Below are 176,199 nucleotides of genomic sequence, written 5' to 3'. Positions count from 1 at the left end.
TTGCAGGGAAACAAAGCATGATCGGCAGAGAAGTAGAGTCGGCTGGAACGGCAACCGAAGAGACCATCAGAGTCATTTGGCAGGAAATCTTGGGAAGCTCCCCAATGTATCTGGATGATAATTTTTTTGAACAAGGCGGGAACTCCTTACAAGCAACTGTCATGCTCAGCAGAATCTACAAGGAATGCCACGTGCAAATTCCTTTGCATCAAATTTTTCAATCGCAGACGATACGTGAATTAGCCAAATATGTAGACTCTTCCAAGCATCAAGCTTTTACACCCATTCGCTCATGCGAATTGCAGCCATACTATAAATCTTCTTCGGCGCAGAAAAGAATGTACATCCTCCAAGGTCTGGATGGAGGAACCGCCTATAACCTGTCCGGCTACTTACAATTGAATGGGGAACTGGAACTTGATCGTCTGATTCACTCTTTGCAACAGGTTGTACAAAGGCACGAGTCTTTCCGAACCAACTTTGTGATCAGAGATAATGAAGTCGTGCAAGTTTTACATGACGATCTGCCATTGGATATAGAGGTCGAACAATTGGCTGAAGAGGATGTAAATGAGGCGATTCGCACGTTTATCCAGCCATTTGATCTCAGCAAAGCACCGCTTATTCGGGCGAAAATCTTCCAAGTGTCAGCCAAACGCTTCATTGTAGCTGTGGACATGCATCACATTATTTCGGACGGCTATTCGGTATCCCTGTTTATCCGTGAGCTGCTCCATACGTATAGAGGAGAATCACTGCCTGAGCTTGGCGTGACGTATAAAGATTTCGTGGCATGGGAGCAAGAGAGGGAGCAGTCAGAACAGCTCTTGGCTCAAAAGGAGTACTGGCTTGAGCAATTTAGCCAAGGAGAACTTCCGGTATTGAAGCTTCCCGTCGATTACCAAAGACCGCCGGTTCAATCCTTTGAAGGTGACCGCTTGACGATGGGGATCGGTGAGGAAGTCAGGAAGCGGTTGCTCCAATTGGCTAGGGAAACTGACACGACCTTGTATATGGTATTGCTTGCTGCTTACAATGTCATGCTTTACCGATACACCGGACAGGAGGAGCTGATTGTCGGTTCTGCTGTGGCGGGAAGACAACATCCTGATTTAGAACGAATGATGGGCATGTTTGTAAATACATTGGCCATCCGAAACTATCCGACTGGAAGCAAGACCTTTACGGATTTCCTGAAAGAAGTGAAATATCAAGCATTACGTGCCTTTGAAAACCAGGAGTATCCGTTTGAAAAACTGGTTGATGCTCTGCAACTAAACAAAGATTTGAGCCGCAATCCTCTCTTTGATACCATGTTTGATTACCATTATGAATCCTTTGACGACGTGACCTCAGATGATTTCAAAGTCACGATGTATGAATATCCAAAAGGCGTGTCCCTCTTTGATCTCAGTCTTGATGTCCATGACGATGGAACAACGCTCACTTGCCAATTTGATTACAGCACTCATCTGTTTAAACGCGATACAGTTGAGCGAATGGCCAATCATTTTGCCAAGATCCTTCACTCCATTGTGCAGTCTAATGAGAGTTGCCTAGCTGATTTGGAGTACTTGTCCAGCGAGGAAGTCAAGCAGGTTGTTTCCGACTTTAATCAAGCGAGAAAGCAAATACCCGCTCCTCTCTATCCGACGTTCTATGAATGGTTTGAGGCAGAAGCAATACGCCATGAAGAGCAAGTCGCTGTTTCTTACGGGGAAGAGCAGATCAGCTATCAGGAACTGAATGCGAAAGCAAACCGCTTGGCCCGAACGCTGCGTGATCAGGGTGTAAAACCAAACAGCTCCGTTGCGATTTTGGCAGAACGCTCGATTAACATGGTCATCGCTGTTCTGGCTGTCATGAAGGCGGGTGGAGCCTATGTTCCGATTGATCCTCAGTATCCAAAGGACCGCATTTCGTTCATGCTGGAAGACAGTCAGGCAAAGGTCATGCTGGTCAATCAAAATGGACAGAGCGGAATAGACTTCAGCGGCGCCATCATCGATCTGGACGCAGAGGCCAGTTACAGGGAGGATTCGTCCAATCTCGAAGGCATCTCCGGACCGAGCGATCTCGCTTATATCATCTATACATCCGGCACGACAGGCAAACCCAAAGGGGTCATGATCGAGCATCGCAATCTGGTGAGCGTAGCCAATACATGGCGCTATGAGTACGAACTTGAACAGATGAATGTGAATCTTTTGCAGATGGCGAGTTTCTCTTTTGACGTGTTTGCAGGGGATTTATGCAGGGCCTTGCTGCATGGTGGACATTTGGTGATTTGTCCTAGTGATGTAAGGATTGATCTTCCAGCTCTTTACCAGTGGTTGACCCGGTATGAAATTTCCTTGTTTGAATCGACACCTGCCCTTGTTCTTCCTTTTATGGAGTACATTTATCAAAATGGATTGCCGCTCACTCATCTGAAACTGCTGATTCTTGGTTCGGATACATGCCAAAGTGAAGCGTTTGTCCGGTTGGTCGAGCGTTTCGGGCAGATCAAAATCATCAATAGCTATGGAGTCACGGAAGCGGCTATTGATTCCAGCTACTTCGAAATGGCTGGCGATACCGAAATGACAACCGGAAACGTTCCGATCGGAAAACCGCTGCAAAACACAGAATTTTATGTGTTGGATTCTCAATTGAGGCCACAGCCGGTGGGAGTGTACGGAGAACTATATATCGGGGGAGCGGGTGTTGCACGGGGTTATCTGAACCGTGAGGAATTAACCCGTGAGCGCTTCATTCAAAATCCTTTCCGTCCTGGTGAGACCATGTATAAGACCGGCGATATTGTGCGCTGGATGGCAGATGGAAATATGGAGTTTGTTGGTCGCTCGGACTATCAATTGAAGATTCGTGGATACCGTGTGGAGCTGGGCGAAGTCGAAAATCAGCTGTTACGGCATGAAAAAGTACGCAATGCCATTGTGCTTCCGAAGACAAAGGGAGATGAATCTGTTGTATTGTGCGCGTATTACACGACGGATGAGGGAGTAAGTACGTCTGAAATCAAAGCATTTTTAGCCGATTCCCTGCCTGAATTTATGGTGCCAACCTTTATCATCCAATTGGCAGAGTTGCCTGTGACACCAAACGGCAAAATCGATCGTAATGCTTTGCCAACCCCCGACCTTTCTAAGCTGATATCTGAGGAATACGTAGAGCCTGCGACTGAAAATGAAAGAAAACTTGCAGGAATATGGCAAGAGGTCTTGGGTATCGAGCGAGTCGGCGCTCTGGATCGGTTCTTTGAAATCGGTGGGCATTCGCTGCATGCCGCCATTCTGCTTGCCAAAGTGAATAAGGAGTGGCAGGTAGAAATTCCGCTGCGAGCCGTTTTCCAAAATCCTACCGTCAGAAGTTTTGCCCACGTCATTTCTGAATCGACACAGGCCGAAAAGCCTTTGATTCAGGTGGTTGGAAAACAAGAGCATTATGAGCTCTCTCCTTCGCAAAAAAGGATTTTTACCGTTCAATCACTCGATGAAACAAGTGTGGCCTATAACATGGCAGGCGCTCTGATTCTTTCCGGGAAGCTGGATGTTGCGGCATTGGAAAACGCATTCCAGTCTCTCATCCAAAGGCATGAGGCGTTCCGTACGTCCTTCGACTACGTAAATGGTGAGCCGAAACAATTTGTCCATGACTCTGTCCGCTTTGCCATCGATCAGGCTCACACAGAGGACAGCGCTGAGAGTATAGAAAATCTCATACGGGCGTTCATTCAACCATTCGAACTGAGTCTGGCTCCATTATTGCGCGTCAAGCTGGTCAAACTGGTAGAGGACAAGCATTTGCTCCTGATTGACATGCATCACATCATAGCAGATGGAACATCGGTGAGCATTGTGATTGATGAGTTGAATCATCTGTATAACGGGCGGAATCCAGAACCACTCACTGTACAGTACAAGGATTATTCCGCTTGGTTGAAACAGATCAAGACGACGGGTCAGTCGCATAGGCAGGAGAAGTTCTGGATAGATGAATTCAGCGGGGAACTACCTGTTATGAATCTGCCTACGGACTATCAGCGTCCGCAGTTTCAAAGTTTTGAAGGGGGTAAGGTCGAAAGAAAGATTGAGGCGGATGTTTCCCGCAGATTGCACGACTTGGCGAAGGAAGCAAACGTAACGGTCTTTTCCATTCTCTTGGCGGCGTACAACGTGTTACTGTCCAAATATACAGGGCAAGAGGACATTGTCGTAGGGACTCCAGTGGCAGGACGTAACCACACCGATGTTCAAAATGTAGTGGGGATGTTCGTAAATACGCTTGCCCTGCGAAATTATCCAGCAGGCACCAAAACGTTCCGCGAGTTTGTCCAAGAGCTAAGTGAGAAGTCACTACTGGCGTTTGAACATCAGGATTACCCATTGGAAGACTTGGTAGAAAAGCTTCAGGTTCGACGCGACCCAAGCAGGAATCCGTTGTTTGACACCATGTTCTCCTATGACAATGTGGAAGATACGGCATTTGACTGGAACAAGGTAGAGGTCAGGCTTTATCCATTCCAAACGAAAATATCCAAGTTAGACATCGTCATGAATGTCGAGACGAGAAATGACAGCTTTTTTGTGGAGTGCGAATATAGCACCAGTCTATTTAAGCCTGAAACGATGGAGCGTTTTATCAACCATTTTACCAATGTACTGCGGCAGGTAGCGGCGAACATGGATATTCTTGTGGGTGAAATTGACCTCATGTCTCCAGAAGAAGTGCAGTTTTTGGAGAAGCTCAGTAATGATACCAAGCGAGAGTATTCTGTGGTACAACCGATCCATGTTGCCATCGAGGAATCAGCCAGACTTTATCCAAATCGAATTGCCGTTTCCTATCAAGGCTCGACAATCACGTACCAACAATTAAACGAGAAAGCCAATGCAGTTGCTTCTGATCTGCTGAAACGCGGTATAGGAAAAGGCAAGTATGTACCTGTACTTATGGAAAGAAGTCTGGAATTGGTCATATCGTTATTGGGTGTAATGAAGACAGGAGCTGCGTTCTCACCACTGGACATTCAGTGGCCTGTCGATCGACTCCAGTCTGTTATTGCCGAGCTGGGTAGCGGGTTCGTATTCGTAGAATCTGACCATTCCTTCTCGGAAACGGATTTGGGAGCGAAATTGGTTGCGATTGATCTGGGGCACCTGACAAGGGAAGCGGAAAATCCTAATTTGGCCGTATCGCCGGAAGACCCCATCTACGTCATTTTTACTTCTGGCTCAACAGGCAAACCAAAAGGAGTCGTTGTACCGCATAGAGGGATCGTCAACCGCTTTAACTGGATGGATGATTATTTTGGCCAAGATGCAGCCCAATCTGTCCTTCAAACCACCAACCACGTCTATGACAGTGCCATTTGGCAATTCTTCTGGCCACTGACCAATGGCGGAAAAACGGTCTTGCCTACTACGGGGATGACTGTCTCGGCTGATTACATGGCTGGAATCATAGAAGACGAACAAATTACCTTAACGGATTTCGTCCCATCCGTCTTTAATGTGATCGTAAATCAGTTAGCAGAAAATCTCGAACTACAGGGCAAATTACAATCGCTCAAGAAGATCATTATCGGCGGCGAGGAAATCGTTCCGTCTGCGGTTTCCAAATTCCTGAAAATATTCCAGTATGTATCACCAACGAATTTGTATGGCCCGACAGAAGCAAGTATCGGATGCATTGCCTATCAAATTACGGGAGAAGAAGATCGCATCCCGATTGGAAAACCGATATTCAACACGAAAATCCTTCTGCTCGATGCGTATGGAAAGCGCGTGCCGATAGGTGTCCCTGGAGAAATCTACATCTCAGGCATGCCGCTTGGACTAGGTTACTTGCATAACGAGGAGCTAACGAGACAGAGCTTTGTTGATAATCCATACGCGGAACCGGGCTATGAAAAAATGTATAAGACAGGGGATTTGGCTGTCTATTTACCTGATGGAAACATCCATTTTCTGGGCAGAAGGGATTTCCAGATCAAAATCAGGGGATATCGAATCGAGCCAGGGGAAATCGAAAGCAAGCTGCTTTCGCTGGAACAGGTAAAAGAAGCAATCGTTATCGCCAGAGAAGAAGAAAATGGAAGCAAGTACTTATGCGCGTATATTGTGACAGAGCATGAGCTTGCCGCTGACGATTGGAGAGACTTGCTCGCTAAAGATTTGCCCGATTACATGATCCCGTCTTTCTTCGTTCGACTAGACGCTATGCCGATTACTGCTGTTGGAAAAGTGGATCGGAAAAAACTCCCCCTTCCTGATCGCTCTCTCTTGGTGGAGGAACACGTCGTCGAGCCGTCCGATGAACAGGAACAAATCATGGTCACCATCTGGAAGGATGTACTGGGGCTTGCGCAAGTAAGTGTGACCCACAACTTCTTTGAGCTTGGGGGAGACTCCATTAAAGCTCTTCAGATGATAGCGAGATTGAGGAGTCATGGGTATGAGCTCCGATTGAAAGACTTGTTCCAAAACCCGCGTATTCGCAGTGCAGCAAAATATCTCCAGACGCTGACCAGACAGATTGAGCAAGGACCTGTAATAGGGGCAGTAGCGTTGACACCGATCCAGATGAACTTCTTTGAACAAAACCATCAGAACCCGCATCATTACAATCAATCTGTCATGTTATTCAGCGAAGCTGGCTTTGATCCAGAGCTGGTTCAACAAGCATTTATGAAGCTGATTGAGCATCATGATGCTTTGCGAATGAAATTCCAAATGAATGAGTCAGGCATTGTTCAGGAACATCGGGAACTGGACGAGTGCATGGTTCCCATTACGATCAGGGAGTTCCCGGCTCAAAGCGTAGCGGAGATGGAGCAAGCGGCGCAGCTCATACACGAAGGGATCGATTTGACGGATACTGCGTTGGTAAATCTCGGCCTTTTCCGAACAGATGCAGGAGATCACTTGTTAATCGTGATTCATCATCTCGTTGTCGATGGTGTCTCATGGCGGATTCTTCTGGAAGATTTCCATACGCTGTATGACTCCTTACTGAAGAAAGAAGAGCCTGCTTTGCCTATGAAAACCGATTCCTATCAAACTTGGTCAGAAGAATTGCAAAAATATGCGCAGGGAAGCGAGATTCAGCAGGAAATCGGATATTGGAAACAGGTCGAGGAAATGCCATTCTCTCCTCTGGCAAAGGCAGAAACGATTGGGGCACCGCTTATGCAAGATACAACAGATGTCACCCTCGAGCTTGATGAAGCCTACACAGAAAAGCTGCTGAAGCAGAGCCATCAGGCGTATAACACGGAAGTGAATGATTTGTTGCTTACGGCGTTGGGCTTGACGGTAAAAGAGTGGGCGGGGATAGATCATGTGCTCGTGAATCTGGAGGGACATGGCAGAGAAGAGATCGTGAAGGGCATCGATATTTCACGCACTGTCGGATGGTTTACAGCCCAGTATCCATTCGTACTGGATATGAGCCGATCGGAATCCCTAGGCTACCAAATCAAAATGGTGAAAGACAGCCTGCGACGTGTGCCGAACAAAGGCATTGGGTACAGCATTTTACAGTACCTGTCTGCGAAACAAACCGATGTTCCGTTAACATTCCAGGTAAAGCCCGAGATCAGTTTTAACTACTTGGGCCAGTTCGATACAGACTTGGAGTCAGGAAGCATGACGACTTCCTCCCTTTCTCCGGGCCGAGAAATCAGTCCGACCGCCATTCGATCCTTTGCGCTTGATGTGAATGGAATGGTCGTGAATCGCAAGCTGACACTTACTTTTACGTATCATCGTGAAGAGTTTGAAGAAGGAACCATTCAGCGCCTCGTGGATGCCTACCGAGATAAGATCGTAGAAATCATTACGCACTGCTTATCGAAAGAGTCAGTCGAGCAAAGCCCAACAGATTTCACATACGATGAGCTGTCCATTGAGGAATTAGATCATCTTTCCCAACTGCTGGGTGAAAAAATTCAATGATAGATGGTGATGAGGTTTGAATGGTGTTCAGATTAAAAATATATACCGCTTGACACCTATGCAAGAAGGCATGCTGTATCACTTTATCCTTCATCCTGAATCAGAGGTTCACTTCGAACAAACGGTGATTACGATGGAGGAGTCGTTGCGGCTTGATCTCCTTGATCAGAGCTTTCGCGACCTCGTCGAAAGATTCGATATCCTGCGAACAGTCTTTCACTATAAAGAAAGTAAAAAGCCTCTGCAAATCGTGTTGAAGCAAAGAGAGGCAGCTATTCAGATTGAGGACATCTCTGACCTGACTCAGGATGAACAAGAAGCATTTGTAGAGCAATTTCTTGTAAGGGATCGGAGCAATAGATTTGATCTGGAAAAAGATCTGTTGTTTCGGATTACCGTTATGAAATTGAATGAATCAAAATTCAAGATGGTGTGGAGCTTCCACCATATTATTATGGATGGCTGGTGCTTGGGGATTGTCGCAAAAGACTTTTTCCATATCTATCGCTCTTATCTTCAAAATAAGAAGGCCGAGCTTGCTCCACCGTATTCGTTCAGTAGCTATGTCACCTGGCTTGGCAAGCAAAACAAACAAGAGGGACTCTCGTTTTGGCGAGATAGCTTGGATGGATTTGATCAGCAATCTCCTTTACCGGTTGAATATCTTTCAACCGGTAAGGGGTACCAACGAAAATCGATCGTGTTTCGCATTGATCGGGAAACGACTGCCCGTCTGGAGCAGATAGCGAGATCAAATGATGTGACACTGAGCATCGTCTTTCATTCCCTCTGGGGATTGTTGCTGCAACGATACAATTATGCCAAAGACGTTGTCTTCGGCTCCGTCGTTTCGGGACGTCCCTCCGAGCTCATTGGCGTAGAAGAAATGGTTGGATTATTTGTCAATACGATCCCAATGCGAATTCGCACTGAAGGCAAACAGACGTTTTCGGAGTTGCTCGGGCAGGTGCAACAATTCTTCACAGCCACAAGCAGCCACCAATACTTGTCTCTGGCGGATATTCAGTCCGAAACCGCATTAAAACAAAACCTGATTCAGCATCTCATGGTCTTTGAAAACTATCCATTGACGGAGGAGGCATTCGACGAAGATGGAAAAGGCGGTTTATTCGGAATTACGGATGTCCAAGGATATGAGCAAACCAGCTACGACTTCAACTTGTGCATTATTCCCGGAAAGGAATTGGAAATTCACTTCATCTATAATGGGCTTGCCTACAGCGATGCTTATCTGCAAAAAGTCCGAGCGCATTTGAATCAGTTGATTCAAAGTGTCGTCCGCAATCCCGACCAGCCGCTTGCAAACATGCAAATGGTCACGGACGAGGAGCAGGCCCTCATTCTGCAACAATGGAATGACACGGAGATGCTGGTTGATCAAAGGCAAACCATTGACCAGCTATTTAAGGAACAGGTCAAAAAGGCACCGCATCACATTGCCGTGGTCGATCAGGAAGGCACCTACACCTATCAGGAATTAGATGACAAATCCGATGCGCTGGCCCATGTGCTGCGTGAGAAAGGGGTAAAACCAGGCAGCATTGTTGGTGTGATGGTGGAGCGCTCTACCGCTTACAGCCTCGCCATCTTGGCGGTTTTGAAAGCGGGCGGTGCCTTTCTCCCAATTAGCACCGACCATCCGAGCGAACGGATCAGCTATATGATCGAAGATAGCGGGGCCAGCATTGTTTTGATCCATGATCCGACTGTAGCGTATGCAGAGCGTATTCTCCCAGCAGCAATGTTGATCAATCTTGATGATAGGAGCGTATACAACGGCGTTACATCTGATGTACAGACCCTTCATCGTTCCAGTGATCTGGCCTACGTCATTTATACATCCGGATCAACGGGGAAGCCAAAGGGGGTAAGACTGCACCACGTCGGAATCGCCAATCTCCAGCAGTTTTTCATCAACGATCTCGGTATCACCAAAAATGACAAGGTGTTGCAGTTTGCCAGTATCTCCTTTGATGCCTCTGTCTGGGAGTTTACGATGGGGGTATTGACGGGGGCGAGACTGGTCGTAGTTTCAAAGGATGTCGTACTCGATTCGCAGGCTTTCAGTGACTATCTGCTGCGGCATGAAGTAACAGTCGCGACGCTCCCGCCTACTTTTGTGACGTATTTGGAGCCGGAAAATTTCCCGAAACTGCAAACATTAATCACCGCAGGTTCCGCAACAAACTGGGAGCTCGTCCATAAATGGAGCGCGCATTGCCGATACATCAACGCATACGGTCCAACCGAAACAACCATTTGTGCGACGACTTGGACGTATGAAGGGCAAGAGGAGCTGCCGCAGCAAGTGCCGATCGGAAAGCCCATTGCCAACACAAAAGTATACGTGCTCGATCCGCATGGTCATTTGCAGCCCCAGGGAATTCCTGGTGAGCTAGCTATCGCGGGCATTAGCGTCGCTGATGGCTACATCAACCGTGAGGAATTGACGAACGAGAAATTTGTGGCAGATCCGTTTCATTCTGGTTCCAGGCTCTACAAGACGGGAGATATGGTGAAATGGCTTGCGGATGGAAGTCTGGAATATTTGGGGCGAATGGACAATCAGGTCAAGATACGCGGTTTCCGTATCGAGCTTGATGAGGTTGAAAACGTGATCCAATCCCAGGCAGGAGTGAAGGAAGCGGTCGTGCTGGCCAAAAAAGAGCAGGGAGGAGATGCCTGCCTGATCGCTTACCTGGTCTGGGAGCAGCCTGAGTGGAACAGAGATTTGCGTCAGGAGCTTTTGGCTACCCTTCCAGCCTATATGGTACCAACGTATATCCACGTCCTTGAGAGAATGCCTGTAACACCGAATGGAAAAATAGATCGGAGGGCATTACCTGAGCCTGTCATGATCCGGGAGGCGAGTAAGCAACTGAATCCCCCTGTTACAGAGCAGGAGATGAAGCTGGCAGAAATCTGGAAAGAAGTGCTCGACCTACAGGAAATCAGTGTGGATGACCATTTTTATGATCTGGGCGGGCATTCTCTCAAAGCGATCCAACTGGTAGCGCGACTGCATAAGGAAGGCATTGAAGTGAAGATTCAAACGATCTTCCAATACGATACAGTCAGAGCGCTAGCAGGATATGTAGATACAGTAAACCGGATTCGCACCACAAAAGCGCAAGATAAAAAAGAGCTGGAAGCCTTGATCTACGCCCATTTTCAAGTACGAAGCAACTATGTAGAGGTACCGTTCGGCAGCAAGCACCGAGCTGTTCTGTACGTGGAGGAAAATGCGCAGGGCAAACACCAAGAAATCCTGTCCTTATTGCGTAGGTCTTGTGATCCTGCGATTCAGCCCCACGCTATTCAATATCTGGATCTCTCCCAAAAAGTATGGGAAAAAGAGAAGAATCATTTCCAAAAGGCTACGCTTGATGAGAAAGAAACCCTGTCATGGCAGGAGTGCCTCGTCAACGACCTCGATCAGAAGCTCCTTCGTTATTCGGAGGCAATCGTCAATCAGCAGACCTTTATCAGACGGCCGCTGTCACCTTCACAGCGCTATCATGTACAGGAAAAGGACATTTCTGGAACGGTGATTCACTTTGAGCGGATGATCGATCCTAAGACGCTGGAAAAAGCCTTTCTTACCATCTTAGAGCGGCATCATTTACTGCGTTGCACGTTGGCTTTTGAGGAAGAAGAGCCATATTGGAAAGAATATCCTTGCCCTAGTGAAATTCAGCTCCCTGTTGTTGATGTATCGGGCGATTCGGAAGAAAGAAAAGAAGCGGTGCGCCATCTTTTACAGAGCGAATATTTTTACAAGCAGCATGATTCGACCAGCTCTTTGTCATACAAAGTGATCTTGCTGAAAGAGAGCGAGAAAGAGTATTCGTTCATATTCCCGGCGTCGCATCTCATTTTTGATTTAATTAGCAGCGAGGTCCTGCAAAACGACATGAACCTGTATTACGAAGCTTTGGAGAATGACTCAGACCTCTCGGAAAATGATCGGAATACGTATTGGGACTTTGTCCGGCAAATTACGAAGGGTCCAGTCGGAATCGAAGATCAGCAGATTACGGAGGAATTTGACCTTCACGCATTTGAGAATAGTCTTTTGTCCATCGAAAGACAGCTCGCATCTTCATCCACTTTGGACGGCTACACGATTGTTACCTGCGAACTAGATATGGACAACCCGCAGGAGACAGAAAATGCGCGGATTCCGATTGCTCTTTTAGCCAGATTTTGTGAAAGAAGTTATGGAGTCCACAAGGCACCCGTCTTCCTCATGAACTTTGGCAGATCCTTTATGGGGAACCATTTCTTCGATGTGCTTGGCGAGTGTATCGATCATATTCCGCTTCATATTGATCCGGCATGGAGTCTGAATGAGTTGGAAGCGTATGTGAAGGTTCGGTTGGATCTCGCAAAGGATAGGAACATCCATTTCGCCAATCTCGTACAAAATCCTGACGTAACACAAAACTATCCTCTTTCCCATCACTCACTCATCCGATCCATACAGATGACACCTATTATTTGCAACTTTCTGGGTGAGCAGAACAAGAGTCATCAACCAAGTGAGTACGATTACCTGTTTATAAAAGGAAAGAAACGTATTCTCTTTGAGGCTTCCTATACATCCATGGGCAAAATGACTATTTTTATGGCGCTGCCATATCGCGAGGATGAAAGGAAGCTACGAGTGATCTTGGAAGAGGAAGCGAAAAAATTGATAGGAATGCCTCTAGTCATACGCTAAGAGAGGCCTAGGCATCGTATTGGAAATCGGCAGATGGATTCCGCTCTATTCCGGGTTTATTGTCCGTGGGGTGTAGCGGGATCATCTTGCCGAAATAGTGCGTCAGCTAGAGGGATTACTATTCAAGGAGGTTAAGATGGGCAAACAATCATATGGATTAAATATTTTTCTCTTTACTTTTACTCGTTTCATTACGGAATTAGGTAGTGGTGTCTACAAATTTGCTCTTGCCCTGTACATTGCGGATGTGACGGGTTCTTCCGCTGCATTTGCAACTGTTTTGGGCTTTTCGTACTTGCCAGGGGTGCTGATTAATATTTTTGCAGGCGCCTATATTGATAGACACAACAAGAAAACAATCATGGTTGTCACCGAGCTGCTAAGCGGTGCGCTAGTTCTCCTGTTTTTACTGTTTTTCCTTCAGTTTCCTACGAATCTATGGCTGTTTGTCGGATACGCCTTCGTGATCAGTACCATTCAGGCTTTTACGTATCTCGCTTTACAAGCATCGATTCCTGAGCTGGTAAACGAGGAAAGAGTAGGTAGTATGAACTCAATTTACCAAGCGATCAGCGCCATTCTCAATGTAGCGGGTCCTTTGGTAGGGGCGGTGGCCTACGGCTTGCTGGGGATGAAAATGATTTTGCTGATCGATGGTCTTTCTTTTATCGGAGCAGGGATCTTGCAGATGTTCCTCCGTTTCCGCAAGACCGAGGCAGTACAGGAGACAACGCAAAGCTATACAGACACAATCAAGGAAGTTTTCCAATATATCCGAGAACAGGTTGTCATCAAGTACTTGTTCCTGATTTTCCTTGTGCTCAACTTTATTTTCCCTCCGCTCATGTATGTGGGGCTGCTGCATATTGCCTACCGAGTTGAAAAAGTATCGATGGAGCAATTCTCCTTTATTCAGTCCTCCTGGTTTATCGGGATCATTATCGGAGCGGCTGTTGTCTCTATGAAAAAGGTGAGCAAATACGTTGAGAATAAAATCTTCCTTTTGATTCAACTGCAAGGGCTTCTCTTGCTGACGTGGGTATTCCCGATTTTTGTTCCGGAAACGAGTAATGCCTCTTGGATCATTACGGGCGTGTTTGTCGGGATTTTATTGGTCTCCGCGATCTTCAACTCCATGGGGAACATTCCGATCTTTACCTTTGTTCAATTGAACACGCCTGAGCATTTGCGTGCCAGCATGTTTGGAGTGGTCGGCACTTTTACCGGTGTGGCCGTACCGTTTGGGATCTGGTTGTACGGTATTTTACTGGAGGCCGTGCATTGGACGTATCTTGTGTTGGCGTCGGGTGCCATCATTTTTGTGATCGCCTTGATCGCTCATCTGAACAAGCAAGTGAGTCAATACTTTAAGAAAAAAGAAGAGCAGGTGGTAGCAACAGACAAGTCTGCTTGAGCAAGGTCAAGATAGAGAGAGAATATGATGTCAGCTTCATTCAAAAAGACAATGACAAAACTACTGGAGGACTCTACGTGAAGAGTATGCGCTATGTCGTTTTGACCGTTGTACTGATGTTCATCACGGGATGTGGAGTGGAAACGAAACAGGAAACGGAGCAAACCAAACAAAAGATCGTGCAGGTGCACACCGTAAAACAGACGGATTCCTTGCCGATACCACTTACTGCTTTCGTTGAATACAAACAGGAGAGCCATCTAGCCTTTGGAGCTTCTGGTACGATTGAACGAATGAACGTAACAAAAGGGGCAAAGGTGACACAGGGCCAGGTATTAAGTTCATTAAATACGAACTATTATCAAAAAGGGCTGGAAGCGGCACAAAGCCAGGTTCAAAGTGCATCTGCGTTGCGTTCAAAAACGTTGCAAGGAGCAAGCGCCGATCTCATCAGCAAGCAGCGCTTGGCAGTGGATAGCCAGGAAAAGCGCATGAAGGATGCGCAACGGAAATGGGAGACTGCCCAGGAGCTGTTTAAGGGCGGCGCTATTTCGCAGAGTGAGCTGGATAGTGCGCAGTCGGAAAAAGAGCAAATCGAGATTTCGCTACAAGAGGCGCGAATTACGTTGGATAAGCTGCTAAAGGGTGCGGAAGTCAACGAGATTGCCAGTGCCGATGCCGATTTGAAACAAGCGGCCAGTGAAGTAGAGCTCGCAAAGAAAACCCTTCAAGAAACGCAACTCGTCGCGCCATTTAGCGGTACGGTCATCGATGTTACCCAAAAGGCAGGCAGTCTTGCCCAACCAGGTGAAAGTATCATTCACCTGGTTGATAGCTCGGAAGTGAAGCTGAAGGTCGATGTCCCATTGGATGTGATGGAAAACTACAAACAAGGGGACACGGTGCCTGTGGCAGTGGAGGGAAAGGGCAAAAGTACAGGGACCATTACATTTATCTCGCCTGTACTTAACCAGGAAACGGGAAAGTATCTTGTAGAGTTAGCTGTTTCCAATAAAGACAACAAGTTGATTGAGGGCATGGTCGCGACTGTAGAGATGTCACGCAAAGTGAACGGAATGCTCGTACCCGTCCAAAGCGTGGGCATTAAAGAAACAAAGCGCTTCGTCATGGTTGTCGAGAATGGTGTGATCAAGAGACGCGACGTGGAAGTGGGACAAATTTTTGGAAATAACGTCGAGATTTTATCGGGCCTACAGTCAGGCAATCAAATTCTGATCTCCGGCATAACGTACTACGCCGAAGGTGAAGTCGTTACGGTGAAAGGGGAGTAACCGATGGACAAAGTCATTCTCTTTTTGCTGAAACGAAAAGTGATCCTCTATTTGTGCACATTCCTCATCGTGCTTACCGGAATCGGTGCTCTCTTTTCTTTCCACGTGGAGCTTGTACCGAAAACGAATTTGCCTTGGATTGAAGTGAATATTTCAGGAGGAGCACTGCCGCCTGAAGAGATGGTGGAAAAGGTCACGAAAAAAATAGAGCAGGAATTGAAATCTTTGGCTGGGATTAAAAACTTCTCATCGAAAACAGGGACGGGGTTTTCTGGCATCTCGATCCTTGCAGAGGATGGAGAAGGTGAAAAGGTCAAGCAAGAGACACAAAATATTGTGAATCGGCTGCGCAACGAGTTTCCCAAAGTAGTAGATACCGTAACCGTCACTCAAACGAATTTAGGTGATGAGGACTTAATCGACTACGCAATGGTGGGTGCCGATACACAGACCATGCTCACCTTGCTGAAGACGACCATTAAGGATCGAATAGAATCCGTCCCGGGTGTGAAGGAAGTGGTCGTATCCGAGGACGGTTTTGAAAATAAGGTTGCGATAACATTTCGTCCTGAACGGCTTACTGCCTATCGAACGACAGCGGCGGATGTTGTTGGTCAGCTACAGGGTGCCAATTGGAAAAAAGCCGTGGGGATATTGGAGAATCCCGGTTTCGACACCGTTGTGATGATTGACAACAGCTTAAAAAATATAGAAGAATTCAAAGCTATTTTGATCAAGACACCCAAGGGCAAGGTTGCACTTGAACAATTGGCAACGGTGAGTGACTTGCGCGGAAGCGTGAAGGACGCTATTTCCATGACTGAAGGAAACCTCTTTGTGCAAATCAGTGTCAAGCGCGCTGCGGGGAGTGACCTGATCACTACACAGAAAAAAGTCGAGGAAGTTGTGAGGCAGATTAATGATGAGGCGGGCGGAAACTATGAGCTGAGAGTCATGTTTGAATCCGTCTCCTTTATTAAAAAAGCGATTACCAATTTGAGTCGAGATGTTGTCATCGGGGGAATATTGGCAATCCTCGTACTCTGGGTATTCCTGCGAAATTGGCGTGTGACGATGGTCATTGCAACGACGCTGCCACTCTCCATTCTGATGACTTTCATCGCTTTAAAAGCTGCCGGATACAACATTGACATGGTGGTATTGATATCACTGAGCTTGTCAATCGGATTGATTGTTGACGCCGCGATCGTTGTTCTGGAGAGTATTTATCATTTGAGAGAAAAGGGAATGCAGTTGAAACAGGCCATCGTTCAGGGCTCAAAAGAAGTCATTGCACCTGTTTTTGCATCCCAATTAACTTTGATTATCGTGTTTTTACCGCTTGTGGTCGCGGATTTTGAACAGTGGCTGAAGCCTATTCTCCATACCATTGCGTTTACCGTTACCTCTACGATTCTTGCGTCAACGATTGCAGCTTTTCTGTTTGTTCCGATTTTTTCCGAGCGTTTTCTTCAACATGATAAACAATTGCAGTCCTCTAGCGAAAAAGGCAAAAATGGGGCTGTTTCTCTCTTTCAGCGCTTACTGCTGTTAACCCTTCGTCATCGCGTTCTCACATTGCTGGTGGCTTTTGCGGTGTTTGTAGGGGCCTTGAGTCTCTTTCCATTGATTAAGATAGGAAATGGCTTGAATGCCAATGAGAATCAAATTTTTGCCACACTAACGATGCCCGATGGCACTAGTTTGGAACAGGCGCGAACAGCAGCAGTTGAAGCGGAAAAAGCGTTGAGAGAGTTGTCCGACGTGAATCAAGTCTTTTTTACGGCAAAGAAAGAGACAGTCGAGCTAAATATTACATTAGTGACCAAATCGCAACGAACGCAAGAAAAAGAAGAGTTTATGCAAGAAGTAAACGGGCGCTTGAATGCGATTGACGGTGTGGAACAAACGAGTATGACATTTGGATTCTCAGGTAAATCGGCACCTATTGAGTTGCAGGTCGCGGGCGAGGATTTGGAGGTTTCCCGGACGATTTCCACAAAGGTAGAAGAAATGCTGGCGAGCATCCCTGGTGTAGTCAATATTCGGAATGACTTTGAAAGAGGGAAGGAAAAAGTAACGCTGACACCGAATCAGGAGGCAATGTCTCAATTACAGGTTGACTCAGATTCATTGGACAGCCAAATCAGCATGTTGCTGGGGGAGCAGCCCCTATCCACACTCAGTCAAAATGGAATCGAAACCTCGATTGTTGCCAGATTTCCAGAGACTTGGGTGACACATCCTGACCAACTCCAGCAGATTATGATCCGAACCGGAACAGGCTCACAGGTGCCGTTACACGAACTGGTTGATTTCCATTTCAGCAAATCTCCGATTACGATCAAACATGAAAAAGGAGAACAAATCATTACGGTATCAGCAGAACTGTTGGGTACGGATATTGGTACGGCGGGCAGACAAATCAATGACAAGCTGGGGACAGTGGAATTGCCTGCTGGTTACAAGATCGAGATCGCTGGCGATTTGAAGGAACAGAATAACACTCTTACGCAGGGAATCATCGTCCTGGTAGCGGTAATCTCCCTTATCTATGTGATTATGGTGGCGCAGTTTGGGAGGTTATCTCAGCCGTTTATTATCATGCTGTCATTGCCAATGGCCTTGGTGGGAGTCATTCTCGGATTCGTGGTCACGCAGAGAACCTTTGGTGAGATGGCGATGATTGGGCTCATCATGCTGGTAGGAATTGTTGTTTCCAATGCGATTCTGTTAATTGACAGAATCAATCTGCTCCGTTCACGGGGGATGGAATTGGAAGAAGCGATTGTACAGGGCACGAGAGATCGTGTTCGTCCGGTGATTATGACCAAGCTGACAGCGATACTCGGTATGCTGCCGATGGGACTCGCTGTTGCGGAAGGAGCGGAACTAGAGGCGCCGCTTGCTACCGGGGTAATTGCGGGGTTGATTTTTCACACGCTCGTAACGCTTGTATTGGTTCCCGTTCTTTATTCGATCTTTGAGGGGATTCGTGAAAAGCGATTAGCACGAAAAAAAGCGCATCACATTGCGGATTTGTAAAAAGGGAAACAGGGCACAGCGCTTCAACCAGCGTTGTGCCCTCTAACAACTTCATAGAGTGAATGACATTACGACAGGTGAGTCTGTAGAGTGTTCAACACAAAGGAGGAGCAATCATGAGCATAAAAGTAGGCATTATTGGCTGCGGGTCCATTGCAAACGAACGGCATGCGCCAGAGTATCACCATCATCCAAATGTCGAGCTTTTCCTTGTGTTTGACCCGAATCCAGATCGTGCGCAGAAGCTGGTTGCAAAGTATGGGGGCACGGTAGCGGCTAGCTGGCGAGAGGTTGTTCATCATCCTGAGATTCAAGCAATCAGCGACTGCTCGACGAACGAAATGCACCATATCATCACGACTGAGGCACTATTGGCTGGCAAACATGTCTTGTGTGAAAAGCCAATCGCGACGACGAGCGAAGGTGCAGAGGTTATGCTTGCGGCTGCCGAGGCTACGGGTGCGATTCTTATGATCGATCACAATCAGCGGCTGGTTATCGCCCATCAAAAAGCGCGTCAGATCATTGATTCAGGTGAGCTAGGGCGCATCTTATCCTTTAAAACAAGCTTCGGACATAAAGGGCCTGAGCATTGGAGTATCAACAAAACAAACGCCACATGGTTTTTTAAAAAGAATCGTTCTGCACTCGGTGTTGCCGGAGACTTGGGCATCCATAAAGTAGATCTGCTACGTTATTTGCTTCAGGATGAAATCGTGCAGGTCAGTGCCTTAACAGCTATTTTGGACAAAAAAGACGAGGAAGGCCTACCAATCGAGGTATGCGATCATATGGTTTGCCTTTTACGAACAAAATCGGGTGCGGTGGGGACGGCTTCCTTTAGCTGGAGCTACTACGGTGAGGAGGACAACAGTACGATTCTGTACGGCGAGCGTGGAGTCATGAAGATTTTTGCTGATCCAGAAAAGGATATTGAGGTTATAACAGCTACGGGGGAAAGAAGAGTAGAGCGAACAGGAGCGATACAGACAAACGATCATCAGACAAATAGTGGGGTAATCGATGCCTTTGTAGACGCGATCCAAAATCAAACAACGCCAATCGTCACAGGAAAAGATGGGCTTATCGCTCTTTTGATTATCGAAGCTGCCATGGAGTCAGCTGCAACGGGAAAAACGATTTCTTTGCAACAAAATATTGGATGATTGCCATGTTGCTTGGTCACACTAAGGTAGGAGGTGTAACCATGGAACGAACCATTCAGGTCAATGGTGAGGATTATCATTTCGAGTCAACGTATGATGGGGATTCACAGTATAACGTACAAGTACGATGCGGCAAGAAAGTGGTATCGAGTTTCAAAATCTCGGCTGGATCGGAAAGTGAAGTGTTTGAGGCTGCTCGTGCTCATTTCAGTGCGGACAAGGAATTGGGCAATCTAAATGGATAGAGACTGGGCTCGGAACGCAGCTTGCGAATGCAGGGCTGCGGTTTTTTCTTGTGCAAAAGGAAATCTCATGGTAAGGTTATTTTGTTTCCGTGGAAACAAATATCGAAATAGATGAGGAGCTGATGCTGCATTGGACGCTAAGAAGAAGCTTTGGAATCGATGGATCACCTTTCTACATAAACAGGAGGAGCGCAGCAAACTACGTGAAGAAATGCTATTGCGCCAGATCAGAATCAGCGTACCTGATTACGATAAAGTTGGAAGGTTATCCGTAACAGAGCTCCACGTCCTTCAAGAGGTAGGGAGGAAGGATCGAGTCAATGTTACGACAATTGCTCAGCATATTGGGGTAACAAAGAGTGCGATATCCAAAATAACAGTCAAACTTTTGAAGAAAGGATTACTCGAGCGCTATCAGCTCGAAGACAATCAGAAGGAAGTTTTTTTCAGGCTGACATCAGTAGGAGAAATGGTAAACGAGATTCACGAACACTACCATCAACGCCTGGAGAATGACGTATACCGATTCTTGGATAGATATACCCCCGCTGAATTGGCATTTTTGGATGAGGTCATAAGAGAAGCAACAGAAGATTAGGGGAAACATACAATTGGTGTTCATTATTTTTTTGTGAAAATTGTTTCCAAGGACACAATATTAACGAGATAAGAGGAGAGCAACCATGAATCCAAGAAAAGTACTGTACCTACTTGGGATAACGCTTATGCTGGGTATGTTCGCGCAAAATTTGTTCATGCCTATTTTACCAGCCATGCAAAAAGAGTTTCAGACGAGTGTAACCATGATCAACTGGACCGTTTCAATCTTTACCGTCATGCTGGCGATTATGCAAATCATCTACGGACCATTTATCGATCGGTTCGGCCGAAAGCGTGTCATGGTACCTGCCCTGATTCTATATACGATCGCGTCAATTGGATGTTATCTGGTCGATTCTATTTATGGGCTATTATTTTTCCGGGCTTTACAAGGGGCAGGGTTTGCTGCCATTCCGATCGTAGCCGCAACGATCATTGGAGACCTATTTACAGGAATCCAACGTGCATCTGCGATGGGGACTTATCAGATGCTGCTTGCGCTCAGTCCTGCACTTGGTCCACTGTTAGGTGGCTGGATTGGCGGCATCGGCGGACATTCTGCGGTCTTTTTGTTTTTGGCGATCTGCGCAGTCTTTCTCGTCGGCATCAATGCTGCACTGTTACCCGAAACGAAAAAGAATCAAGCTACATCATCAGGCGGTTTTACACTAGGGTCTTTCCGTTATATTTTGCTCCACCCAGTCGGTGCGTCTGTCATTTTAATCGGTTTTAGTCAAATGTACGCCTATTATTGCTTCCTGCTGTTTCTTCCTGTCCAATTGACGAACCAATACGCAGTCTCCGTTGAAATAATCGGATTGGTTTTCTTGCTCGTGTCAGTCGTCTTTATTATCAGTAGCAAGCTGTCTGCTGTATTGCAGAATCGATGGGGAGCACGTAAAACATTACTGGTGACGACCGGTTCAAATGCTTTGGCGATGCTTCTTTTTATGACTGCGGCTGATGTTTCTTTTCTCCTGCTTGTGGTAACAAGTACGCTGTTTGCCTTAACCTTGGGTGTAGGTATGCCTGCACATACGATTTTGCTATCCGAAGTATTTGAAGCGGAGCGTGCAACGTCCATTGGTGTGTACAATTTCATCCGCTATACGGGGATGGCTGCAGGTCCGGTTGTAGGCGCGATGCTGTTAGAATGGGGAGGGGTCTGGCTTGAATTTGGTATGGCTGGTATCCTCATTGCTTTGGCGACCTTGTTCACACGTCAAATGGTGAAAAGAACCGCAGCGAACATCCAAGGGGAGTTCTAATCTTCGGACAGACTTTTCATGTTCGGCTAAATATGCTACAACAGGGATGAAACAATGGAGCGGGAGGAGCAATCAAAAGATGCAGCATCAAGAAGAACGGGACCCGAGGGTACTGATTGCAGGTTTTAGTGAAAATCCGTCCAGTATCCAGTCACTATCCGAAGGCGAATGCCTGACATTCCTGCAAATGCTCGAACAGCATCGTCAAGAACATCCAGGCGAAGAGCTTGATTTGATGGAAGCGATGGTGTTGACGCGGATGTCTGCTTTGCGGATGCACAAAACAGGAGGCCATACACTTGCAACTGAATGGGTAGATCGTGCGCTTCAACTAGCCCCTGATTATCGCTATGCTGGAGAGATTAAGCTCGAGCTGTACTTTTCACAGTTGCGATCCCATGCCTTTCTCACTGAATTCAAGTCCGTGCGTGAAACGGATAACGTCGTCATGCGCAGGAGAACAGTTGAAGTGCTGGAAGAGCAGGCAACCAATGAGTTGGCTGAAATCACGAAGTGGAGCTCTCTCGCTGAAGAGACACTACAGGCAGCGCAAAAGTGGAACGATTCGGAGGCGGAAGCTACGGCTGCTGCCCTCGTGCTGTTATACACGGAACGACAAAATTTATTAGTACAATTGCAAGAACGTGTTCAAGCATATGGAGCGTCTTTATCCGGGGTCTTTTACTCCAGTGAAATGCTCGTCCAATTGCAAGAGACGATTCGCGCTTTAATGAACCAGCAAGAACAGAAGGAAAAGCTCCTGCCGCAAAGGAACGAAAGGGTAGAAGATCGCGAAAAAGCGCCTCAACAAGATTTGAGTGCTTTAGAGCAATTGGAGCGGTTGATCGGCCTGGACGAGATCAAACATCGGGTTCGGCAGTTGGCCCAATTTCTGAAGTATCGCCAGCTTCGCGAAGAAAAGGGCTGGCATATGAAAGACCAGCTCCCCCTTCATCTCGTGCTGATGGGGAACCCAGGCACAGGGAAGACGACTTTGGCTCGCTTAATCGCCAAGCTGTATCAGGAGCTCGGGTTGTTGGCAAAAGGACAGCTCATCGAGGTGGATCGTTCGCAATTGGTCGGCGCTTACGTGGGACAGACAGAGCAGCGCGTCATGGAAGCGATCAAGCAGGCAGACGGTGGAGTTCTGTTTATCGATGAAGCATACAGCTTGAAGCGCCCAGATAGCTCCGGTAGTGATTACGGACAAGTGGCGATTGACACGCTTGTATCCGCTATGACGAGTGGCGAGCTTGCAGGACGCTTTGTTGTGATGCTTGCGGGCTATCCGGAAGAAATGCGTCATTTTTTGTACGCCAACCCTGGGCTGAATAGCCGTTTTCCAGAGACGGGCCACTTTTTACTGCCGGACTATCAAGCGGACGAACTGGTGCATATCGCAGAAGAAGTAGCCGTACGGAACGATTTTACGCTGACAGAGGCGGCAAAAGTTACGCTGCGTCAGCGCATTGAAAAAGCGCAAGTAGACGAGACGTTTGGTAATGCACGGGCAGTTACAAATATCGTGCTCGATGCGATCTTTGCCAAAGGACGCCAGACAGACGGTAAGGAACTGAAATGGGATGACTTTACGATACTGAAACCAGAGGATGTCCGTGTCTTTGATCCGCCGCAAAAAGAAAGCAATGCAGAAGCTCGACTGCAAGCCTTGATTGGTCTTGCTCAAGTGAAAACAGAGCTGAAAAAAATCGCGGCGTATGTGTCCGTCCAGCAAGAACGCGCAGCAAGAGGTCTGCCGAAAAGTCCGATTGAGCTGCATGCCGTCTTTACTGGAAATCCAGGCACAGGGAAGACGACGGTTGCGCAGTTGTATGCACAGATTTTGCAAGAAATCGGCTATTTGAAACGCGGTCATCTTGTTACGGCGAGTAGAGCCGATTTGGTAGCGGGGTATGTCGGTCAGACCGCAGCGCTTACACGCAGAAAAGTTCGAGAAGCATTGGGCGGCGTCTTGTTTATCGATGAGGCGTATTCGCTGCTCGGCGGGGGAGAACGGGATTTTGGGCAGGAAGCCGTTGACACACTCGTAGAAGAGATGACCAAACACGAAGAAAATCTGGTCGTGGTCCTCGCAGGCTACCCACTCGAAATGAATTCTTTATTGATGAGCAACCCCGGACTCTTGTCACGGTTTAAAAAATATATTGCGTTCGCCGACTATACCGTGAAGGAACTCGTGCACATACTTGAACAGGCTGCATGTGACGTAGGGTATGCCATTGAGAAGAATGTGCTGGAAATGATCTCACAGTCTTTGGATAAAGCAGTCAGTGATCATCGATTGAATGGCAATGGCCGTTTTAGCCATAACCTATTGCAAGAGGCGATCCAAAACCAGGCCGTGCGACTGATGGATATTCCGAAGCAGGAATGGAATCAGGAAATGCTGATGCAGTTGGCATGGGCCGATTTTCAACCCCTATTACAGTGGACGGTAGAAGAGGATGGGACAAAAAATTAGTTTTTGTCCCGTGTCTATGCCTTCTTACTCTTTTGAGAATTCACCCTTTCTCTTATAATGGATAGAAATGGATTCATAATGCCATGGGGGAAGGGTGTTTGCTTTGCGAAAAAAATGGCAGGCAGCTTTATGCACGACACTTGTTCTGACGCTTTCACTGGAGGGCATTCCGGCGGATGCCAAGCAAGAGGGAGAGCGTCGGGGCAATATCCAGATCGAAGCGGATAAAGGTCTTGCACTGGACAAGCTTACGTCTAAAAAGAGAGAGTCTGAGCTCGTCGTTATTCAGTTAACCGGTCCTGTTCGTGAGGAGTGGAAAGAAGAACTGGAAGATATCGGCGTCACGCTTGGTGATTACATACCAGATTATGCATTCATCGCGAAAGTCGAAGATGAACAGGTAAGAAGGGGAGTCGAGGAGCTTTCCTTTGTCGAAGATGTTATGGCCTTTACTCCGAAGTCCAAGGTATCGTCCGAGCTTCGCTTTGAAGGAGGAAACAGAGAGCGGGTCGAGGTTGCCGTCATCGGTTTCAACCAACGGGTGGATATGTATCGAGCGATGACGGAAATGACGGAGGATCAAGATATACGAGACATTCAATCGCCAGAGGATGCTCCGCATATATCAATCGCGAAGATGGATCAGGAAACGATTGAACAAGTGATCGAATCAGATGATGTCATTGCAGTTGTCCCCGTGCCAGAAAACAAGCTGCGCAATGATGTGGCAGCTACCATCATTCATGCGGACAAGCTGGCCTCGACAGGGTACACAGGCAAGGGACAAATTGTTGGCGTAGCCGATACCGGACTTGATACAGGGAAGCTTCAAGCGATGCATCCAGATTTTAAAGGCCAGATTGAGAAGCTCATTTCTCTTGGGCGACCGAATGATGCAAGTGATGTTCACGGTCATGGTACACATGTAGCCGGTTCCATTGTGGGCACAGGAGAAGCATCAGATGGACAGTATAAAGGAACAGCACCGGGAGCGAAGCTCGTTTTTCATTCCATCGAGACCGCAAAAGGGAAGCTCAACACGGATGTCGAGACCATTTTGCAGGAAGCATACGAAGAGGGAGCCCGCATTCACTCCAATTCATGGGGGACGAATGATAAGGGAGCGTACAGCCTATCATCGCTTCTGTTTGATCGCTTTTTATGGGAGCATCCAGATATGACGGTGCTTATTGCGGCTGGAAATGATGGCGAGAAAGGCTATAAAACGGTTGGGAGCCCAGCCACTGCTAAAAACGTTATCGCCGTTGGCGCTACGGAAAATGTTCGACCCAACTTGGGGAAGAGCTCTGATAAAGCGGACGACGTGTGGGTATCGAGCAGTCGCGGCTTAACGGACGAGGGACGTTTGAAGCCTGATATTGTCGCGCCTGGTACAGCGATCTTGTCTACGCGCTCTTCACTGGCACCGAGCAAAAATTTCTATAAGCGTTTCAATGAGCATTACGCATATATGAACGGGACGAGCATGGCTACGCCGATTTTAGCGGGCGGTGTGGCACAAATCCGGGAATTTTTGCAGGAAGAAGGGGAAAAAAATCCGAGTGGTGCATTAGTAAAAGCCATGCTGTTGACGAGTGCAGACAACTTGGATGAAGACATGCGAGAGCAAGGCTTCGGACGAGCCAATCTGGAGCATGCGATTGAAACGGACTACAAGGACGAGAAGGATGGCATTCGCACGCGTGAAAAAGTCACGTATAAGGTCAAGGTCTCGGATGATTCCAAGCCTTTGGCAATTACGCTTGCGTGGACAGATTATCCCGCTGCCATTGTCGCAAAGCGTGCGCTCGTCAACGACTTGAATCTGAAGGTGACGACACCAAGTGGAGAAAAGCTGAACGGCAACGACTTTTTTGAGGCCCCGTACAACGACGAAGTGGACAACCTCAACAACGTCGAGCAGGTATGGATTACCGAGCCGGAAGAGGGAACCTATACCGTGACGGTCGAAGGCTATAACATCCCGAAAGGACCTCAGCCGTATGCGCTAGCGACAACGGGAAAATGGCAAAAGGCCGATGACGAGGAAGAGGAAAAGCCGCCAGTTGTAGACAAAGAACCTGCGCGAACAGGGAAACTGACGAAGAAGCAGAAAAGCATGGAGTATTTGATCCGTGTTAATGAACCTGGTGATTTGGAATTGTCCGTAGAGTGGGAAGAGGATGCCAATATTGATTTGTACGTGTATAACAGTCGTTCACAAGAGCTTGCTGCTGCAACAAGCACCGACAATCCGGAACAACTAACGGTGAATCTTGAAAAATCCGGTCTGTACAATATTCGCGTTGTGTTGACGGATGGAAAAGAAGCGAAGTATCGCCTATATATGAAAAAGCCAGGAAAATAAATAACAGACACAACCTTCATCTTTTGATCGGATGAAAGGTTGTGTCTTTTTTACTGATGCTGCTCTTCTTTGCTTAACCAGTCCCGCGCTCGCAGGGCGATTTCCAGACAAATCCTGTTTTGCGTTGCCGTGTAATCCTCACCGAGAATTTCTTCGATTTTTTCCAAGCGATGATAGAGCGTTTGACGATGAATGAACAGTTTTTCCGCTGCCTCCTGCTTAGACAGGCTAACATCAAAATAGACACGCAGCGTGTGTACGAGCGAGGAGCCGTGTGCTTGGTCATGGGCTAACAGTGGGCCGAGGTAATCGCTTATAAAGGTCTTTAGCACTGGCTCACTAGGTACGTGGAACAGGAGTCGGAACAATCCGAGATCAGCGAAAAACGGACTGGATGATTCCTGATAAAAAGCCAGGGCCTGTTCCGCCTCTGCGAGGTGTCGTCCAGCGTCAGACAACCGTTTCCCGGCTCGACTGATGCCCATCCAGAGTTGAACATCCGCCCCTAGCATTTGTGTCATGATTCTTTTGACATCACGAAAGGCTTTTTCCAGGGTACGACGGGAATCTGCAAGCGGACGCTGCTCGATCAGTAAAAAGTAAAAGCGATGGCCCTTGCAACGTATGAAAGGACGAAAGTGATGACGAGTCAATAGGGAACGGAAGATAGCCGTCAGATCGTGCGGCGGAAGGGAATCCTCGGCCAAGTTCTTCGGCTTCTCAAACGATAAAATAATCATGTGATAGGCCGAGGCTTTACCGCTGCCCGTGATACCGAGCAAGGAACGCATTTGTTCCTCCGGTATGGTGCGGTTGGCAATCAAATCATCAAACAGCCGGTTTTCGGTAGCAAGTGCCTGTTCCTCCACAAACATTTTTCGCATTAAAATTTGAGCCATCGCGCTGACTGTATTGTCTAAGGTTAGGAGCAAATACTCATCCGGACTTCGTTCATACAAGACAATACCGACATAAGCGAGCACGTGACCCATCGCCATCACTGGTTGATAAGCAAGCTGCCTGGTCGCAGAGAGAGAAAGGAAGCGGACGCCAGCTTCACTACTATCCAATTCGGAAAAATGAGACCGCATCAAATCGCTCATCTCCACTGCAACATCATGCGGTACCACCGGGGCAAATTGTGTGGAGCCATCTGGTGCGTAATAGAAGACCTGCATCTGAACCGCCACCTGAAAATGCTGTAATAGCTTGGGGACGCCAGCTGCCTGCAGGCTGAGCTGTTGCAAACTGCGAGAGTATGCTTCGAGATTGCGAAGCGCTTGCATCTGCGCATGGATCAAATGCTCGTGCAAATCTTGCGTGATGTCCACAAAGCGCACAGGCTGATGAAAGACGAGCAACGGAAACTGGTGGTGGTTCGCCAACTCAAGCATATCCTCAGGGATGGAGGGGATGTAACGTCCCAGCTCTATGCACAGTCCAACTGCTTTTCGCCGAATGAGCTCTGATAAATATGCAAGTCGCTTTTCCTTTTCTTCTCCAAATCCTAGCCCGGTTGATAGGATCAGCTCGCCGCCATTTAAAAACTGTCCCGTATCGGCAGTCTCCAAGACGTGAACCCAGCGAACAGGAAGGGACAGCCCGCGATGACCCGCCACCACTTGGGCATGTTGAAACAATGGTCGCTTGATGATTTCTGTAAGGGTCAGACGCAAATCGTTACTCATTAGGTTCACCTCTTCCGTTTACACTCTGTATGATTAACCCTACGTAATGCGTTACGCTTTGTCTAGTGCTGACAGGTATTATTTTTGGATAAAATGGAATTGTCAATCAATTGAACGTGAGGAGTTGAAGGGATGAACACAGCTATCGTTGGAAATCCGTTGAAAAACTACATCGGGGGGCAGTGGGTAGATTCACTGACAACACGTTTTGAGGATGTACCCAATCCGGCAACAGGAGAATTGTTATCGCGTGTGCCACTGTCAACGAAAGAAGATGTGGACAAGGCTGTTGCTGCCGCGAAGGAAGCGTATGTGAGCTGGAGTGCTACCCCTGTCGTGGATCGTGCGCGCATTATGTTTCGTTTTCATAGTCTTCTCCTCAAGCACGAGGACGAACTTGCCCGGATGATCACCATGGAGAACGGCAAAAATCTGCCTGAGGCACAGGCTGAGTTATTGCGTGGGCTGGAAATGGTAGAGTTCGCTTGTGGGATGCCAACACTAATGATGGGAGAAACATTGCCCAATATCGCAAACAGCATCGACAGTCAGGTGATCCGTTTTCCGCTGGGGGTAGTGGGCGGGATTACTCCCTTTAACTTCCCGGTGATGGTTCCGATGTGGATGTACCCGATTGCAATTACCGCAGGAAATACGTTTGTCCTGAAGCCCTCGGAGCGTACGCCGCTGTCTTCAATTCGGATTGCTGAACTACTCAAGGAAGCAGGGCTGCCAGACGGTGTATTTAACGTCGTAAACGGAGCGCATGATGTCGTCAATGGTCTGTTGGAGCATCCGGATGTAAAAGCGATATCATTCGTCGGCTCGCAGCCAGTTGCGGAATATGTGTACAAGACAGCGGCGGCGAACGGAAAGCGTGTGCAAGCACTGGCTGGCGCGAAAAATCACCATTTGGTCATGCCTGATACGGATTTGAAGCGCGCGGCAAAAACAATCACGAGCTCAGCATTCGGCTGTGCAGGAGAGCGGTGTATGGCAGCCAGCGCTGTCGTAGCTGTTGAAGAGATTGCCGATGAGCTGATCGGGCATCTGATCGAGGAAGCCAGTGCTCTTGCGATGGGGAATGGTTTGGAGGAGGGCATCGATCTCGGGCCAGTCATCCGTGATTCTCACTTGTCCAAAGTCCATGACTATATCGAAAAAGGTGTCGCGTCTGGTGCCGCGTTGGTTCGCGATGGTCGCGAGGACGCGAAAAAGCTGCCGGATGGATACTTCCTCGGGCCTACGATTTTTGACAAGGCAGATGCCGAGATGGTCATTGTTCGCGACGAGATTTTTGCGCCTGTTCTGAGTGTCATGCGTGTAAAAGACTTTGAAGAGGGCTTGGAGACGATCAGCCGCTCGCGTTTTGGCAATGGGGCGACCATCTATACGAACAACGGAAAATGGGGAAGAGAATTCGTTCAGCAGGTGGAAGCGGGAATGGTCGGTGTCAATGTAGGGGTGCCTGCTCCGATGGGCTTCTTTGCATTCTCAGGCTGGAAGCAGTCCTTTTACGGTGATTTGCATGCAAATGGAAAAGATGGCGTTCTCTTTTTCACGAAGAAAAAAACGGTCACATCCAGATGGTTCGAAGATGGCGATACCAGCATTGGCTCGCAAAAAGTTTTTGTTAAGTAACCTCTAACGAAAAAATAAGGAGGATTGCGCGATGGAGCAAGGACAAGTAACGAAAGATTTTGATAAAGAGCGCTTGCTGGATGCCGACCGTTCGCATATGTGGCACCATATGTCCCCCTACAACCCCAATCCGATGATCGTAACGGAAGCGAGCGGATCGTGGATCACCGATATCGACGGGAACCGATATCTGGATGGGATGTCTGGCTTGTGGTGCGTCAACGTTGGCTATGGTCGACAGGAGCTAGCAGACGCCGCTTATGAGCAGTTGAAGCAATTGGCTTATTTTCCACTCACACAAAGCCATGTACCCGCTATTCGTCTATCCGAGAAGATTAGCGAATGGCTTGGGGAGGAGTATCGCGTTTTCTTTTCTAACAGTGGCTCGGAAGCGAACGAGGTCGCATTCAAGATTGCCCGTCAATATCATCACCAGAACGGGGAGTCGGGCCGTTACAAATTCATTTCGCGACATCGGGCTTACCACGGAAATACGATGGGGGCTCTCGCTGCAACTGGTCAATCTATACGCAAGGAAAAATACGAGCCATTAGCGCCTGGCTTCCTTCATGTACCGCCGCCTTACTGTTATCGCTGTCCGGCTGGAAAAACATACGGCAAATGTAATCTGGAGTGCGCCCAATATTACGATCAAGTGATCAATTGGGAAGGTGAAAAGACAGTAGCAGCGGTCATCATGGAGCCGACCATTACAGGGGGAGGCGTTCTTGTTCCTTCGCCGGAATACATGCCAAAAGTGCGGGAAATCTGCGATAAGTACGGTGTGTTGATGATCGTAGACGAGGTCATCTGCGGATTCGGTCGCTCCGGTCAAAAGTTCGGCCACCAAAACTTCGGAATCAAGCCAGACATCGTGACTATGGCCAAAGGGATTACAAGCGCCTACCTGCCACTTTCTGCAACGGCTGTGCGGGCAGAAATTGCAGACAAATTTAATGAGCAGGGGAATAATCTGCATTTTCGTCATGTCAATACGTTCGGCGGCAATCCGGCGGCATGCGCGCTTGCCCTGAAAAATCTCGAAATTTTAGAAGAGGAAAAACTGGTGGAGAGAGCGGAGGAACTCGGTGCAGAATTGCGTGCCAAGCTGGCGTTTCTCGCAGATCATCCTTACGTTGGAGACATTCGCAGCTTCGGCTTCCTGATGGGGATCGAGATGGTTGAGGATCGCAAAACAAAGGAACCAGCGGCGCCAGCGAAATTAACACAGGTGATTGCTGAGTGCAAGAAGCGTGGGCTAATCATCGGACGCAATGGCGACACCATTCCAAGCTTCAACAATGTACTGACACTGTCGCCACCGTTTACCACGACGAGCGATGATATCGATTTTATTGCGCAGGTAATGAGGGAAGCCTTTGATACGTTGGAGTAGGGGTAGCTTGGACGAAAAGACGAATAGATGAAAGCAGCGGCAGACTAGGAGATGCGAAAAACCTAGAATGCCGCTGTATGTATTCAACGATGGAGCTGATAGCGCTTTTGCAGCTTTGCTCGATGTGCTTCCAATATCTCCTCAAAAGGAACCTCGTATTGGTTTGCCAGTAAGATTAAATTCCCGAGTACATCGCCCAGCTCTTCCACCAGCTCCTGCCGAGCTTCCTCTGCAGGCTTTTCCCCTTCATCAGGACGATCTCGACCAATTTCAATGGCGCGTACAGCTCTTGCCAGTTCGCCAGCTTCTTCCATCAGAAATCCTACACGAATAAACGGACCATACCCAGTCCATCCACGCTCTTGATAAAAATCTCCAACCCATTTTTGAAACTCAGTTATATTCACATATATCTGTCCCTTCCTGATTTTAGTATAATTATATTACACGCAAAGAAATTCAGGGAAACATTCTACTTCAACAAGTTTTGGGAGGATGACATGAAACGTATTTGTGTTTATGCAGGTTCCAATCCGGGTGTCAATCCACTTTTTGAGCGGTACGCACAGGAGTTGGGAAAAGAATTGGTCGCTCGTGGTCTTGAATTAGTCTATGGTGGTTCTAGCATGGGACTGATGGGACGTGTTGCAAATGCAGTACTGGAAGGCGATGGCAAAGCGATCGGCGTCATGCCTACGGGACTGTTCCGCGGAGAAATCGTACATAAAGGGCTGACAGAATTGCATGAGGTCCTGACGATGCACGAGCGCAAAGCGAAAATGATCGATCTGTCTGATGGCTTCATTGCTTTGCCAGGAGGATTGGGTACCTTTGAAGAAATTTTTGAAGTGGTGAGCTGGGGTCAAATTGGCATTCACCAAAAGCCAATCGGACTGTTGAACGTGGACGGCTACTATACTCCGTTGATGCAAATGGTGGCGCATGCGACTGAAGCTGGATTTATTCCCGCTATGCAGGGCGAATTGATTCTGTGCGAGAGTGATCCCGCTATTTTGCTAGATCGGATGCGCGATTACACACCACCGGTGAAAGTAAACAAATGGTCAGAGCTGGATAAATAAGAACGAGTGAAAAAATAACCCGAAGCCTCCATTTGTGCGAGGAATTTGGGTTATTCTAGTTATTGACAGGATGAGTGCAGGAGTGCTAATGTAGTTGATTATATACCTAGTAAACATATAGGAATAATGTTAATATGATTCGTCTTCATACGTCAGGAGGATTCTTCATGAACAGATCAGCGAAATGGCTACAACTCTCCGCTTCGGCTGCCGTACTCTCAGCGGCACTCGTTTTTCCAACTGCTGTAGGTGCAACAACGAAAACCACGGTAGAAGCACACACAGAGTGGAGCAGCTTTTTGCAGCAGCAATACGGTGTGAAATTTGACAAGAAGGTAACTCGAGAGCAATTTGAGAAAGCATTGCTCAAGATTGTATCTACTACCACAAGTATATCGGAAAAAGACTTGTCAGCCAAAACATTCTTGCCTGCATCCAAAGATGCCTCCAAGCTGGTTGTATGGGAAGCGGTTAGCGCTGCCGCAAAAGCTGCTGAGTTAAAAGAGCTCGGGTATACATATAGCGAGGAAAAAGTAGCGGCTGCCTTGAAAAAAGCAGGGATTTCGTACAAAAAAGGCGGGGCGCTTACCTTGCAGGCTGCACAAGAGCTGGCTGTGGCTATTGACACGGGGCTTGTGTCCGCCAACGCCTTGAAGTCAGCTTCTGTAGAAGGAGCAGTATCCGCAGAGCTTGCGAGTCAATTGCTAGCCAAAGTAGCAGAGTTCCATGGCTCTGCCAAAAACTATCTGGGCACAATCGCCGATGAAGAGATTTTTGGCAAGCTTGCACAGGCGTGGAACGAATCGCAAATCATTAAAGCCGGTGAATTGCAAGAGCTCGTAGACAAAGGCTTGAAGCAAAACCTGATTACTGGCTACAATCTGAAGGATGCCGCATTCGATCCTCATTTTGATCCACAGCGCACGATTACGTATGGGCATAGTGATATCGCCCACGCCATTCAATTAATCGGCCTGTTAAAAAGTGAAGGCGTCCATGCCAAGGTTCAATTTGAACCGAAAACATCTGCCTTCATTTACTTGAAGGAATGGGGAGAGCCTGTTCAAACAGCCGATTATCAGGTGGTTCAGATTGAAAACGGCAACTACATTGCGTATGCCAAGGAGTACGATCTCAGCCTGGAATTCGACAGTGTGGAAGAGAAAGAGAAGTTCCAGCCGATCGTTTTGAAATATGCCAAACGGGATCAAGAGGACATGACCGGATTGCTCAAGGCTTCTTGGTGGCAGCCGCTGTATCATTCCCGCACGGAGCTGGCAGATTATGCTGTCATTACGAACAACGTGCTAAAAGATGGCCGTTATGTCGTGCAGTCTTTCTCTCTGAATGGAGAATCACCAAAAGTCGTGGAAGGCTTCCAAAAGCTGAATGACAAAGTAAAGGTAGAGACGTACAAATTTTGGGTGGATCAGCCGTTCTTCAATTATCTCAACGGCGAATCGAAGTAAATAGCGTGCATCGAAAAGCGTCCTTCCCTTCACAACATTGGGGAAAGGACGCTTTATTCTGTTACATGGATTATGGATGAAAAAATCCGTTTAGCGGATTTTGTCTATTTCTGGTATAATTTAGGGATAACCGTTGTTTTATGGCGATGGTTGTATAGTCAGGCTGATAGTTTGGGAGGGAATGAAGTGGAAAAGAAAGCGATAATGCTACTGTTGTCCTGCTGTTTGTTCGCTTCGACAGCATTCGGAGCAAGCGCATCAACGACAATGCCAATCACACCGCAAAGCGGTACTGGAACATCCGTACAGGCACCAGCAGATTTGTCAAAAGGGCTGCTCGTGAATACCTTCACTTCCCATCAGTGGAAACAAGATTCGCTTACGAAGCTACTGGGGAAATCCGTGAAAGAATTTGATGATTATGTGTATTACCCACAAGGAATCAGCATAAAGTGGGACGAAAACAAGCAAGCGTTTGCCGTTCTCGTTGAACCTTCCTATAAAGGTGAAGTGGTAAAGGGTATTACGACCTCCCAAAGAAAAGACGAGATCGTGCGAGTCTTGGGTAAACCACATTTTACGGATGAAAAGCTTGAGTTGATTGGCTATGCGGAACAGGGCTACCACTTGTTTTTCACGTTTGCTCAGGATAAAGTAAAAGCCATTTCTATCTATCGTCGTGATCAAATCGCCGATACAAAAGCACTTGTTGATATGGCTAAAAATTTGCAAGAGTACGGTGAAAAATTAGGGGCACCCGCTGAATATGCTGATTTTTCTATCTTTGGTGCATGGGGTAAGCCGGATTTTTCGTACCACCTTAGAGGAATCGGAACATATGCGTGGGAATATCCATCCAGAGGCATCGCCTACGATGGTATGCCAGATGATGCAACGCTAACCATCTACAGTAATTTTGCAAGCAAAGACAAGCTCGCTGATTTGAAAAACGTAAAAAACATTGTCTTTTCCAAAGAAGATGCGCTGTTCCTGATCGAGAAAATGAGGATCGAAACCGAAAAAGAAAAAATCGAATTGGCGAAAAAAGCTGGAATCCTATCACCAGACAAGAAAAAAATCGCGGTGATTGATTCAGACAATTTGTACAATACCGCGAATATTCGCTTCTATCAGCCAGACTACACACCACAAGCTCAACTGTTTCCAGGTTATTTTATTGATGAAGTAACGTGGCTGGACAACAACTGGATCTTGTATCAGACAATGATGGGTGTAGGAGTTTATCATGTTACTACCCATGAAAAGATAGAAATTGTTGGGACGGAGAAAAAGGAAAACGAGCCGTTTGATATGCTGGATGTCGATACAGTCAAGCTAGATCTGACAAAAAAAGCCATTGTATTTGAAGTCGGCATGAAAGAGAAGAATCAGACTTACACGGTTCGTTATCAAATCACGGGCGACAAAATTACGTTTACCTGGTAGAGAGCAGGGATCATCGTTCTTTTTTGGCGCTGATGGGCGAGTTGGCTGCTTCTTTCTCAGCCAAGTACGAGCGCATGCCTCGAATGAACAACTCACGAAGGACTTCCTGCTGCGTTTTGCTGCTGACGAGAGAGCGAATGAGCTCCAGCTCAGCTACCAATTCTGAATCAAGGTGAAGGTTGACAGTCTTCCCTTTGCTTCGGGGGTGTAGCTCGTAGTACTCCGCTGATTTTTTTACGATTCCTTCGATGACTACAGCTTTGTCCAACCATTCCTGGTCGGGGATATACAAGCATGGTGCTTCTAAAATAATATGGGTCAGTTCTTCGCTAAATCGAATAGCGAGGGGCTGGCCCTTTTTTTTATGCAAATCGCGAATTTGTCGTGATCGCTCTTGATTGGCAGCTGTATTTTCCAGCGTGATTATGGCCAGTTCCATAGTGCCTCCTTACGGGATGAGCAGTTCTTCTTCTGGTACAGCCAACAATACTTCTCCCGTTTTTTCCAATTGTACTTGGTAGGTGAAGTGCTGATCGCTTCGCTCGACGGAGGTGATGATTCCCCAGCAGCAGGTACTATCCCTTGTGAGCTGGACACGATCCAAAACCTCGTAGCTCGGGCGAAGATACCCTTTTTTATATAGATAAGTGAGCACGGATTCTCGAGGAAAAAGAAATCGTTTGTTTCCTTGTTTACTGGCTAAAAGGGGGAAGGTCTCCCGTTCGTCTATACACTCCCCTAAGTAGCCTTGATCTGCCCAGCGTTTGACGGTAGCCATACTGCCGACACGGCCAGCTTTTGTCTCCAGGATGTCTAGAATTTCGCGCGAAGAGAGAAACGCTTTGCGTCTTTCGAGTTGCGCCAGGTAGTTTTTGCGCTCGGTTTCCAACTGGCCAAGAAGCGCGTGTGCATCTGCGATTTTTTGTTTCACTACCTTGATTTCCAGGTCGTAATCCTTCATACGGGACGGCCCTTTCTTCCTTGTTTGTTTTTATCGTATTCGAATATGAAATCATTCATGTCAATCCAAGCAGATTGATTTCGTGACCTCACTAGCCAAATAGGAAATGTAACAATCATAAAAAAGCGATTTCGCACATTGATTAATAGCAAGCATGTTTAGATCTGGTGAGGAGGTTGTGGACAGATGAGCATTCCCAATGAGATCGCGAAAAATTTCGTGGAAGTCGTGCCTGCCCTAAAACCGATGGAAGCCATCGATGAGGCGAATCGCTGCTTGTATTGCTACGACGCACCCTGTATTAAGGCTTGTCCCACGTCGATTGATATCCCTTCCTTCATCAAAAAAATTGCAACCGGGAATTTGTCCGGATCAGCCCGGACGATCATGGAGTCGAATCCCGTCGGGGCGAGCTGTGCGCGCGTATGTCCAACCGAAGAGCTGTGTGAGGGTGCCTGTGTACTAAATTCAGCCTCCAAGCCCATCATGATCGGCCTTCTCCAGCGTCACGCGACAGACTGGGCAATCCAAAATAAAGCTACGCTTTTTACAAAAGGCGAAGCAAATGGAAAACGGGTAGCGATCGTCGGAGCAGGCCCGGCGGGGTTATCAGCAGCGCGTGAGCTTGCTCGTCTCGGCTACGCAGTTACGGTTTTTGAAGCCAAAGAAAAGGCAGGAGGATTGAACACGTACGGCATCGTGTCGTTCCGTCTGCCGCAGGAAATTTCGCTATGGGAAGTCGAGCAAGTAGAGGCATTAGGGGTAGAGATACGTACCAATACGCGAATCGGCGTGGATGTAGCGCCAGAAGAGTTATTGGACCAGTATGATTCTATCCTGTTGGCAGCGGGTATGGGTAATGTCCCTCAGCTGCATATCCCGGGAGAAGAACTGGAAGGTGTCCTCGATGCCATTGCACTCGTGGAGGAGACCAAGACCAAGCCACTATCCAACGAGATGTTCGGCAAAAAAGTCGTGATCATCGGTGCGGGGAATACGGCGATTGACGCTGCCACCTGTTCGAAACGGCTAGGTGCAGACAATGTTCAGATTCTATACAGGCGGACAGTTCAAGAGATGTCCTGTTATCAGTTTGAGTACGAATTCGCCAAACAGGATGGCGTAGAATTCCGCTGGCTCGTTGCCCCAACGCGTGTACTCGAGGAAAACGGCCGAGTGAAGGGATTGGAACTGGTGCGAATGGAGCTAGGTGAGCCGGATGAGAAAGGAAGAAAGAGGCCAGTAGAGATTCCCGGCAGTCATTTTGTCATCGAAGTAGATTATGTTGTCAAAGCGATCGGACAAAACAGACATCTGTCTTTGATTGAATCATTTGGACTTCATCATCGCAATGGGATTGTTGAGGTCGAGGAAGGCACCTATCGAACCTCCCATGGCAAAGTTTATGCGGCGGGCGATGTCATTTTTGGTGGGGGCAAGACAGATGCGATGGTAGTCGATGCAGCCAATCATGGGAAACGAGCGGCTCATGCTATCCACCAATCGCTCCGTGATCAAAAACAACCAGTATAAAGGAGGAGACCTATCATGGCGGATCTCAGCATTAATCTGGCGGGAATCCAATCCCCGAATCCATTCTGGTTGGCCTCTGCGCCGCCGACCAATTCAGGCTACCAAGTACAGCGTGCCTTTGAAGCAGGCTGGGGTGGAGCGGTCTGGAAGACACTCGGAGAGCCAATCATCAACGTCACCTCCCGTTTTGCAGGACTGAACTTCGGGGGACAGCGAGTTTTCGGTTTCAACAACATTGAACTGATTACGGACAAACCACTTGAGGTCAATTTGAAGGAAATGGATGAAACGAAGCGCCGTTTTCCGAAGCACACGTTGATTGCGTCGCTTATGGTTGAACATAAACAGGAAGCATGGCACGAGATTGTCAAAAAGGTAGAGGCAATCGGTGTTGACGGACTGGAACTGAATTTTGGCTGTCCGCACGGCATGGCAGAACGCGGGATGGGCTCTGCGGTCGGTCAGCATCCAGATTTAATCCGGCAACAGGTCGAATGGGTAAAAGAAGTCGCCCAAACCCCTGTCATCGTCAAGCTCACTCCAAACATTACGGACATTCGCTTTACAGCACGGGCTGCGAGCCAGGGGGGAGCCGATGCCATCAGCATGATCAACACGATTAACAGCTTGATGGGGGTTGATCTCGACAAATGGCTGCCGATCCCACATGTAGATGGAAAAGGGGCGCACGGCGGCTATTGTGGACCAGCAGTCAAACCAATCGCCCTGAATATGGTCGCAGAATGTGCACGTGATCCCAAGGTTGGTATCCCGATCTCTGGTATTGGAGGAATCTCTGATTGGCGTGACACTGTTGAATTTTTGCTGATGGGAGCAACGGGTGTTCAAGTATGTACAGCCGCTATGCATCATGGCTTCCGGATCGTGGAAGACATGATTGATGGGCTAAACAATTACCTGGATCAGCGTGGAATTGCGTCCGTAATGGATATTGTCGGAAAAGCCGTGCATACGTACTCGGATTGGGGCCACTTGAATCTGAATTACAAGGTCGTGGCGCGCATCCATGAAGAGACCTGTATCAATTGCAACAAGTGTCATATCGCTTGTGAGGACACCTCGCATCAATGCATTGACATTGTTCCTGACGCAGCTACGGGCAAAGAGCGCTTAGTCGTACGAGAAGAAGATTGTGTAGGGTGTAATTTGTGCTCCATCGTTTGTCCAGTGGAAGGAACGATCGAAATGGTCGAGATCCCGAGCGACAAAGCCCCTCTCAGTTGGAATCAGCGGCAGGCTGCTTTGGCTACGGGTGGCAACTGCGAGCTGTAAAGCGTCATGTTTTCGTCGTGTGGTGCATAGCGTGTACAAGGGAAGGCATGTCTACTCAGTGACGGGTTGAAGGGGAGATGATCATCGAATGAAAAAGTGCATTCGAAATGGCACAGTCGTGACAGCGTCAGACACGTATCAGGCGGACATCCTGATCGAAGGGGAAAAGGTAGTCGCAATCGGCTCCAATCTGGATGGGAAAGATGCCGAAGACATCGATGCTACCGGATACTATGTTTTTCCAGGAGGAATCGATCCACATACCCATCTCGATATGCCTTTTGGCGGAACGGTTACTTCCGATAACTTTTATACAGGCACGAAGGCAGCAGCATTTGGCGGGACGACGAGCATCATCGATTTTTGCCTGACGAATAAAGGGGAGCCATTGCATTCATCCATTTCGACCTGGCACGAAAAAGCAAGGGGCAAAGCAGTCATCGACTACGGCTTCCACCTGATGGTTTCAGATGCAAATGATCAAGTTCTCGAGGAATTAGGAGCAGTCGTGCGAAATGAAGGAATTACTTCGCTCAAAGTATTTATGGCCTACAAAAATGTGCTGATGGCCGATGATGAGACACTATTTAAAACGTTGGTTCGGGCTAAAGAACTAGGTGCCCTTGTACAGGTCCATGCAGAGAATGGAGACGTTCTGGATTATTTGATCAAGCAGGCGATTGCAAACGGGCAGACAGACCCCGTGTACCACGCTTACACCCGCCCACCTGAAGCAGAAGGAGAAGCGACGGGACGTGCGATTGCACTGACTGCACTGGCAGATGCCCAACTGTATGTCGTGCATGTATCGTGTGCTGAGGCAGTGCGTCGGATCGCAGAGGCTCGCGAAAAAGGATGGAATGTGTACGGGGAGACATGCCCGCAATATTTGGTACTCGATATTACGGATCTACAGAAGCCGGGCTTTGAAGGAGCGAAGTACGTCTGGTCGCCGCCGCTCCGGGAAAAATGGAATCAGGACGTCTTGTGGAGCGCGTTGAAAAATGGCATTTTGCAAACGGTTGGCTCTGATCATTGTTCTTTTAATTTCTCCGGTCAAAAAGAGCTGGGGCTAGGGGATTTCACGAAAATCCCGAATGGTGGACCAATCATTGAGGACCGGATGCGTCTCCTCTTCTCGGAAGGGGTAGCAAAGGACAAGATTAGCCTCAATCAGTTCGTCGATATGACCTCTACAAAAGTAGCCAAATTGTTCGGGATGTTCCCGCAAAAAGGAACGATCGCGGTAGGCTCGGACGCGGATATCGTGTTGTTTGATCCAAAGGTGAAGCGCACGATCTCCGTTGAAACTCACCATATGAATGTAGACTACAATCCATTTGAAGGAATGGAGGTGACCGGCGATATCATCTCGGTGCTGTCGCGCGGCTCATTTGTCATTCGCGATCAGCAATTCGTCGGTCAAGCCGGGGCTGGACGCTTTGTAAAACGATCGACCTTTGCAAGACCGTAATAAATGACAGCGTAAAAAGGTGAGGAGGGCGATTATGGCAGATATCATTCGCGTCGGCTTGATTCAGGCGAAAAACGATGTCCACGGAGACGAACCGGTCCATTTGCACAAAGAAAAAGCCATTGAGAAGCATGAGAGGATGGTGCGGGAGGCGGCAGCCAAAGGGGCACAAATCATCTGTCTGCAAGAAATCTTCTATGGCCCGTATTTTTGTGCCGAACAGCAAACGAAATGGTATGAATCAGCGGAAGAAGTTCCAAATGGACCAAGCGTGCAGCTTTTCTCTTCCCTTGCCCGCGAGTTAGGAACCGTACTCATTTTACCTGTGTACGAGCGCGTGGGGATCGGTACGTACTACAACACTGCCGCTGTGATTGATGCGGATGGCACGTATTTGGGCAAATATCGCAAGCAGCATATTCCGCATGTTGGAGTGGGCAGGAGCGGGTGCGGATTCTGGGAGAAATATTACTTTAAGCCTGGCAATCTCGGGTATCCCGTTTTTGAAACCGCTTTTGCCAAGGTCGGGGTCTATATATGCTATGACCGCCATTTTCCGGAAGGCGCACGACTGCTGGGCTTGAATGGGGCGGAGATCGTATTCAATCCGTCTGCGACTGTCGCTGGCTTATCTGAATACTTGTGGAAGCTCGAGCAGCCAGCTCATGCCGTAGCCAACGGTTATTATGTGGCAGCGATTAATCGGGTAGGGACAGAAGCACCGTGGAACATGGGGGAGTTTTACGGACAATCGTACTTGGTCGATCCACGGGGGCAGTTTGTTGCCATCGGGAGTCGTGATCAAGACGAGGTTATTCTCGCTGAAATGGACCGTAACAAAATTCATGAGGTGCGGGATACGTGGCAATTTTACCGGGATCGCCGACCGGAAACCTACGAAGATATGGTAAAGCTATTGCCTTAATATAAGAGTGAGGGAGGTGCCGGATACGCGCCTTCCTCCTTTTCACATCATTGGAAGGATTCCATCAGAGTCAAAAGGGGCGTTCAGGGATGAGGCAGATTGTATATCGAGGGGTCGAATACGGCGAGGGTCTTCGCGTCGTGAAAGCGCAAAAGTATGAGAGAGCAGAACGGCGTCATTTTACAAACGGTGCTAGTGCAAAGGCAGTGTTTGGCGCTGGTGTTTACTTAGTGAGCAATCCGGAAATTGCCGCACAGTATGCGATTTGTCATGCAGAGACCAATGGGGAGAAGGCAGTTGTGTTGAGTCAGCAGCTTCATTTGCAGGGTCTCGTTTGTTTGGACGAGCGCTATGGGGAAAATGAACTGCGCATGGATGCATTGCGCACTGCTTATTCAGAAGAGGAACTCGAACAGAGACAGAACAAAATGGGCTATGAAGAGTGGCTGGAATGGACAGGCGATAAGGTGCGTGCGTATTTGATTGCCTGTGGATACCGGGGGATTCGGTATCGGATCAGCCCGGAACTAACGTATTATATTTGCTATGAGCCTGACGTTCAAATTGAAGAGATTACGATTCTATCTGTGCTCGATGTGTGAGAAAGTGACTACGACTATCGACTTATTCGACAAACTTTGGTAAGATTAGACAATATTCGCGCTTTTTCTAGCTTACCTATTTGACACAGGAAGGATTGCCGCAACGATGAGTCTATTACGTAACCTCAGCACCCGAGCCAAACTGTTTAGCTTGATTGTGATGATGGCCGTCTTTTTGTGTGCTGTCGGATTCACCGGATATTATCATGTGCAAGTCCAAGGTGAACGCATTCAGGCCATGTACGAAGAGCAGCTTCTTCCCGTTAAGTGGATTAACGACTGGAGACAAGAAATCCGCGCGATTGATGGATTAGTCTATAAAATGATTCTCGATCCATCTCCTGCGGTCTTTGCCGAATATAAAACGGAGCTTGACTTGCGAATGGAAACAGCAAATCAAACGTTCCAATATCTCCAGAACGCTAAGTTGGATGCACAAGAACAAGAAAGAGTGACGATGCTAAAGGAGCTTATCGAGCAGTATCGCAAAGACCAGGGCGAGGTCATTAAAATGATCCACGAAGGGAAAGCGGATCAAGCCTATTCGTTTTATCGTGCCACGGATAAGACGCTGAATTGGATTAATCAGGAACAGCTCGAATGGGCGAATTACAAATCAGAGCAGGCAGTCGCCATGCAGAAGGAAAACCAAGCCGAAACACAGGAAGCAATTACATTCCTGATTGTGGTTGGCATACTGTCGATTGTATTAGGTAGTGTACTGGGGTTCATTATCTCCCGGATGATCGCGGACCCACTGCGCATCGTTTCGAGCCGTATGCAGCAATTAGCGAACGGAAACATGGCAGTTGCCCCTGTTACCTACGTGACTCGTGATGAGGTAGGTACACTTGGTACTGCTTTCAATGAATTGGTAACGAATTTTCGTTCATTGATTGAACAAGTAAAAGTAGCGGGTGAGCAAGTCGCTGCTTCCTCAGAGGAATTGTCGGCGAGCGCGGAGCAGTCCGCCTATGCAACAGAACAATCGATCAGTAGTGTGCAGCAAATCGCCTCTGCCTCCGAAGTACAAACGCACCGTACGCAAGACAGTGTTCGTGTCATGGAAGAAATGTCGATTGCCATTCAGCGGATTGCCGATACATCTGGTTCCGTTTCTGAATCATCGGCACAGGCAGCAGAGGATGCGGAGCAAGGAAATATTCATATTCAGCAAGCCGTTGATCAGATGAATACGATCTCCAACTCGGTGAATCACGCAGCGGATCTCGTGCAACTGCTCGGCGTACGGTCAGAAGCCATCGGGCAAATTGTTGACGTGATTACTGGGATTGCTTCCCAAACGAATCTACTGGCGCTCAACGCGGCAATTGAAGCGGCGCGTGCAGGAGAACACGGCAGGGGATTTGCTGTCGTAGCCGATGAGGTTCGTAAACTCGCAGAACAGTCAGAGGAATCTGCGCGCGAGATTGCGAGACTGATTGGGGAAATCCAGCAAGAAACCACGCAGGTCGTGCATGTCATGATGGATGGAACCCAAGAGGCTAAAAAAGGTGCAAAAGTCGTTCAAGAAGCAGGTGTCACCTTCCAACGTATCGTAGCGTCTTCTCAGGAGGTAGCGGGTCAAATTCAGGACGTATCCGCAGCTACCGAGCAAATGTCGGCAAGCATACAGCAAGTCGTATCTGCTATGGATGAAATGAATCGCCTTGCACAGGAAGCAGCCGTACATACCCAAGGCGTATCGGCAGGGGCAGGAGAACAGCTTGCCAGCATGCAAGAAATCGCCCGTTCCAGCGCGAATCTGAATGAGCTTTCGCAAGAGTTGCAGAAGTCCATCAGTCAATTCAAATGGTAGCGTAAGTGAGGAAATGAAAGACTGGCAAACCCAATCGGGCAGCCAGTCTTTTTTGGTAGCTTGCTATCAGGAAGCAATCGTTTGTTTGTTGTTTGCTGTGATCTTTTCGTAATCGTTGGCACTCAAGATCGAAGCATCGCTTTTCATCATCCACGTGTAAAGCACGAGTGAAATTAGTAGTCCGACAGTCCAAGCATTGTCCCAAATAATGGTTAAGCCCGGAATGTATTTACTTATAAAAGGAATCGCAATCCCGATTAGCATCGCCCAAATGGCTCTGCCATTAAAGCCCGTTTTGTAGTTGTAGATCCCGTTTGTTTTGTACAACTCGGTTAAATGGATGCGCCGTTTGCGCACGAGCCAATAGTCGGCAATGGCTATTCCGTCGATCGGGCCTAATAAGGCTCCGTACGTTCCGAGCCATAAAAAGATGTAGTTGCCGAAGTTCTCCAAAATGTACCAAGGCTGCATCAAGAGCGACACGACTCCGGCGATGATGGCGCCTGTTTCATACGAGAGACGGCGAGGGGCCAGATTCTCCACTGCCCGGGCTGGGGCAACGATATTGGCCGCTACGTTGGTTGTCAATGTGGCAAGAATAATTCCAATTGTTCCGAGGAAAATGGCGAAAGGCGAAAATTTAGCCAACACGGCAGCAGGGTCCCACAACGCTTCTCCGTAAATGACGACGGTAGCAGAAGCGACAGCTACCCCGATGAACGAGAAGAAACCCATCGTGGTCGGTAGCGAAGAGGATTGTCCAATGACTTGGGCTTTTTGACTTTTGGCATACCGACAGAAATCCGGAATGTTGAGAGCCATTGTGGCCCAAAAAGCAATGGCTCCCGTCAATGCGGGGAAGAAAACCTTCAGGAAGTCGGCAGTGGACGTGAATTTCGAAGGTGCCGAGAGCATCGGTCCCCATCCGCCTGCTTTGGTAAGCGCCCAGACGAGGAGCGCCAAACTCATGATGATCAGGACGGGAGCAGCCCAAGCCTCCATTTTTTTGATGGCTTCGGGACCGCGATAAGCGACCCATACGTTTAACAGCCAAAAGCCAAAGAAGGATATCCAGAGATGTCCAGGAACATTCGCCCAGCCTGTCATCGACATGAGGAGTGTATCGATGGCAGCACCTCCGAACCAACAGTTGATGCCAAACCAGCCCGCACCAATCAAACCGCGTGCGACAGCGGGGATGTGCGCTCCTTTGGAGCCGAACCAGAGGCGCGCAAAAACTGGATACGGAATGCCAAATTTCGTCCCGGCATGAGAGTTGAGAAGAATGGGAATAAGGACAATACAATTACCGAGAATGATCGTCAAAATGGCCTGCCACCAGTTCATACCCAAGGAAATTAACCCTGCCGCCATAGCATACGTCGGCAAACAGATCGACATACCGATCCACAAGCTGGCGAAGTTGTAGGAAGTCCAGGTGTGTTCTGCTGTTCGCGTCGGCCGAAGACCTTCGTTATAAAGCGGACTGTTCTTGATTGCCTCTTCGCCTTCCTTCGTCAGGGTAACAATTCCATTTGATACCGTTTGTGTCTTCACTTCTTTCCCTCCTTTGCTTTTCAAGATGTCTCGTATTCGGACAAGCGCCCCAGTTTGTCTTGAATACAAGTTGTAACATTATATTGGGGGAAAGAAGGCCTAATACCTGATTTTTCGTCGCAAAAAGACAACCTGAAACGACAAGCTTCGCCATTGACAATGGGAATGATTCTACCTTTTTACCTAATTGGGATGGTAAGATGAAGCAAGGGGTGAGCGAGCTGTGACGACAAGAAAAATCCGATTATCTTTGCAAACCAGAATGATCTTATTGATTACTATTATCATTATTCTGATTGTTTCGTCAGTTGGAGCCGTGTTTTCTTCCATTGTTGCGTCTTCGATCGAAGAGCAAGTGGGCAAAAAAGCATTGAGTGTGGCGAAGATTGTTGCCAGCGATCCTGAGCTGCGTAGCGCTTTTTCAAGCGATTACCCTCCTGCGCTCATTCAACCCATCGCCGAAAACGTCCGTGTTCAAACCGGAGCAGAGTTTGTGGTTGTGGGAAACCATGAGGGAATTCGGTATGCGCATCCGATTCCGGATCGGATTGGAAAGGAAATGGTGGGAGGAGATAACGAGCCAGGACTCGCGCATGGTCAATCTTACATATCGAAGGCGGTCGGCAGTATGGGACCATCCTTGCGTGGAAAGGTGCCGATCAAAAATGAAAAAGGGGACATCATGGGAATCGTATCCGTTGGATTCCTGGTGGAAGATATCGAGGAGGCCATTGACCTCTATCAAGACCGCATACTGATCCTGACTCTTCTCGCCTTGTTGTGTGGTGTTGCTGGTGCCATTGCACTCAGTCGCTATTTAAAGCGCTTAATTTTGGGATTGGAGCCGGAGGAGATCGCATCCTTATACGTAGAAAGAAATGCTGTACTGGAGTCAGTCCGTGAGGGAATCGTGGCGATTGACCGCAATAATCGTATCACGATGATGAACAAGGCAGCCATTCGTATTCTGAACTTACCAGAAGAAGAGTTTCATCGCAAAGAAATAGTGGAAGTGCTACCAGACAGTCGTATGCCAGAAGTTCTGGAATCAGGCGAGCATCAATTAGATCGCGAGTCCATCATGAGCGGAAAAGAAATTATTGTGAACCGACTTCCGATCAAGTTCGGAGGGAAGGTCGTAGGCGTAGTCAGCAGCTTTCGTCCCAAATCGGAAATTGACCAGCTCGCTTCGGAATTGTCCCAAGCGAGGCGTTATGCGGATGTACTACGCGCCCAAACACATGAATTTCACAATTTGTTGTATACCATTTCTGGTTTGTTACAGCTTGGCTCGATTCAGGAAGCGGTTGAGCTGATTACGAGTGAAACGTCCGCACAGCAAGAGATGATTTTGTTTTTGGCGAAGCAAATTCCCGATCCGTTAATAGGGGCTTTGCTGTTAGGCATGCACAATCGAGCCAAGGAGCTGAAAATTCAGTTCGTCATCCATCACGACAGTCACTTGAAAGAGCTCCCACCAACGATCAACCGACAGCAGATCGTGGTTTTATTAGGGACATTGATCCAAAATGCGTTCGAAGCTGTCAATGAACCAAGCGTCGAGCACAAGCGAGTGGAGTGTTATTTGTCTGACACAGGCGATGAGATTATGTTCGAAATCGAGGACTCGGGACCGGGAGTTGTGGAAGAGCTGCGAGAAAAAATATTCGAGCACGGCTTTTCAACGAAAAAAGGTGAAGATCGTGGAATTGGTCTGGCTAAGGCTCATGGAATTATTAACGAATTGGACGGCTATATTCTCGTTGGGAAAAGCGAGCTAGGAGGTGCGCTTTTCACAGTATCCCTACGCAAAAGAATGGAGGTGGCGCCTTGAGAAAGCTGGAGGTTCTCATCGTAGAGGACGATATGCGGATCATCGATATTAACAAGCGATTTGTCAGCAAGATTGAAGGCTTTGAAGTAATTGCTACAGCAACGAATGGTACGGATGCCAAAGAATTGCTGTCTTATACGCGCCCTCAGCTCGTTTTGTTGGACGTGTACTTGCCAGACATGCTGGGAACAGAGCTGGTCTGGTTTATTCGGCAACATTACCGCGAAGTAGACGTGATCATGATCACCGCAGCCAAGGAAATGGAAATGGTACAGGAAGCGCTACGCGGCGGGGTATTTGATTACATCGTCAAGCCGCTGGTTTTCGAGCGTTTTCGTGAACGGTTGGAAAGCTATCGCAAGCATGTCATTCGAACGAGGGAAGCCGTTGAGGTGGACCAGGAAGTGATTGACCAAATGCTGACCAGAAGGCTGGTCGCCCCCAAAAATCGAGATGTACTTGCACCAAAAGGAATTGATCTTTTAACTTTGGAAAAAGTGATCGAGGCGATCAGACAGACGGGAGACAAGGGGGTCTCGGCAGAGGAAATTGGCCGCGAGATTGGAACTAGTCGAACAACGGCGCGACGCTATTTAGAATACTTGGTCCTGGAAAAAAAGGCGCGTGCTGACTTGATTTATGGAACAGTGGGCAGACCGGAAAGAAAATACCGCTATCTCCCATAATGTTCCATGAACAATATGAACAAAAAGTGATTAATTTTCAAAATAGACCTTATGCACGAAAACTATTCCCCCAGCTTCTGCGGTGGTACATTATGTTCAAGCGTGATAGCGCTTACAAAAAAGCGGGTTAAGGGGGTTATTTGTTTGATGAAAAGAAAAAAAGTGCTAATCACAGTGTCCACTTTTCTTACACTAGCATTGGCTGCTTGTGGTGGAGGTACTGGAAATACAGGAACAGCAAGTCCAGGAACGCAACCAGCGCAAGCGCCACAGCCTGCAGCAGAGGCATCCAAATACCCAGAAAAGCCGATCGTGTATGTAGCTCCATCCGGTGCAGGTGGAGGCTGGGATAAGACAGCCCGCTCGGTAGCAAAGGTGCTGGCGGAAAGCAAGCTGGTGACAGAAACCATCACGGTCGAAAACAAGCCGGGTGGTGGGGGAACCGTGTTCTTGGCAGAGTATGTAAGCAAAGACAAAGGCAATCCTTATAAATTATTCGTGAGCTCTCCTCCTATCTTGATTAACAATAACAAAAAAGAGGGGAACAGCCCATTTGGCTACAAAGATGTCACACCATTGGCGCAGATGACGAAAGATTTCGGCACCCTCGTTGTGAAAGCGGATTCACCTCACAAGGACATCAAGAGCGTGCTGGACGCAATCAAGGCTGATCCAAGCAAAATTACACTGGCAGGAGGTTCTGCTCCCGGATCAATGGACCATCTGATCGGCGTAATGCCAGCAGCTAAATACGGAATTGATCCGAAAAACGTAAAATACGTTTCTTATGATGGTGGCGGAGAAGCAATGGCAGCGTTGTTGGGTGGTAATGCAGATATCATCGCAACGGATGCTTCCAGCGTAGGTGAATATCTGAAAGCAGGTAAAATTCGCGTACTGGGCGTAACCTCTGATGAACGTCTCGGCGGCGATTTGAAAGATATTCCGACGTTAAAAGAACAAGGCGTTGACGCGACGTTCACCATTTGGCGCGGTGTCTTCGGTCCAGCTGATATGCCAGCAGACGCAAAAGCTTACTGGGATGCAAAGCTGAAAGAACTTTCTACGCATGAGACATGGACAAAAGAATTGGCAGCAAACGGTTGGGAAAGCGAGTACAAGGACGCTGCTGCTTTCTCCGCATTCCTGGAAGAACAAGATAAGCAGGTCAAAGAACTGTTGACATCACTTGGTATGTCGAAGTAGGGAGAGGAGGGGCATCCCCTCCTTTTTCCACACCTTAGGAGGTATACATGAACCTGATGTTTGATCGTATCGGCAGCCTGTTTTTTGCGCTAGTAGGTGCACTCTTTATCGCTGAAAGTCAAAATATTTCGTCTAGTGCATATGGAAGTCAGGTCGGACCGAATATGTTTCCATTTGGACTTGGCGTCATCCTGATCTTGTTGAGCTTGCGACTGTTGTGGGAGACCTACAAGAAAGGCGTGGCTACGTCCTCATCCGAGTCACAGACTCCATTGCGATACAAGCGATTTTTATTCATTTTGGCAGCGACAGTCTTGTATGTATTGTTACTGGAGAAACTCGGTTATGTCATCGCGAGCTTCGCTTTCCTTTTGTACGCCTTCACCATGATGGGAAGTAAAAGCGTTCTTAAATCGGGAATCGTTTCCTTACTGTTTTCAGTAGGCGTGTATGTCATCTATGTGCATTTGCTAAAAGGTACGCTTCCAGGACTACCTGCCTGGCTAGGCGTCTAGGGAGGGGATAGGTTAGCATGAGTGCATTGCAATTTTTGGCGGATGGTTTTCTCGTTGCCTTACAGTGGCATAATCTTGTCTTTGCCTTTATTGGCGTTCTGATCGGTACTGCGGTAGGGGTCCTTCCCGGCATCGGTCCAATGAGCGGAGTCGCTTTATTGATGCCCGTTACGGCTTCCTTGACTTCTGGCTTACCTCCTGAAAGTGCGGCCGCTAGCGCACTGATTTTGCTGGCTGGCGTTTACTATGGCGCAATGTACGGTGGTTCCACAACATCCATTTTGTTAAATACGCCGGGTGAATCCTCTTCTGTCGTTACCACATTGGACGGCTATCAGATGGCCAAACAGGGACGTGCTGGCGCAGCGTTGTCGATTGCAGCGATAGGTTCTTTTGTCGCGGGGCTCGTGGCGTTGATTGCTCTTGTGTTTTTGGCTGATCCATTATCCGATCTCGCTTTGAAATTCGGCCCTGCTGAATATTTCTCCCTCATGCTTCTCGGTTTGTGTGCGGTCAGTGGACTGGGGGGGAAGTCGATGACCAAAGCCCTCATTATGACAGTCATGGGACTCTTGCTTGCGACAATTGGGATGGATACCGTTTCGGGTGTGGCGCGGTTTACCTACGATATTCCCGATTTGTATCAAGGCTTGGAGTTCCTCACGATAGCAGTTGGTTTGTTTGCCCTTGGAGAAGTATTCAAGACAATCCTGGAAGACGACCAATCGACCAAAGAAATTATTAAAGTGGGGCGAGTACTCCCTACCAAGCAAGACTTGAAAGAAAGTGCCGGACCGATTACACGCGGTTCGTTGCTCGGGTTTTTCATTGGTGTTTTGCCTGGTGCTGGCGCTACTCTCGCATCCTTCTTCTCGTATATTTTTGAGAAAAAGCTGAGCAAAGATCCTAGTTGCTTTGGAAAAGGAGCGATCGCAGGTGTAGCAGCGCCGGAGTCTGCAAACAATGCTGCTTCTGGCGGTGCGATGATTCCACTGTTGACGTTGGGGATTCCGGGGTCTGGTACGACTGCGATTTTAATGGGTGCATTGTTGATGTATAACGTACAACCGGGACCACTCTTATTCGCTGATCATCCGCAAATTGCTTGGGGTTTAATTGCGAGTATGTTTATCGGGAATGTGATGCTGCTGGTTTTGAATATGCCCTTAGTGAAAGTGTTTGCAAAAATAATTGAAACACCGTCCCATTTCCTGATTCCCCTCATTATCGCGATTTCCGTTTTCGGTGTGTACGCTGTGCAAATCAGTACGTTTGACTTGCTTTTGCTCGTGATTTGTGGAGTAGCTGGCTATTACCTGACGAAAAACGATTTTCCGCTGGCACCGCTCGTCCTCGGCCTTGTGTTGGGACCAATGATTGAAAATAACATGAGAAGGGCGTTGACGACCTCGAATGGCGACTTCTCGATTTTCTTTACAAAGCCTCTTTCCGCTGCTTTTCTGGTTTGTGCGCTTCTCTGGTTGCTAATCCCTATCTTCTTAAAGCGCAGAGGGAAGCAAGTCATAATCAGTGAAGAAGCGTAACACCCGATGATTTGTCTTGACAGTGTCCTCGCGAGCCCGTATCATTGGAAAAATTTCGGGGAGCTGTTCTGCCTGATAGATAAGGCAGAACAGTAGAGGAGAGACAGACATGTTAAACATTCAACCTGTTATCTTGGAAGGCAAGCTGGTCCGGTTGGAGCCGCTCACAATGACCCATGTGGATGGAATCTGGGAAGCAGGCGCATACGAAGAGATTTGGCCGCATATGTCCGTTACCATTCGAACAAGAGAAGATGCTCAGGCTTTTATCTTGCAGGCTTTGAAAAATGAACAAGCCCAAACAGAATTGCCATTCGTCATCATTCGCCGAGCAGATGAGCAGATTATCGGGAGCACGAGATTTTTAGGGATCGCGAAAAAGGATCGCGGATTGGAAATCGGGTTTACATGGCTGACACCATCCGTCTGGAAAACGGGCGTCAATACAGAGTGTAAATGGCTTCTCTTGCGCCACTGCTTCGAACAATTAGGTTGTATTCGCGTACAGCTCAAGACAGATTCGCGCAATGTGAATTCGCAACGTGCCATTGCCCGAATCGGCGGCATCCGAGAAGGTGTCCTGCGCAATCACATGGTGATGCCAGATGGATACATTCGCGACTCGGTATACTTCAGCATACTCGACCGTGAATGGCCAGAAGCCAAGCAAAAGCTGCAATTGTTGCTGTTTGGTGAATAAAGGCCTGGATTGATTGAAGGGCGTTCAGAGCATGTGTACAATAGGGGTGAACCAAGAGGGTTTACTCTGACAAGACCCGGAAAAGAGGGTATACATGAGACTGCGTTTGTCGACACCGGGCTATCTATTGCTGCTCGGGGATCTGATCGCCTTTGTGCTTTTTGTTTATTACGGAAAAATCATTCATAACTACCCTGTCACGGTCATGGGAATGATCGAAACATTAGCCCCATTCCTGGTAGGATGGATCATCGCGATTCTGCTATTCAAGAGCTATGGACAGCGAACGTATGAATCTGCGGGCCGACAATTATTATCGGCACTGATTACTTGGACAGTAGCCGCACCCATTGGCTTACTGATCCGCTCCTGGTGGACAGGTGTACCGATTACGCTTATTTTTGCAGGTGTGACTTACTTCATTACGTTGGCGTTTTTGCTCGGGTGGCGTGTACCGTTCGCCATCGGTTATGCGATCTACAAACGCAATAGACTACTTGCAACCAGCTAATAAAGTGTCCCGAATTGGTTACGCTATCCTATGAACGACGTAGGAGGTGAAGCAATTGGGAAAGAACAACAACAGCAAAGACCTCGGAAAAAACCGTGGCAAAACGCTGGATGAAAATGATCGCAACACAAATTTGCGACAATCGAACCATAATGATCGAAATGAAGGAACTGCAAAAGACCGCTGAGCAATCAGCGGTTTTCTACATGGATACAGGTTATTATGTGATATAATAGATTTTGTTTTTTTCTAGTGAGTGGAGGGAAACGTATGACGGAACCGTTGCAGAATGTACAGCCGGTGACCTTGTCGTCACAGGCGTTTTTACTTTTGTGCAGACTATATGATGGCTGCTATGACGAATTGAAGCAAAATGAACAGGTTCACGAACTTGTGGAGTCCATCGGTGATATTTTGTTGGCGGGTGTGGAAACGTTGGAGAAACAGGAAACGAAGCCGAAAAATATTACCTTTCCACTTACCGTGCAACAAGCATTTTTCTTGCGTCGGCTCGTGATTGAGCTGTTGGCTCAGTCGCCGACTGACAAAGAAGACCGAACGACCCAATGGCTGCAGGAATGTGTGACAGCACTCGCTGGAGGCGGTGTCCAACCTGATGTCAAGCATTCGTGAGCTGCATGTGATTACGAGCGGTCGGCATTCGCTTAATGAGGTATTGCGAATGGCAGAAGCTGCTTATGCAGGTGGTATGAACTTTTTACATATTCGGGAAAAACAGCGTACTGCAAAGGAATGCATGGATTGGGTAAAGGCATTGGCGAATGTCATCCCCCTTTCGTCCTTGATCGTGAATGATCGGGTGGACGTGGCTGCTGCGTCGGGGTGTGCCGGTGCTCATCTGGCATACCATAGTCTGTCTCCTTCAGAAGCGAGAATGGTGCTGAAGACTGGTCAAAAAATAGGGCGTTCCGTCCATTCCGTGGTTGAAGCACAGCAAGCCATTGCGGCAAAAGTCGATTATTTGCTCTACGGGCATATTTTTGCGAGTGGTTCGAAGCCAGGTCTTGCGCCAAGAGGAACAGTCGAACTCGCGCAAATGACGGCAAAATGGCATGTGCCGATCATCGGACTCGGCGGAGTCACACCGGATCGGACAGCGCAAGTTTTGGAAGCAGGGTGTGCGGGCATCGCTGTCTTATCGGGGATCACCGATGCAATTGATGCCAAGTCAGCAGCCAGCGCTTATCGAGAGGCATTGGATCGTTGGGAGGGGAAATAAAGCATGCGAGATATACAAAGACTTCGGGAAAAGATGAGTGTATACTTTGTCATTGGTACGCAGGATTGCGGCTATTCCAGTGAAAAGACCGTGCAAATCGTGGAAGCAGCATTGCGCGGAGGAGTGGGCACGCTTCAGCTACGTGATAAAGGAAGCAAGCTGACTGCTCGGGAACAATATGAGTTGGGCAGACAGCTGCAACAGCTATGTCGTGAACATGATACATTATTTTTTGTGAATGATGATGTGGATCTGGCGATTCGCTTGCAGGCAGACGGCGTCCATGTCGGGCAAGATGACATGGCGTTGTCGGAAGTACGAACAAAAGTTGGCTCCGAGATGTACATCGGTGTTTCGGCTGGTACGGTCGAAGAGGCACTCGCTGCCCAAAGCGGCGGCGTTGATTGTATTGGCGTAGGAGCGATGTTCGCTACCCGTTCTAAGGCAGATGCTGGCGAGCCTATCGGACCAGTGGGGCTAGAGGAGATCCGTCAGGCAGTCGGAAATGACTTGCCTATCGTCGGAATTGGTGGCATTACACTGGAAAATGCTTCTGAAGTGCTTGCTGCCGGGGCCGATGGAGTTGCGATTATCAGTGCGATCAGCCGTGCCGAATCACCAGAAGAAGCAGCCCAAGCGCTACAGCGGATTGTACGATCTCGTTAGCACGGACAAAGCGGCGATTACATATGGTAGGGTAATAGAAACAAACCAGGATGATGCAATTTTGGCGATCAAAAGGAGGTGAAGCCGATGAAAAATCGGATTTACCGTATCGGATATGAATGGGTGAGCAAACGGGAATTACTCGAGAGATTGTTCATGACCGACTGCATTCTTATCGAACACAAGCGAATGCATCCCACACCGGTGGATCAAGATACGGAATTGCCACCAGAAAAGGAAGTTCATGCTGTTTTGGTTCGCAGCCAGCGCCGCCCGGGCGAATGGGTGACGTTTAACGGGCTATACGAAATACAGTCGAGAGAGCCCATCCCTTGGATAGATTCACCACTGGAGTACCATCAATTCGGAGTAGAATTGATTCCTGGGAATATTCGCAGGGAAAAGGCACCTCAAGGCAGGATACCCGCACGAACCAAGCTGCAAATTGCAGCTGTTCGACAAGATACAGTATTTGTCACAGTTCCTGGGCATCCGTCCAGGCGTTACGAAATGTCGTTGGCTCACGCGCGTTTTGCCAAGGATCACCCGACAGAATTGGAAATGAGGCTGCAAGTATACGCTTTTCCGCCACGCAATGATATTTTTGTGGATTGGTTATTGAAAGAAGGACGTAAAACAGGAATTATTACGCGCCCCAATCAGGAAAGGGTAGAAAAATCAGCTTTTCAGGTATGGGAGGATTTACGCCAAGAATACGGCATTAGTGTCAGCGCCGCATTGATTGCGATTAAACAGGCACTCATTGTACTGGATCGTGCTGGTGTCGAGACTGATTTCCCATACCCGACCCAAGAGCGATCGGATATATCTTTGTTCAGCGAATCGGAGCGGGATGCCTTTTATTCCTACCAATCCGTTCGATGTGCGATGGCCGCTGTTGCTGCCCTGTTGACGGTAGACCCGAAAGATCCGTTGCAGGATACACTCTTGATGGATATCATGCTCGAGCAACAAATTAACCGCAGGCGCGAATAGCGTTTGCGGTTTTTAGGTTTTTCACCAAAGTAGTAGTATAATGGGAGTTGGTAGATGAACCCAATGAAAAGGATGTGTGACCATCATGTATGTTTCCATGAACAGACTGACTGTACCAGCAGACTACCAATCCCATTTGGAACGCGCATTTGGTAGTGGGGGAGAACGGATGAAGGAGGTTCCGGGTTTTTTGGAGTTCCTTTTCCTGGCACCAACGGAAGGTGACGAATACATCGTTTTTACGAAATGGACAGATGAGGAATCATTTAAAAATTGGACTGAAAGCGAAGCATTCAAGCGCGCGCATACAGGAACCAACCCAAATAGCCCGGTAAAATCGGATTTGCGCAATTACGCTGTCAAATCCCATTCATAAAGCGAAAGCATTTGTCTCTAGGGGGGCAAATGCTTTTTGGATGATTGAATAATAAACATACTTTTCCTTTTTATGCTCGATCGTGATATGATAGAAAATGTTGGGTAAGCGTTTTCAGTCAAACATGATCGAGGGGGTGAAGATGTCCGAAAAAGTCAATAGATAACGCGCGATAATAGGATGCTAGCCGAGATTGTTTGTCTGTAAGGATAAGTAGAGAACCTGATTGGATGGTGTCATTCTCTGCACCAGGATATCATCATGCCGCTTTACATCTTGTCTCATTTACGTCCATAATAGAGCCTATACATACTTGGAAAAATAGCCTCAATGAAGCACGGAGAAAAGGAGCCAGAGTGTTTTGAAAAATCGAATAAGTAAGTATCTTACTCATTTGGTCCCTGCGGCGGTGGCCAAGACGTTTTCCTTTCTTTCAGATCATCATTACTCTGCTTTGCTTCTAGAAGACCGCGAAAATACAGAGGCTTTGTTTGTTCAGCAAATCACGAAATGGATTGAAGTAGTAAAAGTAATCGACACGTATACATTCGAGCGAGAATTGAGCGAAATTGCGTATAGATTTTCGTTAGTCGGAATGAATCTGACGTTTTTACAGCAATTTTTGCGTAAGTGTCGAGACGTTATTATTGAAGAAATGAATAACAATGCAAATTCTCTTGCCACGACGGAAATAGACCGAGTAGAGCTTTTGCAAGGACAGATTCGTCTCTATCAATCGATGGACTATATTTTGCATCAAATGGACGATGTCTTCAACAAAAATTCGCATCAATTTCCGGTTGAGAAAACTCCAACTTCTCCTACAAGTTCGGCCAAGGGAGAAGATGTTTCAATGCTCGCTGAACAGGAGCTTGTTCAATTGGTCTTGCAATCCAGTGATATTGCCGTCTTGATGATCGACCGCCAGTTAAGAGTCATTGAAGCGAATTACGCTGTCTGTCACTTATATGGCGTAGATCGGAATCAACTCATTGGTCAAAACATTGATCATGCGCTTCGTCCGCATATAAGCGAGCGTTTTGTCCAGTGGGTAATTGAACGCGGGCAGTCCGGCCATTATGTTGCGGAATACAGAGGCAAATGGACGACAGTGAGTACGAGTCCCATTTATTACGGTGGAGAGATGTGGGGAGCGATCGCCGTTCTTCGGAATGTTACGGAAAGCAAAAAGTACGAAGAAGAATTAAACAAGCGTGAAGCGCTGGCAGCAGTTGGGCAACTGGCTGCTGGGATGGCGCATGAGATTCGGAATCCACTAACAGCCATCAAGGGCTTCATTCAGTTGTTGCGAGAGCAAGGGGAAGCAAATCGTAGTGAATCTTATTTTTCTGTCATCTTAACGGAAATTGAACGCATTGATGGGCTATTGAACGATGTCCTTGTTTTGGCCCGGTACAGGGATGATAAAATCGTATCGGAACGTTTCTTAGTGATGGACGAGTTACATGGAGTCATTCGTTTACTGGAGCCAGAAGCGAATCGAAGAGGAATCAAGCTAGAGCTGGACATTGCACAAGGCGAGTGGCATGTGTTTGGTCATCGTTCACGAATCAAGCAAGCCATTTTGAACATCTTGAAAAATGCGCTTGAAGCATTGTTGACCCAAGGCAACCTCGTTCAAGTGAAAGTATATTCATCTCTCAATCAAGTAATCATTGTTGTGGAAGACAACGGACCTGGTCTATCAGATTCTTGCCTGCAAAATTTATTCGTTCCTTTTTATACGACCAAACAAGAGGGAACGGGATTAGGTTTGTCTACGACACAACGCATCATCGCGGACCACGGCGGCGAACTCTATGCGGAAAACTCTCCGAAATTGAAAGGAGCCCGTTTTGAGATTCGTTTACCTCTTTCCATTTCCTAAAAAACAAAAAACGATTGTGACTGTAGGCGGATCAATATCCGTCTTTTTTTACGTTTGAATAAGCGAATAGTCCTATTTGCGAAAAAGTTGCAAGTCTTTCGAATCAATCTTTTTGCAAGTTGTTGTCAAGACCTGTCGATCAGTGGAATAATTTACAAAACGGTTACAATTTGAACGGAGTTGAACAACGGTGATTCGGATGCTGAAAAAAAACGAAACGAGGTGGAGTTACTGGGAGGTTTGGTATGAGGAAACGGAGCACCTTTATACTATTCATTACGGAAATGTAGGGGAAGTTGGCGAGCATTTTGCTGTTGTAGCGGAGCAGATCGAGGGAAGGCCAGACGAAGTTTTACAGAGCTGGACAGAAGAGATGAAAGAACAAGGATACCAGGTCATGAAAACGAACGATTTCCATCCGATGATCGTTCACTTTCCTCAATTGTGTGAGTCAGAGATTGAGATGCGCTATTTGATCGAACAACTGTTGGACGAATGCTTGGGAAAGACAGGGAATGGCCATAGCGACGGCGGGGAAGACAGCGAGAGGACGTTAGCGGTGATTTGCCGCGTAATCGATACGAAGAAGGCTGCTGCTGCTGTATTTGAAGCGATGTCCAGCGCACAGCTGGTACAAGGGTTTTCCATCAGCATAAAGCAGGAGGACGGAAACTTGATTCCGCTTAATCCTCCTGCCTAAAACAGTCTGATTTATTTCACGATTTTGTGTCGTAGAGCTTTTGCCACTGCCTGGGTACGATCCTCGACACCCATTTTTTGCAGAATCCGATGCACATGTGTTTTTACAGTGCCTTCTGATATAAATAAGTTTTGCGCAATCTGATCATTTCGATAGCCATCTGCGATCTGTTGAAGCACATCCAATTCTCGATCCGTCAGTTCATCTAGCAAGACTGATTGAGCGAAGGTAGTCGAATCAGGTGTCTCACTTTGACCTTGCAGTGCTTCGGCAAGCGCTTTTGCAGCTGTCACGGTGTGGAAGAGGGCTTCACCCTGGTGGGCTCTGCGAATTAGATCAAGCATTTCCTGAGAGTCGGCATCCTTTAGCATATAGCCGACGGCTCCAGCACGAATCCCGTCCACCACATAATTGTGATTGTCAAAGGTTGTAAGAATCAAGACCTTCGTACGGGGGTGCTGTTGCATAATTTCTCTCGTGGCCTCAATGCCAGACTTGTTGGGCATCTGAACATCCATCAAAACGACATCAGGTGCGAGGGTGCCAATCAGTTCAACAGCTTCGACACCATCGGAGGCTTCCCCGATAACTTCCATATCAGCTTGCATTTGAATGACATAACCCAAACCTTGGCGAATCATCGTTTGGTCATCTACTAGGACCACGCGAATGGCTCCTTCTTTTTGTTTACCGGTCATGTTCGCATGCTCCTTTCTGGTTCAGACTGGCGAATCGGAAAGCTGAAATCGAGTTGGAATCCGTGAGGCTCTCGAATGCGATAGGCGAGAGTTCCGTTCAATAATTGAATTCGTTCAGATATGCCAGTTAGGCCAAAGCCAGGTTTGATTTTTTGGTCGCTCGTGATGCTTCCATCGTCTCGAATGGACAACAACAGGATGTCCTTCTTTTGTTCAATGATGACGAGGATTTCTTTCGCGTCAGAATGACGTAGGGAATTGGTAATCGCTTCTTGCAAAATTCGATAAAACGTTATCGTCATTTCTTGAGAGAGCGGAATGTCCAGATCGGAGCATATGAGCTCCATTTTAATTCCCGTATGCTTTTGAGCCTGCGACAAGAGAGCCCGCAGAGGCGTAAGTCCCAAGGAGGTTTTATCCAGGGCCAATGTATGGACAGACGTGCGAATATCCTCCAGACTTTGCTTGGCAACTCCGAGCATGTTGCGGACGGCTTCTTGTGCGTTGTCAGGTCCATCCTGCAACATATATTTCAAGGCATGTAGCTGGACAATGAGTGAAGTCAAACTATGGCCCAATGCATCGTGAATATCACGGGCAATTCTCGTTCGTTCCTCCAGAACGGCTACTTGAAGGGAATGAAGTGCTGCTTCTTGAAGTTGTAAGTGCGCCTCTTGTAACTCTGAATGTGCTTTTTGTAGCTGCTCTAGGTGCTGTTGGTTGGTTTCGTATGCTTCTGTCTGAATCCGATAGCCACGTGCGCCGATATAGCAACCCACATACGTAAGGATATAAGAGATGATGTGCGTGAATTTCAGGTTTTCTTCAAAATATAAAAAAAGCGTACTGCACGTACCAAAAAAAGTAGCATAAGCCAACGCACGGCGACCATGAATGTGAAAACCGATAAAAACAGCGAGTGGGAGCATCAAGCCGAAGCCCTCTCCACCCAAGATGAGGGACTTTAGTAACGAGACAATTCCAAGCACGACTGTCACGAATTCGAATTGGAAAGGCTTCCATTTTTTCTTGGAAGTCCAAAATACCACAAGGTAACAAATAAATAGTACAATGGTAAGGGAAAATTGCAACGGAGTTTCCCTTTTAAAGGAATCAGGAAGCAAAGCTAATACAATTAAGATGGAAAACCACATGATTAATAATCGTTTTTGTATGGCTTTCATCATTATCTTCAACAATGAGAAGTCCTTCTTTCTCTGCCGGATAATCACTTAACTTCATTCTAGCATGCGTTGTCGTCTATCTCCAGATAGATAAATCCCTGTCAGAAATCTACCCCTGGGTAGACTTCACTACATATACATTTCAGTAGAATTATTTTTGGGAAATAAACGTTTAGTTATGGGTTGAAGTGGTTAAGTAAGGATGGCAAGGGAGGTTCTCATGAAAGAACTGATTCAGTTGGCAAAACTCCTGCAAGAAGCCAGTGTTTTGTTTACCACGATTTCTGAGCAAGAGCTGGATACAAGCGATGTAACTTGGCAACAGGTCTTGATTCTGGAGCAGCTTGGAAACGGGCCAAAAACAATGGGGGACATAAGTAAGACTGTCGGTCTTTCATACAGCACAACTTCCGGTCTCATTAACCGGTTGGAGCAGGAAAACCTGGTACGCAGGTTCCGAGACCAATCAGATCGACGAGTTGTGTGGGTGTCACTGACAGAGCGTGTATACCAACAGCGAGATGTGAAATGGGGAAATTCACAAACCGTCTAAAAATGGTTTCATCCCTTGATATTTCGTTGAACGAAATGTTGACTCGAGGTTCACCTTATTCATTTCGTTATACGAACTATTACTCACAAAAAATTAGCAGATATATAAAGAAGAGGTGAGTGGATTGAATCTTTCTGAACTATCGATTAAACGCCCGGTCACCATGATTATGTTGACTCTGGCCATGATGATTTTTGGTTTCGTTTCACTGCCTCGCTTGTCGATTGATCTCATGCCGGATCTTAACTTCCCGGTTGCTGTCGTGGTTACATCCGTTGACGGCGGATCTCCGAGTGAGGTAGAAAAACTAGTAACGAAACCGATTGAGGACGCACTTGCAACGGTATCCGATTTAGATAGTATACAATCGGTATCGATGGAAGGAGCTTCACAGGTTATCCTCATGTTTAACTGGGGGACAGACCTTGATCAGGCGACTCTCGACATGCGGGAGAAGGTAGATCAGGTTCGTGGCTCTTTGCCTGACTCAGCCAGAGCGCCCCGTGTACTGCGCATTGACCCGAACAGTACACCGATCATTGAATTTGCGGTGACGGGTGAGCAAGATATCAACAAATTGAAAAAGATGGCAGAGAATATGATCCAGTCACGCCTGGAGCGTATTGATGGGGTCGCATCTGCTTCCATCAGCGGCGGACAAAGCCGTATCATCGATGTAACAGTTGACCCAGCCAAACTAGCGGCGTATGGACTGTCACTTGATCAAGTTCAGCAAGCTCTACAGAGCAGCAACTTGTCAGGTTCCGGTGGAGCGGTACGCGAGGGTGACGCCAAGCTCAACATCCGTGTACAAGGTGAGTTTGCCGATATCGAACAAATCGCGCTGACACCAATCTCTGTCGGAGGAAACTCCATCAGGCTCAGTGATATTGCCGAAGTAAAAGACACGCATCAAGATATAACGCAAATGAGTTACGTAAATGGAACACCTAGCTTGGGTATTAAAGTGACAAAAGCTTCTGGCGGAAACACCATTGAGGTAGCAGATGATGTAAAAGCTGAGCTGGAGAAAATCAAAAGCGAGCTGCCAGAAGGCGTAGAAATCATTACGACTCTGGATACATCCGTCTACATTAAGGATTCCGTTTACACCACCGCTGAACATGCCCTGTTGGGTGGCGGTATCGGTATGATCTTGCTGTTCTTCTTCCTGGGCAGCTTGCGATCCATGGTAATTGCGGTCATCGTTCTTCCCGTATCGATCGTTGCTACGTTCTTGCTGATGTACATGACTGGACAGACGATCAACCTGATTTCCCTCTCCGGTTTGACACTGGGATTGGGATCGTTGATTGACTTTGCGGTTGTTATGCTCGAGAATGTTTTCCGTCATCGAGAACAGGGAAAAGGCATGATGGAAGCAGCCTTGGATGGTTCCAAGGAAGTAGGTACGGCAGTTATGGCTTCGGCTTTGGCGCAAATTTGCGTATTCTTGCCGATTGCCCTCACAGAAGGTATTGCTTCTGAGTTGTTTGGACCTCTTGCATTGACGGTTGTTTACTCACATATTGCGGCGCTTGTATTCTCGATTTTGCTCGTGCCGATGCTGAGTTCGAGAATTTTGAACAAAATTCCGTCGCATACGCATCATGAGAACTATCGTGGAATCAATCCGGTTACTTGGTTCAACATTGGATTTAGCAAAGTAGAAAAAGGCTACCAAAGATTGTTAAAATGGTCATTGGGCCATCGTAAAACAGTCATGATATCTTCGGTTGTCATGATGGTAGGCTCTCTTGCATTGACTCCATTGATCGGGGCAGAGTTTATCCCGGCCATGGACCAAGGTCAAGTAAACATCTCCATCAAAATGCCAAATGGTACCGTTCTGGCTGAAACAGAAAAAGTAACCAGACAAGTTGAAGAAATTGTCAACACGGTTCCAGAGAAGAAAATTGTAGCGACTTCGGTTGGTAGCAATGCATCACCGATAGCGAGCACATTGTCATCCAATCAGGGAACGATCAGCCTGATGCTGGTAGATCTCGATCAGCGCACACGTTCCTCCAATGAAGTTGTGATGGATCTCCAGGAAAAGCTGAAGCATATTGCTGGACCTGAAATTAAGGTAAGCGCACCATCCGGTATGTCTACAGGTTCCCCAATTCAACTGAAAGTTAGCGGGGATGATCTGGACGTATTGAAAGACATTAGTGGTATTATTAAAGGTGAAATTGAGAAGGTACCTGGTACGAGTAACGTAACAACCAGCTTGGAAGAATCAAGACAAGAGCTGGAAGTGAAGATCGATGCGGAGAAAGCGAGCTTGTACGGATTGACGACTGGACAAATTCTCTCCAGTGTTCGCACCTCCTTCCAAGGTCAAACGGTAACGTACTATCGCACGGGTGATGATGAGATTGACGTTAACCTCAAGCTGCCGAAAGAGTTTCAGGAAGATATCAACTTCTTGAACAATATGCGAATTTCCGCTCCAGGTGGGGCACAGATCGCATTGACCTCGGTTGCGACTATCAATAAGGTAGATGTGCCTGTATCGATTAACCGTGCCAACTCAAGCCGTGAAGTTCAAGTAACGAGTGATTTGGCAGGGCGTGACCTGAGCTCTGTAACAAGGGAAGTGCAAGAGAAAATCTCGAAGCTGAATCTCCCGGATGGCTACAAAGTAGATTTTGGCGGGCAAAGTGAAGAAATGATGGAATCATTCAGTAGCCTTGCTCTAGCGATTGTTCTATCAGTCGTGTTGCTTTATATGGTAATGGCAGCGCAGTTTGAATCGTTATACACTCCATTTATCATCATGTTCTCCGTGCCACCGACCGTTACAGGCGTTCTGCTTGGACTATTGGCGACAGGTACAACAATCAGCGTTGGGGTTTTGATCGGGTACATTTTGTTGATCGGTCTGGTCGTGAACAACGCGATTGTATTGATCGACTATGTGAACCAATTGCGTGCAAAAGGTATGGAGCTGTATGATGCGATCCTGCATGCTGGCCCGATTCGTCTTCGTCCGATTTTGATGACGACACTTACCACCATTCTGGCGATTGGACCGCTCGCATTCTCTGGCGGCGCCGGCTCTGAGACGAATGCACCAATGGCCGTAACGGTTATTTTCGGTCTCGGTTTCTCTACACTGATTACCCTGGTTCTGGTTCCTGTCGTTGCTTCCTGGTTTGATGATCTAGGGAAAAAGAGACGCTTGAAGCGCCAGTTGAAACTCGAAAAGAAATTAGCAAAGAAACAAAAGAAAATTAATCCCGCTTTGGAATCGTAAGACGTTTGTGGGAAGAGGAGGGACATACATGAAACTAAGTAAAAAACCCGTCATTTTGGCATTGCTAGCCATCTCGCTAGTGGCAGGGTGCTCCAGCCCGCAAGCGGAAACACCGCCTACGGAAACGGTGGAAGCGGCAACCCCTGTACAGGTGGAAACTGTTGCAACGGGCACAGTGGTATCAGATTCTGGTCTCACGGCAAAGCTGGCGCCGAGTGAGGAAGTGCAAGTCTCCCCGAAAGTGGGTGGGAAAATTTCTTCCCTGCCAGTGAAACTGGGCCAATACGTAACAAAAGGTCAAGTCTTGTTCAAGCTCGATGAAAAAGATCTGGTGAACGGTGTTAAACAAGCAGAAGCAGCCTACAACGTATCAAAAGCGAGCTTAAACCAAGCGGGCAGCAGCTCTGATCAAGGCTTGGTTCAAGCGAAAAATAGCCTGAAGCAGGCAGAAACCGCGCTCCAGGATGCAAAAGTAAACCAGCAGCGGATGCAACAGCTCTTTTCACAAGGAGCAATTTCCGCTCAGCAGATGGAACAGGCAAACTCCCAACTGACAACGGCACAGACCTCTTACGATAACGCGCAGCAGGCATTGCAATCTGCTGGGCAAAAAACGAGTGTGCAAGTTTCCGAAGCTTCTGTACAGCAAGCGCAAGTAAGCTTGCAGAACGCTCGTGAGCAATTAGCGAATGCGACTGTGACGTCTCCGATCAACGGATATATTTCCAGCGTAAACGGCGCAGTTGGTCAAATGGCAGGTCAGCAGCCGGTTGTGGTTGTTGTGAACACGAACCCACTTCTGGTAAAAGCGAATCTGTCAGAAGCAGATATCACAAAAATAAAAGTAGGAACAACCGTAAAAGTAAACGTACAATCGACAGGAAAAACGATTGATGCCAAAGTAACGGCAATGAGTCCAGTAATGGATACCCAACTCAAGGCATATCCAGTAGAGATTACGATTCCAAACCCATCCAATGAGCTGAAGTCCGATATGGTTGTAAATGTAACCTTCCCATCGGTTGGGGAAAGTGGAGCAAAATCGATCGTTGTAACGCGCGGTGCGGTCTTTGATCGCGACGGTAAGCAGTATGTATTCAAGCTGGAAGGTGACATTGCAAAACAAGTCGAGGTCACTACAGGCAAATCCTCCAGTGATCAGATCGAAATTTTGACAGGCTTGTCTGCCGGCGATAAGATCGTGGTAAAAGGGCAAACACTGCTTCAAGATGGCGGTAAAGTCACGATTCAGTAAAAAAGAGTATCGAAGAAGGGGCGGAGTGCATCCGCCTCTTTTTTGTGTACAATGGAAGTATTCGTTATCCTGTGCAGTTTGAAACCTATAGCAAAATCACACCTGAAGGTAATCACATTTGTCACAAATCTGATTTATTTTCTAACGTGGATCAGATTTATTCATCCAATTGTAATATTTTAGGGCGAGTTTTAAGACATAATAAATATTATGTAAAGTAAATTGTCACGGATTTAAGACAAAGTGTCATTGCTACTTTTGAAGGGGGAAAAGATTCGATACAATGAGAAGATAGTGGATAAAATACCCACCGGAGGTACATATGACTGGCGATATTACTGTGTTTTTGGCTTTTGCAGCAGGTTTTCTCTCGTTTATTTCCCCTTGCTGCCTGCCGCTTTACCCGTCCTTTTTGTCTTACATAACTGGGGTTACGGTAGATGAAGTGAAGAAAGGGAGAGCAGTTTTTCGCAAGCAAGCGTTCTTGCATACCTTTTTCTTCATTGTCGGGTTTTCGATCATTTTCATTGCGCTCGGGCTGTCTACATCTTGGATCGGAAGCTTGTTCACCGACCAACAGGACTTAATTCGTCAACTGGGCGGTATTTTGCTTGCTGTTATTGGTTTGGTTATGCTTGGTGTGTTTAAAATGGATTGGATGATGCGCTCTTTTAAAATCGATTTAAAATCGAGACCATTGGGGTATACTGGGTCCATACTGGTGGGAATGACGTATGCAGCTGGATGGACACCTTGTGTGGGACCGATTCTTTCTGGCATTATCGTCATGGGCGTTTCCAATCCATCAAGCGCCTTGGCTTACACATTGGCGTATACACTCGGTTTCGCCATTCCATTTTTTGTCATGACGTTCTTCATCAGTAAAGTGAACGCGATTGTGAAGTATTCCGACCTGTTTATGAAAATCGGAGGAGCCATTATGATCTTGTTCGGTATCCTTCTGTATACAGATAAACTGACGGATATTACACGTGTTCTCATTCAAATGTACGGAGGCTTTACGGGATTCTAACTCAGTAGGGCAGAGGTGACAAAATGAAAAAGCTGTTGCTCGCGGTACTCGTATTAGTGGGGGTCGGACTTGCTGTTTGGGAAAAGCCTCAAGAAACGGCCGCAATCGTAGCAGAGGTTCAAAAACCGGAAGTTGGCTTTGCAGCTCCTCATTTTACACTAACAGGATTGGACCAGCAGACGTACAAGGTAGAAGGAAAAAGGACGAAACCATTGGTCTTGAACTTTTGGGCTTCCTGGTGTGGACCATGCAAGCTGGAGGCGCCTGATTTACAGAAAGTCTACGAAAAATACGGCGGACAGGTTGATTTGTATGGCGTGAACGTCACGAGCAATGATAGCCCGGAAGCAGCTATGGCCTTCGTCACCAACTACAAGCTGACATTTCCAATACCGATGGACGTAGCTGGAACCGTGTCAAACCGTTACAAGGTGATGGCATTCCCAACTACTTACTTGATTGACGCAAATGGGATCGTACGAAAGAAGATAATCGGCATGGTGGATGCCCCTACACTGGAGCTGGAACTGCGCCAGTTGTTAAGTCCAAATCCATAGGGAAGGCTTATCGTCGCTTGGAGAGAAATCTCCGGCGGCTTTTTCTATTTGTTGACACGTTTGACAAGGCCCATTTTACAGGTGGATATCTTGATTTTGTATGCTTGCCTAAAGAGCGGGGGTGTTCTTCTTCATAGACTGGAGTGATCCAGGGCAAAGGGAGGAGAACGGATGGCCAAAGGCAAAAAGATTAAGAAAAAGAACACGCGACAGCACCCCAATCAAGTACAGCTGAAAATCGTAACGTCTCATACATGTCACGTATGCAAGCAGCAATGTGCACGAGGGTTGGCATATCTAGAACAGATGTCCCAGCCCGGCGCGATCGGCTTTGGTGTACCATGCATCCTCACAAAGCAAAAGCCATAGTTTCTCCTTTTCCAGTGCAAGTGTCCCGTTCACAGGAGATAGTCCCTTTACTTTCATTCAAGAGGGACTATCTTTTTTGGCGTGAAAAGCGAGGAAAAGCGGAGTTACATGTAGAAGTGAGACCTGTACAGAAGAAAGCGGAGGGGGAATCGTCTACGGATCAGGTGAGAGTAGCTTTAAAAAAACATTATCAATTAGATGTTAAGCGTATCGAGCGCATTGCATATGGCTTGTGGGAAGAAAGCTTTTCCGTTTGGACAAGCAGTCAACGATATTATGTAAAACGGTTTTATGCCAAATGGCGCTTGCAAACTCGTTATGAGGAGATGCTTATTGGTCTAGCACTCAGCCAAGAACTACGAGAGAAAGGTTTTCCTGCACCGCGTTTGCTTCTCCCTCATCATCAGGAATGGCTTGCCCACGATCAGGGAGAGACGTACCAAGTAAATGAATGGATCGACGGGCGTAGCTATCATCCAGGAGAATTGCCACTTCGTGAAGCAAAGGCAATGGGGGAGCTGTTAGCCCATTTTCATCGCCAATTTGATCCTCTTCCCCCCTTTGAGGACGTTCCCATGCTTTCGCCTTCCAAAGCGATTGCAGATTGCCGAGAGTTATGGAGTCAGTATCAGAAAGAGCAGGGAGCATTTCCGGGATACGTACGTGAAATACTTGAGCAGCAAATTTCCTTGTTGGAGACAGTGAGCCATGAATACGTTTCCCGTTTGCCAGTACCCTCGCTCCGAGGTAGATGCTTTCATTCGTATTGGGTCGAACAGCTCATTTTTCATCCAAATGGCGAGGTGGCTGCACTCGTAGACTGGACAGATGGTGCCGGAAGGGAAGGGTATTGGGCAAAAGATCTGGTTTCAGGGCTTCACTTGTCAGCACTTCAGTACGAAGGGATTCTTGCGTTCTGTGAAGGGTATCAGGCTCATCATCCACTACCAAAATCAGAATGGCAAGCGGTGCTGGCGAAGCTCTGCTACGGACATTTGGCGTCAACGAATTTTTTAGATAGTTGGCTCGTCAAGCACAACCGTCGTATGGACCATTGGGAACAGATTGCGATGACTTGGACCAGGCTCGTTCCAGAGCGATTCCGCCTTTGGCACAAGCTAGAACAAGGTCTATTGGATATGCTTTTCCCGGATTATCAGCAGGCCACCGTTGTGGTTGGCAGGGATAACGAATGAGCCTCGAGATACCAAGCTGGCAGGTTTAAGAGTCGTGTATTATACTGGAGGGACTGATGAAAGCAAACGGAAGGAGTGGAAATACATGCGTCCGTTACAGATATCACCTGATACGGCTGTCAAGCTGGCCGAAGCTCTTCAAGTACCTTTAGAGCGCCTCATGCACATGCCGCAGCATATTTTGTTACAAAAAATGATGGAGTTGGCAAAGCAAGAGAAAGAAGAAAGTGAGCGAGAGTCTGAAAAGCAAGACTAGATACATTACACACGAGGAGGAGAAAAAGATGGGGGCAAACGTAGCACATAAATTCCGTACGGGGCTCAAGCCACAAGCGTTCGTGGAAAGCATGACAAAAAATCAGGATACATACCAAAACTGGTCGGATGCATTTTCATGGGAGGATGAACAAGACCGTGCGTTTTTTGCCTCTCTCCAGCATCGTGATGACCTCAGATGCTTGATTTTGGCTGCGGAATGGTGTGGCGATGTCGTTCGCAACTTGCCAGTCATCTTGCATGCCTTGAAAGAAACAGACATGCCAGTGGAAATTATGGTAATGGAAGAACACCTCGATCTCATGGGTGAGTTTCTCACAATGGGCGGTCGGGCGATCCCAATTGTTATTTTCGCGGACACGGGTGGACATGTTCTGGCAAAATGGGGACCACGACCGAAGCATGTCCAAGCTGTTATGACGGCGTTTAAACAGCAAAACCTGGACCGAAACGCACCAGATTATGAAGAAAAGATCAAAGTGGTACGTGCCGAAATGCTCGAACAGTATGGAGAAGGTACTGGCTACCAGCAAGTGATTGTCAAAGAACTGAGAGAGATGCTTTCCTCGATCTAATCTATCCATCAATTACAGGGCGGAGTCACGGCTCCGTCCATTTTCATGCAGAAGGGCTGAATAACATGTATTACTACGGGAATGAAACCATTATGTCCTTGGAGCAGGTGCTTCGCTTAAAAGCATCGGAAGTTCGAATTCTGGAGTGGGTACGTACCTACGAGTTTTTAGAAAATAGTTATGGGATCGATGAAGCCGTTCCCTACTTCTTGGAGATAAAATGCGAAGAAGACCAAGTGAAGATTCGCAAAAACCGCATACTAGACTTCCCGGAGTACTCCTGTGAGGGAGAAGAAACATTTCAAGAAGTGGACGAAGCACTACGCGTCTTTCACGAGTGGGCACAGGAGATCTTGGAGAAAAAAGAGAGTCAATCTAAATAAATATATTGACGTCAAACAAAGTTCATGGTAGATTAATAAATGTCGCTTCTGGTTGAAGAGAGTAGACGCAGAAGATAGACAGCACATATTGTGGGGAGATAGTGAAGTGGCTAAACACGGCAGACTGTAAATCTGCTCCCTCCGGGTTCGGCGGTTCGAATCCGTCTCTCCCCACCATTGATTTTCTATCGATGATGTGCTATTTTATTCATAGTTTCACATGCCGGTGTGGCGGAATGGCAGACGCGCGCGACTCAAAATCGTGAGGGAAACCGTGGGGGTTCAAGTCCCTTCACCGGCACCATATCAAAAAACGAATGCACACTAACCATGATGTTTACAGACGCATGGAAGGTGTGCTTTTTCATTTACGGAAAAACAAAAAACAATTCAAATAGCGGCGATTCTAAGACTTGATTTTCAGGTCTTAGGTCGCCGCTGTTTCATTTTTGGGGAAAGAACTAGCTAGCTTAAAAGTTCAATTCAGCAATCGTCTCGCCAAACAGGACCATGCCATTTTTTTGAAATCCGAGTGAAGCGTAAAGGTTCTCGGCTGCGACATTGGCGGGGGCATAACCAATGACAATTTTTTGACAATCTTCTTTTGCTTTCAGGATATCAATGACTTGCGAAATCGCAGCACGTCCGTAGCCTTGCCGTTGATACTTTGCATCAATTAAGAGTCTGTAAATCCAGTAGTTTCCATCGTCGGGGTCTAGCCCGTACATGACAAAGCCAACCATCGTGTCATCGTGGTAGATGGCCAAAGGGACAAATGTAGTTTGAAACTTTGCTTCGGCGATGGAGTAGAGGTTCGGGGCAACAAATTCACTCTGTTCAGGCGTAGGTTCCAGTTCAATACACTCTTCCCAGTTTTCCAGAGTTACTTCACGAAGTGTCACAGACATCTAATCACATTCATCCTTCCAGGGGATTTTTGCCAATATATTACATTTTATCCTACGTGAAAAGACAGCCAAAATCAATAGTGTGTACAAACTTTTTTCCATTCTATGCAGCGCTAAAAAGGGAAGGAAGAGATGGAATTCATCCAATTTTCAGAAATTACATTTTATGGAAAATTTATTTGACACTACAGAAGATTCATCTATATAGTTGGAACTGGAAGTATTTGTAATCAAATAGACTTTTTACCATTTATGAATTGTGATGACATCTTCGCAATTCCGAAAGGGGGGATATGCATTGCGCCATGATAAGAAGCAATTGAAGGTGGGATATCCTTTAAGTCATCCACAAAAGCGTATCTGGTATACGGAAAAATTACATCCACAGCTTCCTATCCATACGTTAGGGGGGATGGTTCGGGTTCAAGGTAAGGTCAAATTGGATGTACTGGAAGCGGCCATTCACCTGTTCATTCAAAAGAACGATGCTTTGCGACTCAACTATCAGGAGAAAGAAACAGTCCTTCAGTTTGTTGGAGAGTACGAACCGGAGCCCTTGCAGGTGTTTGATTTCAGACAGGAACCGAACGCCCCTGATCGGTGCAGACAATTCCTGCAAGCTTTGTTTGCAAAGCCGTTTTCGATCGGACAAGAGCCTCTGTTCTACTTTTGTCTGATTCAACTGAGTGACGAAGAAGCGGGATATTTTGTAAAGTTTCACCATTTGATTGCTGATGGTTGGTCTATCTCCATTATGACAGAACAAATTGCTCACTATTATGACACGTTGTTGGCAGGCGGTACCGTTCATCTAGGAGATGAACACGCTTATCAAGCTTTTGTCGACAGGGAGCATACCTATTCTCAGTCTGAGAGATTTGAAAAGGACAAGCGATACTGGCGGGACAAGTTTCAGAGCTTGCCTGTGATCACGACATTACAAAAGGCAACAGATACGACCGAAGGCAAGCGCAAAGTCTATGCATTCAACCGAGAAGATTCGACAAGAATACGCCAGTTTGCAGACCAGATGAAATGCTCGCTAAATTCCTTGTTTGTAGCTCTCGTCAGTCTGTACCTTCAGCGCTGCACAAGGCAAGAAGAAATCGTGATCGGTACGCCGCTGTTAAATCGTTCAGGCAAAGTGGAGCGCAAAATTTTCGGGATGTTCACAAGCACCATGCCATTTCGTCTGGCAGTTCCGATGGAAATGGATGGTATCGATTATGTCAAATATGTCAACAGGGAACTCACTTCCTGTTTTTTTCATCAGAAATATCCGTACGATTTGCTGGCTCAAGAGTTGGAATTGAAGAAACATGGCTATGACAGCTTGTTTCAGATTTGTGTCAATTATTACAGCACGCAGTTGCCCTTCACCCTTGGCGGGCACCCCGTGACGAATGAGGAGTTTTACAACGGTCACCAGTTGTATTCGCTCCAAGTGATTATTAGGGAATGGGCTACAGATGAACGATTGACGCTGGAATTGGATTACAAGATCGCCGAGTACACGGAAAATGATGTTGATCGAATTGTGGATCATCTCATAAGGCTGCTCAATCAGATGATCTCGAATCCAGAAGTCCCGCTGTCCAATCTGAACTTCCTTGCTGACGAAGAGCTGGCACTACAACTCAAAACGTGGAACGATACATTGGCTTCCTATCCCAGCGAGAAGACGGTTGTCCAATTGTTTGAAGAGCAAGTAATGCGCTCGCCAGAGGGGGTTGCGTTGGAGTCAGAGGGGCGCATACTGACATTCCAGGAACTGCATGATCAAGTGAATCGACTCGCTCAGTCGTTGCGAAACCGTGGAGTTGGCCCTGGCGTAATTGTTGCGCTGCTGGCAGATCATTCGCCAGAGATGATCATCGGGCTGTTGGCCGTGCTAAAAGCAGGCGGGGCTTACCTTCCGATTGACCCTCAACTCCCATCTCAGCGCATCGAATACCTGCTGTCTGATTCTGGAGCGGACCTGTTGCTTCGTCACACCTCCCGACTAGAGGTTATTTCGTGGTCCAAGGAAATCCTGGAGCTTGGCGATTCGTCCCTGTATCTAAATGATGGGGCAAGCCTGGAAACGGTTAATCAGCCAGAGGATTTGGCCTATGTCATTTATACATCAGGCTCTACCGGAAATCCGAAGGGGGTCATGGTTACTCATCAAGGGTTAGTCAACTATATTTGGTGGGCGAAAGACCGCTATCTCTCCTGTCCTGAAGAAGCGTTTGCTTTTTATTCCTCACTGGCATTTGATTTGACGGTTACATCCATTTTTTGCCCGTTGGTAAAGGGAAATCGGATGGTTATCTATCCACACTCCGATTCAGAGTTTGTGTTATCTCGCATCTTTAGTGACGGACGCTCCCATGTTGTAAAGCTGACACCTGCCCATCTGTTTTTGCTGCAAGAAATCGCTTTGCCTTCTACTACAGTAAAGCGAGTGATTGTGGGCGGCGAGGACTTGAAGGTGAGTCTGGCTGAGGCGATTCATGCGAAATGGAACGGACAAGTCGAAATTCTCAATGAGTATGGTCCTACCGAGACAGTAGTCGGTTGCATGATCTATCAATTCGATCCGAAGACCGATGTCGAGGGTTCTGTGCCGATAGGACATCCGATCAGTAACGTGCAGCTCTACATTTTGGATTCATATGGGAAACCAATCCCGATCGGATCGACAGGAGAGCTATTCATCTCGGGAGATAGTGTGGCACGGGGGTATCTTAACCGCGAGGAATTGACGCAAGAGCGTTTCCTACCCGATCCGTTTCAGCCAGGTAAAGTGATGTACAAGACGGGCGATCTGGTTCGGTATCGGCCAAATGGAGTCATGGAGTATCTGGGACGGGCTGACTATCAGGTGAAGATTCATGGTTACCGCATTGAATTGGGGGAAATTGAACAGCAGCTACTTGGTCATTCTTCTGTGCGTGAGGCAGTGGTGATTGATCGCATGGATACGTGGGGGCGAAAGTATCTTTGTGCTTACTTGATCACGGAAACATTTTTCCGGGAAAAAGAGCTCCGCGAAGAACTGGCAAGTCGATTGCCCGCATACATGATCCCTTCGCAAATCGTGCAGCTTGAGCAGTTTCCGTTGACCTCAAATGGCAAGGTAGATCGAAAACAGCTTCCCGAACCTGTCATGGAGCGAAAAGGTGCGGAGGATGAAACCGGTCCTCGTGACGAGTTTGACAAGCTATTGGTTGAAGTGTATGAGGACGTGCTTGGTCGTTCACCATTTGGTCTACATGACCCGTTTTCCCAACTAGGGGGGGATTCGATCAAGGCGATTCAGGTTTCCTATCGATTGCATCAGCGGGGAATCAAGATTCCGGTAAGAGACATCTTGATTTATGACACGATTGCCGAACTAAAAGCGGGCAGTGACTGGAGCTGGGGAGCGGAACAGATCTCACAAGAGCCATGTACTGGCGAGTTGCCGTCATCTCCCATCGTTTCTTGGTTTCTGTCACAACAGTTCCGCAATGCTGATCATTGGAACCAGTCCTTGCTCCTGGAAAGCAGGGAAAAAGTAACGCTGGAGGAGTTTGAAGCAAGTCTGTCTGCACTGGTTAACCATCACGATTGTCTGCGACTCAATTACTCTGCAAAAGACGGGAAGCTCTTTTACAATGAGCGTCACCTTGCCAACCGAGTGTCCGTGTCTTGCATCGACCTTTCTTCCTTACCGCAAGAAGAACAGGGGAGTAGAATGCTTGAGGCGATGAGAGCTTGCGCTGTTAGCTTCAAGCTGGAAGAATCATTGCTGTTTACCGGTTGTCTCTTTGAATTAGGTCCCGATCGACCTCAGCGATTGTTTCTGACTGCCCATCATCTTGTTGTGGACGGTGTTTCCTGGAGGATTCTCCTGGAAGATTTGATGAGCGCCTTGGCCAGTCTGAAACGTAATGAGCCAATTATCTTGCCGGATAAAACACATTCGATGCAAGCGTGGGTCAAGGAAGTCTCCGCTTTTTACCAGTCGGATCAGGCGATCAAAGAAAGAGCCTATTGGGACACGTTTTCTATCCCGGAAGACAAACTTCCCACGGATTACGATTTTGGCGAAGACTTGGTAGAATACAGCGCTACATCTACACGCACGCTTCCAGCCGAGATAACGTTGCGACTGTTGACAACGGCCAACCGAATGTTCAACACGGGTCCACAAGACCTATTGGTTGCAGCACTTACACGGACATTGTGTGATGTGTTTGAAAGGGAGCGCCTCTTGCTGGTAATGGAGTCGCACGGGCGTGAGTCTTCCATTCATGCGATGAACGTAACCAGAACAGTAGGATGGTTTACCAGCATGTATCCTGTTCTGTTCGAAACGAATCCATCCAATCGGACTGATCACCTAAAAGCAGTAAAGGAGAAGTTACGTCAGATTCCGATGGGCGGCCTTGGATTTGGCTGGTTTAAGCCTCATCTGCTCGCGGCAGAGGAAAAGTCTCACGTTCGTTTCAATTATCTGGGAACCGTTGATCATCAACTGAGTGATGATCTGGTACTCATGGGAGGAAACTTGGCGGTTGATGCCGGAGTGGGTAATCATTTGACAGCACTGCTTGACGTGGCTGCTCTCGTTCGTCAAGGAGAACTTCAGGTTTCTGTTACGTACAGCTTACGAAAGTATCGTGAGGAGACCGTGGAGAAAATCCTTACGTTGTTTTTCCATGAATTGGAGCAGCTCATTGATCATTGCTGCCGCCAGGAGGTCCCTGAATTTACTCCATCGGATTTTGAAGATGTGGAGTTGACACAAAAAGAATTGGACTTGCTGTTTGGTTAACAAACGAATCATGTGTTTGACCGAGTGTGCCAAGAAAGCAAAGATGACGAGTGTTTATGAATGACGGGAGGGATTACATTGAGTGTTAAGGTGTTAATGGGGAAAAAAGGATTTGAGGAGTTCGCAACAATTGTCGGCTTTACAGAAGCAGAGAAGGAAGAACGCAGTGCATTACTGGAGCAGTCTTATATGCCATTTAAGGTGACTCGTTATTATGCCGAGTTGATTGCGAGTCAATCAGAGCCTTATCGTACTCAGATGATCAATATCGTGCTTCCGCCACCGGGAGAGAAACCTTATAAAGGCCGCTTTGATCCGTATGGTAACAAGTCGTACCGTCAGGATGAAACAGCTTTCCTGCAACACAAGTACAAGAAGACATTGTTGCTTCACATCGACGACTTTTGTATTGCCAACTGCCAGTTCTGCTATAAAGTGAACGAAATCCGCCACGAGGATATTGGGTACACCAATATTATGGAAAAAGCAGAAAGGGCCGTGCAGTATTTGGAAGCTCATCCGTACATCGATAATGTCCTCTTTACCGGTGGAGATCCTGCTTCCTTCCGTAAAAGCTCTGATCTAATCAAGCTGATTAGCTCTCTATTGAGTGTGAAGAGTATTCGACTCGTTCGCTTTGCCACCAAGGCTCTGGCCTATGATCCCGCTCGTTTTCTCGACGGAGAGCTGCTAGCGTTCTTTGACCAAGTAAGACAGACGCCAGGCAAGCAGGTAAGTGTGATTTCCCAGTTCAACCATCCTGGGGAAATTAGCGACGTTTCGATCCAAGCAACGCAAGCGCTGCTGTCCGTCGGTGTACAGATTCGCGGTCAGCCTGCCATCATTCGTGGAGTGAACGATTCTGTCGAGACCTTGATCGACTTGCAACGCAAGTTTCTCGATAATCGAATCATTTCGTATTATTTGACAGTGTTTATGCCAGTTAGAGGAGTCGAGCAGTATGCCATTCCACTTGACGAGGCGTTCCGGAATGTGGCCGAGTCCAAACGTAATCTGGGTGGCTTGGAGAAAAAAGGGGTACTTCTTACCTCACACGACTTTGGAAAATTAGAGATTTGTGGTTTTTATCCGACAGCTGAGCGCCCTGAAAAAATTGTTTTGAAATGGCATCAAGCGGTTGGACCAGACTATCTTCCAGAGCGGTTGAAGGAATTAATCCCGACCCGTTCAGAGGACCTGATGATTTTGGACTACAAGCAGGGAGAGATGTATTGTCTCGACCATGTGTTCAAACACAATGGATTGCCGTATGTGGATGCAGATGGGGAGATCGTGGAGAACCTGCCGAGTGAAGCTGTTCGGTAAGGGAGTCAGGAGAGAAAATTGTGATGAACAAGATCGACAAAAACAATATAGCTGACATTTTGCCGTTAAGTCCAACGCAGGAGGGCATGCTGTTTTACTACCGACTCCAAAAGGATTCCAATTTGTATTTCGAACAGCATCGGCTAACCCTTCGTGGCAAGTTTCAGCTGGAGTTGTTTACACAGGCTGTTACGATGGCGTTTGAGGCCAATGAAATGCTTCGTACGGTTTTTCGCTGGGAGGGGCTTCAAGCTCCTGTCCAGCTCATTCTTAAGCAAAAGACATTGGAGATTCCTTATTTCGATTGGACCGAGTTACCATCTGCAGCGCGGGAAAGAAAGCTGTCTGTCTTGTTGGCACAGGACAAACAAACACCCTTCACGCTTGAGTTGGGCAATACCATTCGCATTCAAGTAGTGCGGATGGAGTTGTATCGTTATGAAATCATATGGTCATTTCATCACATTCTCATGGACGGATGGAGTTCCGGCATTCTCCTAAGAGAGATATTTACAGCGTATGGACAATTATGCTCGGGGCTGTCTCCTACGATCAAACAGAAGGCGAAGTACAAGGAGTATCTGCGTTTTCTCAAAGAAGCATCGAAAGAAGAATCGCTATCGTATTGGAAAGATTCCTTACAAGGAATTAGCTCGCCTACACCGCTTCCCTATATGCGGGATCGTAACGAAGAGCGGCAGTATTCTTCTTATCATCTTCGGCTCAGTCGAACGCTGACGGAGACATTGGAGGAAGCATCCAAGCGATACCGCGTGACAATCAGCACAGTGCTGCAAGCCGCATGGGGTATTTTGCTGCAAAAATACAGCGATACGCGTGATGCTCTTTTTGAAGTGGCGTACGCTGGTCGTCCTGCCCATCTCACTGGAGTAGAGGTAATCGTCGGCCTCTTCATCAAGACGTATCCGCTCCGGGTCAAACGGACAGAAACGACAACAGTCAAAGAGCTGCTGGGTGTCATGATGGAAGAACAGCACCAGATGGCCCCTCATTTATACGTGCCATCGGTTGAGTTGAAAAACTGCTCGGAGATGGACGCACAAACCCCTTTGGCGCACAGTCTGTTCGTTTTCCAAAACTATCCCATCGACAAGACGCTGGCCGGATTGGAACTTGACTTCGAGTTGGAGAATATCACTTCACATGAAACAACCGATTATCCATTGGTGCTGGAAGTAACACCAGGTGATGAATGGACAGTCCACGTCAACTACCAGGCATGGAAGTTTCAAGCGAAGGAAATGGAACGCCTGGCGCTGCACTATCTGAGCCTTCTCGAGCAGATTGCGGCTGATCCGGAGCAAGAGATTCGTGACCTTACCCTGCTCAGTGATCATGAGCGGCACGAGATGATCGAGGAACAGATGAAAGTCGTGCCAGTTCCGAGTAACTACTGCGTGCACGAGTTGATTGATCAAGCGGCAGAAAAAACACCGGATGCAGTTGCGCTTGTACAAGGAAAGCAGACTGTGACCTACAAGGAGTTACAAGAGCAAGCGAATCGCTTGTCTTGGGCTCTGCAAAAGGAGGTGACAGATGCAGGCCGACCGATAGTTATCATGTGTGATCGTTCCCCTGAGATGATTACTGCACTGCTAGCTATCCTCAAAGCTGGGTGTTACTATGTCCCACTCGATCCAGACTTGCCGAAAGCGCGAATTGAACAGATCGTAAGCCAGATTCAGCCTATTCTGATTGTGACAGAGGGCAGTTATCTGGAACTCGTCGCTGATTTGCAAACAAAGGTGTTTCGTCTGGATGAACCAGCATGCTGGGCACAGGAGTTAACCCAAACACCACAGCGATTAGCGACACCTTCGAGTACGGCGTATGCCATCTTTACTTCTGGTTCGACAGGTACGCCAAAAGGTGTGCGTGTAAAGCATGATCAATTAATCAACGCTCTTTGGTGGCACATTGAATTTGTCGGGTTCGGTGAGCGGACGAGAACGTTGCAGATCGCTACACTAACTTTTGACGCATCGGTTGTCGAGATTTTCTGCACACTGATCAGCGGCGGTACCCTTTGCTTGTTGCAGCGACATGAAAACAAGTCCCCGCAAAAGCTCGCAGCTGCCATCGAGAGCCAGCAAGCAAACGTGATACTCGTCGTCCCTACGATGTATCACGCTTTGCTTGACCACGTGGCTGATGGCTCGATGGATTCGATACAAAAAGTGTTATGTACAGGGGAGATGCTGTCTTCTTCGTTAGTGGAACGACATGCAGCCCTGCTGCCTCAAGCACAGATGTACAACTTGTATGGCCCAACGGAAAATAGTATCTCGGCATCTGGGTATTGTGTACCGCGACAAGGGCCTTTTGAAACCCCGCTTCCCATTGGACATCCGAGTTACAACGTTCGTATCTTTCTTCTGGACCAAGATTTTCATCTATTGCCCAAAGGAGTAATAGGGGAAATGTACGTAGGCGGGATGGGGGTAACGGAAGGATACATTGCCGACGAGGAAAAAACCAGAGCGTCCTATATACTGACCCCGTATGGAAGGCTTTATCGTACAGGCGATTTGGCTTGCTGGACAGATGAAGGACATCTGCAATATTTTGGTCGCAAGGATTTTCAGATCAAGATTCGCGGCAACCGCGTTGAATTGGAGGAAATTGAAGCTGTCCTGCGTCGTCAGCCTGGTGTTCGGGAAGCAGCGGTTGTGGCCATTCAGGAGTCAAAGCGCGACCCTTATCTGGTGGCATGTTTGGTATCGATGCATCCGATTGAGGAACACGTTTTGCGAAAAGCAGTGCTGACTTATTTGCCTGACTATATGCTACCTGCCTTTTTTGTCCAGCTTGATGCCTTGCCTCGGACGCAGAGTGGAAAAGTAGACAAGACTGCCTTGCAACGTCTGGATTACACGCAGTATCGCACGGGAAAGGAAGAGGCCCCGGCAGATGAACTTGAGCAGCAATTGGCCCAAATATGGCAAGAGCTTTTGGCAGTCGAAAAAATAAGCGTGCACGATCATTTTTTCTCGCTAGGAGGCCACTCGCTAAAGGCCGCTCAACTCGTGACCAGATTGCAAAAAGAGAGAAAAACAGACATCTCGATCAAGGATGTATTCCAGAACCCCACCATTCGACAATTGGCAGATCGCATCAGGGATAGACAGCCGATATCTTATGCGCCAATTGATCGGGTCAGTCATGCCGAGAAATACAGAGCTTCGTCTTCACAGAAACGAATTTTCGTCATGCATGGAATAGAAGGAGAAAGCACCAGCTACAACATGTCGGGTGTAATTGCGGTGAGCGGTCATCTGGATGTAAGTCGAGTGAGCAGTGTGTTTAAGGAAATCATCCAAAGGCATGAAGCTTTCCGTACTTCGTTTGCGGTACAAGATGGAGAAGTATATCAATACATCAGCGACCATGTGCCATTTGAGATCAAAAACATGCATAGCGACGGCAGGACATTGGACGAACTGATGGAAGACTTCCGGCAATCTTTTGATTTGACGAAAGCACCTCTCCTTCAGGTATGCCTAGTCGAGGTCACAGCCGCTCAGCATTATCTGCTGTTCAATTCTCATCATATTATTTTGGATGGCATTTCACTGAATGTGTTAATGGAAGACTTTGCTAGATTGTATGTGGGTGAAGAGCTGCCAGCACTCCCTATTCAATACAAGGACTACGCGGACTGGCAGTGGCAGAAGCGAGGGAGCGAGCAGTGGAATCAGCAGGAAAAATACTGGGTGGATACCTTCAGCGACCGAGTCCCGCTCATGTCTTTTCCGCTGGATTATCCACGTCCTTCTGTTAAGACATTCCAGGGGGACCACCATACGTTTTTCCTTACTGATTCTACGTACGGTGATTTGCATACATTTGCCAAGCAGAACGAAGTGACTGTCCATGCTGTTTTGATGTCGGCTTATTACGTGTTGTTGATGAAATACACGTCTCAGGAAGATTTCGTTGTCGGTTCACTGGTAGCTGGACGAAATCATCCCGATTTGGAGCGAATTGTCGGCGTCTTTATCAACTTCCTTCCGATTCGCAATCGTCCTCGTGCCGATCTTGCGTTTACCGATTTTGTACAAGAGGTTCAGCGCAGTCTGTTACTGGCCTACGAACATCAGGAGTATCCGTTTGAAGAAATCGTTGCTCGTAGCGCCGCAGGCATCCAGCAAATGCAAAATCCATTGTTTGATACGATGCTGATCTTCCATAACCAGCGGGAGCAAGAAGTCAGGTTTACAGTGGGCGACGTGCAATTTGAAGAGGTTCCGCATGAATCGAAGACGTCGAAGCTTGACTTTAAGCTGGATATTACACCACTCGCTGATCAATACAGGTGCGTGCTTGAATACGATACCCAGTTGTTTAAAGCGGAGACAATGGAAGGCTTTGCTGACAACTATTTGCGTGTACTCGCAGCGCTTCTGAAGCATCCGAAACAGCGATTGGATGATGTCGACATCGTACATCACCAAACAGAAAAAGAGGGCGTGATGAACCGCCTTCATCATGTCGGAGTTGCCGTTCCTGAACTGGGTCCGGCTCAAATCATGTATGGCACTCTCGGATTTGATGCGAGCGATTCTTTGCATGATCCAGAACAAAACGTGTACCTCTCCATGTGCATGAAACCGGGATGTGTACCAATCGAGCTAATCGCGCCTGTCGATGAAACGTCACCTTGCGTTCGTTTGTTGGAAGAGAAGGGGACGGGTCCGTACCATCTATGTTATTCCATTTCCAATATTACTCATTTTTTGAAAATGTTAGTTTATTCAGGCTTCCAATACGATTTGGTCAGCGCTCCTAAGCCAGCGGTACTTTTCAATCATAGACTCGTTGCCTTTCTCTTTCTGGAATCGGTAGGCTTGATTGAACTTGTAGAGAGCGAGGATATGAAGCAAGACGAATGGCAAAGCACCGATCAGCAGTCTGCTGTCCGTTTGCTTACACCAGATGCTGATAAGGCATTGGCGTTCTTTACGTTCCTGGGCTACCGTGTTCACGAGAAATATCTGGATCGACAATCGCAAGCCAGTATCATCACACTAGGTAAAGCGGAAGAGAGCAGCATCCAGTTAGTCGAGCCTCGAAAGGAGCATTCGCAAGAACACCGCGAGCTCATGAAAAGTGGTTGTGGTGTTTACCAAATCGAGGATCGGGTAACGAACTTGACCGAACGGATCGACACCTTGTTAGCGTGCGGCATACCCGTTTCTTTTGCAGACCAGGCAGGACGCAATCTGCAACTGACAGATGCCCCCTACCTACTTTTGACTGACGGAAAATCAGCCGCCGAAAGACCTAAGCCGATTCTAGGCGAGTTTCATTCGGAAACAACGCCCATCTATTCCTTCGTTCAGGAACGCTTGCTGAAGCAGGAACAAGAAGATGGCATTGTGGCTGTCAGATGTTTTGACATCGAGCTTCGGAGCAGGATCGAACTGTCGTATATGCAGCAAGCATGGCAAGCTCTCGTGCGACGTTTTCCTCCGCTGTCGCCCCAAGGCTTATCCGAACCGATTCCGATTGCGCTCTGTGATTTACAAGAGAAAAGTGAGGCAGAGGCAACGGTATGGTTACGAGAACGATTGACTGCCGTACAGAAGAGGCCGTTTGAGGTCAAATCAGGATGTTTGGTTCATTTTGAACTGATAAAGATGGCTGCTGACCGCTATCGGCTGATTGGAAGTCTACATAGCTCCTTAAGTGATTGGCGAGGTCTCGGACTTCTCCTGGAGGAATGGGAGGCTCTGTATCAGGCGATTGCAGAAGGGCATGAACCAGCGACGGAAGAACAGCCTCGCTACGAAGCATTCGCTGTTTGGCAGAAAAAAATGCTTGATTACGGACATCTCGAGTCCCAGCGTCACGAGTGGTTGACAACAGCTAATCCACATTCTGCTCAACCATTTGGTACGGGAGGGGTAGCGAAGCAACAAGTCGAGCAGTATATCGACCCTTCAGGTCACGCCGACTTGCTACATGTAGCTGCTCATTCCAATCAGGAGCTGGGAGACATCTTGCTTGCCTCTTACCTGCTGTTGCTTCGACAGGTCACCCAATTGCCTAGTTTGATGCTTGGAGTAGTGACGACGAATCGGACGCAAGGTGTGCTGGAACAAACGCTAGGCAACTTTGACAACATCGTACCGCTCACCATCGATATGCAGACGATCAGTTCGTTTTCACAATTATTGGATCAAACAAAGCAAGTACGTGCCCGTATGCAAGCACTCGCGTTGTATCCGTCAGAGCACTGGCAGGCGACGACGAATATGGAATGGCCGACACTTTTTGTCAACCAGACGATACCATTCAAAGCTCAGTCAGCTGTTTGGAAACGTGGAGTCAAACGGTCGGTTGAGCCAGAAATGGCAGGAAGTCCGCTAGTTCTTCAGGTAGCAGAAACTTCGGAAGGTATTCATGTCGTTTTTACCTATGATCCAGCTATGCTTCAGACGGCGTATGTTGAATCGCTTTCGGATCGCTATGTGAAAATCCTAAAAATGTTAGCAGAAAAATCGAAAATAAAGGGGTAGGAGAATATGGAAATCAGATCCTCAATTAATTTTCACGACGAGCGCTTTTTGATGTTTGTACTGGACCAGATGGCGAATGAGCTTGAGAGAAACGGTGGAGAAGCGATCCGCATGACTCTTGGGAAGTCAGAAATGCCGCTGCATCCCGAAATTATCAATTCCATGCAACAGGCATTGAACAGCTTTGAAAAATATTCGCTCGTATATCCAGGTGGTCTGCCAGAGCTGAAAGATAAGCTCGCGACCCACTATAAAACAAAATACGATGTGTCAATCAAACCTGAGAATTTCGTGATCAGCGTCGGTACCAGCACACTCTTCCGTAACCTGTTCTACCTCCTGCTTAAAGAGGGCGATGAAGTGTTGCTGCCACTTCCGTACTACTCGCTCTACCATTTCTGCGCGCTGCTAGTCGGTGCGAAAGTTCGTTACTACAAAATTGATCTGGATACGTTGAGACTTGATGTGGATTCGTTTAAAGAGAACTTTACAGACAAGACGAAAGTGGTCGTGATCAACACGCCAGGCAACCCGTTGGGAAATATTCTTACAAAAGAGGAATTGTATACGATCGACAGCATTGTAGACGGCCGTGCGGCTATTATCAATGACGAGATTTATGCGAATACCTACTTCGATGACGAGTGCGAATCTGTGATGCAACTGCAAAATACCAAGTCTACTTTCATCACAACGGATGCGTTTTCCAAAGCGTATCGGATGTATAGCAGACGTGTCGGATATGCGATCGTACCGGATGAGCTGGTACAGCCACTGACGGTCATTCAGCACCACACACTGCTCACTGCTGACCCAGTCGTACAGTTCGGAGCAATGGCTGCGCTTGATTACCAGCATGAGGTTGATCATTTGGTCCAACTGTACAAAGGTCGTCGGGACTACACGATTGACGCTTTCCAAAATGTACCGGATGTTCGTGCTCTGCCAGCGAGAGGCAGCTTCTACTTTACGATTGACTGCGAAGCATTTATGAAGAGAAAAGGCATCAGCACCTCGCTTGAGTTGGCTACGCATATTTTCGAGGCTACACATGTGGCGACGGTACCGGGTTCAGACTTTGGCATTCCGAACACACTGCGCCTCTCATACTCTGCCGCCAAGTATAACGAGGGAATTAACCGTTTACGGGAATTTTTCACCACCTAAAAAGGGGAAGAGTCGCAATGAATGGACGTATGCAGCTCGATCTGGATCTGAACGAGTTTAACCTGCTCTCTGATAATGAAGCGAACTTGTTAACCCGAGTCAATCAGACAGACAAACCGTATCGCAGCAATGTAACAATCGCTGAACTGTTCGTAGAGCAAGCGGAAAAAACGCCTGATAGAGTCGCAGTGGTAGAGGTGGATCGAGAAAGAACATACGCAGAACTACACGCGGAAGCAAACCAGCTCGCCCGTATCTTAAAAGATGCGGGTGTAGTTCCTTCGCAACTCGTAGGAATTCTCGCAGACAGGAGCTCCCGTATGGTGTCGGCAGTTCTTGCAATCCTCCAAGCTGGTGGGGGATACGTCCCGGTTGATCCGCATTATCCTCGAGCTAGAATACGCTATCTTTTGCAGGACAGTCGCTGCAAGGTGCTTGTAACAGAATCCATGTATCTGGACGAGATCATACCGGATCTACCTGACAGCATCGAGACGATCATTTGTTTGGACGAGACTTCCTTCCATTACGAAGGATACAAAGTCTATACAGCGTCAGACATTCGCGGTCAAAAGGATGAGGCGATAGCTCCGGCGGGTTCAGAGGATGATGTAGCGTATGTCATCTACACATCTGGTTCGACTGGTGCACCAAAAGGCGTCATGATTTCGCACAAACAGGTATTGAATACGTTGTTTTGGCTGGAGGAGACTTTTCCGCTAAGCGAGACAGACGTGGTTGCCCAAAAAACCTCGATTTCTTTTACGGACTCGGTGTGGGAATTGTTTTGGCCCCTGATGGTTGGATCAAAGCTGTCTATTTTGAAAGAGGAAGACGGGAAAGATCCGGGAGCATTGTATGACTGGCTGCGAGAGCAACGTATTACCGTCACCCAATTCGTTCCAGCGATGATGAATGTGTTTCTGGCTCATGTGCATTCACGTAATGAACCAGACCCGTTACCCAATTTGAAGTGGGTATTTAATGGAGGAGAAGCGCTGACTGCTAATCTGGTTCGCGAATGGAATCGATTGTTCCGTATTGCGCGAATCGCCAATATTTACGGGATGACAGAATCAGCGATTTACGCTTCCGTCTATCTTTGCACAGAACAGCCAGCTGAAGAATCACTCAGAATCCCTGTTGGTGTTCCCATTGCCAATACGCATATGTTCATCCTTGGACAGACGGGGGAAATTTGTCCTCCAGAAGTCAAGGGGGAGATTTGCATCGGAGGAATTGGTATCACCGACGGATATTTGGGCAAGCCTGAGTTGACCGAAAAAGCTTTTACGTATCATCCCAATACCGGCGAGCGCCTTTACCGTACGGGAGATGTAGGATTGCTCAGCGAAACAGGAGTATTTGAATATCTAGGGCGGATGGACGACCAGGTTCAAGTGCGCGGCTATCGTGTGGAACTGAAAGAAGTGGAACGCGCCGTGCTTCAGCATTCTGCTGTGAATCAGGTAGCTGTTTTGGCTATAACTGATCAAATGGGTTTGACCGAACTGGCTTGCTACTATGTCGTGCAAAAGGACGGCATTCAGCCAGATGGGCTTCGTGCGCACCTGCTGGAGTGGCTCCCCGGATATATGATCCCGAGTTACTTTATGGAGCTGTCCGAGATGCCGCTTACCCCGCATGGAAAGATCGATCGCAAAGCTTTGCCTGCTGTAAAGCCCGGCGTCAGTAGTGATTACGTGGCCCCGGCAAATCCGATCGAACAAAAGCTGGCTGAGTTGTGGGCGGATGTCTTACAGATTTCATCCCCTGGTGTACTTGATCATTTTGTCGGACAGGGAGGGCATTCGCTGAAGGCCATTCAGCTTTTATCCAGGATTGAAAGTGACTTTCAAGTGAAGCTTTCTATGCGTGACCTGTTTGATGCCCCGACGATTCGTGGTTTGGCGACAAGGCTTACAGGCCATCTCAAGGAGACGGAGCAAAAACCGATCGCCTTGCTCTCTGATCAGGAATATTACCCTGTCACAGGTGCACAAGAGCGACTTTACCTGTTGTGGCAGTTAGAAGAAGATGCTACCAGCTATCATACACCGGGAGTGATGCGGATCATCGGTTCCCTTGATTCAGGGCGTCTTCAAGACATTGCAGATCAACTCGTCGCACGACATGAGGCGCTACGCACCTCGTTTCATTTGATGGAAGGTCAGGTGAAGCAAAAAGTACACGGTGACCTGTCTGTACAGATCGAGACATGGAAAGCAGACGAGGAAACGGTAGAAAAGGAAATCGAACGCTTTTTCCGGCCATTCGATTTAAAGCAAGCTCCTTTGCTTCGCATAGGCCTAATTGCGCTCTCATCAGAGGAGCATCTGCTGATTTTTGATATGCACCATATCATTTCAGATGGCATATCCAAGTCCATCTTGCTTGAGGAGTTTTGTAACCTTTACCAAGGACAGGTATTGCCGGAATTGTCGGTACAGGCCAAGGAATTCGCTTGGTGGCAAAGAGAACAAGCTGCCGAGATCGGCTGGGCCGAGCATGAAGCCTACTGGTTGGATGCATTTTCTCAGCAGCCGCAGCCGTTGGCAATCCCGACCGATTATCCTCGCCCACAAACCATGACATTTGATGGAGATGAATTGCTGACTGAGCTGTCTGGAGAATGGCTAGAAAAACTCGACTCATTTACCCGTCAGAGTTCTTCGACGCTGTACATGCTTCTGTTGGCTGTCTATTCTGTTTTGTTATCCAAATACAGCAATCAGGAAGACATCGTCATCGGTTGCGACATGGATGGTAGACAACGTGCGGAGTTTGCTCCTGTTGTGGGAATGTTTGTTAACACCTTGGCCCTGCGAAACTGGCCGAAGAAGGAATTGACTGTCCGAGAGTATATCGGGCAGGTACGCCAAAACGTGCTAAGCGGTTTTGAGCATGGAGACTATCCATTCGATCAACTGGTAAGCCAGATTCAATTCCCCCGTGATCCAGCAAGGAACCCGTTGTTTGACGCCATGCTGACCCTGCACCATGCAGCGGAGCAGCAAAAGGTCCGTCTCGATCAAATCGAGTTTGCTCCGTACGAGTTCAGACGCAAAGCTGCCATGCTCGATCTGGCTTTGGAAGTGGTGAAGGCTGAGGATCACATATGCATGCACTGGCAATATAACACGAACTTGTATCACAGAAGAACAATCGAGAAGATGGCTCAAGATTTTGTCAATCTTCTGGAGCAAATGGTAGCCCACCCGAACCGAACCATCGGACAACTTCAGATCGGTCATGGAGTAGTACAGGTAGCACAGGGACAAGTGGATGACGATGACTTTGCTTTTTAAGAAATACATGACGGACAGAAAAGAGGGATTGGCTTGACAACGATAACGGCACAAAACATCTTGCTGGCCAGTGGGCAGTTTGATCGAGAAAAAGACTATTGGATGGAGAACCTCTCTCAAGAGTTTCATTCACTTGACCTTCCAACAGACTCTCGGGCCTCGTTTCAGCGTCAGTCTGAGCTTCGTGAGCTGACCATCGTGTTTCCGGACGAACTGAGCAGGGCGTTGATTCATTTAAGCAATGGCTCGGATCAACGTTTGTTCATGGCTTTGCTGAGTGGATTTGGCATCTTGTTGTCCAAATACACGGGACATCAGGACATATGCGTTGGAACGGCTATCTTTCGTCAAACTGAGCCGGGTGAGTTTTTGAACAAGGTACTGCCCTTGCGTCATCAGGTACTCCCGGAATGGAGTATCAAGGAGCTGCTGCAAGAAATTCGGCAGACCTTAAAGGCCGCTGTGGAACATCAGAACTACCCAATCTTGCGGTTGATCGAGGAACTGCAAGTACCACAGCAGGGGAACAGCACACCGTTCTTTGAGGCGACTTGCTTGTTGGACGTTCTTCATGATCAGGACAGTCTGGAACAGGTATCGAGCGAGTTGCAGCTCCTCTTTTCTAAAAAGGGGAACTCGCTCGAATTACTTGTGCGTTACGTGGGGCAAAGATACCAACTCCCCATGATGGAACGGATGATGGAGCACTTGGTCCGTATTTATCAGGTTATCGTAACCCACCCGGATCAAAAAATCGCCGAGATAGCGTGCTTATCTGAGGCAGAGGTACGGGAGTTAGTTCTTTCATTCAACGACAATCGGATTGATTTTCCGCGCGATCAGAGCTTTGATCACCTCTTTGAGGAGCAGGTAAAAAAGACGCCTCATCGCAAAGCGGTGACAGACGGAAAAACAACTTTCACCTATCAGGAATTAAACGAGCGATCTAATCGACTCGCGCGCCATTTTATCCAGCAAGGAATACGACCTGGCACAAAAATCGGTATCTATATGAAGCGTAACGTGGATACGCTAGTTGCGATTCTTGCAGTGTTCAAAGCGGGAGGAGCCTACGTACCGATTGATCCAGACTATCCGCAGCATCGGATCTTGTACATCGTACAAAAGAGCGAGATTACAGGGTTGATCACTCAGCCTGACTTGCTAGATGGATTGGAGTCGATTCAAGCATCCTCGCCTGAGCTGAAGTATCTCTATGTCTTTGGTCCATCCGATCAATCCGTAGAGTCACTTTCGGGAGAGGACATCGGTCGGGAGAGTGCGGGAACAGACTTGGCATATATCATCTTCACATCGGGCACGACTGGACAACCAAAAGGCGTAATGGTGCACCATCGTGGAATGATTAACCACATTTTTGCTAAAATCAACGACCTATCCCTCTGCGAGGATGATCTTGTCGCACAAACGGCTTCTCTTTGCTTCGACATTTCTGTATGGCAATATCTGGCTGTTTTGTTGGTGGGTGGCTCTGTGCAAGTGGTCGATACAGAGACGGTTATGGATACGCAGGCCCTTCATGACGTACTGCGTTCCAACCGCGTCACCGTAGCAGAAGTGGTACCATCTCTGCTCTCCGTGCTACTTGATCTCGTTCAAGAATGGCCAGACTCTGAACGCAGCTTTCCTGATCTGCGGTGGATGGCAGTGACAGGAGAGGAGTTGCCTGCCCCTCTGGTACGGCGCTGGTTTGCCTGCTATACGGACATTCCATTGGTGAATATGTACGGGCCAACGGAAGCATCCGATGATATTACCCACCACATTATCCGGGAAATGCCCAGCGATCAGCAGATTGTGGTTCCCATCGGCATACCGATCCAGAACACTCATATTTACATACTCGATCAAAATCAGTGTATCTGCCCGCGAGGCGTAAAAGGAGAAATAGGTGTGGCCGGGCCGGGGGTTGGATACGGCTACTACAAAGATGAGGAACGGACGCAAAAAGTTTTCGTAGCAAATCCGTATGCTAGCTGGGTAGAAGACCCTGACTACCAAGTCCTCTACCGAACGGGTGATGTAGGCCGGATCACGGAGGACGGCTATATTGAGTACTTCGGGAGAATGGACAATCAAGTCAAGATTCGGGGTTACCGAATCGAATTGAGTGAGATTGAACAGGTTATGCGCAGACATCCTGCGGTCAAGGATGCAGTGGTCTTGGCGCTTTCAGAGGAAACGGGTGCAAAGTACTTATGTGCCTATGTCGTTCCCCAGGAGGAATTTTCCGCCCGAGGTGTGCGTGATTATCTGTTTACTGTGCTTCCGGAATACATGGTGCCGATGCACTATGTAAAGCAAAACGTATTGCCACTTACCCCTAACGGAAAAGTGGATAGAGGGGCTTTACCGAAGCCTGGCATACAGGATCGGGTCGACACATCTATTTTTGTGTCAGCGACAACCGAGACGGAAAAAACTCTTACCCACATTTGGGCGTATGTGTTACAGCTTGATCCAAACACAATCAGCGCTCGGGACAATTTCTTCGCTCTAGGGGGGCACTCGTTAAAAATCAACGCGGTAGCTGCGCAGGTTGTACAGCAGTTTGGCGTACAGCTTCCACTGCGAACTATGTTTAATCACCCAACGATTCAGGAACTTGGCAAAGTGATTGATGGCGCAGACAAGACGATTTTGAAAAGACGATTCCCAGTCGAAGCCAGATCGTACTATCCTGTTACGGCTGCTCAGCGCAAATTCTTTATTCTTCAGCAGTTGAATCCGGCTGACACAAGTCTTCACATTACGGCTGCTCGTTTCATCGAAGGAGCTTTGAACCGTGAGAAGGTAGAACATGCTTTTCAAGGACTGGTTGACCGCCATGAATCTCTTCGTACCTCGTTTGATTATCTAGATGGGCAAGTGGTTCAAATTGTACATGATTCGCTAGTCTTCCGTTTGGAAGTGAGCGAAGCAAGTGCAGAGCAGTTGGAGGCCAGCCTGGCAACGTTTGTACGGCCATTCGACTTGCGTCAAGCGCCATTGCTGCGTGCAGGGCTAATCAGGGTTGCACCGGAAAAGCATCTCTTGTTGTTCGACATGCACCATATCGTTTCAGACGGTGTATCCATGGATATTCTCGTAGAGGACTTTGTTCGTCTCTATGCAGGTGTGCCACTTCCTGCATTGGAAGTTCAGCAAAAAGAGTTTGCTGTTTGGCAGGAATCTGCACTTGAGTCAGGGGAGCTTCAAGCTGACTATTGGACAGACATGTTTACAAGCCCGGCTCCACTTCTATCGATTCCGACTGATTACGAAAGGCCAGAATCTCTTACGTTTCCTGGTGCAACGATTGAGTTCGAGATATCGGCAGAGGAGAGGCAGCGGTTGCAGGATCTGGCAGCGGAAGAACATGCGACACTTTACATGGTGCTGTTATCGGTTTACAACATGCTGCTTGCAAAGTACAGCGGCCAAGAGGATGTCGTTGTCGGAACTCCAGTAGCTGGGCGTAAATTTGCAGAGTTTGATGACGTAATTGGGATGTTTATCAACACCATTCCTTTGCGCAATTATCCAAAAGGCGAGAAAACCTATCGCGAGTTTCTTGCGGAGGTCCGCGAGCATACGCTAGCCTCTTTTGAACAAGCGGATTACCCGATTGATCTGTTTGTCCAGACTCTTGGTCTTGAGCCAAATACAGGTCGTCAGCCCCTTTTTGATACGATTTTCGTCCTGCAAAACATGGACAATCCGGAAGGGGAACTGGAGCTTGAGGACATGATCGTCAAAAACTATCCCCTGCAAAACAACACGGCTAAACTTGACCTTCATCTGGCGGCTTATCCTGTTTTCGACAGACTGACATGTAAGCTGGATTACCGCAGTGACCTGTTCCGGAGAGAGACGATGGAGCAGTTTGTGAGTGACTTCAAAAGCTTGTTGCAGCAGGTGATGGAAGATCCCGAGCGCCTCCTGCAAGACTTTGAATTGACCCGTGAGGTAGCCCTTATTCAAGCACAGGGCGTCGATTGGGATTTTGAATTTTAGAGCAAGCGGTGAGTAAGAGGGGGAGGGCATATGGAGACTACTATTTCGCAAAACATTCTGCTAACCAGTCGGAAATTTAGCCGGGAGGAGCAGTACTGGCATGAGAAATTACAGGGGGAGTGGACGCTCTCCCTCCTTCCAACCGAAGGGACGGAAAAGGAAGGCGATGGGGAGGAGGAGACTAACGAAATATCTTTTGTCTTTCCAGATGATTTGAATGCTGCCGTTGCGGCCCATTGTGATCATCATCCGATGAAGCTCTACCTGTTCCTTCTGTCGACGTTTCAAATCATGCTGAATCGGTATAAGCAGACAGACGACATGATCATTCTCACGCCCGTCTTTCAGAATCCGCTTCCCCCTAATGCTTGGAATCGGGTGCTGCCGCTGCGTGTACGGATGCATCCAGAAGCTACTTTTGCAGAAGTGGCGAAAGAGGGTAAGCAGCTGGTCAAAGAGGCAATGGAGCATCAGAACTATCCGTTTTCGCAAATGATGCAATGGCTTGATCTATCCGACACGGATCTGAAGACACTGCTGGATACAGCCTTCGTACTAGAAAACATGCAAGATATTGCTGCTTTAGAAGGCTTGTCCCTGCAAGTGGTATTTGCATGCAAGCAAACAGAGGATGGAATTACAGGCCGTGTACGGTATGCGGGCGAGCAGTTCCAAGAGGCTGTCATCGAACGGATGATCAGCCATTATCTGCAAATTCTTCGTGAAGTCGTCGTCGATCCTAAACGGTTGGTTCACACAATCGATATGTTGACCGAGGCGGAGCGGACAGATCTGTTGTATACCCGAAATCAAACAGATGTCCCTCATTCTGCTCCCAAGCCGATCCATCAACTGATCGAGGAACAGGCAGCGCGTACTCCTCATCTAACAGCAGCTGTGTTTGGCCACAAAACCCTTACTTACGCTCAATTGAATGGCAAAGCCAATTTCCTTGCGCGTATGTTGAAAGACCGCGGCATTGGAAGAGGAAGCTATGTTCCTGTCTTGATGAATCGTAGCTTGAATTTGGTCATTTCTCTGCTAGCTGTGATGAAAACTGGTGCGGCCTTTGTGCCATTAGACGTGCAAAGTCCGAACGAACGGAAAAAGCAGCTACTGGATGAATTGGATTGTCCGGTGACCCTGATCGGGCCAGAAATACATCAGGAACCGTCATTTGTGCAAATGACACGTGCTGTAATCGTCGATGCGGATGATATCCAGGAAGAAGAGGACTTGACGGTTCAGGTAGATGTGAACGATCCGATCTATGTGATCTATACATCTGGTTCCACTGGCAAACCAAAAGGAGCTGTCGTCCCTCATATCGGTATTTTCAACCGGTTTCGCTGGATGGATGAACATTATGGTTGTACGGAACAGGATGCCATTTTCCAGACGACTCCCCATCACTACGACAGCTCGGTCTGGCAACTTTTCTGGCCGCTCTTCCATGGTGGCCGTACCGTCTTGCCGATTCCTGAATTCGAGATGACGCTCGATCAAGTATTGCACGCCATTTCAACCTATCAGATTACGATTACGGACTTTGTGCCGTCGGTCTTCAACCTGTTGGTGGATCAAATGGAAACACGGATGGACATACACGATTCACTTTCTTCGATTCGCCACCTGATCTTGGGGGGAGAGGAAATTACGGCTCACACCGTGCAACTGTTTCTTCAGAGGTTTCCCCACGTTCGTATCACGAATCTGTATGGTCCGACGGAGACGTCTATTGGTGTTATCTACTTTGAGATCGACCATACCCATCAGGGACCGATACCGATCGGAAAGCCGATAGCCAATACGAAAATTTTGCTGCTGGATTCAAATCGCAAACTTGTTCCGGCTGGACATCAAGGAGAGATCTATATCACAGGCTTGTGCTTGGGGCATGGTTACTTGCACGATCCTGAGAAAACAGCAGCCAGCTTTGTTGACAACCCATATCCGGAAATTGGTTATCAAAAGCTTTACAAGACAGGCGACCTTGGACGTTATCTGCCGAATGGCAATATCAAGTTCTGCGGTCGCATCGACCATCAAGTAAAAGTACGTGGGCACCGAATTGAGCTGGGGGAGATTGATGAGGTGCTCTTGTCCCACCCGCTAGTAAAAGAGTGTGCAGTTGTATTTCAAGAAGAGAAGGCTCGATTGTGCGCTTACTACGTATCGAATGCTCAGGAATTGACCGCAAGTGACTTGCGTGGTTATCTCAGCGAACGGCTTCCCGATCACATGATCCCTTCCTTTTTTGTCAGCATTGAAAAAATGCCGTTGACAGCAGGGGGCAAGATCAATCGCAAGCTACTGCCTGAAGTGGATGAGCAACAGGCGTCCGACGCAGAATATATAGCCCCACGAAACGAGAAGGAAGAACAGCTCGTTACCATCTGGAAAGAAATCTTGGGGATCGAAAAAGTGGGGGTACACGACAGCTTTTTCCAGCTGGGAGGGAATTCCCTGCTGTTGCTTAAAATGCATGCGCAAATCGTAAAACAAGTGGATAGCGAGATTAGCGTCGCGCATTTGTTTTCCTACTATACGATTGCCATGTTTGTGGATTTTCTCGAACAAAGAAAACAGGATCAGTTTGCATCTTTGGAAGATCAAAGCGATGATGATGAATCCCTTCTGGAATTGCTGAGGGAGGTCAAGGAGGGAGTTCTCTCCGTAGACAAGGGTGCCGAGCTGATCGACAAAAGGAAGGGGAATTAGGATGAGTTTGCTAAAAAAATACATCTTGGAGCAAGTGGCTGCTCATCGTCTGCAAGAGAAGGAAGCACTCCCTTTGCTGAAGGAACTGTCCTCGGCCAACGTAAATACACGCCAAGATTTCGCGATCATCGGTATGGCTTGTCGTTTTCCCGGAGCCAGCAGCCTCGAAGAATACTGGAAAAATTTGAAACAGGGGCACGATTCAATCAGTGATATCCCTGCTACAAGGCGTCCAGATGTCGAGAGGGTAGCGAGAGAATTTTTTAACGACACAGATTTCAAGTATGAGCGGATGGGGTATCTCGATCACGTGGATTTATTTGATCATGCGTTTTTCGAGATATCACCTGCAGAGGCTCGAACCATGGACCCTTATCAGCGGATGTTTCTCGAGTTGGCATGGGAAACATTTGAACATGCCGGGTATAGCGAGAAGATGATCAGCGGTTCTCCTACAGGCGTATTTCTGGGGTATTGTGACAATGAATCACAGTACCAGCGTGTGTTGAAAAACGTTGATTCGTCTTCGCTGGCTGGCAACGTTGCAGCAATTATCGCTTCACGAATTTCTTATTTGCTGAATCTGTCAGGTCCGAGCCAACTGATTAATACATCTTGCTCTTCCTCCTTGGTCGCTCTGCACCAAGCATGTCAGGCCATTGGAAACAACGATTGTCGAATGGCTCTCGTAGGTGGAGTTAATCTTTCCCTGTTTCCGATTCAACAAGATACGGACTTTGGCATCGTTTCTGTCGATCGCAAAACCAAAGCTTTTGATGACTTTGCGGATGGAACAGCATGGGGAGAAGGTCTTGGCGCTGTTCTTTTGAAGTCATACGATCAAGCAGTCAAGGACAACGACTATATCCATGCCGTGATCAAAAGCACTGCGGTCAATTGTGATGGCCGTTCAACCAGTATTACAGCGCCCAATGCGATTTCCCAGTCTGCTTTGCTGCGAACAACATGGGAGCGGGCGCGTATCAATCCAGAGAGCATCTCCTATATCGAGGCACATGGAACAGGGACAAGACTGGGCGATCCTGTTGAGATTGAGGGGATCATGCATGCCTTTCAGAAAGTTTCAAAACGTAAGCAGTTTTGCGCAATAGGCTCGGTCAAAAGTAACATTGGGCACACGATAGCAGCATCAGGTGTGGCTGGAATCATCAAGACGGCTCTGATGATGAAGCATCGCCAGATTCCGCCGACGCTGCATGTGAAGCGGCCGAATACCTTAATTCCTTTTATCGATTCACCTGTTTATATAAATGATGTACTAAAGGCTTGGGATGTAGAGGCGGACCAACCTGTGAGGAGAGCCGGGGTAAGTGCATTTGGCCTGAGCGGGACAAACGCCCACGTCATATTGGAAGAGCCTCCTGGGCGCGAGGCAACAGCCGTTTCAGAATCCGGCGATTACCTCATTACGTTATCTGCCAAAACAAATGAGTCACTATGGGATTTACTCGAGAAATACCATGCATTTTTATCAGGGCCTTCGGAGCATTCCCTTTTGGATATGTGCGCTACTGCCAATATGGGGCGCGGACACTATCGGTATCGCCTTGCCTTCATTATCAATAGCAAAGAGGACTTTTTTCAGAAGATCCATCGCCTGTGCACGGGAGAACGGATGGAGGACGGTGCTCCGCTTGTTGATGGAAACCAGGTATTCTACGGGGTACTGAATTCCCGTGGGGAAAGTGCATTGCCGATCAGTATGCAAATAGACAGCTCTGACCCTGTAGAAATGGCAAAACAGTACGTGCGAGGGGTACCTATCAATTGGCTAGAATACTACCGTCCAGTCAAATGGAAAAAGGTACCCTTGCCAACCTATTCCTTTGCCAAAAACCGTCACTGGGTGCAATCGGATCAACCCGTACAGGACATGGTTGAGCGGTCCGCTACTGTAGCATCTGAGGCGGCTCATGAGGACGAAACAGTTGATGTTCATAAAATTGCTTCCACCTTCTTTACCTTTGGGGAAATGTTACTGAATCAGGTGAATGTCCAAAAGCAAGCTGGTTTGGAAGAGGATGAGACTTTTTATTCCGGCCTGTCATTGCTTGAATGCTACAAGCAACTAGGTGTGTTACACAAGCAGGAACAACTGTATACGCTGGAAGAATTGCGTGAAGCTGTAAGGGTCGATGGAAAAAATGAACATATATTCCAATTGATTCTTGAGCTTGTCGTTAAGGCCTCTTTGGTTGAACACGTTGAAGGAACATACCGTCTATCTGCACATGCAGAGGGTCTTGAAGCGGAAGCGTTTTATCAGGATTGTCTGGATCGCTATCCGAATGAGCATGATACGTTCTCTCAATTGAAAGAGTGTTTTGCCCACTACTCAACGAGCATGACGGGGCAGGACGTACTCGTGACGAACGAGGGTACTTCCGACCTGTATAAGTCGTATGCGGATCGCATTACTCTAAGAAACCCTGCTGGACTTATGGCAGTGGAAACAATTGCCCAATATATCCATTCGTTTAGACGTCCCGTTCGCATTTTGGAGCTCGGAGGCGGTTCCAGCAAACTTACTCGCTTATTGCTGCCGAAGATTGAGAAACAGGATGTCACCTATCTGTTTACGGATGGTGCGCAATCGTCTCTGGCAGAGGCAGAAAAAGAGTTCCAAGAAGTGTACCCGTTTGTGCAGTTCCGTCCGTTCAACATGGAGCTGGCACCAGGCGAACAAGGCTTCGATCTACACGCATACGATGTGATCATTGCTAATAACGCTATACACAGGACGAAGGATGTTCGGGCATCCTTATCGATTTTACATCAGTTGCTTGCAGAGCAAGGCGTGCTGTTTGCGATCGAGCTCGTGAAAAATCGTTCAACGGCAAATGTGATCGGGGGGCTTGCCGCAGACTGGTGGCAGCACGAAGACACCGATCTGCGACCGCAAAATAGGCTGATGGATGCTTTACGTTGGGAAAAGGCGCTTCGAGATACGAACTATCAATCGGTTGCCATTTATCCGTCGCCAACAGCGCTGGGTGATCTGTCTGATTCAGCGTTATTGATCGGACATTCAGCGTATACGCCACAAGAGTATCGGGAGTGGACCTACCAGATCCATTGGCAAACAAAAGAGCTGACAACGAATCATCCGACCCAGCGTCCAGGAATCTGGCTGGTGTTTCAAGATGAAGGTGGTGTAGGAGAAGCACTGGCTGACGCGATGTCATCGGACGGACATGAAGTGATCAGACTTCGCAGCGGTGAGGCTTTTGCCACCGTCTCTTCCCACGAGTTCATCCTAGATCCCAGCCAGCCGGCAGATCTGCGGCGTGTGTTCGAGAGACTCGGGGACAAAAAGGAAAAGCTGACTGGGATTATTCACTTATGGAGCTTGACCTCGGGCTCCCAAAAGCGGAGTGATCTCGGACAGCTAGAAGCCCTTGAATCAGCGCAACATCTGGGAGTTTATAGCCTGTTTCATTTGACACAAACGTTGCTTGAGCTGGATCTGAAGCAGGTGCTTGATTTACGAATCGTTTCGAACTACGCACAAGCAGTAGATGAGAACGGACCTGTATTTCCAGAAAAAGCTCCCTTATTCGGTCTTGCTAAGGTTATTCCGCAGGAAAATCCAAAAATGCAGTGCTTTAGCCTGGATCTCGCAACAGAGGGGCTTTCAACATCGCAGTTGGCTGGTCAGCTTCTAGCGGAAATTCGCTGCAATCGGGATGACACATTGGTTGCCTATAGAGGAAATCGCTTCGTACCAGAAATGAATCGCTGCGATATCGATAAAATTCCGAAACGGCCTGTAGAGATACGCGAAAATGGCGTTTACTTGATCGCCGGAGGGACAGGCAAACTGGGACTGGCATTTAGTAAGCATCTGGCCGCTCAAAAAAATGTGACGCTCGTGCTGATTAATCGTTCTCCACTTCCACCAAACCACGAGTGGCAAGAGCGTTTACAGCATCCAGACTGCAGTGCTACTGAGGCACGAAAGCTGAGAAATCTGCTTGAGCTAGAGGAAATGGGAGCGCAGGTAGTCTGCTACGCAGCTGACGTGTCCAACCGTCAGCAGATGGAGGATATTTCCGCGCAAGTCCGTGCCCGTTACGGACCGATCAACGGCATTATCCAATCCGCGGCGCATATCACCTTCGAGACGATTCAGACGAAGAAGTTTTCCGATTTTCAAAATGGCTTGAAAGCGAAAATGGCTGGCACAGTCATACTCGATCAGATAGCTGAACCGGAGCATTTGGATTTCTTTGTGATCTTTTCATCACTTGCTTCGATTTGGGGTGGAGCGACTGGAAGTGACTATGTCTCCTCCAACTGCTTCCTGGATGCCTATAGTGCAGCCCGCAGTCGATCGGGAAAACCAACGATAGCGTTGAACTGGTATGCGTTTGAAGGCATAACAGGTCCTGGTTTTATCGGTTACATGCCGATGGATGGAGCAATACAAGCTTTTGATGCATCGCTGTCTTGCCAAACTGAACACCTGATCATTGGACAATTTGATTTGCAAGTACTGAAGGAATGGGCACCGTCTCTGAAAGTAAAGCTCGGAGATACGATCTTTGCAAGCGGAAAGTCTCATAAAGAACGCGAAACACCATCCTCAGTGACCATGCAAAACCGAGTTGTTTTGTCTGGCAGGGAGGAAGGCGATCGCTACACTTTGTTGGAGCAAGCTTTAGGCCAGATTTGGTCCGATGTGTTGGGCTACACCGAATTAAGCATCGACGACGACTTTTTCAGGCTGGGTGGCGATTCTCTTTTGGCAATTGGTATCGTTTCCCGTGTCTCCAAGCAAATGCAAAAAGAGATGACGATCACCGACCTATTTCAAACACCGACGATCCGTCAATTGGCTATATTGATGGCTCCGAATGAAGAAACAGCTGTGTCAGCGATCCCTGTAGCAGAGCATCGGGAAGCTTACCCCGCCACCTCATCTCAGCAAAGAATTTATGTGCTGGAACAAATGCAGGAGGGGGCAGTTGCCTACAACATCCCTACAATCATGATGCTTGAAGGAGAGTTGGACAGAGAGGCTTTCGAACGTGCATTTGTCTCGCTGGTGCAGCGTCATGAGTCGTTGCGTACCTCATTTTCCATCGTGGATGGAGTTTTGATGCAAACCGTTCACCCGAGCGTAGATTTTACGTTGGCGTATAGTGAAGTCGACGAGAACGAGGCCAAAAGAACGGTCGAACAATTTATTCAACCATTCGACTTGTCAAAAGCGCCGCTTGTTCGCGGTATGCTCATTCGCATCGATGTTACCAAACATTTGTTGCTGTTCGACATGCATCACATTGTTTCCGATGGTGTGTCCATCAATATTTTGATCCGTGAGTTCTTCCAATTGTATCAGGGACTCGAGTTACCCAAGCTGCGGATTCAATATAAAGACTACAGCGTGTGGCAAACAGAGCAGCTAGGCAATGGGGTATTGGCCGCTCAGGAGAAATTCTGGCTAAAAGAGCTGGATGGAGAACTTCCTGTGCTTAATCTGCCTACGGATCATCCTCGACCGTCCGTTCAGAGCTTCGAGGGAGAAGTCCTGACCTTTGAGATTCCTCAAGAGATGACAGAGAAGATACTGGCACTGGCAAAAAACAATGGTTCAACCTTGTACATGACGCTACTGGGAGCGCTCACCATTCTGCTGTCGAAATACGCTGGCGAAGAAGACATTATCATTGGATCGCCAGTGGCTGGCCGTCATCATGCAGACCTGGAAAACATTGTGGGTGTCTTTCTGAACACATTGGCGATGAGAAACTTCCCGCGAAGCGATCGAACCGTGGCCGATTTCCTTCAGGAAGTAAAGGAACGGGCACTGGCGGCGCTCTCTCATGCCGATTATCCATTCGAAACGCTGGTGGATCGCCTGACGCTGCCAAAAGATACGGCGCGTAACCCACTGTTTGATGTGATGTTCATTTTGCAAAATACCGGTGACGCGAAGGGAAGCATGAGTGCGAATGGGCTAACGCTCTCTCCATATCCATTTGAACAGCGCTCTGCCCAGTTTGATCTGACCTTTGACATCATTGAGCGAGAACAGCGCCTGATTGTCGATATCGAATACAGCAACAAGCTGTTCAGCAAAGAAACGATCGCGTCGATGTCCACACACTTCCAGAAGATTCTGGAGGAGATGGTGGAAGATCCGCAACAGTTAATCGGCAAAATGTCCATGCTGGCAGCACAAGAACGCTTGCTGCTGATGGAGCAATGGAATGACACGAGTTTGGAATACTCTCGTGAAAAAACAGTCGTCCAGCTCTTTGAAGAAGTAGCGGAAACTCAACCGAACGCGTTAGCTGTATCATGCGGAGATGAGAAAGTTACTTATGCGGAATTAAATCAGCGAGCAAACCAAGTAGCCCGTTTGATCAAGCAACACGGCGTCACTGCGGATACATGCGTTGGCCTTTTGACGAATCGCTCTGTGGAAATGATGGTTGGACTCTTGGCGATCTTGAAAGCTGGAGCTGCGTTTGTCCCGATTGATCCGCACTATCCAGAAGAACGTACCTCTTACGTTTTGGAAAACAGCATGACTCGCCTCGTCTTAACCCACGATTCTCTGGCAGAAAAGCAGTGGGGAAGTGTTGTCCGAGTAGACGTAAACGATCCCCGGATGGAGATGGAAGACGACTCCAATCTTCCGTCACAGGCTGCACCTGGCGATCTCGCCTATGTTATTTACACATCGGGTTCTACAGGCAAGCCTAAAGGCGTTATGGTTGAGCACGGCAATTTGATTAGCTTCTGCTCAGGGATCGGGGAACACATCGATTTTGCCAGCGCAGATAAAATGCTGGCTGTGACGACGATTTCGTTTGATATTTTTCTGCTTGAAACGATTGTACCGCTGACGAAAGGGATGACCGTGGTCATTGCAACCGAACAGCAGCAAGCAGACCCGCAGGTGCTCAAGGAGTTGATTTTGCAGGAAGAAATCACGTTCCTTCAACTGACTCCATCCCGTCTACAGCTCATGCTGGAAGAGAAGAGCAACTTGCACGCCCTTGACTGCCTGAAAGCGATCCTGCTTGGAGGAGAAGCCCTTTCATCTTCTTTGTTCCAACGGATTCGCACCCAGACCAAGGCGAGACTTTACAATCTGTACGGACCGACTGAAACAACGATCTGGTCTACGGTGCAGGACTTGACCGACGCGGAGGAAGTAACGATTGGCGCGCCGTTGCCCAACACACAAGTCTATATCCTCGATGAGCATCTGCAAGTGCAGCCGATGAAGATCACTGGCGATCTTTACATTGCAGGGGATGCGGTAACGAGAGGCTACTTCGGTCAGCCAACACTGACGGCTGAGCGCTATATCCCTAATCCGTTTAAACCTGGTCAACGTATGTACAAAACAGGTGATCTCGCGAGATGGCTGCCGGATGGGCGGATTGAATATGTGGGACGATCCGATTTTCAGTGCAAAGTACGCGGTTATCGAATCGAATTGGGTGAGATTGAAAGTGCCCTTTCTCAGCATCCGGATATTACGGAAGCGGTGGTCAGTGTGCGAGATACCGCCAGTAATCCTTACCTGTCTGCGTATTATATGGCAAAGCAAGCGTTGGACAGTGATGAATTACGAGCCATGCTGAGCAAAAGTTTACCTGATTACATGATTCCGAATTTTTATACGCATATGAGTATGTGGCCCCTGACACCAAATGGAAAACTGGATCGCAAATCATTGCCAGAGCCTGATGCTCTCCAAGACAAGCACACTGAATATCAAGCCCCGGCTACCAGACTGGAAGAACAGGTGGCGGGCATTTGGCGGGAAATGCTTAAACGTGAAACGGTCGGTATGCAGGATAACTTCTTCCACATAGGCGGTAATTCGCTTTTACTGGTGCAAGTTCATGCCAAGCTTGAACAGCTTTACCCTGGACGGGTTCGTATTGCCGATTTGTTCGCCCATCCTACGCTGTCTGGTCTAACCAACTTTTTGAAGAACACCGCTTTAGATGTAACAGATGAACAAGAGGAAATCGATACGACCGCTTATTGGTTGAAGGAGCTGGATCGTGTCTCGCTGATCGAGTTGCCGCCTCAGTATGGGGCTAGTGGAGAAGGGAATGCGGACGCAAACTGGGTCCAATTCTCACTTACTGATGATCTGTTTGAAAATGTGCAGCAGGTCAGTCAAATGGAGGCTGTGGCGGTTAGAGACGTTCTGCTTTCGATGTACCTGTACCTCATGTCGGAATTGACAGGACAGCAGGATCTTTATATGGAAGTGGCTGTCGACAAGGAGCTGCAGACGAAGGCCTATCCATTCCGGGTGAACATGTCAGAGGTCAACACCTTCTTCGACCTATTCAAGCAGGTGCAGCAGAAACGACAGTTCATCGAAAACATGACGGGAGAGGCCACATTGTGGCTAAAAAAATTACGGACGGATCGCAACGGCGGAACGATTATTCCATTCTTCGGCAGTGTCAATGAGTTTACAGATGTATCGTTCATATACCATGAACATGAGCTTACCTTCTGGATCAAGGAAGGAAAAGACGTGATTGATATCGTGTGTGCATTTGACCCTGATTGCCTCCGGGCAGAAAAAGTCACGGAGATGACGCTGGATTACCAGCAATTGCTCAGGATGCTAGTGAATGAATACATGACGTAGAGAAGGGTGATCAAAAATGGACAAAATCGCACTCTTATTCCCGGGACAAGGTTCGCAATATGTTGGAATGGGCCAAGCATTATGTGAGGCCCATCCCATTGCCGCTCGCACCTTTGAAGAAGCAAGTGATGCGCTTGGATTTAACCTGCAAACACTTTGTTTTGCAGGGGATGTACAAGAATTGACCAAAACAGAGCACGCACAGCCTGCAATCCTGACGGCAAGTGTCGCAGCCTTCCGCGTTTATTCACAGGAAATGAACATCGAACCGAAGTGGGTGGCGGGTCACAGTCTGGGTGAGTTTACGGCCCTGACTTGCGCCGGTGCTATCCAGTTTGCAGATGCTGTCCGCCTTGTCTATCGGCGAGGTCAGTTCATGCAGGCGGCCACGCCGCAGGGTGTCGGTGCCATGTCAGCAATCTTCGGGTTGAATGCTCAACTTGTCGAGGAGATTTGTCGGGAACATTCTCGTGACGATGCGATCGTCGTGGTCGCCAACCATAATTCCGCTGATCAGATTGTCATTTCCGGACATGCACATGCGGTGAGGCTAGCAGAAGAAGCGTGCAAGCAGCATGGCTCGACTTCCGTTGTCAGCCTCAAGGTGAGTGCGCCTTTCCATTCGCCTCTCATGGTGCAAGCCGCGGAACAATTAAATGAGGAATTGAAGCGATACACGTATTGCGATCCCAAATGGCCTGTGATTTCCAATGTGACAGCACAACCATATGTCCATGCTGATCAACTTGTCGATTTGCTCACAGCCCAGACAACAAGCCCTGTTCGCTGGCAATCCACGATGGATTACTTGGTAAAACAGGGAGCGAATACCGTAATTGAGGTTGGTCCCAAAAATGTGCTGACAAATTTGGCCAAAAGATATCCCCTTCGCGCCTATGCCTTTGACAAGCAGGGGGAGATCAATCGTTATCAGCAAGAGCTTCAGGATGCCAAAGCGCGTAATCAAGCAACAATTGCCCAATTCGTCGATTCTTGCATGACGATTGCTGTTTGCACGAAAAACCGCGGTCTCGATGAAGAGGCGTACCAGCAAGGGGTGATCGCTCCTTATCAAGCTCTTCAACAACTAAGGCAACAGCTGGAACAAGGAGAAAAAGAGGGGGGCTATGGGGATATACGCGAAGCTGTTTCTCTGCTTCGTTTGATCTTGCAAACAAAAAAAGCTCCTGACACGGAACAAGTCATGCGCTTTGAACAGCTGACTAGCAAACCAGACTTGCAACAGCGATTCCCTGAGATCGGCAAGGAATGGCAAGCAAGTTAAGCCGAACCAGGTGAGCAGAGGACTCAAGGAGGAAGAATGCAGTGAGCAAGCCATTAGGACTGAACCGAGTCAAACTGAATAAACAGCAGACGGATGCTCATTCAACAGGCAGCAAACCCAATCACCACGATATTGCAGTGATTGGTGCTGCTTGCCGATTCGGAAGCGCAGAAAACCCGGCAGACTTTTGGCGTCTGTTGCAAGCTGGTCAAGATTGTGTGAGAGAGCTACCTAAAGAGCGCCAGAACGATTTGATTCCATTGTTACTCGCCAAAGGGTTGACGATGGAGCAAATTCAATTTCGAGAAGCTGCCTACCTGAATGAAATTGATAAATTCGATCCGCAGCTCTTCGGTCTTTCTCCTAAGGAAGCCAGCCAAATGGACCCAAACCAGCGCTTATTTTTGCTGACATGCTGGGAGGCGATTGAGGACGCCGGATATGGTGGAACAATGCTCGTGGGCAGCCGTACAGGTGTATATCTGGGGTTTAGCAGTGATTTTGGTGAAGAGTATAGACGAATGATTCGAGAGCTGGAACCAGAGGCAATGTCAACCTCGATCATTGGCAATATGAAATCGGTGATCGCTTCTCGTGTCTCCTACCTGTTGGATCTCAAAGGTCCGAGCATGCTTGTGGATACTTCCTGCTCCTCGTCGCTGATGGCTGTTCATCTGGCATGCCAAGCGATTCGTCGAGGAGAATGTGAGATGGCGCTGGCCGGGGGTGTCAAGCTCATCTTGCTGTCTTTACAAGATGGGAGCAATGATTTGGGAATTTTATCGCAATCTGGTCGTACCAGACCTTTTGACAATGATTCAGACGGTACGGGTGTTGGTGAAGGCGTTGGCGCCGTTTTCCTGAAGCCGTTGACAAAGGCACTGGCGGATGGGGATTCGATTTATGCCGTGATCAAGGGAAGTGCCGCCAATCAAGACGGACATTCTTTCGGGCTTACCGCACCTAATTCATTGGCACAAGCCGAGGTGATTCAGCAGGCATGGAAAGACGCGCAAATTGACCCCGAGACCCTTTCCTATATCGAGGTGCACAGCATAGGCACCAAGCTGGGCGATCCGATGGAGATGGACGGACTGGAGAGAGCGTTTCGCCGATACACAAACCGCCGCCAATTTTGCGGGATCGGCTCCGTAAAAACGAACATCGGTCACACCGACCACGTAGCGGGGATGGCTGGTCTTTTCAAGGTGATTCTGTCTCTGAAACAAAAGCAGATCCCTCCGCATTTACACTTTCAGCGGGCGAATCGGATGATTCCTTTTGAACAATCTCCCATTTACATCCACGACACATTGACCGAGTGGGAACCAGAGCAAAGCGTGCGACGGGCTGGTGTCAGTTCGTTTGGGATGAGTGGAACCAATGTGCACCTCGTAGTAGAGGAAGCGCCATTCATACAGTCTCCCAAGCAAGACGAAGGTGTTCAGGCTATCGCTTTATCCGCTAAAAGCGAGGCGAGCTTGCTCAACCTGTTGCTCCGTTTTCAGAAGTGGACCAGCAAGCCTGTGGAGGAACTGCCGACATTGGAAAGTCTCAGTTTTACGGCAAATACGGGTCGTAGTCACTATGGCTACCGCTTGCTGCTTATTTGCAGGGACATGGACGATTTTGCCGCAAAAATCTCCAGGTTGTGCGTGAGCGACTGGACAACACTTTCTGAACCAGATATTTTCTTTGGCTGGCACAAGGTTATCTCGCAGGAAAAAGCAGACAGAGAGCCTGGGATCGTGACTGAGGCAGAACAACAAGCATTGAATAAGGCGGCCAATGAACTTTTGCAAAAGCTTTTATTGGCTCAAAGCAACGAGTTATCTGATCTAAAAGAGCTCGGCGAATTGTATGTGAGTGGAGCAGATGTACGCTGGAGTGTCATGTACACGTTCAAAAAGCCGCGCCGCGTGCACCTTCCTGTCTATCCGTTTGAGCGGAAGCGTTGTTGGCTGGACATCTCTTCTCTTCATTCTCTTGACAAGGATGCCGGGAGAGAAAAAGACCATGTTGCACCGCAAAAATCTGGAGAAGCGAAGCTGCCAAACGTGGTGGTACGTGGGAGAAAACATGATACGTACACCGTTTTGGAGCAAGAGCTGGCTCACATTTGGGGATATGTTCTGGGGCTTGAAGAAGTAGGTGTCCATGACAATTTTTACGAGCTGGGTGGGGACTCAATCATCGCGATTCGCATGATCAGCGAAATCTCCAAGCGGATGAACCGAGAAGTAGAGGTAGAAGACCTGCTTACCTATTTGACGATTTCCGATTTTGCTGCCTATCTTGATACGGCTGGGTATGAAGTAGAGCAGGTTGCGAAAGCAGAGGCAGCTGCTACTACAGTCCAAACGGTTCAACAACGAAACGCAAAATCATGGCATGGCGGCGCGCAAATCAAACGCAGCTCGTATGCCGATGTCAGTCATTTATCCTGGCGTCAATGGAATTGTTATGATCGCGGCCTCGCTTTATTAATGGAGGAGCAGGATGCCCATCTGATTCCGTATTTTAAGCTTTTTCTCGGGTTGAAACGCAGCTATCAGCTTGATGCTGAGGGGTACCCCTATTCGTATCGGGAACATGCTGAGGTTATGGGTTATTTATCGGATGAGGAGATGCTATACAAATTTGGCTATCGGGTCAAACTTGTGCCTGTCGCTCGTCTGGATGAATTGCATGAGTCGATCATTCTCCAATTGGATCAAGGCAAGCCCGTAATGGTTGCGTTTGACGAGTACTACACCTTTTATACGCCGCAATACCAGAAGGAACATACCGATCATCTCACCGTCATCACTGGTTATGACCATGACAAGCAGGTTTATACGATCATCAATCACAATCATTTGACTCGCGGGCAAGCGCAGCGAATCCAGTACGATAAATTTTCCACAACGTACCAAACGCTTGAGGAGATTTATGCAAATCTAGAGCCGCATTCCCGGCTGATCATGGTGCTCGATCGCGTTACAGATGACGAAGCAAGTTTGCGTGAGAGCGCGGAGCAGGAGTTGATGCGATTACTAAAAGCGGTCGAGAGTAAACAGCAAGTTGGCCGTGAGCTTACACTGTTGCTGTCACTTACGGAGCAGCCAGACATCTATTTTCAAGAAGCCAATTTAAATGAGCTTTACGTTCAATTAGGCGGGAAAGAACTGTGGGTGGAAACATTATTGGACTGGTATATTCCACAGGGGGATCAGTCTGTACGCGAACTGGCGGAGGAGATTTTGCAGATATCCAATCACGTGGTGAATCGCTATGCCCTTAGCTTATATAAAGAAAAAATGTTGAAGCGATCTGACATGGAAGCTGCTGTCGACAAGTTGAGGTTTCTCACTCGTCAATTTCTGCAACAAGTATTTACCTTGCGAAAATGTGACTCGGATATCCGATAGTCGCATGTGATTACCATTACGATAGACAGGAAGGAGAGTGCTCATGTCACTCACCGAGATTCAACCGAGCAAGCATCCGAACCTGGATTGCATCGGCGCTTCTATCTACACGGTTCTGAAATACCGGAACTTTTCCGCCTTAGAAACAGCTTGGAAGCAGTGCGGTGCCATCTATCTGAAAACGCAAGATTCTCCTTATGGAGATATAAACGGTCAATACATGAGAACAGTCGCTGAGCTCAGGTGGATTCACAATATCCGCGTAGAAGGAGGGGCTGAACCGCAAGATGACCTGTTTTTGGCAAATATACAAGAACGTTTGGAACGGGAGATACCAATAATCGTCCTCTGCAATATGGCAGAACTCCCGTACAACCCTTATTATCAGGACCTGCCTGAAATGCATAGCATCATTGTCACAGGTAGAGAAGATAACCAGCTTCTGATCGTCGATGATTACTACCGGTACAAAGGTCTGTTGCCCATCGAGCAATTTTTACAGGCTAGCAACTCTTCCTATCGGGATGCGGGCACAGGCGAATGGTATCCACTCCACAATCGATCATTTGAATTGGTACTCTCGGATTCCCTGTATCCGACGCCAGATCAGTTGCTTGAAGCCGTCACGAGCAATCTCAGCGTACTAGAGGGGCGTTGCGACACAAGTCAAATCAAGCGGGAGTTGGATCTACCCGACGATGTCAACGTCGAGGTTGGGCTAAAATCCCTTGATCCTTTTCTCAAAGACGTAGAGGCTTTTCTCGCTAGCAGAGTAGAGATCACAGATGATCATCTCGATATCCTTAACCACAGCTTGATCAGCATGGCACAAACAAGAGCGATGTATGCCAATGTCTTGCAGGCGATCAGTGAAAAGTATGAAAACTTTGGTGAACTTGCCGAGCAGTATCGCAGTATCGGACATCAATGGAAAATTACGACCAATATGATTTTGAAGGCTTTTGACAGTAATCGCAGTGACATGGTTCATCGCGTTCTGCAAAAAATCAGCATCATAAAAACGCAGGAATTTGAGGCAGTCACAAAAACAAGAGAATTACTGGAACGGGTTGGCGTTGTTGTGTAAGCATCTACTACTTGGAGGGACTCCTATGGAAAGGGAAAACGAAGTATACGAGACACTCCTCCGGTTGTTTTCTGAATATGTGAACGAAAGCGGAGAACTTACGGAGTACATTGATTCATTGACCTTTATCAAGTCGGTCGTAAAGGTGGAAAAAGAGTTTGGCATTGAATTCGATGATGACATGCTCCATTTGGAAAACTTTCAAGATATGAAAACGTTGGCAGGTTACATCCAGCAAAAAATGGATACAAAATCTGCCTGATCGAAGGGGCAAGATGTATACGGTCGATCGAATGAAGACCGGAAAAATCGGGAGTGAGGGCTCAACATGCTAACAAAAATGATGGCCATAAGTCACATGATTGGCAATACGCCTTTAAACAAACTTGAGCATGAGCACATCAATCTGTTTTGCAAACTGGAATACAACAACCTCATGGGGAGTGTAAAAGTGAGGCCGGCCTTTTACATATTACAGGAGGCGATCAAAAGAGGAGAGATCACGCAGGAAACGACCGTAATCGAGTCTTCTTCGGGAAATTTTGCTATCGCTTTGGCGACATTGTGCAAGCGACTGGGAATTAAATTTATTCCCGTCATTGATCCAAATATCAATCCCGTCTATGAGAACTTGCTCAGGGTAATTTCCCATGAGGTCGTAAAAGTAACGGATCGTGACGAGACAGGAGGATTTCTCCTAACGCGCATCCAAACGGTCAATCGCCTGCTGAATGAGACGAATAACTCGTTTTGGACCAATCAGTACGGAAATCCGGATAGCGCTCGAGCCCATTACTTCGGACTGGGAGCCGAGATTGCAGACAGCTTTGAGACATTGGACTACGCTTTTATCGGCGTTAGCTCTGGCGGCACGATTACTGGAATCTCACAGCGATTGAAGGAACGTTTTCCGGACATAAAAATCATTGCTGTCGATACGGTAGGATCGGTAATTTTCGGACAAGAACCACAAAAACGTTACATCCCGGGAATTGGATCGAGCATGCGGCCTGACATACTCAAGGGCGCGATTATTGATGAGGTCGTTCATGTTTCGGAGGAGGACACAGTCAAGGCTTGCTATCAGCTATACGCTGAGCATGGCATTTTTGCTGGAGGATCTTCTGGAACTTCCTATTGGGCAATTGAAAACTACTTCAAAGATCAACAGCACGTCGTTAAGCCAAATGTCGTCTTTTTATGCCCAGACGGTGGTATGCCCTATGTCAATACTGTATACAACCAGGAATGGGTACAGTGGTTGCATCAGCAAAAGCATTCTTTCGTTGGCAATTAAGCAGTGTCCAATAAATCTACTACGATAAGCAGGGTGGGATGTACGATGTTATATCTAAACACGAGTGATATTGAAAAGGTCGGCAAGAATTGGAAGGAAACCATTGATGTCATTGAACATGCTGTACATTCCTTACAAAAGGAAGATTATGCACAGCCAATTAAACCATATTTGCGATACCATGACATGTCAAATCGCATTATTGCCATGCCAGCATTTGTAGGCGGAGATACCTACATGGCGGGAATCAAGTGGATTGCCAGTTTCCCGAAAAACCTTCAAGAGGGTATCCAACGCGCGCATTCGATTACCATCCTGAACGAAGCTAGAACGGGTAAGCCTGTGGCAACAATTAATACGGCCCTGGTCAGCGGCATCCGAACTGCTTCCGTTTCCGGTCTTCTCCTCAAGCATTACGAACAAGTACGTCCCCTGCAAAATGTAACGGTCGGAATTATCGGATTTGGCCCGATTGGCAGACTTCATCTGCAAATGGTAACAGCCATGTTAGGAGAGAAGATCACCAAGGTGGTTCTCTTTGACATTGCGGGTATCCAGCAGGAGCATATTCCGGCCGAGATAAAAGAGAAAACGGTTATCGCGCAAACGTGGGAAGAAGCATACTGCGAGGCAGATGTGTTCATTACGTGCACGGTGTCACCGCATGGTTTTATTGACAAGCAACCAAAAAGACAGTCCTTGTTGTTAAATGTATCGTTACGCGATTTCACACCAAAAATTCTCGACTATACCCGCTCCATTATCGTAGACGACTGGACTGAAGTTTGCCGGGAGAATACGGACATCGAGATCATGCATCTGGAGAGAGGCTTGCAAAAAGAAGATACCAAATCCATCACAGATATCGTCTGCCTTGACCAGATGAAAGAGTTTCCACATGATGAGCCCATCATGTTTAATCCGATGGGGATGGCGATTTTTGATATCGCCATTGCTGCCTACTATTATAAACAAGCACTCTCGCAGGGGATCGGAACTCACTTGCAAGACTAACTGGAGGTTACCATTTTGTACGATGTGCTGGCAAATCTAAAACTGGTAGAGTCATCTCGTATTTGTTTGCACGAGTCACATGAAAACAAGCGACTACACAAGACCAGACAGATCATTGAGGAGGAAGGGATTTTGCGCCATCCTCCGCTGGCGATTCTCATGCAAAACGGTCAGTATTTGATCATTGATGGTGCACATCGGACCTTTGCTCTTCAAGCGCTTGGGTGCAAACATATCCCCGTACAGGTAGTGGAGCATGAGGATTTTCACTTGGATATGTGGGATCATATTGTGCCAGTTGCTGCATGGTTGCAATCAGTGGAGCAGGATTCTGTGTTTCGGTGGGAAACCGAGCGTTTAGGTGAAACGCCTGTGGCAGAAATGAAGATAGGGAACAAAGAACGCTTCTACCTGTATCCAAAGGAGAATCGGCAGGATGATGAGTGGCGAATGACGCTATGGCGTCAATTAGTGGACAGTTACAACTATAGCCACCCGGTGCATCGTCTGCCCACAGGGATGCTCGAATGGCCAGAAACAGGAGCCGCCTTGATACGGTTCCCGCCAATCAGTCTAGCGGAATTGGAGCGTATCGTATCGAAAGGGCATGTTTTGCCTGCGGGTGTTACTCGTTTTGAAATAGACGGGCGTCTATTAAACTTGTGTATTCCGATTAGCCTATTAAAACAGGAACAAATCGAGCGAGAACAGTGGGAGCGATTGGTTAAAAAATGGAGAGAAACCTTGCGCCTCTACTCGAAACCCGTGTATATGTGCGATGCGTAATAAGAAACCGTGGCGAGTGTGATTCGCCACGGTTTCTATCCAATCCCAATTACACACGTACTCGTTTACTTGCGGGTGCGGTCTTTCCCACAGACGCAGTGCCTAAAAAGGAGTGGATCATTCTGCAAAAGATCAAAGATGGGTCGAGAAGGAAACTAGCATTCTTGCTGATGTGTCTGGTTCTCGTATTTTCCGGCAGTATGCCTGTGTACGCCGAAACGAACGTTCGACAGGATGCGGAAATCGCAACAGCAATCGAACAGCTAGTCAATAAAACCATGGAGTCGGAAAAAATCCCGGGTGCTGCCGTTGTGGTCATCAAAGAGGGGAAAACGATTTACAAGCAATCGTTTGGATTTTCCGATGTCCAAAAGCAGGAACGGATAACTGCTGACACATTGTTTGAAATCGGATCGAACTCCAAAGCCTTTACAGCGCTAGCCATGCACCAGCTGGTCGAGCAAAAACGTCTTTCTCTGGATGATCCTGTTCAGAGCTTTATACCGTGGTTTACCGTTACATATAAAGGACAACCGGAAACGATCCTGATCAAGGATTTGCTGTACCATACCAGTGGGATTCCGTTTGAAAGCATTGGCTCCATACCTGTCTCATCTAGCGAGAATGCAATTGAAGAAACAATTCGAGCGCTCAATCATACAGAGCTGGCACGTAAGCCAGGGACAGCGTATGAATACGCTACATTTAACTATGATGTCCTTGGCTATATTGTTGAAAAAGTGACCGGAGTATCATTTGAGCAGTATGTGCAGCAACAAGTCATTGCCAAATTGGGACTAACCCATACCTATATGAAGGCACAGGCACCCGAGTGGGATATGGCAAAAGGGCACAAAATCAGCTTCTTTTCTCCAAAAGTGAATAATGCGCCTGATTATCGTGGAAACACGCCAGCTGGTTATGTCGTATCCAACCTGAACGACATGGAACGATGGCTGAAGATTCAGCTAGGGGTGGAGTCCTCTGCGTTTCGTACGGAGTTGGTGCGTGCCTCACATCTTCCTGACCGATCTGTACCTCCAGCGGCGGACGGTTCCTCGTATGCGTCAGGCTGGATGATTTATCAGGATGGTGGGGGGCAAATTTCGCACGGCGGCAACAACCCTGGATTCTCGTCGTACATGGTGTTTCGCCCAGAGGAAAAGCTGGGAGCAGTGGTTTTGACCAATACAAACACCTTGAACGCATTTGTTATCGCGGAAGGGGCCGTCAATCTCGTACTAGGCAAAGAAGTGCCAGTAGTCGTGTCTGACACCAATCTTCAAGCGGATCGTATGGCAAGTATTTCTCTCGTGATCCTTGGTATCCTTTTGTTGGTACTTAGTGGGGGGATCGTGCAGATTTTCGTGCAAGTCTATCGAGGCGAACGAAAACTCGTCGCGAATGCGGGGCGAATTTGTTTTGCATCCTTCGTTGCATTCGTTGTCATGGGCAGTGTTTTAACCGCCGCCTTATACTATTTGCCAGATGTTTTTTTTATGGGCTTACCATGGCCGTTTATCGAGGTCTGGCTTCCAATCACCATTTTTTACGCCATGTACGCATTAGTAGCTGGACTTGCTTTATTTAATGTGTACATCACACTCATCCGTTTGTTCCCGAAATCGCAAGAAACATCCATGACGTCTATTGTCATACAGGGGCTTATCAGCGGATTTGGGAATGCGTTGATTATTTTTATGATCAATCTGGCGCTCACTTCTACGAACAAATTTCATGCATCCATTTTCCTGTATTTTCTCCTGGGTATCTTGTTGTATATCGTCGGGGAGAAAATGATGCGTAGCCGACTGATTGTGATCACAAATGAAATCGTCTACGAAAAAAGAATGGAACTGATCCGCAAAATCTTTCGGACCCCTTATCAAAAGTACGAGACACTTGATAACGGTGAAATATATGCGGGGTTAAATAACGATACGGAAACGATTAGTACGTTTGCCAATAGTGTCGTTGTGGCACTGACGAGTGCGGTTACACTCGTATTTTGCTTCATTTATCTGGGCTCGCTGGATCTATACGGATTTTTGTTTTGTCTGGCTATCATTTTTGTGGCTGTAGGCTTGTATACGCTGGCAGGTCGCTTTGCAAACAAAGTATGGGAGGAAACCAGAGACATCCAAAATGTGTTTTTCTCCTATATTACCGATATGATCGGAGGCTTCAAGGAGCTGTATCTGACGCAGGCACAACGAAAAGAATTTGAAGAAGACATGGAAAGAAGCTGCTCTGACTATCGACATAAAAAATCAGCGGGCCAATTTAAATTTGTGAACGTGTATTTGATTGGGGAATTGCTATTCGTAGTGGTAATCGGCACGGTTGCCTTTTTATTCCCGGTTCTTTTCCCTTCGCTTCAAAAAGAGATGCTGATTAGTTATGTGTTTGTCTTTCTGTATATGACAGGACCCGTTCACGGTATTTTGAATGCAGTACCGGAGCTGATTCGGATCAAGATCAGCTGGCAGCGACTGAATGCGTTGCTTGATTCGTTATCAGTGGAAACGAGAAGAGAAGAAGAGAGCTTGGCTGTGCAGAACGCGCAAGACTTTGAGTCGTTTTCATCGGAACAGGTACGTTTTCGATACAAAAACAAGGAGGGCGAAGAGTTTTCCGTAGGGCCGCTGGACTTCTCCTGCCAAAAAGGGGAGATCGTCTTCATTGTTGGTGGCAACGGTAGCGGGAAGTCAACGTTTGCCAAGCTGATTACCGGATTGTACGAGCAGGATGAAGGCGAGTTTTTCATGAACGGCCAAACAGTGAGTGCGGATCAACGCTGCGAATTCTTTTCTGCGATCTTCAGTGATTTTTATCTGTTTGAGAAGATGTACGGAATCGATTACCAAGCGAAGCAAGAGGAAGTGAGCAAATATTTAGAGGTGCTTCGCATCGCAGACAAAGTAGAAGTGGATGAAACGGGAATGTTTAGCACGACGAAGCTGTCTACGGGTCAGCGTAAGCGTCTTGCCTTAATGCTCAGTCTGGTAAGAAACCGGCCCATTTTCCTCTTTGACGAGTGGGCAGCGGACCAAGATCCAGAGTATCGTCAATTCTTTTACGAATCCCTGCTGCCAGAAATGAAAAGACAGGGCAAATGTGTCATCGCGATTACACACGACGATCGCTACTTCCATCTTGCTGATCAGGTAGTGAAAATGGAGAGTGGGCGAATTATTTCGCAGCAAACACTTGCGCATGCCTGATGGAAAAGCAAGCAGAGAAGACCGAATGGGGATGGTGCCCGGCGGTCTTTTTTGGTATGAGTGGCACAGCTCCCTTCGACCGGAGATCTAGACAAATAATTCAGACAGCTATATAATTGGAAGCAGTAGGAATGGAATGTAGTAAAATCGTGCGGGTGTAGTTCAATGGTAGAACTCCGGCTTCCCAAGCCTGCGGCGTGGGTTCGATTCCCATCACCCGCTCCATACGAAATGGTCGAAAAGCCTTTGAATACAAAGGCTTTTCTTGTTTGTTCAGCCATGGTTGCAGAAAAACACGATTGAAGCGAAACTTTTAAGTGGTTCGTAAATAAACCAGAAGGGGCTCGACCAGTAAGTTCTGGTGAACTCATAGTAAGATCAGGCTGGATAGTTCATTCAAGAGACAAATGTTCCCACTTATCTTCTGCCGAGCAGAAGAGATCCGTGCTACCTGGCTGCACGATCCATTTTCATAAAGACCAGCCTACTCCGAGAGCGATCTTTTGGATGTCGAATTTTTCGGTCACCAGCCGATGCTGTAGTTTAACGTTGTCATAGAGGGTTACCTGCGGAAAATTAGCCCGGTCGAAAGGGGGAGGCGTGTTACTGGCAGACGAAGATAATCCGTTGCCCAGCAGATTTGGAACGATAATGAAATATTTCTGAGGATCGAGTGCCGTACCGTTTCCAATCAACCATTCATTCTGAACATGCTGGTCGCCAAAAACAGTTGGATAGTTGATAAGACGATGACATTATCTTTCATAGAAGCAGTAAGGGAGGTTATCTCTATAGAGGAGGAGAATAAAACCGTTTAGCATATTCGCAATATGCAGGATTTTAATTTGAATCCTAAACTTCCATCTGGCTTTACAAAACCGGCTGTTTTTGCTTTCTGAAATCTTAACGTCGTTAAATCCGCGTTTGCTGGTGGTACTCGATGCCTACAGAACAGGTAGCCCCAAAAATGAAAATATTATCTCTTGACAGTTATTTATGTAAGTTCAGCTCGTCTTTATCGTTTTTGGGAACAACCGATATCTTAACGTGATGGCGATACCCCGTCAAAGGAATCCCTTCTTTAATGTCGAAATATTTGGTGAAAATAGGGAATCGAGGAGAGAGGAAAATGGATAAGGAATTTTTCAGCAAACATTTTTGTCTTGAAAAAGTTAGTGAAGGGATATACGTTGCAATTGCAAGAGAAGGCGGTGGTGCCGTAGCAAATGCAGGCTTTATTGATTTAGGAGATAAAACAATAGTTTTTGATACATTTAACACACAACAGGCTGCTGAAGATTTAAGATATATTGCAGAAAAAATAACAAATCGACCCGTGACCTGGGTTGTAAATAGTCATTGGCATGGAGATCATATTCGAGGTAACCAAGCATTTAAACAAAGTAATATTATTTCAAGTGAAATTACATATGAAAAAATGAAGGATATTCATCCAGCGAGAATCGATAAGCAGAAAAATGATATACAAGGTCTAAGAAATTATATTCATTCTTTAAAAGGTCAAATAAATCAATCCAATGATCCTAAGTTAAAACATCAAATAAACTTTCTAAGCGAATTAGAAGTTTCATTACCAACTTTGAAATTAGTTTTACCTCAAAAAACATTTTTTGATGCCATAACGTTTCATGGAATTAACCGTAGTGCACAGCTTTTCACATTAGGTGGTGGACATTCATTTTGTGATGCAGTTCTCTATATTCCAGAAGAGAAAGTAATATTCATGGGTGATTTATTATTTGTTGATTGCCATCCAACATTTTTTGAAGAATCGAATCCTGAGAATTGGATTCACATTTTGGAAAAGGTTAGAGCTATGGATGTTAAGATAGCGATTCCAGGACATGGTCCAATTGGAACAAAATTTCACATTTTAGAATTAATAGACTATATAACGGATTTAACTTTAGTTGCACGAGAAAAAGACCAAATCGAAGATATCAAAGTACCAAACAACTACAAAAATTGGGGTTCCCCAAAGGTTTATCAACAGAATATTAAAATGCTAAAGGGAATAATGAAATGTTAAATCATAATAGAAATCCGTTTACATTCCACAATATGAGGTCCGGGCCCGTGTCCATCGAGCCAGAAAAACGCTAATCTCAAGAATTACAACAACATATGTCACCATTTGGTATGCAAATCTTTAAAGAATTTACAGTTTATTTTTAGAAAAAAAGAAAAAATAGCAATAAAATGGTTATTCATGCGGAATTTTTGGAAATGGTTTTTTGCAGATGGTAGCAGCTAAACCGGCATATTGATTATTCTTGCCGCCAGATAAAGACAAAGCATGCAATTCTTTAGGGATTTACGTAATGAGTGTTGATCAGGTATTTGCGGTATCAAGAGGAGCGAAAGTAAGGGAGCCGGTTATAAACTGTGTTTCAGGTGATCGATTCGGAAGTATATTGGAACCTTTTGGAGTAAGATGGTCTATTATGACTCGGATTGAGGATTTGTCAGAAGAAGAAAGTAGCCGGAGGGTCACTGAATGGGCCAATAGCTTTAGCGGAGAATAAATACAATAATCATTTTACATAGAAAGTGTTAATAGTGATCAGTTGCTGAAATGGTGTACAAAGTCTAATAAATCAACTGAATAGTGGAAGATACATCAAACTATGAGTCCTTTCCGCGTTAACAAGCCCGGCTTTCTTTGCCTGTATCTCCATTTAAGCATGGATCGCCGTCCTTTTTTTATGGTATCAGTAGTGGGGTGTGTTGATAAAATAGAATCGGAGGATTGACATGAGAACCATACCACTCGGCACGAGCAAGTTAGAAGTACCAGTCATCGCAATTGGATGCATGAGGATTGGGTCATTAGACAAGCTGCAAGCGGAGCGCTTTGTACAAACAGCACTTGAAGAAGGGGCGAACTTCTTCGACCATGCAGATATTTATGGAAAAGGCAGATGTGAGGAAGTATTTGCGGAAGCGATTCAGATGAGCCCTAGCGTTCGCGAGCGTATCCTTTTGCAATCGAAATGTGGCATCCGCCCCGGCATGTTCGACTTTTCCAAGGAGCATATTTTGAACGCAGTGGATGGCATTCTAAAACGCCTAAAAACGGAATATTTGGATGTATTGCTACTGCATCGCCCAGACACGCTTGTCGAGCCAGAAGAAGTAGCGGAAGCGTTCGATCTTCTGGAAAGCACGGGTAAAGTGCGCCACTTTGGCGTCTCCAATCAAAATCCGATGCAGATCCGGCTGTTAGACAAATATGTGAAGCAACCAATCGTCGCCAACCAGTTGCAGCTCAGCATTATGAACGCGACGTTGATTTCCCAAGGCTTCAACGTCAATATGGCGAACAATTCGGCTGTGAACCGCGATGGCAGTGTACTCGACTTCTGTAGGCTGCATGATATTACGATTCAGCCCTGGTCGCCGTTCCAGTATGGATTTTTCGAAGGATCTTTCCTTGGGAACGAGAAATTTCCTGAGTTGAACAAAAAAATCGATGAAATGGCAGCTAAATATGAAGTATCCAACACGACAATCGCCATCGCTTGGCTACTACGGCACCCGGCGAACATGCAACCTGTCATTGGCACGACGAATATCGACCGAATGAAAGATTGCGTGAAAGCAGCACATATTCGTTTGACGCGAGAAGAGTGGTATGACATCTATCGATCTGCCGGAAATGTGTTGCCATAGCTCCAACGCGAATAGCTTTCATAAATCCCTCTGATTGTGTCAGGAGAAGTGGCTAGTAAAATCACAGCCTCGATCGTCATAGATGGGAAAGATGGTTTGTTTGCTCGTATTGATAAAGTAGACCCGATGAAAAATACGTGGCTGTAATCCCATATCCTGACGGCAGATTGCTTTTACCATTGGAACATAGGCAAAGTCCGATGTCTTACACTTCAAGGCGAATCGATGCGTTCGATAGGCTTCATTCTCATCGTCTTCTGAAAAAACGCAAGGAATAGTGTGTTGTTACAGCTTATACAAAAGGGATTTGACAAAACGGATTCCAATATCCCAGCTATAAAACAAAGGTGGTCTAAGCATTAATGCTGGAAATGTATGGTGTAAATACTCGTGTAACGTCACCAAAGCACCTCGCTCTACTCGAATAGATTTTACCTATTCTTGTAAAAATTCTTTTTGTTTCCACTCTTTGTATTGAGTAAGGTCGCTGCTTACTTGTCGAAACACCAATCCAATGATTGTCGCATCATCTAGTAAACCAGCAACAGGAATAAAATCTGTGATGGCATCTATGGGTGAAACAAAGTACAAAATCCCGGCAATAATCATCAAGATGGATTTAACAGGGATTGTTCGATATTTACCACTCGTCCAATCACCGAAAATTTGAAAGAGTAGCTGTAAATTCTCCCACACATCTCCGATTGCTTTTTTATCTGCTTTTTTCATTGCTTTTTTTAGGAGATTAGATGCTTTTTCTTTATCGTTCAGATATTCAGAGGCTTTTGATTCATAATTTTTAAGAAACCTCTTTTCATGTTTAGCCATAGGACCTCCTATGTTTCGTCGAAGCCAAAAAGGGTGAGGAAACGCTCATTATTGGCTTCGTTGTTATTGAAACCCACTTGTACATCCCCAAAGAACGAGGTAGCGTATAGGCAATTTACATCTACATTTTCACTACAGCGAGAGCTTATCATTTATTTTGCCCGTAGAAAAGTAGCGCTTCGGATGTACGATTGCTTCCAAGCGATTACACCAAGATGATTTTCCCCTTACGATGAGGGCTCTCCGCAAATTGCACCGCCTCTCTTACATCATGCAAGGCAAATTTCGCTCCTGGCTCTGCTAAAAAGAGCTTCCCATTCTGAACGAGCTCGATGACTTTCTCAAACGTTTCGTGCCAGGTAGACACGGAAACTCGTTGATTCCAGTGGCGCAATAAAAACAGTTGAGGGAGAACGCCAAGCTCTTTCGAGATCATGGACCAATCCACTTGAACTCCCGATAATAGGCCTAACGACAAGAAAATTCCACCGGCACGTGTAGACTTCGCCAGCTCTAAACCATCTGGGCCGCCAATGGAATCAATAGATGCATGAGCACCTTGTCCGTTCGTTACACTCTTGATGGCATCATAGATAGACACACATGAACTGTCGATGACATGCCACGCCCCGAGTTGCATCAACTCCTCGGTATATCTTGCGTTTCGGACGATGGCGATCACCCGAAAACCGAGAAGAGCGGATAGCTGAATAAACAAGCGGCCAATGGCTGAGTTGGCTGCATTGACTAGCAAAACCTGTTGAGATAGTTGAAGGGTCTCATTGCAGATGACCCATGCAGTGATAGGGTTGATGTACAACTGACATGCCATATCATCCTGGATCGAATCGGGAACCGCAATGGCTAACTCAGCTGTCGTTTTTACGTATTCTTGCCACGTACCCTCACCGCGCAAAGGCAGAACACGTTTCCCGATAAGAGAGCGGGGAGCAAAAGGACCCGTATCAATAACGGTACCAACCCCCTCATACCCAGGTATGGCGGGAAGGTTGATACGATGCTTGTAGGCACCTCGAATCGGGATGACGTCAGAAGGATTTATAGGACGTGCGCTCATTTTCACCAAAATTTCATCTTGCTTCAGCGGTTCAATCAGCCGCTGTTCAATATTCAATACTTCATGAGGTTCACCAAATTGATTGTAACGTACTGTTTGTGCATACATGGTTGTGTACTCCTAACGTTGTCTTGCGTACGGGATCGGAATGTCATTATTTTAGGTATAAAAAATAAACGCCGTCAATCAACTTTCGCTTTAAAGAGGAAATAATTTGACATAAAAAGCGGTTGAAAGTGAAAAAAGAGCGCATCTGCGCTCTTTCGAATCATGCTTTTGCCCGTGGTGCACTTTCAAAGCCGATCTTTTTATGCGTGCCATCACAGAACGGTTTCTTCTCGGATTGACCGCATCGACAGAGTGAAAAAGATGAACCGACTTCATACTTGTCACCTGCTCCATCCAGCAATTCAACTTCACCCGTAACACGAATGGAGCCATTGTCGTTAATCTTGATGGTTACTTTTTCTTGATCCACATGTCATCCCTCCTTTTTTACTATCTTTACCTACTATGCTTTCAATCAGAAGGGTATGTAGTAAATAATTGCTGCTCTACATGGGAAGAGCCTGCCGCAGCGATCGTGAACTTGCTGGCAGCCCATGACGAATTCGTGTTAAAATCAGGACAAGGTACGGTTATTTTTAGCGGGGAGAGGGTTTTGTCTCATGACGATTTCGATGGATGACTTAGAGCAATCCTGCTGGGAATGCGAAGGCAAGGGGATTCTTTTGAATGAAAACAAGCAAGAGGAATCATGCCCCAAATGCCAGGGTAAGGGAGCCATTCTTACCGCACAAGGTCAGACCCTCCTACACTTTATAAAAAAGCACTTGTAAACGCACGAGCTTGATAAAAAGCGGGAGGCCGTCAAATCCTCACCTGGTTACGGGTGGGAACTGGCGGCCTTTTTAGCGAGCCATAAGACTCTAAACCGACGTAGCATGATTCGGCTGTTTTTTGCTACCACTCTGGCGACCGATCAGCAAGAAAACGAGGAGCAAGACAAACGGAATCGCTACAGTAGTCGTGTCACCGTGTAAAAGAAGAGTGATTGTAGCACCAAGCATAATCACAGCGAGCGCATAGGCGGCGTAACGTGTATACTTTTTCATCAGTAGGCCCAGTCCGCCAAGCACCTCGCCTAAACCGATTACAACTTGGAACCAATGGGGAAACCCGAATGCTTGGAAAGCGAGTGTTGACTCTGGATGTCCAATCAGCTTATAAATACCAGATGAAAGAAACATCAAGCACAACCCTACGATCAATACCCATTTTGCGAAAATACGCAGACCTATCATACTTAAATCCTCCAATCGTTTCGTTGATGGATTCAGTATAAATCGCCCATTATGACATCTTTTGTCATATAACAATGACTGAACGATATACGATACATATATTTACAATCGGATATGCTTATCGTTTGTGTTTCGTAGATCAATCGTATATAGATGGAGAAAACAATGAATGACAGTGGGGAGGATGAACATTGAAGGTTTTAGTAGTAGAAGATGACAAGACCATTGCAGATGGTTTGCACTATTCGCTATCCAGTGAGGGTTATGAAGTAGTTCTTTGTGAAGGGAAGCAAACTGCCATTGAAACAATCAAGCAACAACGTTTTGATATTTATTTACTGGATCTAACTTTGCCAGATGGTAATGGCTATGAAATTTGCGAATATGTAAAAGAAAATCAGGATGCACCTGTCATCTTCTTGACGGCGTGTGATGATGAAATCAATGTGGTTCGAGGGTTAGATATGGGAGCAGACGACTATATCACAAAGCCGTTTCGTATCCGGGAGCTGATTAGCCGAATGAAGTCATCCCTTAGGCACTACCAAAAAGAACCCACCCCGACTGACAAAGTGAAGATTGGACATGTTGTCGTGAATACAAAACTGGCTAAAGTGTACAAAGGAACCGAGGAAGTGATGCTGACTGCTTTAGAATACCGGTTGCTGTTGGCATTCATAAATAGTAGGGGGCAAGTTCTGTCCAGAAATCAGTTGTTAGAGGGCATTTGGGATCTAGATGGAAACTTTATCAATGACAATACTCTTTCGGTCTACATTAAGCGGCTACGAGAAAAGTTGGAGGATGATAGCCAGAATCCCAAAGTGATAGAAACCGTACGCGGACTTGGCTATCGAATGAGTGGAAGTCATGCTTAAAAACAAGGAAATCCGCAAGTTATGTATGTATAGCGTAGTGATTTCCATCATTGGGATCACGATTCTTTGGATAATCGATTGGAAAGCGGGGATTGTGGCGATTGCCATGGTATTTCTGCTCCTTTCATGTTTTTTCTTGTTTACCCGCAAACGTTATCAGGACATCAGTAAGCTGGCTTATTATTTGGCTTCTGTATATTCAGGTCAACCCACGATGGATATTAGGGATAACGTTGAGGGTGAATTGAGTATTCTGAAAAATGATATTTATAAAGTGACATTAACGTTGTCCGAGCAGTCTACTCTTCTGAAAAAGGACAAACAATACTTGGCAGATACTCTTTCGAACATCTCCCATCAACTAAAAACGCCACTTGCCTCTATGTTTGTCATGGCTGATTTGTTAAACAACCCTAGTCTGCCAAAAGAAAAGAGGGAGGAGTTCTTGGGCAAGATTATCAATCAGTTGAAGCGTATTGAATGGCTCGTGACTTCATTGCTTAAGCTGTCCAAAATCGATGTGCAGAGCGTTATTTTCAAGAAGGAACTCGTATCTGTCAAAAAAATGATAAACAAGGCATTAGAACCGCTCCTCATCCCCATGGAATTAAAAAATCAGGAGCTTTCTTTTTCCTGTAAAGAAGACCTTTTCGTGTATGGAGATGAAAACTGGACGGTAGAAGCCATTTTGAACATAATGAAAAACGGGATTGAGCATACGCCCGTTGGGGGACGTATTGCCATTTCGTGTGAGGAAACACCTTTGTATACACAAATTGTTATTACCGACAGTGGCGAGGGGATTAGCCCGGAAGATGCTCCACACATTTTTGAACGATTTTATAAAGGGAAGAATGCAGGAGTGGATAGTATTGGAATAGGGCTAGCCATGTCTAAAACAATCTTGCAAAGTCAAAACGCCGATGTATTTATGGAAAGCCAGACTGGTGTAGGCACAACATTCAAAATCAAATTTTACAAGCAAATGATGTAGATGACAAAATTGTAAGAATGAATGTCACCGACGAGACATGTTTGGCAGCTATTCTAGACGTAATCACTTATCTGGGAGGATCATGATGGAGATTTTGCGAGTAGAGAACCTGTCAAAGACGTACGGTGATGGCGAAACAGCTGTTACTGCATTGAACGATATCTCATTTTCCGTACAAAAAGGGGAGTTTGTGGCGATCATTGGACCATCTGGTTCAGGTAAGTCTACGCTTTTGCATATTCTAGGGGGTGTTGATACGCCCACATCCGGTAAGGTGATTGTTGACCAGACGGATATGTACGCGATGGATGAAACGGCACTGGCCATCTTCAGACGTAGACAGATTGGACTTATCTATCAATTCTACAATCTGATCCCTGTCCTTACTGTAGAGGAAAATATTACCTTGCCGTTGTTATTGGACGGTAGAGAAGTAAATCAAGATATCTTTTCCGGTATCGTAGAGACTCTAGGTCTTCAACAACGATTAAAGCATCTGCCAAACCAGCTTTCTGGAGGACAGCAGCAACGTGCGTCCATTGGCCGTGCCTTGATTAGCAGTCCCGCCATTGTATTGGCTGACGAGCCTACGGGGAATCTGGACAGTAAAAACAGTGCTGAGATTGTGAAGCTCTTGAAAAAATTACACAAAGAACGGCATCAAACCCTGATTGTTATTACACATGATGAAAATATTGCCTTGCAAGCGGACCGTATTATTGGCATTTCGGATGGCAGGATTTCTAGAGATGAGGTGATCCGGCGATGAATATCGTAAATCAGCTCACCTTACGTTATATGAAGCAGAATAAGAGCCGTACCCTTGTTACAATCATTGGGGTTGTCATTTCTGTCGCAATGCTTACAGCAGTATTTTCGATAAGTAGTTCTTTCATGGATATGATGCAGCGAAACGCGATTGCCTACTCTGGCAAATGGCAGGCAGCTTTTCTCAATGTTGCAGGAGAAGATGTTGCGGTTATTACAAATGCAGATGCAGTAGAGAGATACGACATTGACCAGAAACTTGGATTTGCACGACTTTCCAACTCTGCAAACCGCGTGAAGCCTTATTTGTATATTACTGGGCACAATAATCATGATGTAATAGGGGTGAGCCTAATTGATGGGCGATTGCCTCGGAATGAAAATGAACTGGCACTTTCATCGCAGTATCTTCGAACCGTCGGGGTAAGCTTGAAGGTTGGAGATGTAGTCTCATTAGATTTTGGCAACCGTAGCTTGAATATAGATGGGCAGAGCGAGGCGTTGGGCAACAATGATGCCTATCAATCAAAGGAAGTCTTTACTCCTACAATAACGAAAACATACACCATTACAGGGATTGTTGAAGCACCAGATAAAGAGCACGAAGCAATGGCTGCATACCGTGCATTTAGTGGTCTTTCCGAGAATGATTTAGAGGCGGGTTCTCCCTACACGGTAAGTGTTGAATATAAGGATTTTAAAGGTTTAGGGAATGATATTTATGAAACGAGTAACATGATTGCAAGTAAGGTGAACGGAGTAAAGGATCAAGTTAAATCGAATGGAGTAAAAGTCAAGTACAACCGGGATCTTTTGCTTTATTCCGGGATTTCGAATGATTCCCACTTTCTTACCACCATGTATCTGGCAGTCTTAACCGTTGGAAGTATCATTCTGATTGGATCTGTCTCACTAATCTACAACGCGTTTGCGATCTCGCTTTCAGAGCGTAGCCGCACATTAGGGATGTTATCTAGCATAGGGGCAACCAAACAACAAAAAAGGGCTTCTGTATTTTTTGAAGCTGCTGTGATCGGGGTCATAGCTATTCCGGCCGGGTTGTTTTTTGGGTCCATTGGCATTGGGGTTACTCTACATTTGCTCAGCCCATTCATTCAAAAAATATTTGTCGTTAGCGAACCGATGCGATTGGTGATAGAGCCGTTTAGTATGGTTGCTGTCATTTTGTTTTCCATTTTGACACTGTTCATTTCTGCATGGTTTCCAGCAGTGAGGGCATCGGGAATTACACCGATAACTGCGATCCGCCAGACAAAGGATATCGAAATAAAAGGAAAAGATGTTCGAACATCCAAAATGACTCGTAAGTTGTTTGGATTTGAAGCGGAACTAGGATTAAAAAATCTGAAAAGGAATAAACACCACTATCGCTCAACTGTCTTTTCTCTTGCGATCAGCGTAATCTTGTACCTAGCAGCTTCTTCCTTTTCGTTGTATATGGATAAGTCCTATAATATGGCGCAAGCACCGCTACCCTATGATCTGTCAGTATACGCAAGAGGAGCCGATCTGGAAAGGGTAAGGTCATTAACAAATGAATTGATGTCTGTCCAAAACGCAACAACGAAAGTGAAGACCCAACTTCTTTTTGATGATCTAATCCTCAACGAAAACGAGGTTACCACAGACATATCCAGTCGCCTTACTTTTAATCCAGATGGGAAATACTACATGTCTTCAAACATTGTTTCTCTTGATGAGGCCTCTTTTGCAGCGTATCTGCAAACCGCAGGGATTGATGCGAAGAAATTGGAAGGAGACGAGATTTCTGCAATACTTGTCAACCGGTTCACCTTGAAAGAACAACATAATTTTACAGATATCTCTCAACTAGCAGTCCAAGAGGGATCAGAAATACCATTCACGAAGGTTGAAGGAGCTAAAATCCGAATTGCTTCTATCACGGATAAACGTCCACCTTTTATGCTACACTACCAGGAAGATGCTTTTACGGTGACATTTGTTGTTTCTGAACGAAGTTTTGACAAGCTACGAGAATTAGGTAACGATATGCTGTCTCAACAAGTTACCAGCGAGATTCAATTTACAACAGAGCAGTCTGTGGCATTGGAAAATGAATTGAACCCGATTATTGACGAATATCCAGATGTACATGTCTATACGACTAATCTGATTGAGGAGCGTCAGGATGCAATGAATCGCGCCACAGTCACATCCGTATTCCTTTATGGGTTTGTGGTTCTCATCGGACTCATTTGTATGGCAAATATTATCAACACGATTTCGACAGGGATGGCCTTGAGAAAACGTGAGTTTGCGATGTTGGCCTCCATTGGCATGACGCCAAAGGGTATGAAGAAAATGCTACGTTTCGAAGGATTCTTTTATGGAATGAAGTCGCTTATTTACGGTTTACCGATTAGTTTATGCGTGATGTTTTTCATCTACATGAGCCTTAGCCGGAATTTTGAATTTGCTTTTACGTTGCCTTGGGCGAATCTTTTCATTGCAGGGATAGGTGTGTTTTTTATTGTGGGTACATCAATCCTCTATGCGACTAGAAAACATAAAGAACAGAATATCGTTGAATCGCTGAAGAACGAAAATATCTAATGTAGAGGGTAATTTTTTGGAACGGTCTAGATAAACAAAGGTATTGAAATACTCGCCATCCAATCCACAATGGGAAATCGATGGCGAGTCCTTGGATAACAGGTACGACATATTCACATCATTTGTATTTTTCAGCGTACTCGGCGTAGTTTACTACTTCAATGACACTCGACCAACGGAGAACGGTTCCTACAAACTGATGAATGTCTAATCCTTGCATGCCGTATGATTCAGCGGTATTGGTTGTACCAGTCGCGTCCTTAATGAAAGTCACTTTATATCCACGATCATAGGCAGCGATCGCTGTAAACATACAACAAAATTCCGTCTCAAAACCAATGATAAAAAGATGATCGACCCCTAACTTTTCTAAAGTTTGTGTGAGCTCCGTTTGGAAGAAGGAACTAGGGGTTTGCTTCTCAATCAAGTAGTCGGAATAGTCTTTTAATGGAGGGTGTATTTCAGAACCGATAGAGCTTCTATTCAGTGGACTTTCTTCTGCAGCATCGATATGTCTGATAAAAATGACAGGACGTTTGCTCTCTTTAAAATCCTTGATTACCTGTTCCATCAAAATAAGTTCCTCTTTGTAATCCCCACAGCTCACAATTCCGCTTTGCACATCAATGACTAAGAGTGCGTTCATTGCCTCACCTTCCTTTTATCATGTGGATAGATCATTCGGTAGGTAAGCGTGTACTTCCTGCCAAGTAAATAATGTCGCTACATATCTTTCGATGGCTGTACTCGCCTTACATAAAGTGAATGGCTTTAAAGCGGGAGCAGAATTTCCGCCGGAATCCAAAGCGTTTTTGGCAAAGCATGCCCATCTGTTCCCGGCAACTGGAGAGAAAGTGAAGGAAGCCCAGCAATTTGTCGATCAAAATGTGCAACCGAAACATATGAATAAAAATATTTCCAAGTATCATGCTTCGATGATTCAAGATAAAGGAACGGTGATGAGCATCGAAGAGGAAGAAATACCGGAAATGGGAACAGTTTCCGTCTTGCATGTCGTCAATGACGAGGAGGATAGCTACCAAATTGTTTACCTAGGTGCTTTAGATATCTATGGAGATGATACGGTTGAATTTGTGGGGGTTCCAACCTTACTTTCAGGTTTCGATAATGTAAGTGGCGGATATACGAATTCGATCATCATTGCAGGGAGCTATGTAGGAAAAAAGCGAGCATTAAGCTAGGGTAGTATGGATTTTCGTAGAAAAAAAGCTGTTGACCAGTCCGCATCCTTGTCACACTGAATACAGTGATAGCAAGCCAGGGATGGAAGGGTGATTACAATGGCTAAGAAAAAAAGATTAAAATGGAAGTTAAAAAGTAAAAGTACAGCACGAATTCAGAGACATGTTCATGAATTTTTAGGTAGCACGCAGCTTGCAGAAGAAGGAGCAGATCGACACAATCACCGTTTTGCTGGCGTCACTGGTCAAGCAATCCCAAGAGGAAAAAGCCACGTTCATGTCATTCGGTCAAATACAGACTTCTTCAATCATCTCCATCGCGTGCGAATTGTAACTGGACCCGCAATTCCGGTTGGAAATGGAAAGCATGTTCATTTTGTGAGAGGAACTACCACGTTTAACGATGGTCACGTCCACCGGTTCAAATTCGCGACGTTGATCCAGAAGCCACTCCTCTAAAAAATCTTTCACGGCCTCGAATGATACAGTTCGAGGCTTTTTGTATGCAGGTTGGTCTTCTGTTTTTGATATGATAGAAAGGTGTTAGTTTGTACGAATACTTGATCAGTAAAGATTTCTGGAGGTTGCCATGCGCTATCAAGTCATATTATTCGATGTAGATGATACACTTCTCGACTTCAAAAAGACAGAAGAAAATGCACTGCAAAAGACGTTTTCCCAATTTGGACTCGCTACGGGATCGTCTGATTATGGAGGGGTTTACAAAGAGATCAGTAAAGGATTGTGGGAGGATTTAGAAAAGGGGCGAATCACTCTAGCAGAGCTGGGCGTAGAGAGATTTCGAAGACTTTTCAAAGCTGTTCAGCTAGACATCGATGCAGAGGTGTTCGGCAGCGCCTATCTCGAATCCTTGGGCAAAGAAGTGCATTTGGTACCGGGAGCGGTTGAATTGTGCAACAGTTTGGAGGATTGCCGCTTGGTGATCATTACGAATGGGTTCGCCTCTGTTCAAACGGCAAGAATTGCCGCTTCACCGCTTTGTAACACGTTTGAACACCTGATTATTTCCGAAGAGGTCGGCTATAAGAAGCCGGATCGGGAAATTTTTGAATACGCGTTTTCCAAACTGCAATGGACGGAGAAGGCGAACGTACTGATGGTGGGAGATTCGTTGACTTCTGATATACAAGGGGGAGTCCAATACGGGATCGATACGTGCTGGTTCAATCCTTTGGGCAAGGAAAATCAGACGAGCATTCAGCCAACATACGAAATCAGAGAACTGAGCGAGCTTCAAGAAATTGTGCGGAAGGGCAACGTGAATTTGTAGGATCTTTCCTGTATGATTAGAGGGTATTGATCTACAGATAAATCTAGAATCTAGTGATTGGAGCCCTATAAATATGTATCAGAATTTAGAAGAGTGCATCCTTGACTTGGAAAGGCACGGACATTTGGTCCGTATTCGCGAAGAAGTAGATCCCTATCTGGAAATGGCCGCGATTCATTTGAAGGTGTACGAAGCTGGGGGACCAGCCTTGCTGTTTGAAAATGTAAAAGGCTCAAAATTTCGTGCGGTATCCAATCTTTTTGGCACAATCGAGCGCAGCAAATTTATTTTTAGAAGCACCTGGCAAGCCGCTGAAAATATCATCGCCATGCGTAATGATCCGATGAAAGCGCTAAAGCAGCCATTTAAAAATATCGGGAACGGCTTTGCTGCACTGAAGGCTTTGCCTGCAAAAAAATCGACTAGCATGCCCGTAACTGCACAGGAAATTAGCATAACTGACTTACCACTTATCCAAAGCTGGCCAATGGATGGCGGAGCTTTTGTTACGCTGCCCCAAATCTATTCAGAAGATCCGGACAAGCCTGGAATCATGAATTCCAATTTGGGTATGTACCGAGTGCAGTTGACTGGTAATGAGTATGAAGTAAACAAAGAAATTGGCTTGCACTATCAAATCCATCGCGGAATCGGTGTCCACCAAGCCAAAGCGACGAAAATGGGGATGCCGCTAAAAGTAAGCTGTTTCGTTGGCGGGCCACCAGCACATACCTTATCGGCGGTAATGCCATTGCCAGAAGGTTTGAGCGAAATTACTTTTGCTGGCTTGCTATCTGGGCGTCGTTTTCACTACAGCTATATCGATGGCTACTGCGTAAGCAATGATGCGGATTTTGTGATCACAGGAGATATTTATCCTGAAGATACGAAGCCAGAAGGACCATTCGGCGACCATCTGGGCTATTACAGTCTGATTCATCCATTCCCTGTGATGAAGGTAAAGAAAGTGTATGCCAAGCCGAATGCCATCTGGCCATTCACGGTTGTGGGCCGTCCGCCACAAGAAGATACGTCGTTCGGTCAACTGATTCACGAGTTAACGGGCGATGCGATCAAGCAAGAAATCCCGGGTGTAAAAGAAGTCCACGCAGTAGATGCTGCTGGCGTACATCCGTTGCTGTTTGCCATCGGAAGCGAGCGATATACGCCTTATCAGCAAGTTAAACAGCCGACGGAGATGCTCACCATTGCCAACCGCATTTTAGGGACGGGCCAATTGAGCTTGGCCAAGTATTTATTCATTACCGCTGAAGAAAATCGACCATTGACGACGCATGATGAAGTTGATTTTTTGACCTATATTTTGGAGAGAATCGATTTGCATCGCGATGTTCATTTTTATACGAACACGACTATTGATACGCTGGATTATTCGGGAACGGGCTTAAACAGCGGCAGTAAGGTTGTCCTCGCTGCTTACGGCGATCAGAAACGCGAGCTGTGCAAAGAGGTGCCGGATGAGCTGAAGGATTTGCGAGAGTTTGAGAACGCCCGCTTGATTATGCCAGGTGTGGTGTCGATCCAAGGTCCTGCTTTTATCGATTACGCGAGCGCCCAGCAGCAATTACAGAATCTGTGTGACGCGATTCAAGCGAGAGGGCCGCTCCCGTCTTGCCCGATGATCATCCTTTGCGATGATAGTACCTTTATGAGCGCGTCGCTACAAAACTTCCTGTGGGCAACCTTCACCCGAAGCAATCCATCCCACGACATTTACGGTGTGAACAGCTACTATGAGAACAAGCATTGGGGTTGCGATAATTTGATCATTGATGCGCGTACCAAGCCCCATCAAGCACCACCATTGGTACCAGACCCAACTGTTGAGAAAAATATCGAGCGACTATTTGTCAAAGGGGCGAGCCTGGGAGGAATCCTGTAAGCACCTCCTACTAGAAGAGGTCCGTAACCTTTCGTTGCGGACCTTTTTTTGTAATGATGTCAAGTAAGTGATGAAAAAGAGATGGCTCCTTGTTTTAATCCGGGGTCATCTTTTTCATTGCTGTCGAATTGAACTGATAATTGCAAAAATTGCACGATTGATGGGGAAAGGAATCGTTCTTTACCACCGAGAAAGCGTTTTCTATAATGAATCTCAAGCAAGGACACAGCTTTTTATGGAAAGGAGAAAGGAATGGTCTTTTTAACCACACGTTCCCATGCATTACTGAAGGTGATACTCGACAGCTACTATCCGCTGAAAATCAAGGATGTCGCGCGCGATTTTCAGGTAAGCGAACGTACCGTGAAGTACGATCTGGATAACGTCAGGCAATGGCTAAAGGAACGAAATGTCATCCTCCATTCTCAACCGAATAAAGGGCTGTGGATCACGGAAGAGCAAGAGCATCGAAATGCTTTGAAGGAAAATTTGCAAAGTAATGACAGCAAGACACTCATTCTGCCGCAAAAGGATCGGGTCAAGCATTTTTTGTTCATTCTTCTGCTGTCAGAAGGGTATCAGCGGATGAACGATTTGGCCGACCACATGGGAGTCAGTCGCAATACCGTCGTGGCAGATGTTAAGGACGCGGAAAAGCTGCTCGACGGCTGGCGTCTCGAGCTCGTCACGAAGCAAAGGTACGGTGTACGCGTGGACGGGAGTGAGCGGCACAAGCGTTATGCTCTCGAAAACTTGATTCACGATCTGTTGGATGGAATCGACATGTATCGGATGGTACAAGGGATGTTTTTAGAAAATGGACAAGAAGCGAGAACAGGTCCGTTATTGGAGAAATGGCTGATCAGCCGGACAGAGTTAGGAGAGATCATTTACAGCATCAAAGCATGGATGAATGCTGCTGCCGAGACGCTGGCAGACCGAACCCTGATTAGTTTATTGATTCGCCTTTGCATTGTCGTCCATCGTGTACAACGGGGCCAATTGGTCACTGCGGATGATGCTGAGATGGGAGAAGCGAGGCATTGGAGTGGATACGAGCTGTTTTCACACGAGGTTCGAGCATTATGTCAGCGATTGAACGTCGATATTCCCGAACACGAGATTGCGTATGCGTGCCTTCCGCTGCTAGGGACTGAACAGGTGCCAAGAGAGGCGCGTGCAGGGAGGATTGTCTTGGATGTTTTCCAGGCAACCAAGGAGCTGACGGAAGCGGTTAGCAGCCGCATGCTGGCGCCTTTGTACGAGGATCAGGAGCTGGTCAGACTGCTATTTGCTCATCTGGATGACAGTTTGAACCGTTATCGTCAGGGCGTTCTTTTTGCGAATCCACTGACGGAGGAGATTCGCCGTTCATACGCACGCATGTTTGATGCTGTTAAACGCTCTTGCGAAGAAGTGTTTTGGCATCGCGGGGTCTACTGGCTTGATGCAGACATTGCTTACTTTGTCCTGCATTTTCAAGCAGGTTATGATCGATGGCTGGAGCAGAAAAAGGCAGATGCGCTCGTCGTTTGCGGAACAGGCAGAGGGACTTCACGGTTTTTGAAAACGTACCTGGAAAGCGAATTGCGTTCACTTCGGGTCGTAGGTCTGTGTTCCAGCACAGAGGTAGAGAAGTATTTGGCGAGTCGTCGCGTAGATGTCATCATCAGTGTCCTGCCGATCAAAGCCGAGGTGCCAGTTGTGATTGTCAGTCCTCTTCCAACACGCCAAGATATCAACCAGATTCAGAACTGTCTGGAAGCGTTGCAAGTGGAGGATGGAAATCGACAGCAGGCTGTGAATTCTCGCAAGGAAGCTTGGTTTCCCACGCTGACTGCTGATCTCAATCCATCAGATTTACCCGTGGTGGAGAGGCTGTCCCAGGATGTTATCTGCAAAGGGTATGAGATCAGTCAAAAAATCGTGACTGCCTTTCGGGAGTACGTAACGGAACAAACGGCGAGCGGACTTACGCTGCACCTGCTGCTGATGGTGAATCGACTGGCTTTTGGATCACCCTATCAGGAGGAGTGGGAATCGTCGGCTGAGGCAGAATCGAAAGAATGGAAGGCATGGCGTGAAAAGCTGAATCAATTGATGGCTGAGGCCAACCTCCAGGTTCCGCCTAGTGAAGTGACGGCTATTATGCGCTATTTTTCAGGAAAGGGGACGGTAGAGAGTGAAAGTGGATCTACTCATACGCAACGGACGGGTCATTGATCCTTCCCAGAACCTGAACGGGCACTATGATCTTGCCATTCGGGAAGGGCGGATTGTTGGGTTGTATGAGAAAGGGAAGACAACCGATGATCAAGGGATGAATCTGGAGGGCAAGGAGACGATCGATGCAGAAGGATATGTGGTGACACCTGGTCTGATCGATCTGCACGCTCACGTTTTTCCGACAAAGACGAGCTTGGGCATAGCTGCGGATCGGGTCGGGGTCGAGCAAGGAGTGACAACCGTAGTAGATGCTGGCAGTGTCGGACTATGGTCGTTTGATGCTTTTCTTGAAGAAGCCGTGCATCCTTCTGTTACTCGTGTTCTGGCATTTCTGAACATTTCAGGGGATGGCTTGTGCACAGGCGGCGGGGAGCTCGCAGACATGTCGCGGTTAACCCCGAGAGAAGCCGCAGCCCTCATAAGAAAACAACCGCTATTACGAGGGATAAAAGCCCGCATGAGCGGTTCTGTCGTCAAGCAAAACGGGATACAACCTTTACTCATAGCCAAGGAAGCGGCGAGAGAAGCGGGTGTACCGATGATGGTGCACATTGGAAACGCTCCGCCAAAACTCACGGAAATATTGCCTCTACTAGACCGAGGAGACGTGGTGACACATGCGTTTCACGGGAAAAAAGGAGGAATGTTCGACGAACGAGGCGAGTTGATTCCAGAGGCGCAAGACGCATTGGAGAGGGGAGTTTTACTCGATATCGGGCACGGCGAAGCGAGCTTTAGTTTTCAAACACTGCGTCATGCGCAGGCCCAAGGTATTATGCCACATGTCATTAGCACAGATGTTCACCAGCGCAACGTTGATGGTCCAGTGCACAGCTTGACGCACACACTTACGAAGTTTCTCGCCATGGGCTACTCGCTCGACGATGTGATTGCGGCGAGTACGCTTGCGCCCGCACGAATTCTTGGGCTAGAAAACGAGATCGGGACGTTGAAAGTAGGAGCATGTGCGGACGTATCCATATTGCAGATAAAAAAAGAGCCGACAATTTTGACCGACAGTGAACAAGAAACGGTGGAGACAAAGGAAAGAGTAGTGGCTTATCAAGCGATTACTTCGGGAAAGGTACTGACATGCAAATGATTGATGACATCCTCAAGGAACTGACTGAGACAAAATCAGATTATTTATCTGAAACTTCTGAAACAAAGCAAATTCTCCAAAAAATTGAGGAGGAGTTCCGCCTCATGGAGATTTATATACCGCGAGATCGCTGGCTAGCCATCGGAGCTCATGTACTGGCATTTGTACGACGGATGACAAACGGTGAAAGGCTGCCCGTGATTGAAGCGGAGTTATTCGCCGAAATTCATCCCGATATGGTTACGCTCTCGCACAAAGTTCTTTCGGAAGAGAAGAGTGCGTGGCAGGCAGATGATACAGAAGCGTTTCTGTTAGCGGTTCATTTTGAAGCCATCCGTGCCATGCAGATGGGGCCATTGTAAAACATTGCTATGAAAAAAAGGAGGGCATGTCTATGTCTAAGGTAAAAATCGTGATTGGTGATCGTCTTGGAAAAGGACAGAACATCGCAAAAGGAATCGAAGCTGCTGGCGGGACCGCGATCGTCATTCCAGGTGTTGGCGCTGATATGAAGGTAGGAGATGTCATGGTCAGTGAAAGTGCAGACCTTGGGCTGTCCTTTTGCGGAAGTGGTGGGGCTGGGGCACTGACTGCCAAGACCAAGTATGGTTTTCCGGTCGAGTACGGCTTGCGCTCCGTAGATGCTGGTATTACTGCCTTGCGTAGCGGCAAAAAAGTGATCGGCTTTGGCTTCATGGATACAGAAGAGCTGGGCAGACGCATGGTGGAAGAATACATTAAGCTGGGAGGGAAGTAATCCATGTACACGGAGACGACGCAAACCTTGCGATTATCCGGCAGTGGCGATACGAAGGAGGGAGCCTTCAACAAGATTTTCTCCCAAATCAAGCATGTAGTGGCGAGACAGACGAGTGATTTGGTCGTGCGAATCGAACCTGTAGCCGTTTCCATTGTATCTGCGACAGTGACAGTGAAGCATGAGCGATTTTTTGGATTGTTCTTCCCACGCAAACGGACGCGGTATGACATTACCGTAGATATTCAAGTGAGGTTGGGGCTGGTCCAGGTAGAAAACATAACATTTCAGCAGCAGACCGAGCAGACTGCGGGTATAGGGCAGTTGGCTCGTCAGCGATAGAAGCAGACAGGGGGTAGGTTCATGGTTACGTTGATGATTGTATTGAAGTCGATCGTCATCGGGGCATTGGTCGGCTTCGGTGTTGGTGCAGGGGCGGCGAGGATGTTTCATGCACCCAATGTCCAAGGGATGGGAGCATTCCGGACTTTTGGAGAGCTGAACGCATGTGCGGGCGATCCCATTTCCCACTTTTCATTTGGGCTTGGCTTTTTGTTTAACTCATGGGCGTCTGTTGTCGGTGCCGGTGCGTTGACGCAAGATGTGGATCATCGCGTCATTCCGAACTGGGCAGCGGCCGTGTTGCTCTGGCGCAACAAGAATGTCGCAGAGACGTTGCACAATCCGAAGCAAATGGCGATTGCCGGAGCAGCAGTCGGTGTCGTTGTGGTTACCTTGTTGAATTCCACAGCAACGGCGATTCCCGAATCGATGCAGCTCGTCGCAACGAAGGTACTGGTCCCGGCTGCGAACTGGTTGATCAACCCGATCATGCCGATTGTGTTCTGGATGGCGGCGATGGATGCAGGCAAACGGACAGGGATTTGGGGAACGGTTTTGGGCGGTTTGTCGCACTTGGTCATGGGGAATGCGGTACCTGGAATCGTCTTGGGTATTTTGATCGGTAAAGGCTTAGATGACAGTGGTTGGAACAAAATTACGAAATCCATGTTTATTGCAGTCATTCTCTTGTTTGTATTCAGCGGCTTCTTCCGTGGTTTTGATGTCGCGCTCTTGAAAAGTATGTATGTGGAAATTCCACAGTGGCTGATTGAGCTTCACGAAACATTCGGATCGGTGGTGAAAAAGTAATGGGTGAATTGCAGGCAAAAGGATTTTGGTATTCAGAATGGGCATTTCCCCTCTTTGTGGCGTGTTTGTCTTCAGGAATCTTTGCGGGTACTCATCTTTACTATGTGTATCATGTCGGTGCTTTTAACGATATTGCCATCGTTGCGATGCTGGAGGCTGGGATCAAAGGGGGTGGATACGGTGCGGCTGCCGCGTTTGGTGCGAGCTTTTTGTTCGCCCGCATTCTGGAGGGACCGCTTGTTGGGATTCTCGATATTGGCGGCTCGTTGCAAACGGGTATCGGGATTGGCGTTCCAGCGTTGATGTTGGGAGCAGGCTTTACAGCTCCGTTGACTTCCTTCCCTTTGGCGCTGGCGACAGGTGCACTCTTGGGTTTGATCATTGGTACCGTGATTATTATGATTCGGAAGTACACGATCAACGCATCGAACTCCACCTTTGGAGCGGATGTCATGATGGGGGCTGGAAACGCAGCAGGTCGTTACTTAGGTCCATTGATTGTTATTTCTGCGATTATGGCTTCAATTCCAGTCGGACTCGGCGCAACAGCAGGAGCAGCGATTTTCTACTATTACAACAAACCGATTGCGGGTGGTGCGATTATCGGAGCCATGATCCTCGGCGCCATTTTCCCGATCCCGACACAATGAGGATAGAGAGAAAAGTTTTCACAGGAAGGGCGGGTAAACCATGGGAATCTATCAGCAGCTAGGGTTGAAGCAAATCATTAATGCAAGCGGTAAGATGACGGCACTGGGTGCAAGTGCCGTCCATCCTTCTATTGCACAGGCCATGGGAGAAGCCGCCATGGATTATGTAGAAATCAGCGAGCTGATGATTGTGGCAGGTCGTCATATCGCAGAGGCGACCGGAGCAGAAGACGGTTGTCCTACCTCGGGAGCAGCTGCAGGCATTGCCATTAGTGTAGCGGCAGTCATAGCTGGTTGCCAGTTGGGTTTGATCGAGCGGCTTCCTTTTTCCGAAGGGTTGAATAACAAGATCATCATCCAAAAAGGACACGCGGTTCACTTCGGCGCTTCCGTACAACAGATGATTGCACTGGGCGGTGGGAAAGTCGTAGAGGTCGGGCATGCCAATCACGTAGAAGCAGACCATTTGCGAGAAGCCATTGATGATCAGACCGCAGCACTGCTTTATGTCAAATCTCACCACGCGATTCAAAAAGGGATGCAGTCGTTAGACGCGATGCTTCAACTTGGTAGGGAGTTTGGAATTCCGGTAATAGTCGATGCAGCGGCGGAAGAAGATCTTCGGCGCTATATAGCGATGGGTGCCGATCTGGTCATCTACAGTGGCGGAAAAGCAATCGGTGGACCAACGTCTGGGTTTATCACAGGTCGTGCCGATCTGGTTGCCGCATGTCGCGCGCAATATAAAGGTGTCGGTCGTGCCATGAAGGTAGGAAAGGAAGCGATTGCGGGTTTGCTTGCAGCGCTTGGACAGTACGACCCTGAAAAACAAAATGTTCTCGAGCAGCGCAGACGAGTGGAGTGGCTGGCAGGGGAACTGAACTGCTTGTCCGGTGTGAAAGCAGTGATCGTACAGGATGAGGCAGGCCGGGCGATTTATCGTGTGCAAATTCAGCTTGACGAACGAGTGACGGGAATGACGGCTCGGGAGCTTACACGCCAACTGGAGCAAGGAAATCCAGCTATTTTTACCCGCAACCATTATGTGAATACGGGAGTGATTGCCTTTGATCCACGGCCGTTTCACGAGGGACAAGAGCACATCATCGCAGCGCGAATGAAGGAACTGCTGCAAAAACAGGGTGAAGGAGAATAACAAACGTGGGCACACCAAAAATTCGTTTAAACGTTTTGGCAAGGGATGTAGAAAACGCAAAACAAATATGTTCCGTGGCTGATGGCCGCGCTCTGATCGGGATCTTGGTCAAAGGATTTGCGTCCGTAGAAGCAGCAATAAGCGCTGTTGAACAATATCAGCAAGCAGGTGTTCCAGTGTCCGTAGGGCTGGGCGCAGGTGATCCTACTCAATGGAAAAAGGTCGCAGAAGTCGCGGTGCAGACCCAACCGGATCACGTCAATCAGGTATTTCCGGCAGCAGGTTATACGCTCGGGGGGCTACAGGCAGTCGGCAACACACATACCATCGTGAATGCATTGATTGCCCCCGGTGGACAATCAGGAAAGGTTCAAATCACTACGGGACCAATGAGCAACAAAGTGTCTGAATGGCTCTCTTGCGATGCAGCCGCTGCGATGCTGGCGGAGATTGGCGTACACTCCGTCAAATTTTATCCGGTAGATGGGCTGGAAAGGCTGAATGAAATCAAGGCGATGGCAGAAGCAGCTGTACGTTACAGAATTCCTGTTTTTGAGCCGACTGGCGGGATCGATGCAGCTTCGATTCGCCCGATTGTGGAGGTATGCCTCGCCGCAGGTGCAAAGCAGGTCATTCCGCACATTTATACATCGATCGTCGACAAGGAAACGGGATTGACTCGTTTGGATCAAGTAGAGGAACTGCTGACTGCTATAGAAGGCCTGTAGTTATTTTACGTGAAAGGGACAGGGGTGAATCAAATGAGAGAGAGACAGGTCATCGTCCAGTTGACACAGGGATTACATGCGCGTCCGGCTACTTTGTTTGTGAAAGTGGCAGCTTCCTTTTCCAGTGAAATCGGATTGAACAAGGATGAGAAGAAGGTAAATGCCAAGAGTATTATCGGCGTCATGTCCCTCGCTGTTTCAAAAGGACAATCGGTCGTCTTGACTGCGGATGGTGCGGACGCGGAACAGGCGTTGGATGCGTTGGAGCGCGTTTTGGTAAGTGTGGAGTAAAGGGATGCGTGAATGCGTGTAAAAAAAGGGATGTCTCCAGTGAAAAGTCAGGAGACATCCCTTTCTCAATCCTGTTTCGTTGGGTTGAATCCTTTCATGATTAGCCATATAGCCAAAACCAATTGTTGAAAGGCTATTGGAATGTTCAACATCATGTAGACTGTATCCAGACCGATGAAGCGAATCATAAATAACAAGCTCGCCAATATAGACAATGTAGACCCAATAAGACCCCAGACTGACAACCATCGTGGAACTAGCTTTGTTTGGTAAAATAGGTAGGTAAACAAGAACAGAGCCAAAACAAATGCCAGAGTCGTTGCCACATGGTTGACCAAATCACGTCCTTCTCGTAACAATCCACCCAGGGTCTGAAAATACGATACATGCAAATCTCCAACTTTTGCAAATTCATGACTTACTGTTAATAGCAAGAGAAGAGTGATGACACCAAGAATAATGAACACACCGGCAATGATGCCAAAAGCAACAGATCCAAGGGCTAAACCTTTGTTATGCTTACTTAGAATGGGATACAACAAAATAGGAATACCTACATAGGAAACAATCATGAACAACTGGAAAAATGCTCCTCGTAGTACCTGGTTTTCATTTATAGAAGCCTTGACAAGGTATTCGGCTCCATCTATAACAGGAACAACACTTAATATACCTGAAACCAAACCGGCTATTAGCAACACCCCAGTTATTACAGCTGACCTTCTCCCTGCATTTGTACTCTTCCTCAGCATAAAATAGCCTCCTTATAATACCATCCCTTTGCGGATGTATGTGGGACGTGCAAATGAAGAGGTCAAAGAAGGAGCGATGATGACCTTTCCTCTTTAAGGACCAATCCGGCCGTGGAAAATTTCACCCCCCAGTTTTATTTTATTGCTTATCATCATATTGTAAGACTTCTTCGATGGACTTTTCGGAAAATACGCACGAAGCATAAAGCGAACTCCAACCATACCCCAAATTAAAGTCAGGCAAACTGATCATGAGGTACGTGGAGCGTAAAAAGAAAACAAAACCGCATATCCTTCAGCTCCTTTTTTTAAAAATGCTTCCAAGTAAAATCAATACTCAAATACCCAATATGCGTCTCCTTGAAGGTCAGCGTTTCCTTCGTCGCCAATTCCGGTTTGCGAAAACAGACAAGGTCTTTGTGATACCCAAAAGCGCGACACACTTCCGGTCGAACGCTATGAATACCACACTGATCTTTTTGCATGTCGTAGAAGATACAAGTCCCAAACAATCTCGGTTGATTTTTCAGATCGTCACGGAGCTTATTTGGAAGCGCTTTCAATTTCTTGTATATCATTTTATATTCCTTCTCTGTTATAGGTACAGGACCACAGCACAATCCTTTACAGCCTTGGCAAGGCAATGTATTCATATCATCTACAACCTTTCGTCATGTAATCTTTGCTGGAAAGAACAAAAAAGATGATCCTCGTTGATAAAGGAGATCATCTTAAGAGCTACCGCGTTTAATTGTACTGCACTTTTATTATAGCACATGTAGGAAGATTTTGACGAATGCTTTTGAAAAGAATGGCTTGTTTATTTCTTCAAAACATACAACCACTCGCCGTTGCAGTCCTCGTCGTCCCCAGTCAGGCCGTCTAAGACACGTTCAAACGAGAAGCCGAGCTTCTCAATGATGCGCAGCGATGCTTTATTGTCCGGGTGTGCTTTTGCGTACAAGCGATCCAATCCGATTACATCAAATGCGTACGCAGTAAGAGCGAAGGCAGCTTCAAAAGCGTAGCCGTTCCCCCAATAATCCCGTCCGATTAAATAATAGAGCTCTTTTTCCGGAGCCAGAAAATCGAGAACACCCACACCACACCAGCCAATGAACCTGCCAGTAGCCTTTTCGCGTATGGCCACTGAATATTTAAAAGGCTGGTCAAAAGGGGTGTCATAACTGCTTCGTAGCCAGTGAAATAAGCGTTTGTAGTTTTCCAGAGGCATAACGTCCATAGGCAGGTAGGTAAATAACTCTGGGTTTTGCATGAGTTCAAAAGATTCCATTAAATCATCCTCTGAGTAGGGACGAATGATAAGGCGTTCGGTTTCTAAGTGCAAGGTAGATATCGTTGTTTGCATGCAGGTTGTCCTTTCCATTTAAAAAATGATTTCTTCTGCATAAGAAAGAAGAGAAGCGCTCACGGTAAGCGCTTCTGACCTCATGTGTGTTTGATCAGAATGAGTTCTTCCACTTCTTCGCCTCGTGCTTCCGAAAATGCTCGATCGACACCGAAAGGCTGAAAACCGTTTTTTTCTAGCACACGAATGGATGCGAGATTGTCATGGGCGACACGCGCATATACAGGACGTGTTCGGAGTTCCTCTAAAAAGAGAGTAAGTGCATTTGTCGCGATTCCTTTACCCCAAAAGTTTTTGTCAATCCAGTATCCAATCGTAGGCAAGCCTAACAGCTCAAAGCACGAAACATTACCGACAACCTGCCCATTCATGACAATGGCTCTTTTCACAATCGATTCATTGTTCAAAATTCTTGTCCAATGAGCGGTGAATCCGTCTCTATCTTCAGGGTCCTTGACAGTAAAGGCTGCCATCTTATGAGCAGATTTGTCCAATTGCTGGTTGAAAAATATAGGGAGATCTGCCTCAGTTACTTCTCGTAAATCGAGGGTCCGATAACGCAATGGCTCCACGGAAAAGCACCTCCAAAAAATACAGGCTATTCTCTCTTCACCAACACTTTGATAATCAGCGATAGTACCGCGAGAACCAAAATGACATTAGCGATGAGCATAAAGCTAGGTAAACCGAGCCTAAACAAGATGTACACACTCCTACTCGTTACAACCTTTGAAAGTGAAAAAGACTAGTTCTCCCCGGTGACTAGCATGATCGCAAAGCCATCATAGCCCTTGCTGCCAACTGTCTGTACAACGGTTCCACTGACACGTTGCTCTTCAGCTACTAAATCGGTGAATTGACGTACACCGACAATATTGGGATCCGTGCTTGTTTCGTCCACGACTTGACCACTTCGTACAACATTATCCGTGATAATCACAGTACCTTTGCGAGAGAGCTTCAATGCCCATTGGAAATAGTCGGGGTTTCCTTTTTTATCTGCATCGATAAAAATAAAATCAAAAGGACCCTGATTTTCTTTGTGAAGTTGGATGAGAGAATCAAGGGCAAGTCCAACCTTCACTTCCACGATCTGATCCAGTCCTGCGCGGGCAATGTTCGATTGTGCAACTTCCGCATGCTTTGGATCATATTCGAGAGTAATGAGACGACCGTCAGCAGGGAGTGCGCGGGCTAGCCAGATGGTACTGTATCCACCCAGAGTGCCAATTTCCAAAATCGAACGAGCGCCTTGGATCCGTGCTAACAGATGAAGAAATTTACCTTGATTGGGTGCTACATCAATAGCTGGAAGACCTGCAGCTGCGTTCTCTTGAAGAACTGTGTCTAAAACGGAATCGGCTTCCAGTAATTTATCCGTAAAATAGTGATCGACCGCTGTCCATTGCTCTCTATTCATGTACTCAACTCCTCAAGATTTTACAGGGATATCATAACACGATTAGAAACTTCTGGCTGGCTTTTTTGTAGCATGTAACACATTTCAACAGAAGATTTCAATGGTCGATCAAGCTTTATAGGTAATATTTTCACCTGTTACCATTATTTTCGCATAGCGTAAACGATGAGTTTTCATGATAATAGAAAAGTAATCCAAGCTAGCTAGTATAATCCAATCTTGGGGATTCTATTCCACGCGTTCGACTAAATGATGCAGTCAAAGTCGGCGCCATTTTTTTATTCCATCTATAGGTAAATGTACCTATTATTGATCGTTGTCAACAGAAAACAAGTCCTATATGATTGTATCATTCACGTATGACATATGCGTACTACCCCGTACGCCCCAACCACTTTTTGCTGGTTGGGATTTTTTTGTTCCATTTTATATCCAGTCATCTCCTATCGCGTTTCGATGCGATTTTTTATATCCTTGTACTTAGGACTCGAAACGTTCTTGGGGTCCGCGGTGACTCAAATTATGCAGAGGAGTCACCGCTTTTTTTTTTACATACTTCCTCCGTTCAAGGTCAAGCTAGTAACAGGTGATTTTGGTCAGGAGGTGTTTTGTGTGCGCGCAACTTTCGTGGTGCTGACACTAGCTTTTGCTTTGACCGTAACAGGGTGTTCGAAGCAATCTGGTACAGAAACTAAGCAAAAAGCGGAACCGGAACCGTTATGCATGCCTGTTCCCGTCAGACATTATCAGTGGGAAGAGCGAGCGAGATCGATTACAGCGAACGTGAAGGGCATAGACAAAATAGTGGTTATGCAAATCGATAAAGAGCTTGATGTGGCTATTCAAGTGACGAATTTTAATCGGTTCAAGCTGGAATCGATTCAAAAAGAAGTCGGAAAGAAATTAAAAGAGGCCTTCCCAGATGCCAATATTCATGTGACAGCTGACAAGCGATTGATAAAAGATTTGCAAAAGCTGAGTGAAGAACGGTGGCCAACCGATGTAAAAGAGGCATGCCAGAAGAAGAAATCTCTAAAGGCAATTGAAAAGAAAATGAAGGGCTAGCCGATTTTCCAAACCTCACACACTACATGGGTAGGGTGAGGTTTTTGCTGTCTATTTTGACAGAATGATCAAGGTGGAATGAATATTCTGTGATTTCCTGATGAAGAAGAACTCCCTAACCGGGAGTCTATATAGGCTAGTGAAGATCATGATCGTAATGATGCGCGCGCTCTCGATCTCGATGAAGGTCGATGCCGCGTAATTCACCCTTGGCTTTTTCCACAAGGACTTGATAATCTCTTACCACTTCCGTCAAGGTCGTAACCGATTCCTTATAGTCGGGATCATTACAGATTCCATCTATCGCTCGATGGAGGTGATACATCTTATCTTCGGTTTTTCGGATAAATTCTACCCAATCCATTCCGTTCATAAAATACCTCCTTTCCGTCATAGGCTTTACTCCCATACGCGAAAGTATGCAAAGTGAAATTGCAAATAAATGACGTGTATGCAATCTAATAATGAACTTTGGTCTTGTAACAATAATCTGTTCATGATAACATACCTCACATCAATAGCATCAAAGGACGAGACTTGAGGTGTATCAAATGAACGGGTTAGCCAAACTGAATCGATCGCTTGAGAAAATCATGCCCATACTAACGCCGAGTAGTGTTGCCATTGGCGTAATAGCGGGGACACATTTGCAACCGTTTGCTTTTTTGTCTCCTTGGGTGTTTGCTTTCATGACATTTACCGGAAGTCTGGGTTCGGGATTTAAAGAATTTGCAAAGGTACTGACCAGGCCGCTCCCTTTAATCGTCAACTTGTTGATTCTTCATGCACTTATGCCGCTTGTTGCTTGGTCAATGGCACGGTTGTTTTATCCAGACGATATTCACGTCATTACGGGCTTTTTGTTGGCGGCCTTAATTCCCACAGGGATCACGAGCTTCTTATGGTCGTCGATTTATTTCGGAAACATCGCACTCACGCTATCCATTATTTTGTTGGATACGATGCTCTCCCCATTGATAGTTCCGTTGGGGATGTCCTTATTTTTAGGGGCAACAGTCGAGATGGATTTGGCTGAACTGATGAAGGGTTTGTTTTATATGATTGTGTTGCCATCTCTTGTCGGTATGCTGCTCAATCATTTATCAAAAGGGAACGTCAAAAAAACGCTGGCCCCAAAATTAGCGCCATTTTCTAAGATGGGAATGGGTGTTGTCGTAGCAATCAACAGCTCGATGGTCTCGTCTTACTTTCATATGATAGACGCTAAATTGGTGGGAATGGCGGTGCTCGTACTGGTAGTAGCCATTTTGGGTTATTTGATGGGGTGGGGGATCGCAAGGTTGTTCGGATGGGAGCGTGATGTAATCGTCACGTTAACCTTCAACAGTGGGATGCGAAACATTAGTGCAGGGGCAGTTATGGCGATCACGTACTTTCCTGCGCCTGTTGCACTTCCTGTTGTTCTCGGTATGCTTTTTCAACAAATACTCGCTTCTACCTTCGGGAAGTTTTTGGAGCTGGTCGAGAAAAGACCGCAGCATCAACCACAGGAATTATCAAGCTAAAAGCAAGAGCCGTTTTCCAAAACTAATGGGAAAACGGCTTTTTTCTTGCAAATTATTTCCTAAGAAAGCAATTAGCGCGACTTGGCAGAACAAATGGGGAGACTTTTATAGGTTCAAATGAAAAAATTGAAAAAAGAGTTGCGAACTTATGTTCGTAATTACTATAATGTAAGTACGAATTCCTGCACAGGATGAGGATATGGCTATCAAATGTTCGTAAGTAGGCGGGTGAAAAGCGTGGCGAACAGCAGTCTTGAAGTAACGAGCGAAGAAAGAGAGGCATTTATGTACATGCTGCGAGATTCGGCAAGAGAGAATTATCCCTTGAATGTGAGCTGGTGTGTGTCCTTTGAGGGGGAGCGGGGGAATACGAGTAGCATGTGGGGAGTCGTCAAATGGGTTGACCCGAAGGCGAGACGTGTTCAATTAGCAAACCAAACGGGTAGTCAATGGATCGAGATGGAGAAAATTATCAATGTACATGCATAGGTGTGTATAGAAACCTTACGTGAAAGTCGACCGTCGTAAGGCTTCTTTCTTCTTTGCACAAAGAAGGAAGTGTGCATGTCATAAAACCTAACACAAAAACACAGAAAATTCGAAAGTTTGATTGACGTTTGAATTTATTGTGTTAGAATATATTACATAGCATGCATTCTCTCCACTTCCTATTTTGACCCAATCATTGGGTCCTTTTTTTTTGCCTACGTTCTATTGTTCGGATATGGCTTCCCATCCGCTTGAAATAACTTGCTCACCATTCCATAAAGACGACCTGACATGTTAGGAAAAATGAAGGAGTATTCATTCGCTCCTTGATTCAACAAGACGATCGGTGCTTCCACGATGTAGGGGATTTTCATTAGATCGAGCATCTTCTTATATTCCTCTACCTTGGAATGGTCGACCGTATAATAAAATGATTTGGAAAAATTCATGCGAGCACGCTCCTTTCCCATATTGTAGCATATCCATAGTTTGTCGTATAAATGAACATAATAAATGTTATGTAAACACTGTTATTCTCTCTCTCCTTATGAAGAGGGAAGATTCACAAAAACTTCTACCTATGATAGAATAAAAGATCAAAATTTTACCAATAGGAGAAAAAGGATGGTAATCAGCCAACGACTACTTTCTGTGAACGGGTTATCTTACGCGATTCGCTCTGCAATGGAAACAGATGCACAACAATTGTCGGAACTGCGCCTGCAAATCGATGGGGAGACTGAAAATTTGGACAGAGAAAGAGGAGAGGCTTTCATCGATGGGCAAGGATTCGAACACATCATCAAAACGGATGCGGAAAGTGCTAGAAATTTGTTTTTAGTGGCGGTTGTACAGGATCGGATTGTCGGGTTCTCCAGATGTGCAGGTGTTTACTTAAACAGATTTGCGCACAAAGTAGAGTTTGGTGTATGCGTTTTGCAAGAGTTCTGGGGTTACGGTATGGGGAAAAATCTCTTGCAGGAATCGATTGCCTGGGCAGACGCCAACCACATTACCAAAATGACGTTGAATGTAATGGAAACGAATGAGAAGGCAATTGAGCTGTACAAACGGTTTGGCTTTGAAATCGAAGGAGTACTCAAAAACGACAAAGTTCTTTCCGATGGCAATTATTACAACACCATTATTATGGGGAGATTCAAAAATGACAGGAGAGTAACATGACGAGAAAACGAGCGAGAGAATGTGGCGTATTGATTGGGACGGGTACCCCAGGTGCGTATAATGCAATTACGGATGTAAAAGGAGTGCGGGTCGGCCACAAAACGATTCTCAAGGAAGACGTTTGTTCGGGTGTTACGGTGATAATTCCCAACGAAGGACAATTGGAGGGGCAGCATTTCCCTGCTGGTTTTTTCTCCTTTAACGGTACGGGGGAGTTTACGGGAAGTCACTGGATAGAAGAGACCGGTACGCTTGTGACACCGATTGTATTTACGGGAAGCCATCTGCTAGGGCTGGCACATCATCATCTTGCTCGTGCGACGAGAAAAATCGAGGGGCTTGAACCGTTTTCTAATGGAATCGTCGCGGAGACTTGGGATGGTTGGTTGAGTGATCTCGAAAAGACGCAGATTCAGTACGAGGATTTGGAAGAAGCAATTGTAGAGGCGCAAACAGGAAATGTCGAGGAAGGCAATGTGGGTGGGGGTACCGGGATGATCTGCTTCGAATTCAAGGGCGGAATCGGAACCTCTTCACGCATCGTTGAGACTGAATGTGGCACGTTTACTGTCGGGACATTGGTGCAGACGAATTTTGGCAGAAGACAGGATTTAAAAGTGAATGGTATTCCTGTGGGCCAGATGATCTCCGAAAATGAAGTTCCATTGCCGTGGGTAACACCTGAAAATGATGGTTCTTTCTTAGTGACGATTGCGACAGACGCGCCTCTCTTGCCGACACAATGCAAGCGCATTTCCAAGCGAGCGTCACTCGCAATGGCACAGCTCGGCGCAATTGGCGAGGAGGGCAGCGGTGATTTCTTTCTGACCTTCTCCACAGGAAATTGCTATTCATATGGCGACGAGCAAATGAGCACAGTGAAAATGTTTCCGTCCGAACAACTGGATGCACTGTTTGAAGCAGCAATCGAAGCAGTCAAGGAAGCGATTTTGAACTCCATGTTGATGGCGGAAACGATACAAGGCCAGAAAAACAGAACCGTACATGCATTGCCACTGGATCGTTTCGTAGAAATCATGTCTCGTTAAATGAAAAGACTCCGCTAGCGTTAGCGGAGTTTTGTTGTCTGATCACTTGTTAAACAGTTGTTTAACTGCTGAAGAAGCTACGGCTGGAGTGCTTTCTTTTATAATGAGAGCTGCCGTAATGGGAACGTCCGTACCGATTGCTAGAGCTGTATTTTCTGCGATGCTTGTAATCGCTGCTACTGTATTTCCGGTACTTGTGCGAAGATGAGTGATTACCGAGTAAATTTTTCAAAAGCTTCTTAAGCATATCAATCACTCCTAGTTAGGTTGGAAGTCTATTCCGTATAAGTATATACGAATATGTTGGGGAATCGTTTCATTATTTTTCTACGTTTTCGTGAAAGGCTGGACCAATTAGATCAATCCGGTTCGTCCATATTCCCCCAGTAAAGCTTTCTGGAACTCGTTTTAAATCAGTCGGAACATCAAAGCCTTGCGACACATCTCCACTCCCTGCGACTAGGATCACGCGGGTATCTTTTGCCTCCATTCTTGCCATGAAACGATTTGGCCAACCCCAGAGCCATGGGGCAATCTGATCAGGAATATGCAATTGGGTTTGCGCACAGGCTTCTGGTACATATCCGGACCAACCGGTTGCGATGTACGGGATCAGGCAGCTTTTCATAGTCGCCATAGACATCACACGCAGCTGGGGCAGTTGTTGTTTCAATGTCTCGATTGGCTTGTCACCGCCATAAACAGAGAGCTGTGCCAGTTGTTCAGCAGGCAATTTTGCCAAAGCATCCGCTAACGCCTTCCCCTCGAGTGGGTCATTGCTTTTAATATGGATAAGTAGCGAGCGATCAGGGAATGTTTGTAGCACATCATCGAGAGAGGGCATCATGCCAATCCCTTTTCCACGGAAGGGGAAGGTTCTCCCTTCATCCGCTGTATAATGGTAGCCGATGTCAAGCTGTTGTAATTCGGCCAAGGTATAATCTCTCGTGACACCGGTACCGTTTGTCCGACAGTCGAGCGTCCAGTCATGAAACACCGCGAATCGATTGTCTTTCGTCCATTGTACATCGAGCTCGACAACGTCCGCGCCCGCTTCAAAAGCCGCCTGCATGGACGGAATCGTATTTTCCAGGTACGGATGCTCCGGTAGATAAATCCGTTCCGCCGTACACGTTTCATTGGTGATGTTCTCCATATGAAAGGTTTGTGCCATCCCCCGATGAGCAAGTAAAAAAGGCTCGCCTTCTGGCTCTTTTGCAAGATAAGAGCTGTTACCCAGAAACAGGAAAGCGACGAAAAGAAGGGGAAGCCAGATGCGTTTTCGCTGGAACCATTTCTTTCGTGGTTGATCTTGTTGTTTTGACATGATGGGATACCGCCCCTTCCTTCAAATACTCTGTTCATTGTAGCAAAACGCAAGGGAGGAAGGTACATCCTTTGGGAGTAGTGCTTGGGGCTTGGCATCATTCGAAAAGACTGGCACAATAGACGGAAGATAAGATGTATCCCATGAAGAGCAAGGGGAGGTTCCATGAAAATAGCTTTACACCAAATCGCTTATCAGATCGGTATGCACCCAACTGAGATGGCGAAGCTTGTCTACGAAGGTGAAGTAACGGGAGAGGTACCTGACCGCAATCCGCAAGCGAAGGATGCCTGGGTGGATTTGCACTCTCTGCGTAACTTCATTCAATGGCGATATGATCAGGGGCGAATGGACCAGATGTTCTATGATAAAGCTATGCGTCACCTGAACAAAGCAATGCCAAAAAAATAATCGAATTCGGAGGAGAAACATGCAAGACTCTATTATTTACTGCATGGTACCAAAAGCATACTGGGAAAAGTGGAAGGACAAGGATCATTACTTACCTCGCGATTACGACCAGGAAGGCTTTATTCACGCGACAAAAGGGGACGAGCTGCTTGAAAAGGTAGCAAACCGTGTCTATGCACAGTTTGACGAGGAGTTGTATGTACTCGTTGTGGATGAAACAAAAACGACTTCGGAAGTCAAATACGAGGCAGCGAAGGATGGATTGCTTTATCCGCACATCTACGGACCGCTGAATCAAGAGGCGATTGTAGATAGGAAGCAAATGAATCGGATAGACGGTCAGTGGCGTCTGGGAACGTCCATCCGTTAATCTTCTACCAGCTAAACCATTTGAGTAGCGCCAGCACTTCTTGGCGCTTGGCCTCAGGTAGCTTGTCGAGTCTGCGCAAGAGAAGATCGATTCGCATGCGCTGTTCCGCTTCGGATTCAGGTACCTTTTGCCCCTTCACCCATTGTCGTTTCAGGCGGACGGGATCGGTATCAGAGATGATCCGAAGCAGCTTTCTTTCCAACAAATCTAAGGAAGCCATAGGTGAAACCCTCTTTTTCGTTTAATCCGTTTCTTCTATTATAACACGGGTACATAAAGAAACCATGATTGGCGCACAATGGTAAAGGTGTTGAATATAACCCTTTGTAGGAGGCGTATCGATTATGGCGAAGCCGGATGACCGTTCTGACAACGCAGAAAAACTTCAACAAATGATTTCCAATACGGAAGAGAACATTCGTGAGTCCGAAGATTATCTGTCGGCTCATGCTGGAGAGATTTCTGCTGAGGAAAAAGCAACCCTCGAAGCGAAAAATCAGCGTCGTGAAGAAAGCATCGAGGGATATCGTGCGGAAATCAAGGATGAATCTTCGCAGGCTTAAGCTTGTTACCGAACGTCTGGCGCCAACTACGCGTCAGGCGTTTTTTCATTCTATCGGGCAAAAGTGCAACAAAACATGATTTGTTTTGTGAAACATGGTAATCTGTAATGGTACAAATTGAAAAAGAGGAGAAAGACTTATGAAGCGACCAGAAGATACACGCGTCGTTGTCGGCATGTCCGGCGGAGTCGACTCCTCCGTGACGGCTTACCTGCTTAAGCAACAGGGATATGACGTCATCGGCATCTTCATGAAAAACTGGGATGATACCGATGAATTCGGCCACTGCACGGCGGAAGAAGACTTCCAGGATGTCCGGCGCGTCTGTGAACAGATCGGCATTCCATATTACACGGTAAACTTTGAAAAAGAATACATGGACAAGGTATTCCAGTATTTTTTGGATGAATATAAACGGGGACGTACACCGAATCCGGATGTCATGTGCAACCGTGAAATCAAGTTCGGTGAGCTTCTCGCCAAGGTCATGGATCTTGGGGCAGATTATATTGCTACCGGCCATTACGCGCAGGTCAAGTACATCGATGGTGAGTACAAGCTGATTCGTGGTGCTGACAACAACAAGGACCAGACTTACTTCTTGAATGTATTGGGCCAAGAACAGCTATCCAAAACGATGTTCCCGATTGGTCATCTCCCGAAACCGCAAGTAAGGGAGATCGCAGAGAAAGCAGGACTCTATACAGCGAAAAAGAAAGATAGTACAGGGATCTGCTTTATTGGTGAGCGCAACTTCCGCGAGTTTTTGCAAAACTATTTGCCTGCCAAACAAGGAAATATCGAGACCGTAGATGGAGCAGTCATCGGTACGCACGACGGGCTGATGTACTATACACTGGGTCAACGACAAGGCTTGGGTATTGGCGGAGGTCATGGCACGAGCGGACAGCCTTGGTTTGTTGTAGACAAAGATCTGGAGCGGAATGTCCTGATCGTCGGTGAAGGCTCTGATCATATCCGTTTGTACTCGAAGAGTCTCTTGGCGACCAACGTGAGCTGGGTGAGTGACAAGAAGCCTTCCGAAACGTTTACTTGTACAGCGAAATTCCGTTATCGCCAGCCGGATCAGGGAGTAACCGTTCACCCACTGGAGGATGGTACCGTAGAAGTTGTATTTGATCAGCCGCAAAAAGCAGTGACACCTGGTCAAGCTGTCGTCTTCTACGATGGGGAAGTATGCTTGGGTGGCGGTACGATTGACAAGGTACGCTTAGTCGATAAAGAGAACTAAGATAAGACGGGGGAAGCACTCGGTGGATGCTGCGAAAAAATCAAAAGTGATTATCGTTTCGTTTTTGGCGGGAGCGGTTCTCTTGGCGATCATCTCTTATTTCGGGATGGCCTCCTTGGGGAAAGAGCATATGGCGACGATCCAAAACGTCATCAAGGAGAACGGCGGGGTTGTTACCTCGGGTGGAGTGACAGCGGTTCCGCTGGAAGAAAGTCCTTTTACTAACAGCGGAAAAGGCAATACCATCTACCGCATCTATTATACGAAAGATGGGCAAACGTTGACGGCTTGGTATCGTGCTGATAATGAATCCTCCATCAAGAAAGAGCCGGAAGCATGGATTCTGCCGTGAAAACAAGGATAAACCTGACTGGGAGAGTGAAGGCATCACATGACCCAACATGCTGGACTGCGTGAGCTGGCTGAACTGATTCGAAGACTCGAGCCAGAGTTAGCGAGTGCACAATTAAGTATTCTTGCTCATGAAAATAAAGAGGAAATCGCAACGCTGTTAGTGGAAGGACTCGGTACGAAGGTACCTGTCCAACATAGCTCCGGCGAATATGCGAATCATTTGGCGGTTTTGCGGGTAGGGGCGAACAAGTACACCTTCGCGCAAGATTGGAGAGAAGTGTACATCAGTGAAATCAATTACTGCGCGTGTCGCATACCTCCAGGGGCCCATGGGTTGTTGGTTCACCATATCGATTATCCAGGCGTGATTTATGACGTCTCACGAAAACTGGCTGAATATCAAATCAATGTTTCCAAGTTGAATGTATCGCGCGAGCAAAAAGGGAAGAATGCCCTGCTTATCTCTGTGACCGACGAAGAGATTACACCGACGATTGTAGCTGCCATCGAAGAGCTGCCCCAAATCACCAAAGTGTTATCTCTACAGTAAGCGAATCATGATAAACAAAAACTGCCCGTTTTTTTAGCGGGCAGTTTTTTTCGTAGCGAATTTGAGTCCTTGGCTAACCAAGACTGGCAAAACGGACGAATGATTTTCGGCAACAAATTCTTGGAAGGAAGCTTTGATTTGACCTTTGCCCATGGAGGCTAATCGTTCGACCATCGCCAGGGATTTTTCTTTGACCAAGAACCGGCCATCGTTTTCCAGCTCTCCAATGGTGAGGAGCGCATGGACGTCGAGGTCATCTGTCAGCAGGCTCGGCAATTGGCTCTCCTTCGCAAGCAGGACACTCTCATTCCAGTGGATCGAGGGACTTCCAGCGATATACCGCTGAAAAGCGTGTGGTCTCGACAAAAGTACATGCAAGACAAACAAGCCCCCTAGCGAATGTCCAAAAATCGCTTGCTGCGTCCGATCGATGGGGAAGTCATTTTCGATGCTAGGCTTGAGCTGCTCCTCCAAAAAGGTGAGGAACTGCTCTGCTCCCCCCATCTGAGGCCAGGCGGCTCCTTTTGGGTTGCCAGGAAGCTCTGAGGCGGGAACTTCATAGGTGTAATCAAAGAAACGGGCAGGATGGTACGGATCGTCCGTTGGATACCCAATCCCGACGACGATAGCAGGATACACGCCAGTTCGTTCAGGGCCACGTGATTGTATCCGTATCGCTTCGGTCATGGTGGCAAAAACAGAGTTGCCATCTAGCAAATATATGACGGGAAAGCCTGATTCCGGAGGGGGATCGGCAGGAACACTTACGAAAATATGATAGTCCCGCTCTTGATAAGTCATGCTTTTACTGTAAGAACGAGGAATGACGACAGGTTGATAGTCGGTGCTTTTCATGAGGGCTACTCTCCAATCTTTCCATGGCTAACCAACACGCACAAAATCTATTATATGAACGAGAACCAGAGATTAGCAATAGCCGAAAAAGGAGAATAGTTAGTTTTCGAAAAGAGCGCATACTGAGCTTGACTCCTACGATATATTGAGGTAAAGTAAGTTTTGCCAACTACATATTGATGCGGTAAGGTGTTTGCCAGCCAGATTTGGTAGACTTAATAGGGAAGTCGGTGAGAATCCGACGCGGTCCCGCCACTGTAATGAGAGAGTTCCATTTGCGAAAGAATGCCACTGATCATGAACGATCGGGAAGGTGAGAATGGAGCGATGATCCAAAAGCCAGGAGACCTGCCTAACCGCTTGCACTGTTTAACCTACGGGAGATAGGGAAGTGTTCGAGCGCTCAATTCGCATTGGCGAATTGCTAGATGGAAGTCATCACGCGCATTCGGCATGTAAACGTCGGATGCGCTTTTACTTTGGCTAAATAACATACATACAGAGTAAAAAATGCAGGATAGGATGAGGGACATGCTAATCGCTTATGATTCAAAAACAGGAAACGTCCGAAGATTCGTCAACAAAATTAATTTGCCACATGTGGAAATTGATCAAGATATGGTGCTGGACGAGCCATTCATTTTGATCACATACACGACGGGATTCGGACAAGTGCCGGAGAAGGTGGCGACGTTCCTGAAGCGAAATCATGTCCATCTGCGCGGAGTATCTGCCAGCGGCAACCGCAACTGGGGAACCAGCTTTGCCAAAAGCGCGGATACGATCGCGAGCCAATACGGCGTTCCGGTGATTTCTAAATTTGAACTGTCCGGTACCGGCCGTGACGTGGAACAATTTACGAGTGGGGTGGCAGCAATTGCGGCATATTGAATTGAACAACGAACTGATGCAGCGTGGCAATGACGGATTTTATCAACTGGAAAAGGATCGGGAAGCGGTTGCGGTCTTCATGGAAGAAGTGCAGTCCAACACGATGACTTTTGGCAGTGTCAAAGAACGCATGGACTATTTGATCGAGAATGACTTCTATGAAAACGTCTATGAAACATACACTGTTGAGCAGGTCGATGAAGTTTTCCGTTTGGCTTATGATGCTGATTTTCAATTTGCTTCGTACATGGCTATCTCCAAATTTTATAAAGATTACGCCTTGAAAACGAACGATAAATCGATGTACTTGGAGCAGTATCCAGACCGGGTGGCCGTTGTGGCACTGTCCCTTGGACAAGGTGACTTTGAGCTCGCCAAGCGTTTAACAGTATCCATGATGGATCAACGCTTGCAGCCAGCGACACCAACCTTCCTGAACGCAGGCAAAAGCCGCCGTGGAGAAATGGTCTCCTGCTTCTTGCTCGAAATGGATGATTCACTGAACTCCATCAACTTTATTTTGGGAACTTGTATGCAGCTATCCAAAATTGGCGGCGGTGTAGCCGTGAACCTGTCCAAGCTTCGCGGACGGGGAGAGCCGATCAAAGGCGTCGAGGGCGCAGCAAAAGGTGTCATGCCCGTTCTCAAGCTGTTGGAGGATGCGTTTTCCTACGCGGATCAAATGGGGCAACGCAAAGGCTCAGGAGCAGCGTACTATAACATCTTCGGCTGGGATATCAACGAGTTTCTTGATTGCAAAAAGATCAATGCAGATGAAAAAGCACGCATCAAAACGTTGTCCATCGGCCTGATCGTACCAAATGTGTTCTACAAGCTGGCTGAGGAAAACAAGCCATTGACTGTGTTTGCTCCGTTCTCCGTGTACAAAGAATACGGCGTGCATCTGGATGATATGGACCTCGATGATATGTACGAGGAGCTCTTGGCAAACGATCGCATCAAGAAAAAGACTGTGATGAGCGCACGCGAGATGTTGACCAAAATCGCGATGATCCAAATGGAATCAGGCTATCCGTACATCATGAACAAGACGAATGCGAACAACAACCATGCGCTGAAAGATCTTGGTTCGGTGAAAATGTCCAACCTGTGCACGGAAATCTTCCAGCTACAAGAGACTTCGACGATCACCAATTACGGCGAGATGGATATCATCCGTCGCGATATTAGCTGCAATCTGGCATCGCTCAATATCGTCAACGTGATGGAACGCAAAATGATCCGTGAATCCGTCCACGAAGGAATCGAAGCCATTACTGCCGTCAGTGACATGACGCGTGTAGAAAACGCTCCAGGCGTTCAAAAGGCAAACCGCGAGCTGCACTCCGTAGGGCTTGGTGCGATGAACCTGAACGGTTATCTGGCAAAGAACAAAATCGCTTACGAGAGTGAAGAAGCGAAGGATTTCGCTCGTACGTTTTTCATGATGATGAACTTCTACTCCTTGGAAAAAAGCATGGAAATTGCCAAGGAAACAGGTAAGACCTTCTTGGGCTTTGAACAATCGGAATATGCAAAAGGTACTTATTTTAACAAGTACGTAACGAACGATTACAGTCCGCGGACGGAAAAAGCAAAGCTTCTCTTCGAAGGAATGCACATTCCGACACAAAAGGATTGGGCTGACCTACAGCAAAAGGTGCAAAAGCATGGCGTTTACCATGCGTACCGTTTGGCGATTGCACCGACACAGAGCATTTCCTACATTCAGAATGCGACTTCTAGCGTGATGCCAATCGTCGAGCATATCGAAACGAGAACGTATGCCAACTCGACGACGTATTACCCGATGCCGTACTTGTCGCAGGAAAACTATTTTTACTACAAATCGGCGTATGTGATCGATCAATTCAAAGTAATTGATTTGATTGCCGAAATTCAAGAGCACATCGACCAAGGAATATCGACTGTGCTGCACGTGAACAGCAATATTTCAACCAGAGAACTGGCTCGCTATTACATTTACGCAGCGAAAAAAGGTCTGAAGTCACTCTACTATACACGTACGAAGCATTTGACTGTAGAAGAGTGCATTAGCTGCGCTGTTTAGTGAACTCGATTTATAAATGGATAAGCATCAAGCACAAAGAGAAGAGGAACGCCATATGAAAGCAGTCAATTGGAACAGGCCGGACGACGATTTTACGATGACGTTTTGGAATCAAAACATCATGCAGTTCTGGACGGATGATGAGATTCCGCTGTCAGATGACAAAATGTCCTGGATGGAGCTCAGTGCGACTGAACGCGACACGTATAAAAAAGTATTGGGCGGTCTCACCTTGCTGGATACAGTTCAGGGTGGAGTAGGGATGCCGAAGATCATGGAGCATGTCGATGGACTGCAAAGAAAAGCGGTTCTCGCCTTCATGGGCATGATGGAGCAAATCCATGCCAAATCGTACAGCAGTATTTTTACAACGCTGGCATCGACAGAAGAGATCGACGGTATTTTTTCGTGGGTAGAAAACAACCCACATTTGCAAAAGAAAGCCGCCCTCATCTCGAAACGCTATCAAGAAATTGAGAAACCAAAAGACTTGTACATGGCGATGGTAGCGTCCGTCTTCCTGGAAAGCTATCTGTTTTACAGCGGCTTCTTCTATCCGCTCTATTTGGCGGGGCAAGGAAAGATGACAAGCAGCGGGGAAATTATCGACCTGATTGTTCGCGACGAGAGCATCCACGGACTCTATGTCGGCGTTCTCGCGCAAGAAGTCTATCAAGGTCTGAGTGTGGTCGAGCAGACCGCAGCAAAAGAGGAGCTGTATGCCCTTTTGCATGAGCTGCAAGAAAATGAAGAGGCTTATACGACGTCGTTGTATACGGAAATCGGATTGGCTGACGAGGTTCATGCTTACGTACGCTACAACGCGAACAAAGCATTGATGAATCTGGGGCTAGACCCGCTATTCCCGGAGGAAGAAGTGAACCCGATCGTGCTGAACGGCATTCGCACGCAGACGAAGCAGCATGACTTCTTCTCGAAAAAAGGAAATGGTTATGTCCGCACGCTAAACGTAGAGCCGTTGACTGATGCTGATTTTACATTTTAGTATGACAAAAAATGGATTCTGTGTTACTTTATGAACAGTATGCTGCCCTGCTCGTTTACTGGGGGCACTTCACAGAACCATGACAATTTCATAGGAGTGGGAACAGGTTCTTTGGTTAGCAAGATCGACCAAGGATGAAAAGGGAAGTCGGTGAGAATACGGTCCCGCCACTGTATGAGGGGAGTCGGCACATTTATCAGCCACTGATCCAAATGGATTGGGAAGGCATGTGCAGATGATGATCCCAAAGTCAGGAGACCTGCCTGTTTCGACGACACTGCTTAACCTACGGGAGATAGGGAGGTGTTAGGATGCTGTGATCTCAGTGCTTATTTGGCATTTCTAACGTTCTTTTTGATCGTTGGAGATGCCTTTTTTATTGGGCGGGTTCAAGTCATGAAAAGCAGCAATTTGGGATATCCACGGATCGGGAAGAACCGCGAGTGGAAAAAGGGGTCGAGCTGATCCCTGTGGGTGACTTTACGTACTACGATCACATGCTGGATATGGCTGTGATGTTTGGAATGGTCCCCAAGCGTTATGAATACGAGGGAGGCCCGGTTTCATTAGCCCCATACTTCGCCATGGCTCGCGGTTCGAAGGTGCTGTCGCCAGCGAAATGACGAAATGGTTTAACACGAACTACCATTATATCGTCCCGGAGTTCGGTGAACGACAACCAGCCATAACCGAGAACAAGCCTCTCTTGGCATATTTGGAGGCCAAAGAAAAGTTTGGCATCATCGGAAAGCCTGTCATGGTAGGCCCGTATACATTTGTCAAATTGTCAAAAGGATATGAGAAAAACGAATTTGAGATCGTTGTGGATCAACTCGTTCCGCTCTACATAGACGGGGAAGAGTATTTGGAAGGCCAGGTTAGATCGGAACTTTCAAAAAACTAAATTTTAGATAGGATACAACGAGTTGTTTCCGGGGAAACAGAAGTATCAGAAGGGACAGGAAATTTATACAGTTCCGAAATACGGAGGGATTATACTCGAATTTATAACTCATAAGTTGAGGGACAGCTAGAAGCGGGTATAGACTCTGGCGAGGAATTGGAGTCGTTCATTGAAACGAAGTATTTTGCGGAGCTCGTTACGATTTGGATGGATGCTCTAAATGAGCATCGACAACAACGTAAGAACTGATAGTATTTGAGAAGACCGAAGTAGATAGCCACATAAAGCCGCTTGTTTAGTTAAGCGGCTTTTTTATATATGCCTTCATGTACGCATAATATGACTGCGATTGAAATATACCCATGTTGAGAGCTCAAAACCCCCTGTAGGAAATGTTGTTTTCCTGTATGGGATTTGAAAGGGTACAGAGTGTAACTTTTTGTACTTTTTTTTATGTTAAATAAAATGTTCGCATAATTAATCGTTATTATCTTACCACTTTAACGTTTTCCTCCCTTTCCACCATCCACTAAAAAAACATTTACGCCTTATCCCTAAATATGGTATAACCGTCTCCATGATCAATCTTCCAATAAGGAAGCCGGTTTCATTCGCCTTCCCAGGGATGACGTGCCACTCTCCTGAAGATTCCCGTCTCTCCCAAATGTTCACGCGCTCAAGGGCATCTCGCTGGAAGTTAGTCAAGGCGAAGTCGTCACGCTGATCGGGCGAACGGCGCGGGAAAATCTTATCATGATCGCCAAACTGCGACACCTTGCCAATCCGAGTCAAGTGGCCTTAACGAATTGAGAGATATCAAAATCCATCCGTGTGACAGGGCCGAAAATAGATTGTTGCTTACTCGGGGTGAACGGATGTATGAAGAATCCCTTGGGGACAAGCGCACAGAAATTGCATATTTACTGGAAAAGTTCGAAGCTGTGTTAGCCACACAAGATCAGCAACTGATAAAAAAGGCAACTTTAGCGTTTAAAAAACAACTGGATCATTTAGAAGGGTGGTTCGACTACTAATGGGTGTGTGGGAAGTACTGGGGATGGAACCCACAAAAGATATTCAATCGATTAAAAAAGCCTACTCCAAAAAACTGAAGGTTCACCACCCAGAGGATGATCCGGAAGGCTATCAAAGGCTAAGAGAAGCATATGACCATGCAGTGAAGGCTGTGAAAAAGGGAGAAATCAAAGAAACTGGTCCGTCGTTCAGCGATGAAAACAACATCCATACCTGGCCCAATCCTCCCAACACTGTCGAGCTAACAGTTGAAACTATAGACCGACTAGAAGAGATTGACCCAGTAGATGAATTCATGGGACAAGTTGAAGAGGTGTATTCTGATTTCTCTTCCCGTATCAGGCATGAACAATGGTCAAAGCTTTTAAATAACGATATTGTCTGGAATGTAAGGCTCAAAGAAATAGTAGAAGTAACATTATTGGATTTCTTGCATGAACATCGGTGTCTCCCTAAAAGAGTTTGGGAATTCATCGAATACTGTTTTCGTTGGCGTGAACTAGCAACAGAAGATCCGGATGATCGAATGGAGCATTTCACCGAAGAGTTTTACCATTTTTATTGTAGACAATTGGATGAACCTGCTCTTCGTTATACCTTTATACAGCATGCAGACGATTTAGACTACGATGTGTTTCTGAACAAGCGGGAGACGGCATATCAGGCACTTAAGGAAAACAATCTGGAACTGGCAGGTCAATCGCTTGATGAAGCATATGCGATGTATTCAGATGATCCTGACTTGCTTCGGCTACAGGGTGAATACTTCCTTCGAATGGGTGAAATGGAGTCTGCTCTTGCTGCAATGGAACACGGAATCCGTATTTATCCAGATGACATCGATTGGTATCTGATTCGATCTCGGATATGGTATGAAATCCATCAATTCGTAGAAGCAAAAGACGAATGTCTGTACATCCTCTCACGTATGCCTGCCAATATGGGTACCCTGCGTCTGTTGGGGAAATGCCTCATTCAACTTGGTGAGTTAGAGAAGGCAGAGGAGAACTACTTGAAGATATTGGAGAGTTTTCCGAATGATATTGATGCCATAACCAGCCTTGCACATATCCGTTCTGAGATGGTGGAGCGGGCCAAGCGGAGGCCCTTTTTCACCAGAAGATCAGTCATAAAGAGATTGTATAAAAAGCTTGGGAAGCCCAATTTTTTTGGCAGTGTGAAACTGTTTTGGATGCAGTTGCCCAAAGTAGGTGTCGTATTCACTCTATCCTTCGTTCTTTTTCTACATGTTTTGTTCTCTAATTCTTTCATCAATGATACCGGATTAACACCTATTTCCTATCTAAAAAATAGGATTCATCCTGTAGAACTATCTTCCACTGAGGTGCTGAATCAACTGGATTATTCTGATATCGCCCAAATAAAGCTTCCCAGTGTTCATTTTCTAGGAATAACAGAGTATCAAGCAAAAGCCCAAACCGGTGCTATCAGTACTCGATATAATTCTTCCTACAGTAAGCAACGTAATTGGGCTCGGAGCATTCTCCCCACAGGATGGTTTTATGTTGCTAAGATTGATAACTCATCAATCGTTTTATTGGTCTCAGATGCCAATCAAGCAGTGCAGATACAAAAAAGTAATTTCATTGATTCGCCAGGAACAATCGTGAAAATGCCGCAAGAGTTACCTGATTATGTATGGGAAGTTTTACAGATTACAGACTTTGGATCCAAATACAAAGATTCCAAATTTGTTGTCGATAAACTAATTGTTGTACATAATGTCACTAATGAAGTTCCCGTTAAAGCAGTGATTTATTCCGTATTGTTACTAGTTCTCTATGCATTTTTGCTTCGACTGTTTGTCAGAACCTACAAAACGGTCCGATTCTAATAAGGAGGAACCGATGGCACCCACCGTTCTTACATATAATCAGAAGGGTCACAGATTATTTCTGCGAGCTCTTTCGTCTGTTTGCTTTAGCAAAAGTGGAGCCTACTATTATGCGTTATATCATGAAAATTTAAGTAGACGAACGTGCCTATTTCTTCTTAAGGAAAAACAGATTACAGATAAGACCGCACTTATTGATACAATAAAATGGCTCATATCGGAAGGGAAGAGGGAAGAATTCAATCGTCTCCGTCATTTCTTATTTACTTTTTCCGAATCAGAACGAACGGCATACATTCAAGCGTTACCCGAGGACCATCAATCGAAATCTCAGTTGATTCTTGTCGATTACTATTCGAGATGTCTACCTTCAGAGGGGATTGCTGCTCATGACTATGCTTGGTGTATCCTTTTATCCAGAGCTGGTTTGAAACTGGGTTACTTGCAAAAGGATCAGGCAATCGAATATATGTTGAGTGCTGCAAGACTGGCACAACAAGCGTATTCCGGATGGAGTGAATATATTGCCGGTTTTGTGGCAGGAATTGATTTTTTAATTCAGGATACGTCTTTCCAAACTACTAAAGAAAATCGAGGTTTCTACACCAAGCTGCTCGCCTCTAGGTACAGTCCCATGCGTCAAGTTGATTGGAATGTAGCTCTCAACAGTAGTGAATGATCTGACCTTCGTGAAATATCAGTCTTCAATGCCCAAAGAATGGCATTCATTTCATATGACAATGACGTAATACTTTCACCATGTACACGTCCTTCAAAATATGGGATGATCATTCTCGAAAGGCATAAATGGAAGCAGCAATACTGCTTCAGGCCATTGCCATACGAAAAACAGAGCAGAAAATCAGTGTAGAGGAAGCGAAGAAAAAAGCGATCGCAGCACTCGCACCTTATCTTGACCCGGCGGTTACGGAGCTATCGCTTATCGTAGAGACTCCTGAAGCAGATATTCCGGAGTGGGTAGACAAGAACAAGCTGGATAAGGAAGAGGATAAAACGTATTCATTCACTTTCCACGTAAAACGCAACGGGATCGAAGTATCTGACGAGTCTTATATGGTGCGCCTAGCATGGGCGTCGTCTCAAGGATGGAAGTCCCGAACGGGGGCAGGCGAGTGGATACTTAATTACCGATGGTAGATATTCATTTGAAAACAAATGGTGTAAAAGGCCGAACAGAGATTTTGAAAAGCAAATACTTAGTGCATTAGACAACAAACCTATGATTGGTTTAATGGAGTTTAATAAGATTCTTAAAGAAACTAGGGCTATAACTTTGAATTAGTAAACGCAGTTATTGGTTTAAAATGAAAACTAAGCAATTGAATGGATGGAGCTGGTGCGAATTAGAGAGCACAGGGGAATGCGGCTGGATACCAAATGAATGTCTCAGCACGGAACGATAAAGACGAGAGAAGGGGCCTTCCAACTGTGGAGGTCCCTTTTCTTTATCCAGCAAAATGAAGCATGAACTACATTTTCTAAGAAGTATTGAAGTGATTTATTGCAAAGGATATACTATTCTCAAAATTAAAACAAATCAGAATGATAAAGGAGCTTCAGGCATGGCACAACTCGTAAAAGAACGGATTCGGAAGCAGTATGGAAAGCTGACAGCAAGCCAAAAAATCATCTGTAAGATCGCGATAGAAAAGCCAAGCTTACTTGCGATCCATACCGCCAAAAAAATTGCGGAATTTACGAATACCAGTGAAGCGACTGTCATTCGCTTTTGTTATGCGTTGGGTTACTCCGGATACACAGAGCTTCAGGAAGAAATCAAAAAGTCTCTTTTAATAGGAGACCAAAGGAAGGGGCCGATCCAGAAATATCGAGACACCGAGGTTACGCTCGATCTGAGCAATTACGCGCATCAAGTGATGGAAAGCGATATTGCGTATCTCCAACAAGGCTTGCAGCAAATGGACTACACGTTGCTTCAAGAGGTGGTCAAAAGCATCGTGCAGGCAAATCGAATCGTAGTGGTAGGGTTTCGTTGGTGCCATATTCCTGCAAAATGGCTTTTTTCGGCCTTGAATGCCATCAAAGGTAACACACATCTGTATACGGGAGCAGTTGATAACGCCGATTATTTTCTCACCGAACGAGATCAAGAATGGCTGGTCATTGCGATTTCATTTCCTCGGCATCCCAGCGAAACGGTTGCAATGGTTCATTCAGCAAAAGAGCTGGGAGCGAAAATTTTAGCGATTACAGAAGGCGAGTTCTCCCCCATCAGCCAAGTCGCAGATCATCTACTGAAAATCATCACACCCCAACCCGTTGCCACTAGCGGTATGCCCACATTATTCTCGATGCTAAATGTCTTGATCAAAGGCGTCATGCTCCACGACGCGGAAAATGTCCAGAAACGATTGCAACACTATGATGAAATCAGCTCGAAGCTATACTCGTTTGTCGGAAAGGATGAGGAAGACTTCTCGATCTTTTGAAAGCAGAAAAAATGAGAAAAGGGAAAGGGGAATCCTACCAATGACCAAGCCGATTTGGTTCACAGCGACTGGCGACAGCTTCATTACACGCAATCTGCCATACAGGGACCAAGCTTTTCAAGAGGTATCCAGCTTGCTACACCGTGCGGACGTACGCATTGCGAATCTGGAGACGACCGTACACGATCATGAGGGCTATCCCAGCGCGCAGAGCGGAGGCACGTGGGCGATGTCTCCACCTTCCGTTTTGCAAGTCATGAAAGATTACGGCTTTAACATGATTGGCTGGGCAAATAACCATACGCTCGATTATTTGTACGGGGGAATGGAAGCAACCGAGAGATATCTCAATGAGTATGGCTTCGTCCATGCTGGGGCAGGCAAAAATCTCGCTGAAGCGGGAGCGCCGCGTTATCTCGAATGCGAAGGGGCCAGGGTAGCCTTGATCGCTGCGACGTCGACTTTTCATCCATGGTGGGCTGCTGGTGATCAGCGTTCAGACAGTATTGGCAGACCAGGGATCAATCCGATGCGCTATGTCATGACGCACCACATTACGGAAGAAAAGCTCGCTGATTTGCAAGCCATTGCGGAGGCAACGGACATTAACGCCTTCAACAAGCTTCTAATCGAGGAAGGCTTCATGAACGATCCGGGTAAGGAGGTCTTTCTTTTCGGAAATGCACGTTTCATGGTAAGCAACCAAGAAGGGACGACTACTCAGCCGCATCCACGCGATCTGAACAGAATCGTCAAAACGATTGAGGAGGCAAACAGGAGGGCTGATTACGTTATCGTGAGTATTCACGCTCATGAGATGAAGGGGGAAGCGAAAGAGGTTGCGGCTGATTTCTTGCCTGTTTTTGCAAAAGCTTGCATCAATGCGGGCGCACATGCAGTGGTGGGACATGGCCCACATTTATTGCGAGGCATTGAAATCTACAACAATCGGCCGATCTTTTACAGCTTGGGAGATTTTGTTTTTCAGACAGAGGCTGTTACGAGTCAACCTGCTGATTTCTACGAGCACTACGGCCTCGACCACACTCATAATGTGGCAGATGCGCTGGAAGCGATGAGTGCCAATTACACACGCGGACTCTGTGTGCACAAAGAGGTGTGGGAGTCGGTTATTCCCTTGTGGAAAATGCAAGATGGTGAGCTGCTCGAACTGGAGCTGTATCCGATTGAATTAGGCTTTGATCTGCCTGTACATCGTATGGGGTGGCCGAAATTAAGCGGGGATACCTCGATATTGGAAGGGCTCAAGACTTTAAGTGAACCATATGGCACAGTGATTGAGATCATGGATGGAATTGGGCGCGTGAGGCTTTCAAAATAGCGGGGAACAATGGCAGTCTATTTCCTACACAAATGGAGTGATTCACATGATGGCCAGAATCACAATGGTTATGTTATTTGTGCTATACATGATCAATTATGCGGATAAAACGATTGCGGGATATTCTGCCGTGCCGATTATGACCGAATTTTCATTGAACGAGAAGGAATGGGGACTTGTCGGAAGCAGCTTTTTCTGGCTTTTTTCCATCGCCGGGATTGTAGGCGCCGCATTATCGGACCGCATCGGGACGAAAAAAATGCTAGCGATCATGGCGCTGTCCTGGACAGTCATCCAATTTGGCGCTTATGCGATCGCGGGTTTGCCGATGCTTGTCGTTGCGCGGGTATTGCTTGGAATAGGGGAAGGGCCATTTTGGGCAACGGTTGTCAGCCATTTGAACAAATGGTTCCCTGAAGAAAAGCGTGGACTGGTTTATTCAACAGTGAACTTCGGTGCTTTCGTCGGTGCGGTTGCTTCCGCACCGATGATTGTCGCGCTAATTGATAGCTATGGATGGCGATTTTCCTGGGCGTTTATGGGCGCACTCAGTCTGATATGGCTCTTGGTCTGGCTATGGATTGGAAAAGAAAAACCACTTGTCAGCGTCGCTCCCGCAAAAGTCGAAGCTCCCACCTTGCCAAAAGCGAAATGGTCAGATATATCCGGTGTCTTGCTCTCATCCACGTTTCTATTCTGTTTTTTAATCTATTTTGCACAAATTTGGGGGACGACGTTTGCCTCCGTATGGGAGCCTGTCTATCTCGTCAAGGTTTTCCAGTTTACGAATCAGGAAATGGCCTATGCGATTGCTGGCACGGGACTTTTGGCTGGACTGATGACCATTCTGATATCTTCGATTGGTGATCGTTTCTTTAAAAAGCATCGCAGCTATCGTAAATCATATGTTCTGGTTGGCGGTGTTTCGATTATTTTAGGGGGACTGTGCTTTTACGGTGTTACCCTTGTTCAATCTACGGCACTTGTCTTGATCCTCCTGTGCCTCGGAAAAGGATTTGCTTTTTCTGTAGGAACAGCCGCCTCTGTCATTGTCAGCAGCTTGTTGCCGGAACGCACGGGACTTTTGGTAGGCGTGTTGTCCAGCTTAGTTACTTTGGCAGGGATCATCTCGCCGCTGGTAACGGGCTCTATCGTTCAATCAGCCGGAGATATCGGCACTGGTTTTGGCAACGCCATGATCGTCAACGGATTGCTCTTTATCATTTGTGGCGTGCTTTTCCTGCTCTTTGTGAAGCGCAATGAACAAGTCATTCAATCAGTACCGCCAATCACCCATGTTTCCTAAAAGTAATACTTTATAGGCTTGGTTATAGATGTTAAAATTTTCTGAAAAGGGGGTAGATGTGTGATGTATCATTTGAATGAAAGCCTCATGCAGAGCGCGAAACAGTTTTCGGATCGCCCAGCCTTCATCTTTATGGGAGAAACGACTACGTATGCACAATTCAATCAGCAGGTCGAACATCTCGCGGCAGGACTTGCCAGGCACGGGATTGGAAAAGGGGATGCTGTCGCCCTGCTCATGGATAATCGGCCCCATTTTGTTAGCGCTTACTATGCGATACTCCGCGTAGGAGCAGTCGTTGTTCCCATGAACCCCATCTATACAGCGCGCGAAATTAGCTTCATTCTATCCAACAGTAAAGCAAAGGCAGCCATTGCCTTATCCGCGTTACAGCCGATACTAACCCCGATGAAGGACCAAATAGAAGATTTACAGCTTCTCATCTACACGGAATCCATTGAAAATGAAATAACGATCGATCAGCTTGTACAGGAAGGGCAAGAGTCAGAGACAGGGTACGCGGAGCCGGAACGAAACGAAGATGACCTCGCTGTAATCCTGTACACATCAGGTACGACGGGCCAGCCAAAAGGAGCGATGCTCTCCCACCGCAATATGGCTTCGAATGCGGAAGCGATGGGGATATTGTTCGAGCTGGTGCCAGAAGATCGCATGGTCGCGGTACTTCCGATGTTTCATGTCTTCTGCATGACGGTGTGCATGAATGGCCCGATTCGCACGGGAGCGGCCATTATTATTGTGCCGAAATTTCATCCGGCAGACGTCCTCCAAACGATTCAGGAGCAAAAGGCTACATGTTTTGCAGGTGTTCCGACCATGTACAACTATCTGCTACAGTTGCCGACTGCGACAAAAGAAGATTTCTCCTCCATCCGGATATACTGCTCGGGAGGTGCATCCATGCCCGTCGAGCTCCTGCACAAATTCGAAGCGAAATACGATGCCAAGGTACTGGAGGGCTACGGTTTGTCAGAGGCGGCTCCAGCTACAACGTTTAACCCATTGCACGGGACCAGAAAGCCAGGATCAGTTGGAGTCGATATCCCGCTCGTGAAAAACAAGGTCGTCGATCCCGAAGGAAACGAAGTCGCACGTGGAGAAGTGGGCGAGCTGGTTGTACATGGGCCAAACGTTATGATAGGGTACCTCGGGTTGCCAGATGATACGGCTGCGGCGCTTCGAGATGGTTGGCTGTATACGGGAGACATGGCTCGTATGGATGAAGAAGGATATGTGTACATCGTTGATCGGAAAAAAGACATGATTCTCGTTGATGGTTATAACGTGTACCCGCGTGAAGTAGAAGAAGTGCTTTACCAGCACCCAGCGATTATCGAGGCCGCTGTGATTGGAATTCCTGACGAGGTACATGGCGAAGCAGTCAAGGCATTTGTGGCATTGAAGGAAATTGCGGTTTCCCAAGAGGATATCATGGCATTTTGTCGTGACAAGCTGGCGAAATACAAAGTTCCCCGTCAGGTCGAATTCGTAGCTGAGCTTCCTAAAAACAGTACGGGGAAAATCTTGCGTCGCTCATTGCGCACCTCGTAAACGATCGCATGATTAAATGAAAAATGCCAGTGAGTAAGGAAGCTGCACAACTTTTCAGCTTGCTATGCCAAACTCACGTATATAAAACAGATGCGAGAGACCAAGAATTCGCTTCGTGTCAGAACATGAAAAAGATCGCCACACACCAGGCCAAGTTGGCGTAGGTTGTGCGGAGATCTTTTTTTATTCTTTACAGACTAGTTTTCCATAGATTTATGAAACTTTCTTACCATTTTGCGATTACAAGCAAACCGTTTCCAGCCTCCCTTCGTTTCCTTTGATAGTACCGTGAAAAAACATGTGTGAAATGGAGGAAGAATGATGAAGAAGATCGTGTTCCTAGCAGCTCTATTGCTCTTTGTCTTTACGTCTGCCGGAATGTCAGCCTATGCACAAATGGACGGTAAGTCGGCGTCCCAGGCGACATTAAATGCCAGCCAAAGTGATCCAGTCATCCGGGTATACGGACCAGGTGGACCACTTGGACCGATCAAGGAAGCTGCTGAACAATTTTCAGCTGAAACAGGAATGAAGGTGGAAGTAACAGCCGGACCAGAGGGCAATTGGATCGGCCAAGCAAAGCAAGATGCAGATATTATTTTCGGTGGCTCCGAGTATATGCTGCAGGACTTCATCTTTAACCACCCCGAAATGATCGACACGAAATCACGTACGGCGCTTTACCCGCGTGCTGCAGGAATATTGGTGAGGAAAGGAAATCCTAAGAAGATTGAAAGCCTGGAGGATTTAACGAAAAAGGGAGTCAAAATAATCGATGTGAATGGGGCTGGCCAGCTTGGCCTGTGGGAAGACATGGCAGGCAGAAAAGGGCTGATCGAAGGCATTTCTCAAAATATTAACCTTTCTGTAAAGTCGAGTGCCGAAGCCATTGAACGATGGAAATCGAATTCCAGCCTGGACGCCTGGATTACCTATGAATCGTGGCATTACCGGCTCCAGGATGTGACTGACCTGGTCGAACTGCCCGAAGAAGAAAAGCTCTATCGAGGAACGCCGATCGTCCTGACGAAAATCACTGATCAGAAAAAAGAGGCACAGCAATTTATTGATTATTTAAAAACGGAAAAATCTCACCAAATCTTTCAAAAATGGGGCTGGAAGTAAGGACGAGTCTTAATCTAAAAAACGGGGAGGAACATACATGAAAAAAGCAGTTTTTACCCTTGCGATACTTTCGATTATTTTTGCTTTGGCTGCCTGCGGAAAAAGCACGGAGGTAAAAACAGAGACGGTTCAACCCGAACAAGCCTCGGTTGTCAGCCTCCAGCTTTTGCAGAATGAGAAAGCTGGAGGGTACCTGGCGGATCCACAGGGAAGGGCCTTGTATTACTTTAAAAAGGACGAAGCAGGAAAAAGCAATTGCAGCGGAGACTGCCTGGCAAACTGGCCGGCATTTACCCAGGAGGATTTCGCTGTCCCGGAAGGTTTTGACAAAAAGGATTTCAATACGATCATAAGAGAAGACAACGGGAAGAAGCAGGTTACGTACAAAGGATTTCCTCTCTATTATTTTGCAAAAGACCTGCAAAAAGGGGATGTAAACGGACAAGGAGTAAAAGATGTATGGTTTGTCATAAACAGCGAAACAGCATTTGAATAAGCCTGCCCAGGGAACGATCAATCGCGGTCGTTCTCATCTTTACTTTTAAAATAGTGTTATGGCAATATATTTTTATCCAAGAGCAGGGAGTGCCACATGAAAGAAAATTATGATGCGGAATTAATGCGATTGGTAAACGAAAAAAATGGTCACGCATTAGAGGAACTCTATGATCGATATATAAAGCTTGTTTACAGCTTTGTTATGAAGTTTTGCAATGGGAATGAGGATAAGACGAAAGAGATTATTCAGTTGGTCTTTTTGAGGCTATGGACAACAAACAGCTATTACGATCCTGCTCAAGGCAGCTTTGTAAATTGGCTCCTCACGATTACCCGCAATATTTGCATTGACTACCTCCGCAAAGAGAAGAGGCATACGCAACACCATCAAGAGGAACTTGAAGAGATCGCCGACCCTGCTAATACAGTCGAGCAACGAGTAAATACGAATGATATTGCAATGGCGAAAAACAAATTGCCGACGGCGCAAAGAAAATTAATCGATTTGCTTTATTGGAAAGGGTATTCTCTTTCAGAGATCGCCAAGCTGGAACAAGAGCCGCTCGGCACGATTAAAAGCAGGCTTCACCAGGCTCTTAAAGGATTGAGGAAGCATTTGGAACTGGAGGATTTAAAATGAGAAGGGTTTGTGATCATTTAATTCCATATATAGCAAATGAGCTCAAGGAGAGCGAACACATGGCCTTTGCTGAACATTTAAAGAATTGTACGGACTGTAAGAAAGAATATCAGGAATTATCCCAGGCCTGGCAGGCTTTGCCGTTCGATTATACCGAAATCGAGGTGCCTGAATCGCTAAAAGGCGAGGTGCTGGGGTTTGTTTTTGAGCAAAAAAGGAAAAGCGGTACCGAAGCATTCATGACTAAGATGAGGAAGCTCTCTATGACGCTCAAAAGCCAGTTCACTCCAGTTTCAACCGGTATCGTGTGCGTATTGTTGCTCGCGTTTATTGGCCTTGGAATCGCGAATGTACAGGTAAAAAATCGCCATGCCGAAAATATTCCCATTGAAATTTTAACGGCGATTCCCTTAAAAGCAGCTAAGCAAAGCCACCCGGGAACAAACGGCATGGCCTATATTGTCCAGCAGGGATCAGAGAAAAATTTGGTGGTGCAGGTTCACGAATTGCCCGGCGTCGAAGGTTCACAGGTTTACCAGGTTTGGCTGCTGAAAAACAGCACGAGGGAAAATGGCGGCATATTCAAGCCCGACGAAAACGGATCTGGAATACTGACCTACCAGCTCGCCGAAGGGCAGACTTTTGATCAAATCGGCATCACTGTCGAACCGGACGCCAACAGCAGACAACCAAGGGGAGAAAAAATAGCCGGGTCATAGCTGGAACAGAAAAGGACAGATACATTTTATATATCTGGCTCACCGTAGCGTTCAACTTCTATGCAAATGGCAGGAATTGCGCGCTCAAGCTATTACAAGAGGTAAATATGTGTTGGAAAACTATGGTATACATTGTGAGTGGAATGAACTGGAGTATCATGAGGATATTCTTACTGCTTTCAATCTTAACTTTAATCTTGAGGGTGATAAAAACTTAGGTGAAGTACGATTGATACCACTTGACGATTGGAAAGCAAACTTAGAGAAAACTTGCGATAATTGGTTCTTTGAATTTACATTTTGGAGTTTCTGATTGAAGGGACGAGCATAGCCTAGCTAACGCCAAGCCATTCTGTATGCCGCTCTGGAGTTGATAAAGATACATAAGCTCTATTAAACTAATGGACCAGTTTAGTTACATATGGCTATACAATATTTAAAGAAGTCCAAATGGACTCCTTTCGAATTCATCTATTTTGATTTAGTAGCTTTGAAAGAGGTCAGGGGCTGGTGTAAAACTTAATTCTAAAATAACCATAGTTTGAGCCAAAGAAAAGCTGATATTACCTTTTTTTATCAAGGTCATTTATTTCTCTTTCAATTAGAGACACTGAAATTTCGAATGCTTCTATCCGCCTTTTAGCTAAGGTAATTTGAGGTTTATATTTAGTAGGATTCTCTTTCGCTTTAAAAGTTTTTACTGTTTCTCTTACCTCCCCGATTTTTAACGTAATGATTATTAATTCTGCACTTTGTCTAGCGAGCAAAATAATATATCAGAATACGAAGGGGTTTGTCAAGAATAGACCTAATTTTTTGTCTTATTAAGTAACGGGTTCGTTCATTCAATAAAACAGCGGGAGTCTAGGACTTTATTTTCTGGTCCATGGCTACCGCTGTTTTGATTGAGAGGGTCAGTCTAAAGCTTTATTATCTTACCATTAAAATGAAAAAGAAATATTTCGTGCACCTTCCATAATAACCCATTTGATTGTAAAATAAAGGAAAAATAAAAGGGTGATCCATTATGGGGGGACTGCTAGGGACATTGCAACAGTCGCTGCGGTCAGAAATCGAACAACATCGGCGAGCGCGCGGCTATACATTGAGCAAACTAGGGGATTTAACCGGTATTAATCCGGGGACACTGAGCGAGATTCTAAATGGGAATCCACCTCGGGCTATCACCATAAGTCAATTAGACGCGCTCGCTGTGGTGTTTGGCTACGAGCCTGGTTGGATGTATGAATTATATCCCGATGAATGTTTATATGAAGGGAAAATTTCGCGCCCCCGATTGATACCTTACTTGATTCGAAGCGCTGAGAATGGACGAAAGGATTGCATTGAAGCTGTTGCCTCCCAATTGTTGGAGAATCCCAAAAATATCTCCATCCTGTTTACTGTAGCTGAGCAATTATATGAGGATGGGAAACTGGGAAAGGCGGTGCCATTCTATGAGTACGTAATTGAGAACGAGAAAGATAGCTACTCTACCCAGTTTGTGATGAGTCACTACCGATTATTTCAGGCCATTCTCGGGACAAATGCTGATGAGAATGAGAAGGCTGTTATTCGCTTTTCTCCATATCGAAAGCGATTACCAGAAACGGATCAATTAGACGCTTTATTAAATTTGGCGAAGGTTTGTTTCACTTTGCAAAAATGGAGTGAAGCAGAAACCTACGCAGATGAGCTACGAGAGCTTTCCAAAATTATCTACCAAGATAAGCTGCAAAAACGCAGAAAAAATCGAGCGGCAGAGTTGATAAAAACAGAACGTCCGCTCGTCTACTACTACGGAATGGGTTATTTATATAAAGGACTAGTCCTACAGATGCAAGGCGCTTATTCCCAATCCAAAGAATATGTACAAGCATACGCCGATTTACATTGGTTTGAACTTCTTGACGAAGACGGGATAAGAATCGTTGAGCGGTTTGCAGTCTTTGCGAAGGCGAATTTTTACACACTGGAAGTATTAATGGGGAATGAAGAAATCATTAAGGAATATACCGACTATCTAGCGGAGCAGCCTGTTGAAATCCTTCCGGGTCTTGTTACGATTATGGAAGCTGCTAATAAATATCATTTTTGCGTGGATGAGGTTTTATTACGCCTCTCTGAAGATATTGCTAGGTTCCATGAACGAACATTGTTGGTTAATATGGTTCAGCATCTCCAATATCGTTATCAGAAAGCAAATTATGATTTTACAAAGGGACGCATTGAAAGTGGACTCAATGAAACCCTGCACTGTTTCGTTCTATCGGATTTAATGAATCGACATTATGATGCTCTGCAATGTGTACAGTTGTTTGAAAAATATCGCCATCTTGCCTCGCCATCACAAATTCTCCAATATCGAGCCATTGTAATTGGAGAGAAGAAGGCTGAAGCTACATTTATAAACTAGTTGTATGACGATGTATCAACACTCACTAAAAAGATGATAAGTAGAGAGGATGAAAAAAGAATGAAATATGTATTCCTAGCACTTCTTCTAACGTTTGGGTTTAGCAGTGGCATCGTTTACGAACCCCAAAAGTCTGACACATCACACGTAATTAATTATCAACATGGTGCAGATTTTTAGGAATAGTTGATAAGACACCCAAAAAAAACATCCTTTCGATAGGATGTTTTTTTCTATTCCATTTTTTCTTAGTTGGTAAATTCTTGCATATTCATTTATAGTTTTATTAATGTCATAATTTGTAAATGTCAGGAGGTGCTTAACATAAAAGCTCTCGCCAGTTCATTAGAAAGGGATGTCCCTGTGCACCTAGGAACATCCCCGAAAAAAGAATTAGAAGGTGCCCCGAAAAGCAAGTGCACGATCTGGGGCACGGGAATAGAAGCAAGTCGCCACCACTTGGATCTAGAAACAAGCATCGAACAACTCCGACAACAAATGATTGAATTGGCAGGTAAACACGGTCTGACAAGTGACGTAGTTTTGGGGGTAAGCCAGCAATTGGACAAATATATTGTGATGGCGCAAAACAACCATAAAGCGGATAGCATCTGGTAAAGGATTCACTATCTGCCTACTAAAAATGACTACAAAAGAGGAACCCTTAGGAAAATGGGTTCTTTTTTACTTTCATTTTTACCGCTGGGTGGATGCTGATTCCTGCAGAGGAACCACAGAAGGATGAAAAATCCAGTGTGGTGGTTCTTTTTTTCTCTCGTTTCTCATGCCATCATTATAGACGGGGGCGATGAAGGATGTTCCAGGATTTCAAGCTTGTTAGTGACCGGCCAGTCGCGATACAAGTGAAAGAATACATCAAACGTTTAATAATCAAAGGCGCTCTTCAGGTTGATCAAAAGCTGCCCTCCACACGAGAAATGAGCAGTCTGCTAAAGGTGAGTCGCAATTCGGTGATTGCAGCCTATGAAGGCCTGGAGGATGACGGATTTGCGTATGCGATTCCCGGCAAAGGCAGCTATGTTACCGCTATGGTGGGCCATTTGGATGCGAATAAAGGAGGAGCTGACGGCTCCGATTCCTGGCAGATCGACTGGAAGGCACGAATGAACGAATATGCTGTATCCGCTGCAGAGCTGGATATGATGAAGCAGGGCATTCGCACCAAAAAAGGAACTATTTCGTTCACAAGCATTGCGCCGGATGAGCAGTTGTTTGATCTGGGGGATGTAAGGCGAGCCTTTATGGATCGGATGGCAATCGAAGGACAGGTACTGCTCAACTACGGTTATGCCAAAGGCTACAAGCCACTAATTGATTACTTGAAGCGTTATATGGAGAATAAGGGCGTCGATTTAAGCGGCAAGGATATGCTGATTACAAGCGGGTTTACGGAAGGTTTTGACATAGTACTGTCGGCACTGCGCCCTTCTGCTCGCCGTGGGGCAGCCATTTGTGAAAATCCGACCCATCATACAGCGATTAAGAATTTGAAGCTGCAAGGATTTGAGATAACCGGTATTCCGATGGAGAGTGATGGTATTGATGTGGAGCAGCTAGAGGCGGTATTGCAGAAGCAGACAAAGAGCTTCGATCTGGCTTATTTGACTCCTTCCTATCACAATCCGACAGGCATTGTCATGTCGCCAGCAAAGCGCAGTGCCGTTCTGAATTTACTGATGCGCTATCAGATTCCAGTGATCGAGGATGGATTCAATGAGGAGCTACGCTACTCGGGGGCGCATGTTGCGCCATTAATCGCGACAGTAGGGCAAGGTAACGGAGTCATCTATATTGGTAGCTTCTCCAAGGTACTCTTTCCTGGATTGCGAGTGGGCTGGGTACTTGGAGACAAAGCCCTGATCGACAATCTGGAAAGCATTAAGCGTGCACGAACCATCCATACATCTACCATCGATCAATCGATACTCTATCAATATTTGCTGAATGGAAATTTTGATAAATATG

137 protein-coding genes, 3 tRNA genes, 5 pseudogenes and 2 riboswitches (1 of these 147 cut by a window edge) are annotated in these 176,199 nt (G+C 46.8%); of the genes and pseudogenes, 119 read left to right on the top strand and 26 right to left on the bottom strand.

The window, feature by feature from the left end; genetic code table 11:
* Positions 1–17: 17 nt before the first annotated feature.
* From HP568_RS04290 to HP568_RS04240, 11 genes are all read left to right on the top strand, one after another.
* Positions 18–7,961: a non-ribosomal peptide synthetase gene (locus tag HP568_RS04290; RefSeq protein WP_254551026.1), complete on the top strand. Its 7,944-nt coding sequence runs from the start codon at positions 18–20 to the stop codon at positions 7,959–7,961.
* 16 nt (positions 7,962–7,977) lie between these two features.
* On the top strand, positions 7,978–12,705 hold the full coding sequence (locus HP568_RS04285) for a non-ribosomal peptide synthetase (RefSeq protein ID WP_173628426.1): 4,728 nt from the start codon (positions 7,978–7,980) through the stop codon (positions 12,703–12,705).
* A 136-nt stretch (positions 12,706–12,841) separates the two neighbouring features.
* The gene (locus HP568_RS04280) at positions 12,842–14,119 is read left to right on the top strand and encodes an MFS transporter (protein WP_173628425.1); all 1,278 of its coding nucleotides are present in this window, start codon (positions 12,842–12,844) and stop codon (positions 14,117–14,119) included.
* Positions 14,116–15,411 (top strand): efflux RND transporter periplasmic adaptor subunit, encoded by a 1,296-nt coding sequence (locus HP568_RS04275; RefSeq protein WP_254551025.1) that lies wholly within the window; start codon positions 14,116–14,118, stop codon positions 15,409–15,411. Before HP568_RS04280 ends, HP568_RS04275 begins: the two co-directional genes overlap by 4 nt.
* 3 nt (positions 15,412–15,414) lie before the next feature.
* Entirely contained in the window at positions 15,415–18,456 is a 3,042-nt protein-coding gene (locus tag HP568_RS04270; protein WP_173628424.1) for an efflux RND transporter permease subunit, read from the top strand.
* Positions 18,457–18,572: 116 nt separating this feature from the next.
* A complete protein-coding gene (locus HP568_RS04265; RefSeq protein ID WP_173628423.1) occupies positions 18,573–19,622 on the top strand; it encodes a Gfo/Idh/MocA family protein in 1,050 nt (349 codons plus the stop codon).
* Positions 19,623–19,663: 41 nt separating this feature from the next.
* Positions 19,664–19,867, top strand: coding sequence for a hypothetical protein (locus HP568_RS04260; protein WP_026043127.1), 204 nt, complete (start codon positions 19,664–19,666; stop codon positions 19,865–19,867).
* Between the two features lie 130 nt (positions 19,868–19,997).
* Positions 19,998–20,465: a MarR family transcriptional regulator gene (locus HP568_RS04255; RefSeq protein WP_173628422.1), complete on the top strand. Its 468-nt coding sequence runs from the start codon at positions 19,998–20,000 to the stop codon at positions 20,463–20,465.
* An 85-nt stretch (positions 20,466–20,550) separates the two neighbouring features.
* Positions 20,551–21,735, top strand: coding sequence for an MFS transporter (locus HP568_RS04250; protein WP_173628421.1), 1,185 nt, complete (start codon positions 20,551–20,553; stop codon positions 21,733–21,735).
* Between the two features lie 79 nt (positions 21,736–21,814).
* Positions 21,815–24,217 carry an AAA family ATPase gene (locus HP568_RS04245; RefSeq protein WP_173628420.1) on the top strand — a complete coding sequence of 801 codons (2,403 nt, stop codon included), beginning with the start codon at positions 21,815–21,817 and terminating at the stop codon, positions 24,215–24,217.
* Positions 24,218–24,311: 94 nt separating this feature from the next.
* Positions 24,312–26,585 (top strand): S8 family serine peptidase, encoded by a 2,274-nt coding sequence (locus HP568_RS04240; protein ID WP_173628419.1) that lies wholly within the window; start codon positions 24,312–24,314, stop codon positions 26,583–26,585.
* A gap of 50 nt (positions 26,586–26,635) precedes the next feature.
* Here the strand turns inward: HP568_RS04240 and HP568_RS04235 are convergent, their stop codons facing one another.
* On the bottom strand, positions 26,636–28,273 hold the full coding sequence (locus HP568_RS04235; RefSeq protein ID WP_173628418.1) for a PucR family transcriptional regulator: 1,638 nt from the start codon (positions 28,271–28,273) through the stop codon (positions 26,636–26,638).
* A 132-nt stretch (positions 28,274–28,405) separates the two neighbouring features.
* Between HP568_RS04235 and HP568_RS04230 the strand changes: the two genes are divergently transcribed.
* Both HP568_RS04230 and HP568_RS04225 read left to right on the top strand, forming a co-directional pair.
* A complete protein-coding gene (locus tag HP568_RS04230) occupies positions 28,406–29,914 on the top strand; it encodes a CoA-acylating methylmalonate-semialdehyde dehydrogenase (protein ID WP_173628417.1) in 1,509 nt (502 codons plus the stop codon).
* A gap of 31 nt (positions 29,915–29,945) precedes the next feature.
* Positions 29,946–31,310 (top strand): aspartate aminotransferase family protein, encoded by a 1,365-nt coding sequence (locus HP568_RS04225; protein WP_048033289.1) that lies wholly within the window; start codon positions 29,946–29,948, stop codon positions 31,308–31,310.
* An 83-nt stretch (positions 31,311–31,393) separates the two neighbouring features.
* Here the strand turns inward: HP568_RS04225 and HP568_RS04220 are convergent, their stop codons facing one another.
* Positions 31,394–31,717 (bottom strand): MazG nucleotide pyrophosphohydrolase domain-containing protein, encoded by a 324-nt coding sequence (locus HP568_RS04220; protein WP_056488064.1) that lies wholly within the window; start codon positions 31,715–31,717, stop codon positions 31,394–31,396.
* Between the two features lie 93 nt (positions 31,718–31,810).
* Between HP568_RS04220 and HP568_RS04215 the strand changes: the two genes are divergently transcribed.
* From HP568_RS04215 to HP568_RS04205, 3 genes are all read left to right on the top strand, one after another.
* Positions 31,811–32,392: an LOG family protein gene (locus HP568_RS04215; RefSeq protein WP_048033287.1), complete on the top strand. Its 582-nt coding sequence runs from the start codon at positions 31,811–31,813 to the stop codon at positions 32,390–32,392.
* Between the two features lie 167 nt (positions 32,393–32,559).
* A complete protein-coding gene (locus HP568_RS04210) occupies positions 32,560–33,861 on the top strand; it encodes a hypothetical protein (protein ID WP_173628416.1) in 1,302 nt (433 codons plus the stop codon).
* A 72-nt stretch (positions 33,862–33,933) separates the two neighbouring features.
* A complete protein-coding gene (locus tag HP568_RS04205) occupies positions 33,934–35,307 on the top strand; it encodes a hypothetical protein (RefSeq protein ID WP_254551024.1) in 1,374 nt (457 codons plus the stop codon).
* Between the two features lie 10 nt (positions 35,308–35,317).
* On the opposite strand, the gene HP568_RS04200 is transcribed toward HP568_RS04205, so the two are convergent.
* The gene (locus HP568_RS04200) at positions 35,318–35,746 is read right to left on the bottom strand and encodes a hypothetical protein (protein ID WP_173628415.1); all 429 of its coding nucleotides are present in this window, start codon (positions 35,744–35,746) and stop codon (positions 35,318–35,320) included.
* 9 nt (positions 35,747–35,755) lie between these two features.
* Complete coding sequence (locus tag HP568_RS04195; protein WP_048033284.1) at positions 35,756–36,268, bottom strand: hypothetical protein; 513 nt, start codon at positions 36,266–36,268, stop codon at positions 35,756–35,758.
* A 186-nt stretch (positions 36,269–36,454) separates the two neighbouring features.
* Between HP568_RS04195 and HP568_RS04190 the strand changes: the two genes are divergently transcribed.
* From HP568_RS04190 to HP568_RS04165, 6 genes are all read left to right on the top strand, one after another.
* Positions 36,455–37,801: an NAD(P)-dependent oxidoreductase gene (locus HP568_RS04190; protein WP_173628414.1), complete on the top strand. Its 1,347-nt coding sequence runs from the start codon at positions 36,455–36,457 to the stop codon at positions 37,799–37,801.
* Between the two features lie 15 nt (positions 37,802–37,816).
* On the top strand, positions 37,817–39,094 hold the full coding sequence (gene preA / locus HP568_RS04185) for an NAD-dependent dihydropyrimidine dehydrogenase subunit PreA (protein ID WP_173628413.1): 1,278 nt from the start codon (positions 37,817–37,819) through the stop codon (positions 39,092–39,094).
* Between the two features lie 88 nt (positions 39,095–39,182).
* A complete protein-coding gene (hydA, locus tag HP568_RS04180; protein WP_173628412.1) occupies positions 39,183–40,568 on the top strand; it encodes a dihydropyrimidinase in 1,386 nt (461 codons plus the stop codon).
* A gap of 34 nt (positions 40,569–40,602) precedes the next feature.
* Entirely contained in the window at positions 40,603–41,493 is an 891-nt protein-coding gene (locus HP568_RS04175; protein WP_173628411.1) for a nitrilase-related carbon-nitrogen hydrolase, read from the top strand.
* An 89-nt stretch (positions 41,494–41,582) separates the two neighbouring features.
* Positions 41,583–42,095: a hypothetical protein gene (locus HP568_RS04170; protein ID WP_048033279.1), complete on the top strand. Its 513-nt coding sequence runs from the start codon at positions 41,583–41,585 to the stop codon at positions 42,093–42,095.
* Between the two features lie 106 nt (positions 42,096–42,201).
* Positions 42,202–43,914 (top strand): methyl-accepting chemotaxis protein, encoded by a 1,713-nt coding sequence (locus HP568_RS04165; protein WP_173628410.1) that lies wholly within the window; start codon positions 42,202–42,204, stop codon positions 43,912–43,914.
* A 66-nt stretch (positions 43,915–43,980) separates the two neighbouring features.
* Here the strand turns inward: HP568_RS04165 and HP568_RS04160 are convergent, their stop codons facing one another.
* Complete coding sequence (locus tag HP568_RS04160; protein ID WP_048033277.1) at positions 43,981–45,471, bottom strand: NCS1 family nucleobase:cation symporter-1; 1,491 nt, start codon at positions 45,469–45,471, stop codon at positions 43,981–43,983.
* A gap of 223 nt (positions 45,472–45,694) precedes the next feature.
* Between HP568_RS04160 and HP568_RS04155 the strand changes: the two genes are divergently transcribed.
* The 15 genes from HP568_RS04155 to HP568_RS04085 all read left to right on the top strand — a co-directional run bounded on the left by HP568_RS04155 (position 45,695) and on the right by HP568_RS04085 (position 58,333).
* Entirely contained in the window at positions 45,695–47,305 is a 1,611-nt protein-coding gene (locus HP568_RS04155; protein WP_173628409.1) for an ATP-binding protein, read from the top strand.
* A gap of 32 nt (positions 47,306–47,337) precedes the next feature.
* Positions 47,338–47,991: a response regulator gene (locus HP568_RS04150; RefSeq protein ID WP_235617745.1), complete on the top strand. Its 654-nt coding sequence runs from the start codon at positions 47,338–47,340 to the stop codon at positions 47,989–47,991.
* Positions 47,992–48,138: 147 nt separating this feature from the next.
* Positions 48,139–49,197 (top strand): tripartite tricarboxylate transporter substrate binding protein, encoded by a 1,059-nt coding sequence (locus HP568_RS04145; protein ID WP_048033274.1) that lies wholly within the window; start codon positions 48,139–48,141, stop codon positions 49,195–49,197.
* Positions 49,198–49,244: 47 nt separating this feature from the next.
* Positions 49,245–49,712: a tripartite tricarboxylate transporter TctB family protein gene (locus HP568_RS04140; RefSeq protein ID WP_048033273.1), complete on the top strand. Its 468-nt coding sequence runs from the start codon at positions 49,245–49,247 to the stop codon at positions 49,710–49,712.
* A 17-nt stretch (positions 49,713–49,729) separates the two neighbouring features.
* A complete protein-coding gene (locus HP568_RS04135) occupies positions 49,730–51,256 on the top strand; it encodes a tripartite tricarboxylate transporter permease (RefSeq protein ID WP_173628408.1) in 1,527 nt (508 codons plus the stop codon).
* 109 nt (positions 51,257–51,365) lie between these two features.
* Positions 51,366–51,956 carry a GNAT family N-acetyltransferase gene (locus tag HP568_RS04130; RefSeq protein WP_048033271.1) on the top strand — a complete coding sequence of 197 codons (591 nt, stop codon included), beginning with the start codon at positions 51,366–51,368 and terminating at the stop codon, positions 51,954–51,956.
* Positions 51,957–52,050: 94 nt separating this feature from the next.
* The gene (locus HP568_RS04125) at positions 52,051–52,467 is read left to right on the top strand and encodes a DUF3054 domain-containing protein (protein ID WP_048033270.1); all 417 of its coding nucleotides are present in this window, start codon (positions 52,051–52,053) and stop codon (positions 52,465–52,467) included.
* Positions 52,468–52,562: 95 nt separating this feature from the next.
* A complete protein-coding gene (locus tag HP568_RS04120) occupies positions 52,563–52,700 on the top strand; it encodes a hypothetical protein (protein ID WP_173628407.1) in 138 nt (45 codons plus the stop codon).
* Positions 52,701–52,737: 37 nt separating this feature from the next.
* Positions 52,738–53,100 carry a hypothetical protein gene (locus HP568_RS04115; protein ID WP_173628406.1) on the top strand — a complete coding sequence of 121 codons (363 nt, stop codon included), beginning with the start codon at positions 52,738–52,740 and terminating at the stop codon, positions 53,098–53,100.
* Positions 53,084–53,707, top strand: coding sequence for a thiamine phosphate synthase (locus HP568_RS04110; RefSeq protein WP_048033268.1), 624 nt, complete (start codon positions 53,084–53,086; stop codon positions 53,705–53,707). Before HP568_RS04115 ends, HP568_RS04110 begins: the two co-directional genes overlap by 17 nt.
* A 3-nt stretch (positions 53,708–53,710) precedes the next feature.
* The gene (gene thiE / locus HP568_RS04105; RefSeq protein ID WP_173628405.1) at positions 53,711–54,373 is read left to right on the top strand and encodes a thiamine phosphate synthase; all 663 of its coding nucleotides are present in this window, start codon (positions 53,711–53,713) and stop codon (positions 54,371–54,373) included.
* Positions 54,374–54,460: 87 nt separating this feature from the next.
* Positions 54,461–55,369: a hypothetical protein gene (locus HP568_RS04100; protein ID WP_048033266.1), complete on the top strand. Its 909-nt coding sequence runs from the start codon at positions 54,461–54,463 to the stop codon at positions 55,367–55,369.
* Positions 55,370–55,466: 97 nt separating this feature from the next.
* On the top strand, positions 55,467–55,745 hold the full coding sequence (locus tag HP568_RS04095) for an antibiotic biosynthesis monooxygenase family protein (RefSeq protein ID WP_254551023.1): 279 nt from the start codon (positions 55,467–55,469) through the stop codon (positions 55,743–55,745).
* A 361-nt stretch (positions 55,746–56,106) separates the two neighbouring features.
* A complete protein-coding gene (locus HP568_RS04090) occupies positions 56,107–57,633 on the top strand; it encodes a two-component system sensor histidine kinase NtrB (RefSeq protein ID WP_173628404.1) in 1,527 nt (508 codons plus the stop codon).
* A 190-nt stretch (positions 57,634–57,823) separates the two neighbouring features.
* Entirely contained in the window at positions 57,824–58,333 is a 510-nt protein-coding gene (locus HP568_RS04085) for a hypothetical protein (RefSeq protein ID WP_048033264.1), read from the top strand.
* 11 nt (positions 58,334–58,344) lie between these two features.
* Here the strand turns inward: HP568_RS04085 and HP568_RS04080 are convergent, their stop codons facing one another.
* Positions 58,345–59,031, bottom strand: coding sequence for a response regulator (locus HP568_RS04080; protein WP_173628403.1), 687 nt, complete (start codon positions 59,029–59,031; stop codon positions 58,345–58,347).
* Positions 59,028–60,263, bottom strand: a complete 1,236-nt coding sequence (locus HP568_RS04075) for a sensor histidine kinase (protein ID WP_048033262.1) — start codon at positions 60,261–60,263, stop codon at positions 59,028–59,030. Before HP568_RS04075 ends, HP568_RS04080 begins: the two co-directional genes overlap by 4 nt.
* A 172-nt stretch (positions 60,264–60,435) precedes the next feature.
* Between HP568_RS04075 and HP568_RS04070 the strand changes: the two genes are divergently transcribed.
* From HP568_RS04070 to HP568_RS04015, 12 genes are all read left to right on the top strand, one after another.
* Entirely contained in the window at positions 60,436–60,768 is a 333-nt protein-coding gene (locus tag HP568_RS04070) for a MarR family winged helix-turn-helix transcriptional regulator (RefSeq protein WP_007727206.1), read from the top strand.
* 124 nt (positions 60,769–60,892) lie between these two features.
* Positions 60,893–64,030 carry an efflux RND transporter permease subunit gene (locus tag HP568_RS04065; RefSeq protein WP_048033261.1) on the top strand — a complete coding sequence of 1,046 codons (3,138 nt, stop codon included), beginning with the start codon at positions 60,893–60,895 and terminating at the stop codon, positions 64,028–64,030.
* A gap of 28 nt (positions 64,031–64,058) precedes the next feature.
* Positions 64,059–65,285: an efflux RND transporter periplasmic adaptor subunit gene (locus HP568_RS04060; RefSeq protein ID WP_048033260.1), complete on the top strand. Its 1,227-nt coding sequence runs from the start codon at positions 64,059–64,061 to the stop codon at positions 65,283–65,285.
* Positions 65,286–65,607: 322 nt separating this feature from the next.
* On the top strand, positions 65,608–66,318 hold the full coding sequence (locus HP568_RS04055) for a cytochrome c biogenesis CcdA family protein (protein WP_048033259.1): 711 nt from the start codon (positions 65,608–65,610) through the stop codon (positions 66,316–66,318).
* A 23-nt stretch (positions 66,319–66,341) separates the two neighbouring features.
* Positions 66,342–66,875 carry a TlpA family protein disulfide reductase gene (locus HP568_RS04050; RefSeq protein ID WP_048033258.1) on the top strand — a complete coding sequence of 178 codons (534 nt, stop codon included), beginning with the start codon at positions 66,342–66,344 and terminating at the stop codon, positions 66,873–66,875.
* Between the two features lie 171 nt (positions 66,876–67,046).
* A complete protein-coding gene (locus HP568_RS04045) occupies positions 67,047–67,244 on the top strand; it encodes a hypothetical protein (protein ID WP_173628402.1) in 198 nt (65 codons plus the stop codon).
* Positions 67,245–67,408: 164 nt separating this feature from the next.
* Complete coding sequence (locus HP568_RS04040) at positions 67,409–68,440, top strand: phosphotransferase enzyme family protein (protein ID WP_173628401.1); 1,032 nt, start codon at positions 67,409–67,411, stop codon at positions 68,438–68,440.
* A gap of 85 nt (positions 68,441–68,525) precedes the next feature.
* Positions 68,526–68,696: a YycC family protein gene (locus HP568_RS04035; protein WP_082195949.1), complete on the top strand. Its 171-nt coding sequence runs from the start codon at positions 68,526–68,528 to the stop codon at positions 68,694–68,696.
* 28 nt (positions 68,697–68,724) lie between these two features.
* Positions 68,725–69,291 carry a thioredoxin family protein gene (locus tag HP568_RS04030; protein WP_173628400.1) on the top strand — a complete coding sequence of 189 codons (567 nt, stop codon included), beginning with the start codon at positions 68,725–68,727 and terminating at the stop codon, positions 69,289–69,291.
* Positions 69,292–69,356: 65 nt separating this feature from the next.
* The gene (locus HP568_RS04025) at positions 69,357–69,674 is read left to right on the top strand and encodes a hypothetical protein (protein ID WP_056487978.1); all 318 of its coding nucleotides are present in this window, start codon (positions 69,357–69,359) and stop codon (positions 69,672–69,674) included.
* Positions 69,675–69,766: 92 nt separating this feature from the next.
* A tRNA-Tyr gene (locus tag HP568_RS04020) sits at positions 69,767–69,851 on the top strand.
* 45 nt (positions 69,852–69,896) lie between these two features.
* Positions 69,897–69,978 (top strand) — tRNA-Leu (locus tag HP568_RS04015).
* 166 nt (positions 69,979–70,144) lie between these two features.
* Here the strand turns inward: HP568_RS04015 and edeQ are convergent.
* Complete coding sequence (edeQ, locus tag HP568_RS04010; protein ID WP_048033253.1) at positions 70,145–70,582, bottom strand: edeine self-resistance N-acetyltransferase EdeQ; 438 nt, start codon at positions 70,580–70,582, stop codon at positions 70,145–70,147.
* Between the two features lie 298 nt (positions 70,583–70,880).
* Here edeQ and edeP point away from each other — a divergent pair, with 298 nt between their 5' ends.
* The 17 genes from edeP (at position 70,881) to HP568_RS03925 (ending at position 115,454) form a co-directional block, all read left to right on the top strand.
* Positions 70,881–75,386, top strand: coding sequence for an edeine non-ribosomal peptide synthetase EdeP (gene edeP, locus HP568_RS04005; protein ID WP_173628399.1), 4,506 nt, complete (start codon positions 70,881–70,883; stop codon positions 75,384–75,386).
* 78 nt (positions 75,387–75,464) lie between these two features.
* Positions 75,465–76,712, top strand: coding sequence for a lysine 2,3-aminomutase (locus HP568_RS04000; RefSeq protein ID WP_048033251.1), 1,248 nt, complete (start codon positions 75,465–75,467; stop codon positions 76,710–76,712).
* 23 nt (positions 76,713–76,735) lie between these two features.
* Positions 76,736–83,254, top strand: coding sequence for an edeine non-ribosomal peptide synthetase EdeN (edeN, locus tag HP568_RS03995; protein WP_173628398.1), 6,519 nt, complete (start codon positions 76,736–76,738; stop codon positions 83,252–83,254).
* Positions 83,255–83,260: 6 nt separating this feature from the next.
* The gene (locus HP568_RS03990; RefSeq protein ID WP_173628397.1) at positions 83,261–84,421 is read left to right on the top strand and encodes a pyridoxal phosphate-dependent aminotransferase; all 1,161 of its coding nucleotides are present in this window, start codon (positions 83,261–83,263) and stop codon (positions 84,419–84,421) included.
* A 17-nt stretch (positions 84,422–84,438) separates the two neighbouring features.
* The gene (edeL, locus tag HP568_RS03985; RefSeq protein WP_173628396.1) at positions 84,439–87,729 is read left to right on the top strand and encodes an edeine non-ribosomal peptide synthetase EdeL; all 3,291 of its coding nucleotides are present in this window, start codon (positions 84,439–84,441) and stop codon (positions 87,727–87,729) included.
* Positions 87,730–87,762: 33 nt separating this feature from the next.
* A complete protein-coding gene (gene edeK, locus HP568_RS03980) occupies positions 87,763–91,746 on the top strand; it encodes an edeine non-ribosomal peptide synthetase EdeK (RefSeq protein WP_173628395.1) in 3,984 nt (1,327 codons plus the stop codon).
* A gap of 30 nt (positions 91,747–91,776) precedes the next feature.
* Complete coding sequence (gene edeJ, locus HP568_RS03975) at positions 91,777–94,467, top strand: edeine non-ribosomal peptide synthetase EdeJ (protein ID WP_173628394.1); 2,691 nt, start codon at positions 91,777–91,779, stop codon at positions 94,465–94,467.
* A 1-nt stretch (position 94,468) separates the two neighbouring features.
* Positions 94,469–103,126, top strand: coding sequence for an edeine biosynthesis hybrid PKS-NRPS EdeI (edeI, locus tag HP568_RS03970; protein WP_173628393.1), 8,658 nt, complete (start codon positions 94,469–94,471; stop codon positions 103,124–103,126).
* 16 nt (positions 103,127–103,142) lie between these two features.
* Positions 103,143–104,411, top strand: a complete 1,269-nt coding sequence (gene fabD / locus HP568_RS03965; protein ID WP_048033244.1) for an ACP S-malonyltransferase — start codon at positions 103,143–103,145, stop codon at positions 104,409–104,411.
* A 41-nt stretch (positions 104,412–104,452) separates the two neighbouring features.
* Positions 104,453–107,821, top strand: coding sequence for a beta-ketoacyl synthase N-terminal-like domain-containing protein (locus tag HP568_RS03960; RefSeq protein WP_173628392.1), 3,369 nt, complete (start codon positions 104,453–104,455; stop codon positions 107,819–107,821).
* Between the two features lie 43 nt (positions 107,822–107,864).
* Entirely contained in the window at positions 107,865–108,908 is a 1,044-nt protein-coding gene (locus tag HP568_RS03955) for a BtrH N-terminal domain-containing protein (protein ID WP_173628391.1), read from the top strand.
* Positions 108,909–108,933: 25 nt separating this feature from the next.
* Complete coding sequence (locus HP568_RS03950; RefSeq protein ID WP_048033241.1) at positions 108,934–109,170, top strand: phosphopantetheine-binding protein; 237 nt, start codon at positions 108,934–108,936, stop codon at positions 109,168–109,170.
* A gap of 66 nt (positions 109,171–109,236) precedes the next feature.
* Positions 109,237–110,205: a 2,3-diaminopropionate biosynthesis protein SbnA gene (gene sbnA / locus HP568_RS03945; protein WP_173628390.1), complete on the top strand. Its 969-nt coding sequence runs from the start codon at positions 109,237–109,239 to the stop codon at positions 110,203–110,205.
* A 45-nt stretch (positions 110,206–110,250) separates the two neighbouring features.
* On the top strand, positions 110,251–111,219 hold the full coding sequence (gene sbnB, locus HP568_RS03940; protein WP_048033239.1) for a 2,3-diaminopropionate biosynthesis protein SbnB: 969 nt from the start codon (positions 110,251–110,253) through the stop codon (positions 111,217–111,219).
* Between the two features lie 24 nt (positions 111,220–111,243).
* A complete protein-coding gene (locus HP568_RS03935) occupies positions 111,244–112,005 on the top strand; it encodes a ParB N-terminal domain-containing protein (RefSeq protein WP_309142203.1) in 762 nt (253 codons plus the stop codon).
* A 164-nt stretch (positions 112,006–112,169) separates the two neighbouring features.
* A complete protein-coding gene (edeA, locus tag HP568_RS03930; protein ID WP_173628435.1) occupies positions 112,170–115,229 on the top strand; it encodes a cyclic peptide edeine export ABC transporter EdeA in 3,060 nt (1,019 codons plus the stop codon).
* Between the two features lie 151 nt (positions 115,230–115,380).
* Positions 115,381–115,454 (top strand) — tRNA-Gly (locus HP568_RS03925).
* A 248-nt stretch (positions 115,455–115,702) separates the two neighbouring features.
* On the opposite strand, the pseudogene HP568_RS29620 reads toward HP568_RS03925, so the two are convergent.
* Positions 115,703–115,975: pseudogene (locus HP568_RS29620) on the bottom strand (hypothetical protein); the annotation flags it as partial.
* Positions 115,976–116,358: 383 nt separating this feature from the next.
* Here HP568_RS29620 and HP568_RS03920 point away from each other — a divergent pair.
* The 3 genes and pseudogenes from HP568_RS03920 to HP568_RS03915 all read left to right on the top strand — a co-directional run bounded on the left by HP568_RS03920 (position 116,359) and on the right by HP568_RS03915 (position 118,922).
* Positions 116,359–117,279 (top strand): MBL fold metallo-hydrolase, encoded by a 921-nt coding sequence (locus HP568_RS03920; protein WP_173628388.1) that lies wholly within the window; start codon positions 116,359–116,361, stop codon positions 117,277–117,279.
* 155 nt (positions 117,280–117,434) lie between these two features.
* A pseudogene (locus tag HP568_RS29615) lies at positions 117,435–117,775 on the top strand (VOC family protein); the annotation flags it as partial.
* A gap of 229 nt (positions 117,776–118,004) precedes the next feature.
* Positions 118,005–118,922 carry an aldo/keto reductase gene (locus HP568_RS03915; protein WP_173628387.1) on the top strand — a complete coding sequence of 306 codons (918 nt, stop codon included), beginning with the start codon at positions 118,005–118,007 and terminating at the stop codon, positions 118,920–118,922.
* Here the strand turns inward: HP568_RS03915 and HP568_RS29610 are convergent.
* The 4 genes and pseudogenes from HP568_RS29610 to HP568_RS03900 all read right to left on the bottom strand — a co-directional run bounded on the left by HP568_RS29610 (position 118,892) and on the right by HP568_RS03900 (position 121,306).
* Positions 118,892–119,282, bottom strand: a pseudogene (locus tag HP568_RS29610) (DUF3885 domain-containing protein). The gene HP568_RS03915 and the pseudogene HP568_RS29610 overlap by 31 nt on opposite strands.
* A gap of 75 nt (positions 119,283–119,357) precedes the next feature.
* Complete coding sequence (locus HP568_RS03910) at positions 119,358–119,750, bottom strand: YkvA family protein (protein WP_048033235.1); 393 nt, start codon at positions 119,748–119,750, stop codon at positions 119,358–119,360.
* Between the two features lie 205 nt (positions 119,751–119,955).
* Positions 119,956–120,936, bottom strand: coding sequence for a zinc-dependent alcohol dehydrogenase family protein (locus HP568_RS03905; protein WP_173628386.1), 981 nt, complete (start codon positions 120,934–120,936; stop codon positions 119,956–119,958).
* Between the two features lie 160 nt (positions 120,937–121,096).
* Positions 121,097–121,306: a CDGSH iron-sulfur domain-containing protein gene (locus HP568_RS03900; protein WP_056487930.1), complete on the bottom strand. Its 210-nt coding sequence runs from the start codon at positions 121,304–121,306 to the stop codon at positions 121,097–121,099.
* Positions 121,307–121,496: 190 nt separating this feature from the next.
* Between HP568_RS03900 and HP568_RS03895 the strand changes: the two genes are divergently transcribed.
* Complete coding sequence (locus tag HP568_RS03895) at positions 121,497–121,667, top strand: tryptophan RNA-binding attenuator protein inhibitory protein (RefSeq protein WP_048033232.1); 171 nt, start codon at positions 121,497–121,499, stop codon at positions 121,665–121,667.
* A 90-nt stretch (positions 121,668–121,757) separates the two neighbouring features.
* Here HP568_RS03895 and HP568_RS03890 read toward each other — a convergent pair whose 3' ends face one another.
* Positions 121,758–122,132: a DoxX family protein gene (locus tag HP568_RS03890; RefSeq protein WP_048033231.1), complete on the bottom strand. Its 375-nt coding sequence runs from the start codon at positions 122,130–122,132 to the stop codon at positions 121,758–121,760.
* A gap of 191 nt (positions 122,133–122,323) precedes the next feature.
* On the opposite strand from HP568_RS03890, the gene HP568_RS03885 reads away from it, so the two are divergent.
* From HP568_RS03885 to HP568_RS03870, 4 genes are all read left to right on the top strand, one after another.
* Positions 122,324–123,010, top strand: coding sequence for a response regulator transcription factor (locus HP568_RS03885; protein ID WP_048033230.1), 687 nt, complete (start codon positions 122,324–122,326; stop codon positions 123,008–123,010).
* Positions 123,003–124,004 (top strand): sensor histidine kinase, encoded by a 1,002-nt coding sequence (locus HP568_RS03880; protein WP_173628385.1) that lies wholly within the window; start codon positions 123,003–123,005, stop codon positions 124,002–124,004. The genes HP568_RS03885 and HP568_RS03880 overlap by 8 nt, the downstream gene beginning before the upstream one ends.
* Positions 124,005–124,089: 85 nt before the next feature.
* Entirely contained in the window at positions 124,090–124,773 is a 684-nt protein-coding gene (locus HP568_RS03875; protein WP_016739677.1) for an ABC transporter ATP-binding protein, read from the top strand.
* On the top strand, positions 124,770–127,367 hold the full coding sequence (locus HP568_RS03870; RefSeq protein ID WP_173628384.1) for an ABC transporter permease: 2,598 nt from the start codon (positions 124,770–124,772) through the stop codon (positions 127,365–127,367). The genes HP568_RS03875 and HP568_RS03870 overlap by 4 nt, the downstream gene beginning before the upstream one ends.
* 118 nt (positions 127,368–127,485) lie before the next feature.
* On the opposite strand, the gene HP568_RS03865 is transcribed toward HP568_RS03870, so the two are convergent.
* Entirely contained in the window at positions 127,486–128,013 is a 528-nt protein-coding gene (locus HP568_RS03865; RefSeq protein WP_048033227.1) for an isochorismatase family protein, read from the bottom strand.
* Positions 128,014–128,104: 91 nt separating this feature from the next.
* Between HP568_RS03865 and HP568_RS03860 the strand changes: the two genes are divergently transcribed.
* The 14 genes from HP568_RS03860 (at position 128,105) to HP568_RS03795 (ending at position 139,825) form a co-directional block, all read left to right on the top strand.
* Positions 128,105–128,569: a hypothetical protein gene (locus tag HP568_RS03860; protein WP_254551021.1), complete on the top strand. Its 465-nt coding sequence runs from the start codon at positions 128,105–128,107 to the stop codon at positions 128,567–128,569.
* A gap of 99 nt (positions 128,570–128,668) precedes the next feature.
* Complete coding sequence (locus HP568_RS03855) at positions 128,669–129,028, top strand: YmaF family protein (RefSeq protein ID WP_048033226.1); 360 nt, start codon at positions 128,669–128,671, stop codon at positions 129,026–129,028.
* Positions 129,029–129,158: 130 nt separating this feature from the next.
* The gene (locus HP568_RS03850) at positions 129,159–129,860 is read left to right on the top strand and encodes a YjjG family noncanonical pyrimidine nucleotidase (RefSeq protein WP_173628383.1); all 702 of its coding nucleotides are present in this window, start codon (positions 129,159–129,161) and stop codon (positions 129,858–129,860) included.
* 73 nt (positions 129,861–129,933) lie between these two features.
* Positions 129,934–131,763 (top strand): UbiD family decarboxylase, encoded by a 1,830-nt coding sequence (locus HP568_RS03845; RefSeq protein WP_173628382.1) that lies wholly within the window; start codon positions 129,934–129,936, stop codon positions 131,761–131,763.
* A gap of 252 nt (positions 131,764–132,015) precedes the next feature.
* Positions 132,016–133,986, top strand: coding sequence for a BglG family transcription antiterminator (locus HP568_RS03840; RefSeq protein ID WP_173628381.1), 1,971 nt, complete (start codon positions 132,016–132,018; stop codon positions 133,984–133,986).
* Positions 133,946–135,091 carry an amidohydrolase/deacetylase family metallohydrolase gene (locus HP568_RS03835; protein WP_173628380.1) on the top strand — a complete coding sequence of 382 codons (1,146 nt, stop codon included), beginning with the start codon at positions 133,946–133,948 and terminating at the stop codon, positions 135,089–135,091. The genes HP568_RS03840 and HP568_RS03835 overlap by 41 nt, the downstream gene beginning before the upstream one ends.
* Entirely contained in the window at positions 135,082–135,453 is a 372-nt protein-coding gene (locus tag HP568_RS03830) for a hypothetical protein (protein WP_173628379.1), read from the top strand. The genes HP568_RS03835 and HP568_RS03830 overlap by 10 nt, the downstream gene beginning before the upstream one ends.
* A 32-nt stretch (positions 135,454–135,485) precedes the next feature.
* Positions 135,486–135,848 (top strand): glycine-rich SFCGS family protein, encoded by a 363-nt coding sequence (locus tag HP568_RS03825; RefSeq protein WP_007727312.1) that lies wholly within the window; start codon positions 135,486–135,488, stop codon positions 135,846–135,848.
* 3 nt (positions 135,849–135,851) lie between these two features.
* Positions 135,852–136,190 (top strand): DUF4312 family protein, encoded by a 339-nt coding sequence (locus tag HP568_RS03820; RefSeq protein ID WP_173628378.1) that lies wholly within the window; start codon positions 135,852–135,854, stop codon positions 136,188–136,190.
* Between the two features lie 21 nt (positions 136,191–136,211).
* The gene (locus tag HP568_RS03815) at positions 136,212–137,000 is read left to right on the top strand and encodes a DUF4311 domain-containing protein (RefSeq protein ID WP_017249035.1); all 789 of its coding nucleotides are present in this window, start codon (positions 136,212–136,214) and stop codon (positions 136,998–137,000) included.
* The gene (locus tag HP568_RS03810; RefSeq protein ID WP_048033218.1) at positions 137,000–137,650 is read left to right on the top strand and encodes a DUF4310 family protein; all 651 of its coding nucleotides are present in this window, start codon (positions 137,000–137,002) and stop codon (positions 137,648–137,650) included. Before HP568_RS03815 ends, HP568_RS03810 begins: the two co-directional genes overlap by 1 nt.
* Positions 137,651–137,690: 40 nt before the next feature.
* Positions 137,691–138,806, top strand: coding sequence for a DgaE family pyridoxal phosphate-dependent ammonia lyase (locus tag HP568_RS03805; protein ID WP_173628377.1), 1,116 nt, complete (start codon positions 137,691–137,693; stop codon positions 138,804–138,806).
* Between the two features lie 5 nt (positions 138,807–138,811).
* The gene (locus HP568_RS03800; RefSeq protein ID WP_173628376.1) at positions 138,812–139,534 is read left to right on the top strand and encodes a KDGP aldolase; all 723 of its coding nucleotides are present in this window, start codon (positions 138,812–138,814) and stop codon (positions 139,532–139,534) included.
* Positions 139,535–139,567: 33 nt separating this feature from the next.
* The gene (locus HP568_RS03795) at positions 139,568–139,825 is read left to right on the top strand and encodes an HPr family phosphocarrier protein (RefSeq protein WP_048033215.1); all 258 of its coding nucleotides are present in this window, start codon (positions 139,568–139,570) and stop codon (positions 139,823–139,825) included.
* Positions 139,826–139,890: 65 nt separating this feature from the next.
* Here the strand turns inward: HP568_RS03795 and HP568_RS03790 are convergent, their stop codons facing one another.
* From HP568_RS03790 to HP568_RS03770, 5 genes are all read right to left on the bottom strand, one after another.
* The gene (locus HP568_RS03790; RefSeq protein WP_173628375.1) at positions 139,891–140,577 is read right to left on the bottom strand and encodes a DUF4386 domain-containing protein; all 687 of its coding nucleotides are present in this window, start codon (positions 140,575–140,577) and stop codon (positions 139,891–139,893) included.
* A 308-nt stretch (positions 140,578–140,885) separates the two neighbouring features.
* Entirely contained in the window at positions 140,886–141,230 is a 345-nt protein-coding gene (locus tag HP568_RS03785; protein WP_173628374.1) for a YkgJ family cysteine cluster protein, read from the bottom strand.
* A 167-nt stretch (positions 141,231–141,397) separates the two neighbouring features.
* Positions 141,398–141,946, bottom strand: a complete 549-nt coding sequence (locus HP568_RS03780) for a GNAT family N-acetyltransferase (RefSeq protein WP_173628373.1) — start codon at positions 141,944–141,946, stop codon at positions 141,398–141,400.
* An 80-nt stretch (positions 141,947–142,026) separates the two neighbouring features.
* Entirely contained in the window at positions 142,027–142,518 is a 492-nt protein-coding gene (locus HP568_RS03775) for a GNAT family N-acetyltransferase (RefSeq protein WP_173628372.1), read from the bottom strand.
* A 173-nt stretch (positions 142,519–142,691) separates the two neighbouring features.
* A complete protein-coding gene (locus tag HP568_RS03770; RefSeq protein ID WP_048033210.1) occupies positions 142,692–143,366 on the bottom strand; it encodes an O-methyltransferase in 675 nt (224 codons plus the stop codon).
* A 612-nt stretch (positions 143,367–143,978) separates the two neighbouring features.
* Between HP568_RS03770 and HP568_RS03765 the strand changes: the two genes are divergently transcribed.
* On the top strand, positions 143,979–144,431 hold the full coding sequence (locus HP568_RS03765) for a YhcN/YlaJ family sporulation lipoprotein (RefSeq protein WP_056487863.1): 453 nt from the start codon (positions 143,979–143,981) through the stop codon (positions 144,429–144,431).
* Positions 144,432–144,567: 136 nt separating this feature from the next.
* Here HP568_RS03765 and HP568_RS03760 read toward each other — a convergent pair whose 3' ends face one another.
* Positions 144,568–144,804: a hypothetical protein gene (locus HP568_RS03760; RefSeq protein ID WP_048033208.1), complete on the bottom strand. Its 237-nt coding sequence runs from the start codon at positions 144,802–144,804 to the stop codon at positions 144,568–144,570.
* A 178-nt stretch (positions 144,805–144,982) separates the two neighbouring features.
* Between HP568_RS03760 and HP568_RS03755 the strand changes: the two genes are divergently transcribed.
* Together HP568_RS03755 and HP568_RS03750 are read left to right on the top strand one after the other, a co-directional pair.
* Positions 144,983–145,957: a bile acid:sodium symporter family protein gene (locus HP568_RS03755; protein WP_048033207.1), complete on the top strand. Its 975-nt coding sequence runs from the start codon at positions 144,983–144,985 to the stop codon at positions 145,955–145,957.
* Between the two features lie 237 nt (positions 145,958–146,194).
* On the top strand, positions 146,195–146,446 hold the full coding sequence (locus HP568_RS03750; RefSeq protein ID WP_048035860.1) for a YolD-like family protein: 252 nt from the start codon (positions 146,195–146,197) through the stop codon (positions 146,444–146,446).
* Positions 146,447–146,661: 215 nt separating this feature from the next.
* Here the strand turns inward: HP568_RS03750 and HP568_RS03745 are convergent, their stop codons facing one another.
* On the bottom strand, positions 146,662–146,895 hold the full coding sequence (locus HP568_RS03745) for a hypothetical protein (protein WP_056487856.1): 234 nt from the start codon (positions 146,893–146,895) through the stop codon (positions 146,662–146,664).
* Between the two features lie 175 nt (positions 146,896–147,070).
* Between HP568_RS03745 and HP568_RS03740 the strand changes: the two genes are divergently transcribed.
* Both HP568_RS03740 and HP568_RS03735 read left to right on the top strand, forming a co-directional pair.
* A complete protein-coding gene (locus HP568_RS03740; protein ID WP_173628371.1) occupies positions 147,071–147,631 on the top strand; it encodes a GNAT family N-acetyltransferase in 561 nt (186 codons plus the stop codon).
* Positions 147,628–148,680 (top strand): P1 family peptidase, encoded by a 1,053-nt coding sequence (locus tag HP568_RS03735; RefSeq protein WP_048033204.1) that lies wholly within the window; start codon positions 147,628–147,630, stop codon positions 148,678–148,680. Before HP568_RS03740 ends, HP568_RS03735 begins: the two co-directional genes overlap by 4 nt.
* A gap of 61 nt (positions 148,681–148,741) precedes the next feature.
* Here the strand turns inward: HP568_RS03735 and HP568_RS03730 are convergent, their stop codons facing one another.
* Positions 148,742–148,927, bottom strand: a complete 186-nt coding sequence (locus HP568_RS03730; protein WP_082195948.1) for a hypothetical protein — start codon at positions 148,925–148,927, stop codon at positions 148,742–148,744.
* Positions 148,928–148,999: 72 nt separating this feature from the next.
* Positions 149,000–150,007 (bottom strand): glycerophosphodiester phosphodiesterase family protein, encoded by a 1,008-nt coding sequence (locus HP568_RS03725; protein WP_173628370.1) that lies wholly within the window; start codon positions 150,005–150,007, stop codon positions 149,000–149,002.
* A gap of 165 nt (positions 150,008–150,172) precedes the next feature.
* Here HP568_RS03725 and HP568_RS03720 point away from each other — a divergent pair, with 165 nt between their 5' ends.
* Positions 150,173–150,418 carry a hypothetical protein gene (locus tag HP568_RS03720; protein ID WP_048033202.1) on the top strand — a complete coding sequence of 82 codons (246 nt, stop codon included), beginning with the start codon at positions 150,173–150,175 and terminating at the stop codon, positions 150,416–150,418.
* A 19-nt stretch (positions 150,419–150,437) separates the two neighbouring features.
* Entirely contained in the window at positions 150,438–150,788 is a 351-nt protein-coding gene (locus tag HP568_RS03715) for a DUF952 domain-containing protein (protein WP_048033201.1), read from the top strand.
* A gap of 4 nt (positions 150,789–150,792) precedes the next feature.
* On the opposite strand, the gene HP568_RS03710 is transcribed toward HP568_RS03715, so the two are convergent.
* A complete protein-coding gene (locus HP568_RS03710) occupies positions 150,793–151,008 on the bottom strand; it encodes a hypothetical protein (RefSeq protein ID WP_173628369.1) in 216 nt (71 codons plus the stop codon).
* Positions 151,009–151,132: 124 nt separating this feature from the next.
* Between HP568_RS03710 and tlp the strand changes: the two genes are divergently transcribed.
* The 4 genes from tlp (at position 151,133) to HP568_RS03690 (ending at position 153,507) form a co-directional block, all read left to right on the top strand.
* The gene (gene tlp / locus HP568_RS03705; protein ID WP_048033199.1) at positions 151,133–151,351 is read left to right on the top strand and encodes a small acid-soluble spore protein Tlp; all 219 of its coding nucleotides are present in this window, start codon (positions 151,133–151,135) and stop codon (positions 151,349–151,351) included.
* Positions 151,352–151,490: 139 nt separating this feature from the next.
* On the top strand, positions 151,491–152,603 hold the full coding sequence (gene mnmA, locus HP568_RS03700; protein ID WP_048033198.1) for a tRNA 2-thiouridine(34) synthase MnmA: 1,113 nt from the start codon (positions 151,491–151,493) through the stop codon (positions 152,601–152,603).
* Between the two features lie 22 nt (positions 152,604–152,625).
* Positions 152,626–152,955, top strand: a complete 330-nt coding sequence (locus HP568_RS03695) for a hypothetical protein (RefSeq protein WP_048033197.1) — start codon at positions 152,626–152,628, stop codon at positions 152,953–152,955.
* 39 nt (positions 152,956–152,994) lie between these two features.
* Positions 152,995–153,507: an ACT domain-containing protein gene (locus HP568_RS03690; RefSeq protein WP_048033196.1), complete on the top strand. Its 513-nt coding sequence runs from the start codon at positions 152,995–152,997 to the stop codon at positions 153,505–153,507.
* Between the two features lie 33 nt (positions 153,508–153,540).
* Here the strand turns inward: HP568_RS03690 and HP568_RS03685 are convergent, their stop codons facing one another.
* A complete protein-coding gene (locus HP568_RS03685) occupies positions 153,541–154,362 on the bottom strand; it encodes an alpha/beta hydrolase (protein WP_173628368.1) in 822 nt (273 codons plus the stop codon).
* Between the two features lie 170 nt (positions 154,363–154,532).
* Positions 154,533–154,732: riboswitch (cobalamin riboswitch) on the top strand.
* A 161-nt stretch (positions 154,733–154,893) separates the two neighbouring features.
* Here HP568_RS03685 and nrdI point away from each other — a divergent pair.
* The 20 genes and pseudogenes from nrdI to HP568_RS03585 all read left to right on the top strand — a co-directional run.
* The gene (gene nrdI, locus HP568_RS03680) at positions 154,894–155,253 is read left to right on the top strand and encodes a class Ib ribonucleoside-diphosphate reductase assembly flavoprotein NrdI (RefSeq protein WP_015891428.1); all 360 of its coding nucleotides are present in this window, start codon (positions 154,894–154,896) and stop codon (positions 155,251–155,253) included.
* Positions 155,240–157,324, top strand: a complete 2,085-nt coding sequence (nrdE, locus tag HP568_RS03675) for a class 1b ribonucleoside-diphosphate reductase subunit alpha (RefSeq protein WP_173628367.1) — start codon at positions 155,240–155,242, stop codon at positions 157,322–157,324. Before nrdI ends, nrdE begins: the two co-directional genes overlap by 14 nt.
* A gap of 55 nt (positions 157,325–157,379) precedes the next feature.
* Positions 157,380–158,330: a class 1b ribonucleoside-diphosphate reductase subunit beta gene (gene nrdF / locus HP568_RS03670; RefSeq protein ID WP_056487832.1), complete on the top strand. Its 951-nt coding sequence runs from the start codon at positions 157,380–157,382 to the stop codon at positions 158,328–158,330.
* Positions 158,331–158,417: 87 nt separating this feature from the next.
* Positions 158,418–158,611: riboswitch (cobalamin riboswitch) on the top strand.
* 115 nt (positions 158,612–158,726) lie between these two features.
* A pseudogene (locus HP568_RS03665) lies at positions 158,727–159,201 on the top strand (uroporphyrinogen decarboxylase/cobalamine-independent methonine synthase family protein); the annotation flags it as partial.
* Positions 159,202–159,918: 717 nt separating this feature from the next.
* Positions 159,919–159,983: pseudogene (locus HP568_RS30195) on the top strand (ATP-binding cassette domain-containing protein); the annotation flags it as partial.
* A 126-nt stretch (positions 159,984–160,109) separates the two neighbouring features.
* Positions 160,110–160,268, top strand: coding sequence for a hypothetical protein (locus tag HP568_RS03655; RefSeq protein WP_173628366.1), 159 nt, complete (start codon positions 160,110–160,112; stop codon positions 160,266–160,268).
* Positions 160,268–162,124 (top strand): J domain-containing protein, encoded by a 1,857-nt coding sequence (locus tag HP568_RS03650; protein WP_173628365.1) that lies wholly within the window; start codon positions 160,268–160,270, stop codon positions 162,122–162,124. The genes HP568_RS03655 and HP568_RS03650 overlap by 1 nt, the downstream gene beginning before the upstream one ends.
* Positions 162,125–162,137: 13 nt before the next feature.
* Complete coding sequence (locus tag HP568_RS03645) at positions 162,138–162,803, top strand: DUF1266 domain-containing protein (RefSeq protein WP_173628364.1); 666 nt, start codon at positions 162,138–162,140, stop codon at positions 162,801–162,803.
* Positions 162,804–162,931: 128 nt separating this feature from the next.
* A complete protein-coding gene (locus tag HP568_RS03640; protein ID WP_254551020.1) occupies positions 162,932–163,282 on the top strand; it encodes a hypothetical protein in 351 nt (116 codons plus the stop codon).
* Positions 163,283–163,707: 425 nt separating this feature from the next.
* Entirely contained in the window at positions 163,708–164,595 is an 888-nt protein-coding gene (locus HP568_RS03635) for a MurR/RpiR family transcriptional regulator (RefSeq protein ID WP_173628363.1), read from the top strand.
* Between the two features lie 40 nt (positions 164,596–164,635).
* The gene (locus tag HP568_RS03630; RefSeq protein WP_173628362.1) at positions 164,636–165,937 is read left to right on the top strand and encodes a CapA family protein; all 1,302 of its coding nucleotides are present in this window, start codon (positions 164,636–164,638) and stop codon (positions 165,935–165,937) included.
* A gap of 46 nt (positions 165,938–165,983) precedes the next feature.
* Complete coding sequence (locus HP568_RS03625) at positions 165,984–167,243, top strand: MFS transporter (RefSeq protein WP_173628361.1); 1,260 nt, start codon at positions 165,984–165,986, stop codon at positions 167,241–167,243.
* A 63-nt stretch (positions 167,244–167,306) separates the two neighbouring features.
* A complete protein-coding gene (locus tag HP568_RS03620; RefSeq protein ID WP_173628434.1) occupies positions 167,307–168,815 on the top strand; it encodes a fatty acid--CoA ligase family protein in 1,509 nt (502 codons plus the stop codon).
* Between the two features lie 321 nt (positions 168,816–169,136).
* Entirely contained in the window at positions 169,137–169,940 is an 804-nt protein-coding gene (locus HP568_RS03615; RefSeq protein WP_173628360.1) for an extracellular solute-binding protein, read from the top strand.
* A 37-nt stretch (positions 169,941–169,977) separates the two neighbouring features.
* Positions 169,978–170,436 (top strand): hypothetical protein, encoded by a 459-nt coding sequence (locus HP568_RS03610; RefSeq protein ID WP_048033185.1) that lies wholly within the window; start codon positions 169,978–169,980, stop codon positions 170,434–170,436.
* Between the two features lie 96 nt (positions 170,437–170,532).
* The gene (locus HP568_RS03605) at positions 170,533–171,078 is read left to right on the top strand and encodes an RNA polymerase sigma factor (RefSeq protein WP_048033184.1); all 546 of its coding nucleotides are present in this window, start codon (positions 170,533–170,535) and stop codon (positions 171,076–171,078) included.
* Positions 171,075–171,797 (top strand): anti-sigma factor domain-containing protein, encoded by a 723-nt coding sequence (locus HP568_RS03600; RefSeq protein ID WP_173628359.1) that lies wholly within the window; start codon positions 171,075–171,077, stop codon positions 171,795–171,797. The genes HP568_RS03605 and HP568_RS03600 overlap by 4 nt, the downstream gene beginning before the upstream one ends.
* 1,027 nt (positions 171,798–172,824) lie before the next feature.
* The gene (locus tag HP568_RS03595) at positions 172,825–174,213 is read left to right on the top strand and encodes a helix-turn-helix domain-containing protein (protein WP_173628358.1); all 1,389 of its coding nucleotides are present in this window, start codon (positions 172,825–172,827) and stop codon (positions 174,211–174,213) included.
* A gap of 363 nt (positions 174,214–174,576) precedes the next feature.
* Positions 174,577–174,831 (top strand): aspartyl-phosphate phosphatase Spo0E family protein, encoded by a 255-nt coding sequence (locus HP568_RS30145; protein WP_082195945.1) that lies wholly within the window; start codon positions 174,577–174,579, stop codon positions 174,829–174,831.
* A gap of 197 nt (positions 174,832–175,028) precedes the next feature.
* Positions 175,029–176,199: the 5' portion of an aminotransferase-like domain-containing protein gene (locus HP568_RS03585; protein WP_173628357.1), read on the top strand. It continues 320 nt past the right edge of the window; only the first 1,171 of its 1,491 coding nucleotides appear in the window; it begins with the start codon at positions 175,029–175,031; its stop codon lies beyond the right edge, outside the window.

Origin of the sequence: Brevibacillus sp. MS2.2 (genome assembly GCF_013284345.1) — a bacterium.
Lineage (GTDB): Bacteria > Bacillota > Bacilli > Brevibacillales > Brevibacillaceae > Brevibacillus > Brevibacillus brevis_C.
Note: the sequence above shows the minus strand (reverse complement) of the source record. Positions and strands in the feature narration are given on the sequence as shown.

Excerpts from the sequence above, each read along its gene's own strand:
- HP568_RS04290 (WP_254551026.1), top strand. The coding sequence starts at position 18 with ATGATCGGCAGAGAAGTAGAGTCGGCTGGAACGGCAACCGAAGAGACC.
- HP568_RS04280 (WP_173628425.1), top strand. The coding sequence starts at position 12,842 with ATGGGCAAACAATCATATGGATTAAATATTTTTCTCTTTACTTTTACT.
- HP568_RS04270 (WP_173628424.1), top strand. The coding sequence starts at position 15,415 with ATGGACAAAGTCATTCTCTTTTTGCTGAAACGAAAAGTGATCCTCTAT.
- HP568_RS04265 (WP_173628423.1), top strand. The coding sequence starts at position 18,573 with ATGAGCATAAAAGTAGGCATTATTGGCTGCGGGTCCATTGCAAACGAA.
- HP568_RS04260 (WP_026043127.1), top strand. The coding sequence starts at position 19,664 with ATGGAACGAACCATTCAGGTCAATGGTGAGGATTATCATTTCGAGTCA.
- HP568_RS04250 (WP_173628421.1), top strand. The coding sequence starts at position 20,551 with ATGAATCCAAGAAAAGTACTGTACCTACTTGGGATAACGCTTATGCTG.
- HP568_RS04245 (WP_173628420.1), top strand. The coding sequence starts at position 21,815 with ATGCAGCATCAAGAAGAACGGGACCCGAGGGTACTGATTGCAGGTTTT.
- HP568_RS04235 (WP_173628418.1), bottom strand. The coding sequence starts at position 28,273 with ATGAGTAACGATTTGCGTCTGACCCTTACAGAAATCATCAAGCGACCA.
- HP568_RS04230 (WP_173628417.1), top strand. The coding sequence starts at position 28,406 with ATGAACACAGCTATCGTTGGAAATCCGTTGAAAAACTACATCGGGGGG.
- HP568_RS04225 (WP_048033289.1), top strand. The coding sequence starts at position 29,946 with ATGGAGCAAGGACAAGTAACGAAAGATTTTGATAAAGAGCGCTTGCTG.
- HP568_RS04215 (WP_048033287.1), top strand. The coding sequence starts at position 31,811 with ATGAAACGTATTTGTGTTTATGCAGGTTCCAATCCGGGTGTCAATCCA.
- HP568_RS04210 (WP_173628416.1), top strand. The coding sequence starts at position 32,560 with ATGAACAGATCAGCGAAATGGCTACAACTCTCCGCTTCGGCTGCCGTA.
- HP568_RS04205 (WP_254551024.1), top strand. The coding sequence starts at position 33,934 with ATGGATGAAAAAATCCGTTTAGCGGATTTTGTCTATTTCTGGTATAAT.
- HP568_RS04200 (WP_173628415.1), bottom strand. The coding sequence starts at position 35,746 with ATGGAACTGGCCATAATCACGCTGGAAAATACAGCTGCCAATCAAGAG.
- HP568_RS04195 (WP_048033284.1), bottom strand. The coding sequence starts at position 36,268 with ATGAAGGATTACGACCTGGAAATCAAGGTAGTGAAACAAAAAATCGCA.
- HP568_RS04190 (WP_173628414.1), top strand. The coding sequence starts at position 36,455 with ATGAGCATTCCCAATGAGATCGCGAAAAATTTCGTGGAAGTCGTGCCT.
- preA (WP_173628413.1), top strand. The coding sequence starts at position 37,817 with ATGGCGGATCTCAGCATTAATCTGGCGGGAATCCAATCCCCGAATCCA.
- hydA (WP_173628412.1), top strand. The coding sequence starts at position 39,183 with ATGAAAAAGTGCATTCGAAATGGCACAGTCGTGACAGCGTCAGACACG.
- HP568_RS04175 (WP_173628411.1), top strand. The coding sequence starts at position 40,603 with ATGGCAGATATCATTCGCGTCGGCTTGATTCAGGCGAAAAACGATGTC.
- HP568_RS04170 (WP_048033279.1), top strand. The coding sequence starts at position 41,583 with ATGAGGCAGATTGTATATCGAGGGGTCGAATACGGCGAGGGTCTTCGC.
- HP568_RS04165 (WP_173628410.1), top strand. The coding sequence starts at position 42,202 with ATGAGTCTATTACGTAACCTCAGCACCCGAGCCAAACTGTTTAGCTTG.
- HP568_RS04150 (WP_235617745.1), top strand. The coding sequence starts at position 47,338 with ATGCGGATCATCGATATTAACAAGCGATTTGTCAGCAAGATTGAAGGC.
- HP568_RS04145 (WP_048033274.1), top strand. The coding sequence starts at position 48,139 with ATGAAAAGAAAAAAAGTGCTAATCACAGTGTCCACTTTTCTTACACTA.
- HP568_RS04140 (WP_048033273.1), top strand. The coding sequence starts at position 49,245 with ATGAACCTGATGTTTGATCGTATCGGCAGCCTGTTTTTTGCGCTAGTA.
- HP568_RS04135 (WP_173628408.1), top strand. The coding sequence starts at position 49,730 with ATGAGTGCATTGCAATTTTTGGCGGATGGTTTTCTCGTTGCCTTACAG.
- HP568_RS04130 (WP_048033271.1), top strand. The coding sequence starts at position 51,366 with ATGTTAAACATTCAACCTGTTATCTTGGAAGGCAAGCTGGTCCGGTTG.
- HP568_RS04125 (WP_048033270.1), top strand. The coding sequence starts at position 52,051 with ATGAGACTGCGTTTGTCGACACCGGGCTATCTATTGCTGCTCGGGGAT.
- HP568_RS04115 (WP_173628406.1), top strand. The coding sequence starts at position 52,738 with ATGACGGAACCGTTGCAGAATGTACAGCCGGTGACCTTGTCGTCACAG.
- HP568_RS04110 (WP_048033268.1), top strand. The coding sequence starts at position 53,084 with ATGTCAAGCATTCGTGAGCTGCATGTGATTACGAGCGGTCGGCATTCG.
- thiE (WP_173628405.1), top strand. The coding sequence starts at position 53,711 with ATGCGAGATATACAAAGACTTCGGGAAAAGATGAGTGTATACTTTGTC.
- HP568_RS04100 (WP_048033266.1), top strand. The coding sequence starts at position 54,461 with ATGAAAAATCGGATTTACCGTATCGGATATGAATGGGTGAGCAAACGG.
- HP568_RS04095 (WP_254551023.1), top strand. The coding sequence starts at position 55,467 with ATGAACAGACTGACTGTACCAGCAGACTACCAATCCCATTTGGAACGC.
- HP568_RS04080 (WP_173628403.1), bottom strand. The coding sequence starts at position 59,031 with ATGACCGGTAAACAAAAAGAAGGAGCCATTCGCGTGGTCCTAGTAGAT.
- HP568_RS04070 (WP_007727206.1), top strand. The coding sequence starts at position 60,436 with ATGAAAGAACTGATTCAGTTGGCAAAACTCCTGCAAGAAGCCAGTGTT.
- HP568_RS04060 (WP_048033260.1), top strand. The coding sequence starts at position 64,059 with ATGAAACTAAGTAAAAAACCCGTCATTTTGGCATTGCTAGCCATCTCG.
- HP568_RS04055 (WP_048033259.1), top strand. The coding sequence starts at position 65,608 with ATGACTGGCGATATTACTGTGTTTTTGGCTTTTGCAGCAGGTTTTCTC.
- HP568_RS04050 (WP_048033258.1), top strand. The coding sequence starts at position 66,342 with ATGAAAAAGCTGTTGCTCGCGGTACTCGTATTAGTGGGGGTCGGACTT.
- HP568_RS04045 (WP_173628402.1), top strand. The coding sequence starts at position 67,047 with ATGGCCAAAGGCAAAAAGATTAAGAAAAAGAACACGCGACAGCACCCC.
- HP568_RS04035 (WP_082195949.1), top strand. The coding sequence starts at position 68,526 with ATGCGTCCGTTACAGATATCACCTGATACGGCTGTCAAGCTGGCCGAA.
- HP568_RS04030 (WP_173628400.1), top strand. The coding sequence starts at position 68,725 with ATGGGGGCAAACGTAGCACATAAATTCCGTACGGGGCTCAAGCCACAA.
- HP568_RS04025 (WP_056487978.1), top strand. The coding sequence starts at position 69,357 with ATGTATTACTACGGGAATGAAACCATTATGTCCTTGGAGCAGGTGCTT.
- edeQ (WP_048033253.1), bottom strand. The coding sequence starts at position 70,582 with ATGTCTGTGACACTTCGTGAAGTAACTCTGGAAAACTGGGAAGAGTGT.
- edeN (WP_173628398.1), top strand. The coding sequence starts at position 76,736 with ATGAACAAGATCGACAAAAACAATATAGCTGACATTTTGCCGTTAAGT.
- HP568_RS03990 (WP_173628397.1), top strand. The coding sequence starts at position 83,261 with ATGGAAATCAGATCCTCAATTAATTTTCACGACGAGCGCTTTTTGATG.
- edeL (WP_173628396.1), top strand. The coding sequence starts at position 84,439 with ATGAATGGACGTATGCAGCTCGATCTGGATCTGAACGAGTTTAACCTG.
- edeJ (WP_173628394.1), top strand. The coding sequence starts at position 91,777 with ATGGAGACTACTATTTCGCAAAACATTCTGCTAACCAGTCGGAAATTT.
- edeI (WP_173628393.1), top strand. The coding sequence starts at position 94,469 with ATGAGTTTGCTAAAAAAATACATCTTGGAGCAAGTGGCTGCTCATCGT.
- fabD (WP_048033244.1), top strand. The coding sequence starts at position 103,143 with ATGGACAAAATCGCACTCTTATTCCCGGGACAAGGTTCGCAATATGTT.
- HP568_RS03955 (WP_173628391.1), top strand. The coding sequence starts at position 107,865 with ATGTCACTCACCGAGATTCAACCGAGCAAGCATCCGAACCTGGATTGC.
- HP568_RS03950 (WP_048033241.1), top strand. The coding sequence starts at position 108,934 with ATGGAAAGGGAAAACGAAGTATACGAGACACTCCTCCGGTTGTTTTCT.
- sbnA (WP_173628390.1), top strand. The coding sequence starts at position 109,237 with ATGCTAACAAAAATGATGGCCATAAGTCACATGATTGGCAATACGCCT.
- sbnB (WP_048033239.1), top strand. The coding sequence starts at position 110,251 with ATGTTATATCTAAACACGAGTGATATTGAAAAGGTCGGCAAGAATTGG.
- HP568_RS03920 (WP_173628388.1), top strand. The coding sequence starts at position 116,359 with ATGGATAAGGAATTTTTCAGCAAACATTTTTGTCTTGAAAAAGTTAGT.
- HP568_RS03915 (WP_173628387.1), top strand. The coding sequence starts at position 118,005 with ATGAGAACCATACCACTCGGCACGAGCAAGTTAGAAGTACCAGTCATC.
- HP568_RS03910 (WP_048033235.1), bottom strand. The coding sequence starts at position 119,750 with ATGGCTAAACATGAAAAGAGGTTTCTTAAAAATTATGAATCAAAAGCC.
- HP568_RS03905 (WP_173628386.1), bottom strand. The coding sequence starts at position 120,936 with ATGTATGCACAAACAGTACGTTACAATCAATTTGGTGAACCTCATGAA.
- HP568_RS03895 (WP_048033232.1), top strand. The coding sequence starts at position 121,497 with ATGACGATTTCGATGGATGACTTAGAGCAATCCTGCTGGGAATGCGAA.
- HP568_RS03890 (WP_048033231.1), bottom strand. The coding sequence starts at position 122,132 with ATGATAGGTCTGCGTATTTTCGCAAAATGGGTATTGATCGTAGGGTTG.
- HP568_RS03880 (WP_173628385.1), top strand. The coding sequence starts at position 123,003 with ATGCTTAAAAACAAGGAAATCCGCAAGTTATGTATGTATAGCGTAGTG.
- HP568_RS03875 (WP_016739677.1), top strand. The coding sequence starts at position 124,090 with ATGGAGATTTTGCGAGTAGAGAACCTGTCAAAGACGTACGGTGATGGC.
- HP568_RS03870 (WP_173628384.1), top strand. The coding sequence starts at position 124,770 with ATGAATATCGTAAATCAGCTCACCTTACGTTATATGAAGCAGAATAAG.
- HP568_RS03865 (WP_048033227.1), bottom strand. The coding sequence starts at position 128,013 with ATGAACGCACTCTTAGTCATTGATGTGCAAAGCGGAATTGTGAGCTGT.
- HP568_RS03860 (WP_254551021.1), top strand. The coding sequence starts at position 128,105 with ATGGCTGTACTCGCCTTACATAAAGTGAATGGCTTTAAAGCGGGAGCA.
- HP568_RS03855 (WP_048033226.1), top strand. The coding sequence starts at position 128,669 with ATGGCTAAGAAAAAAAGATTAAAATGGAAGTTAAAAAGTAAAAGTACA.
- HP568_RS03850 (WP_173628383.1), top strand. The coding sequence starts at position 129,159 with ATGCGCTATCAAGTCATATTATTCGATGTAGATGATACACTTCTCGAC.
- HP568_RS03845 (WP_173628382.1), top strand. The coding sequence starts at position 129,934 with ATGTATCAGAATTTAGAAGAGTGCATCCTTGACTTGGAAAGGCACGGA.
- HP568_RS03840 (WP_173628381.1), top strand. The coding sequence starts at position 132,016 with ATGGTCTTTTTAACCACACGTTCCCATGCATTACTGAAGGTGATACTC.
- HP568_RS03830 (WP_173628379.1), top strand. The coding sequence starts at position 135,082 with ATGCAAATGATTGATGACATCCTCAAGGAACTGACTGAGACAAAATCA.
- HP568_RS03825 (WP_007727312.1), top strand. The coding sequence starts at position 135,486 with ATGTCTAAGGTAAAAATCGTGATTGGTGATCGTCTTGGAAAAGGACAG.
- HP568_RS03820 (WP_173628378.1), top strand. The coding sequence starts at position 135,852 with ATGTACACGGAGACGACGCAAACCTTGCGATTATCCGGCAGTGGCGAT.
- HP568_RS03815 (WP_017249035.1), top strand. The coding sequence starts at position 136,212 with ATGGTTACGTTGATGATTGTATTGAAGTCGATCGTCATCGGGGCATTG.
- HP568_RS03810 (WP_048033218.1), top strand. The coding sequence starts at position 137,000 with ATGGGTGAATTGCAGGCAAAAGGATTTTGGTATTCAGAATGGGCATTT.
- HP568_RS03805 (WP_173628377.1), top strand. The coding sequence starts at position 137,691 with ATGGGAATCTATCAGCAGCTAGGGTTGAAGCAAATCATTAATGCAAGC.
- HP568_RS03795 (WP_048033215.1), top strand. The coding sequence starts at position 139,568 with ATGAGAGAGAGACAGGTCATCGTCCAGTTGACACAGGGATTACATGCG.
- HP568_RS03790 (WP_173628375.1), bottom strand. The coding sequence starts at position 140,577 with ATGCTGAGGAAGAGTACAAATGCAGGGAGAAGGTCAGCTGTAATAACT.
- HP568_RS03785 (WP_173628374.1), bottom strand. The coding sequence starts at position 141,230 with ATGAATACATTGCCTTGCCAAGGCTGTAAAGGATTGTGCTGTGGTCCT.
- HP568_RS03780 (WP_173628373.1), bottom strand. The coding sequence starts at position 141,946 with ATGCAAACAACGATATCTACCTTGCACTTAGAAACCGAACGCCTTATC.
- HP568_RS03770 (WP_048033210.1), bottom strand. The coding sequence starts at position 143,366 with ATGAATAGAGAGCAATGGACAGCGGTCGATCACTATTTTACGGATAAA.
- HP568_RS03760 (WP_048033208.1), bottom strand. The coding sequence starts at position 144,804 with ATGAACGGAATGGATTGGGTAGAATTTATCCGAAAAACCGAAGATAAG.
- HP568_RS03755 (WP_048033207.1), top strand. The coding sequence starts at position 144,983 with ATGAACGGGTTAGCCAAACTGAATCGATCGCTTGAGAAAATCATGCCC.
- HP568_RS03745 (WP_056487856.1), bottom strand. The coding sequence starts at position 146,895 with ATGAATTTTTCCAAATCATTTTATTATACGGTCGACCATTCCAAGGTA.
- HP568_RS03740 (WP_173628371.1), top strand. The coding sequence starts at position 147,071 with ATGGTAATCAGCCAACGACTACTTTCTGTGAACGGGTTATCTTACGCG.
- HP568_RS03735 (WP_048033204.1), top strand. The coding sequence starts at position 147,628 with ATGACGAGAAAACGAGCGAGAGAATGTGGCGTATTGATTGGGACGGGT.
- HP568_RS03730 (WP_082195948.1), bottom strand. The coding sequence starts at position 148,927 with ATGCTTAAGAAGCTTTTGAAAAATTTACTCGGTAATCACTCATCTTCG.
- HP568_RS03725 (WP_173628370.1), bottom strand. The coding sequence starts at position 150,007 with ATGTCAAAACAACAAGATCAACCACGAAAGAAATGGTTCCAGCGAAAA.
- HP568_RS03720 (WP_048033202.1), top strand. The coding sequence starts at position 150,173 with ATGAAAATAGCTTTACACCAAATCGCTTATCAGATCGGTATGCACCCA.
- HP568_RS03715 (WP_048033201.1), top strand. The coding sequence starts at position 150,438 with ATGCAAGACTCTATTATTTACTGCATGGTACCAAAAGCATACTGGGAA.
- HP568_RS03710 (WP_173628369.1), bottom strand. The coding sequence starts at position 151,008 with ATGGCTTCCTTAGATTTGTTGGAAAGAAAGCTGCTTCGGATCATCTCT.
- tlp (WP_048033199.1), top strand. The coding sequence starts at position 151,133 with ATGGCGAAGCCGGATGACCGTTCTGACAACGCAGAAAAACTTCAACAA.
- mnmA (WP_048033198.1), top strand. The coding sequence starts at position 151,491 with ATGAAGCGACCAGAAGATACACGCGTCGTTGTCGGCATGTCCGGCGGA.
- HP568_RS03690 (WP_048033196.1), top strand. The coding sequence starts at position 152,995 with ATGACCCAACATGCTGGACTGCGTGAGCTGGCTGAACTGATTCGAAGA.
- HP568_RS03685 (WP_173628368.1), bottom strand. The coding sequence starts at position 154,362 with ATGAAAAGCACCGACTATCAACCTGTCGTCATTCCTCGTTCTTACAGT.
- nrdI (WP_015891428.1), top strand. The coding sequence starts at position 154,894 with ATGCTAATCGCTTATGATTCAAAAACAGGAAACGTCCGAAGATTCGTC.
- nrdF (WP_056487832.1), top strand. The coding sequence starts at position 157,380 with ATGAAAGCAGTCAATTGGAACAGGCCGGACGACGATTTTACGATGACG.
- HP568_RS03655 (WP_173628366.1), top strand. The coding sequence starts at position 160,110 with ATGTATGAAGAATCCCTTGGGGACAAGCGCACAGAAATTGCATATTTA.
- HP568_RS03650 (WP_173628365.1), top strand. The coding sequence starts at position 160,268 with ATGGGTGTGTGGGAAGTACTGGGGATGGAACCCACAAAAGATATTCAA.
- HP568_RS03645 (WP_173628364.1), top strand. The coding sequence starts at position 162,138 with ATGGCACCCACCGTTCTTACATATAATCAGAAGGGTCACAGATTATTT.
- HP568_RS03640 (WP_254551020.1), top strand. The coding sequence starts at position 162,932 with ATGGAAGCAGCAATACTGCTTCAGGCCATTGCCATACGAAAAACAGAG.
- HP568_RS03635 (WP_173628363.1), top strand. The coding sequence starts at position 163,708 with ATGGCACAACTCGTAAAAGAACGGATTCGGAAGCAGTATGGAAAGCTG.
- HP568_RS03630 (WP_173628362.1), top strand. The coding sequence starts at position 164,636 with ATGACCAAGCCGATTTGGTTCACAGCGACTGGCGACAGCTTCATTACA.
- HP568_RS03625 (WP_173628361.1), top strand. The coding sequence starts at position 165,984 with ATGATGGCCAGAATCACAATGGTTATGTTATTTGTGCTATACATGATC.
- HP568_RS03620 (WP_173628434.1), top strand. The coding sequence starts at position 167,307 with ATGTATCATTTGAATGAAAGCCTCATGCAGAGCGCGAAACAGTTTTCG.
- HP568_RS03615 (WP_173628360.1), top strand. The coding sequence starts at position 169,137 with ATGAAGAAGATCGTGTTCCTAGCAGCTCTATTGCTCTTTGTCTTTACG.
- HP568_RS03610 (WP_048033185.1), top strand. The coding sequence starts at position 169,978 with ATGAAAAAAGCAGTTTTTACCCTTGCGATACTTTCGATTATTTTTGCT.
- HP568_RS03605 (WP_048033184.1), top strand. The coding sequence starts at position 170,533 with ATGAAAGAAAATTATGATGCGGAATTAATGCGATTGGTAAACGAAAAA.
- HP568_RS03600 (WP_173628359.1), top strand. The coding sequence starts at position 171,075 with ATGAGAAGGGTTTGTGATCATTTAATTCCATATATAGCAAATGAGCTC.
- HP568_RS03595 (WP_173628358.1), top strand. The coding sequence starts at position 172,825 with ATGGGGGGACTGCTAGGGACATTGCAACAGTCGCTGCGGTCAGAAATC.